The sequence below is a fragment of the Brevibacterium ihuae genome (assembly GCF_900184225.1).
In the GTDB taxonomy this organism is placed as follows: Bacteria; Actinomycetota; Actinomycetes; order Actinomycetales; family Brevibacteriaceae; genus Brevibacterium; species Brevibacterium ihuae.
Genome location: NZ_FXWZ01000003.1, coordinates 970,693 through 1,201,378, shown reverse-complemented (window position 1 = coordinate 1,201,378; position 230,686 = coordinate 970,693). Strand labels below are relative to the sequence as shown.

Genomic DNA, 230,686 nt, shown 5'->3' with positions numbered 1-230,686 from the left:
TACATCGAGGGCATCAAGCTGCTCGCGAACATGCGGATGTGCGCCAACGTCCCGGCCCAGCACGCGATCCAGGCCGCGCTCGGGGGGCGGCAGACGATCGAGGAGCTCGTCCTCCCCGAGGGCCGGCTCGGTGCGCAGATGCGCCTGTCGGCCGAACGGCTCAACGCGATCGACGGAGTGAGCTGCACGCCCGCCCGCGGCGCGCTCTACCTCTTCGCCAAGCTCGACACCGAGAAGTTCGGGATCGTCGACGACGAGCAGTTCGCCCTCGATCTGCTGCGGGAGCAGAAGATCCTCGTCAGCCACGGCACCGCCTTCAACTGGAAGGCCCCGGACCACTTCCGACTCGTCACCCTGCCGAGCGTCGAGGTGCTCGCCGAGGCCCTCGACCGGCTCGAGGAGTTCCTCTCCGGGTACCGGCAGATCGCGACGGCGGTCGGCAGCTGAGGAGCCGCAGGGTCGACGCCCGCGCCGATCCGACCCCGGCCGCTCCTGGGACGCGGCTGGGACGCTGCTGGACGTGCCTCCCAGCCCGATTGGGCACAATGGGCCCATGAGTGAGATCAACACCACCCCCGCCGGCGACCCCGACTTCGACGGCACCGCCGTGGACGGGCCCGGACTCGACGACGCGAGGTCCGACGAGGTCGTCGGATCCGCCGAGGTCGAGGAGTTCGAGTTCGACTCCGCCGAGTCCGAGGACGGCACCCTCGACCTCCGTGCCGTCGACATGTCGCTCACGGCCGCCGACGCCGCGGCCCTCGGACTCACCGCGGTGCTCTCCCTCATGCGACCCGACGACGTCGCACCCGGCCCCGGCCGTGTCGCCTATCGGCTGGCCTACGGAGCGCTGTCCGGCGCGACGCTGTGGCTGTCGAGCCCGGTGGAGGAGAGCGTGGAGCTCGATGCCTACGCCGCTCGCAACGTCACCACCGGCATCGCCTTGGGCGGCGGCGTGCTGAGCGCGGCCCTCTTCGACGCTCGGATCGGCGCGAACTGGTGGGCCGATGACCTGCTCGCCCGCCTCGGCATCCGGCACCCCCGCGTCGCCGTGGCCGGAATCACCGTCGCCGCGACCGCCGTGATGACTGCGCTCGAACGGAAGCTCAACGCCCGCACCGCCGGGTTCGGCTTCGCCGGCGGACCCGACGAGGAGATCGAGGTCGAGCTCACTCCCTCGCAGCGCGCGGTGCTCGAACTCCTCGTCGTCGGAGAGTCCGCGAACGCCCGGAGCCTGCGCGATCAGCTCGCCGCCGCCCGCTTCTTCATGAGCGGGGACCACAACTACTACCGGGTCGAGGTGCCGCACGACGGCCCGCGGATCCTCCCCCATTCGCACCTCCATCCCGTGCGCGGCCGCTTCGCCGACGCGGACGGGATCCCGACGCTCGTCTCCCTGCGGATCGAGGACGGCTTCCTCGACGCCGTCGAGGTCGAGCCCGACTGGATCGGGATGAGCGAGGACATCGACGACTGGGAGCCCTACGCGACGGCGGACAGCTGGCCCAAGCCGGCCGCGATCGAGATCGTCCGCGACGAGCGCTGAGGCCGCGCCCGGACCTCTCGTCGACCGCCGCGCGTCAGCGCGCGTCGTAGGCGGCTGCCGTCCACAGGTGCATGAGCGCCCGCGCCCGGTGCGGTCGCCACGGCTCGGCGAGCGCCTGCGCGGTGCGAGCGCTCACCGTCGACTCCTCGCCGGTGCGAGCGGCGAGCGCCTTGCGGAGCACGAGATCGCCCGGCACGTAGGCATCGGCGTCCGCGGTGCACCGGAACAGCAGGTAGTCGACGGTCCAGGGACCGATCCCGGGGACCGCGAGGAGCTGCGCGCGGAGCGGCGCCGAACGCTCGCCCGCACCATCGGTACCCTCGTCGCCGGCGCCCGCGTCGCCGCAGGTCCCCGCGAAGACCTCGGCGGCACCGACGATCGCCCGCGCACGCATGCCGGGGACGCGCAGGATCCCGGCGAGCTCCCCGGGGTCGAGCGCGGAGACCGCGCGCGGCTCCGGGAAGCGCACGCCCTCGGGTGAGAGCGCGGCGTGGAAGCGGGCGTCGAGCGTCCGGGCCGCCGCGAGGGAGACCTGCTGTCCAAGGATCGCGAACACCGCGGTCTCGAACGGGTCGAACGCCCCGGGCACCCGCAGCCCCGGCCGTGCGCGCACGAGCGGCCCGACGAGCGGATCGTCCCCGAGCGCCGCACGCACCTCCGCGGGATCCTGGTCGAGGTCGAGGAACCGGCGCACCCGCTCGAGCGCTTCCGGGTGGCCGGCAGGATCGCCGCCGAGCCGCACGACGACCTCCCCGCCATCCGGCTCGGGCAGATCGATCTCGAGCGGCGTCGGACCGTGAGCGGTCCGCAGATTCCGGGAGTACGTGCGCCCGGCGAGAGCATCCACGCCCTGCACCGCGTGGGCCCGGAGGAAGCCCGCGAACGCCGCGCTGTCGAAGGGCGGGGTGAACGCCAGCCGGTGGTGGACGACCTCGGGCTCCCGGATCATCCCGATGCCGACTCCTCGGACTTCCGGAAGTAGTAGAGGTTCGCGACGACGAGGGCGGCGGCGTCCTCGGTGCGCCCCTCGGCGATCGCCTCGACGAGGTCCACGGTCTCCTCGGCGCTCCGGAGATTCACCGCCGGCGGCTTCTCCCCGAGCTCGCTCACCCGGCTCTGATCGCGCAGCCGGAGCCCGATGTCGGCCGCGCGCGGACCGAGGCCCGCCCGCAGCAGCTCCCCGTGGAACCGCCGGTCGACGCCGAGGAACCGGGGCGCGTCGGCGGCCTGCGCCGCCGCGAGCACCTCCGCGGCGAGCGTCCGCAGGTGCTCGAGGGTCGCGGGATCGCACGCGGCGCACAGCCGCTCGGCCGCCGGCACGGCGAGCAGCGAGCGGAGCAGGATGATCTCCTCGAGATCGGCCTCGGTCACCGGAACCAGGCGATAGCCGCGGTTCGGCACCGCCTCGACGGTGCCCTCGGCGACGAGGGACATCATCGCCTCGCGCACGGGACTGAGCGACATCCCGAGCTGCTTGGCGAGCCCGGCTGCGGAGTAGACGGTGTGCTCGGCGAGCTCCCCGGTGGTGATCGCCGTGCGAATCGCGTCGAGCGCGTGCTCGCGGAAGGAGCGTCCGCGCTCCACCCTGCGGTCTGCGCCCTCGTCGTTCCCGCCCATGCACTCCCTTTCCGGCTCGCGGATTACGCCGCCGACCCTTGACATCGCTGTGATATCCATCACTATACTCTCAGCATTCGGTAATCGATTACCGATCACCCGACATGGAGGCGCCATGACGTCCGACCCCCTGCTCGAACCCTTCACCCTCGGCTCGCTGCAGCTGCGCAACCGTATCGTGTCGACCTCCCACGAGCCGGCCTACACCGAGGACGGCATGCCCAAGGACCGGTATCGCGTCTACCACGTAGAGAAGGCCCGCGGCGGGGTGGGACTGACGATGATCGGCGGCTCCGCCTGCGTGTCCAAGGATTCCCCGGCCTCCTTCGGCAACATCGACCTGTCCGACGACGCGGTGGTGCCGTGGCTCGACAAGCTCGCCTCCGACTGCCATGCCGCGGGCGCCGCGGTGATGATCCAGGTGACGCACCTCGGCGCGCGCACCTCGAACTACTCCGGCGACTGGCTGCCGCTCATCGCCCCGAGCCGGTACCGCGAGACCCAGCACCGGGCCTTCGCGAAGGAGGCCGAGGACTTCGACATCGAGCGGATCGTCGCCGACTACGCCGCCGCGGCCCGCCGCGTCGCCGCCGCCGGGCTCGACGGCCTCGAGCTCCAGCACTACGGGCACCTCATGGATGCCTTCGTCTCCCCCTGGATCAATGCGCGCGACGACGAGTACAACGGCAGCCTGGAGAACCGCCTCCGCTTCCCGCTCATGGTCATCGATGCGGTGCGCGCCGCCGTGCCGAGGGACTTCGTCGTCGGCATCAGGATGAGCGTCGACGAGTGCCGTGAGGACGGGGTGACCGAGGACGAGGCGGTGGAGATCCTGCGGATCTACGCCGAGCACGGCATCGACTTCCTCTCGCTCATCAGGGGCCGGGTCGACTCCGACCGGATCCTCGCGTCCACGATCCCGGGGATGGGAACGCCCTCGGCCCCGGCGCTCGAGGTGTGCCGACGGATCCGCACGCAGATCCCCATCCCGGTCATGCACGCCACCCGGATCGCCGACGTCCCCACCGCCCGGCACGCGATCGCCGACGGCTGCGTCGACCTCGTCGGCATGACCCGGGCCCACCTCGCCGACCCGCACCTCGTGCGGAAGATCGAGGCGGGGCAGGAGGACGACATCCGGCCGTGCGTGGGCGCGAACCTCTGCCTCGACAGCATCTACGTGTCCGGCGCCGCCCACTGCGTCCACAATCCTGCGACCGGACGCGAGCTCACGCTCCCGCAGGAGGTACCCTCTGCCGAGGTCGCCCGACCCCGGCACGTCGTCGTCGTGGGCGCCGGTCCCGGCGGGCTCGAGGCCGCCCGGGTGTGCGCGGTGCGCGGGCATCGCGTCACCGTGCTCGAGGCGAGCGGCGAGTACGGCGGGCAGGTGCGGATCGCCGCCCGCTCCCCGCGCCGCCGCGACCTCATCGGGATCGTCGACTGGCGGTACCAGCAGGCGCGCAAGCACGGAGTCGAGTTCGCGTTCAACACCTTCGCCGACGAGGAGGCGATCGCTGCCCTCGACCCGGACACGGTGATCGTGGCGACCGGCGGCGTACCGGACGCCGCCGTCACCGCGGGCGGCCGGTTCGTCCACGACGTGTGGGACGTCATGACCGATCAGGTGCCCAAGCGGGGGACGGTCCTCGTGTTCGACGACCACGGCCTCAACCCGGCGCTCGATGCCGTCGAGCGCCTCGCCGAGGCGGGAGCGCAGGTCGTGTACGCATCCCCGGAGCGGATGATCGGGATCGACGTCGGCTCGATGAACTCGCCGGCGTACCTCGAGGTGTTCGGACGGTGCGGGGTCGAGGTGCGCCTCGCCGAACGGCTCGTCGACGTCGAACGGGCGGACGGCCGGCTGCGGGCGACCCTGCGCAACGAGTACTCGGACACCGACGCGGTGCTCGCTGTGGACGCCGTCGTCGTCGACCACGGGACGGTGCCCAATGACGAGCTCTACACGGCGCTCAAGCCCGGGTCGCGCAACGGCGGCGCGGTGGAGCAGGCGGCGCTCATCGGTCCGCTGCGCGCCCGGACGCGCGGCTACGCGGCCACCGGCGACGGGCCCGGCTACGACCTGTTCCGGATCGGCGATGCGGTGACGAGCCGCAATGTCCACGCCGCGATCCTCGACGCGCTGCGCCTGGGTCTGCTCGTCTGAGGAGCACCCGCCCCGGCGGGCCCGCGCCCACTCCTCGACGACCGGTCGGCCGTACTCGCAACAGGCCGGTCGGCGGTATTCGTCGTCGGTGGGAGGCGGTCAGCGCTGCGGGCCGTCGGCGGGGCCGCGCCCCGGGCGGTACGCTTCGCCCGCTCTCTCCCCGGCCCCGTCGCCGGATTCCGGAGCATCGGGGCCCGGCGCAGCGGCTCCCCCGGCCGAGGCGGGGCCGGCTCCGCGCACCTCGGCACCGGACTCTGCATCCGACGGTGCGGGCGCCCCGATGACGAGCTCCGCTCCGACGACGCCCTCGAGGACGCGCGGATCGATCGGCTCCCCGGAGGCGAAGACCGACAGCCCGCCGGTCGCTTCGAGGATCACGCACTGGACCGCGTCGGGATTCGGCACTCCGCGCGCCCGCAGAGCGGCCATGATGTCGCTCCGGGTGACATGGGACCGTCGCAGGTGGTCCTCGACCACCCTGCCGTGGGCCATGACGACGACTCCGGACGATTCGAGGAGACGGCGCATCCCCCGCCAGCTCCGGAGCGCGCCGAACACCGCTTCCGCGACCATGAGGGTGAGCAGGCCGATGATGCCGGCGGCGAGCGTCGGCGGGTGGCCGAGGATGACGCGGCCGGCGACGGCGCCGAACATGATCGTCACGACGACGTCGAAGCTCGAGGTCACCGCGAGCACACGGGCGCCGAAGATCTTGACGAAGAGCAGGAACGCGAGATAGATCGCGATCGCGGAGAAGACCACGACCGGGATCCGCCACAGCTCGATCCCGAGTGCGTCGACGAGTGCGTCCCTGCCCGGCATGGTCCCGAGCCTAGCGCTCGGTCACCGTCGCGCCGCACTCACCCCGACACCGGCTCGTCGCACGGCCGTCCTGCCGGGCGCGATCCGGTCTCAGCGCGCGTCGACCGGCGCGGCGTCGGGTGCCTGCGTCCGGCCGGCACCGGCTCGGCGCCGATCGATGTTCTGGCAGATGAGCGCGAACAGCGCTCCGGAGACGTTGTGCCACACGGAGAACACCGCGCCCGGCAGAGCGGCGAGCGGGTTCATATACTGCGCCGCCAGTCCGGCTGCCAGGCCGGAGTTCTGCATCCCGACCTCGATGGCGACGGTCCGACGCGAGGGCAGCGGGAGGCGGAACAGGGCCGCAGCTCCGTATCCGAGGGCCATGCCGATGGCGTTGTGGAGGATCACGGCGGCGAGGACGAGGAGTCCGGCCTCGATGATCCGGTCGGCGCTGCCGGACACGACGATCGCCACGATCGTCGCGATCGTGAGCACGGAGAGCCACGGCAGGATCGGGAGCAGGCGGGTGACGAGGTTCGTCAGCAGCAGCCGGACGACGACGCCGAGGATCACCGGGACGAGCACGATCTGGACGATGGTGAGGGCCATCGGACCCGCGGCCACCGGCAGGTACTGTCCGGCCAGCCACAGGGTGAGGATCGGGGTGAGGAGGGGGGCGAGCAGCGTGGACACCGAGGTCATCGTCACCGACAGCGCGACGTCGCCGCGGGCGAGGTAGGCCACGACGTTCGAGGCCGTGCCGCCGGGCGCGCAGCCGACGAGGATGACGCCGGCGGCGATCTCCGGCGGGAGGCCGAGGATGAAGACGACGAGGAGGGCGACGAGCGGCATGATGACGAACTGCGCGATGACGCCGAGCAGCACCGGCAGCGGTCGCTTGGCGACCATCCCGAAGTCGACCGGGCGCAGCGTGAGGCCCATGGTGAACATCACGATCCCGAGCAGCGGATTCACCGCCGGCGCCGCCTGGGACACGGTGTCCGCGGCGAAGTAGCCGACGACGCCGCCGAGGATGATGAGGAGCGGGAAGACGGTGACGGCGATGTAGCCGCTGCGCGCTTCCCGGGCCGAGGTGGCCGCGGCCCGCGATTCATCCGCAGGGGTGGTGGTGTCCGGCATCGGTCGCTCCTTGGTCGGGGTGATCGGGTGGTCGTGGACCCGAGCGATTCTACGACATGCTCAGGGATCGAGATAGTCGTCTCACATTCTGTCGAAAGCGTGCGGCCGCCTCGGGACCGCGCCCGGGCGGATGCGCAGATGACACCGCGCGTCACCGGATGACCGCGGACGACGGTTCCGGTCGGTCGGTGACGCGGGAGCGGCTCCCGCGCACCCGGTCCGGGCAGAGTGGAGGATGCCGCGCCGGATCCCGAACCTCCAGGAGTGAGACCCGATGACCACCGATTTCGATCCCCGCGACCACGGCCTCGACCCGCGCACGACGCTCGCCCGCGTCTCGGAGGGCGGCGAGTGCAGGCGCACCTCCCCCGGCCACCTCGTCCACTTCATCCAGGCCCGGCTGCTGAATACGAAGCCCGAGCGGTGGCAGGATGCCGTCGTGGTCGAGGCGGATCCGAACGGCGCCGTGCACGGCCGCCTCCTCGACGGGGACGCGCCGTGGTGGGGCGTCCATCACCGGTCCCTCGCCGAGGACCTGCCCCCGGGCTCCCCGGTGCAGGTGGCGCTCGGCAGCTCGGCGCTCTTCCTCGGCCCGGGCCGGGTCCGCTCGGTCCGGTTCTCCACGGACGGGCCGCCGGCACCCCTGGAGCCGTGCCGGGGCCTGCGCCCGATCGTCACCCGGGACGCCGACGGCACCGAGCGGGTGGTCGGCTACACCGCCGATGGATCCGCGGACTGACCTGCGGCCGGCGGCCCGTGTCGCGAGCCTTCCCGCCGACCCGGTCCGGGATCTGCGAGCGCGTCGGTCGTCCCGCGGGCGGCATCGACCCCCTCGGCTCGGTCGGCCGCCGCGCTGATGGCGGCGAGGAGCGCGACCTCGGTCCCGGCCAGTCCCCGGGACAGGTAGATCCGCCGGCCGCCGGCCGGAGGCGTCACGCGACCGGCGGCCACCGCCCCGAGGGGCACGATCGCCCGGGCGCCCTCGGGAGGGAGCAGCGGATCGATCTCGCTCAGGTGCTGCGCGGGAGAGTCCGCGGTGACGAAGGCATCGGCAAGGAGCTCCGAGGGGATCTCGGCGCGGCCGCCCGCGGCGACGCCGAGGGTGTGGACGAGGACGTCGGGCGCCAGGTCGCCGGCGGCGAGGACCGGGGACTCTGCGCTCGTCGCGAGGACGACGACCGTCGCGTCGCGCACCGCCTTGCCGGTCGAGGCGACGGCGCGCGCGGGCAGGCCGAGGGAATCGCGGGCGTGCGCGGCCAGGCGCTCCCGCCGCGCAGGCCGCGGTGAGTGGATGCGCACCTCGGCGATGTCGAGGACGCCGCCGAGCGCCCACAGCTGGTTGCGCGCCTGCACACCCGATCCGATGACCGCGACCGCGTGCGGTCCGGGTCCGGCGAGGAGCGAGGCGGCCGCCCCGCCCAGCGCCCCGGTACGGCGCGGTCCGATGAGGTTCCCCACGGCGATCGTCTCGACCTCGCCCGTCGCCGCGCTGTGGGCGACGACGACCTGCTCCGCCCGCGGGAGGCCGCGGGTGTCGTAGGAGCGGTAGCCGTAGTGGGTCGGGGTGGCCCCGGCGGTGAGGGTCAGCTGGGATCCCCCGAGGTCCGCGGACATGCGCGGCGGGGCGGCGAGCGCATCGCGCCCGTGGTCGGCGAGTGCGGCGAGCATGGTCCCGACGGCGAGCTCCGGGGTGAGCAGCGCCCGGACGTCGTCGTCGGCGAGGAGGCGGGCGAGCATGGTCCGAGGGTACCGCGGCCGGCGCCGGCGGACTCGGCGTGCGGCCTATCATGGCGGTGACGAAAGGCGGTCCCGGTGGCGTTCTCCCTCGTGCAGCTCGCGCACTTCACCGAAGCGGCACGCGCCGGCAGCATGACCGTCGCCGCACGGCGCCTCCATGTCTCCCAGCCGGCGCTCTCGTCCTCGATCAAGCAGCTCGAGCGCGAGCTCGGCACCGATCTCCTCGAACGGATGCCGCGCCGCGGAGTCCGCCTGACCCGGTCGGGCAGGCGGTTCTTCGAGGACGCGGTGCTCCTCCTCGCGCAGGCGCGGGCGATGGAGGAGTCGATCGCGCGCACCGCCGGCCCGCTCGGCGGACGTCTGAGGATCGGCATGTACCAGCCGATGGCCCCCTTCCGCGCCCCGCAGCTGCTCCAGGCGTTCACCCAGCAGCACCCCGAGGTGGCGGTCGAGCTCATCGAGGCCGACCAGGAGGAGCTCACGCGGCTCGTCCACGACCGCCAGGTCGATGTCGCGGTGTCGTCCTCGATGGTCCCCTTCACCGGGCTCCACACCGAGCTCCTCGAGGAGATCCGGCCGCACGCGATCGTCCCGGCCACCCATCACCTCGCCGCGCGGAGCGGCCCCGTCCCGCTCTCCGAGCTCGTCAGGGATCCGCTCATCCTCCTCGACCTGCCGCACACCGGCGCGTACTACCTCGGGCTCTTCCGCTCCGCCGGCCTCACCCCGGGCGTCCGCTTCCGGCTCAACGGCTACGAGACCGTCCGGGGGCTCGTCGCGCGGGGCTTCGGCTTCGCGCTGCTGAATCAGCGGGTGCCGAACGACCGCACCTACGGCGGGGAGGCGCTCCGCACCATCGAGCTCGCCGGGGACCTCGCTCCGCTGCCGGTCCATATCGTGTGCCACCCGGAGGAGGTCGGCAATCGGACCGCCGAGGCCTTCATGGATCTGTGCCGGAGACTCATCACGCCGCGCTGAGCCCGGAGCGCGCCGCACCGGCCCACGGAATCTTTCGATGGTTTCCCATCACCACAATTTATTCTGAAAACTGAAGAGTTAGATGACGGCACCGCATCGGGCCGCCGGTCGATCTCCCGTTCCCCGTGGTCAGGCCGGTAATCCGAGCATCGGCGGCCCGAGTGTCCGCACCGCCGACGCCATACCGCCGTCAACTCCGCGAAACACCGCGGTAACAGCTCCGGCCGGCGGTCCGCGCGGGGAGCTCACCCACCCATTTACTTCGCTTATCCGTATGGCTAACGTCACGTGGCATGACTCACACCACTTCACCGGCTGCCGCCGGCACGACGGGCATCACGCCCATGCAGCGACGCGTCCTCCTCGGGGGCAGCGTCGGGCAGTTCATCGAGTTCTACGACTTCGCGCTCTACGGCATCTCGGCCGTCGTGCTGTCCCAGATCTTCTTCCCCGGCGACAACCAGGCGACTGCACTCCTCGCACTCTTCGCGACGTACGGCGTCGCCTTCTTCATCCGCCCCGTCGGCGGCCTGTTCTTCGGCGCCCTCGGGGACCGGATCGGACGGCGGAACGTCCTCGTCGCGACCCTGCTGACCATCGGCGCGGCGACCACCGCGATCGGCCTGCTCCCCGGGTACGACTCGATCGGCATCTTGGCAACCGTGCTCCTCGTGCTCCTGCGCCTGCTCCAGGGCTTCTCCGCCGGCGGCGAATCGGTCGGCGCCCCGTCCTTCGTGTTCGAGCACGCCCCCGTGAACCGACGCGGGATGTTCGTCAACGTCACGCTCGCCGCCACCGCACTGCCCTCGGTCTTCGCCGCCACGCTCTTCCTCGTGCTCTCCGCGTCGATGAGCGATGAATCCTTCGTCGCCTGGGGCTGGCGCATCCTGTTCCTCCTGGCGCTGCCGCTCGCCTTCATCGGTCTCATCATCCGCGCCAAGACGGAGGAGTCGCCGGTGTTCAAGGAGATCGTCGAGGAGAAGTCCGCCGTGGCCGAGCAGTCGACGCCGGTGCGCGACGCGTTCCGCAACAACTGGGTGAAGATGATCCAGGTCGTCATCATCATGGGCCTCACCGCGATGGGCTTCTACTTCCTCTCCGGCTACTTCGTGTCCTACGTCGAGACGGTCGGCGGCCTGAGCCGCAACCAGTCGCTCCTCCTCAACGGGCTCGCGATGCTCGCGTACACCATCCTCCTGCCCGTGTTCGGCGCGGTGTCGGACAAGGTCGGCCGCAAGCCGATGATGATCGCGGGCACGCTCGCGCTCGCGGTGCTCGCGGTCCCCGCATTCATGCTCGTCACCAGCGGCTCCATGGGACTCGCCCTCGTCGGCCAGCTGATCTTCGTCGTCGCGATCACCATCTACGGCGGCGGGTGCTACACCTTCTTCGTCGAGGTGTTCGAGCCCAAGACCCGGTTCACCTCGGCGGCCTTCAGCTACAACGTCGGCTACGCCGTGCTCGGCGGCACCGCCCCGTTCGTCGGGACCGCTCTCGTCGATGCGACGGACGTCGCGTTCTCGCCCGCCTTCTACGTCATCGGCATCGCCCTCCTCGTCCTCCTGTTCCTCATCTTCGGCCGCGTTCCGGAGACGCGCGGGTTCCATGCCCACGACCACGACGAGACGACCGGCGCCGCGCACGCCTGACGCCGAACCCCTGACCGCCCCGCGGCTCCGTCACCCGGGGCCGACCACCCAGCAGAGGAGACCTGCATCCGTGTCCGCACCGAACATCACCGAGACCTTCCTCGAGAACTTCCACCACGTCGCGACGATCGGCGCCACCGATCGGGGAGGAGTGCACCGACCGGCCGCCACCGAGGAGGACCGACGCACCCGTGACTGGTTCCGCGCCTTCGCCGCCGAGCGCGGATGGGAGGTCTCCGTCGACGGGATCGGCAACCTCTTCGCCCGCGTGCGACTCGTCGAGGGCGCCGAGGAGCACACCCCGTTCATCCTCACCGGCTCCCACCTCGACTCGCAGCCGCGCGGCGGACGCTTCGACGGGGCCTACGGGGTCATCGCCTCCCTCCATGCCGCAGCCGAGGTCGAGCAGCGGATCGCTGCCGGCGAGCTCGTCGCTGAGTACGATCTCGTCGTCGTCGACTGGTTCGACGAGGAGGGCGGCCGCTTCGCCCCGTCCATCATGGGCAGCTCCGTGTACGCCGGCCTCATGGACCGGGAGGAGATGCTCGACGTCGCCGACCTCGACGGGGTGACGGTGCGGGAGGCGCTCGAATCGATCGGGTACCTGGGCTCCGATCCGGCGCCGTCGCTCGACGCGCTCGCCGGCTACGCCGAGATCCACATCGAGCAGGGGCGCATCCTCGAGCGCGAGGGGCTCCCGCTCGGCGCGGTCGACTCGTCCTGGTACACGCAGAAGCTCGACATCGAGGTCCTCGGCGAGCAGTCGCACACCGGCGCGACGGCCATGGCCGACCGGCGCGACGCACTCGTCGGCGCCTCGCACGTCGTGCTGATGTTCCAGGAGATCTGCCGCGAGTTCCCGGAGGAGACGCTCGTGTCGTCTGTCGGGCAGGTGACGGTCGAGCCGAACTCACCGATCGTCGTCAACTCCCGCGTCCACCTCGTCGCGGACCTGCGGGCCGACGATCCGCAGATCGTCAAGGACGCCCGCGAGCGCCTGCTCGAGCGCTTCGCCGAGCTCGGCGAGCGGCTGGGGCTGGAGATCGTCTCGCGCGACTTCGACGTGCGTCCCAATCTCTACTTCCCCGTCGAGGGGGTCGAGCTCGTGGAGAAGACCGCAGCCGACCTCGGGATGGGCATCCGGCGGATCCGGACGATGGCCGGGCACGACTCGATCCCGCTCAACACCGTCGCCCCGACCGTGATGATGTTCATCCCGTCGGTGGACGGCGTCTCCCACTGCGAGCGCGAGTTCACCACGGACGAGGACATGGTCTCCGGACTCACCGCCCTCGTCGCCGTCCTCGGACGGATGCTCGGCGGCGAGCTCAGCGGAGTCGGGTTCCCCGGGTCCGCCTCCGACTGAGACGGGCGCCGGCGGGAAGCGGTCTCAGTCCGGCCGGCCCTGCGTCACGAGCCACTGCTCGTGGAGGTCGCGCCGACGCTCGTATTCGCGCCGGTTGCGCACGCGCGGGTCGTTCCGACCGTTGCCCGTCGCCGGCCCGAACACGTGGAGCAGCATGTACTCCAGGCGTGAGGTGAATCGGTACCAGCGCGAGAAGCTGTCGGCTCCGCTCGGCTTGTCCACGAAGGCTCCCATCGTTCGGTGAGGGCGGGCGGCGCCGATGCGGTCGGCGTTCCCCGGGAGCCATCCACTCTACCGGTACGTCGGGGCCCGGCGACGCGCACTGCGTCACCGGGCCCCGACGTACCGGAGGTTCGGCTCAGCGGCCGAACATCTTCGCGAGGAAGCCCTGCTTCTCGCTCTTCGGGTCGTTCTCGTGACCGGGGCAGCGGTCCGCCCGGGGCACGCCCTTCATCACCTGGTCGACGTGCTGGCCGCAGCCGGCCCAGGTCGTCTTTCCGCACTTCTTGCAGGTCACTGCTCGGCACATGGTTCGGGTCCTCTCATCAGTGGTGCTGGTGTGGGTGGTGGGTCAGGACAGGGAGAGGAAGAGCTTCTCGAGCTCGTCCTTGGTGAGTCCGTCCTCGGTCTCGGCCGCGCCTTCCGGATCGACGATGCAGTACTGCATGGCCGAGGACACGACCATGAAGCCGGCCCGGTCGACTGCGGTGGACACCGCGGCGAGCTGGGTGACGACATCGCGGCACGAGCCCTGCGACTCGACGGCGCGGATCACCGCGTCGAGCTGTCCTCGCGCCCGCTTGAGGCGGTGGAGGATCTTGCGCTGGGTGTCGGGATCGGCGGTGCGCATGGCGGTCTCGCTTTCTCGTGGGGTGGTGCGGCGACCCTGTCGGGCCCCGCACCGGCGGCGGGTGTCAAGCCTGCTGAGCGGCGACGGAACGGTGGATCTCGTCCATGTCGAGACCCTTGACCTTCTCGATGAGCTCCGCGAGCGCGGGAGCCGGCAGCGCACCCGCCTGGGAGAAGACGAGCACGCCTTCGCGGAACGCCATGAGCGTGGGGATCGAGGTGATCTGCGCAGCCGCGGCGAGTGCCTGTTCGGCCTCGGTGTCGACCTTCGCGAAGACGATCTCGGGATGCTCGGCGGAGGCGGCCTCGAACACCGGTGCGAACATCCGGCACGGTCCGCACCAGCTCGCCCAGAAGTCGACGAGCACGATGTCCTGGTCGGCGATCGTCCGGGCGAAGGTGTCGCCGGTGAGGGTGATGGTGGTCATGTCTGTGGTCCCTTCGGGATCGATGGTTCTCGGGTGTGGAGTTCGGGTCGGTCCGCCCGGCGTCCCCGCAGCGGCACCGGACACCGGTCGCCGAGCAGCAGGCAGATCCCGGCGAGCACCGCCGCGAGGGCGGCTGCCGCGAGGACCGCGAGGTCGTACGGGCCGGGGAGCTCCTGCCACAGGACGATGACGCCCATGACGAGGACGAAGACTCCGAAGCCCTTCCGCAGAGCGGCCTCCGGCACCTTCGAGGAGAGCGTCGCACCGATGACGCTGCCGATGATCGCGGCCGCGGTGACACCGAGGACGAGTCCCCAGTCGAGCGACACCGAGGTGAGGTACCCCGCGAGCCCGGCGAAGGACTTGAGGGCGATGACGAGGAGCGACGTCCCCACGGCCGCGGCCATCGGCAGTCCGGCGAGCAGGGCGAGGGCGGGAACGACGAGGAAGCCTCCTCCGGCACCGACGAGGCCGGTGACGAAGCCGACGATCAGCCCGTCGACGACGATGCGCACGACGGGCAGTTCGCGCGAGTGCGCGCTCGGCTCGCCTGCCGCGGCCTGCTTCCTCCGCCCCCGGAGCATGGCCCCGGCGGTGGCGAGCATCATGAGCGCGAAGGCGATCATGAGGATGGTCCCGGGGATGATTCCGCCGAGCAGGCCGCCGCCGAAGGCGCCGGCCATTCCGGCCGCGCCGAAGATCAGACCCGTTCGCCAGCGGACATTGCCCTGCCGGGCGTGGGCGATGACGCTCACCGCCGAGGTCGTGCCGACGACGAACAGCGAAGCCGCGATCGCCTCTTTGGCGTCGAGTCCCGCGACGTAGGAGAGCAGCGGAACCGTGAGGATCGACCCTCCGCCGCCGAGCAGGCCGAGCGAGACCCCGATCGCCACTGCGGCGACGAGGATTCCGATCATGGTGAGGTCCACTGCACCTCCTCCTTCTTCAGTACGGGTGGTGACGGTCGCCCGGGCCGGAGCCCGGGCGACCGGGGTTCAGAGGGCCTGCGGCGCCGCGGGGATCGCACGGATCGAGTTCTCGAGCGTCGGATCGACCGCGGTGCGGTTCCACGGCATCTTCGACAGCGCCGAGGCCATCGCGCACGAGTCGCTCGCCGCCGAGTACGCGAGGCCGGCACCGATCGCGCCGGCGAGGAATCCGAACTTCGGTGAGACGAAGCGGCTGCCGAGCACACCGAGCAGCACGAGCGACCCTGCGGTCATCCGGACCTGGCGATCCATCGCCCAGCGGCGCGCCCCGTGGACGACGTCCCCGCCGGCGGCCTCGAACTCGGCGATGCCGCCGGTGAGCACGGTCGCCTCGGCGAGTCCGACGTCATGGAGCCGTCCGCACGCCTGCTGCGCCCGGTTCCCGGACTGGCAGATGAGGACCACGTGGCCCTCGAGCCGTTCGGCGAGCTCCCGCGTGTGCTCCGACAGGAGCGGCAGCGGCACGTTGTACGAGCCACGGATGTGGACTGAGTCGAACTCCCCGGGCGTGCGGACGTCGATGATCGTCAGCTGCTCGTCGTCGACGAGGCGCTGCCGGAGCTCCTCGGCGTCGATCGCGGTGATGCGGGTGGGGGCGGTCGTCGGTGCGGCGGTCATCGAGCGGCCTCCGCGGACTCGGCCTGCCACGCCGACCATCCGGCGTAGCTGCCCTCGAGCTCGACGATGTCGTAGCCCTCGCGACGCAGCGCGCTCGCGGCCACGGAGTTCCGGACCCCCGACTGGCAGTAGGTGACGATGGGGCCGTCCTGCGGCAGCTCCTCGAGGTTCCACAGGACGCGGCCGGCGCTGAGCTGGGACGAACCCGGGATGTGGCCGTCGGCGTGCTCGGTCTTGTTCCGGACGTCGAGGACGAGGGCGGCATCGAAGGACCCGAGCTCGGACGGGGCGATCATCGCCGGCACGGTCGACGGCAGCCCGTCGATGTCGGGGGTGAAGCCGATGACGGTGTCGATGCCCACGCGCAGCAGGTGATCGCGGAAGTCCTCGGCGGTCTCCTCGTCCGGGGCGAGCAGGATGAGCCCGCGCGATTCGCGCTCCGGATCGTAGGCCCAGCCGCCGTAGGTCGCGGCCTTGGCCGGACCCGGGATGTTGAGCGACCCGGCGACCGTGCCTGCGTGCACCTCGGTGTTGGGACGGGTGTCGACGAAGATCGCCTCGTCCGCGGCGAGCGCCTTCTCGACCTCGTCGCGGGTCATCCGCCGCAGCTCGGGGAGCTCACCGTGGATCCGCGGACCGTCGCGGTTCTCCCGCTTCATCCGCCCGAAGTACGCGTGGGCGTCGGGCTGCCCGTCGAGGAGCTCGTCGACGAAGCCCTGTTCGTCGTCGTCGCGCAGGTACGGGGCCCACCAGGCGAAGTTCCGCTCGTAGCCGACCGTGGTCGACGGGAGCGCGCCGAGCGCCTTGCCGCACGCGCTGCCGGCGCCGTGCGCCGGGAACACCTGGACATGGTCGGGGAGTTCGAGGAACACCGTCTTGAGGCTCGCGAAGAGCTGCTTCGCCCCGCCGAACCGGGTGTCGACGCCGCCGGCGGCCTCATCGAGGAGGTCGGGACGGCCGAGGTCCCCGGCGAACACGAAGTCACCGGAGAGCATGTACCCCGGTTCGTCGGCGAAGGCGCCGTCGGTCACGAGGAACACGAGGTGCTCCGGGGTGTGGCCCGGGGTGTGGCGCGCCCGGATGGTGATGTTCCCGATGGTGATGGTGTCGCCGTCGTGCAGGCGGGTGGCGTCGAATCCGTACTGCCAGTCCGCGTCGCCGTCACCGGAGACGTAGAGCTCGGCGCCGGTCGCGGCGGCGAGCTCGCGGGAGCCGGAGAGGTAGTCGGCGTGGATGTGGGTCTCGGTGACCGCGGTGATGGTCATGCCATGGTGAGCGGCGAGCTCGAGGTACTCGGCGATGTCGCGGCGGGCGTCGACCACGACGGCCTCGCCCTTCGCCTGGCAGCCGATGAAGTAGCTCGCCTGCGCGAGGTCCTCGTCGTAGATGCGTTCGAGAAGCATGTCGTCTCCTGGGTCGGGTGGGTGATGGATCCAGTGTCGCACATACCCCCAGGGGTATGCAAGAACCGCGAGAACTCCGGGCGCGGGCGCCGGATCCGTCCCACGCGGCCCGGGCGCTCACCGCGATCCGTCCACCCGCCCGCCGACCTCGAGCCAGAGGAGCGCCACGTGCACCGCGAGCCGCGATTCGGCGTCCTCGAGCGAGACCCCGAGCGCCGACTCGATCCGGGCGATCCGCGCATAGAGGGCCGGTCGGCTCAGGTGCGACCGGCGGGCCGCCGCCGCCTTGTTGCCTCCACTCTCGAGGAGGACACGGAGGAACCCGATGACTTCCGGCCCCTCGGCGGCGATGAGCCCGCCGAGCTCCGCGCCGGCGAAGGCGCGCATCCGCGGATCCTCCCGGAGCGCCGACAGCACCCCGCGCAGGCGCACGTCCGCGAAACGGTAGAACGGCCGGCGGCGGACCTCCATCGTCGCGACGACCTCGACGATCCGGACGCCCTCCTCGAGCCCGGGGGCCGCACCGCTGAGCGAGTCCGCGGCCGGTCCCACCCCGACGATCCACGGCACCGGCCGCTCCTCGTCAGCGCCTTCGCCTCCGCCGTCGAGGAGCCGACCCGCCCGCTCGAGGAGGTCGCCCAGCCGCCCGTCGACGTCGTCGGCGGAGCCGAGGCCGAGCAGCACGGCGAACGATCCCGAGCGCAGGCCCCCGGCGAGCGCGGGCAGCCGCAGCGTGCGCGCTGCGGCGCTCATCGCGTCGAGGGCAGCGCGCTCCCGCAGCTGGAGCCCGGTCGGGTCCTCACCGGGCACCGGTTCGAGCTGGACGACGAACGGCAGGTACACCGGCGCGCTGCGCATGCCGAGCGCCTCGGCCCGGGCGAGCGCCGGCCGGGGGTCGGTGAGCGCGCCGTCCATGAGCTCCTGGATGAAGCCCGTGCGTGCCTGCTGGAGCAGATCGCGCCGGTCCTGCGCGGCCATCCGCGCAAGCGTCACCGCTTGGCCGGCGCGCTCGAGCACGTGCGCGGCCGACTCCGTCCCGCACCCCGCGTCGGGCACCACGAGGCGGCCCCAGCGCCGCCCGCTCACCCCCACGGGGGTCTGCAGCCGCACCGGCTGCAGACCCCCGACGACCCTCCCCGCCCGCACGGGCGGTCCATTCGGCGAGCAGGGCGTCGACGCTCCCTCCCGCCGCATTGAATGCGAGGACGCGGTGCGCGGCATCCTCCAGGACGACCGCGGTCCCGAGGAGTTCTGCGGTGGTGTCGACGATGCGCTGCTCGTCGGCACCCTCGAGGCTCAGCCCGGTGAACACCTCGTGGACCAGGCGCGCGCTCTCGAGCCGCGCGATCTGCTCACCGATGAGGAGGCGGTGTGCGGCCTGGGTGACGCGCACGAAGCGGGCGCGCCGGTGGAGCACGACGACCGGCAGCGTGCGGCCGACCGCTGCGGAGCCGACGCGGCGGCGCGCCTCGGCGTCGAACGCGCCGTCGGAGCCGACGAGCTCGACGATGACCCCGGCGACCCCGGCCCTCTCGAGGTCGTCGAAGAAGCTGCGCGCCTGGTCGTGGGAGTGCCGGAAGACCGATCCGGTGGTGAGGACGAGCTCCCCGCCCTCGAGCAGCGCTCCGGTGTTCTCGGTGTCGACGATGTGCACCCATCGCACCGGGGCATCGAGGCGGTCGGTGCCGCTGAGCACCTCGGGCGCACCGGCGGCGAGGTCCGGCAGCTCGAGCAGGCGCGCCACGGTGAGCGGGGAGGCGGCGGAGGTGCTGGTGTCGGCGCAGAATTCGCTCATAGGGTGACTGTACAGAGTGTCATGTACCGCACGCTTCATCTGACACTGTGCTCGTTGACGCCCGGAGCGCCGCGGGACAGCCTGAGTGTGAGGGCCGTCACCGACGGCCGCAGGCCTGATCCCGACCCCGAAAGGGCGCGCACGATGACGACGCTCACCCACTGGATCGACGGCGCCCCCGCGCCGATCGCCGACGACGCCCGCCGCGCCGATCTCCACAACCCCGCCACCGGCGAGCGCACCGGCGAGGTCGTCCTCGCCTCGCGGTCCGAGACCGAGGCGGCGATCGCCTCGGCGGCCGCGGCGTTCCCCGCCTGGCGAGACACCTCGCTGTCGAAGCGGGTCTCCGTGCTCTTCGCGTTCCGCGAGCTGCTCAATGCGCGCAAGGAGGAGCTCGCCGCGATCATCACCGCCGAGCAGGGCAAGGTGCTCGCCGACGCGCTCGGCGAGATCAGCCGCGGCCAGGAGGTCGTCGAGTTCGCGTGCGGCATGCCGCACCTCCTCAAGGGCGGCCACACCGAGAACGCCTCCTCCGGGGTCGACGTGCACTCGCTGCGCCAGCCCGTCGGGGTGTCCGCGATCATCTCGCCCTTCAACTTCCCGGCGATGGTGCCGATGTGGTTCTTCCCCATCGCGATCGCCGCCGGCAACACCGTCGTGCTCAAGCCCTCGGAGAAGGACCCGTCGGCCGCCAACTGGATCGCCGCGCTGTGGAAGGAGGCCGGTCTGCCCGACGGCGTCTTCACCGTGGTCCACGGCGACAAGGAGGCCGTCGACACGCTCCTCACCGACGAGCGGGTCGCCTCGGTGTCGTTCGTCGGCTCCACCCCGATCGCCCGCTACGTGTACGAGACGGCCACCGCCTCCGGCAAGCGGGTGCAGGCCCTCGGCGGCGCGAAGAACCACATGCTCGTCCTCCCCGACGCGGATCTCGACCTCGCCGCCGACGCCGCGGTGAACGCGGGATACGGCGCGGCCGGTGAGCGCTGCATGGCGATCTCCGCCGTCGTCGCGGTCGAGTCGATCGCCGATGCGCTCGTCGGGAAGATCGCGGAGCGCACGCGCACGCTGCGGACCGGCGACGGCACCCGCGGCACGGACATGGGCCCGCTCATCACCGCCGCCCACCGCGACAAGGTCGCCGGCTACATCGATGCCGGGGTCGAAGCGGGAGCGCGCCTCGTCGTCGACGGACGGAAGCCCGAGGTCGACGCCGACGGCGAGGGATTCTTCGTCGCCCCGACGCTGTTCGACGACGTCACCCCGGAGATGTCGATCTACACCGACGAGATCTTCGGTCCGGTGCTCTCCGTCGTGCGCGTCGCCGGCTACGACGAGGGCATCGAGCTCATCAACGCCAACCCCTACGGCAACGGCACCGCGATCTTCACCAACGACGGCGGGGCCGCCCGCCGGTTCGAGAACGAGGTCCAGGTCGGCATGATCGGCGTCAACGTGCCGATCCCGGTGCCGATGGCCTACTACTCGTTCGGCGGCTGGAAGAACTCGCTGTTCGGCGACACCCACGCCCACGGCACCGAGGGCGTCCACTTCTTCACCCGCGGGAAGGTCGTCACCAAGCGCTGGCTCGACCCGAGCCACGGCGGCATCAACCTCGGCTTCCCGACCAACGCCTGACCGGCACCCGACCCCGGAAGGACTTCTCATGACCACGACGGTCGAATCGGTCACCCGGACCGACAGCCCCATCACCGAGGCCGACATCGCAGCCGGCCGCCGCGCCCACGAGCTCGACCGGGCGCACGTGTTCCACTCCTGGCAGGCCCAGGGGCCGTTCTCCCCCATGACCGTCCTCCGCGCCGAGGGCTCGCGGGTGTGGGACGGCGAGGGACGCGAGCTGCTCGACTTCTCCTCCCAGCTCGTCAACACGAACATCGGGCACCAGCACCCGGCGGTCGTCGCGGCGATCCAGGAGCAGGCGGGGAAGCTCTGCACGATCGCCCCGCAGCACGTCAACGACGCCCGGTCCGAGGCCGCCCGCCTCATCACCGAGCTTACCCCCGACGGCCTCGACCACGTGTTCTTCACCAACGGCGGCGCGGATGCGAACGAGCACGCGATCCGCATGGCCCGGCTCCACACCGGCCGCCAGAAGGTGCTCTCGGCGTACCGCAGCTACCACGGCGGGACCCAGCTCGCGGTCAACGTCACCGGGGACCCGCGGCGCTTCCCCAACGACTACTTCGCTGAGGGCGTCGTCCACTTCATGCCCGCGTACCCGTACCGGAGCTACTTCGGCTCGGAGACCGAGGAGCAGGAGACCGAGCGGGCGCTGCGCCACCTCGAGGACCTCATCGTCCTCGAGGGGCCGGACCGGATCGCGGCGCTCGTGCTCGAGACGGTGCCGGGCACCGCGGGGATCTACGCTCCCCCGCCCGGGTACCTCGTCGGCGTGCGCGAGCTCACGCGGAAGTACGGGATCGTCTACATCGCCGATGAGGTCATGGCCGGCTTCGGACGGACCGGCGCCTGGTTCGCCGTCGACCACTGGGACGTCGCACCGGACCTCATCACCTTCGCCAAGGGGGTGAATTCGGGTTACGTGCCGCTCGGCGGAGTGGCGATCTCCCGGCCGATCTACGAGACCTTCGTCGATCGCACCTATCCGGGCGGCCTCACCTACTCCGGCCATCCCCTCGCCTGCGCGGCCGCGGTCGCGACGATCACCGCCATGCGTGAGGAGGGAATGATCGAGAACGCCGCCCGGCTGGGTGACGAGGTCATCGGACCGCGCCTGCGCGAGATCGCCGAGCGCCACCCGTCCGTGGGCGACGTGCGGGGACTCGGCTGCTTCTGGGCGGTCGAGCTCGTCAAGGACCGCACGACCCGGGAGCCGCTGGCGCCCTACGGCGGCAGCTCACCGGCGATGGCGGAGCTGACGAAGGCGCTCGTCGACGGCGGGGTCCTGCCGTTCGCGAACTTCAACCGGATCCACATCGTGCCGCCGCTCAACACCCGTGACGAGGACATCATCCGAGGCCTCGACGTGCTCGACGAGGCGCTCTCCCTCGCCGACGCGCACGTGGGGTGAGGGACAGAGCTGATCCGGCGGGGTGGGGCGACGATCCGCCTCACCCCGTCGGCGGTTCCCACAGCTGCACCTGCCGGATCTGTCGGACGAGCGCCCGTTCCGGAGTGAGACGGAGCACCAGATCCCGGGCGCTGCTCACGAACCTGCCGCGCACATGGCCCATAGCGCCCACGAGGCGCGAGGCCCGCGCGATCGCCTGCGAGCGCGGCAGCCGGAGCGCGTCGTACCGGGAGATCGCCTCCGCGAGCGCCGCGGGATCGGGGGAGGCGTGCTGCGCGAACGGCCGCAGCAGCAGCGTGAGCACGGCGGCGTCCTCCATCGCCTGCCCACCGCCCTGTCCCAGGTTCGGTGTCATGGCGTGCGCGGCGTCGCCGAGCAGCACCGTCCGGCCGCGGACGTAGGACGGGAGCGGACCGGCGAGCTCGTTGATCGGCAACCGGTGGACGCGGTCCGCGGGCGTCGCCTCGAGCAGCGCGGGGATGGGTGCGTGCCAGTGCCCGAACGTCGCGCGGACTGCCGCCATCTCGTCCTCGATCCGCACGTCCTGTGCCATCGTCGCCACCGCGAACCAGTACACGCGCCCGTCGGACAGGGGTGCCAGGCCGAAGCGCTGCCTGATGCCCCAGGTCTCCCCGGCCTCGCCGTACAGGTCCACCGGCCGGTCGGTGATGCCCCGCCACGCGGAGTAGCCGGCGTACCGGATGCCGGGGTCGCCCGGCCAGGAGCGCCGGACCGTACTCCGCAGCCCGTCGGCGGCGACGACGAGGTCGAAGGAGTCGTCCGATGTCCCGGACGGCCCGGCCTCGGCGTCCTGTCCGGGGGCCGGAGCACGGTCTGCCTCGGGCTCCCTGCCCGGGTCCACAACCACGGTCCCGTCGAGATCCGCCCGGACAATGCGGCATCCCGAGCGCACCGTGCCGGGGGCGATGTGGTCGAGGAGGAGATCGTGGAGCACCGCCCGGTCGATGACCCGGAGCTCCGCGACGGCCTCGATGGGGATGCGCGCGAGCCAGGCGCCGTCGGGCCGGCGATGCCCTCCGCGCAGCTCCCGCACCTCGGCCGAGGTGGCCTGCCGGAAAGCGTCCCCGGCACCGATGACGTCGAGGGCGCGGAGTCCATTGGCGAACACGGACAGACCCGACCCGCCGGCGCGGAGCACCGGGGCCTGCTCGAACACCGTCACCTGCGCTCCCGCACGCTGCAGCCCGATCGCCGCGCACAGCCCACCGATCCCTGCTCCCACGATCCCGATCCGCATGTGCGCCTCCTGCTCCCTCAATACCGGCCGTCGACTGCGACCGGCGATGCTCCTGCCAGTCTGACCCGACTCGCACCTCGGCGGTAGGGGACGATCAGGTCGCGGTGGGTCCCCGGGTCATGGACCCCGGCCTCCCCCGCCCGGAACCCGGGCACGCTTATTCCCAGCGAGTACAGAGGTATTCAAATCGAGTCGCACACTGATTGAAGCCTGTGGGCGGCGACGCGCAGGCGCGAGCGCCTCGGCCCCGATCGTTGAAGCGTCAACGCACCGATTTCGGGAATGTCGTCCACCCGGCGTTCACCGACGGCATGGCAGGCCCGCTTGTCGGACGAACCCGCCGGTGACAGCGTTGTGGACGTGGTCGCGATCACTGCTCGCGGCCCGTTGCGAAACGGAATCCATACGAAAGGTTCGAGACTCATGCGCACAGTACAGACTGCACACTCCTCCACCCGCCCCCTCCTCCAGCGGATCGGCGTCCTCGGAGCCGCCGGCGCCGTCGCGGTCACCGGATTCGGGTTCGGGGCCGACGCGATCGGTCTCGGCACCGCACCCGTCGCCGCCGCAGAGGCCTCCGGCACGCAGAGTCCGTCCTACGTGGCGATCGACCAGTTCCAGGGCCAGCCCACCCAGGACGCTGACTGCGGCCCCACCTCCGCGGTCATCGCGATGCTCGCCGAGGGATACCAACCGCAGGGCTACGACCAGGGGCCGCGCGCTGCGATCGAGACCGCCCGCGGACAGACCGGACTCGCCTCGGGACCGACCGTGGAAGCCCACATGGTCAGCATCCTCGACGCGCAGGGCGTTCCGGCGAATGCCGACACCGACTTTACCGGCGCCCTCGACGAGGTGCGCGACGGCAAGTCCGCGATCATCACCGGCTACATGGACGCGCTCCCCTACGTCTACGACTACCGGGCCGCCCAGGGCGTCAACCCGCACATCGTCCACGCCGTGGTCATCACCGACTACGACTCCGCCGACGGCACATTCCGCATCCTCGACCCGAACACCGGAGTCGATGCGCGGGCCACCGCCGGCCAGCTCGAGACCTTCCAGGGCAGCCTGTCCCCGGCCGAGCAGCACCAGACCGTCGTCGGCTGAGCACCGCGGCCGTTCCCAGCACCTCTCGGAGCACACGACCGGCACCGCCGCAGTCATCGCCGACTGCGGCGGTGTCGTGCTGGGTGCTCCCGCCCGCGGGGCCCGCCGGTGCTCGCCCGGCGTCTGCGGTGCACCGCGCGTCGTCTGGGACGATGGTCCCGTGGAGAGAATTGTGGAGTGGTGGGATTGCCACCAGGTCACCCTCTATCTCGTGGCGATCGCCGTCGGGGCCGGGATCGGCCTCGGTCTGCCGGCGCAGGCGCCCGCACTCGCCCACGCGATCGAGCCCGCGCTCTTCCTGCTCCTCTTCGCCACCTTCGTGGGCATCCCGCTCATCACCGTCGGCCGGGCGCTGCGCGATGTCCGCTTCCTCCTCACGGTCCTCGTGGCGAACTTCCTCGTCGTCCCGATCATCGCCTTCGCGCTCTCCCGCGTCGTCACCGACGACCCCGGACTCGAGGCGGGCGTCCTCCTCGTCCTCCTCACCCCGTGCATCGACTACGTCATCGTGTTCACCGGTCTCGCGGGAGGCGCGCGCGACCGGCTCCTCGCCGCGGCCCCGCTGCTCATGCTCGTGCAGATGCTCCTCCTTCCGGCCTATCTCCTCGCATTCACCGGCGGCACCGCGGCGTCCGCGATCGACCTCGCTCCGTTCGGCCGGGCATTCCTCGTCCTCATCGTCCTGCCCCTCGGGGCGGCAGCCGCCGTGCAGGCCCTGGCGCGGCGGCACCGGGCGGCTCGGGTGGCGACCGACGCCTCGGGGGCGCTCATGGTGCCGCTGATGATGGTGACCCTCGTCGTCGTCATCGGCTCGCAGATCGCGGCGGTCGGCGGGCAGATCACCGCGGTGCTCCGTGTCGTTCCCCTCTATGCGGTCTTCCTCGTCCTCGCAGTGGGGGTTGGGCTGCTCGCCGCGCGCAGCGCCCGCCTCGACGTGCCCGGTGCGCGCGCCGTGGTCTTCTCGACCGCCACCCGGAACTCGCTCGTCGTCCTGCCGCTCGCCCTCGCCATGCCCGCGGAACTCGCCCTCGCTCCGCTCGCGGTCGTCGCGCAGACGCTCGTCGAGCTCCTCGGCATGGTGCTCCTGGTCCGACTGGTGCCGGTGCTCGTGCCGCACCGCCCGGGTGGGATCAGGGCGACCGGACCCCACTGAGCAGGTCGGCTCTCCTCCGCTAGCGTGGATCCCATGCTGACCCCCACACCTCGCGCCCGCCGCTTCCGCTCGATGATCACCACCCCGCAGCCCGAGGCTACCGACGCCGGGGTCGAGGTGCTCGCCGCGGGCGGCAACGCCGTGGACGCCGCGATCGCCGCGGCCATGGTCCAGGGCGTCGTCGACCCGCTCATGTGCGGGATCGGCGGGATGGCCGACATGCAGATCGTCACCCCGGACGGCACCCGCCACATCATCGACGGCCTCGGCACGAGCCCGGCCGGGGTGCGCCCGGACATGTGGGAGGCCGACCTGCTGGGTCCCACCACGGACGGCTTCGGCTACCGGGTGGCGGGCTTCGTCAACGAGACCGGCGCCCAATCGGTGATGACGCCGGGCACCCTGCGCGCCTTCGGCCGCCTCCACGCACGGTTCGGCTCGCTGCTGTGGGCCGATCTCTTCGCCGCGGCGATCCGGCTGGCCCGCGAGGGATGGCTCGTCCGCCCCCACACGTACACCGTGCTCACCCAGAACGAGCGCCGCTACGGGCGGATGAACATGGGCGAGAAGCTCGCGATCACGCCTGATGGCCGCCGCATCTATCTGGGCGAGGGCGGCAGCTTCCCGAGCGTCGGCGACACGATCATCAACCCGGAGCTCGCCGACACCCTCATCCACCTCCGCGATCACGGCGCGGAGGCGCTGTACACCGGTGAGCTCGCCACGGCGGTCGCCGATTCGGTGGCCGCCGACGGCGGATTCCTCACCGCCGCGGACCTCGCCGACTACGAGCTCCACGAGCCCGCACCGCTCTCCGCGAGCTACCGGGGCCTCACCGTCTCCGCCGCCCCGGCACCGGCCGGCGGGGTCCAGCTGCTCCAGACGCTGGGCATCATGGACCGGTTCGACCTCTCCGCACTCGAGCACAACAGCCCCGAGCACATCCGGATCCTCGCCGAGGCGATGAAGACCTCGCTGCGGGACAAGGAGCGGCTGTGGAACGAGGCCGATGCCTCACCGGAGGACTTCGCGGCCCTCCTCACCGCCGACTCCCTCGACGCGGCGGCCCGGGCCGTGCGCTCCGGGGAGAAGGCCGACGTCGACGCCGCCCGGCCGCAGGTCTCATCCCACGAATCCCGGCACACCACGCACCTCTGCGCGGCCGACGAGTCGGGGCTGACGATCTCCCTCACCCACACGCTCGGCAACCCGTCGGGCTACATCCCGGCGGGCACCGGTTTCGTGCTCAACGGCGGCATGAGCACCTTCGATCCGCGGCCGGGCCACGTGAACTCGATCCAGCCGGGCAAGCGCCGCAACACGACGATGGCCCCGGTCGTCGTCATGTCCGGCGATGAGCCGGTGGTGGCGATCGGCGCACCGGGCGCTTCGTGGATCACCCCGGCGGTGGCCCAGGGGATCTCGAACATCCTCGACTTCGGGATGAACGCGCAGGAGGCGGTCATGGCACCGCGCGTGGTCGCCACCTCGAACGCGATCGACATCTCCAACCGGATCCCGCGGCGCGTGCAGACCGCGGTGGAGGACATGGGCTACGAGGTGCGGCGCTCAGCGCTGTCCTACGCCTTCGCCGGCGTGCATGCACTCACCCGGTTCGAGGGGACGCTGGCCGGCGGCGCCGACCCGCAGCGCGACGGGTACGCCTCGGGCGTGTGAGCAGGTCAGCGCTCGCCGAGCGCTCTGTACCCGCCGGCGGTGCGCGGCGCCGCACACGGTCCGCGGCGCCGCGTCGCGAACCTCAGCCCAGGTCGAGAAATCCGCTGAGATCGGCGAAGGCCTCGCGGACGACGGTGTAGTGCGCCCAGCGACCGCGCTGTTCCCGGGTGAGCAGGCCGGCGTCGACGAGCTTCTTGAGGTGGTGGCTCACCGTGGGCTGGCTGATGCCGAGCTCGTCGAGGAGATCGCACGCGCACACCGCATCGCAGCCCTGCGCGGCGATCCGGGAGAGCAGGCGCAGCCGCGTCGGATCCGCGAGCGCCTTGAGCTTCACCGCCATGTGCTCGGCGTGCTGGGCATCGAGCGGCGAGTCCGAGAGCGAGCAGCAGGGGGTGCTCTCCGACCGGGAGGAGCGTGCCGGTCCGCTCGGATCCGCGGACCGGGGACCCGTGGCATGGGCGGTCGCTGCAGTCATGCCGATATCATACATTGACGCCTGTCGATCCGCCGGAGTACTCTCTCATCGACAGCCATCGATATGAGGAGAACGTCCCGATGAGCGCGACCCACACCCGGCCCCGGTCGGATTCCGCGACGGTGGCCGGCGAGATGTCGTTCCTCGATCGCTGGCTGCCGGCATGGATCCTCCTCGCGATGGTCGCCGGACTGCTGCTCGGCCGGTTCGCCCCGGGACTCGGCGCTGCGCTCGACGCGGTGAAGATCGGGCAGGTCTCGGTCCCGATCGCGCTCGGACTGCTCGTCATGATGTACCCCGTGCTCGCCAAGGTCCGCTACGACGAGACCCACCGCGTCACCGGCGACCGCACGCTCCTCGTCCTCTCCCTCGTGCTCAACTGGGTCGTCGGCCCGGCGCTGATGTTCGTCCTCGCGTGGATCTTCCTCGCCGACCTCCCCGAGTACCGCACCGGGCTCATCATCGTCGGCCTCGCCCGCTGCATCGCCATGGTCCTCATCTGGAACGATCTGGCCTGCGGGGATCGGGAGGCCGCAGCGGTGCTCGTCGCGATCAACTCGGTCTTCCAGGTCATCGCGTTCGGGGCGCTCGGCTGGTTCTATCTGCAGCTCCTGCCGTCGTGGCTGGGCCTGCCGACGACCTCGGCGGAGTTCTCGTTCTGGGCGATCGTCGTCTCGGTCCTCGTGTTCCTCGGCATCCCGCTCGTCGCGGGGTTCCTCACCCGAGTCGTCGGCGAACGGGCCCGAGGACGCGAGTGGTACGAGGAGCGCTTCCTGCCGAAGCTCGGGCCGTGGGCCCTCTACGGCCTCCTCTTCACCATCGTGCTGCTGTTCGCCCTCCAGGGGGAGGCGATCACCTCGCGCCCGTGGGATGTCGCTCGCATCGCACTGCCGCTCCTCGTCTACTTCGTCGTGATGTTCGGGGTCGCACTGCTCGCGGCGAAGGCCGTGGGCCTGGACTACGCGCGGTCGACGACCGTCGCCTTCACCGCCTCGGGCAACAACTTCGAGCTCGCCATCGCGGTGGCGATCGGCACCTTCGGAGTCACCTCGGGGCAGGCCCTCGCCGGGGTCGTCGGCCCGCTCATCGAGGTCCCCGTGCTCGTCGCCCTCGTCTACGTCTCGCTCTGGGCCGGCCGGAGGCTGTTCCCGAACGACCCCACCTATCCCGGCCGTCCGCTCACCTCGGAGGAGTCCCGATGACCACCGCAGCATCGCGCCCCAGCGTCCTGTTCGTCTGCGTCCACAACGCCGGCCGCTCGCAGATGGCGGCGGGCTACCTCGAATCGCTCGGAGCGGGGCGGATCGAGGTGCGCTCCGCCGGCTCCGAGCCGGCAGACCGGCTCAATCCGGTCGCCGTCGAGGCGATGGCCGAGGAGGGCATCGACATCACCGCCTCCGCTCCCACCGTGCTCACCCCGGATGCCGTGCAGGCCTCCGACGTCGTCATCACCATGGGCTGCGGGGATGCCTGCCCGATCTTCCCCGGCAAGCGCTACGAGGACTGGTCGCTCGAGGACCCCGCCGGCCAGGGCATCAACGCGGTGCGCCGGATCCGCGACGAGATCCGCTCCCGGGTCGAGGCGCTCGTCGCCGGGCTCCTCGACGGGCAGGCACCTGTGCAGTCCTCGACGATCACCGGTCCGACGGACCCGCCGGACCGCAGCTCTCGATGAGAGGGATGACCTTGACCACCGAACCCATCGACCCGAACTCCGGCCGCGGGTGCAGCGGCCGGCGCGAGCACCGACGCCACACCGCTCGATACCGCTGTCCTCGGTCGCATCGCCGTGGAGCTCACCGCCGAATATGCGGGGAAGTTCTCCGCGGAGACCATCGAGCGCTGCGTCTTCGAGTCCTACACGACGCTGTCGCGCACGGCGAAGATCCGCACCCACCTCGCCTCACTCGCCGGCCGTTTCGCCGACGACCGCCTGCGCGCCCTCGCCCTGTCGCAGGGCACCATCACCACTGATGTTCCCCAGGTGCTCTTCGTCTGCGTGCACAACGTGGGCCGCTCGCAGATCGCCTCAGCGCTCCTCGCCCATCGCGCCGGCGCCGGGGTCGAGGTGCGTTCGGCCGGGTCGCTGCCCGGCTCCGAGGTGCACCCGCTCGTCGTCGAGGTGCTCGGCGAGCGCGGCGTCGACGTGTCCGGTGCGTTCCCCAAGCCCCTCACCGACGACGTGGTGCGTGCCGCGGACTACGTCATCACCATGGGCTGCGGCGATGCCTGTCCGATCTACCCGGGCAAGCACTACCTCGACTGGGAGCTCGCCGACCCGAGTACGGAGGACCTGCGCGGCGTCCGCGCGATCACCGACGAGATCGACGAGCGGGTGGAGCGACTGTGGTCGGAGATCAGCGGCGGGCCGGGCTGAGCTCCGCACCAGCGCTCCGAGCGCGTCACGCTGTGGTCGCGCCGAGCACCACGAGCACGAATCCCGCGAGTTGCAGCGTCCCGCGGACGGCCTGGAACAGATCCCACCGGCGACGCATGTGGATGAAGGACTCGGGGGCCTCGACCATCCTGCGGGTACGTTCGTTGATGGGGACATTGCCGGCGATGGTGACGACGAGCGCCACCGTGAAGGTGATTGCGGCAACGATGAACCAGGTCGAAGAATCTCGCGCAGCGGCGACACCGGCGAGGATCGGAACGGCGGTCATTCCGATGGGCATGACCCGGCCGAAGGTCGTCAGCAAGCCCTTCTCCATGATGAACTGCCCGTCTTCGGGAAGTCGGCGGATAACGGGGTGGACGAGGACGACGGAGGCGAACTCCGCGCATCCGACGAATCCGGAGGCGAGGAGCAGTGCCGCAATGAGGACATCCATGCGGGCGCGACCTTTCAGGAGAGTGTTATGTGAACATCGTTCACTTTACGCATGTTACACTTCGGATGTGAACACCGTTAACTACTCGACGTCGCGGGCCACCTATCGGCATGGCGATCTGCGGAGGACGCTCATCGGGATCGGCGTGGAGCTCGCCGCGGACGGGGGGCCGGACGCGGTGGTCCTCCGTGAGGCCGCTCGCCGGGCGGGAGTGTCCGCCTCAGCGGCGTACCGCCATTTCGCGAACCAGAAGGAGCTCCTTGCGGAGGTGCGCAACGAGGTTCTCGATCTGCTCGCCCGGAGCATCGGTTCTGCTGTCGATCGCCTGCCCGACGCTGCGAGCGCGCGCGAGCGGCTCGCGGCGGCCGGGCACGCGTACTTCGATTTCGCGGTGCACCACCGCGACCACTTCGCGTGCCTCATCGATGCGGTGCCGCTGGGCAGCGCCACGGTGAGCACGAGCCACGAGGACCCGCTGACACTGCTCCGTGCGCTCGTCACGGCCGCCCGCGCCGATGCGAGCGCCGTCGCGCCGCAGGGAAGGTGCGACGGCGCGACGATCCACAGCGAGATGCGCCCGGACACGGTCGACGACGATCACGCTGATCCGGACACCGTCGATCCGGACCTCGTCGCACTGTGGGCCCCGATCCACGGCGCTGCAGTCCTCTGCAGCGTCGGTGCGCTCAGCCGGCTGCCGTCGAGTTCCCACGCGGCATGCTTCGAAGCCACCCTTGCCACGGCGCTCCGGGGATTCCTCGGTCCGCGGCACTGACGCCGGGCTGGTCACACCCCGGCGGCGCAGCCGTCCCGCTGCGGGTCCGCCCCGCCGGCGAGCACCCCATCGAACCGGGTGATCGCGTGCACGGCGGCGAAGGCGTGGCTCAGCGGTGAGCGCCGCACGTCGTACCCCCGCGCCTCGAGCGCCGACTGCACGCGGCGCGGGATCCGGTTGGAAATGTCGATGGCATTCGACGTCGCGACGATCCGCGGAGCCATCGCCGCCTCCTGCGCAGTCATCCCGAAGTCGAGGATGTTCGAGATCCCCTGTGCCACTGCCGGGGTGATCCAGGAGGCACCGGGAGCACCGATGGCGATGACCGGCTCGGTGCCGTCGAACACGATGGTCGGGCACATCGTCGTCGGGCGGCGACTCCCCGGCACGATCGAGTTCGAGCGGCCGGGCCGCGGATCGAAGATGCTCATCCCGCCGTTGAGCATGAACCCGGTGCCCGACGGGATGTATCCCGAGGGGTTGCCGAGCGAGTGGGTCATCGTCACGGTCAGGCCGGCGGCGTCGACCACCCCGAGGTGCGTGGTGTCGCGGGGATCGCTTGCCTCGACGGGCGGTCTGAGCGCCTCGAGATCAAGCCGCTCACCTGCGCGGATGTGATCGGCCGCGGCGGCGAGGGACTCCTCGGCCAGGAGGCGGGAATGGTCGTCGGGCCCCGTATCCGGGTCGGCCCACAGCCTCTCCTTGTCGAGCAGCGCGCGCTTCATCGCCTCGACGAGGATCCGGATGTGCTCGGGCCCGTTGTGATCGAGCGCGCCGACGTCGAAGCGGTCGAGGATGCCGAGGGTCTCGAGCATCTGCACCCCGCCGGCCGGTGCCGGCGGCACGGAGACCCGCAGACCGCGGTAGTCGTGGGTGAGCGGGTCGAGCGACCGCACGACGTATCCGGCGAGATCGGCCGTGCGGAGGAACCCGCCGTCGCTCTCGATCGAGGCGGCCACCGCGGAGGCGAGCTCGCCCCGGTAGAGGTCCTCGGCTCCCCGGCCGCTGATGTGGATGAGGGTGTCGGCGAGCTCCGGATTGCGGATCGTGTCGCCGATCATGGGGTAGGCGCCGTCGGGACCGAGGTAGATCCGACGGCCGTCGGCGGTGAGCCCGAGCTTCTCGCCGATGTTCATCCGCCCGTACTTCCGCTCGTCCTGGTGGAACATCGTCGAGGTGTGCGGACGGACCACCCACCCGTCGCGAGCACAGCGGATGGCGGGGGCGACCAGGTCGGCCCACGGCAGGGACCCGAACCGGGCGTGGAGCTCGCCGTAGGCGCGCCGCGCGCCGGGTGTGAGGACCGCCTGGGCGCCCGCCTCGTTGACGAAGCCTGCCACCCGGTAGCCGAAGCCGTCGGTGGTGAGGCCGAGGTACCGGCCGGCCCACATGTCCTCGGAGACTCCCTGCGGGCTCGTGCCGAGCCCGTCGAGGACGTGCGCCCGGCCGTCCGGAGTGGCCACCTGGATGATCGCCATGCCGCCGATCCCGCACATGAGCGGGTCGACCACACCCTGGACCAGAGCCGCGGCGACCGCGGCGTCGACGGCGTTGCCGCCGGCCGCAAGCACCTCGGCGCCGGCGTCGGTGGCCTCCGGCTGCGGGGTGACGATCATGGAGCGGTGCTGCGGGATGCGGGGCGACGGTGCCTTCATCGTTTCAGGGTAGCGGCGGCGGAGCGATGTGGGGAGGGGGCGGCGGGACGCGCCGGAGCCCGCCGCACCGGCCCGTTCGAACCCGCCGCCCGCGGCCCGACGCCCTGCTCGCCCCGGGCGCCCGATTGATAGGACTTCGACCATGTCTCCCACCTCGCGCCCGGTCGAAGCGCTGGCGCGGGGACTCAAGCTCCTCGAGGCGCTCTCCCGCGCCGAATCCGGCACGATGACGAACAGCCAGCTGGTGCGCAGCACCGGCCTCGCCCCCTCCACGGTGTCCCGCCTGGCCAGCACCCTCATGGAGCTCGGCTATCTGCGCACCGATCCGCTGTCCGGCGCCTATGCGCTCACCCCGAAGAACCTCCGCCTCGGCTATTCGGTGCTCGCGAACATGCCCTTCATCGGCCGCACCCAGGCCGAGCTCGCCGACCTCACCGAGGCCACCGGCCTGACCTCCGCGCTCGCCGTGCCGGACGGTGTGCACGCGACGTTCGTGTCGACCGCCCAGGCCCGCGGAACCGATGCCGTCCCGCTCGCCGTGGGCGGGCGCCTGCCGCTGTCGAGCACCGCGACCGGCTGGTGCCTGCTCGCCAATCTCCGCGGACCCGTCGACGGCCAGGCTCTCGCCGCAGTGGAGAACGACATGCGGCAGCGCGGCACCGACCCCGCAGCGCTGCGCCGGACCCTCGAGGCGATCGATCCGCGGCTGGTCCGCAGCCACGGGACATGGAAGCAGGACTTCGTCGGCTTCGCCGCCCCGGTGAAGTCCGGGCGCGAGATCTACGCACTCACCCTCATCGGCACCGCCCACGCGGGATTCGACGAGGAGACCGTCGTCGCGCACGTCCTCCGCACCGCCGAACGCATCACCGACTAGGCCGCCCGTCCCCGCCCTGACCGCCCCCTGAAGCCCTCCGTTCCGCACAGCAGAACAGGCTTCCATCCTGCGGAAACCCCTTCTGTGACGACAGGCACATCCGCGACCCTCCGGTCGATACCATCGAAGACCAGCAGGGCCGGGCACCGACACCCGCCCCAGGAACTCGACGAGGAGCTCATGAGCACGATCTTCGCGGTGGACGCACCGGGCCGCCCGGCCGACCGACGGCAGGTCCCGACCCCGGAGCCCTCCGGGCACGAGGTGCTCCTGCGGGTGATCGCCTCCGGCGTGTGCCACACCGACACCCACCTCCAGGAGGGCGGATACGACCTCGGCTCCCGCGGCTTCCTCGAGATGACGAGCCGCGGCATCGACTACCCCGCGGTGTTCGGCCACGAGGTCGTCGGGGAGGTCGTCGCCGTGGGCCCGGAGGCCGGCGGCATCGCCGTGGGCGACGTCCGGCTCGTGTACCCGTGGCTCGGCTGCGGCGAGTGCCCCCGCTGCCGCGCCGGCCAGGAGAACTACTGCCCGCACAGCCGCGCTCTGGGCGTCTACGCCTCGGGGGGCTTCGCCGAGCACATCACCGTCCCCGACCCGCGGTACCTCCTCGACATCGGCGACCTGCGGCCCGAGGCGGCCGCGACCCTCGCCTGCTCCGGCGTCACCGCGTACTCCGCGGTGTCCAAGGCGACCGTCTACACCGACCCCGACGATCCGGTCGTCGTCATCGGCGCCGGCGGGGTCGGCCTCATGGGAATCGCGATGCTCAAAGCCCTCGGGCACCGGAACATCGTCGCCGCCGACACGAACCCGGCCAGCCTCGACATCGCCGCCGGCATGGGGGCGACCGCCACAGTCGACACCTCCGGCCCGGACGCCGCCGCGCGGGTCTCCGAGGCCTGCGGGGGCCCGGCTCCGGCCGCCGTCGACTTCGTCAACACCGGGGACACCGTGGAGATCGCGTTCGAGGTGCTCGGCAAGGGCGGCACGCTCGTCCAGGTCGGGCTGTTCGGGGGTGAGTTCCGCCTGCCCACGGTGATGATGCCGCTCAAGATCCTCAGCCTCCAGGGCAGCTTCGTCGGGTCGCTCGCCGAACTCGCCGAGGTCGTCGAGCTCGCCCGCGCCGGCACGCTCCCCACCGTGCCCCTCATCCCCGGAGAGCTCTCCGCCGACGGCGTCAACGCCGGTTTCGACGGACTCCGCCGGGGCATCGTGCGCGGCCGCATGGTGCTCACCCCGGGCAGACCCGCATCCCCTGTTCCCCAGGACTCCTGACCCGCGCATTCCCGCCACCCGGTGCGCAGCCCGCCGCGCCGACCACCACGACCTCGCACCACCTCACCATCACCGAAGGACACACCATGACGATCAGTCACCACCCCCGCACCCGCGCAGCCGTCGCCGTCTCCGCGTTCTCCGCCCTCGCGCTCACCCTCACCGCCTGCGCCGGCAGCGCGGGCAGCGGATCCGGGGGCGGCGAGCGCGGCGAGGGCTATGCGTTCGGCGCCTCCCAGGAGGAGATCTCCGCCGCCATCGAGGACCTCGAACCGGTGACGGTCGACTACCAGATCCCCGCCACCTCGATGCAGTCCCCGCAGTCCCCCATGGGCACCCACTTCAAGGAGGCCGTCGAGGAGATGTCCGACGGCAAGATCACCGTGGAGCTCCAGTGGAACCAGTCGATCGCCTCCTACGACGAGCTCCACAACGCCCTGGCCGACGGCCGCGTCGACATGGCCTTCACCCTGCCCTCCTACGACCCGGCCAGGTTCCCCGCCTTCAACGCCCTCAACCAGATCCTCGCCGGCGACGAGTCGACCCCTGTCGTGGGCGAGCTCGTCACCAACCTCGCGGCCGCGGAGCTGTCGTGGAACTCCCCGGAGATCCTCGCCGAGTACGAGGAGAACGACGTCACCCCGTTCGTGCCCGTCATGGCGTCGGGCGAGTACTACACCGTGTGCACCGATCCCGCGACGGACCTCGATGCCTGGCAGGGGCTGCAGGTGCGCGTCGGCTCTCCCGCGGCCTCCGACATGGTGAGCCACGTGGGCGGCTCCCCGGTGTCGATCGCCGGCGTCGAGGCCTACGAGGCGCTCCAGCGCGGCACGATCGACTGCTCGCTCGCCGTGCTCTCCGACGTGGTCCAGGGCGGATTCTTCGAGGTCGCTCCCAACCTCGGCTACACGACGTCGACGAGCTTCCCCCGCGTGTCCGGGGCGATCCTCACCGGCACCGACGTCGAGCAGATGCCGCTGGCCTACCAGCAGATCCTGTTCGACAGCTTCTCCGCGTACTTCCACGGCCAGCAGGTCGCGAACATCAACGCCAAGGCCGAGGCCGTCGTCGCGGCCAAGGACCAGGGAGTCGGCATCGAGGAGGCCGCCGAGGACCTCCAGGCCGAGGTCAACTCCTTCGCCGACGGCAAGCGCCAAGAGGTCGCCGACTCCGGCATCATCGGCGACGACATCCTCGACCGGATGGCGACCGTTCGCGAGGAGTGGACCACCGAGGTCGAGGAGCTCGGGTTCTCCGATGGCGGATCACTCGCGGACATGGACGAGTGGTACGACATGGACACCGACTTCCGGCCTCTCGGCGACGCCTTCATGGAGAAGACGATGATGGACCACCGCCCCAGCTGATCGTGAGCGGGCAGCACGCACACGAACGGCCCGAGGCATTCGCCTCGGGCCGTTCTGCTTTCGCTCATCACCTGACGGTGCTCACCTCGGTGTCACTCGGTGGGCCGGTGGTCGAGCGCTCCGGTGTTCTCGTAGACGTCCTTGGCGTACGCCGACCAGTCGTCGTCGGCGCTGTACCACTCGTCCATCTCCTCCATCGTGCCCTCGTCCTCGTACCCGAGGTCGGCGACCCGCTGGGTCCACTTGTCGGTGAGATCCGCGATCTGCTCCTTGATGTCCTCGGGCAGGTGACCGTCCTCGATCGAGCCGTCCTGGAGCTCGATGAGGAAGTTCCCGAGCTCGTCCTGGAACGCGTCGTCGAACTCCGCGATCGTCCCGTCGACGCTCGCGAGGTCGGTGACGTGGACGGCGTTGGAGTCGACGTAGCTCTGCGTCGAGCCGCTCACCAGCGTTCCGCCCTGATCGAAGATGATCTGCTGGTAGGCGAGCGGCAGGTCGTTGAACTTCTGTCCGGCGAGGTAGGTCGCGGAGAACCGCGGCCAGTTCGCCTTCGTCGAGTACGCGAGATGCGGAGCGGCCTCGTAGATGCCGCTGATCTCCTTCGCGCTCATCGGCGACAGGTCGCAGTCGACCGTGCGCCGCTGCAGCGCCTCGAACGCCTCGGTGAACTCGAGGCTCGTCGGCACCGCCCCGAAGTGCTCGAGCGACTGGCTCTGCGGGGCGCTGCCGGCACGCACCTGCTTGCCCTTGAGGGTGTCGGCAGTGTTGATCTCCGAGTTGCAGTTGAGCGAGTAGGCGCCGTTGGCGAGGATCGGGGTGATGACGGTGACGCCCTCGCCCTCGTAGCGATCGAGCAGCGCCTGGTCGTTCCAGCCGATCTCGGATCCGACGGCGTTCGCCACCATCTCACCGACCAGGGGCGAGTACGGGACGCTGCCCAGCGCGGTGCCGATCGCACTGGCCTCGGGGAAGCGCTGCGGTTCGTAGGACACGAGGTGGTAGGAGATGTCCACGCGGCCGTCCGCCACGGCGTCGACCGCCTCGGGGTAGCCCGCGACGGCCATGCCCCAGATGACCTCGATCTCGATCTGCCCGTTCGAGGCCTCCTCGATCGCGCGCTTGTAGTCCATCGTGCGACGGCCTGAGACCGAGTTCTCCGCCGGCGCACCGGACTGGACGGTCAACGTCACCGGTTCGAGGTCGGCGATGGCCTCGTTGATCTCCTCCTGCGAGGCGCCGTACTCGTAGCCCTCACCGCCGCCATCTCCGCCGCCGCCGCCGGAGCCGGCGCTGCCGGCACAGCCGGAGACGGTGAGCAGCGCAGTGGCGAGAACACTGCCGGCGAGGAGCTTGGTGTTGCGTGTGGCGAGCGCTCGGCTCGCTCCCGTGCGGATCCTCAAAACGTCGTCGTCCCTTCTCGAAGCGGCCGCCCCGCCCCGGTGGACGGGGTCGAACCGTGGTGCTTCACGCGTAGCCGTGGGAGAGCGGGCGACGTCGCCCGGGTCGCACCCCGCGTCGGCATGTGTGACGGGTATCACCATCGATACCGTGTGCTGAGCGTAGACCGGAGCGGTGGGCAAGTCCAGATCAGACGTTCGATATGTGAACACTTCGTGACCTGCGAGCGATTGTCGACGGCAGCGGACGGGGGCCGGTCAACAGCCGCGGATTCGGGTTGTGGACCCATCCGCGATACGCTGGAGGAACTTGCGAACCCGTCACTCGGGTTCCCTGCGTCGTCAGGACTCCTCTGTCTCAGGAACCGTGTCCGTTCCCGGTTCGTCTTTCTGAAGCTTCTTCCTCGCGGCGATCGAGAGCACCGTCCGGTGCTCCCGCCACCAGTCGGACCCGAGGCCTGACGCGCCGCAGCGCGCGGTCGCCTCGGCCCGGCACTGTGAAAGGCTCCGCCATCACTCGTACACCGAACTCCTCCTCGTCCTCCGTGCGCTCGCGCAATCGCCGTCGCCCGCGGCGGGCCACCCGCCCCCAGGGCGCCCCCGGAGCCCAGCGCACCGAGACCGCTCGCGATCGGCAGCAGACCGCGGCGTCCGCTCCGACGAGCGCCGCCGGCCCCGTCACCTTCGCGGAGCTCGGGGTTCCCGCTCGCATCGTCGACGCGCTTGCCGCCGACGGCAAGACCGAGGCCTTCCCGATCCAGCAGGACACCCTGCCCGACACCCTCGCCGGCCGTGACGTGCTGGGCCGCGGCAAGACCGGCTCCGGCAAGACCCTCGCGTTCTCCATCCCGATGGTCACGCGCCTCGCGGACGAGTCGAGCAGCTCCGCCCGCCGGCCGCAGCGCCCGCGCGGGATGGTGCTCGCTCCCACCCGTGAGCTCGCCACGCAGATCGATGCGGTGCTCAAGCCGCTCGCGGCGACCTACGGCATGCGGACCGCGACGATCTTCGGCGGAGTGAGCGCCGGCAAGCAGATCAACGCGCTGAAGAACGGGGTCGACATCATCGTCGCCTGCCCCGGCCGCCTCGAGGACCTGCTCCAGCAGCGGGTGCTCACGCTCGACGACGTCGAGATCACCGTGCTCGACGAGGCCGACCACATGGCCGACCTCGGCTTCCTCCCCGGTGTCACCCGCCTGCTCCAGAAGACGCCGAGAGGAGGGCAGCGGATGTTCTTCTCCGCGACCCTCGACAACGGCGTGGACGTCCTGGTCAAGCGCTTCCTCAGCAATGAGATCTTCCACTCGGTCGATGACCCGACCTCGCACGTGTCGGCGATGACCCACCACGTGTTCGAGGTCGAGAACGAGGACAAGAAGCCGCTCATCGCCAAACTCGCCTCAGGCACCGGCAAGCGGATCCTCTTCACCCGGACCAAGCACCAGGCCAAGCGGCTCGCCCGGCAGCTGACGAATCAGGGCATCCCGGCCCGGGACCTCCACGGCGACCTGTCGCAGAACCAGCGCGACCGGAACCTCGGCGCCTTCGGCAGCGGAGAGGTGCGCGTCCTCGTCGCCACCGACGTCGCCGCCCGCGGGGTGCACGTCGACTCCGTCGAGCTCGTCGTGCACGTCGACCCGCCGGCCGAGCACAAGGCGTACCTCCACCGCTCCGGCCGCACCGCGCGCGCCGGCAGCGCCGGCGACGTCGTCACCGTCATGCTCCCCGAGCAGCGCAAGGACACGAAGGATCTCCTGCGGAAGGCCGCGGTCAAGGTCCAACCGGTCAGCGTGACCGCGGAATCCGACGAGGTGACCCGGCTGGTCGGGACGATCGCGCCGCACGTCGAGCCCGCACCTCGGGCCCCGCAGCAGCAGGGACAGGGCCGGGGCCGTTCGGGCGGCCGGTCCGGTTCGCGCGGCCAGGGGTCGAGCGGACGCCCGAGCAGCCAGGGCCGAGGTTCCGGCGGCGGACGCCGCAGGAGCGGCCGATCGGGCCGGGGCGGCAGCAGAGGCTGAGCCGGGGAGGCCCATTACGACGTCGGCGAATCTCCCTCGTCGGAAGACTTGAGCAACTTCTCCAACTTATCGATCAGGGCTTCCGCTTCTTCCGCTACTGGAAGGCCGCTCACGCGATCTCTGAGCTGGTCGATCGGAGAGGCCGGAATTCCTGCCTCCCAGGACTCTACCCACGAGTTCCGCTCGAAACCGCTCCCGCTCGCAAAGATCAGATACTCGACCTCGTCGCGGCGAATGGGATCGCCGAACTCCTTCTCGAGTTCACCGGCCCACGTATCCAGGCACCTCAGGTACTTTCGATAGCTCTCTGTGTGCCACCACACCACGGTGAGGGGACAGTCCTCGACATGTTCGCGGAACCAGCGTTGAACGACCGCGTCCATCACGGGTGTTGATTCCTTGCGGTCGGCCTGCGCGGTGACGAAATAGATGTACTTCGTCCCGAACGCAGGGCCGAGGTACTTGAGAAACGAGCCCGATCGCTTGCGTCGGTCGGCGATCAGTTCGAACGCTGAGAGACCCCCGTACTGCTGAGCAGCCTGGGCGACTTCGTAGAGCTCGGTCTTTGCCTCCGGTCGGGAGAGAATCCGGTGTGTCCGGTACGGCCCATAGCCGACCGTGCCGTAGCCCCAAAGCATGGCGAGAAGGAACACGTGGACAGCGGTCTCCTCGTTCTCGATATCAGGCGCGACGTCGACCACCTGGTCCCGATTGAGGCGGTTCGTATCGAGGCCACGAAGAAATGCTTCGTGGTCCGACAACCGCCCGACCCAGGCATCCGTATTCCACTGGGAGGCGATCTGAGTCGGGCGGCCATGTCCTGACCATTGTGTGTACGCGGTCTTCAACGCAGTCGGAATCGTCATGCAGACACATTAACGCCTCAGATCACAAATGCGCCGATTCTCGGTGAGAAGACCACGTGGAACACTTCGCCGAACGCACGGTCGAATCCGAATCCTAGCGAACCCGGCCCGCGTCGACTGCACTACACGAAGACTAGGACACCGCGCGGGATCGGTGCCGACCAGCGCAGAGGGCGGATCGGGTGCCGAATCCCCCGACCCGGGCTCAGCAGGACACCGGGCTCAGCCGACGACCTCGGAGCTGAGCGTCACCGGGGTGTTCCACGGGTCGAGGACCCGGACGGCGGCGCCGTCGTCCTGGAAGTCGATGCGGCGGTCGCGCAGGCGATCGGCGACCGCCTCCACCGAGGTGCGGTCCGGCAGCGCGATGCGCACGTCGCCCAGACCCAGACTCGCGGCCCGCGGGCCCGCGCCTCGGCTGTTCCAGATGTTCATCGCCATGTGGTGGTGGTATCCGCCGGCGGAGACGAACAGGGCGCCGGGCATCATCAGGGTCTGCTCGAACCCGAGGGTCTCGACGTAGAACTGCTTCGCGGTGCGAATGTCGCCGACCTGCAGGTGGACGTGGCCCACCTCTGCCGCAGCGTTCTCGATCCCGGTTCCGCCCGGCGTCCCGGGGCCGGTATTCGTCAGGTGCATGCGCAGATACTCGTTCGGATCGAGATGGATCGTGTCCATCGCCACCTGGTCACCGGTCCACGTCCAGTCCTTGCGCGGACGGTCCCAGTAGAGCTCGATCCCGTTGCCCTCCGGATCGGTGAAGTAGAAGGCCTCGCTGACGAGGTGGTCGGAGCTGCCGACGAAGGCCGAGCGCGGGTGGCGGGCAGCGGAGAGCACGGTGGCGGCGAGCTCGGCCTGGGTCGGGAAGAGGATCGCGGTGTGGAAGAGCCCCGCATCGTGGCGGGACGCGGACGGGAGGCCCGGCCGGTGCTCGAGAACGACGAGCGGTGTCGTGCCGCGCCCGAGGACGGACATCGCCGGAGCGTCCGAGGCGGCATGGTGCCGGGTGTCGGTGAGCTCCACGAGGCCGAGTGCATCGCGGTAGTACGCGGTCATCGCCCCCAGATCGCCGACGGCGAGGGTGACGACGTCCATCCGGAGGTCGTCGGGCAGCAGTTCGCCCGTCGTCCGGCGGTGCTCGTCCCGGGTCACGTCGATCGTGGGCCGCTGGCGGGTCGCGGTCTGGTCGGTCATCATCTTCCCTCTCGAGCGCGACGGGAGTCGTGGTCGGGAGATCGCCGCGCCATATAGTCCAACATTCAACTACATGAGAGCATTCCCGGCAACCGGGGTGATTCCGGAAGCGGGTCAGTAGGACCGGGGCAGGCCGAGCACCTTCGTGCCGAGGTAGTTGAGAACCATCTCCTGGCTCACCGGAGCGATGCGCATGAGTCGGACCTCACGGAGGTAGCGCCCGACGTGGTACTCCTCCGAGTACCCCATCCCGCCGTGCACTTGGAGCGCCCGGTCAGCGGCCTCGTACCCGGCCTCCGCGCACAGGTACTTCGCGGTGTTCGCCGCGCGACCGCTCGGCAGGCCCTGATCGTAGGTCCAGGTGGCCTTGCGCAGGGCGAGTTCCGCGGCATCGAGCTTCGCCAGAGCGTCGGCCAGCGGGAACTGGATCCCTGGTTCATGCCGATGGGGCGATCGAAGACCACCCGCTCCTTGGCGTAAACGGTCGCCTTAGCGAGCGCCGCCCGCCCGATGCCCAGCGCCTCTGCTGCGATGAGCATCCGCTCCGGATTGAGCCCATCGAGGATGTAGGTGAATCCCTTGCCCTCCTCGCCCACCCGGTGGGATTCGGGGATGACGAGGTCGTCGATGACGAGTTCGTTCGAGGTCACCGCATTGCGGCCGATCTTCGGAATCGGGCGGATCGAGACCTTGTCCCGGTCGAGGTCGGTGAAGAACAGGGTGAGCCCGTCCGTCGGACGCTCGACCTCACTGCGCGGTGTGGTGCGCGTGAGCAGGAGGATCTTCTCCGACTCCACGGCCTTCGAGATCCACACCTTGCGACCACGCACCACGTAATCGGATCCGCGCCGGGTCGCGAAGGTCGTGATCCGGGTGGTGTCGAGACCCGCGTCCGGCTCGGTCACGCCGAAGCACACGTGGAGATCGCCGGAAGCCACGCGCGGCAGATTCTCCTGCTTGAGCTCATCGGAACCGTGCACGATGACCGGGTGCATGCCGAAGATCGTCATGTGCACGGAGCTCGCGGCATTCATCGCACCCCCGCCGGCAGCGATCTCCTCGAGGAGGAGCGTGGCCTCGGTGATGCCGAGTCCCCCGCCGCCGTACTCCTCCGGCGTGGTGATCCCCAGCCATCCGTGCGAGGCCAGGTGGTCGTAGAACTCCTGCGGGAACTCCTTGTCCCGGTCCTTCTGCGCCCAGTACTCATCGTCGAAGGCGGAGACGATCTCCCGCGCTCCGCGGCGCACGTCGACCTGCTCCTCGGTGAGTCCGAATTCCATGACTGCTCCCTCGATCTGGGTGTCCGTCATTCAACGGTACCGGGGCAGGAGACCGGCCGCCGGGCTTCACCTGCGGAGAATGTCCCGGGATCGAGCCGATCATGGGACGTCTTCCGCAGGTGAAGCCCCCTACACCCGCAGCACTCGTCCTGCGGCCTACCTCGGCATGTTCGCGAAGCGGCTCCGCGCGCCCTGGAAGGCGACCTTGATGTCGCCGGTCGGCCCGTTGCGGTGCTTGGCGACGATGATGTCGGCCTCGCCGGCGTGCGGGGATTCCTTGTCGTACATGTCCTCCCGGTGGATGAGGAGCACCATGTCCGCGTCCTGCTCGATCGATCCCGATTCGCGGAGGTCGGAGATCATCGGTCGCTTGTCGGTGCGCTGCTCGGAGGACCGGTTGAGCTGCGACAGCGCGATGACCGGCACCTCGAGCTCCTTGGCCAGCAGCTTGAGTGAGCGCGAGAACTCCGAGACCTCCTGCTGACGCGATTCGACGCGCTTGCCCGAGCTCATGAGCTGGAGGTAGTCGATGACGACCATCTGCAGATCGTGCTGCTGCTTGAGCCGTCGGCACTTGGCGCGGATCTCGGTGAGCGCCATGTTCGGGGAGTCGTCGATGAACAGCGGCGCCTCGTTGATCCGCGCCATCGTCGACGCGAGCGTCGTCCAGTCCTGCGGGGTGAGCTCGCCGCGGCGCAGGTCCTGCAGCTTGATGCTCGACTCCGCACTGAGCAGGCGCATCGTCAGCTCGATGCGCCCCATCTCGAGCGAGAAGATCACCGTCGTCTGATTCGAGTGGATCGCCGCCGAGCGCACCATGTCGAGCGCCAGCGTCGACTTGCCCACGCCGGGGCGCGCGGCGATGACGATCATCTGCCCCGGGTGGAGTCCGTTGGTCAGCTGGTCGAACTCGGTGAAGCCGGTCGGCACCCCGGCGGTATCGCCCTCGTGGTCCCCGGACCGCTCGATCTCCTGGGCGGTGGTCTCGAGGATCTCCTTGAGGAGCACGTAGTCCTCTGCCGTGCGCCGTTCGGTGACCTGGTAGATCTCCGACTGGGCGCGGTTGACGAGCTCATCGGTGTCGCCTTCGGCGTCGTAGCCCATCTGCACGATCCGGGTGCCGGCCTCCACGAGACGGCGCAGCAATGCGCGTTCGCGGACGATCGTGCCGTAGAAGCCGGCGTTCGCCGCCGTCGGCACCGAGGACATCAGGGTGTGGAGATAGGCCGCACCGCCGATCCGCGCGAGCGCGCCCGCCTTCGACAGGGAGTTCGCGACGGTCACGGCGTCGGCAGGCTCGCCGCGGGCATAGAGGTCGAGGATGCACTCGTAGATCGTCTCGTGCGCCGGCTTGTAGAAGTCCTCACCGCGCATGCCCTCGACGACGTCGGCGATCGCGTCCTTCGACAGGAGCATCGCGCCGAGCACGCTCTGTTCGGCCTCGAGGTCCTGCGGGGGCGTCCGCAGTCCGCCCTCGGCCCGCTGCCAGTCGTTCGATTCGCTCATCGTCCCCATCCCGCGCACTGCTCGATCCGCCGGCGTCCCACCGGCCAGACAACTCTATCGCGCACCGGGGACGCGGGCGGTCTCACCAGCGTCAGCCGACCGACCCCGGACGGCACCACGCCACGGGCCGGCGACGCTCTCACGTCACCGGCCCGCGCCTCGGGAGCGGATTCCCGGGCCGGCGGCCTCGGGATCCCGGGAGATCACTCCCATTCGGCCGAATCCGGGTCGACCCCGTGCGCTCGCGCATTCGCCTCGACGGCCTCGCGCAGCCAGGCCGCCAGCCCGGTCTCACGCGCATCGTAGTGCTCGCGGAAGCGCGGGTCCTCGGTGTAGCCCCGGGCGATGAGCACGTGCTTCGCATGGCTCGCCTCGAACCACTGCCCGATCGAGGCGCGGTGCCTCTCAGCGAGGTCGTTCGCCTCCTCGGACCCGGGGGTCGTCCCGGAGCGGAACGCGCCGGCGAGGTCGGCCTCGAGCGCCTCGGCCTCCTCCTTGACCCGCTCCCAGTCGGAGCGGTCCATCTGCGCCTTGCGCGCCTCGGACTCGGCCCATTCGTCGGTACCGCCCCAGCGCTCCTCGGCCTCGTAGTGCCACTTCGGGTCCCAGTTCGAGCCGAGGACCTCGGCCTGCTGCTCAGGGGTGAGCTTCTTCCCCATGGTTTCCACCTCCATCATCTGTTCGACCGCAGACTTCATGGCCTGCAGGCGGGCGATCCGATCGGCGAGGAGATCACGCTGGTCACGCAGCTGCTCGGCCACATCGGCGTCCGAGGCGTCGAGCATGCCACCGATCCGCTCGAGACCCATCCCGAGCTCCCGGTAGACGAGCACCTGCTGCAGCCGAGCGATGTCCGTCCGCCCGTACAGCCGGTAGCCGGCCCAGGTCCGGGCGCTCGGGCGCACGAGCCCCAGCGAATCCCAGTGATGGAGTGTCCGCACGCTCACCCCCACGAGCTCGGCCGTCCTTCCGACGGTGAGCCCGTCCCCGGCAGGTTCGCCGGGCCCGAGGTGATCCGCTGCTTCCGGCATCACTGCAATCGTTCTCCTTCGATCGTCGTCCACGGAATCACTGTCGTACCTCACGGCGCGTGAGGGTCAAGCGGGTGGGTGCGACGGGGTCAGCCGGAACTGTCGTCCCGATCCCGCTCCCGAGGTCATCGACGTGCCGCCTGCCCCTCAGATCCGCGGGAGCACGAGGGTGATCGCGTGGATGACGAGGCCGACGAGCGCACCGATGACCGTGCCGTTGATCCGGATGTACTGGAGGTCGCGGCCGACGTAGAGCTCGATCCGGTCCGAGGCCTCGCGCGCGTCCCAGCCGGCGATCGTGTCGGAGATGACGCTCGCGAGCTCGGGACCGAACGATTCGGCGAGGTCGCCGGCGGCGGTCGCGATCCTCTCGTCCATCGACCGGGCGAACTCGACGTCGTCGACCATCCGCTCGGCGATCCGGGCGAGCAGCTGCCGGATCCGGCCGTGCACCTCGCCGTCGGACTCGAGGACGGCTCCGCGCAGCAGCCGCTTGAGCGAGGCCCAGATCTCGAGCACCGAGTGGACGACGCCCTCCTGCCGGAGCAGATCGTCCAGCACCCCCTCGGCCCGCTCGGCGATCGAGGTGTCGGTCTTGAGCGCCTCGGCGAGCTCGAGCAGCCAGCGATCGAGCGCCTGCCGGGCCTTGTGGTACGGGTTGTCGCGCACCTCGGCGACCCACCCCAGCACCTCTTTCCGGAGCCGGTTGGACACCGTGTCGTTGAGGAAGCTCGGCACCCAGTCCGGTGCCTTCTGCGCGACGATCTCGTCGATGACCCGGGGGTTGTTCGACAGCCAGATGTAGGCCTCGCCCACGACGAGGTCGACGAGCCGGTGGTGCGCCCCGTCCTGCACGATCTCCTGGAGCAGCCGGCCGAGCACCGGGGCCTTGTGAGTGGAGACGAGCTTGGGGACGAGCACGTTGCGGGTGATCCCCTCGATCGCGTCGTCATCGACCCGCTTGAGCACGTACTCGAGGCCCTGGCCGGCGCGCTCGACGACGATCGTCTGGTTCTTCTCCTGCGCGAGCCAGTTCCCGGCCCGCCGCGTGATCTCGGCCTTCCGCAGCTTGGGCGCGACGGTGTGCGACTTGAGGAAGTTCACCGCGACGAAGTTCGACAGGCTCTCCCCGAGGACGTCCTTCTTCCGCGGGATGATCGCGGTGTGCGGGATCTTGAGCCCGAGCGGGTGGCGGAACAGCGCGGTCACCGCGAACCAGTCGGCGATCGCGCCGATCATCGCCGCCTCCGAGGCGCGCGCGACGAAGCCCCACACGCCCGTGCTGTCGGTGAACAGGTGGGTGAGGAGGAAGATCACCGCGGCGAGGACGAGCAGCCCGGTCGCGAGCCTGCGCATGTTCCGCAGGCCGACGGCCCGGTCACGGTCCTCCGGGGACGTCATCGCGCCCGGGGACACGGCGGCGGGACCGTTCGGCGGAGCCGCTGCGGGAGTCATGGCGCTCGTCGGGTTCGCACTCATGGTCGCCATTCTTCCACGGCAGCGTCAGATGGGTATAAGGGACAGGTCCGGGAGAACCTGCCCTGCGACGGGACAGCAGCGGTGAAACAGCAATTTCCGGCGGTTCCGTTCTCAGGAACCGCCGGAAATTGCTGTGTGAGTGGAGATCGAGGCCGGGTGATCAGGCCTTGCCGATGACGTCGAACTTGGCGTTCGCCGTGATCTCCTCGTGCACGCGCACGGTAGCGGTGTACGAACCGGAGCTCTTGACGTGACCGGGCAGCGCGACGGAGCGGCGGTCGATGTCGGTCCCGGCGGAGGCCGAGAGCGCCTCGGCGACGAGAGCCGGGGTGACGGCGCCGAACAGGCGACCCTGGGCACCGGCCTTCATCTCGATGCGCGCGGCGGTCGACTCGAGCTTCTCCTTGAGAGCCAGGGCCTCGTCGCGGTCCGCGATCTGACGCGTCTGGCGCGACTTGCGCAGGGCGTCGATCTGCTTCTGCGCGCCCTCGCTCCACGGGGTCGCCCAGCCGCGGGGGATGAGCAGGTTGCGCGCGTAGCCCGCACGCACCTCGACGACGTCCCCGGCGGCACCGAGGCCGTCGACCTCATGGTTGAGAATGAGCTTCTTCGTAGACATGGTTGATTCCCTCCGTATCAGCGAGACGAGCCCGAGTAGGGAAGCAGAGCCATTTCGCGGGCGTTCTTCACGGCCTTGGCGATGACGCGCTGCTCCTGCACGGTCACTCCGGTGACGCGGCGGGCACGGATCTTGCCGCGGTCGGAGATGAACTTGCGCAGTGTGGACGTGTCCTTGTAGGTGATCTGCGAAGCCTCACCCGGCTTGAGCGGGTTCGCCTTCTTCTTGATCGGCTTCCGGGGATCCGGCTTTGCCATGAGTGTCTCCTGTCAGAAAAATGTGGTGATCAGAACGGGGGCTCGTCGTCGGTGGGGTTGCCCCAACCGCCGCCGCCCTGGCCGCTCTGAGGATTCGACGACGCCCAGGGGTCGTCCTGCTGCGGGCCGCGGTTGTATCCGCCCTGGCCGCCCTGCTGGTAGCCGCCGCCACCGCCGGCATTGGGGTTCTGGCCCCATCCGCCGCCGGAGTTGCCGCCACCCTGGCCGCCCTGGTTTCCGCCGCGTCCGCCGAAGTTCCCGCCACCGCCGCCGTAGCCGCCGCCGCGCTCGTTCTTCGTCACGCTCGCCGAGGCGTAGCGCAGGCTCGGGCCGACCTCGTCGACATCGAGCTCGAAGACCGTCCGGCGTTCGCCTTCCTTGGTCTCGAAGGTGCGGGACTTCAGACGTCCCTGGACGATCACTCGGGAGCCGCGCTGCAGGGACTCCGCGACGTTCTCGGCCATCTCGCGCCAGGCGCTGCAACGGAGGAACATCGTCTCCCCGTCCTTGAACTCCTGGGCCTGACGGTCGAAGGTGCGCGGGGTCGAGGCGACCGTGAAGTTGGCGACCGCGGCGCCGTTCGGGGTGAACCTCAGTTCGGGGTCCGCGGTGATGTTCCCAACGACGGTGATGATGGTCTCGCCTGCCATGCTGGCTCCTTAGTTCGGCTCCGGTGAGTGATTACTTGGCGTCCGGGCGAAGGATCTTGGTCCGCATGACGGTCTCGTTGAGACCGAGCTGGCGGTCGAGCTCCTTGGTGGTCGCCGGGCTGGCGTGGAAGTCCACGACCACGTAGTAGCCTTCGGCCTTCTTCTGGATCTCGTACGCGAAGCGGCGACGACCCCAGACATCCACATTGTCGACGGTTCCGCCTTCAGCGGGAACCACCTTGAGCAGCTTCTCGACAGTGGCACTCACATTGCGCTCGTCGAGTTCCGGATCGAGAATGAGCATCAGCTCGTAATGACGCACGTGTAACCCACCTCCTCTGGTCTCAGCGGCCATGGTCGGTCCATGGCAGGAGGGTACATACGTTGTGTCCGGCCGGCGCAGGAATCGTTCCGACGACAGCACAGACCTCACCATTCTAGTCCTGCGACCGCTCCGTGTCACGTCCGCGCCCGGTCGCCGCAGCGTCCCCGCGCCGACCGTCATCGTCGCGGTCCGCGCCCGAGGTGACCGTCGGCCCGCGCTCGGCCGCGGGCACGGGAGCTGTGGCCGCCGTCCGAGGAGCGGGCGGCACTCCGGAGGCTGCCGCGGAACCCGGCGCGGCAGGCCTCGGTCCGGCGCCCGGCGCACCCTCCGGCGGAGCGTCCTCGGGCACGCGCAGGCGTTCGGCGGCGAGGTGGACGAGGAAGGCGAGGGCGAAGAGCCGCAGCAGCGTGAAGATCGACAGCCACATGGGCGAGAGCCCCTCGGAGGACTCGAGCGGCGTGACGTCGGAGAGGTGGATCGCGATCGCGAGGGCCGCCTCGGACAGGCCCCACGCCACATGGATCCACAGGTGGCGCACGGCGAGCGCGGCGAACGGGACGAGCCACAGGGCGTTCCACGTCGGGGCGGCCGGCATGAAGAGCAGGCTGAGCCCGAGGAGCATCGTCGCCACCGCGGGCAGCGACAGCGGCGTGCGGTGCCGCCCGGCGAGCATCACCGCGGAGGCGATCACGAGCGCGGCCGCCCATGCGATCACCGAGACGAGGGCCAGCACGGTCCGGTCCAGGCTCGGCTCGAAGCTCAGCAGCGAGACGATCGAGCCGCGGTCGACGGCCTCGGCCCACCAGGCCGCGAGCCGGCCGAACAGCCGCCCGTCGACGACGATGAAGATGCCGGAGACGAGAACGAACACCCCGCCGGCGACGGCGAGCTCATCGGGGCGCCGGCGCGACACATGGACGAGGGTGAGCGCGAGGAGCAGGATGAGGCCGAGCGGATTGATGAAGGTCGCGAGCGCGAGGAGCACCCCTGCCGCGATCGGCGAACGCGGCGCGACCGGACGGGCCGCGGAGCCGGCGGCACCCTCCTGGGCCCTGTCCCCAGCGGTGGCCCCAGCAGTGCCGGCGGCACCCTCCCCGGCGCTGTCCCCGGCACTGTCCCCAGCGGTGCCGACGACCGCCGCTCCGGGAGGCCGTTCGGCGGGCAGGGGTCGGAGCAGGACGCACGCCCACAGGGCGAGGGCGACGGCGATCGGGTCGAGCGACTGGCCGAGCGAGAAGACGATGACCGGCGACACGAACGCCACCGGGACCCACATGCGCTCCGCGCGGGTGCGGGCGAGCGCGATGAGGGCGATGCCGCCGGCGGCGACGGCGAGCACGTTCGCGAGGAGGACGAGCACCATGAAGAAGGCGACATCCCCCGCCGATCCTGCGGCCCCGGACCAGCGTCCGAGTTCGATCACCCACGCGGTGAGCGGCGAGAACTCCGCGATCGCCCCGGGTGCCCGTCCGGCCGCGTCGGGGAAGGTCGCACCGGTCAGGCCGTTCGCCAGCGGCGAGGCGCACATCCGGAAGGAGGCGTAGGGCAGATCCCAGCCGCGGGCGATGCACGGCGCCTGGACGAGCACGCCGATGAGCGTCGTCGCGGCCAGCAGGCACATCGCGAGCACTCCGCCCACGGCACCCCGGCGCGGCCCGGCGTTCGCGAGCCGGGCACCGCGCGGTCCGCCCAGCAGCGGGCGGGCGAGGGTCGCGGGGGTGTAGCGGGTCATGGGGTCAGCCTAACGGGGCGACCGGGAGCACGCGCGTGCTCCTGCACGCCGCTCCCAGGGCCGGAACAGGGAATCGCGGGGCCGGAGATCGCTCTCCGGGCCCCGCGATTCCGCGGTGGTCGGTCAGGACCGCCGATCCTCAGCCGGATCCGCCGCCGATCCCGCCGCCTCCACCCGGGTCGGGCTGGGGCCGCACCGGCGGGGGCTCCGGCGCGGGCGGCGGCTCCGGTGCCGGCGGCTCGGGTGCCGGGGGCTCCGGCGCGGGCTCCTCCTCGGGCGGTGGCTCGGGTGCAGGCTCCTCCTCCGGGGGCTCCTCCTCACGCGGCTGCTCCTCGATCGGGGCCTCCTCCTCGGGCTCCTCCTCGCGCGGCCGCTCCTCGCGCGGCCGCTCCTCGCGGGGTTCGTCGTTCTCCGGCCGATCGGGGCGGTCCGGAGCCGGGCGGGCGGGCGGTGCCTGGCGCGGCACGCCGGAGTCGTTGTTCGGCTTCTCGACGTCGGGCAGCTCGCCGCGCTCGGGGAACTGCTCGACCTCCTCGCCCTCGAGTGCATCCTTCATGTAGTTCGTCCACGCCTGCACGGGGAAGGAGCCGCCGGTGATCGAGCCGCGACCGCCGTAAGAGCCGATCTCCATCGGGTTGCCCTTGTCGTCCTCGCGGTAGATCGCCACGGAGGTCGCGAGGTTCGGGGTGTAGCCACTGAACCACGCCGAGTAGTTGTCCTGCGAGGTGCCGGTCTTGCCGGCGGCGGGCCGACCGAGGTTCTGGGCGTAGGAGCCCGAACCGGAGGTCACCACGCGGGAGAGCGCGTAGCTCGTCTCCGCCATGACGGCCTCGTCGAAGACGCGCTCGCCCTCGGTGTCCGCCTCGTGGATGACCTTGTCCTCGGCATCGATGACCTCGGACACCGAGTGGGGTGCGCGCCGGATGCCGTTGCTCGCGAACGTCGCGTAGGCCGTCGTCATCCGACCCACCGTGGGGCTCGCGGTGCCGAGCACGTTCGCGGCGTTCGGCTCGAGGCCGCTCGTGTCCTCGCCGAGCCCGGCGCGGATCGCGACGTCCTGGGTCTTCTCCGGTCCGACCTCGATGTTCAGCTGCGCGTAGGCGGTGTTGATCGAGCTCTGGGTGGCCCGGAGCAGACTCACCGAGCCGTAGTTCGCACCGCCGTAGTTCTGCGGACGCCACGGGGTGCCGTCGTACATCATCGTCGTGCCGCTGTTGCCCGCGAAGTGGTCGGTGAGGCGGTAGCCGTTCTCCAGGCCGGCGACGAGCGTGAAGGGCTTGAAGGTCGACCCGGCCTGCGTGATGTCCTCGGTGGCCTGGTTCTGCTGGCGCTCGAGGTAGTCCTCACCGCCGTACATCGCCTTGATCCCGCCGGTCGACGGGTCGATCGACAGGAGGCCGACGTGCATGCCCTTCTTGAGCTCGGGCAGGTCCTCGACCGCCTCGATCGCAGCCTCGACGTCCTCCTGGTTGTAGGTCGTGTGGATCGTCAGACCGCCGCGGTCGATCATCTCCGGGGTGATGCCGGCGTTGACGAGCTCCTTGCGGACGTTGTCGAGCAGGTAGCCGTTCTGGCCGCGGAACTGGTTGTCCCGCTGCGGGTCGGTGAGCTCGGGCATCTCCGTCGAGGCGGCCTCCTCCTCGGTGATGTAGCCGAGCTCGGCCATGTTGTCGAGGACGTACTGGAAGCGGTCGGCGTACTCCTCGGGGTTCTCCGCGGGGTCGGCGGCACCCGGGCGCTGGATCATCGCCGCGAACAGCGCGCTCTCGGCGACGTCGAGCTCGGAGGCGGGCTTGTCGAAGTAGTTCTCCGCCGCGACCTCGATGCCGTAGCTCTGACGCCCGAGGAAGATCGTGTTGAGGTAGTTCGCGAGGATCTCGTCCTTGGTGAGCTCCTGGTCGATCTTGATCGCGATGAACATCTCGCGCACCTTGCGGTCGAGGCTGCGCTCATTCGTGAGATAGAAGTTCTTGACGTACTGCTGGGTGATCGTCGAGCCGCCGCCGGCGTAGTTGTCGGTCACCACGCCCCACACCGCGCGGGACAGACCCTTGATCGAGATGCCGCGGTTCTCGTAGAACGATTGGTCCTCGGCGGCGATCGCCGCCTGCTGCATGGCCGGGGAGATCTCGTCGATCGTGACGCTCTCGCGGTCCTCGATGCTGAAGGTGCCCAGGGGGGTCTCTCCGTCGTCCCAGTAGACCGTCGAGGTCTGGCCGGCGGCCTCGACGTTGGGCTCGGGGACGTCGGTCACCGCGTAGCCGATGCTGAACAGGCCGATGACGAGGACGAACAGCGCCAGCACCCCGACGCCGATGAGGCGCAGGGACGGCAACCAGCGGGTCCACCCGGTCACCCCCGAGCGGGGGTAGTTGAGCAGACCCTTGTTCACGCTGGTCTTCGCCGCGGCCGAACGGCCCCCGGCGGTCTTCTGGTGCTTGGCCAAAGAATCCCCCTGAATCACTGACCTGAGTCACTGAACTGGGCAATTCAAGCATTCATTCTTTGGAAGTCAATGGGCGCACAGTGGGAGGACGGGTCGCCCGCGGAGCGCACCCGGACGCGCGCCGCACGGTGAAATCCCTGGTCACCGCCCTCACCCGGGAGACCGCCCGCTCTGCGCCCGGAGCGCCGCCCGGGCCCGCACCGAGTCGGGGAAATGAGGGGCGGATCACAGGGCGACCTGCTCGGATCAGCGGGTTCTGCCGGGTTCGGCCGCGCACTCCCGGGCAGGGCACCGACCGATGTCCGCCCGTGCCGACCCGCGCCGACCGCGGGCGACCGTGCTCCGCGGTGCGCTCAGCCGCGCAGCTCGGGGAAGTCGGTGTCGGCGTACTCGGTGTGCTCGACGGTCGACGCCCCGGAGTCCGGATGCAGCTCGCGCTCACGGGACCGCAGCTCGACCCGCCGGATCTTGCCGGAGATCGTCTTCGGCAGCTCGGTGAACTCGATCCGCCGGATGCGCTTGTAGGGGGCGAGGTTCTCGCGGCAGAACCCGAGGATGTCGCGCGCGAGCTCCGGCGAGGGCTCCCAGCCGTACCCGAGCACCACATAGGCCTTGGGAACCGCGAGGCGCACCGGGTCGGGCGAGGGCACGACCGCGGCCTCCGCCACGGCCTCGTGCTCGATGAGCACGCTCTCGAGCTCGAACGGCGACAGCCGATAGTCGCTCGCCTTGAAGACGTCGTCCGCCCGCCCCACGTAGGTGATGAAGCCGTCCGCGTCGCGGGAGGCGACGTCCCCGGTGTGGTAGACCCCGCCCTCGAACGCGTCCGCAGTCCGCTCCTCGTCGTGCCAGTAGCCGGAGGTCAGCCCGACCGGTCGCGGATCGAGGCGCAGGCAGATCTCGCCCTCATCCCCGATGTCCCCGGTCGCGGGATCGCGCAGCACGACGTCGTAGCCCGGCAGCGGCTTGCCCATCGAGCCGTACTTGATGGGCTGTCCGGGGGGATTGCCGATCTGCAGGGTGGTCTCCGTCTGGCCGAAGCCGTCGCGGATGAGCACCCCCCAGGAGTCCTTGACCCGGTCGATGACCTCGGGGTTGAGCGGCTCGCCGGCGCCCAGCGCCTTCTGCGGCGGGGGCGGCAGCAGGCTGAGATCCGCCTGGATGAGCATCCGCCACACCGTGGGCGGCGCGCAGAAGCTCGTCACCCCCACCCGCTCCATGACCTCCATGAGTGCCGGGGCGTCGAAGCGCGAGTAGTTGTAGAGGAACACGCAGGCCTCGGCGATCCACGGGGTGAAGATGTTCGACCACGCGTGCTTCGCCCAGCCGGGGGAGGCGACGTTGAGGTGGACGTCACCGGGCTCCATGCCCATCCAGTACATCGTCGACAGATGCCCCACGGGGTAGGAGACGTGGGTGTGGGCGACCATCTTCGCCTTCGAGGTCGTGCCCGAGGTGAAGTAGAGGAGGAGGAGGTCGTCGGCCGGGGTCGGGCCGTCCGGCTCGAACTCGGCGGGGAACCCGTCCGCGCTCGCATAGGCGATGTCGCCCTCGCGGGTGGGATCGGCACCGACCACGACCCGCGTGAGCGGGAGGTCGACGGAGTCGAACTTCGCGGCGTCCGCGGCGGTGGCGACGACCACCGTGGCCTCTCCCCGCTCCGCGCGGTCGGTGAGGTCGACGGGCTGGAGCTGCGTGGTCGTCGGCAGGAGCACGGCGCCGAGCTTGATGCCGGCGAGCATGGTCTCCCACAGCTCGACCTGGTTGCCGAGCATGACCATCATGTGGGTGCCGCGGGTGACGCCGGCGGCGCGGAGCATGTTCGCCACCCGGTTCGAGCGCTCCGACAGCGTGCGGTAGCTCCAGATCCCCTCGGTCCCGTCCTGTTCGACGATCCACAGCGCCGGGGCGTCGTTGTCGCGGGCGATCTCATCGAACCAGTCGAGCCCGAAGTTGAAGTGCTCGAACCGGGGCCACTCGAACTCGGCGCGGGCCCGCTCATAATCGGTGCGCATCTCGAGCAGGCTGTTGCGGGCCTGCCGGAACGTCTCCGTCGCGGTGCTCATACGGTCTCCTTTGATGTATTCCGTCACCTCTGGCACTCAAGGTACCAGGCACCGGTGACGCGCTCGGGGGCGTCCCACTCCGGCGCCGGGGCGGGACCGCGCATCGGATCCGGACTGCCGACCGATCACTCGTGACGCGCGGCCCACCATGCGCGGAGCAGCTCGGCGGCGCGCTCCTCGCCGAGCGGCCCCTGCTCCATCCGCTGCTCGAGGAGGAAGGAGTAGGCCTGCCCCACCTCGCGGCCGGGCGGGATGTCGAGGAGCGCCATGATCTGCGTGCCGTCGAGGTCGGGGCGGATCGCGTCGAGCCTCTCCTGCTCGGCGAGCGCGGCGATCCGCGCCTCGAGGTCGTCGTAGGCGCGGGCCAGCCGATCGGCCTTCCGGCGGTTGCGGGTGGTGACGTCGGAGCGGGTGAGGATGTGGAGTCGGGGCAGCAGGTCCCCGGCATCGGTGACGTAGCGCCGGACCGCGGAATCCGACCAGCCGGCGTCGCCGTATCCGTAGAACCGGAGGTGGAGCTCGACGAGCCGGGCCACCTTCTTCGTCGTGTCCTTGTCGAAGTGGAGCGCCTTCATCCGCTTCGCCGTCATCTTCGCGCCGACGACGTCGTGGTGGTAGAACGTCACAGCGCCGCCGGGTTCGAAGCGGCGGGTCGCCGGCTTTCCGATGTCGTGCATGAGCGCCGCGAACCGCACGACGAAGTCGGGCACCGGCAGGCGCCGCGGATCGTCGGCGGGGAGTCCGGCCTCTGCCTGCTCGGCGGCGTAGCGGCCCTCGAGCCCGATCGCCTGGTCGAGGACGGTGAGGCTGTGCTGATAGACGTCCTTGTGGCGATGGTGCTCGTCGCGCTCGAGGCGCAGCCCCGCGACCTCGGGCAGGATGCGGTCGGCCAGCCCGGTGTCGACGAGGAGCTCGATCCCCGCGCGCGGCCGGGCTCCGCACACGAGCTTGACGAGCTCGTCGCGCACCCGCTCGGCGGACACGATGTCGATCCGCTCGGCCATCCCGGTCATCGCCTCGACGACCTCGTCCGCGGCGGCGAAGCCGAGCTGGGCGGTGAAGCGCGCGGCGCGCATCATCCGCAGCGGGTCGTCGGTGAAGCTCATCGTCGCACTGCCGGGGGTGCGGATCCGGCCCGCCTCGAGGTCGGCGAGGCCGCCGAACGGATCGACGAACACCCGGCCGGGCAGCCGCACCGCCATCGCACCGATGGTGAAGTCGCGGCGCAGGAGGTCCTCGTCGAGGGAGTCGCCGAACGCCACGGTGGGCTTGCGGGACTCCGGATCGTAGGCCTCGGCGCGGTAGGTGGTGATCTCGATCTGGCGACCCTGCCGGATCATCCCGATGGTGCCGAACCGCTTGCCGATGTCCCAGTGCGCGTCGGCCCAGCCGACGATGAGCCGGAGGATGTCGTCGGGCCGGGCGTCGGTGGTGAAGTCGAGATCGGGCATGCCGCGCCCGAGCAGCGCATCGCGCAGCGAGCCGCCGACGAGGGCGAGCTCGTAGCCGGCGTCGGCGAAGCGCTCGCCGAGCGGCCCGAGGATCGGGTCGAGCTCGTCGAGAGCGCCGGCCAGTCGGGCGTGCGCCTGGGCCAGGAACACCGGGGACCTCCTTGGTTCGGGTGACCCGGCCGGCGGGCCGGGAACCCCACCAGCGTACCGGCGCTCGATCGCGTGCCGGGCACCGGCGGGCGCCACGGCCACGGAACTCCCAAGGTGCGGACGATACAGTGATGACATGGCCAGGCCGCTGCCCAAGCCGGGACCGTTCCCGGCCCGCTCGAACACCGTGGAGGAGACCTCCGCGGGCGGCATCGTGGTCGATTTCGCCCGGCCGGAGCTCCCCGTCGCGGTGATCGCGCGGATCAACCGGGCCGGCCGCCTCGAATGGTGCCTGCCCAAGGGCCACCTCGAGAACGAGGAGACGGCCGCGCAGGCCGCCAGCCGCGAGGTCGCCGAGGAGACCGGCGTCGAGGGCAGCGTCGTCGCCCCGCTCGGCAGTGTGGACTACTGGTTCTCCGTCGCGGGCTACCGGGTGCACAAGGTCGTCCACCACTTCCTGCTCCGCGCCACCGGCGGCCGGATCACGGTGGAGAACGACCCCGACCACGAGGCCGTCGACGCCGCGTGGGTGCCTTTCGCGGAGCTCGGCTCCCGCCTGTCGTTCGCCAATGAACGGCGCATTGTCGCGGCGGCCCGCACCATCCTTCCCCGGTTCCTGCCGTGACCCTCGCTCCACCGCGCCGCACCGCGCCGCTGCTGGTCCTCGCCCTTCTCGTCCTCCTGCTCACCGGGCTCCCGCTCGCCCTCGCCCCGGCGGCGGCCGGGCCCGTGCCCGAACCCCCGGTGGAATCGTCCCCGCCGGTCGCCGATTCCGGGTCCGCCGGGGCACCGACTCCGACCCCGCAGGAGCCCGCGGCCGTGGTGCTCGACGAGATCACCCCGTGGCTCGACGCCGAGGGCACGCTCCGGGTCGCGGGAACGGTGACCAATCGCGGTGCCGAGCCCCTGCGCACCCCGGCCCTCGATCTGCGGATGTCGACAGCGCGCCTCGACTCGCGCCTGCTCATCAACCGCTGGGCCGACGGCCGGGGCCGCTACCGGGAGCTCGCATCGTCGACCGACGCCCCTCCTGCGAACGACGGTCCCGCCGCGGACGAGGGGGACGGCGGGTCAGCCCCCGCGGTCCCCGACCTGCCCGCTGCGCTCGATCCCGGGGGCTCCGTCCGGTTCGCCTTCGAGGTGCCCGCCGACGACCTCGAGCTCAGCACGAGCTCGCCCATCAGCGCCTGGGGCGCCCGCGGCCTCTCCGTCGCGCTCACCGGGCAGAGCGACTCCGGACCGGTCGCGCACACCGCCGCCGGCTTCACCACCTGGTACCCGGACCCGGATCCCGACGCCACCTCGATCACCCTGCTCATGCCGGTCACCCTGCCCGGCTTCTCCTCGACCGGTCTCATCGCCCAGCAGGATCTCGAGGAGGCCGCCGGCCCCGGCGGCGCGCTCACCTCGCTGCTCGAGGCCGCCGAGGTCGATCCCGCGATCGCGCTCGCCGTCGACCCGCGCCTGCTCAGCTCGATCGACTCCGCTCTCCGCTCCTCCGAGGTCGAGGTGCCCCAGACCACCGCACCGGTGCCGGACCCCGCTGCGACCACCACCGCGTCGGCCGAACCTGCGGAGCTCGCGAGCGAACCGGCCGACGGCACCGACCCGACGCCGCAGCTGCGCGAGTGGTTCACCCGCTTCGCGGACCTCGCCGGCTCCCGCACCCTCGTCGCCCTGCCGTGGGCCGACGCCGACCTCGCCTCGCTCACCGCGGGCGGCCTCGGCGGGCTCGCCGAGAGCGCGCGCGGCGATGCCGCGATCGTCACGGAGATGTTCCCCCACGCCCGGACCGACCTCGTTTGGCCGGTGTCGGGCACCGTGACGCCGGAGAACCTCCCGCAGCTCGTCGACGCCGACACCGAGGCCGTCGTGCTCTCCGATCTCCAGCAGCCGGCCCTCACCGGCTACACCTCCGATGCGCACGCCACCGTGACCGTGGCGCCGGCCGCGGGCGACGACACCGATGCGGGAACCGATGCCGGGAGGATCGTCGACTCGCTCGTCCTCGACACCGGTCTGTTCGACGCCGTCGCCGCCGCAGGCACCTCCGCCGCGCCCGCCACGGCGGTGAGCGAGTTCGTCGCGGAGAGCTCGGCGATCACCAGCGAGCGCCCCTACGACTCCCGGCACCTCTTCGTCACGCTGCCGCGCACCGCCGCCGACCCCTCGTGGGTGAGCATCGCCCAGGCGACCCGCTCAGCGCCCTGGCTCTCCCTCCGGCCGCTCGACGACCTGTTCGAGAGCCAGCCGGTGTCCCGCGCCCCGGTCGCGGACACGACCCGCCGAGCGGGTCTGTCGGCCGAATCGGTCTCCAGGATGGGGCAGGCGCACGGCGCCGCGGACGAGTACGCGGCCGTGTTCACCGAGCCCGGGCTCGCCCGTCGCGACCTCGAGCGCACGGTGCTCGGCTGCGCGCAGGCCGCCTGGGCGGACGCCCCCAACCACGCCGCGTGCACCGAGGCGCTCGGCACCGAGATCGATGCGCTCACCTCGAGCATCCGTCCGGAGGAGGGATCGCCCGTGCTCCTCGTCACCGGCGAGCGCACGACGATCCCGGTGCGGGTGGAGAACGCCTCCGACCGGCCGGCCACCGTGACGGTCCGGGTCACGGCCCCCACCCCGCAGCTGCGCACGCAGGCGAGCGAGACGATCGAGCTCCAGCCGCGCGAGAGCACCCGGGTCGACGTCCCCGTCGAGGGGATCGCCAACGCCGACGTCGAGGCGCGCGTCGAGATCGTCGCGGAGAACGGATACGTCGTCCCCTCGACCGGCGAGCTGCTCGTCCGGGTCCGGGCGGACTGGGAGAACATCGGGATTGCGGTCATCGCCGCCGGACTGCTCATCGTGTTCGTCGTCGGCCTCGTGAAGTCGGTGTCCCGCGGTCGGCGTAAGATTCCCAAGAGCCAGCTCGAGGCCGCAGTGGCCCGGGCGCGGCAGAACGACAGCAGGTAGCCGGGGCCGCGTCGCCGCAGTCCTCCGGGACCGGCGCGCCCGCACCACGATCGACCGCGAGAGGAGCACCGGTGGCGGCCACCCGGCTTTCGTCCCTGGCGAGATCCTCGGCAGTGATGACCGCCGGCACCCTGGTCTCCCGGATCCTCGGGTTCGTCAAGACGATGCTCCTGGCGACCGCGATCGGCGTGACCGTCGGCGGTGCCGCCGACGCCTTCGACGTCGCGAACAAGGTGCCGAACAACCTCTACATGCTGCTCGCCGGCGGTGTCCTCAACGCCGTCCTCGTGCCGCAGATCGTGCGCGCCACCCGGCGCACCGACGGAGGCCGGGACTTCACCAACCGGCTGCTCACGCTCACGGTCGTCCTCCTCCTCGGCGTCACCGTCATCGCGACGCTGTGCGCGCCGCTCCTCGTGAGGCTGTACTCGTCGGCGACGTGGAGTCCCGAGCAGACCGCGCTCGCCGTCGCATTCGCCTACTGGTGCCTGCCGCAGATCTTCTTCTACGGCCTGTACACGATGCTCGGTCAGGTGCTCAACGCGCACTCGTCCTTCGGCCCGTACATGTGGGCGCCGGTCGTCAACAACCTCGTCGCGATCCTCGGCCTCGTCGCATTCATCTTCGTGTTCGGCCCGGGCGAGACCGGGCAGCACGCGGTCGGCACCTGGGACACCGCGAAGATCGCGCTCCTCGCGGGCTCCGCAACCCTCGGCGTCGTCCTCCAGGCCCTCGTGCTCCTCGTCCCGCTCCGCCGCATGGGCTTCGCGTTCCGGCCCACCTTCGGCTTCCGCGGCTTCGGCCTCCGCACCGCCGGCACCGTCGCCGGCTGGACCTTCGCCGCCGTCCTCGTCGGCCAGCTCGGCTTCGTCGTCACGAGCCGGGTGGCGGCCTCGGCGAGCTCGGCCGGCGGCGAGGTGTCCGCCTCGAACGCGGCGTACTCGGTCTCCTACCTCATGTTCATGCTCCCCCATTCGCTCGTCGCGGTCTCGCTCGCGACGGCGCTGTTCACCTCGATGAGCTCCTTCGCCGCCGACGGCGACGTGCGCTCGGTGCGGTCCTCGCTGGCCCTCGGCCTCCGGGTGGTCGGGCTCGTCAACATGTTCGCCACCGTCGCCTTCATCGCGCTCGCCGGCCCGGCGGCGATGCTCATCGGCGGCGGCACCCAGGAGCAGGCCCGGTCGATCGGCCTCGTGCTCATCACCATGGTCATCGGCCTCGTCCCGTTCAGCGCGAACTACCTGCTGCAGCGGGTGTTCTACGCCTACGAGGACGCCCGCAGCCCGTTCTGGGTCCAGCTCCCCCAGGTCGTCCTCACCTCCGGCGGCGTTCTCGCCTCGGGCGCCCTCCTGCCCCAGCAGTTCGTCGTCGCAGGCATCGGACTGTCGATGAGCCTCGGCTACCTGTTCGCGTGCCTCGCGAGCGCGCTCCTGCTCCGCCGGCGCCTCGCGCACCTCGACTCGACGCCCATCCTGCTCGCCCACCTCAAGTTCGCGGTGGCCGGTCTGCTCGCCTGCGGAGCGGGGATGGGTCTGCTCGCCTGGGTGGGTCCCGGCGCGTGGGAGGCGCGGCTCGGCGCGCTCGTCACCGTGGGCTGGATCGGCACCGCCATGCTCGTCGTCTACCTCGGTGCGTGCTGGGTGCTCCGCGTCCGCGAGCTCCGATCGGTGCTCGACACGGTGCGGCGGCGCCTGAATCGCGGCGCGCCGTGAAACGGTAGTATTCGACTCTGAGGCGAAGCAGGATCCTGCGGAGGTGGTCCCCCTGATCAACATCGAGCGCGGCACGGTCGTCGCCGGCCGATACGTCGTCTCCGAGGTCCTGCGACCCTGGCTGGCGGGGTTCCCGGAAGCCGGTACCGTCTGCCTCGTCATCGACGCGATCCTCGACGAGCCCGCCCAGCTCTACGTCGCCGACTCCACCCGCTCGGGCGACCTGCTCGACGCCGCCCGACGCGCCGCTCTGCTCACCGACCCCCGGATCCCGGGGCTCCACGACGTCGGACGCGCCGACGGCCTCGACTTCGTCGTCTCGGAGCGGCCCACGGCCACCCCACTGCCCGCTCTCCTCGCCTCCGGACCCCTCGATCCCGAGGCCGCCCGCGCCCTCATCGGCGAGGCGGCGACCGCCCTCGTCCACGCCTCGAAGCGCGGACTCCACCACCTGTGCCTCGGCCCCGACTCGATCGGCCTGACTCCGGAGGGGGAGGTCGAGGTGCGCGGCATGGCGATCGATGCGGCCGTCGCCGACGAGCCCTACGAGCTCGGCCTCGACACGATGTCGAGCCGGGAGGCCCTGCGCGAGGATGCCCTCGCCCTCGTCACCCTCCTCTACGCCGCGCTCACCGCGCACTGGCCCGGCGAGGAGTCCCGCTCCGGTCTGCCGCCCGCACCCAAGAAGAACGCGCTCATCGTCCGCGCCGAGACCATCACCCCGGGGATCCCGCGGGACCTCGAGGAGTTCGTCTCCGGGGTCATCACCCGCACCGAGGCCGGCCCCCGCAGCCCGAGCGAGATCGTCCGCTACCTCGGCGAGTGGGATACCCGCGCTCTCGTCCGCCTCGCCCGCGGCGGCGCCTCCGCCCCGGCCGACGAAGACCTGTTCCCCGGCGGCGCCGAGGGCTTCAGCGGAGCCGACGCCCGCACCTCCCGTCCAGAGGCCACCCCCGGCCCCGCAGCACCGAGCACCGCGGCACCCCGCACCCCCAGCGCAGCGCCGAGCACGACCGCCGTCGACCGAGCACCGCGGCACCCCGCACCCCCAGCGCAGCGCCGAGCACGACCGCCGGCGCGGCGGGCGCAGGTGTGGGCGGAGCTGCCGTCGCCGGAGCCGGCGCTGCGCGGACCGCCGAGGCCGGAAGCATCCCCTCGGGCCCGGCAGCCCATCCGCCCGCAGCAGCTGCCGCCCGCGACGGCGGCGCCGGGGTCCGCCCCAGCCGCACGCCGGCTCCCGGCCCGCAGGAGGACGCCGAGGAGGCCGCACCGACCCGCCGCGCCACTCCGCAGCAGCTCCAAGCCGCCCTCAAGCGCATCGGTATGTCCCGTCCCGGCACCTCGGGCCTCGCGGCGGGCGTCGCCGGGAGCGAAGCCTCGCCGTTCGACGAGCACATGCAGATGCGCCGCGCGACGACCTTCCCCGTGTCCGTCGATTCCGTGGACCGCGCCATCGGGGACACCCGCGAATGGCAGCCCGAGGACACCTTCTCCACGTATTCCGAGTACGCCTCCCGCGAGCACGACGAGAACCTCACGGCACCGATCCTCAACCGCGACGATCTGTGGACCGATTCCGAGGACACCCAGGTCATCGAGCTCGATCGGCACGACGACGCCCGGCACGATGCGGAACCCGGCGAGGAGGACGACGGCTCGTGGTTCCTCGGCGGGATGTTCACCACTCGGGAGGAGGAGCTCGCGCGTCAGCGCGCCGACTTCGAGCGCGAGCGCCGGCTGCAGGCGGAGACCGTCGAGAAGCTCCGGGGCACATCCGCCGCACCTGCGGCGACCGCATCCGCGCCCGGCGATCTCGGACACGATCTCTCCGATTCGGGCTCGCTCAAAGAGTCAGAGCAGGGTTCGGACCCTTTCGATCCAGGACCGACCCAGCCCTTCAACTTCTCTGAAACTGAACGTCAGAAGGGTACGGACCCTGAGGACGCACAGCTGTCGGGCCGCGGTGCGAGCGACGGGGCGACGGCTTCGGGAACTCGGCCGGGCGGCGGCGGATCCTCGAAGGACGGAGGTTCCCCGAGCACCGCGCACGGTGGTGCTCGCCAGGGCTCCGGGACGAAGCGGTCCGCCGGCACCGCCGCCGCAGCAGGAGCGGTCGCCGCTGCCGCAGCCGGCGCGAGCCGGCCCACCGCGGACGGCACTCCCGATCGCACCGATCGCGCGCAGTCGACCTCACCCGGCACGGGCGCGTCCGGGACGGGCACATCCGGTTCCGGCGGTTCGCGCCGGATCCTGCCACTCGTCGTCGGAGTGCTCGCCGTGCTCGTCGCCATCGGCCTCATCATCGGACTGTTCGTGCGACCCGGGTCCTCGCCGACGGCGGAGGAGACACCGCAGCCGACGAGCGAGCCCACCGAGGCCTCCCCGGCCCCCACCGAGGACGAGGCACCGGCACCGGTGATCGCCTCGGTCGAGGCGCTCGACCCCGAGGGCGACGGCAGTGAGAACGACGACGATGCGGAGAAGGTCCTTCCCGACGTCTCCGGGACGTGGGAGACCGATCGCTACAACTCGGCCGAGTTCGGCAACCTCAAGACGGGCCTCGGCCTGGGCCTCGAACTCGAGGAGGAGGCCGCCGTGTCAGCCATCACCCTGATCTCCGGCACCCCGGGCGGAACCATCGAGATCCGCGTCGGCGACTCCGACGACCCGGAGGAGGCGGAGACCGTGGCCACCGACGAACTGCCCGACGGCTCCGGCACCATCGAGCTGGACGAACCCGCGACCGGAACGCACGTCTTCGTCTGGATCACCGAGCTCCCCTCCGACTCGGGGGGATTCCGCGCCCGGATCAGTGAGGTCGAGGTCTCCTGATCCTTCGGTGCTCTGCCCGCATTCGCGTGGGGAGCATGCGGAATAAACCGTACCCACCGGTCTGTTGTGAGTACGTCGCCCACTTCGCACCTCGGCTCCCGCCGGGAGTCCGTCCGCGCCCGGCCCGATGCCGGACGCCCTAGGAGAATCCATGACCGAACACCCGCTCGTCATCATCGGCTCCGGCCCCGCCGGCTACACCGCGGCCATCTACGCCGCGCGCGCGAATCTCTCGCCCGTGGTCATCGCCGGCTCGGTCACCGCCGGCGGCGAACTCATGAACACCACCGATGTCGAGAACTTCCCCGGGTTCCCCACGGGCATCCAGGGACCCGAACTCATGGAGAACATGCGCGAGCAGGCCGAGCGCTTCGGTGCTCAGGTCGTCTACGACGACGTCTCCGAGATCCGGTTCGAGCCGGGAGCCCATGGCATCACCACCGCGCTGGGCAGCGAGTACACCGCCCAGGCGGTCATCCTCGCCACCGGATCGGCGTATCGCGAGCTCGGCCTGCCGAACGAGAAGGCGCTGTCCGGCCACGGCGTGAGCTGGTGCGCGACCTGCGACGGCTTCTTCTTCAAGGACCAGCACATCGCGGTCGTCGGAGGCGGCGATTCCGCCCTCGAGGAGGCGACCTTCCTCACCCGCTTCGCCTCGAAGGTCACTCTCATCCATCGGCGCCAGGAGCTTCGCGCCTCGCAGGCGATGCAGGACCGTGCGAAGTCCGACCCGAAGCTCGAGTTCCTCCTCGACGCGGAGGTCGCGGAGATCCACGGCGACACCGGCCTTACCGGGCTCACCGTCCGGAGCACGGCCACCGGCGAGACGAGCGAACTGCCCGTCACCGGCCTCTTCGTCGCGATCGGATCCGATCCGCGGACCGATCTGTTCAAGGACGCTCTCGAGATCCGTCCCGACGGGTACCTCGCCGTCGACGGACGCAGCTCCCGCACCACCGTTCCCGGCGTCTTCGCCGCCGGCGACGTCATCGATCCCGTCTACCGTCAGGCGATCACGGCCGCCGGCTCCGGCTGCGTGGCAGCCACCGACGCCGAGCACTACCTCGCCTCGCTCAACGATTAAGGAGAACCGCAATGTCCAAGGAAGTCACCGACGCCACGTTCGACGCCGAGGTCCTGCAGTCCGATAAGCCCGTCCTCGTGGACTTCTGGGCGCCCTGGTGCGGCCCGTGCCGCATGGTGTCCCCGATCGTCGACGAGATCGCCGAGGAGCAGGCCGACTCGCTCACGGTCGTCAAGGTCAACACCGACGAGAACATGGAGACCGCCGCGAAGTACGGGATCACCTCGATTCCCGCCCTCTACGTCTTCAAGGACGGCGAGGTCGCCAAGACGATCATCGGCGCCCGCCCGAAGCCCGCGCTGCTCCAGGAGCTCGCCGAGTTCACGGGCTGAGCTTCCGCTTCCAGCCGTCGGCAGGGCGCCTGTTGTAAACTCAACAGGCGCCTTGCCCATTCCTACCCTGCCGACAATTGCGAGAACGATGACTCCGACCTCACGCTTCCCCTCCCTCTCCGAAGGGGACCGCAGCGACATCCTGCTGGCGACCAAAGCCCAGCTGTCGCGCCTGGGATATGCGGTCGGAGACGAACGTTCCCCGGAATTCGATCACCAGTTCGATTCCGTGGTCCGCAGGTTCCAGCAGGACCGGGGATTGCTGTGCGACGGGCTGCTCGGACCGGAGACCTTCAGTCAGATCGAACTCGCACGCCACCGCCTGGGCGATCGCGTGCTCCGCTTCGACCCCGTGCGCCCCCTCGTCGGAGATGACGTCGCCGAGCTCCAGAAGGCGCTGAGCCGGCTCGGCATCTACACCCACCGCGTCGACTACGTCTTCGCCGAGGCCACCGACGCCGCGGTCCGCGAGGCCCAGACCGGCCTCGGCCTCCGCCCCGACGGCATCGCCGGCCCCACGACCCTCGCCGGGCTGCGCGCCGTCCACCGCGATCAGAGCGTCGGCAACGTCTTCGCCCTCCAGGAGCGCGCACGCGTGACCGCCTCCGGTCCGTCGCTGGCCGGCCGGGTCATCGTCATCGAAGCCGACACCTCCTCCACCGACTTCTTCCGCACGCACTACACCCCTGAGAACCGGGAGCTCGCGAGCGCGTACGCCACCGACATCGCCCGTCGTCTCGAAGGACGGCTCTCCGCGCTCGGCGCGGCGACCGTCTTCCTCTCCGGTGAGCACGGCCGCGGGTCGCTCGGCGACGAGCTCGGCGCCTCCGCCATCATCACCATCAACATCGACAGCCAACGAAACCGGAACGCTCAGGGTGCAGCGACCTACTACTTCGGCAGGGCGGACGACGGGTCCGTCGCCTCGCCCGTGGGCAGAGCCCTCGCCGACCTCGCGCAGAAGGAGATGTGCGCCCGCACCGAGTTCCTCGACTGCCGCACGCACCCCCGCACCTGGGAATCGCTCCGCGCAGTCCGGTCACCGAAGATCCACGTCATGCCCGGCTACATCAGCAACGAATCCGATCGCGCGGCTCTCGAGAACGCGGACGTCCGGGACGCCGTGGCCGAATCGATCGCGGTGTCGGTGCAGCGACTCTACCTCCGCGATGAGGTCGATCCGCCGACGGGAACGCTCGATCTGGCAGCGGTTCGCGCACAGCTCTGAAGCACGCGCAAATTCGTCTCTGCGCTGACTCGTCCCAGGTGAGACAAGGTACGTACCCTGTGGTGTGCCGCCGATCCGCCTATCCTTGAAGGGCACCCATCGCCTTTCCCTGCGTATCGCCGGAGCGTGGTTACGCCACTACGGATGGCTCCTTGGAAAGTGACACCCAGGGCGCCCTCCCGGTTCCTCAGCACAGTGGAGCCCGAACGATGCTCTCACCGCAACGGTGTCACCCGAAAGCCGAGTGTCACCCGCGATCCAAGAGACGTCCTGCAATCTGGATGAACTCCTGCAGGCGACGGCGAGCGGACGATCGCAGGTCATCCAACGGCTGTTCTCCGACCTGGCGAGCAAACTTCCCCGTTATCAGAAGACGCGAGCCATGGAGCGATCATGCTCGGGTCGTGCGATCCCGCTTCCGCCCTGGCGGCGCCCATCCTGAACTCTGACGTTAGGTGACGATCGGGGCGATGTTTCACGTGAAACCGACTCGTGGCGTTCTCAACTCCTACCGAAAACTCAATAGGGTCGCTGAGACGATCGCCTACCCGAGGGCACCGGGCTCTGAGCGTTGGGTCATGGCATTGGGCACCAGGCACTGGGTGTCGAGTATTGGGTATTGGGCACCCGAACTCTCCTGCGGGCACCGATCATCGCTCGACAACGGTGGCAGATGGTCATCCGCCCCGGAATGCTCCATACCGAGCCGCATACTCAACCTGCCGGGGCGGATGAGCCGTCGAACCCGCCACAAGCCACTGGCCGCGCCAAGCTCGCGCTGCTGATTACTCAAGGGCCCACCACATGAAGTGGTGGGCCCTTGGTACACGCGTGACGCTATCAGGGATTATCCGACGTGTTCCCGTCCGACGAGGGCGAAAGTCCCAGAACCCCGAGGATGCGCGTGAGATCGTCCTCATTCGCGAAGTCGACGCTGATCCTGCCCTTCCGCTTACCCATGGTGATACGCACCCGAGTATCCAGCTGATCCCCGAGAGAACGAGCCAAGCCGGAGAGTTCCGGGTCCAGTGCGGGCGTTTCACGTGAAACATTCACCCGATCACCCCGGTTGAGGAGGACCACAGCCTCTTCCGTCGCGCGTACGGACAGGCCTTCCGCGACAACCCGTTGTGCGAGCACCTCCATCGCCGCGGCGTCGACGAGACCGAGGATCGCCCGGGCGTGACCCTGAGAGATCACGCCGGCGGCAACCCGGCGCTGCACGAGGGGCGGGAGCTTGAGAAGGCGCAGCGTGTTGGTGATCTGCGGACGCGATCTGCCGATACGGGTCGACAGCTCCTCCTGGGTGCACTGGAAGTCGTCGAGCAGCTGCTGATACGCAGCCGCCTCTTCAAGCGGATTGAGATCGGCCCGGTGCAGGTTCTCCAGCAGGGCATCACGGAGCAGATCGACGTCGTCGACCTGTCGAATGATCGCCGGAACGGTCTCGAGACCAGCCTCACGCGATGCACGGAGTCGCCGTTCGCCCATGATGAGCTCATAACGAGGTGCTTCGGCGTCGACGAGCCGCACGACCACGGGCTGCAGGACACCGACCTCACGGATCGAATGGACGAGCTCATCGAGAGCATCCTCATCGAAGATCGCGCGGGGCTGGCGAGGATTCGCGCTGATGGATTCGACGGGGAGGAGTCCGAACGCAGTCCCGGGAACCGACTCCAACGATGTTTCACGTGAAACGTCGTCCCCGCGCGAAGCTGATTCGCTGGCTGCCGATCGGTCAGCGACGTCACGCGCCGGCGTCGTCGTGGTGCGCGAGGCCGACACCGTCTGCTCGGTGGGAGACGATTTCTCGACTGTCTTCACTGTCTTGCCTGTCGCGACATCTCCCGCAGCACTGCCGGAATCCTTCGCCGCCCCGGCCTTGGTCGTCGACGAGGAACGCTTGGTTCCCGGCTTTGCCTTCTTATCGGTGCGAGCCCGGCGCATCGACACGGCGGGGTCCTTCGAGGAGCGTTCCTCCGACGTTTCACGTGAAACATCCCCAGAACCCTCCTGAGAGGGGAAGAACACATCGATCGGCCGCTCTTCGGTCACTACATCCGGGATCAGCGCTCCGAGTCCACGACCCAGGCCGCGTCGACGTTCAGCCATTCTTCTTCACTCCTCGCATTGAGATCTGTTCCGCTGCCTCGCGGTACGACAGCGCACCCGACGAGTTCGGTTCATAGGTGATGACGGTCTGCCTGTAGCTCGGCGCCTCAGAGATCCTCACCGACCGGGGGATGGCGACATCGAGGACCTGTCGGGGGAAGTGGGCGCGCACATCTTCGGCGACCTGCGAGCTGAGGTTCGTCCGCCCGTCGAACATTGTCAGCAGGATCGTGCTCACCTGCAGCTCGGGATTGAGGTGCTTCTGGATGAGCTGGATGTTCTTGAGCAGCTGGCTCAGACCCTCGAGAGCGTAGTACTCGCACTGGATCGGGATGAGCACCTCCCGAGCGGCGACGAATGCGTTGACGGTGAGAAGCCCCAGGCTCGGGGGACAATCGATGATGACGTAGTCGACGCGGTCGCCGGCATCCTCGCGCTCGGCGAGGTAGGTCGTCAGGGCCTTCTGGAGCCTCTGCTCTCGCGCGACGAGTGACACGAGCTCGATCTCCGCGCCCGCGAGATCGATCGTCGCGGGAACACAGACGAGGTTCTCGAGGTCGGGGCACTGGGCAACGGCGTCCGCCATCGGCAGGTCATCGATGAGCACGTCGTAGATGCTGTTGACGTCGGTCGAGTGCTCGATCCCCAATGCGGTGCTCGCGTTGCCCTGCGGATCGATGTCGATGACGAGGACCCGCAGACCCTGGACCGACAGCGCCGCTGCGATGTTGACCGCGCTCGTCGTCTTCCCGACCCCGCCCTTCTGATTCGCGATCGTGAAGATCCGCGTCACGTCTGGACGCGGAAAGGTGGTCGCCTCGAGCCTCTGCGCGCGGCGGTTGTCGCGCGCGATCTCTGCCCCGAGGGGAGTCGACTCATCCATGATCGGCATCGTGCATGCTCCGTCCCTGGGAAGTGTGTACCCGTGAAGTCTAGCGAGTCCGTCACACCGTTTCACGTGAAACATGCACGGCGGGTACGCGGCGGGTACGCATCGACCGATGCCCGGTGTACTATTTATGTTCGATTATTACCCCGGTCCGCACCGCGTGCCGGTCGTCTGCCGACCGGACTCAGTGCCGCCGGAGCTCCACCACCCGCGTCGGCGTCTCGAGCGCCCCGACACCGAGTTCGTGGACGACTGCTTCGCTCAGGCGCGCTCGCCGGATCTGCTTCTTCGCCTTGTCGATCTCCGCGTCCACGGACGCGCCCTTGAGCGCAAGGATTCGGCCGCCCGGCCCGAGCACCGGAGCGCACCACTCGACGAGGACCGCGAGCGACTTCACTGCACGTGCGGTGACTGCGGTGAAGATCTCGTCGTCGACGAGATCCTCCACCCGTGCGCGCACGATCCGGACGTTCTCGAGCCCGAGGTCGTCCACAACGATCTGCAGCCAGTCGACGCGTCTCTCCATCGGCTCGACGAGGACGTAGCGAGCGTTCGGCTGAGCGAGCGCCAAGGGGATGCCCGGGAGTCCCGCTCCCGATCCCACATCCCCGACGACGTCGTCCGGGGTGATGAGCTCGGCGACGACCGCACAGTTGAGGATGTGGCGGGTCCAGAGCCGGGGCAGCTCCCGCGGACCGATGAGGCCCCATTCCACCCCGGTGGTCGCAAGATGCTCGGCATAGCGGCGAGCGGCCGCGATCCTGTCGCCGAACACTTCGGCGGCGTAGGCCGGCTCCCGCTCGACCGCACTCATCATCATCGGATCACTGCGCGTGGATGACCACGTGCCTGCGATCGCCCTCGCCCTCGGATTCCGAGCGGAGGCCTGCCTTCGCAGCCTGGTCGTGGACGACCTTGCGCTCGAAGGAGTTCATCGGGCGGCACGTGTACGGCTCTCCGGACTCGTTGACCTTCTCGATGGCGCGATCCGCCAGGGCCCGCAGGTCGTCCTTGCGACGATCCCGGTACCCGTCGATGTCGAGCATGAGCCACGAGCGCTGGCCGGTGCTCGTCTGCACGGCGAGGCGCGTGAGCTCCTGGAGGGCGGTGAGGACCGCGCCGTCGCGCCCGACGAGGGTGGACAGATTGGAGTCCTCGTCCTCGCACACGATGGCGACCTCGGCTCGACCGTCGGCGACGTCGATGTCGATGTCACCGTCGACGTCAGCGATGTCGAGGAGCTCCTCGAGGTAGTCCGCCGCGATCTCCCCCTCCTCCTCGAGCATCTGCGCGCGGGTGGGCCGGGTGTCCTCGGCGGCGTTCTCCGCGGTGGTCGCATCCGCGTCCACGGGTGCGGCCTCGGCGCTGGTCACCGGATCGGGCTGGGTGTTCTCGGTCATCGCTCTCCGAACCTCTTACTTCTTCTTCTTTTTCTTCTGGCGGGCCTTGCTCACCGGCTGCTGGCGCTGGCCTCCGGCGGGCGCCTCGGGCTCCGGGGTCATCTCGATCGGCTTCGATCCGGGCAGCGGGGACTTGCCCTTCTTCGCCCGCCGCTCCATGAGCTCCTTCTCGGCCTTCGATCCCGGCGCCGGCATGTTCCGGATGACGACGAACTGCTGGACCATCGTCCAGGTGTTCGACACGAGCCAGTAGACGAGCACACCGAGCGGGAAGTAGATGCCGCCGACGGCGAACACCACCGGCATGATGTAGAGGAGCATCTTCTGCTGCTGCATGAACGGGTTGTTCATCGCGGCTTCGGACATGTTCTTCGTCATCATCTGCTTCTGGGTGATGAACTGCGTGACACCCATGATGATGATGAGGACGGCCGTCAGGGCCTTGACGCCGATCCCGTCGGACAGGAAGGTCGCCTGCAGCGGGATGGAGAAGATCGTCGCGGAGTCCGCCGACTGGGCGAGCGCCTGGGTCATCCCGCCGATCGGCGGCAGATCACCCACGGCGACGCCGTGGGTGTTGTTGATGACGCGGAAGAGGGAGAAGAAGATCGGCAGCTGGACGAGCAGCGGCAGGCAGGATGCCCACGGATTCGTTCCGTGCTTCTTGAACAGCGCCATCTGCTCCTCGGCCATGGCCTGCCGGGAGAACTGATCCTTCTTGCCCTTGTACTTCGCCTGCAGCCGCTGGATGTCCGGCTGGATCAGCTGCATCTTGCGCTGCGCCTTGATCTGGTAGACGAAGAGCGGGATGAGGACGCCGCGGATCACCACGGTGAGACCGGCGATCGACAGGACCCAGGTCCAGCCGCTGTCGGCGTTCATGCCCAGGCTGGTGAACACCTGGTGGAATATTGCGAGGATCCACGCGACCACCCACTGCAGGGGCAGAAGCAGATTGTCAATCCATGACATTCAGTCTCTCCTTGGCCGCGGATCGGCGCGGTCGTCCGTGTTGAGGTCTCGATACATTGTGCCACTTCTGCGCCCGGCCTCGATCTCCCGGCTCCGGTGCTCCATGAGCGACCCCGGAGCGTAGTCGACGCCGCCCGGGGAGAACGGATTGCAGCGCAGCACCCGCCACGCCGTCAGACCGAGTCCCCGCACCGCACCCTGCGCCTCGAAGGCGTCGAGCGCGTACTTCGAACAGCTCGGGTAGTACCGGCACACGTCACCGTACAGGGGTGAGATGAGCAGCCGATACAGCCGCATGAACCACACGAAGGGCATCCGCGGAGCGATGCGTGCGCCGTGGAGCACCGCTGCCCAGCGCCCCGAGGGGCGAGCCGGCAGGGACGACGGGGTGTCCTCGCCGTGCCTCACCGGGCGAGCCGTTCGAAGGCCCGGCCGACCGACTGCTCGAGGCCGGCGAAGTCCGCGCCGGCAGCGGCCGGCAGCGCACGGATGACGACCATGTCCCCGGCGGCGAGACCGGGGAGCCGGGAGTGCATGATGGCCCGCAGCCGGCGCTTGACGCGGTTCCGGGTCACGGCATTGCCCACTGCTCTGGAGACGACGAATCCCACGCGCGGGGCGTGGGATTCATCAGCTGTCGGCAGGAAATAAATCACCAGGTGCTTCGTCCCGGATTTCCGTCCGGTGCGGAAGACGCGGCGGAAGTCGTCGCCCTGATGGATCCGGTTCCTCCCCGGAAGCACGATCAGGCGGACAGCGCGCGGCGTCCCTTGCGGCGACGCGAGGCCAGGATGGCGCGACCGGCGCGCGTCCGCATGCGCAGACGGAAGCCGTGGGTCTTGGCGCGCTTGCGGGTGTTGGGCTGGAAAGTACGCTTGCTCACTTCGGTTCTCCGATAATCTGTCGTTGCTGGTGCCGGGCAGCACGGATCTGCGATCGTCGGCCACGCTCAGGTGGACCGCTCTGGGCCGTGCACTCCTGTCGCTGTTGGCCGTGGGGAAGTCGCTCGCAACTCGGAAGGGGCCCGCAACACAGGACACCCCAGTTTAGACGGCACGCCGAAACACGGTCAAACCGGGGATCCGACGCGCACATCGTGTAGGGGCGTCCGGTCCGGGTGCAACGGCGTCCGGTCCGCGTGCAGCGGAGTCCGCTCCAGGCGTCGTGGAGTCCGGTCGGGCCGGATCGTTCTCCGGCCCGTGTGCCACCCACCCCGAGGTCCCGTCCACCCGACGTCATGCGTCCGGCATCGTTCGCCGGACACCGATCGCTGTTCATCGCCGGGCCGGTCGCCATTCACTCGCCGGTCATCGCACACAGGCCATGAACACCCCGATCCACAAATCACATCGGTGTGCTTTCCACACCTTTCTCCACCGATGTGGATGAATCCGGGCCAGTTGCGGTCTCTCTCCACATTGTGTGGAAAACTATGTGGAAGCGACACCCCCTTTGTCCACAGTCCTGGGGGAGACGGGAACGGAGCAGCAGTGAGCACGACGAGCCGGGCCGACGACCTGCAGGAGATCTGGCAGGTCGTCCTGTCGAATCTGCTCAACGATGCGAGCATCACCGCCCACCAGAAGGGGTTCCTCACCCTCGCCGTGCCGAAAGCGCTCGTCGAAGGGCAGCTCGTCGTCCTCTCGGTGCGCAACGAGCTCACCCGGACGACCCTCGAGACCCACCTCCGGGAGCCGCTCGCCCGCGAGTTCTCCGCGGCGCTCGGCCACGACGTCACCTTCGCGATCGCCGTCGACCCCGCCCTCGACGTCCCCGTTCCGCTGCCGCAGGATGCCGCCGAGGCCACCCCCGCGCCGGGGATCCCCGCAGTCCCCGCACCGGCGAGCGACCCCTCGGCGGCCGAACCCGCTCCCACCTCCTCCCCCACACCCGAGGCTCCGGCACCGGTCGCCCGACCCGCCGCCGCCTCGGCCCCGGCCGGCGCCGCGCCCACGCCCGCCGACGATCCGAGCGGGGTGTCCCAGCTCAACGCGAAGTACACCTTCGACACCTTCGTCATCGGCGCCTCGAACCGCTTCGCCCATGCAGCGGCCTTCGCCGTCGCCGAATCGCCGGCAAAGGCGTACAACCCGCTCTTCATCTACGGCGACTCCGGGCTCGGCAAGACCCACCTCCTCCACGCGATCGGCCACTACGCCGCGCAGCTCTACCCGAACATCCGGGTCCGCTACGTCTCGAGCGAGGAGTTCGTCAACGACTTCATCAACACCATCGGCGCCTCGACCTCGAGCTCGCTGCGGCCGGCGTTCCAGCGCCGCTACCGCGAGGTCGACATCCTCATGATCGACGACATCCAGTTCCTCCAGGGCAAGGACGCCACCGTCGAGGAGTTCTTCCACACCTTCAACGCCCTGCACAACGAGCACAAGCAGGTCGTCATCACCTCCGACCAGCCGCCCAAGATGCTCAAGGGGTTCGAGGAGCGCCTCCGCTCCCGCTTCGAATGGGGGCTCCTCACCGACGTGCAGCCGCCCGACCTCGAGACCCGGTTCGCGATCCTGCGGAACAAGGCCGCCGGCGAGGGTCTCGCCGTTCCCGACGACGTGCTCGAGTACATCGCCTCCCGGATCTCGTCGAACATCCGGGAGCTCGAGGGTGCGCTCATCCGCGTCTCCGCCTTCGCCAACCTCAACGATCAGGCGATCGAGGTCGGACTCGCCGAGACCGTGCTCAAGGACTTCATCACCCACGAGGACACCCCGGAGATCACCGCCACGGACATCATGGGGCAGACGGCTGCGTACTTCGGCCTCACCCTCGACGACCTGTGCGGCGCGAGCCGCTCGCGCACGCTCACCACCGCGCGCCAGATCGCGATGTACCTGTGCCGCGAGCTCACCGACCTCTCCCTGCCGAAGATCGGACAGGAGTTCGGCGGGCGCGACCACACGACGGTCATGCACGCGAACAAGAAGATTCGAACACAGATGGCCGAGCGGAGAGCGCTCTACACCCAGGTCACCGAGCTCACAAACCGCATCAAACAACAGCATCGGCTGTGATCCGGACTGTTCACAGCTGTGGACAACCCTGTGGGCAGACCCCCTGATCCTGGGTACGGAGACGTGCACGGAGACCACGCCGCCGGTGGATGGCTGTGTAACCACACCGGTGTGATTCACAGGCGCGCTCTCCTGCGCACAGCGGGGTCCACACGTCGTCCACCGGGTGCCGGAGCCGCTCCCGCCGATGAATGCTCGATGACATCGATGTAGTTCCACAGTTTCCACACGTGCTGGTACTACGACTGCCCATTCACCCAAGACATCTCCTCCGCACCGCTCATCGCGGTGCTGCCCCGGCTGCGCCCGGACGGACCTCGATGGTCCGGCGGAGTGCTCACGGGATACGATTCGAACGGTTCGCAGGAGGCTCTGACGCGCTGTGTGCGGAGGGTCGCTGAAGCACATCCACCGGGGTGATTCCAATTCGCCACGCCGGGGGGCTGAGTGTAGAGTTTCAACTCGCCAAGACCGCGCTGCCGCGCATGCGAGACCTCAACCACAGGAGTGCCGTGAACGCCGAATCCGCCGGGGCCGTGAAGTTCAGAGTCGAGCGCGATGTCCTCGCCGAAGCTGTCACCTGGGCAACGAAGAGCCTCCCGCAGCGGCCGGCCGTCCCCGTCCTCACCGGCATCCTCATCACCGCTGACGCCACCGGATCGGTCGAGCTCTCCGTCTTCGACTACGAGGTGTCCTCCCGCGTCGAGATCGCCGCCGAGGTCGAGATTGCCGGCACCCTCCTCGTGTCCGGCCGACTGCTCGCCGACATCGCCAAGGCGCTGCCCAACCAGCCCGTCACCCTCGAGCGCAACGGCAACAAGGTCGACCTCACCTGCGGGTCCTCGCGGTTCTCGCTCATGACGATGCCGGTCGAGGAGTACCCGGCGCTTCCCGCGGTGCCGGACACCTCCGGCGTCGTGTCGGCCGGCGAGTTCAGCCACGCGGTCTCCCAGGTGAGCATCGCGACCTCGCGCGACGAGACGCTGCCGATCCTCACGAGCGTCCGCGTCGAGATCGAGGGCGACACCGTCACGCTGCTCGCCACCGACCGCTACCGGCTCGCGGTGCGGGAGTTCCGCTGGAACCCGCGCACCCCCGACATCTCCGCCACCGCGCTCGTCCGCGGCCGGACCCTGTCCGATGCCGCCAAGGCGATGGGCGGCGACGTCGAGATCGCGCTCGCGGAGTCCGGCGGCAAGGACATGCTCGCATTCTCGTCGAGCGGCCGGGTCACCACCTCGCTCCTCGTCGAGGGCGACTACCCCAAGGTCCGCTCCCTGTTCCCCAAGGACGTGCCGATCCACGCAGTCCTCGAGACCGCAGCGCTGCGCGAGGCGGTCCGCCGCGTCGCCCTCGTCGCCGAGCGCAACACCCCGATCAAGTTCGAGTTCGCCGACGGGGCACTCACCCTGCGCGCCGGCGCCGGCGACGACGCCCAGGCGAGCGAATCGCTCCCGGTCGAGATCTCCGGCGAGGACATCACCACCGGCTTCAACCCGGGCTTCATCTCCGAGGGCCTCGCGGCGATCGACACCCCGTTCGTCCGGTTCTCCATGACCGAACCGAAGAAGCCCGTCGTGATCTCCGGTCAGCAGGAGATCGACGGTGACTACGACCCCTCGTACCGCTACCTCCTGATGCCCATCATCAGATTCTGATGTGGGTATCCCGGCTCTCGCTGCGTGACTTCCGCTCGTACGGATCACTCGATCTCGAGCTGGAATCGGGGGTCACCGCCTTCGCCGCCCCCAACGGGTGGGGCAAGACCAACCTCGTCGAGGCCGTGGGCTATCTGTCGGGTCTCCGCTCGCACCGCGTGTCCCAGGACGCTCCGCTCGTCCGTCACGAGCGTCCCGAGGCCACCGTGTCCGCTCTCGCCCACCGCGGGGAGCGCCAGGTCACCGTCGAGGTGACGATCAAAGCCCGTGGCGCCAACCGGGCGCGCATCAACCGCCGGGCCGTCCGCACCCGCGAGGTCCTGGGGCTGCTGCCGAGCGTCGTCTTCGCCCCCGAGGACCTCGGTCTCGTCAAAGGGGAGCCGGCCGACCGCCGGGACTACCTCGACACCCTGCTCGTCGCCCGCCAGCCCCGGATGAGCGGCGTCATCGCCGACGTCGAGCGGGCCCTGCGGCAGCGCAACGCCCTGCTCAAGAGCCTGCGGGCGACCCCGGATCCCGCCCTCGAGGCGACCCTCGACATCTGGGACCAGGCGTTCGCCGAGGCCGCCGGGCAGCTCGTCATCGGTCGTCGCGAGCTCCTCGCCGACCTCCGCGAGCCGCTGGCCGAGAGCTTCGCGTACGTCGCCGCCGAGGCCCGCAGCGAACGCCGGCAGGCCGCCGTCGACTACGCCTCGCGCCTCGATTACGCACAGGTCACCACCCCCGAGGAGGCCCAGGCGGTCATCGTCACCGGACTCCGCGATCGGCGCCGCCCGGAGATCGAGCGCGGACTCACGCTCATCGGCCCGCAGCGCGACGAGGTGCAGCTGACGATCGGCACGATGCCGGCGAAGGGCTACGCATCGCACGGGGAGAGCTGGTCGCTCGCACTCGCGCTGCGGCTCGCCGGCTGGGAGCTCCTCGCCGGCGGGTCCGAGGGGCGGGAGGATCAGCCGGTGCTCGTGCTCGACGACGTCTTCGCCGAGCTCGACACTGGCCGTCGCCGTCGGCTCGCCGCGCGGGTCGGCCAGGCCGAGCAGGTGCTCATCACCGCGGCGGTCGGCGCGGACATCCCGGAGAACCTCGAGGGCCGGGTCGTCGATCTCACCGAGGTCACCGCACCATGAGCATCGACCCCGGGGACCTCACCGCGGCGCCGGCGGCTGCGCTCGAGGCGCTCGACCGCGTGCGGCGGATGGCCGACTCGGACTTCCGGCCGTTCTTCCGCTCGACCCGGGTGAGCGGCGGCACCGTCGAACCGGTGTACTCCGGAGCGAAGGCCGATCCGCGCGATCCCCAGCCGCTCGGCGCCGGTCTGTCACGCATCACCCGCGACCACGGCTGGGCTACCTCGCTCAACGTCGGCGCGGTGATCGGTCGCTGGCCTGAGCTCGTCGGCCCCGACGTCGCTGCGCACTGCACGGTCGAGAAGTTCGAACCGCCCGTCCTCGTCGTCCGCGCCTCGTCGACGACCTGGGCCACGCAGCTGCGGATCATGACCTCCCTGCTGCTCGACCGGTTCGAGCGCGAGCTCGGCGCCCGGGTCGTCGAGGACCTCACCGTCCTCGGGCCCGCGCAGCGCTCGTGGAAGCGCGGCCGCCGCAGCGTCGCCGGTCGCGGACCGCGGGACACCTACGGATGAGGCGCTGATGGTCACCGAACCCCTCGATCTGCTCGACCGCGCAGCGGATCCCACCGCTCTGCCCGGTGCCCCGCTCGTCCTCGTCCTCGCAGCGCTCGTGGTCGCCCTCGTCCTCGTCGTCCCCGGGGCGGTGTGGCGATTCACCGGGATCGCCGTGACGATCGTCCACGAGCTCGGACACGGATTCGCCGGTCTGCTCACCGGCCGGCGGGCGGTGACGATCCGCCTGTCGGGGGACCACGCGGGCCTGACGACCTCGCACGGGCGGGCCGCGTCGGTCCCGTGGACGACGTTCTGGGGGTATCCCGCACCGGCCGTGCTCGGTGCCGGCCTCGTGCTCGGCGGGGTGCTCGGCCGGGCAGCGACCGTGCTGGCGGTGTGCGTCGTCGTCCTCGTGCTCTCGCTGATCTTCATGCGCGGTGCGCTCGCCTGGTTCGCGGTGCCGCTCACCGGGGCGATCCTCCTGGGCCTGCTGTGGGCAGCACCCGATCCCTGGCTCACGAGCGCGGTCGTGGGGATCGGGCTGTTCCTCGTGTGCGGGGCGGTGCGCGCACTCGCGAACCTCTCCCGCAGGCACGCGCGCGGTCGGACCGAGGCGAGCGATGCGCAGATCCTGCGGCGGGAGACCGGGGTTCCCGCCGGGGCCTGGATCGTCCTCATGTGGATCGTCGTCCTCGCCGGTCTCGCGGCGTCCGGCTGGGTGCTGTGGCGCGTGGTCGCCGGCGCCTGACACGGCTGTCGCGGCAGCGGCGTTCCGGGAATTGCGAGAACCGCTCACACGGCACCAGCACCCCGGGAGACGAGTCGGGGTACGGTCGGCGGCGTGAAAATGCGGATTCGCGGCCTTTCCGGGTCTGCCAGGGCAGGATTCGAGCCGGGTCCGGGGTAGAATCGAGGGAGATTCTGACCGACGACAAGGAGATCCATGGCTGCCGAGGAGAACCAGCAGTACGACGCGGGTGACATCACCGTCCTCGAAGGTCTGGAGGCGGTGCGCAAGCGGCCCGGTATGTATATCGGTTCGACCTCGGAGCGCGGCCTCCACCACCTCGTGTACGAGATCGTCGACAACTCCGTCGACGAGGCCCTCGCCGGCTTCTGCAGCCATATCGAGGTCACCGTGCTCGCCGACGGCGGTGTGCGGGTCGTCGACGACGGCCGCGGCATCCCGGTGGCCATCCACCCGACTGAGGGCATCCCGACCCTCCAGGTCGTCCTCACCATCCTCCACGCCGGCGGCAAGTTCGGCGGCGGCGGATACGCGGTGTCCGGCGGTCTGCACGGCGTCGGCTCCTCGGTCGTCAACGCGCTCTCGGTCCGCCTCGACGCGGAGATCCACCGCGACGGCTTCGTGTGGCGCCAGGACTACCGCCGCGGTGTGCCCACCGGCGAGATCGTCAAGGGCGAGGCCACCGACCGCACGGGCACGATGATCACCTTCTGGCCCGACGACGAGATCTTCGACACCACGGAGTTCACCTTCGAGGTGCTCCGTGCGCGGTTCCAGCAGATGGCCTTCCTCAACAAGGGACTGAAGATCTCGCTCCGCGACGAGCGCGTCGAGCAGGTCGACGACGACGACGTCCAGCTCGAGGCGGAGGAGACCGCGGAGTGGAAGCCGCGCGAGGTCACCTACCTCTACGAGAACGGGCTGCTCGACTACGTCGCCTACCTCAACTCCGCGAAGAAGTCCGACCTCGTCAACGACGAGATCATCGCCTTCGAGTCCGAGGACACCGAGCAGACGATCGCGCTCGAGGTCGCCATGCAGTGGACGACGGCCTACAACGAGTCCGTCCACACCTACGCGAACACCATCAACACCCATGAGGGCGGCACCCACGAGGAGGGCTTCCGCACCGCCCTGACCTCGCTGCTCAACTCCTATGCCCGCGAGCAGAAGCTCCTCCGCGAGAAGGACTCGAACCTCACCGGCGACGACGTCCGCGAGGGGCTCACCGCGGTGCTGAGCATCAAGCTCGGCGAGCCGCAGTTCGAGGGTCAGACGAAGACGAAGCTCGGCAACTCGGAGGCCAAGACCTTCGTGCAGCGCGTGGTGCGCGACGAGCTCGGCCACTGGATGGAGTCGAATCCGAACCAGGCCAAGGAGGTCGTCCGCAAGGCGATCCAGGCCTCGCAGGCGCGGCTCGCCGCCCGCAAGGCGCGCGAGGCGACCCGCCGCAAGGGCCTGCTCGAGTCCTCGGGCATGCCGGGCAAGCTCCGCGACTGCCAGTCGAAGGACCCCTCGCTCTCGGAGATCTTCATCGTCGAGGGCGATTCCGCCGGCGGCTCCGCCGTGCAGGGTCGCGACGCGATCCACCAGGCGATCCTCCCGCTGCGCGGCAAGATCCTCAACGTCGAGAAGGCCCGGCTCGATCGGGCGCTCGGCAACCAGGAGATCCAGTCGCTCATCACCGCCTTCGGCACCGGGATCGGCGAGGACTTCGACATCTCGAAGCTCCGCTATCACAAGATCGTGCTCATGGCCGATGCCGACGTCGACGGACAGCACATCGCCACCCTGCTGCTCACGCTGATCTTCCGCTATATGAAGCCGCTCGTCGAGCACGGGTACGTGTATCTCGCGACCCCGCCGCTCTACCGCCTCAAGTGGAGCAATGCGCCCCACGACTACGCGTACTCGGACCGGGAGCGCGATGCGCTGCTCACCGAGGGCCGGGCCGCCGGCAAGCGCCTGCCCAAGGACATGGCGATCCAGCGGTACAAGGGCCTCGGCGAGATGAACTACTCGGAGCTGTGGGACACGACGATGAACCCCGACCATCGCCTGCTCAAGCAGGTGACGCTCGACGACGCCGCCCGCGCGGAGGAGATCTTCACCATCCTCATGGGCGAGGACGTCGAATCCCGGCGCCGGTTCATCCAGGAGAACGCGAAGGACGTCCGCTTCCTCGACATCTGAGGCGGGCGACCCGTTCGACAGCGATCGATACGACGATCTAGGACATTCACGATATTCGCTGATACACACCGATCAGCTCCGAACACGAGGTAAGAAGGCACGTGGCCGACGACATCGAGAACACCCAGCACACCGATTCCGCGCTCCCGCCCGAGGGCAACCGCGTCGAGCAGGTCGATCTCAATCTCGAGATGCAGCGCTCGTACCTCGACTACGCGATGAGCGTCATCGTCGGGCGTGCGCTCCCCGACGTGCGCGACGGGCTCAAGCCGGTGCACCGACGCGTGCTCTACGCGATGTACGACGGGGGGTACCGCCCGGAGCGGTCCTTCAACAAGTGCTCGCGCGTGGTCGGCGATGTCATGGGCCAGTACCACCCCCACGGCGACTCCGCGATCTACGACGCGATGGTCCGCCTCGTCCAGCCGTGGGCGATGCGCTATCCGCTGATCTCCGGCCAGGGGAACTTCGGCTCGGCCGGCAACGACGGCGCGGCCGCCCCGCGGTACACCGAGTGCAAGATGGCGCCGCTGGCCATGGAGATGGTCCGCGACATCGAAGAGGAAACCGTCGACTTCCAGGACAACTACGACGGGAAGAACCAGGAGCCGGTCTACCTGCCGAGCCGGTTCCCCAACCTCCTCGTCAACGGCTCGGCCGGCATCGCGGTCGGCATGGCGACGAACATCCCCCCGCACAACCTCCGCGAGGTCGCCGCCGGCGCCCAGTGGCTGCTCCAGAACCCCGAGGCGACGAACGCCGAGGCGCTCGAGGCCCTGCTCGGGATCATCAAGGGCCCGGACTTCCCGGGCGGAGCGACGATCCTCGGCCGCAGCGGCATCGAGGACACGTACCGCACCGGCCGCGGGTCGATCACCCAGCGCGCGGTCGTCGAGGTCGAGGAGATCCAGGGCCGCACCTGCCTCGTCGTCACCGAGCTGCCCTACATGGTCAACCCGGACACCCTCGCGGCGAAGATCGCCTCCTACGCCAAGGACGGCAAGGTCGCCGGCATCGCCGACATGCGCGACGAGTCCTCCGGCCGCACCGGCCAGCGCCTCGTCATCGTGCTCAAGCGCGACGCGGTGGCGAAGGTCGTGCTCAACAACCTCTACAAGCACACGCAGCTCCAGGACAACTTCTCCGCGAACATGCTCGCGCTCGTCGACAACGTGCCGCGCACGCTGAGCCTCGACGCGTTCCTCCGGCTGTGGGTCAAGCACCAGATCGACGTCATCGTGCGCCGCACCCGCTACCGTCTGCGGAAGGCGGAGGAGCGGGCGCACATCCTGCGCGGCTACCTCAAGGCCCTCAACGCGCTCGACGAGGTCATCGCCCTCATCCGCCGCTCGCCGTCCTCGGACGAGGCGCGCACCGGACTCATGGAGCTGCTCGAGGTCGACGAGATCCAGGCCAATGCGATCCTCGACCTCCAGCTCCGCCGCCTCGCCGCCCTCGAGCGCCTCAAGATCGAGGAGGAGGCCGCGAAGATCGAGCAGCTCATCGCGGAGTACAACCACATCCTCGAGACGCCGGCGAAGCAGCGCGAGATCGTGTCCGCCGAGCTCTCCGAGGTCGTCGACCGGTACGGCGACGACCGCCGCACCCGGATCCTCGCCGGATTCGACGGCGACGTGTCCATGGAGGACCTCATCCCCGAGGAGGAGGTCGTCGTGACGATCACCCGCGGCGGGTACGCCAAGCGCACCCAGTCCGCGCTCTACCGCGCCCAGCACCGCGGGGGCAAGGGGATCACCGGAGCCCGCCTGCGGGGCGACGATGTGGTCGACCACTTCTTCGTCACCTCGACCCACAACTGGCTGCTGTTCTTCACCAACACCGGCCGGGTCTACCGGGCCAAGGCGTACGAGCTGCCCGAGGGGTCCCGGGACGCCAAGGGTCAGCACGTCGCGAACCTCCTTGCTCTTCAGCCGGGCGAGACGATCGCCCAGGTGCTCTCGATCCGGGACTACGAGGCGGCCGACTACCTCGTCCTCGCCACCCGGAGCGGACTCGTCAAGAAGACCCGGCTGAGCGAGTACGACTCGAACCGCACCGGCGGCGTCATCGCGATCAACCTCCGCGAGATGGCCGACGGCTCACCCGACGAGCTCGTGTCCGCGCGCCTCGTCGGCGCCGAGGACCACCTGCTCCTCGTGTCCCGCAAGGGCATGTCGATCCGCTTCACCGCCGGCGACGAGACGATCCGCGCCACCGGACGAGCCACCTCGGGCGTCACCGGGATGAAGTTCAAGGACGATGACACCCTGCTCACCATGGACGTCATGACCGAGGACACCTACGTCTTCGTCGTCACCGAGGCCGGGTTCGCCAAGCGCACCCCGATCGACGAGTACCGGATCCAGGGCCGAGGGGGCTACGGGATCAAGGTCGCGAAGATCACCGAGCAGCGCGGCGACCTCGTGGGCGGGCTCATCGTGTCCGACGGCGAGGAGGTGCTCGTCGTCATGGAGCGCGGCAAGGTCGTGCGGTCCTCGATCGACGAGGTGCCGGCCAAGGGTCGCAACACCATGGGCGTGGTGTTTGCCAAGCCAGGGAAGAACGACCGTATCATTGCCGTAACCCGTGGCCCGGAGCAGGCCGTGGAGGATGAAGCCCAGACGCCGGTCGACGACGCCACCGTGGAAGCGGCCGTGGATGCGCTCGACCCGAGCGATCCGGCATCGACTGCGACGGAAAGTGAAGACGAGCAGTGAGCGACAACGATCAGAAGCCCGGCAAGGTGATCCGCACGTCCTCGGGTTCGACGCGGCTGTCGGCCGGCGGCGGCAAGCCCCGCGCGACCGATGCCGGCGCCGGATCGCCGGTGGGCTCCGGTCCCGCCGGTGCGCAGTCCGCCGGCCCCGCGACCCGGGTCGACGCTCCGCCCGTGTCCGGCCCGGCCGACCGCAGCCCCTCGGGAGCACCGGCCGGTTCACTCGCCGGCCGGCAGACCGGCTCGGCCCCGACCGCGGTGATGGATGACGCTCCAGCCGGCGCCTCCGGTTCCGGCGCCGCTCGCGCGGGCGCCGGTGCCGCTGGCGCGGCAGCCGGTTCCGGAACGCAGCGCTCGCCCCTGTCGTCCGGCGGGGACGGCGACGCCGATTCCCCGGTCCGCGCCTCCTCGGGAGGCGTGAAGATGGGCGGCAAGTCGAAGCGCAAGGGTCCGCGCACCGTGCGGCTCACCGTCGCGAAGCTCGACCCCTGGTCGGTCATGAAGATGGCGTTCCTGCTGTCGGTGGCGATCGGCATCGCGACTGTCATCGCCGCCGTCGTGCTGTGGCTCGTTCTTCAGGCGACCGGCACCCTCCAGGGTCTGCAGTCCACCCTTTCCGAGGTCGCCGGCACCGAGGGGGCGGACCAGCTGCTCGGCCTGTTCAGCCTCGGCCGCGTGCTGTCGTTCTCCGTGATCCTCGCGCTCGTCAACATCGTCCTCATGACGGCCCTGTCGACGCTCTTCGCGTTCCTCTACAACATCGGTTCGTCGATCGTCGGCGGGTTCCACCTCACCCTCACCGACGACTGACCCTCCCCAGACAGCAATTTCCTGCGGTTCCTGAGGGTGGTTTCATACGGTTGTTGCAACGGTGTCCCTGAGTGGCGGGGATGGCTTTGATGATCGTGGGTGATCGAGGTGCCTGGACCCAGATTGACAGTGACGGAACGTGCGCAGATCGAGGTGCTCTTCGGGCAGGGATTGTCCTTCCCGCAGATCGCTGCTCGGATCGGCCGGGACCGGTCCACGGTATGGCGTGAGGTCGCACGCAACAACGCCTACCGGGGCAACAGCCTCGCGGGTGCCGGTTCCCGGCATCCGCGGGGATCGCGTGCCGGCGCACCGGGCTGGGGCGGGGCATATCGGTGGGTGTACTCACACGCCCATGCCCACCGACGGGCGCTGAAACGCGCACGCCGACCACGCGCGATGAAGCTGCGTCCCGGTTGGGGCAAACCCTACCCCGCGCTGTGGCACGTGGTGGCCGAGAAGCTGCGCTGCCGGTGGTCGCCGCAGCAGATCAGTGCTTGGCTGAGGACGCAGTATCCCCAGCAGCCGGAGAATCACGTGTCCCACGAAACGATCTACCAAGCGATCTATTACCAGGCCAGGGGCGGGATGCGTCAGGAACTCGCCCGGCAGGTCGCGCTGCGTACCGGTCGCGGTCAGCGCCGGTCGCAGTCCCGGGAAGCCAAGGCCGGGCGCGGGGCGAAGCCCTGGACGGTGGACTTCACCATCTCTTCCCGCCCGGCTGAGGCCGCTGATCGGGCGGTGCCCGGGCACTGGGAAGGCGATCTCGTGCTCGGGGCGCGGGGGTCCTCGGCGATCATCACGCTGGTGGAACGTTCCACCCGGTTCGTGATGCTCGGCAGTCTGCCGTCCTCGCGGGTCAGTCAGGAGGTGATCCGGGTCCTCATCGAGTTGATGGGACAGCTGCCGGAACACCTACGGGCATCGTTGACCTGGGACCAGGGAGCGGAGATGTCTGCCGTGGCTGACTTCCGGATCGCTACCGATTGCGAGGTGTATTTCTGTGACCCGCATGCGCCCTGGCAGCGTGGGACGAACGAGAACACCAACGGGCTGCTGCGGCAGTACTTCCCCCGCTCGACCACGGACTTCCGGGCTATCAGCCAGGCCGAGCTCGATGCTGTCGCCGCCGAGCTCAATGCCCGCCCCCGCAAGACTCTGAAATGGAAAACCCCAGCTCAAGCCCTGAACGAACACCTCGTTGCAACAACCCCTTGACACCAAGGAGAACGGATCCGCAGGATTTTGCTGTTTCAAGGGGCCGTGGCCGAGGCGCCTCGGGCCTGGGAAGCGGTACACGCGCCGACCGAGGTGCCGTTCCCGCGCCGAGGTGCGGTGCGGGTGCCACGTCCGCGCTGCGGTGCTGTGCCCGGTGCCGAGGTGCCTGTTACCGGCTCGGCGCCGACGCGCCTGAGGAACCGGAGTGCTCTTCCCGCGCCGAGGTGCCACGTCCGCACTGAGGTTTCGATCGAGTACGGAAATGCGCGCATGATCGACCGGGATCGAAACGTCAGCGTCGCTTCGGTCGCATCCCTCGCAGCCGCCGCATCGGTCGCCATCGCCGCCGGCCGGCGCGCGATTTGGTTCGCGCCGGGGTTGTGGCTATAGTGGATTTTCGGTTCATCCCGATACGGGCCTATAGCTCAGGCGGTTAGAGCGCTTCGCTGATAACGAAGAGGTCAGAGGTTCAAGTCCTCTTAGGCCCACGGAACCACGACCGGACGGAGACGGTGTGAAGAAGTGGTTGACCCTGACGGGAGTGCTGTCCGCAGCGGCCGGAGTCCTCCTCGGATTCCGGAGCAGACGTCAGCGCGCTCATCAGAACTGGTCCCAGTACACCGACGAGGTGTGAGGGAACCGCTCTCGGGGGTATGGCGCAATTGGTAGCGCACCTGCTTTGCAAGCAGGGGGTTAGGGGTTCGAGTCCCCTTACCTCCACCAGATCAGACGTACTAGAACACCTGACATCGTTGGGTGTGAGGGCGGCGAACGGCTCGTTGAGCTGGATCGCCGCTTTTTCGTCTTCGGTGATGAGGATGCGTTGGTAGAAGGCTTGGTTGGCGAGGCGTTTCCCGTGGTCGTCGGTGCGCTCGTACATGGTGGCGCAGTCGGCCAGCAGCCGTAGTGCGGTGGCGAGGTGCTGGCGGGGGCCGTCGTGGTCGTGCTGTCGCGCGTCAGACTTAGTGGCAGGGCCGTTATGTAGGTCCCGAAGGAGAGTCAGACATGGGTAGACCACCCTCGATTCCGGCGGAGAAGAAGACCCGGATAGTGCTGAGCGTGCTGGCCGGCGAGATGTCCATCGCCGAAGCGGCACGCAAGGAGAAAGTCAGTGAGCAGTCCATCGGACGGTGGAAGGCCGAGTTCCTGGAAGCCGGCAAGACCGCCCTGGTGGCCGGCAGGTCCGGACCATCCTCCCGAGAGGAACAGCTGGAGGCCGAGGTCGCCGAGCTGACCGAGGCCTTGGGCGAGGCACACCTGGAGGCCAGGGTGTGGAAGAAGTCCGCGGAGGGCCGGTTGGGCCCTTCGAGGACCTCGAGGTGATCCGCGTGGAAGCGGGCGTGTCGACCGCGCGGTTCTGCCAGCTCTTCGACATGCTCGAGCGGACCTGGCGCCGCTGGCAGGCCAAGGCCCGCACCGGGACGGCGGTGAAGGGACCGTGGCCGCAACCGGGACGGCAGGCCGCCAGGGAACTGGTGGTCAAGCACGCGCTGGCCCATCCGGCGTGGGGGCATCGGAAGATCTGGGCGATGGTCCGCCACGACGGGCATGTGGTTTCCGAGGCGACCGTGCTGCGGATCCTGCGCGACGAGGGGCTGATTCTGCCCGCGCAGTACCAACGGGAGCGACGGAAGCTGGCCGAGCGGCGCAAGGCCGCGTTCGCCACCGAGCCCTCAGGCCCGAACCAAGTCTGGCAGCTGGACTTCAGCGAGTTCGAGACCACCACCGGAGGGACCTGGCGGCTGGCCGGGTGCCGGGACTACTGGTCCAAGTACGAGCACCCCTTCCACGTTTCGCCCACCGGGAACCAGCACGACGCGATCGACGCGATCGAGTTGGTCCTGGCCGACTACGAGGCCATGTTCGGTCACCCGCTGGTCGAGGCCTGCCCGGTCGATCCCGAGACCGGTGAGCTGTTGCCCGTGGTGACCATCGTGACGGACAACGGCGGGCCGTTCCGGTTCTTCCGCTTCGAGTCCTTCATCGCCGCCCACCCCGAGCTACACCACGTGCGCACCCGAGTGAAGACCTCGGGGCAGAACGGGTCCCGTGAACGCGGCTTCGGCACGCTGAAGTACGAACGGCTCTACCTGGACGAGATTGACGACGCGATCGTGCTCGCCGAGCGGGCCGAGGACTACCGGATCGAGTACAACGAGCTCCGGCCCCACGAGGCCATCTCATGGAACCGGCCCAAGGAGGTGCACCTGGGCCTGGCCGACCCCACCACCCCGACATTCAAAACCAAGGAAATCCTGCCAACTACTTGACGCGGGACACTGAGTGGTCGTGGTGATGGTGGAGTGTCATGAGAGCGTCGTCTTCCGTGAGTTTTGCTGGGTGGTCAGCTCGCGGTCGCTCGGCACTGCAGTGGTGCTTGGCGCTTCCGCGGTTTGGGATGTGAAGGTTCGAAGCCGGAGGCTGTTGCTGACGACGAAGATGCTGGAGAAGGCCATTGCGGCGCCGGCGAGCATGGGGTTGAGCAGTCCGAGAGCTGCCAGCGGTATCGCGGCGGTGTTGTAGGCGAAGGCCCAGAAGAGGTTGCCTTTGATCGTGCCGAGTGTTCTGCGCGCCAGTCTGATGGCATCGGCCGCCGAGCGCAGGTCTCCCCGGACCAGGGTGATGTCGGCGGCTTCGATCGCGACGTCGGTGCCGGTGCCCATCGCCAGGCCGAGGTCGGCCTGGGCCAGTGCGGCCGCGTCGTTGACGCCGTCGCCGACCATTGCGACGACCCGGCCGGTTCCTTGCAGTTGGGCGACCACTCTGACTTTGTCGGCGGGCAGCACCTCTGCGATGACCTGTTCGATTCCGACCTGGGACGCGACGTGGTCGGCGACTGTTGTGTTGTCACCGGTCAGCAGCACGGGTGTGAGGCCGAGGGCGCGGAATTGGGCGATGGCTTCGGCGCTGGTGTCCTTGATCTGGTCGGCAACGGTCAGCACGCCTCGGGCGTGGCCGTCCCACCCGACGACGACCGCGGTGTGCCCCTTGTCCTCGGCTGCGGTTTTCGCGTGTGCCAGGGCACTCGGCAGGGTCAGGGACCAGTCGTCGAGCATGGTGGTCCGGCCGACGACGACGAGGTGACCGTCGATGACAGCTTGGATCCCCTTGCCCTCGCGATTGGCGAAGGACTCGACGTCGGGCAGGGTGCCGAGCTGTTCGGTGGCTGCGCGGGTGATGGCGCGGGCGATCGGGTGTTCGGAGCCAGCCTCCGCCGCACCCGCCAGGCGGAGCAGCTCCTCGGCGGCGACGCCTGCGGCGGGGTGGACCGTCTGCAGGGTCATGGACCCGGTGGTCACGGTGCCGGTCTTGTCGAGCACGACGGTATCGACCTTGCGGGTCGATTCGAGGACCTCGGGGCCCTTGATGAGGATTCCCAGCTGGGCGCCACGTCCGGTGCCGACCAGCAGCGCGGTGGGGGTGGCCAGTCCCAGGGCGCAGGGGCAGGCGATGATGAGGACGGCAACAGCGGCGGTGAAGGCTGCTGCGGGTGGGAAGCCGGCACCGAGCCAAGCACCCAGGGTTGCGACGGCGATGGCGATCGCGATCGGGACGAAGACCCCGGAGATGCGATCGGCGAGGCGTTGGATCTCGGCCTTGCCGGATTGGGCCTGTTCGACCAGTTGGGCCATCTGGGCCAGCTGGGTGTCTGACCCGACGCGGGTGGCCCGCACGACGAGCCGGCCTCCGGAGTTGACGGTTGCGCCGGTGACGGTGTCACCCTCGCTGACCTCGACGGGCATGGATTCGCCGGTGAGCATGGACTCATCGACGGCGGAGCTGCCGGAGACGACGACGCCGTCGGTGGCGATCTTCTCTCCCGGCCGGACGACGAACTCATCCCCGACGGTCAGGTCGGTGGTCGGGATGCGCACCTCCGTGCCGTCGCGCAGCACGCCGACGTCTTTCGCGCCGAGTTCGAGCAGGGCACGCAGCGCCGCACCGGCCCGACGCTTGGAGCGCTTTTCGAAGTAGCGGCCGAGCAGCACAAACATGATCACGCCGGCACCGACTTCGAGGTAGATGCTGGAGGCTCCGTCGGTGGGTTCGACGGTCAGCTCGAAGGCGTGGGTCATGCCGGGTTCTCCTGCGGTGCCGAAGAACAATGCGTAGAGCGACCAGGCCAGGGCCGAGAGCGTGCCGACGGAGATCAGGGTGTCCATCGTCGCCGCACCGTGACGGAGGTTGATCCAGGCGGCGCGGTGGAACGGCCAGCCGCCCCAGATGATGACCGGGGCGGCCAGGGTCAGGCACAGCCACTGCCAGTAGGTGAACTGCAGGGCAGGGATCATCGAGATGAGAATGACCGGCACCGCCAACACAACGCTGACGAGCAGTCGTTGACGCAGCACCTCCAGCTCGCGGTCCTTGCGGTCCCCTCCAGTGGAGTCACCGTCGTCTGCGGGTCCGGCAGTCGTGGGGAGCTGGGCCTGATAGCCGGCGTCCTCCACCGTGGTGAGGAGACGCTGGAGGTCGAATCCGGCAGGTGCGGTGACCCGGGCCTGCTCGGTGGCATAGTTGACGCTGGCGCTGACGCCGTCGAGCTTGTTGAGCTTGCGCTCGATCCGGTTCGCGCACGAGGCGCACGTCATGCCCTCGATGTCGAGCTCCACAGCGACGGTCTGCGGTTCGGAGCCGCGAGCGAGCGATGTGTCAGCGGGCTGGACGGCCATCAGGCACCTTCCTTCTCGTGGTGATCCTGCTCAACGTCTTGCATCCAGGACTCCACGAGGGAGTTGGGGATGAAGGCGCTGCCCGCGCCGTACGCGGCGGTGAAGACCGCCAGCAGTACGGCCGCGTACAGCGTCAGGCGGATGCCGGGACTCACGCAGGCACCGCCTGGTAGCCGGCCTCCTCGACCGCCGCGACGACCGCCGCGGAGTCGACGCCGGCTTCCGAGGTGACGACGAGCTGTCCGGTTTCGTGGGAGACCTCGACATCGGTGACGCCGGTGATCTCCTGGACTTCTTCCCGCACCGACATCTCGCAGTGACCGCACGTCATACCGCTGACAGAGAACCTCATAGTAGCCATTCCGGACCTCCTCCAATGAATACCCCCAGCGGGTATCACAGTCACCAGGTATACCCGATGGGGGTATCCGGGTCAAGGGTGTTTCGACTCTCGGAGGCTGCCGAGGTGGATCTTCACCAAATCTTCAAGGCTCGCGGGGTTCAACTGGTTCGGGACGCGCACGTACGGTCGCAGTACGGCGCGGATTCGCTGCGCCTGGTCGAAATGGAAGGAGAGTTCCATGTCGCATGTAGTTTCGATGATTGAGACCCACCCTGCGGGTGCGCAAGGGGTCGATAAGGATACGCTCGCCGCCTGTATCGCGGCGTGTTTCGAGTGTGCGCAGACATGCACGGCTTGTGCCGATGCGTGTCTGAGCGAAGAGATGGTGGCCGACCTGGCGGCGTGCATCCGCGCCGATCTGGATTGCGCGGACGTCTGCATCACGACCGGCAACGTGCTCTCGCGGTTGACCGGCACCAATCCGGAAGTCATCCGGTCCCTGGTGGAGACGTGCCGGACGGTGTGCCGGGCATGTGCGGAGGAATGTGAGAAGCACGCTCAGATGCACGATCACTGCCGCATCTGCGCTGAGGCGTGCAGACGGTGCGAAGAGGCGTGTGCCGCGTTGCTGAAGGCCCTGCCCTGATATGAGACCCGGCGCTGATTCGAAAGGGGCGCGAGTGGGTCAGGACATGTTCGCCCGGGTCAGGAGCGGGTCGGGTTTCATCGCGGCGTTGGATCAGAGCGGGGGCAGCACGCCGCAGGCGCTGAGGCTCTACGGGATCAGCGAGGATTCCTATTCCAACCGGGCGGAGATGTTCGATCTGGTGCATCGGATGCGCACTCGTATTATCACCAGTCCGGCGTTCGACGGTGAGCGCATCCTGGGCTCGATCCTGTTCGAAGACACGATGGACCGTGAGATCGACGGGCGTCCGACGGGTGAGTACTTGTGGGAGGTGAAGGGAATCGTGCCGTTCCTCAAGATCGACAAGGGACTGGCAGCGGAGACCCACGGTGCCCAGGTCATGAAGCCCATCCCCGAACTGGACGCCCTGCTGACCCGCGCGGTGAGCAAGCGCATGTTCGGCACGAAGATGCGCTCGGTCATCAAGGCGCCCGGAGGTGGGCTGGATGCCGTCGTCGCCCAGCAGTTCGCCATCGCGCGGCAGATCCTGCGGTTTGGGTTGGTGCCCATTGTGGAGCCCGAGGTCGACATCCACTCCCCCGACAAGGCCGGGGCCGAGGACCAGTTGCGCACTGCCATCCGGGAAGAGCTCGACGGGCTCGGCGAGGATCAGCCGGTCATCCTCAAACTGACCCTGCCGGAGCGTGATGATCACTACCGTGAGTTCGTGGACCATCCGCGGGTGGTGCGGGTGCTGGCGCTGTCGGGCGGCTATTCCCGCGCGGAAGCCAACACCCGCCTGGCCCGCAACCCGGGGATGATCGCCAGTTTCTCCCGCGCCCTGACGGAAGGGCTGACCGCAGGGCAGAGCGATACAGAGTTCGACGCTGCCCTGGATGGAGCGATTGCGTCGATCGTGGCTGCATCACGCACCTGACGCACCTTGTCGGGGTGGACAGGGCGATGGCTGCCGGGAGGACGTTACCTCCGGCAGCCATCGCCTCTGTCGGTCCTGGTACTCAGTCGTGGGCTAGTGATTTCACGAAATCGCGGCGGACCCCCAACGCTGTGTCGGTGCGGTGAATGGATTCTTCACCGTCCTCGACCGAACCGGCCAGGGCCCGGATGGCGTCGATGTTCTCCGGGGTCACGATGGCCTGGTTGTCGACCGTGTACGTGCAGAACAGTTCGGTGCCGTCCACGGTGAGGATGTCTTCCCAGACTGCGACCTCGTACATGTCCCCGCGGGGCCTGCCGAGGTCCTGCATCAGCTCGGCGGTGCTGTTGACCGCCACGATGCCATCGGAGCGCCGGACGAAGGCGATCCTGGGCACCGTCCGGAAGGCCTCGAGGACCTCGGCCTTCTCGACGGGACGGGTGAGCTCGATCGTCCAGTAGTGCAGGTGGTTCTGGGTATGGGCCCCTTTCGCTGCCATGGTGACGACGTCGAGGTCGGGAACCACCGTCTGGGCGTCGGGTCCCTGGTGGCTGGGAATGCGTCCCTCGGGGACGATCGTGTTCATGATCCCGGAGTGGTCGGACTCCCAGGGGTCGGTCGCCCGCCGGATGAGCACGCCGCGCGCCTTCGACAGCAGCCCGACGTTCTTCAGCGCGGTGAGGGTGCGCACGGTCGCGGTGGTGTTGCACGAGACGACCCGGGTGGAGTCGCGGCCGCGGGCGGAGCTGTAGTTGGCATGAGCCACGAAGGAATGCCCCGTGAGATCGTGCTTCTCCCCGCCCTGAAACACGGACTTCACTCCATGCGTGCGGTAGAGGTCGAGGTTTCTGGCCCCGACCTTGGCCGGGGTGCTGTCCACGATCACATCGACCTGATCGAGCAGGTCAGGCAGTTCACCCGCCACGGCATACCCGGAGGCACGCATTTCCTGATGGGCCTCAGAGGTGGAGGCGAAGACGGGGATGTCACGCGCGGCGGCGGCCGCGACCCGGTAATCGGCGGTGATGTCGCTGACGCCGATGAGTGCCATGTCGTGTTGGGCCCGGACGGCGTCAGCGACGCGTTTGCCGATGACCCCGTACCCGTTCACCGCGACTTTGATCTTGGTGTCCATGCTCATTCCTTTCGAGGTGGTGCGCGTGTCCCACGGTGGGCTCGTCGCCGGGTGGTCAGAGTTCGTCGAGCATCGTCTTCATCTCCTGGATCTCTGCTTCCTGGTCTTCGATGACCTGCTCGGCCAGGGCTTTCGCCTGCGGGTTCTGCCCGTCGGTGACCTGCTGTTCGGCCATTTCGACGGCACCCTCATGGTGTCGGGTCATCTGTTCCAGGTACAGCTTCGCGGCCTCCGTGCCGGTGGCGTCTTCGAGCTGCTGCATGTCGTCTTCGCTCATCATCCCGCTCATGCCGCCGTGACCGCCGTGACCACCCATGTCGCCCATGTCACCCATGGGTTCCTGGCCCCAGGCTTCGAGCATGGCGTTCATCCGATCGATCTCAGGCCCCTGCGCGTCGATGACTCCCTGGGCAAAGTCGGCGACGTTCTGCGGGATGTCGTCCTTGGCCAGCAGAACCTCGCTCATCTCGACGGCCTGCTGATGGTGCGGAATCATCATCTGCGCGAACATCACGTCGGCGTCGTTGTGCTCCTCGGAGATCTCCTCACCGGAGCCGGCGGAGTCGGTGGCAGCCGAGTCGGTGGCGACCGAGGTCTCAGGGGCGGGATCTGCCCCTGTGCTGCCGGGGTCGGCGTTCCCGGCGCATGCCGAGAGGATCAGCGTGCCGGCGACGGCTGCCGCAACTGCTAGTGGGGTGCGCTTCATGATGTGACCTTTCCTTGGTGGTGGACGGTTTCTGGTCGGGACGTCTCGGCGGGGGTCGGTGCCAGCCATGCCGGGTTGAGTTCGGTGCGGCGCAGCAGCTGGGCGTTGAGCGCGACGATGATCGTCGACAGGGACATCAGGATCGCGCCGACGGCCGGGGAGAGCACGAACCCGATGGGGGCCAGGACTCCGGCGGCCAGCGGGACGGCGAGGACGTTGTAGCCGGTCGCCCAGACCAGGTTCTGGATCATCTTGCGGTAGCTGGCCCGCGACAGATCGATCATCGACAGCACTGCTCGCGGGTCGTCGCTGGCCAGCACGACGCCGGCCGATTCCATCGCCACGTCGGTGCCGGCCCCGATCGCGATGCCGACGTCGGCCCGGGCAAGGGCGGGGGCGTCATTGACGCCGTCGCCGACCATCGCCACCGCCAGTCCCCTGTTCTGCAGGTCGATGACGGCGGAGTCCTTGTCCTGCGGGAGCACCTCGGCGAACACCTCATCGATACCGAGGTCGCGGCCGACGGCGTCGGCGACCTGTTGCGCGTCGCCGGTGATGAGCGCGACCTTCACACCGCGTTCCTGCAGGGCGTGGACTGCGGCTCGGGACTCCGACCGCACCTGGTCCTCCAGGGCGACCGCCCCGATTATCGTCCGGTCCTGGACGATGTGCAGGACGCTGGCGCCGCGCTGGGTCCATTCCGCGACGTCGGCGGCGATCTCGGCTGGGGATTCCAGTCCGTAGTCGCGCAGCATGTTGGGCCCGCCCACGGTGATCTCGGAACCCTCGACGACGGCGCGGACCCCGCGACCGGCGGCTGCGGTGAACTCGCTGGCCTGCAGGCGCGCCGCGGCCGCTTCCGGGTTTTCGGCTGCCGCTGCGGTGATCGCACGTGCCACCGGGTGTTCGCTGTTGGCCTCGGCGGCGGCGGCCAGCGCCAACACGCGGCCTTCGCTGATTCCTGACACATGGGCGGTCCCGGTGACTGCGTGCGCGCCCTGCGTGAGAGTGCCGGTCTTGTCGAAGAGCACGATATCGATCGAGCGCATCCGCTCCAGCGCGAGCCGGTCCTTGATGAGCAAGCCTGACCGGGCGGCCTTCTCAGTCGAGATAGAGATCACCAGCGGAATCGCCAGTCCGAGTGCGTGCGGGCAGGCGATGATCAGCACTGTGACGGTGCGGATGACTGCCTGGTCCGGCGCGCCCAGCAGCGTCCAGATGAGTGCAGTGATGATGCCGGCCCCCAACGCGAACCAGAACAGCAGCGCTGCGGCACGATCGGCCAGTGCCTGTGCCCGCGACGACGATGCCTGCGCGTCGGCGACCATCCGCTGAATGCCGGCCAGGGCAGTCTCGCCGCCGGTGGCTTCCACGGTTAGACGCACCGCGTTGTCCGTGGCGACGGTGCCGGCCACGATCTTGTCACCGAGCTCACGCGGGACGGGTTTGGACTCACCAGTGATCATGGACTCGTCGAACTCGGCGTGCCCGTCGATGATGCGGCCGTCGGCAGGCACCCGGGCCCCGGACCGGACCAACACCGTGTCACCCGTCTGCAGTTCGGCGATCGGGACGGTGACGATCCCGGACTCGGTGACCTTCTCCGCCTCGTCGGGCAACAGCTCGGCCAGCGCGTCGAGCGCACCGGATGCCGCACCGAGTGCCCGCATCTCCAGCCAGTGCCCCAACAGCATGATGGTGACCAGCAGCGCCAGCTCCCACCAGAAGTCGAGCATGAAGTCGCCGATGCCCAAGCTGGTGGCCCAGGAGGCGACGAAGGCCACCGTGATGGCCATCGCGATCAGCAGCATCATCCCCGGCTGCCGTGATTTCAGCTCATTGAGCCCGCCCTTGAGAAAGGGCATGCCGCCGTAGACGTAGATGACGGTGCCCAGCACCGGGGCGATCCAGGCCGAGCCGAAGAACTCGGGCACCTGGTAGCCGAGCAGGTCGGCGACCATGTGGCTGAAGATGACGACCGGCACCGACAGGATCAGGCTGACCCAGAACCGGTTCCGGAACATCGCAACACTGTGCCCGGCGTGCTCCCCATGGCCTGCATGCTCGTCATGGTCGTGCCCGGCATGACCACCGTGGGCCGGTGCCGGGCGTTCATCGAGGGCTGAGTGCCCGTGTCCCTGCGGCATCGCCTGTCCGTGGCTGCCCGCGTCGAGGTGATCGTCGTGGTGCTGGTGGTGGTGCTCCGGATTGCTCATCGTTGTCCTTCACAGTCGGGGATGGGTAGCCGATCAGGCTTCTGCTGCGGGGTAACCGGCCGCGGAAAGCGCCGATTGCAGCGCCGCAGAGTCCACCGGTGCGCTGCTGTTCACCGTGACAGTGGACTGGCCGTGGGGCACCAGCGTGACGTCCACCTGGGCGTTCGCATCCAGTGTTTGCACGACGTTGGTTACCCGCGAGGCGCAGCCCTGGCAGGTCAGCCCCTCCACTGCGAGCGTGACCGTGGAGACCGGCTCAGCACTGCTGCCGGTTGCGTTTGTAGTGGCGGTGTCGGCTGGTGCGCAGCAGGCACATCCTGCCGATGCGAGGGGCAGCTGGCGGGAGGATGCGGTCATGATGTGCTCCTGACTAGTGGGCTCGGAGAGGTGGAGAGAGCCTCCAACAACCCCGACTATACCCCCGGGGGGTATGTGAGTAAAGGTGTTTGTTCTCACGGGTAGGCCTTTCCAGGGGTGCGGGGCAGTTCGATGGTGAACTCGGAGCCGTGTCCGGGGCCGGCGGAGGCGGCGGTGAGGGTGCCGCCGTGAGCTGCGATGAGGGCGTGGGAGATCGTCAGGCCGATGCCGGAGCCGCCGTGGTCGCGGTCGCGGGCGGTGTCGCCGCGGTAGAAGCGTTCGAAGATGTGGGTGAGCTGGTCGGCGGTCATGCCGTCGCCGGTGTCGGTGACGCGGATGAGCACGGTGTCGCTGGTGCCGGTGGCGGTGAGGGAGACGGTTCCCTTCGGTGGGGTGTGGCGCAGGGCGTTCGACAGGAGGTTGTCGAGGACTTGTGCCAGCCGTTGCCGGTCGGCGATCAGGACGTCGGCGTCGGCCGCGGTGGTGAGCGTCACTCCCTTGGCCGCATAGTTCTCCCGGACTGCGGCGGCGCAAGTTTCGAGCAGGTTGGCGAGGGGCAGGGGGGCCGGGTCGAGGTCGATCCGGCCTTCCTCGGCGCGGGAGACATCGTCGATGTCTTCGACGAGGCGTGTCAGGCGTGCCAGCTGTTCGGCCATCACGGCGTCGGTGGTGGGGTTCCACTCGACGACCTCGTCCTGCAGCCCCTCGAGGTAGACGGAGAGGACCGAGACCGGGGTGCTCATCTCGTGGGCGAGGTCGGACAGGATGCGCTGCCGCGTTTCCTCGGTGCGTGTCAGCTGGTCGGCCATCATGTTGAACGCCCGGGCCAGGGAATCGAGCTCGACGCCGGCGCCGAGCACCGGAACGCGCACGTCGTAGTTGCCATGGGCAACTTCGGCTGCCGCAGCGGTGAGCTGTTCCAGCGGGGTGCGGATCGTGCGGGAGAGCAGGAAGCTGGCCAGGAGCGCGCAGGCCAGACCGGTGCCCAGGGCCACTGCCAGGGTGATCAGGTTCGCGTCGCGGTAGGCCTGTTCGACATGGAACAGTTCCGGGGATCCTCCCGGGATGCCGGCCAGCTCCAGGTGTTCGTGGAACAGCGGGGGCCCGGCCAGGGTGGCGACTGCCACCGCTCCGAGCAGGCTTGCCGCCACCACGATCAGCTGGGTGGCGAACAGGCGGGCGGCCAAGCCGGAGTTGCGCAGTCTCATCGGGGCACCATTCGGTATCCGACGCCGCGGACGGTCTCGATGAGGCCGCCACCGTCGGGCTCTTCACCGAGCTTGCGCCGCAGGTGTCCGATGTGGACATCGACGATCCGTTCGTCGCCGACCCACGACGTGTCCCAGACGGCGTCGATGAGCTGCCGGCGGGAGAGCGCGCGGTTGGGTGTTGCAGACAAGGCGACCAGCAGGTCGAACTCGGTGCGTGTCAGGGGAAGCACCGCGTCAGCCCGCCGGATCTCGTGGCCGGCGAGGTCGATGGTGAGATCACCGACGACGCGGACGGAGTCCTGGGGTGGGTTTCCGGTGCGGGGACGCCTGAGCACGGCGTGGACTCGGGCGACCAGTTCCCGGACGCTGAAGGGTTTGGTGATGTAGTCATCCGCGCCGGCGGCAAGCCCCAGGAGCTTGTCGTTCTCGCTCCCCCGGGCGGTCAGGATCAGCACGTAGCACTCCGACATCGCCCGCACGCGGCGGCAGACCTCGATTCCGTCGAGCCCGGGCAGTCCGAGGTCGAGGATCAGCACGTCGGGCTCCTCGGCCCTGACGCTGTCGAGCGCCTGGACTCCGGTGTGTGCCTGCTCGACGTGGAAGCCGTCTCGGCTCAGATAGGTCGCCACCATCTGCGCCAGAGGCTTTTCATCCTCGGCGACGACGATGCGTCCGCCAGGGTGGTGGTCGGTTCGTTCAGCCCGCATGTACCCAGTCTGTCCCCAGTGCTGGTGGCACACAGCCCTCAGCGCCCGCTGCGGCCGGAATCTTCGTCAAACCTTCAAATGCCCGGGTCTGTCCCGCGCTCGGGGGGTCTGGTGATGTCGATGCTCGTGGCGGCCTCGGCCGGGCAGGTGCGCTCGATCTGCAGCGTGGAGAAGTAGATGTCGAACCGGTCGGTGAGCAAGTCGGTCGCCTGTTCCAGCACGGCCTCATGCTGGGCCGGGTTGGCCACGTGCAGGTGCGCGGAGAAGACGGTGCGCCCTGAGGTGATGGTCCAGGCGTGCACGTGGTGGACGTCCTCAACCCCGTCGATCTCCTCCAGCGCGGCGATCGCTGCCGGCAGGTCGAGGTGTTCGGGGGTGCCCTGGAGCAGGATTCTCAGGGCTGACCGGATGATGGTCCACGATGCCCACAGCAGCACCACGCCGAAGACCATGCCCAGCAGCGGGTCGATCGCGAGGAAGCCTGTCAGTCGGATGACCACCGCGGAGATGATGATGATGAGGCTGCCGACGACGGTCTGCAGGATGTGCCAGAACGCGCCCTTGATGTTCAGGTTCGTCTTCTGACGTTGGTAGAGCAGCCAGAATGCGATGAGCTCGGTGACAATGCCGCCGGCGGCCACCCAGAGCATCACCGTGGTGGGCAGCTCGATCGGATCGGCCAGCCGCATGGCCCCCATGTAGAACACGTAGGCGGCCATCAGGGCGAGGAAGAGTCCGTTGAACAAAGCCCCGATGATCTCCGCGCGGGCCCACCCGAAAGTCTCCTGCGCAGTGGCGGGGCGCTGGCTCAGACGCTGGGCGACCAGCGCGATCAGCACCCCGCCGACAGCCGAGAACGTGTGGAAGGCATCGGAGATCACCGCGACCGACCCGGACCACAGCCCGATGACCAGCTCGATGACGAAATACACTCCCGTCAGCCACCCGGAGATCCGGAGGGCTTTGCGGTCTCCGTCGACTGGCAGATGTCCGCTGTGTTCGCTCATCCTGGCCTCCGCGTTGACCTGTCGGGGGAATTGAACTTCCGGGGAGACAGCGCACGGCACCGTCGGGCCGCACGCTGATTCGAATGTAACCCGTCTCACCTCGGCGGGGCTGTCACCAGGACAATCTTCGTCAAATCTTCAAGAACCCTGGTCCTTTCACCAGTGGCGGCTCGACCAGAATGGAGGGAGTCGTTTTCCTGCGAGTTGAAGAAGAAGGATGCTCTCACCTCTGTCGCGTCGTTCGATGATCCGCCGGTCAGGCTCGTTGACCGTCCTCCTCGCGCTTGGCCTGGCCGGGTGCGGCAGCGATGCCGACGAGTTGGCCGACCAGGTGCCGGAGGTCAATGAGCAGGGCTATATTTCCGGGGCCGGGGTCATCACCCAACTGCCCATCGGTGAGCGGGGTGAGCCGATCGAGTTGGCCGGCGAGTACACCGACGGCACTGCCTTCGACCTTGCCGACTGGCGTGGAGCCCCGGTGGTGCTAAACCTGTGGTACGCCGCCTGCCCTCCGTGCCGCAAGGAAGCCCCCGCACTGCAGGCCAACTACGAGCGATACCAAGCCGACGGCGTGAAGTTCTTGGGCATCAATGTTCGCGATGAGGCACCGGCCGCCGACGCGTTCGCCAGGACCTTCGATCTGACGTTTCCGTCCATGCTCGATCAGGACGGGCTCGGTGTGGCAGCACTCGGTGCGGTGCTGCCCCCGCAGGCGGTCCCGTCCACCGTGGTCCTGGACGCCCAGGGCAGGGCGGCGGCGCGGGTGATGGGAGCTGTGGACGAGTCCACCCTCAAAGCGTTGATCGGCGACGTGCTGGACGAGCCGGCATGACACTCACAGCCTCCATCGGTGAGACCTTTTCGCAGACCGCCTTGTCCGGTCCGATGCTGTTGGCGATCCCGGTGGCCATCCTGGCCGGGGCGGTCTCGTTCTTCTCCCCGTGCGTCCTGCCGCTGGTCCCCGGCTACGTCGGCTACGTCACCGGGTTGGGTGCCGCCGCGTTGACCGACCGGAAGATCAGCCGGGTCGTCATCGGGGTTTCCCTGTTCATTGTCGGCTTCGCCGCGGTCTTCGTGTCGATGGGCCTGGCGTTCAGCCTCGCCGGTGTCTTGCTCAGCCAGTGGGCCGATGTCCTCAACCGCGTGATGGGTGTCGTCGTCATCATCGCCGGCATCGTGTTCATGGGCGGGATCGGCATGTTCCAGCGCACCGCCCGCATCTCCAAGCGTCCACCCGCCGGGCTGTGGGGCGCCCCCGCCCTGGGCGCCACCTTCGCCCTCAGCTGGGCACCGTGCATGGGCCCCACATTGGCGGCGGTGCTGGCACTGTCGACCAGCTTCGGGGTAACCGGCACCGACGGCATCTGGCGCGGTGCCATGCTGACGCTGATGTACTGCCTCGGACTGGGCGTGCCGTTCATCGTCGTTGCCGTACTCATCGTCAAGGGCACCGGCAGGCTGCAGTGGGCCAGAGACCACCACCTCCTGATCAGCAGGATCGGCGGCGCGATGCTCATCATCATCGGCGTGCTGCTCGTCAGCGGCGTCTGGACCCAATGGGTCAACAGCCTGCAAGGCATGATCGGCGGCTTCGAAACCATCATCTGACACACCCCCGCCCACTCAGTGAGACCACGCATTCGCAGTCCTCACTCCTGCGCATGCTGACCCTCAGGCACCCGCCCGAACGACAAGGAGATGAACGTGAAACGAGTAGCGATCGCTGCAGCGACACTCTCGCTGGTGCTGGCAGGATGCGCCCCGGCAGCAGACTCCGAACCATCACCCAGCACCGGCTCGCAGGCTGAGTTCCTTAACACTTACGACCTCGACGACATGGATGCCGTCGAGATCATCGATCATCTGGACCAGCTCGAGACAGCCGAAAGACCAGCAGACCTGATCGCATCGGTCTATCCCGATGAGCTGGTGCTGACCGACAACAGGCAGGAAGTGGTCCTGGACCTGCCGCAGAACCTGTCGTATCTGTCGATCGCCCCCTACGTCGAGCAGACACATGACTGCTTCTATCACAGCCTGACCACTTGCCAGGGTGAGCTCAGCAACGCAACCGTCGACGTCGAAATCACCGACAGCACTACTGGGGACGTCGTGGTCGACGAGCAGGTGGCCACCTTCGACAACGGGTTCGTCGGCTTCTGGGTGCCCAGCGACATCAACGGCACCATCGAGATCAGCTACGACGGCCGGACGGGCGCCTCGGACTTCACCACCACCGACGAAGGCGCCACCTGCATCACCGACCTGCAACTCACCTAAAAAGCAGCGGTGGGCGAAGCGAGACCGTGACCATGAAGCCGTTGCATCAGGAACGGGCGGCAACATCGACGCAGCAGTCCGACTCCACCAGCGGATCCGGCGCGCCCGGAGCGACCCCGCCGACGAAGGCAGCACCGGCCGACATCGGGTTCGTGGGGCTGCTGCGGTGGGCGTGGCGGCAGCTGACCACCATGCGAGCGGCGCTGATCCTGCTGCTCATGCTGGCGCTGGCCATCATCCCGGCTTCCCTGCTGCCCCAGCGCATCCAGGATCCGGCCCGGGTGGCAAGCTTCATCGAGGACAACGGGCAGTGGGGAGAAGTCCTCGACACCTTCCAGCTGTTCGACGTCCACTCCTCGGTATGGTTCGCCAGCATCTACATCCTGCTGATGGTCTCGCTGGTCGGCTGCATCCTGCCCCGCACCCGGCAGCATCTCCGGGCGATGCGCCAGGAGCCGCCGAAAGCGCCGCGCCGTCTGACCCGGATGCCGGGGTATGCCAGCTTTGGCCCGCCGCTGGGCACCTCGAGCAAGGAGCTGCTCGACGCTGCTGAGCGGCTGCTGAAGAAGCGCGGCTACCGCACCGTGAGGCACCCGGACCACATCGCTGCCGAGCGCGGCTAGGGACTGCTGAGGGTTTAGTTGACTTCACGACTGGATAAGTTCCAGGAAGGATGGAAGTCATGCCAAAGATCTACACCGATGAGTTCAAGCAATCAGCTCTCGAGCTCCTGGGTGAGGGGATGACCCAGAAGCAGGTCTGCGCCGACCTCGGCATCTCGAAGTCAGCTCTCCAGGCCTGGGTGCGTGACTCACGCCTGCGTGAGCACGGACTCGAGCCCTCTCGTGATGTCGAGGAGTCTCGCGCCCAGGCAGCAGCACTGAAGCGGATCAGGGAACTCGAGCGGGAGAACAAGATCCTCCGCGAGGCTGCAGCGTATCTCTCGCAAGCGAACTTGAAGCTCGGTGGTCATCACCCAAAATGATGTACCCGCTGGTCCTCGACCTTGCTGCCGCCGGGGTGCCGGTGGCAGTGGCCTGCCGGGTACTCGGCTTTACCAAGCAGGGTTTCTACAAGTGGTGCGCGAAACCTGTCTCTGACCGGGAACTCGAGGAGGCGCACTTGATCAATGCCGCCTACGACGTTCATACGGACGATCCTGAGTTCGGGCACCGGTTCATCGCTGATGAGCTCCAGGCGTGCGGATACAGCGCCTCTGAACGTCGTGTGTGGCGGCTGTGCTCGCAGCAGGAGCTGTTCTCCCACACGATCAAACGAGCCCGGAAGCACGGTAAGAAGCCCGGCCCGCCAGTGTGTGATGACCTCGTCGAACGCGACTTCACAGCAAAGGCAGTCAACGAGTTGTGGCTGACCGATATCACCGAGCATCACACCAGTGAGGGCAAGCTGTATATGTGCGCGGTCAAGGATGTGTTCAGCAACAGAATCGTCGGTTATGCCATCGATTCGAGGATGAAATCTCGTCTGGCTGTGGCGGCGATTGATGACGCTGTGGCTCGTCGTGGCGGACCGCGAGCCGTGGCAGGGTGTGTCGTTCACTCGGATCGCGGGTCGCAATTTCGCTCTCGTAAGTTCCAGCAGGTTCTACGGCGTTACGGGCTAGTCGGATCGATGGGTCGGGTCGGCGCTGCTGGTGATAATGCGGCGATGGAATCGTTCTTCGCTGTGTTGCAGAAGAACGTCCTCGACCGGGGCCGTTGGGACACGCGAGCGAGGTTGCGGACATCGATCGTCCACTGGGTCGAGCGGACCTACCACCGGAAGCGTCGGCAACGGCGTTTGGGTAAACTGACTCCGGTTGAATACGAGCTTGTTCACCACAAGGCCGTCGCTCTGGCGGCATAAACCCCGGAGTCAACTAAACCGTCAGCAGTCCCTTCCCGGCTGCTGCGCCTCATGCCAGCCATCAACCTGGTGTGCACGCGAACGACTCGATGTCCGGCCTCGAGCAGGTCAGCCTCGAGCCGACGGGTCAGGTGGCGGCAGTCCTCGACCGCGACGGTGACGGTCTCGAAGCCTTCCAACCAGGTCAAGATCTTTCGATGCCCCCCGGCACGTGCTTCGACCGTGAGCTCCTTGATTCTCCGGCCCACCTCGTCCACCGCGACGAGCGTGTGCCAGTCCTTGTGAGCGTCGATACCGATGACAGTCATGACAGTCCCCTTCCCAGTCCGGTACTGCGCGAGCTGCGGTGCCGAACGCGGACGGGCACGCCTCAGTTGGGCAGTCGAACCAGCAGGCTCCTATCAGGCCACGCCCACTTCCAGCACCGCGGGTCCCGGAGAGACGGCACATCGCGGACAAGCTACGAAAGCAGCGAATAAACGAGCCAGCCCCGCCGGGATACCCTCATTCTGGTACTGATGCGAAAAAAGCCGAGGCGGCTTTGAGGATCTCGTTGGCGCGGCGGGCTTCGGCGAGCTCACGCTTCAGGCGCTTGTTCTCCTCCTGCAGGTCCTCGCCGACCTGTTCCTGGGCTACCTCGTGGCCGTGGCGGTTGCACCACATCCGCAGGGTCTCCTCGCCCACACCGAGCTGTGGTGCCACGGCTCGGAGTGAGTGCGAACGAGGCCCACCCTGCGCGGCCTGACGTTCGAGGACCATCCGTACGGCGCGCTCACGCAGCTCGGGGGTGTACTTCTTGGGCATGTTCCGATTCTCCTTCAGTTGGATCGGAACGAAACCCAGGGCGCTTCAAAGTCCCCGATGGAAGCATCGGGGACTTTCTGCCTTCCCCAGTCAAGTGACACCCTGCGCGACCTCAGGTCACCACCGCCCTGCGGAACCTCAGGTCACCTTTGCTTCCGTGCCGGTTCTGAACGTCCGCGACGCTCCCTGCTGCCCCGGCATCTCCTCGGGCTGCAGTGCCGCGATGAGTGAGGCCAGCGCGGATCCGGCAGACGGACTGGAGTTCGGGCCGACGATGGCGAGGCTGGAGATGATCGCGGCGATCTCCGCGGTGTCGAGCGTGATGTGGTGCCGCTCCCCGTGCACCGTCAGGGAGTAGCCGCCTCCCCGGCCGCGGCGCGCCGTGAAGGGGACTCCGAGGTCGCGCAGCCTCTCCAGGTCGCGCTCGACCGTTCGGGGGGAGACACCGAGCCGCTGCGCGATCTCCGTGGTCGCCAGCATCGTCGGCGCGGCTCCGGCGAGCAGCTCGATCAGCGCCTGCTGGCGTTCGACTCGGCGAAGGGCCAGGTGCCCGTCGCGTGATCGGGCGGCGAGCTGGATTCGCGGTTCCATGGTCGGAATCCTAATCCCGCCACCGGCGTGACGGGATACCCGATTAGCGTGAGCGTCATGGATACCTCAATCGAAACCATCGCCCATGACTTCTTCGATGAGTACGCCCAGGCGCTGCTCGCCCGCGACAGCGATCGGATCGCGAACCTCTACGCGGTGCCGGCGCTCATCGCCTTCCCCGAGCAGACGGTGCCGGTCTCCAGTCGACAGCAGACTCACGACTTCTTCTCCGCGAGCTGGGGGCAGTACTCGGGGATCGAGGAGATCGACCAGGTCGTCGAGGTCATCGCCTCGTCATCCCACAGCATCTGGGCAGACGTCACCTGGACATACGGCGGCGCTCCTCGCGAGAGGTTCATCTATCAGCTCCTCCGCGAAGGTCGGTCCTGGCGCGTGGGAGTGCTCACCCCGCTGCCCGACGGCGGTTGATCGGCTCGGAGCTGTCGGCTCCTCCTTCGGTCGCGAGCGACCGAAGGAGGAGCCGAGGCCGAACTCAATAGCTCGCCGTTCCCTCGGATCCGCGGGACCGGGGGTACGATCGAACCGTACGACAGGGGAGCGCCGAACGCGGGCGCTGAGAGTGCGGAAGCAGACCCTCGAACCTGATCCGGTCAGTACCGGCGGAGGAAGTCGTGTCGCGGTGTCCGCACCGTGCGCGCCCGAGGGCGGACGCAGCGGCGCTCGTCCCGCGGATGCCGCCGCCCCCGCGATCAGCACCTTCCGCTCGGGCCTCTCCTGTCGACACGCTGCCGCAGGCGTCAGCGTCCGATCCGCGAAAGGAGACACCATGTCCGACAACCGCCCGTCATCACCCGATCCCACCGCCACCACCGTCACCGTCGACCCCAGCGGCGCCGTCGCCGCCCTGCGCGCGTCGGCAGCGGAGGACTGGGACACCGCCGTCGACCACCGGTTCGTCCGCGAGCTGTTCGCGGGCACGCTCGACGACGGCGTGCTCGCCGGCTATCTCGTGCAGGACTACCAGTTCTTCGACACATTCCTGTCGATGCTCGGGGGCTGCGTCGCATTCGCCGACCGCGTGCCCGCGAAGCTCCGCTTCTCCCGCCAGCTCGGGATGCTCGCCGCGGACGAGGACGGGTATTTCCAGCGGGCATTCGAGGAGCTCGGCGTCGCGGAGACCGACCGCACTGCACCCGCCCTCACCCCCACGACCGCGGCGTTCCGCGACGCCATGACCGATGCCGCCCGGTCCCGGTCCTACCCGCATCTCCTCGTCCTCCTCGTCATCGCCGAATGGCTCTACCTCGACTGGGGTGAGCGCACGGCGGAGATGCCGGAGCGATACGTCCACCGCGAATGGATCGAGCTCCACCGCGGTCCGGACTTCCGGGAATGGGTGCAGTTCCTCGTCGACGAGCTCGACCGGGTGTTCCCCGACGACCCCGCCGAACGCGAGCGCCTCACCGCCGTGTGGCGCCACGTCGTCGGACTCGAGCGGGCGTTCTTCGACACCGCGTACGTCTGAGCCCGCGCTGCGCCTGACCACGAGCGCACGCCGGCCGGGCACGATCCCGGCCGGCACCTCGCGCTCCGGCACCGACCGCCCCGCGTGCCACCCGGTCCGCGCGCCCGCCGCCCACTATCCTGTTCCCATGTCCACTCCCGAATCCACGGTGTCCGTGCCCAGCGGACGCTCCTACGAGGCGATGCGCGCAGCCTTCCGCCGGTCCATCCGCCTGGTCCACCGGCCCACCGTCACGGGTCTGGAGAACGTGCCGCTGACCGGCCCGGTGATCATCGCGAGCAACCACCGCTCGTTCGTCGATTCGGTGTACCTGTCAGCGCTCTCCCCGCGGCAGGTGTGCTTCATGGCCAAGGAGGAGTACTTCACCGGGAAGGGACCCAAGGGCCTCGCCTCCCGCACCTTCTTCCAGGCGGTGGGCAGCTTCCCGGTCAGGCGCGGATCGACCGCGGATGCGGTCAAGGCGCTCGAGGACGGCGAGGACATCCTGCGCCAGGGCAAGATCTTCGGTATCTACCCCGAGGGGACCCGGACCCGCACCGGGGCGATCGGCACCGGGAAGACGGGGGCGGCCGAGCTCGCGATCCGCACCGGGGCGACCATCGTCCCCGTGGGCATCATGGGCACCGAGGACGTCATGGCCGTCGAGCAGCGCTTCCCCCGGCCGGCGACCTTCACCGTCCGGTTCGGCGAGCCGATCCCCGCCCCGGCCCGTCAGCAGCCGGCGGGACCGCAGCGCCGGGCGCTCACCGAGCAGATCATGGCCGCGATCGCAGAGCTCGTCGACGACGCCTGAGCGCATCGCCCTTTGCGCTCATCGGCACCGCCGCCGCGGGTGCTGCGGCCACCGGTTCTGCCGCCGCGGGCACCGCCGTCACGAATCGCTCGCCTGACGGCCGGGGCGCCCCTGCCCGCCGCAGAAATCAGTGCGCTCCCACCTCGATGAGGAGCACCCCGCCCATGATGAGGGCCACGCCGACGCCCATGACCCAGGTGAAGGGTTCGCCGAACAGCAGCCTGCCGAGCAGCGCGGTAAGTGCGACCCCGGCCGCCGCCCAGATCCCGTAGGCCACGCCGAGCGCCATCCCGGCACCGAGCGCGAGAGCGAGCAGGGTGAAGGCGAGGACGTAGCCCACGCCGACGACCGCGAACCAGCCCCGTCCCCCGCGCGCCGCCATCCGCAGCGCCAGGGTGCCGCTGACCTCGGTGATGATCGCACCGATGAGGAACAGCCACGCCATCAGGCGACCTCGGGCCCGGTCGATCGCGGACCCGGCCCGGCAGCGTCCCGGCCGGGTGGGAGTCCGTCGCCCTCGGAGCCCGCACCCGCATCGCGCACCGGTGCCCTGCGGCCCCCGTGCGACCCGAGCTCGACGCACAGCACCCCGGCGATGACGAGTCCGATGCCGAGCCCCGTGAGCGGGGTCAGCGGCTCCCCGTAGATCACAGCGGAGAGCAGGGCGGTGAGTGCCACCCCGGCTGCCGCCCACACCCCGTAGGCCACCCCGAGTGCCATGCCGGTGCGGAGGACGAGGGTGAGCAGGGCGAATGCCATGAGGTATCCGAACCCGACGACGACGAACAGCGCGGGGACCTCGAGAGCGGCCTTGAGGGAGAGGGTCGCGACGACCTCGGCGGCGATCGCTCCGGTGAGCAGGGCCCAGCCCCGTGCCGTGGAGTGCGTCATGGCTCGATCCTACGGCGCAGTGGGATCGCGGATGCGTGGTGTGCCGACCTCCGAGGACTGACGTGGGCCGGGTCAGCGGCCCCGGGTCAGCGGCCCCGGTTGAGGCGCGCGATCGAGCCGGACAGCGCGGTGGCGAGACCGGTCCATGCGGCGTAGGGGGCGAGGGCGACGCCGCGCTGCGGAGCCGATCGCGCGGCCCGACGCACGAGGTCGGCCGAGCTCAGTGCGAGCAGTGCCGCCTCGACGGTGGAGAGCACCGGCTTCTTCCCGCGGAAGAACAGCCCGGTCCAGCCGGCGTTGAGGACGAGGTTGGCTCCGAGGGCGAGCGCGTCGCCGCGCAGCGTCCTGCGCTTCCCCTCCTCGAGGCCATCGGCCGCGACGAGTGCGGAGATCACCGCGATGTCGGCGTAGAGCAGCGTCCACACGAGGGGGAACACCGCCGCCGGCGGCTGCCAGTCCGGCTTCCGCAGCGACCGGTACCAGGCGTTGTCGGGGTCGGTGAGAATCGTCCCGACCGCAGCACAGGCTCCGACGGCCCCGGCCGAGGTGAGCAGCACCCGCCGCCACCGCCGGGTGTCGAGGCCTCGCCCGTCCTCGCCCCTCTCGACTGCCGCGCGCACCGCCTCGGCGAAGGACTGGGTGCCACCGGGCGGCGGGTCGAGGAGCTTCTCGAGATCGCGCTCGGTCACCACGGTGTCGTGGAGGAGGCTGCCGATGAGGGGCGCGGCGAGCCCGGCGTCCACGGGCGTGACGAGACCGATCCACTGTGCGCCCAGGCGCGGAGTCGTCACCGGGGCGGTGAGGACGCGACGCCTCGGCAGACCGACGACCTCGGCGTAGCGGCGCATCATCTCCGCATAGCTCATCGTGTCCGGGCCGCCGATGTCGAAGGCCCGATTCACCTCCGGCGGCAGGTCTGCGGCGCCGACGAGCCAGTGCACGGCGTCGCGCACGCCGATCGGGGTGATCCGGTTGTCGACCCAGTTCGGTGCGATCGCACCGGGCAGCCGCTCGGACAGATGCCGGAGCATGATGAATGAGGCCGAGCCCGCTCCCAGCACCACCCCGGCCTGAAGGGCGGCGGTCGGCACGCGGGAGCTCAGGAGGATGTCGCCGACGGCCACCCGGGACGCGAGGTGCTCCGAGAGCTCCTCGCCGGCAGGATGGAGGCCGCCGAGGTAGACGATCCGACCGACGCCCTGCTGTTCGGCTGCGGCGGCGAAGGTGCGGGCCATGTCCTGCTCGCGCTCGGCGAAGTCCGCGCCTGTGCCCATCGAGTGGACGAGGTACCAGGCGACGTCGGCGCCGGCGAGCGCGCCGGCGAGGTCCTCGGCGGAATCGGCGTCGCCCTCGAACACCTCGACCTCTCCTGGTCCGGCGGTGTCACCCGCCGGGACGATCCGGTCCGCCCAGGGCATGGTTAGCGCCTTCTCCCGGGAGCGGGACAGGGTCCGCACCCGCCATCCGCGCTCGAGCAGCTCGGCGGTGATCCGGCTGCCGACGTATCCGGTTGCTCCGGTGACCAGTGCGTGTCGTGCGTGTTCGACATCCGTCTCCACGATGACTCCTTCCGTTGCCGCAAGTGTACGGCGGCACGCTCAAGCCTCCCTGTGAGGATCCGGCGGGTGCCCGGCTGCCCGGGTGCCGGGCAGGTGTTGGTCGGGTGCTGGACTGGTGGGCCGGTCGACTTCCGGAGGAAGTCACGGGCCGGCTGCCGGGCGAGGGCCTCAGTCGTCGATGAGGGGGACGAAGGAGTACCGGCCGTGCTCGGTGATGTCGACGGGGCCGGCGGCCGTGCGGTGTACCCGCAGCATGGTGGAGGCGACGGGGATGACCATGATTCCGTCCGGAGCGAGCTGCTCGACGAGGGTCCGGGGCAGCGTCTGGGCGCCGGCGGAGACGAGGATCCGGTCGTAGGGCCCGTCGACCGGCGCGCCGAGCGTCCCGATGCGGGCCTGCCGCACCTCGGCCCACGGCATGTCGAGACCGGCGAGGACGGCCGCCGCGGACTCCCGGAGCGCCGGCACGAGCTCGCAGCCTATGACGCACCCGCTGCTTCCGACGAGCCGCGCGAGGATCGCCGTCGTCCAGCCCGAGCCGCTCCCGACGTCGAGGATGCGCTGCCCGGTGCTCACCTCGAGCAGGGTGATCATCGCGACGACGGTGGAGGGCTGGGAGTTCGTCTGCCCGTGGCCGATGGGCAGGGGCCGGTCGAGGTCGGAGAACCGCCGCTGGTCGGCGGAGAGGAACGGATCGCGGCCGAGTTCGTCCATGGCTACGAGGACCTGCTCGGGTCCGGCAGGCGGGTGAGTGGTCATCGGCCCTCCCCGGGCTGTTGCGGGCGGGTGCTCCGTGCCACCATGGTACTCATCCCGGCGACGCCGTCGGAGGCCCGGGAGCTGTGCCCCACCCGCGGCCGCCGCTCCAGTCGTCGCCGTACCCGCGTGAGATGGAGGTCGCCATGCCGAAGACGAACAAGGACGGACGCGCGAGGAAGTCCGAGATCCCGTCCACCCTCGAGCGCTCCGACCAGAAGGCGCAGGACACGTTCGCGCAGACCTTCGACTCCGCGGAGGAGCAGTACGACAGCGAATCGCGGGCCGCGCGCACCGCGTGGGCCGCCGTCAAGCACACGCATGAGAAGGTCGGCGACCACTGGGAGCCCAAGGAGGAATCCGGGCCCTCGGACGAGCGCGCCGAACGAGGTGGGCCCGGGACCGGAGGATCCGCCGGCGGGGTCGACGCGAATGCTTCGAAGGACCACCTGTACTCGCTCGCCCAGCGGCTCGACATCGACGGTCGCTCGACGATGACGAAGGACGAACTCGTCGACGCGCTGCAGAAGGCGAACGACCGGGAGACCGCCGAGGCGCGGGAGGACTGACGGGACCGCGGCCGGAGGGATCGGGTCACGATCCGACCCGTCGCTCAAAGGACCCCGCCGAGCACTCGTCACGCCGACGTCAGACGGACGTCGCGTCCTGTTAGGATGCTTCTCACCCGGATCGTCTTGACTGAGACGATCGCCCCGTTCCCCTCGATCCTTTCGAAAGCGAGCACCCGGCGCCGTGACACGCCTGTCCCCCTTCGTCGCGCTCTCCGCGACCTGCGCGCTCACCGCGACCCTCGTCCTGCCCGGGTTCTCGCTGGCCGGACCGGTCCAAGGAGCGCCCGAGGATCCGGCGGAGAGCAACGATCCCGCGGCCGCGCCGGTCGCACCTCACGACGGTGTTCCCAGGGGTGCCGGGTTCGACCTCGACGACAGCGAGTATCGCGGCGGAGATCTCGTGCTCCGCACCGAGGAGTCGGAATCTCCCGTCCGTCCGGTCTTCCGCTTCCCGGACGACTCGACACAGCCGTCACCGGATCCGGTCCCGCCGACCACCGTGCCGCTCCCACCGCCCGAGGGCCCGGTTCCACCGACGACGGTGCCGATCCCGCCGACGGAGGGACCGGAGGAGGACGAACCGATCGAGGCCTTCGCGGATCCCGCTGAGTTCTCTCTCGCACTCGATCGGGCAGCTGACGCGCTTGCCCGCACTCAGCCCTATTCCTTCGCCGTCACCGCGATCTCCGGAGGCGAGCTCGAGGTCAGCGGCGGGTCTGTCGGCGGTGGTCCGCCGCTCGAGCCGTACGACGACCGAACGTCGCTCATCAGCATCGGACAGAACGAGGAATCCGACCTCTGGGCCTTCGATGTCGACCAGGCACTGACGACGAAGTGGACTGCGACGCCGGACCCGGCGCTCGGCGACGGCGATCCCGAATCCGAGGACACCGGTTCCACGGACGGAGCGGATGACGAAGGCTCGGACGACGAGGGTGCGGACATCGGCGGCGATGACGGGAATACCGACGAACCCGGCACCGAGCAGCCCGACATCGACGAGCCCTCGCCGGATCCGCAGGCGGACACCGGTCGGATCATGTGCATCGCCCTCGAATCCCGCGGCACTGCGGAGCAGGACGGAGGACTGGCCGGGAACGACGGCTCCGAGTCTCCCGCGCGAACGGTCATGACGCTCGTGTTCGGCGGCACCGGAGAGGTGGCGCCCTGCGATGCCACCCCAGCGAAGTGGGAGGGTCAGGGCTACGGACCAGCGGATCTCCCGCCGGCCACGCGGGACGTTCTGAGCAGCGCCTATACGATCCCCGAGTCCGGGACGGGCGGCGGCTTTCATCGGGTGCCCGGTCTCGATCTCACCGGGCAGGACCTCGGCGGGATGACCGACGACGATCTGCCGGCCGAGCGTTGGGCGCGGGTCGTCTTCCGCCTCGACGCCGCACCGGATGGCAGCACAGCGACCTATCGCAATGCGAGCAGTGAGGACGGCTGGTTCTACTCGACCAGGTACACCGAACGCGAGTTCACCGCGGACGACCAGTCCGCACCCGTCCTGCGCCCGCTGCCCACCCGGGATGCTCATGCGGCGTGGAGCTTCTCGGAGTCCGGCACCTACTGCGTCGCGGTGGGCGTGCACACCACCGTTGACCCCGCCGAGATCGGCACCGAGGTGCGGGTCGAACCGGAGATCGTCGAGTTCGACGTGGGCGGCGGTGACGAGGGTGTCGACTGCACCGCCCTCGACGATCCGCCCGGCGACATCATCATCCCGCCTCCCGGGGAGGACCCCGGCGAGGGCGGCCCGGGTGAGGACCAGCCCGGCATCGATCCGCCCGAGGACGGCTCCGGGGACGAGGACCGCGACGGCATGCCCGCTCCCGGGGACCGCGATCGCCGGGGTGGAGGAGCAGACGACCGCCGCGACTCGCGGCCGACCCCCACACCCACCTCGACGACTCCCGCCACCCGGGTGCAGCAGGCGCCCCCGGTGATCCGGCACTGCCCCGCCGAGGTCGGCGGAGCAGTGCAGGTCCGCGACGGTCGCGTCGACTTCACCGCCGCGCTCGACGACGGCGCGCTCACCGGCGGCTTCGTCGATCACCGCGGGAGGTCACCGCGGAACCTCGGCACCGACCTCGGCGTCGTCGTGCCCGCCACCGCGACCCGCAGCGTCAGCACCGAGGCCGGGGCACTCGGGGAGGCGACGGACTCCGTGTGGTCGACCGACACCGGCCGCACCGGGGTGCCCCACCTCGGGTGGGACTTTACAGCGATCCCCGCCGAGGACGTGGGCGGCGAGATCACGCTGAACGTCGATCGGGTCGAGGGACCCGGCGGCTTCGCGATCCTCGACCGATCGAGCGGTTCCCTCCTCGCCGACACCTCGCAGCCGCTCTCGGCGACGGCGGGAGAGCGCGACAGCGGCGTGTTCGCCTTCGAACGGCCGGGCGACTACACCGTGACCTTCTCGATGAGCGCCGCCGCTGCCGACGGCACCGCTCTCGAGCCGGTGACCACGAAGATCAACTTCGCCGTCGGTGACGAGAACTCCGCCGTCGCGGAATCCCCGATGCTGCGCGCTCTCGTCAACGGATGCGGTGGCATGCACGTCGGCACCGACCTCATGGACTACACCGACCCCGGCTCGGACCCGCAGGCCGGACCCGAGGCAGTGGATCCGCAGGGCGAAGGCGTGCTCGGCGACCAGTGGTGGATCATCGCCGGACTGGCGATGGGTCTCGCGGCCCTCCTCGGGATCGCCGTCCTCGTCGTCCTCATGCGCGAGAGCAGGAGGTGAGCGATGTCCTCTTCGAGCAGACTCTTCGTCATCATCGCCGGTTCTCTCGCCGTCGTCCTCGCCGTCGCGGCTGCCGCGCTCATGGCACGGCTGATGACCCAGCCGGACCAGGTCGCCGCGCCCGAAGAGGGGATCTCCGGTCCTCCGCCGGTCGCCCCCGCCCCGGTCGCGCCCACACCGTCGGTTGCCGCGCCCTCGGCCGGCGCAACCCCGGCCCCGGGGGAGACCTCGGCCCCGGGAGAGGTCGACTCGCAGTGGCTGGCCGACATCGCCAGGAGCACGGGGATCCCCGAGCGGGTCCTCCAGTCCTACGTCGCCGCCGGGGTGTGGGCCGCGGAGAACCGACAGACGTGCCGGCTGGGCTGGAACACCCTCGCCGCGATCGGCTCCGTGGAGACGAACCACGGACGCTACGAAGGGTCGTCGGTGCAGCCCGACGGGAATCTCGACCGCCCGATCGTCGGCGCGCAGCTTGACGGCGTGGGGGTGGCGAGCATCCCGGACACCGACGACGGCCGTCTCGACGGCGACGACGAGTACGACCGCGCGGTGGGACCGATGCAGTTCATCCCCGACAGCTGGAACCGCCACGGTCTCGACGGCAACGGCGACGGGCGGAAGGACCCCAACAACATCGACGATGCCGTGATGACCGCGGCCTCGTACCTGTGCACCTCGGGCGACCTCGCATCGACCGCCGGCTGGGAGCGGGCGGTGCTGAGCTACAACAACTCGCTCGACTACGTCATGAAGGTGTACAACGCGGCCCTCGTCTACGCGCGGGCGGTCGACCCCGGCGCCCCCGCGCCGGCCCCGCGGACGGTCCCGGCCTCGACCCCCGCACCCGCGCCAGGCCGCAACGGGAACTGACCCGGGTCCTCGCGCGGCGGCTGACTCGAGTCCTCGCGCGGGTTCGCACTGCTTCGCGGACTCATCCGGCCCCGGCTGACTCCCGGTCGGGTGGGAGGCACCGGCCGGTTCCCCGACGGTCGCCCGGCCGAACCGCACGCGAAAACTGCTGTTGGCGACGGAAACTGTACAGTTTCCGTCGCCAACAGCAGTTTCTGTTGCTCACCCGATCTGCCAGCCCCTCATGGCCACCGCAGTTTCCGCGTGGCACTCGCGCGCACGGTCGGAACAGCAGCGTTCGTATGCCACGTGCCCCCACAGCAGTTCTCGTCGGCCATCGATCGACCGGCTGGGGCTATTAGCCGGGTCTCGATCGAACAGATCGCGGAAACTGCTGCGGCACGCGAAAGCTGTACAGGATTCGCGTGCTACAGCAGTTTTCGGGTGTCGTTCGAGGCTGCGGCAGTTCTCGTCGGATCCAGCAGTTCCCGTCGGGTGTTCGACCAGCCGGCAGCTACGGGTCCCGGGGGCCTTCGCGGCGAGTGCGGCAGAGGCTCCTGGCGGATCCACCGGAATGACGGATGCGGTGTTCGACGGCCCGGCAGGAATGACGGATGCCCCACGGTCGGTGACCGTGGGGCATCCGTGCGGATTGATGCGCGAGAGCTGTGCGGGCCTCGACGCGTCGGCGACTCGGGGCCGCGTCAGCGCCTCAGTGCCGCCGCAGCAGCACCGCCTCAGCGCCTCAGTGCTTGGGGGCGTTCGGATCGGTGTCCGAGACCACCGGGGGGACGTCGCTCTCGTCGGTGGTGACGTCGGCCGAGTCCGGGTCCGCGGCGACGTCGTCGGTCGCCTCGATCTTGGCGGCGGGAACCGGGGTCTCGGTCACGGTCGGACCGACCGCGTCCTGCTGGGAAGCCGGGACCGAGCCCACGGGGCGGGCGTCGGCCGGACGGTTGGCCGGCAGCGGGGTCGACCAGGGATCCTCGACCGGCTGGGCCTTCTTCCAGACGTAGTACGCGATGCCGGCGAGGCCGCCGATCGCGAGGATCCACACCGTCGTCATGCCGAAGCCGTTGCCCGACTTCTTCACCCGGGTGTTCTTCGCGATGTCCTTGCTCGCCCGGTTGAGGGCCTTGCGGGCCTTCTTCATCGCCTTCTTGTCACCGGTCACGCGGACGGCGAGGTCGTCGACGAACTTGGGGGTCTGCGCGGCGGCGATGAGACCGGCCGCGCTCGAGGCGACGGCGCCGGCACGCTCGGTGGCCTGCGGAGCGATCTCGTCGGTGAAGCGGTGCTTGGCGTCGTCGAAACGGGCCAGACCCTCTGCGCTCAGGTGGTCGTACTGGGCACGACCCTGCTTGCCGAGCTCCTCGATCCGGGGACGGATCTGCTCGTTGATACGGTCCACCCGCGGGCGGACCTGGGAGGCCGCGTCCTGCAGCTTGACCGAGGCGTCGCGGAGGCGCGGCGCGGCGGCGTCGATGGCGTTGGCCGAGCCCTGGCGCACGACGTCGCTCACAGCGTGCACGACGTCGGCGACTTCGTCCTTGAGGGACTTGGGCTGGGTCTTGCGCTTGAACATCTCACCCTCCGATACGGCGGAGCCGTTGGTTGATCCGTACGGTGGCCGGTCTCTGCGCGCAGTCGGCGACAGAGCCCACCGTGTGTCGTCACCGTCCATTCTAGGCCCTCCGCCGACGCGGGCCACCTCGGGTCCCGAGGTTTTGGCTGGGCGTTCGCACAGGATCGCGTCCGAGGTGCGTGCAGGGGACGGGGATCCGTCCGGGGGCGGAGCGGCGTCGTGGAACAATGGATGCATGACGATTGCAACGCAGCAGGCGATCCTGCACACCACCAAGGGCGACGTGACTCTCAACCTCTTCGGCAACCATGCGCCGAAGACCGTCGCGAACTTCACCGAGCTCGCCTCCGGCACCCGCGAGTTCGACGATCCGCAGACCGGGCAGAAGGTCACCCGGCCGTTCTTCGACGGCCTCGGGTTCCACCGCATCATCCGCCAGTTCATGATCCAGGGCGGCTGCCCGCTCGGCACCGGCACCGGCGGCCCGGGCTACACCTTCGACGACGAGATCCACCCGGAGCTGCAGTTCGACAAGCCCTACCTTCTCGCGATGGCGAACGCCGGCAAGCGCATGGGCAAGGGCACCAACGGCTCGCAGTTCTTCATCTCGACCGTTCCCACCCCGTGGCTCAACGGCAACCACACGATCTTCGGCGAGGTCGCCGACGACGCCTCGAAGAAGGTCGTCGACGCGATCGAGGGCGTCGAGGTCGGCCCCGGCGACCGCCCGGTCGAGCCGGTCGTCATCGAGTCCGTCGAGGTCCTCCCCGCGTCCTGACCGCAGGGGACCGCACATGACCGCTGGGGGAATGCCCGGAGAGGACGACCCCCGCACCCCGGAGACCCCGGGCGGCACGCCGCAGAGCGGGCCGCCCGGGGTCCCGCCGTCCCGCGGCGAGGGCGAGAACCCGCCACCGGGTATCGACGCCGCACCCGCTGGCCCCTCAGGTCGCGCTGCCGCACCCATCGGGCCCTCGGGCCCGGCGGCCGCATCCGTCGGCCAGACGGGGACCCGCGGAATCGATCGCTCGGCCCGCCCGCCGCGGGCGACCGCGACCTTCATGGTCCTCATCGGCGCGGTCTACCTGCTCCAGTTCATCCCGCCGCTCGACCTGCTCGCCCGCTTCGGCTTCATGCCGGCCCTCGCCGCCGAGCAGCCGTGGCGCACCCTCACCCACGCCTTCATCCACTCGCAGCCCTCGCCGCTCCATGTCGGCTTCAACCTCTTCGCCCTCTACTTCTTCGGCTCGTTCCTCGAGCGGGCGATCGGCGGAGTGCGCTTCGCCGTCGTCTACGTCCTCGGTGCGATCGGTGGCGCGGTGTGCGTGCTCGCGCTCGCCGACCCGACCGATCCGACATCGTGGTTCGCGCTCCACGTCGGGGCGTCGGGGGCGGTCTTCGCGCTCGTCGGCGTGCTGCTCACCCCCACCCGGGCGCTCGACCGCAACATCGGCGGGGTGGTCGTGCTCGTCGCCCTCAACGCCGCGATCCCGCTCCTCGAACCCGGGATCTCGTGGGAGTCGCATCTCGGCGGTCTCGTCACCGGGTTCGTGCTCGGCTGCGCGGCGCTGCTCCCACCCCCGCGCCTGCGGCCGGCGGTGTTCGGCGCGGGTGCGGTCGCGGTCCTCGTGGCGCTCGCCGCGATCTACTGCGCGACGATCCTCGCGGCGATGAGTTATCCACAGGTTCTGTCCACACTGTAGATGACGACATCGATGTCATTCCGATGTCCCCGGTGCCGCTTCGTTCCGCCCGCCCGATGCACGCGCCCAGCCGTTCGCCCGTGCGTTCGACGACGAGTTCCGACGCACCCATTGGGCGCCTGTGCCACGTTCGCCTTCCGGACACCGTGTCGCGGCACGTCTCCCAAGCGCCCGGGCCTGTTTCGCCCCTCGGGCACCGAATCCCTGCACACCCTCGGTCGCCTGGACCTGATTCGCACGCAGGACTCCCGGGCCCGGTTCGTCCTGGGGCTCAGGTCTCGTCGCTCGCCATCGGGTCGGCAGGGCCGAGCAGGCGCTGCGCCAGGCGGAGGAAGAGCTCGGTGATCGGCCCGATCCCGAACGCGTAGAGCAGTGAGCCGACGAAGAACACGCCGCCGAGCAGCCAGCCGCTCGCGATGACGATGATCTCGATGCACGAGCGCACGACGGTGACCGAGGCGCCGGTGCGGCGCACGAGGCCGGTCATCAGGCCGTCGCGCGGGCCGGGGCCGAAGTTCGGGATGATGTAGAGCACCGTCGCGAGGCCGTTGAGCACGATGCCGGCGCACATGAGCAGGATCTGCCCCCACAGCGCCTCCGGACGGTCGACGACGAGAAGCGTGAGGTCGATGAAGACGCCGACGAGGAGCGCATTGGAGATCGTCCCGAGCCCCGGGCGCTGCCGCAGGGGGATCCACGTGAGCAGCAGGAGGACCGACACGATGATGCCGACGACCCCGATGGTGAGCGGGACGTGGAGCGAGATCCCCTGGTGGAGCACGTCCCAGGGCATGTTGCCCAGGCCGGCGGCGATCATCAGTCCGGCGGAGAAGCCGTAGAGGACGAGGCCGCCGAACAGGGCGAGGAGGCGGACCGGCAGCGGATGGTGTGCGAGCAGCCGGAAGCCGGCGCTCATCGCCAGCGTGTGGACATGATCAGGCCGGCGATGAAGAACGCGAAGCCGGCGACGAGGTTCCAGTTGCCCCAGGCCTCGACGGGCCAGGCGCCGCCGGTGATGTAGAAGACGACGAGCCAGGCGAGCCCGAGGAGCAGGATGGTGATCATCACCGGGACGAACCAGCGCGGGTTCGGCTTGATCGACTGCGTCGTCGTGCCCGAGGTGTACGTCGAGGTCTTCCGGGAGGTCGAGCGCTTGGCAGGATTGCCCGAGCGCGCGGTGCGCTTGGGGGAGGAGTCCCCGGACTTCGCGGTGCTCTTCTTCGCGCTCGTCTTCTCGTCGGAGTCCTTCTTCGCAGTGGACTTCGCAGCGGTCTTCTTCGCGGCGCCGGCCTTGGTCGAACCGGTCTCCGTGCCCCTCTTCGCGGTGGAGTCCTTCGTCCCGGCCGACTCCGCGGAGGTGGTCTTCGTGCCAGCCTTCTTCGCGCCCCGCTTCTTCGTCGCAGCCGGAGCCTCGTCCGCGGAATCCGCATCGTCAGCTGCATCCGTATCCGCGTCGTCGGCCGCAGTCGCGTCGTCCGCAGCGGTGACATCCTCGTCGACATCGTCGGCGGTCGCGTCCGTCGCAGCGTCGCGTCCGGTGGCGTCGGCCTCGAGCTTCGCATCCACGGGGTCGGTCACGAGTGTCTCGTCGACGTCCGCCGTCGAGTCCGCGTCGGTCGACGTGACGTCGGTCGGGTCGACCGACCCGGACGCCCCGCTGGTCTCTGCAGGCGTCGCCGCGGAGTTCCGCGAGGTCCGGTGAGCTTTGCGGGCACGGCTCGGCTTGGCCACGTTTCTCCTCAGGTGGCGGCGGCGGGTCGGCGCACCTGCGGTACGACTTGGGGACCCCCGACGCCGGTCGGTACATTGGTTCCAGGGCAATCATGCAAAGTGTACTCGTCCGCGCCGCCCGCGCGCATATTCCGGAAGGCCAGCCGATGACCGCGATCGCACAGCGCACCGCCGTGTTCGTCGTCCTCGTGCTGTGCGGGATCCTCATGGCGACCTCGGCCCGGCTGTCCGACGGCACCCACCTCCGCAACGAGACCTCGTCCCTGCCGGACATCGTGCAGGAGCGCTCGCGCACCAACGAGGACCTCCAGCAGCGCATCACCGAGCGCCGGGCGTCGATCGAGCAGCTCGAGGAGCGGGCCGCCGACGGCGACGTCCGGGTGGAGGACGCGCGCGCTGCCGCCGACGAGCTCGCGACCGCGGCGTCGACCACCGCGCTCGAGGGGACCGGGCTCACCGTCACCCTCGACGACGCTCCGCCGGAGTCCGCCGGGATCGACGGCGCGAGCCCGAACGACCTCATCATCCACCAGCAGGACCTCGAGGGCGTGATGAATGCGCTGTGGGCCGGCGGCGCCCGCGGCATGTCGGTCCAGGGCCAGCGCATCGTGTCGACCTCCGCGGTCAAGTGCGTGGGCAACACCCTGCGCGTCAACGCCCGCGTGTTCTCCCCGCCCTACACCGTCGAGGTCGTCGGCGACCCCGAGCAGCTGCGCGAGGCGCTCGACGCCTCGCCCGCGGTGACGGTCTTCCGCTCGTACTCCGACCGTCTAGGATTGGGCTGGAAAGTCGAGACGGGGCCGGTCACGCTCACCGAGTACACGGACTCCCTCGAGGTGGACCAGGCGAAGGTGAAGCAGTAGTGGACGAACCCCTGACGCGGCGGGAGCGCAAGGCCCGAGAGGCCGCCGAGCGCGCCCGTTCCGCCGGTTCCGACGCCGCTCCCGCTCACCCCGTCGACGCCCCTCGGCCGCCGCACGCCGGTGCGGGCTATCCGGGTCCGCCGCCCGGTGACGGCCCCGTGCCCGCCGCCGCGCGCCCGGTGATCCGCCCGGCCCATCGCACCTCGGCGTACTCCGGCGCCTACCCCGAACCGGGCCACGGTGCGCGCCCCGCCCCGTCGCGCGGCGACGACACCCGCATGATGAACGCGCCCGCCGACGCCCGCGCCGCCGTCGCCACTGCCTTCGCGGAGCCGGTGATGACGAACCGCGGTCCCGACGGCCCGGAGGATCCCGCCGGCGGCGCTCGCCGGGGTCGCCCCGAGCCCGAACCGCTCGGCTGCGTCCGCGGGACCGTCCGGACCTTCGGCGAGCTGTGCATCACCGCCGGTCTCGTCCTCATCCTCTTCGTCGTGTGGCAGCTGTGGTGGACGGACATCGCCGCGAACGAGGACAACGCGAATCTCGCCGACCAGCTCACGAGCGAATGGGCGGAGAACCCCCGCAACGAGCTGCCGCCGGACCCGGAGACGCCCTATGTCGCGGAGCCGGTGGACATGAACTCCGCGTTCGGCATCGTCTACATCCCGCGCTTCGGCGAGGACTACTACCGCACGATGGCCGAGGGCGTGTCGATGGAGCCCGTCCTCAACCGGATGGGACTGGGCCGGTACCCGAACGCCGCGATGCCCGGCGAGGTCGGCAACTTCGCGCTCGCCGGCCACCGCGTGACCTACGGCAAGCCGCTCAACCTCATCGCCGAGCTCCGTCCCGGCGACGAGATCATCGTGCAGACCGCCGACGGCTTCTACACCTACACCTTCCGGAACTTCGACATCGTGCTCCCCGACGCCACCGAGGTGCTCGCCCCGGTGCCGGACATGCCGGACTTCAAGGGCAAGGACCGGATCATGACCCTCACCGCGTGCAACCCGATGTTCTCCGCGCAGGAGCGCTACATCGCCTACGCCGAGCTCACCGACTGGCAGCCGGCCGCCGAGGGCGTGCCCGAGCGCCTGCAGGACTCGCCAGCCTACGCGAAGGCGAACGAGGGGGTCGTCTGATGTACGGACTCATCTGGCGCGCGCTGCCCGGCAACACCTTCGTCAAGCTCGTCCTCTGCCTGCTCCTCATCGCTGCGGCGGTCTACCTGCTCATGGAGTTCGTGTTCCCCGTCATCGCCCCCTACATGCCCTTCAACGAAGCCACGGTGACCGAGGACGGAGCAGCAGGATGACCGCGCGGATCCTCGTCGTCGACAACTACGACAGCTTCGTCTACACCCTCGTCGGCTACCTGCGCGAGCTCGGCGCGGACACCACGGTGATCCGCAACGACGACGTGCCCGCGGAGCAGGTGCCCGCCCTGCTCGCCGACTACGACGGCGTGCTCCTCTCACCCGGCCCCGGCGTGCCCGCCGAATCCGGCATCTGCCCCGCCGTGGTCCGCGCCTGCGCCGAGCTGCGGGTGCCGATGTTCGGGGTGTGCCTGGGCCACCAGACCCTCGCCGAGGTGTTCGGCGCCACCGTGGCCCACTCGCCCACGCTCATGCACGGGAAGACCTCGCAGCTCACCCACTCCGGGTCCGGGATCTTCGCCGGCTGCCGGGAGCCGCTCACCGCGACGCGCTATCACTCGCTCGCGATCGTCGACTCGACCCTGCCCGTCGAGGTCTTCGAGGTCACCGCGCAGACTGCCGACGGGGTGGTCATGGGCATCGCCCACCGCGACGCGCCGCTGTCCGGTGTCCAGTTCCACCCCGAGTCCGTCCTCACCGAGGACGGCTACCAGATGCTCGGCAACTTCCTCGCCCAGTGCGGGATGCCCGAGGCCGCCGAGGCCGCCCGCGGTCGCTCGCCGATCGCCTCCGCCGGCCTCCACGGCTGAGCCGCCCGACAGCCGAGCGACCGGGGTACCGCCGGGCTCGGCGGGTGTGGGCATCTCCCGGCGGTGAGGCCGGTGCGCCGCCCAGCAGGGCGGTCGGGGTCATCTCCCGGCAGAACGGCCGAGGCCGCCGGCACCTCGGCTGTGGCCGTCCGCTGTTCCGATCGTCCTGTCGCCGCTCGATGCTCAGGTCGTCCTGCTGCCGCGCTCGTTCAGGCCGTGTCGCCGAGCGCGGAGCCGGCCGGTCCCCGGGAGAGCGCCCGGTCGGCGCACAGCGCCTCGCGGGCCGCAGCGAGGTCCACATCGCGCAGATCGCTCACCAGCGTCAGGCGATCCGTTCCCCCGGTCATGTCCTTCGGCACCACGGCGATGACCCGCAGGCCCGCGGTGAGCGCAGCACTGATCCCGTCGGAACCGCTCTCCAGCGCGACCCCGAGCCGGGCGGGCACGCCGAGCTGATGGGAGGCGAGCAGGTGCCCGTAGGGGTCGGGGCGAGGACTCCGCAGCTGCTCGGTGGTGAGCAGCACGTGCGGCTCGGGCAGACCCAGATGGGTGTCGAGCGTCTCCACCCAGGTGCGCGGCATGGAGGACAGATAGGCGATCCGTGCATCCGTGGCGGCGATCCGCGTGAGGAGCTCGCCGGCACCCGGGCGGGCGAGGTCGGTGTCGCGGACGGCGGAGGACAGCAGGTGGAAGATCCTGAGGCGGATGAGGGTGCTCGTCACCGAGGCCCCGGTGCGCGAACGGATGACGTGGGAGAGCGCGTCGCTGATGCCCCGGAGCTCACCGGTGGCGAGCGCGAGGACGAGGGGATCCGGCAGGCGGTCGCCGGCGGTGACCGCGTGCTCGGCGAGGACGGCGCGGGCCACGCGATCCCACACCGTCACCGAATCGAAGACGACGGAGTCGAGGTGGACGGTGATCATCCACGGGACCTGCGCGGACGAGGGTGCCCGGCCCGCTGTCCCGGTGGCTGCGGTCGTGGCGGCCGCCCCCGCGGGTACGGCCGCTTCCACTGGTGCGGCCACCTCCGCGGGCGTGGGCACCTCTGCGGGTGCGGGCACAGGCGGCGCCGACGGCTCGACCGAGGGTGCCGCTGGGAGGGGCGGCACGGCGGCGGGAGCCGGAGCGGGGATGTCGGGGGAGATGCGGTTCACTGCAGGGGTCCGGTCAGTCGCGCCCGTCCGGTCGACCCGGCCGATCCCGGCCCTCGTCGGGGCGGCCGGTGTTGCCCTGGATGCCTCCCTGGTTCTCGTCCCCCTCGTCGCTCGGTCCCTCGGGGAGCGTGGGCCACGGGAGCACGGGTGCGGTCGGCTCCGGGGTGGGCGTCTGCGTGGGCGGTGCGGTCGCCACGGTGATGGTGATCGCCGAGCCCTGGCTCACCTCGCCGCCGCCCTCGGTACTCTGCTCGAAGACCTCGCCCGCGGGATGGTCGGCGGTCTCGGCCTCCTCGACGGTGCAGTCGAGCTGGTAGTCCTCGCCGGCGAGCGTCTCGCAGGCCTCGTCCTCGGTCATCCCGAGGACGTCCGGGACGTCGACCATGCCCGTCGACAGGACCAGGTCGACCGTGGAGTCCTTCGCCACCGTCGAGCCGGCCTCCGGGCGCGTCTCGATGACGGTGCCGGCGTCGACGTCGGGGGAGTTCTCGTCGATGTTGCTCCCGGCGGTGAGCCCCGCGTCGCCGATCGTCTGGCGGGCGAGGGATTCGGAGTCGCCGGCGACATCGGGCACTTCGACGGAGTCCGGCCCGGTCGACACGAAGAGCACGATGAGGTCGCCCTCGGTGACCTGGGAGCCCCCGGGCGGGTCGGTGTTCACGACGTTGCCCTCGCCGATGTCGTCGTCGGCGGTCTCCTCGCGATCGACGCGCAGACCCTGCTCGAGCAGATACTGCTCGGCATCGTCCGCGGCCCGGTCGCGGAGATCCGCGAGCTCGAAGGTGACGATCTCCGGTTCCTTGGACAGGGTGTAGACGAACAGGCCGAGGCCGGCGAGCACGAGGACGAGGAGCGCGCTGCCCACCCACAGCCAGGTCCGGCTGCGCTCGTCGGGCTCCGGTTCGCTGTCCTCCTCGGCGATCGTCGCGACGGAGTTCGTCATCTGCGCCTGGGCCATCGCCTGCGTGGGCTCGCCGAGGGCCGAATAGGCCATCGTCTGCTCCGTGGGCGGGTGCGCGGATCCGGGTCCGGCCGCAGCGGCACCGAGTCCGGCGCCGGCGGCTCCCGCGGCGAAGGCCCCGGGCACCACGCCGAAGGCCTGGGTGGCGTCGGCGTCGTCCTCGAAGCTCAGCGGGCGGCCGTCGCGGGCGGCGAGCACGTCCTCCCGGAACGTGTGGGCGTCCTGGTAGCGGACGGTGCGATCCTTCTGGAGGGCGTGGAGGAGCAGCCGGTCGATGGCCGGGGGGATCTCCGGGTCGTAGTGCGACGGCGGCTTGGGGTCCTCGCCGACGTGCTGGTAGGCGACCGCGAGCTGGGAGTCGCCGACGAAGGGCGGGCGGCCGACGAGCAGCTCGTAGAGGAGGCACGCGGTCGAGTAGAGGTCCGAGCGGGCGTCGACGATCTCGCCGCGGGCCTGCTCGGGGGAGAGGTACTGCGCGGTGCCGACCACCGACTGGGTCTGGGTCAGACTGCCGGTGTCCTCGAGCGCGCGGGCGATCCCGAAGTCCATGACCTTGATGTCGCCTTCGGGCGTGAGCATGACGTTGCCGGGCTTGATGTCGCGGTGGACGATCCCGTTGCGGTGGCTGTAGTCGAGCGGGGCGAGCACCCCGGCGGTGACGTCGAGAGCCTCGCGCACGGTGAGCCGGCCGTGATCGGTGAGGACCTGGCGCAGCGTCCGCCCCTCGACCATCTCCATGACGATGAAGGGGACGTGGACGATGTCCCCGCCGGATTCGGCGAACTCCTGCTCGCCGGAGTCGTAGACGGCGACGATGCCGGGGTGGTTGAGACCGGCGGCCGACTGCGCCTCGCGCTTGAGGCGGGCGTGGAAGGAGGGGTCGCGGGCGAGGTCGGAGCGCAGCAGCTTGATCGCCACGCGACGGCCGAGGCGGGTGTCGACACCCGCATGGACCTCGGCCATCCCGCCGCGGCCCAGCAGCTCCCGGACCTCGTAGCGTCCGGACAGCATCCGCACCTCGCTCATCCGCGTCCTCCGAACGAGGCGTGAACACCGGCGGCACCCGCCGCAGCGGGTGCGGAACCGGCATTGGTCCCCTGGCCGCCGCCGGCGTTGCCCTGGCCCTGGTTGCCCTGGCCGCCGCCGGCGTTCCCCTGGCCCTGGTTGCCCTGGCCGCCGCCGAGGCCCGGATCTTCGTTGCCGCCGCCCGGGTTGCCCCCGTCGTTGCCGCCGCCCGGGTTGCCCCCGTCGTTGCCGCCGCCCGAGTCGCCGCCGTCGTTGCCGCCGCCCTGGTCGCCGCCGTTGCCCTGGTCGCCGCCCTGGTCCTCATCGGGCGCGGGCTCGTCCTCGGGTGCGGGCTCCTGCTCGTCCGGCTCCGGCTCGGGTGCCTGGGTGGGTCGGTCCGGCTCGGGTGCCTGCGTGGGCTCCTCCTGCTCGGGGGCCTCGGCGGGCCCGCCGGAGATCTCGAGGGTGATGGTGTCGCCGGTCTCGAACTCGTAGCCGTCGTTGCCCGCGCGCACACCGTCGACGGTGCCCTCCGCGCGGCTCGAGGACACGGTGACGGTTTCGACCTCGAGCCCGAGGTCCTCGAGGTTCCGGGTGGCGCTCGCCTCGCTCTGGCCGATGTAGTCGTCGGGATCGATGGTGATCGTCTCCGCGGTGGGCTCGGCGGACGCGGTTGCGGTGTCGGTCGGCGCGGGCTCGTCGCCCCCGCCGCCGAGGAACAGCCACAGGATCCAGCCGAGGCCCAGCAGGGCGAGCACGATGAGGATCGTGATGATGACGGTCGGCGCCTTCGACCGCTTCTCCGGCTCGTCCTCGACGAGGTCGGCGTCGCGGCTGCGGGCGCTCGCGGCGATCATCGGGTCGTGGTAGCCCTGGGACGCGGTCGCGGGATCCTGGTTCCAGCTGCCGTTCGGGTCGCCTGCGGCGTGGGCCGCTCCCGCGCCGGCAGCGGCCCCGATCCCGGCCCCTGCCGCGGCGGCACCGGCCGCCGGCATGACCCGGGTGGTCGAAACGTCGTTCTGGTTGAATACCCGGGTGACCGCCTCGGTCGGCGAGGTGCCGCGCATCTGCGGGACGGCGGCCTCGGCCGCGGCGACGTCCCCGGCGAGGAGGGCGCGCGCGGCGGTGGCGACGGCCTGTCCGTCCGCGGGTCGGTCGTCGGGGTTCTTCTGGAGCATCGCGTCGATGAGCCTGCGGACCGGTTCGGACACGGTATCCGGCAGCGGCGGATGCTGGCGATTGACCTGTGCGATCGCGATCTCGACCTGCGACTCCCCGGTGAAGGGGCGGACGCCGGCGAGCGCCTCGTACATGATGATGCCGAGCGAGTAGAGGTCGGACTTCGACGTCGAGCCCTTGCCGGTGGCCTGCTCGGGAGCGAGGTACTGGGCGGTGCCCATGACCTGGCCGGTCTTCGTCAGCGGTGCCTGGTCGGCCACCCGGGCGATCCCGAAATCGGTGATCTTGACGCGGAACTCCGGGGTGATGAGGAGGTTTCCGGGCTTGATGTCGCGGTGCACGACGCCGGAGCGGTGGGCGGCGTTGAGCGCCTGTGCGGCCTGCGCGCCGATGTCGAGGACGTCGCGCTCGGGCATCCCGCCGTTGCGGTCGAGGATCGCTGACAGCGCCTCGCCGGGGACGTACTCCATGACGAGGTACGGCGAGCCGTTCTCCTCGCCGTAGTCGAACACGCCGGCGATGCCGGGGTCGGAGACCGCGCCCATGCTGCGCGCCTCGGCCCGGAAGCGGTCGAGGAACGACTGATCGGAGAGGTACTCCTCCTTCATGATCTTCGCCGCGATCTCGCGCGCGAGCACGGTGTCGCGCCCGCGCCACACCTCGCCCATCCCGCCGACCGCGATCCGGCTGGTGAGCTCGTACCGGTCGCCGAGCATGGTTCCTGCACCGGGCCTCATTCGCTGATCACCGCTTCCATCACTGCCTGAGCAATCGGTCCTGCCACCCGTCCGCCGGACGCCTGGCTGCCGGCGTTGCCGCCGCTCTCCACGACCACGGCGACCGCGACCTGCGGGTCGTCCGCGGGGGCGAAGGAGGTGAACCACGCGTGGGGCGCGGCACCCTGTGCGTGCTGCGCGGTGCCGGTCTTCGCCGCGACGTCGACCCCGGGGATCTGGGCGGCGGTGCCCGTTCCCTCGTCGACGACGCCCACCATCATCTCGGTGAGGGCGGCGGCGGTGTCGGAGCTGATGGGCTGTGAGAACTGGCTCGGGCTCGGTTCGTCGATGAGATCGAGGGTGCGGGCGTTGCGCACCTGATCGATGAGCTGAGGCTGCATGAGGGTCCCTCCGTTGGCGATCGCCGAGGACACCATCGCCATCTGGAGCGGCGTGGCGCGGACCTCGTACTGGCCGAGTGCGGATTGCGCGAGCTGCGGAGCGTTGGTGTCCGAGGGGAAGCTCGAGGCGCTGACGGTGAGGGGGATGTCGAAGCTCTCGCCGAACCCGAACTCCTGGGCCTGGGCGCTCATCGCGTCCTGGCCGAGCGACATTCCGAGGTCGGCGAACGAGGTGTTGCACGAGTCGATGAGCGACTGCGCGAGGGTGACGGTGCCTCCGGATCCGCAGGCACCGCCTCCGGAGTTCGAGATCGTCGCGGTCGTCTCCGGCAGATCGAGGGTCGCCGGGCCCGGCAGCTCGGACTCCGGCGTGTACTCGCCGGACTCGAGCGCGGCCGCGGCGGTGACGAGCTTGAACGTCGAGCCCGGCGGGTAGAGATTGCCGCCGATCGCCCGGTTGTAGGCGGGATTGTCCTCGTCGGCGATGAGGTTCTCGTACGCATTGAGCGCCGAATCGCGGTCGTGCGAGGCGATGGGGTTGGGGTCCCAGCCCGGCGAGGAGACCATCGCGAGCACGTCGCCGGTCTTCGGGTCGAGGGCGACGACGGCGCCCTTCTGGCCGCCGAGCCCGTTCCAGGCGGCCATCTGCGCCTCCGGGTCGACGGTGATCTCGACGGCCGCACCGGCCGGCTGAGTGCCGTTGAGGATGTTCGAGATCTTGTCGTAGAACAGGGCGTCATCGGTGCCGGCGAGCAGGCTGTTCTCGGTCTTCTCCAGCCCGGTGGCGCCGGACACGATCGAGAAGAATCCGGTGATCGGGGCGTAGACCTCCGCGGGCAGGCCCTCGGCGCCGTAGGTGCGCTGGTACTCGTAGGTGTCGTCGACGGGCACCGAGTATGCGACCGGGGTGCCGTCGACGAGGATCGGGCCGCGCTCGCGGGACAGCTCCTCGACGAGGGTGCGGGTGTTGAGCTCGTTGTCGCGCAGGGCCTGCGCCTGGAAGTACTGGACGACGCTCGTCGAGCCGAACAGCAGCGCGAACATCACGAAGCCGACGAGGGCGAGGTGTTTGAGCGGGTGGTTCATCGCCGCTCACCCCCCGTCGCGCCGTCGGTCGGATCGCCGGCCGGGCCGGCGGCGCTCGCGGATCCGCCAGTCGCATCGTCGCCGCGGACGACATGGGCGGACGTCGCGATGTCGGCCTCCGGGTCGGGTGCCGCCGGGTGGACGGTGGTGGGGACCTCGGCCTCGGGATCGGGGTCGCCGCCGGATTCCGTGGCGGGATGCCCGGCGCCCGGATCCCGGCGAGCGGCGGGCGTGCGCACCTCGGCGTCGCGGAGCCGGCGGGTCGAGTTGCGGACGGACTCCGCGGGATCGTGGAGGACGGTGAGCACACCGGTCTGGAACTCCTCGGCCGGACGGCGCGCGTTGTCGGAGATCCGCAGGAGCAGCCCGATGATGATCCAGCTGCGGAGGGGGGGGGACCCGCGGGGGGGGGGGAGGGGGGGGGGGGGGCGGGGGGGGGGGAGGGGGGGGGTGACCCCGCCGATGACGATGAAGCACTGGAGGGCGATGGTGAACGTCAGTCCCACGGTGAGCAGGGTGCCGAAGCCGTCGCGCACGCTCGCCGCGATCTTCATGCCGCGCTGGAACAGGATGACGTAGAGCAGGAGGATCGCGAACAGCCCGACCATCCCGAGCTCCTCGCCGAGGGAGGCGTAGATGAAGTCGGATTCGGCGTAGGGCACGACGTTCGGGCGGCCCTCGCCCAGCCCGGTGCCGGTGAGCCCGCCGGAGGCCATGCCGAACAGGCCCTGGACGAGCTGGTAGGAGCCGCCCGGCGTCTTCTCGAACTCCTCGCGGGTGAGCGCGCCCAGCCAGCCGTCGATGCGCTGCTGGACGTGGGAGAAGATCTGGGCGGCGACGACTGCGCCGGCGGCGAACATCCCGAGCCCGAGGAAGATCCACGTCTTCTTCCCGGTGGCGACGTAGAGCATCGCGACGAACAGGCCGAAGAACAGGAGCGAGGTGCCGAGGTCGCGCTGGAACACGAGGATCCCGACGCTCGCCACCCAGGCGATGATGATCGGGCCGAGGTCGCGCAGCCGCGGGAAGCGGATGCCGAGGATCTTCGGCCCAGCGAGCACGAGCTGATCGCGGTAGCTCACGAGGTAGCCGGCGAAGAACACCGCGAGGAGGATCTTCGCGATCTCGCCCGGCTGGAAGGAGAAGGGACCCAAGTGGATCCAGATCCGGGCGCCGTTGATCGTCGTGCCGAGCCCCGGGATGAGCGGCAGCAGGAGGAGGAAGAGCGCGGCGAACCCGCAGGTGTAGGTGAAGCGGCGAAGCAGCCGGTGGTCGCGGAGGAGCACGACGACGAGGCCGGCGAGGATCGTGCCGAGCGTCATCCAGATGAGCTGCGAGTTCGCCGTCGAGGAGTCGGTGGCGAGGTCGATGCGGTAGATCATCGCGAGCCCGATGCCGTTGAGGAGCACTGCGATCGGGACGATCACCGGGTCGGCGTACTTGGCCCGCCACCAGATGAGGACGTGGAGGCCCAGGCCGAGGGCGGCGAGCAGGCCGGTGTAGACGTAGACGTTCGCCGGCACGGTGTCCTCGGCGCCGAGGCCGACGAGGGCGTAGCCGCCGGCGGAGATGATGACGGCGATCGCGATGAGGCCGAGCTCGGCGAACCGGTAGGTGCGCGGGCCCTGCGCGGACGGGGCGACCGCCTCCGGCGTCCGGGCCGGGGCCTGGGCGGGGGCGTAGGTCATCACGGGCCTCCCGCGGCGCCCGGCTCCTCGGCCGGAGCCTCGTCGGGGGCGTCCTGCGAGGCGGCGGGCGCCGGCCGGAGCCTCGTCGGGGGCGTCCTGCGAGGCGGCGGGCGCGGGGTCGGACTCGACGGGGGCGTTCGTCACGCCGCCCTCCATCTGGGTGGGGGCGTTCGCCTCGGCCTCGTCGCGGAGGGTGTCGACGACGGCGTCGGCGGCGGCGCGGTCCCCGGCGGGGATCGTCGCCTCGAGGCGGCTCTGCGAGAACGCGGAGAGCTGGTCCACGGGGATGTCGGTGGACTCCTCGAGCGAGCTCAGGTCGAGCGGGCCGAGCGACTGGGAGACCCCGCGGTAGATCGCGACGGTGCCCGCGTCCTCGGCGACGTAGTACTGGCCGCGGACGTAGGTCCAGCCGACGACGCCGGCGATCGCGACGGCGGCGAGCACGAGGACGGTGACGAGGAGGGGGACGAGGGGCCCGCGCCGGCGCGGCCGGTCCTCGGCGCCCCAGTCGTCGAGGTCGTCGTCATCGCCGGGGTGCGCGTCATCGTGCGAACGCTCGTCGGTCCGGGTGGCGGTGCCGGTGGCCGCAGCGGCGCCGGCGGTTCCGACTGCGGCCGCGCGGCCGGTGTCGCCCTCCGCGGAGGCGTGTGCGGTACCGGATCCGGCGCGGAGCGGCTGGGTGTCGCCGGTGCGGGCCTCGGGGGTCCCGGATCCGGCGCGGTCCGCGTCCTGGTCGCTCCCCACGGCGTCGATCTGCTGGGTGTCGGCCTCGTCGTCGACGATGTCGAGCTGCCCGGTCGGGATGAGCTCGGTGCGGGCCTCGCCCTGACCGAGGAGGGCGTACTGCGGATTGATCCGGACCGAGCCGACGGATTCCCCGGCGGCGACATGTGCGGTGTCGTCCGGGGCGACGACGTCGCCGATGACGACGGTGACGTTGTCGGCACCCCCGCCGGCGAGCGCGAGGTCGACGAGCCGGTCGCAGCACGCGCCCGGATCGGAGATCCCGGTGAGGGCCTCGACGATGTCGTCGTGCGCAGCGAAGCCGGTGAGTCCGTCGGAGCACACCATCCAGCGGTCGCCGGGACGGGTGTCGCGCAGCGAGAGGTCGAGTTCGGGGGCGGCGCCGACGTCGCCGAGCACGCGCATGACGACGGAGCGCTGCGGGTGGGACTCCGCCTCCTCGAGGGTGATGCGCCCCTCGTCGACGAGCATCTGGACGAAGGTGTGGTCGTGGGTGACGAGGGTGAGCTCGCCGTCGCGCAGGAGGAAGGCGCGGGAGTCGCCGATGTGGGCGAGCGCCAGCCGATCGCCGCTGCGGAGCAGCGCGGTGACGGTGGTGCCCATGCCGGCGAGCTCGGGCTGTTCGGCGACGCAGGCGGTGATGCGCTCGTTGGCATCGAGGATCGACTGGCGCAGCACGTCGAGCGCGGCGCTCCCCTGGTCGGGGGTGTCGAGGCAGGACAGCCGGGCGACGGTGATCGCGGATGCGACGTCGCCGCCGGCGTGGCCGCCCATGCCGTCGGCGACGAGCAGGAAGTTCGGCCCGGCATAGCCGGAGTCCTGGTTGTTCTTGCGCACGAGGCCCGTGTGGGAGCGGGCCGCGGATCGCAGCATGAAGTCCTGGCTGCTGCTCACGAACGAAGCTCCAGAGTGGTGTGGCCGATGGTGACGGGGGTGCCGATCCGCATCTGCACGGGGGAGTGCAGCCGCTGGCCGTCGATGAATGTGCCGTTGGTCGAACCGAGGTCCTCGACGTACCAGCGGCCGGAGTCGGGCACGATCCGGGCGTGGCTGCCGGAGGCGAAGTCGTCCTCGAGGACGAGGGTGTTGCCGCCCGCGCGCCCGAGCGTGATCGGTGCCGATCCGAGCGGCACGACCATCCCGGCGAGCGCGCCCGAGGTGACGTGGAGCTCGCGCGGCTGCGGCGGTCCCGCCCCCCCGCCCCCGCCGACGGTGCGCCGGCGGGTGCGGGGGTGCGGGAACCGCGCGACCGGCCACGGCGAGCGGCGCGGTTGCTGCGGCGCGGACCGAAGAGATCCTGGCGGAGGACCCCGGCGACGAGGAAGACGAAGATCCACAGCAGCGCGAAGAACGCGAAGCGCAGGACCATGACGGTGAACTCGCTCATCGGCCTCCCGTCTCCGTCTCGCGGAACACGACGGCGGTGTCGCCCGCAGTGAGGGCGGCGCCGTCGGTGAGCGTCACCGAGGTGATCCGGCGCCCGTCGAGCAGCGTGCCGTTCGTCGATCCGAGGTCGGTGGCGACCGCACGGGCACCGGAGACGGTGATCTCGAAGTGGCGGCGGGACACCCCGGGGTCGTCGAGGACGATGTCGGCGCTGCTCGAGGAGCGGCCGAACACCGTGGTGCCCTGGGAGAGCCGCCGGACCCGGCCGTCGATCTCGACCGCCGGGTGCCGGGGATCCTCGCTGCGGGGGACCGGGGCGGGCGCCTCGGCGACGCGCTGCGGGCCGCTGTGGGTGTGGGCGTAGGCCTCGGGCACGACCGGGTTCGCCCGGGAGGGCGGGTCGTAGCCGCCCCGGTTCTGCGGCTGGGCGGCGGGCGAGCCGTCGGGGCGCTTGGTCGAGGCGCGCACGCGGTACATCCCGGTGTCGAGGTCCTCGGCGACCTCGAGGGTGACGATGACGGGGCCGACGAAGCTGTAGCCCTGGTCCATCGCGTGATCGCCGACGACCTGGCGGAGGTCGGCGCGCAGCTCGGCCTGGATCGGCTCGAGGCGTTCGTAGTCGTGCTGCGAGAGCTCGATGATGAAGCTGTTGGCGGTGAGGGTGCGCCCGCGGGACACGACGGCGGCGCGGGTGTCGGCCTCCTTGCGGAGGGCTCCGGCGAGCTCGACGGGCTCGACCTGGGAGCGGAAGGCCTTCGCGAAGGCACCGTTGACCACGCGCTCGATGCCCTTCTCGAACCGGTCGAGTACGCCCATGGCCTGCCTCCTTCCGACCGCCGTGCCGGTCGCCGAGGCGGCGCCGCCAGCCAACACTGTCAACACTCCATGCTAACGGCACACGCCGGGGATGACATGTCGAGCGCCGTTCGCACCGGGATTCCCCGGTGGCCGTGCGGGGATTCACCAGGTCGGCGGGCCGGGTTCGGAGGTGCTGTGCGCCGCCGTACTGCGGAGTATGTACCGATCTGCGCGCAATTGCGCGCAGATCGGTGGATACCGCGCAGTACGGCGAGGTCTGCGGGCGGATCAATCCTGAGCACGTGCTCACCGGAGTGCGGGGCCGCCCGAGCCGACGGCGCACGCGGTGCCCGAGGCACCGGTGCGGACAGCGTGCGGAGCGGTGTGCTGGGTCCGGGAGGGCCGCCTGAGGCGCGTGATCCCGCCTCGGGCAGCGTTCGGTGCGGACCGTCGCCGAGGCGCGCGGTGGGCGCCTCGGGCAGCGTCCGGTGGGCGCCCTGCGAGCCGGCGTGGACCGGTTTGGGCGCGGACTGCCCGTGATGTTAGTGTTTCCTGTTGTCACTCGCGCGAGTGGCGGAATTGGTAGACGCGCTGGCTTCAGGTGCCAGTGATCGAAAGGTCGTGGGGGTTCAAGTCCCCCCTCGCGCACAGCAGCCGAAGGCCCGGACGGATCCGTCCGGGCCTTCGTCGTCCCGGCCGAGGCCGGCCCGCCCGCGCACACATGTCCGGACTTTTCGGGCTCTCGGGCGGGCGCGGGTGCGGAATCCGGAGCCCGACCCTGGCACTATGGGGGCATGGCAGTCTTCACCCACTCCGTCGAGGTCCCCCACCCGCTCGACACAGTCCGCACCTGGCACTCGCGGCAGGGCGCCCTCACCCGACTCAGCCCCGAATGGGCGCAGGAGATCGTCGAGGAGTCGTATCCGCCGCTCGCGCCCGGCAGCAAGGTTCGGATGAAGGCGACAGTTCCCGGCACCCGCGGAGTCGTCCGCGTTCCCGTCGTGTGCGAGCACGAGGCCGGTCCCGAGCCGCATTCGTTCGTCGACCGGATGACCACCGGCCCGTTCCACTCCTGGCGGCACACGCACACCTTTGGCCCCGCAGCGAACAGCTCGGCAGGGGCGTGCACGATCTCCGACCACGTCGAGTACCGCCTCGCGCCTCCGGGCGGCCCGTTCCCCGACGGGTTCGACTCCCTCGCGATGGACGCGATGCTGACGAACATCTTCACCGCCCGCACCGCCCGGCTGCTCGGCGACCTCGGATTCCACGCCGACCTCGCCGCACGCTTCGGCGGCGAACCGCGGCGCATCCTCATCGCCGGCGCCTCAGGCCTCATCGGGCGCCAGGTCGCCGCTCTCCTGTCGACCGGCGGCCACGAGGTCCGCAGGCTCGTCCGGTCCACTCCGTGGCGCGAGGACGAGGTGCGGTGGAATCCCGGACTCGGTCTCCTCGACGCGCGGGCGCTCGCCTGGGCCGACGTCGTCATCTGCCTGAGCGGCGCGAGCATCGGCACCCGCTTCACCGAGCGTGCGCGCGAGCGCATCCTGTCCTCCCGCCTCGACAGCACGCGCCTCCTCGTCCTCACCATGGAGCAGCTCGACCCCGCGGACCGGCCGGACGCCTTCGTGTGCGCCTCGGCCGTGGGCTACTACGGATCGGAGCGCGGTGACGTCCGGTTGGACGAGGACGCCGCCTCGGGCGAGGGCTTCCTCGCCGAAGTGTGCCGCCGCTGGGAGGCCGAGGCTGCCCGCGCCGCGGACCTCGGGGTGCGCACCGTGTCGATCCGCACCGGGGTCGTGCTCACCTCGCTCGGCGGTCCGCTGCGGATGCAGCTCCCGCTCTATCTCGTCGGGCTCGGCGGCCGGGTGGGCGCGGGGGACCAGTGGCTCTCATGGATCTCGCTCGACGACATCGCCCAGGTCTATGCCCGGGCCGCGCTCGACGACGGCCTCTCCGGCCCGATCAACGCCGTCGCCCCCGAACCGGTCCAGCAGCAGGAGTTCGCGCAGGCGCTCGGCGACGTGCTCTCCGTGCCGTCCGTCATCCCGGTCCCCCCGATCGCGCCCGCGCTGCTGCTCGGCCCCCAGGCGGCACGCGAGCTCGCGCTCGCCGACCAGCGGGTGGTGCCCGAGGCGCTCGCTGGCGTCGATCACCGGTTCCGCCACCCGACTCTCGACGATGCGCTCCGGGCGACCCTGTGGAGTCCTGCCGCGGACTGATCTTCTTACCGAGAAGTAACTTCGGTCGGGCGCCCCGGGATCGCCTCTGACCTGGTCCGATCCGGGGGGTCAGCGCTGAACCGAGCCGCTATCTCACCCCCTGATCGCTCCCTGTGCCTGGCCTGTGCAGTTCCTGCTTGCTAGGGTTCGGTGACGGTGCCGAAACCGGACCGACCCTCCGGACGTACAGCTACTGCCGCGCCACGTGACTATGAGTCCTCATTCCGCACTCGCCCATGCCGCACCGCCGTCGACCGACGTCTTGGCCGCAGCCTCCGGCATCGACCAGGCGGTCGAGACGATGTTCGCCCCCATCGCGAACGTCCTCTCCGCCATCGTGTTCTTCGGGGTTCCCGTCGGGGGGACCGAGCTGCCCCTCATCGTCGTGTGGCTCATGGCCGCAGCGGTGTTCCTCACCGTCTACCTCCGCTTCCAGCCGATCACCGGCCTCGCTCACTCCGTCAAGGTCATCCGGGGCAAGCTCACGCGCAAGACCGACCCGGGCGAGGTGTCGTCGTTCCAGGCGCTCGCCACCGAGCTCTCCGGCACCGTGGGACTCGGCAACATCGCCGGCGTCGCGGTCGCGATCACCATCGGCGGCCCGGGTGCGGCCCTTTGGATCATCATCTTCGGCCTCCTCGCGATGACCGTGAAGATGGCCGAGGCGACTCTCGGCGTCAAGTACCGCACGATCCTGCCCGACGGCACCACCTCGGGCGGACCGATGTACTACCTGCGCGACGGGCTCGCCGACATCGGCCGGCCGAAGATGGGCAAGTTCCTCGCCTACTTCTACGCGATCACCACCGTGGTGGGCGTGTTCGGCGCCGGCAATCTCTTCCAGGCGAACCAGTCCGCCGCCATCCTCGTCAACTCGACCGGCGGCGAGGACAGCTTCTTCGCCGACAAGCTCTGGCTCATCGGCCTCATCATGGCGATCGTCGCCGGCGTCGTCATCCTCGGCGGCATCACCTCGATCGCCCGCTGGACCTCGGCGATCACCCCGCTCATGGCGATCCTGTACTTCGTGTCGGTCGTCATCATCCTGCTGCTCAACTTCACCGCGATCCCCAATGCCTTCGTGCTGATGTTCCAGGGCGCGTTCACCGGCGAGGGGATCGTCGGCGGCATCGTCGGCGTGGCGATCGTCGGCATCCAGCGTGCGCTGTTCTCGAACGCGGCGGGCATCGGCTCGGCCGGCATGGCGCACTCGGCCGTGAAGACCTCGCGCCCGGCGACCGAGGGCTTCACCGCGATGTGGGAGCCGCTCATCGACTCGGTGGTCATCTGCACCCTCACCGCGCTCGCGATCATTACCACCGGCCTCTACGACGCCGACGCCGGCGACGGCTCCACCGAGGCCGGCGTCAACCTCACCGCCCAGGCGTTCGGCACGGTCGCCGGCTGGTTCCCGTACATCCTCACCGTCTGCGTGGTGCTCTTCGCGTTCTCGACGATCCTGTCCTACGCCTACTACGGCCAGAAGGCGATCGGCTTCCTCACTAAGGAATCGGCCGTCGCGCAGAAGGTCTTCCAGGTCGTGTGGGTCGTCGCGGTCGTCGTCGGTGCCTCGATCTCGCTCAGCAGCGTCATCGCGTTCTCCGATGCGATGTTCTTCCTCATGAGCGTCCCGAACCTGCTCGGCATCTACTTCCTGTCGAAGGTGCTCCGCCTCGAGATCCTGCGCCACAAGCGCCAGGCCGCGTCCGGCACCCTCGAGGAGATCCCGGAGGACCTCCAGGTGGGTCTGCGGAACCACACTCCCACGGAGGAGCAGGTCGCCTCGGAGAAGAAGCGCCGGGCCGGTGTGCGCGAGAAGCGCAAGCGGATCCGCGACAGCTTCCGCAAGGCGCAGAAGGATCGTGGGGTCGACGTCAAGGACGACCGGGTGTGACGGCGTCCGCGTGCGCGCCGGTGAGCTGATCACCGGCCCGGCACAGGTGTCTCGACACCGCTGGTCGTGCGCTGCGCGGTCAGCGCCGCCGGTTCGGCACCGCTCCCGAGGCGGGTCGTGGTCTCCGACCGTGGCCCGCCTCGGGCGTTTGTGGGAGTGCAGCACCTGCTGGAGCTGCGGTGGGTGTCGTCGTCCGTGCCACCCCATAGGCTGGGGGAATGGATGTGCTGACCCAGGCTCTGGCGCACCGGCGGCTGCTCGAAGACGACGCTGCCTGGGCATTCCTGCGCAGTGACAACGTGTGGTTCGCCGCAGCGGTGCTGCGAGCGCATCTCGCCGGCTCGGATCGGCGACTGCCCGCCTCCGCGCTCTTCGAGCGGATCGATGCGGACCTCGAACTCCTGAGATCGCACGGACACGAGATTCCGGGCACGGCCCCGCACTACTGCGCCGAATGGCGGAAGAACGGCATACTCATCCGCCGCAGCGCCGAGTCCACGCGGGACGAGACCTTGGAACTCTCGCCCTCAGGGCTGACAGCGCTCCAGTTCATCGAACGACTCGACTCCAACCGCACCACCGTGACGCAGTCGCGGCTGTCGAACATCCAGGAGCGGCTGCGTGTACTCGTCCGCGACACCGACCCTGACGTCGAGACGCGACTCACCGCGCTCCACGCCGAGCGCGACCGGCTGGACGCCCGCATCGCCGCCGTCCGCGCAGGTGAGGACACCGGACTCGATCCTGAGCGGGCGCGGGAAGCGGTTGAGGACCTGATCGCACTCGCCGAAGAGCTGCCGAGCGACTTCACCCGCGTGCGCTCCGCGCTCGAGGAGATCAACCGCGGGCTGAGGGCCCAGCTCATCGAGAACACCGGCGCGCGATCGCGCGTCCTCGACGACGTGTTCCGCGGAGTCGATCACCTCGCGGATTCCGAGGCCGGACGGAGCTTCGATGGGTTCTACGCACTCATTCTCGAACACGAGTCCGGGTCCGAGTTCGAAGCGAACATCGCCGCGCTCCTCGACCGCGCTTTCGTCCGTGCGCTCGATCGGGCCGACACCCGATTCCTCCGTCACCTGACGCCGATGCTCCAGGACCGCTCTGCCGAAGTCGGCGACGTGATGACTGGTCTGACCCGGTCCCTGCGCCGATTCGTCCAGTCCGAGGAGTTCCGCGAGGACCGGGCAGTGAACACTGAGATCCACGCCGCCCGCGCGCTCGCCCTCCGACTCGCAGCTGAGATCCCTCCCTACAGACAGCTCGACGTCGCATTGGGCCGCACCTCGGTCAGGATCGATTCGGTGACGAGCTTTCGGCTCCACAACCCCGCCGACGCCCGGGTGATCGAGCCCGTGGAGAAGCGAGCGACAGGCACGGTCGACATCGAGGCGCTGCGGGAGATGGCCCGGCTGACCGAGATCGATATCGGCGAACTCGTCGAGAACATCAACGAGACACTGGCGGCCGCGCGCCGCGGGGAGCTCGAGGGCCGGAACCGTGAGGCAGGCGACGGGGCGCCTCGGACGGATGGCGTCACCATCGCCGAGGTGCTCCGCCGCCACCCGGCCACCCAGGGTGTGGCGAGCGTCGTCGGGCTCCTCGACCTCGGGGTCGGGCACGGGATCCGGGAAGCCGGAGGTGAGTCGGTCACCTGGTCGTCGATGACAGGGCGCCCACGGCGAGCCCAGCTCGACCGATTCCGCTTCACCGAGGACGTTCCCGGCGGGCGACGGCACCGGCGGGCGCAACAGAGGAGGGGCGGCGCATGAACGAAGGAACAGGTGCCCACGCGATGGAATCGATGACGGCCGCGAACGGTGCGGTGGAGGGTGAGGCCCGACGGCCGCTCTGGGCAACCGATTCAGGCGTGCTCGCTCTCGATACGCGGCGGGCGCTCGTGGCCTTGATCAAAGGCCCGTACGTCTCCGGTCGCAGTCACCCGCAGCTGTGGCGATCCGTGCTCGGGGACGAGACAGCGCTGCGGGCCAGGCTGTCCGACATGTTCCTCGAGCTCGTCGTGGACACCGATTCACGCCTCGCGTTCGTGCGCAATGCCGAGGTACCCGACGAGCAGGTCCCGGCCGTGGTCCGTACGCACACCCTGACCTTCCTCGATACCGCTCTGCTGCTCCATCTGCGGCACGAGCTGCTCCGCGTGGACCGGTCCGAGCGCGTGATCGTCGGTGTCGACGAGTCGCGCGACGCACTCCGGGTGTACGGCAGCGCATACGGACTCGACGAGGTGGGTTTCGCGAAACGCTTCAACGCCTCCTGGACCAAGATGCACAGGTACGGTCTGCTCGCCGACACCGCGACGGAGGACCGGTTCGAGATCTCGCCCGTCCTGCGGCTGATCTTCGGACCGGACGAGATCCGCTCAGTGCGTGAGGAGTACGAACGGCGGCTCGCCGAGGTCGGGACGAATGCCGCTCACGCACGGGAAGACCCGACGGAAGTCACGGATGCGATGGAGGACGACGAATGAACCGACCCGCTGAATTGCCGGCGAGCCTGTTCGACGTCGCGACGCCCGCCGATGAGGACCGGGTGTCCACCGAGCAGTCCGCGAGCTCAGGGGCGGTCGATGCACCGTTCCGCCGATCCGGCACGCTGCCTGCCGCAGCCGCCTCACCCGATGTCTCCGGGCAATGGCGCCTGTCGCGGATCGATGTCGTCAACTGGGGGACCTTCAACGGTCATCATGTCGTCGACGTACCGCGGACCGGTCTGGTGATCACCGGGGATTCCGGGACCGGCAAGTCCTCACTGCTCGACGCGGTGACCACGGTACTCACTCCGCGCCCGAAGGTACGGTACAACGCCGCAGCACAGGACCAATCGGTCCGTGCAAGTGATCGCAGTCTGGTGAGCTACATCCGCGGTGCGTGGCGATCGACCGATGCCGAGGACGCCGACGAGGTGCGCAGTGACTTCCTGCGCGCGGGGGCCTGCTGGTCGGGAGTGCGCCTGCGCTTCGACACGGCCGACGGGCAGGATCCGGTGGTGCTCGTCAAGCTGTTCAAGCTCAACCGCGGACAGATGTCCTCCGGCGACGTCAAGGAGATCTGCGTGCTCGCGCGGGAGGACCTCGACCTCGCGAATCTCGGAGCATTCGTCTCCGAAGCCGTCGACATCCGCGGCCTGAAGAAGGAATATCCGCAGGCGACGATCACGGAGAAGCACTCCGTCTTCCAGCAGCGGTTCCAGCGCTTCCTCGGCATCGTGTCGGATTCGGCGATCCTGCTGCTCCACCGGACGATGGCGGCGAAGAACCTCGGCAGCCTCGATGCTCTGTTCCGTGAGTACATGCTCGACGAACCGAAGACCTTCGCCGCTGCAGACATGGCGGTCGAACAGTTCTCGGAACTGTCACAGGCGCACCGCAGTGTGGTCGAAGCCCGCCGCCAGCTGGACGTCCTCGACACGATCGCTGAACTCCTCGACCGATGGGAGACGGCGAGTGGCGACAGCGCTCGGATCCGAGCACTCGCAGAGGCGCTCGATCCGGTGACGAACGAATGGATCATCGAGCTCGCGGAGAAGGAGCTCGACCGGGCGCAGGCGGCGAACGCACGGGCCGAGGGCGAGCAGAGACAGGCGTCGACTGCGCTCACCGAAGCGCAGCGGGATCAGGACGCCGCGCGCAGCCGCCTGCGCGAATCCGGTGGTGCCGAGCTCGAGAACCAGCAGGCGCTGCTCACCCATGCGCGGCGGGAGCACGAGCGGATCACGCGCACCCGAGAGCGTCTGGAAGCCCGGATCCGCACGGTGGGCATCGAATCGCTGCCGGATTCGTGGGAGGAGTTCGCCGAACTGCAGCGGGTCGGGCAGAAGGAAGCCGCAGATGCGGACCTGCTCGAACGACTCGACAACGCCAAGCTCGCCGCCCATGACCGGCTCCGGGACCTGCGGCAGACGCGGTCCGGCCTCGAAGCGGACCGGGACGCCGCCCGCAGGCAGCAGTCCAATCTCGACCGCCGACTGCTGGCCGCGCGGACACTGATCGCGCGCTCCACCGGCCTCAACGAGTCCGCACTGCCGTTCGCCGGGGAACTCATGGAGGTCCGCCCCGAGCACACCGAATGGACCGGGGCCATCGAACGGGTGCTGCGTCCCCTGTCACGCACGATCCTCGTCGAGGACCGGCATCTGCCCGAGGTCACGCGCGCCCTCGATCAACACCATTTCGGCACCCGGGTGGTGGTCGAATCCGTTCCCGCCGAGGTGCCCGCCCCGCGGGCGCTCGCCGATGACCGCTCGCTCGTCTATCGGGTCGACCTCAAGGACTGGTCGCCGAAGGCCGCCTGGCTGCGGACCGAACTCGCCCGTCGATACGACTATTCGTGTGTGGGCAGCACTGCGGAGCTGACCGGCGTCGATCGCGGTCTCACCCGCGCCGGTCAGGTCAAACGCGGGCCCGGCCGATTCGAGAAGGACGACCGTTGGCGAGTCGATGATCCGAGCACCTGGGTGATGGGTTTCAGCGCCGAGGACAAGGTCGTTCGTCTCCTCGAACAGCTCGAGCACATCGACCGACAGATCGCGAACGCGGACGAGGAGCTCGAGCAGGCCGTGCGCCGACACGCGCAGGCCCAGGAGCGCCGACGACTCATGGTCGATCTCGCCGACACCGACTGGGCGGACCTCGATATCACCGGTGCGTCCGCAGCGATCTCTGCGGTGGAGCACCGGATCGAGACCCTCACTGCGGCGAGCGCCGGGCTTGCGGCTGCCCAGCGTGATCTCGGCGCTGCCGAGAAGTCCCTGGCCGCAGCTCAGGCGCGGTGCCGGGACGCCGACCGCGAGCATGCTCGGATCGGGCAGGAGCTCAAAGCCGTCACCCGGGCCTTGGACGACGCGCGTGCCGACCTGGGAAGGACCGTTGAGGGACAGGTCGACGCCGAGCACACGTCTACAGGTGAAGTCCCGGTGCCGGTGGTGACATCCGGGCAGCGGGACGTCATTCGCACGCGCATCCGAGCGGCCAAGCGGCACATCGAGTACTTCGATCTGGTGCGGCTCTCGAAGAACCTCTCCAGCGAACTCCAGCGGGAGGAGAAGGCCGCAGACCGGGCGCGCACCGAGGCGGAGACCGGGTTCACGGCCGCAGCCGGCGAGTTCAGGAGGACGTGGCCGGGCGTGAGCGCCGACCTCACCGGCTCGGTGGACGATCGCGGGGGCTACCGCGAGCTGCGATCACGGCTGAAGTCCGACGGTCTGCCGGAATTCGAGGATCGGTTCGCCCAGATGCTGCGCAAGCAGTCGACGCAGAACATGGGCAAGCTCAACACCATGCTCCGCAATGCCGCGCAGGAGATTCGTGCGCGGGTCGATCCGGTGAACACCTCGCTCCTGCGATCCCAGTTCGATGTGGGCCGATATCTCCAGATCCGGGTCAAGACCCGATTCAACGCCGATGTCCGGGACCTCATGCAGAAACTGCAGACCGTCACCTCCGGCGGACTGTCGGACATCGAGCCGGCTGAGGCGGAGAGGAAGTTCGCCGTGATGGAAGAGATCATCACCCGGCTGCAGTCGTCGGAGCCCGCCGACCTCCGCTGGAGGCGCGCGTGCCTGGACACCCGCAGGCACGTGAGCTTCGTCGGGGTCGATCAGGACGCGGAAGGCGAGGTGGTGAGTGTGTACGAATCGGCCGCCGGACTGTCAGGAGGACAGCGGCAGAAGCTCGTCGTGTTCTGCCTCGCCGCCGCGCTGCGGTATCAGCTCACCGACGGAGCCGAGGATGTCCCTCGGTTCGGCACCGTGTTCCTCGACGAGGCCTTCGATCGGGCGGACCAGGACTTCGCGCGGATGGCGATGGACATCTTCGTCGCGTTCGGGTTCCACATGATCCTCGTGACTCCGAAGAAGCTCCTGCAGACTCTCGAGGACTATGTGGGCGGCATCACCCTGGTGCGGAACAGTGATCGCCGCGATTCCCAGTTGAGTCGGACGACCTGGGACGACGCATGAGCACGCGGGAGTCGTCGAGACCGACAGCGCCACTCACCGTTGCCGAGGCGCGGGCGCGCGTCCGGCGCGTAGTCACCGCACATCAGCGCGCGTGGGCAGTCGGTCTCGAGTTCTCCCCGATCACGGTCGGCCTGCGTCCTCCCACCGAGGCCGCCGCCCTCGCCGATCTGCCCGGGGTATCCGCGTGGATCGCGGACTGGAACCACATCGCTGGAGGGGGCCGCCGCTCAGCACCGTCACCGCCCGACGTACCGGAGGTGGAGTTCGCCGTGCGCCGGTGGGCGGGCCTCGGAACTCAGCGGCTGCCTACCAGGCTGCGGCTCGGTTCCACTGGTGCGGCGGTGGAGTTCGTCGGCGGTCGCGCACAGTTCCGGCGACTGCAGAGCCGTGCGGCGAGTGTGCTCGACTGGTTGAGCACGGTGCGGGCGACGGCGGATCCGAGTACGGAGGACCGGCGATTGGTGCGAGCACACCTCGGCGACCTCGTCGCACTCGAGGAGAGCGATTTCTCAAGGCTGCTCGGAGTGCTCGATTGGCTGGTCGCACACCCGGAGTCGGGGATGTACATCCGACAGCTGCCGATCGCCGGGGTCGACACGAAGTGGTTGGGCCGTCATCGGCGCGTGGTGACCGGACTCGTCACTGCGGTCACGGGAGCCGACGATCTGGGGCTGGCAGCGATGGAGCCGCGGGTGCGCCTGCGCCTGCTCCACCCGGAGCTGCGGATGGCCGGACTCGATGATCTCGAGGTCCCGTGGTCGCAGGCCGCCGCTCTCTCCGTGCCGGGGCTCGTCGCGGAGGATCTGCGAGTGCTCGTGGTGGAGAACCTCGAGAGCTTCGTCGCATTGCCGACCGACGGGTCATGGGGATCAGTGGTCGCGATCAACGGAGGCGGGTACGCTGCATCCCTGGTGGCCGATCTCCCATGGCTGAGCTCATGCCGGGTGTACTACTGGGGAGACATCGATTCCCACGGCTTCGGGATCCTCAACCGATTCCGCGCGCATGTCGGTCATGCGGAGTCGGTGCTCATGGATTGCGGGACGCTCGATACCTTTCGGCATCTGGCCGTGCACGAACCGCGTCCCCTCGATGTCGAACCCGAGCATCTGCAGACCCTCACCGAGGACGAGCGTGAGGTGTACCGGTCCCTCCGTGCGTGCTCTGGTGGCTCGGACGATGCTGAGGGCGTTGACAGCAGCAGACCTGGTGGCGCGGATCGGCCGGGCGGACTGCGCCTCGAGCAGGAGCGCATCGCATGGCCCTTCGTCCTCGAACGGCTGACGTGGGCCCTGAAGTGACTCCCGGGCGGGGGTCCGACCGCTGGTCACGGGTGATCGATAGGTCAGGGCGGCGGTGTCAGCGTTCGTATGTGACGTGTCAAAACCGATGACAGATCGGCGGAACGTGTAAAGAATCAGGAGATTTTTTTACACGTTCTAGCGATCTGCAACTATTGTTTGCATATGAACTGGGATCCTCAGAAGCCGTACAACGATCTGCCGCCGCTTCCCCCGACAGCAGATGTCGAGTCCAGGGAGATTCTCAAGGAGACGATCGAGGCACGGGCGTCGTTGGCATCGTTGGACCAAGCCGTGCAGAGGATCCCCAATCCGTCGATCCTCATCAACTCGCTGTCGATCCTCGAAGCCCAGGCGAGCTCCGAGATCGAGAACATCGTGACGACGAGCGACGACCTGTTCCGCAATGTCCAGCGCGAAGCGGAATCGGCCAGCCCGGAGACCAAGGAGACGCTGCGCTATCGGACCGCCTTGTTCGCCGGCTTGGAGAGCATCAGGAGCAGGCCGCTGTCCACGAACACTGCTGTGCAGATCTGCTCGATCATCCATGACCGCGAGATGGACATCCGGCGCACGGGAGGAACGATGATCGCGGATCAGCGTACGCGTACGGCCGTGTACACGCCGCCGACGGGCGAGCGGACGATCCGCGATCTGCTGACGAACTGGGAGCGCTTCATCCATGCATCTGACGAATTGGATCCGCTCATCGCCATGGCCATCGGGCACTACCAATTCGAAGCCATCCACCCGTTCGGCGACGGCAATGGACGAACGGGACGGATCCTCAACGTGCTCCACCTCGTGCATGCCGGGCTGCTCGAGGTCCCCGTGCTCTATCTCTCGCGGTACATCATCGAGCACAAAGACGACTACTACCGTCTCCTGTTGCAGGTCACGGCGGACGGCGCGTGGGAGGAATGGATCCTCTTCATGCTGAGAGGCCTCCGCGAAACGGCACGTTCAACACTGCGGAAGATCGATGGGATCGAGGAGACGCAGAGATCGGTCATGCAGAGCATCCGCGATGTGACGACCGCCGGTCCCAACGCCGATCTGCTCGATGTCCTGTTCGAGAACGTCTACTGCCGGATCAGTGATGTCGTCGCACGGTGCGAGGTCTCCCGCCCGACAGCGACCGGCTGGCTCAATGCTCTTGTCGAGAACGGCACGCTGGTGGACCACAAGATCGGGAGAGAGCGTCTCTTCCTCAACGTCGCGTTCTCCGAGGTGCTCGCGCGTCCTGAGCTGTGACCATGGGAGTCGCGATACGCAATGCTGAATCTGTCAGCAGCACGGCGTGTCGGAATCCCAGCCGATCCGGATGAGCTCGCGCAGCACCGCGAGGTCGATGTCCTCGGGCTTGTTGACGTAGACGCAGGAGGCGCCGCGCCGGTGCTTGCCGAACCGGGCCCAGAGCTCGGGCGCCTCCTACTCCTGCGGCAGTCCGTAGAGGGAGAGCGCGGCCTTGCGCGGGGCGAAGCCGGAGCGGAAGGACGTGCCCGACCAGCCGGACGCGTGGGTGTAGTCGTACGTCCCGTAGCCGATCATCGTCGGCCCCCACAACACCGGCGGCTCCGCGGTGACCTCGGAGTAGATGTCGAGCAGCAGGTGCCCGTGCACCCGCCGCCGCGGCGTCTCGAGGGAATCGATGTACTCCCGCGGGTCGACGTCGGTGGGGCCGGTCGCGGGTCCCGAGGCCGAGGCGCCGGTGCCGGAGGTCCGCGCGCCCGGCTCCACAGCACCGGCCTCGGCCGCGCCGGACCTCGGAGTGCCGGAGCTCGGAGTGCCGGACCTCGGAGTGGCGGACCTCGGAGTGGCGCTCATGCCCCGATTGTGCCCGCGCCGGCCGGCGGTGTCGAGGGTCGATGGTGTCGAGGCGCGCGCCGCCTCGGCGCGGGAATAGCGCGTGGGGGCGCGCGGTTGTGCGTGGCGAGCACCATCACCCGCACGGCGCGATCGGCCGGAGGCCGGAGCCCGGGCCGTGCACGACTGCCGAGGAGGCACGATGAGCGTCAGCGTCGAGGAATTCCTGCCCGAGGCCGGGTCCGTCACCATGTTCACCACGAGCTGGTGCGGCTACTGCAAGCGGCTGCGCCCGCAGCTCGACCAGGCGGAGATCCCCGTCACCGAGGTCAACATCGAGACGATCGACAACGGCGCGGCCGTTGTCGAGCAGGCCAACGGCGGCAACCAGACCGTCCCGACGCTCCTGTTCTCCGACGGCACCACGCTCACCAACCCCTCGCGCGCCCAGGTGCAGGACAAGCTCGCCGCGATCGGCTGAGCCGCACGCTGCTGCGAGGGTCCCCTGAGCCGGGTCCGGCTGCGAAGGCACCCGCGGCGCCACCCATACCCTGACGCGGTGCCGGCGGCACCCGCCCGCTCGTGTGCCGGTGCTACGGTCGCTCCAAGAGATCGACAGGACCGAGGAGGACCCATGGCCGGCACCGACATCACCATCCGCCCCGTCACCCGGGACGATGCCGCCCAGTGGCACCGCCTCTACACGGGCTACGCGGAGTTCTACCGGGTCGAGCAGACCGCGGAGATGCGCGACACCGTGCTCGCCTGGCTCCTCGACGACGCCCACACCTCGCAGGGCCTCGTCGCCGAGGCGGCGGACGGGACGCTCCTCGGTCTCGCCCATTACCGGCCGTTCGCCCGCCCACTGTCCGCGTCGACCGGCATGTACCTCGATGACCTGTTCGTCGACCCGGAGCACCGGGGATCGGGTGCCGCACGCTTGCTGCTCGCCGAGCTCGCCCGGATCGCCGCCGACCGCGGCTGGACGCTCACCCGCTGGATCACCCGCGACGACAACTACCGCGCCCGCGGGCTCTACGATCAGGTTGCCGCGCGCACCGACTGGATCACCTACGACATGCCCCCGGCGGACGCACGCTGACCTCCGGTTCAGGCGCATGCGCGCCCGGCTCAGGAGTTCCGAACCCCGGCTCAGGAGTTCCGAACCCCGGCTCAGGAGTTCCGAACCCCGGCTCAGGCGGGTTGATCCGCAGCCGCGCCGGCGCCGCGGTTCGCAAGGGTCGACCAGTTGCTCCGCGTGAGCTCGGCGGCCCTGTCCGCGTCGCCCGTTGCGCAGGCGTCGACGATCGCGGCGTGGTCGGCTGCGGAGTCGATCGCGCGCACGTCACCGAACCGCAGGTACTCCGCCCGGCGCAGCATCGCAGTCACCGGCTCGAGGTGCTCGGCGACGAGCGGGTTGCCGCACAGCTCGACGGCGACGGCGTGGAACGCATCGTCGGCTCGCACGGCCGCCTCGGCATCCCCCGAGGTGAGGGCGGTGTCGAGAGCGGCGTTCGCCTCGGCCATGGCGGCGGTGTGGTGCTCGGTCATGAGGGGGACGGCCAGGCGGACGGCGAGCGCGTGGAGCTCGGCGGCGATCTGCTGGGCGTGGGCGACCGCCGCGTCGGTAACGGGGGAGACCATGGTGAGCCGGCCGGGCTCGGCGATGACGAGGCCGGAGCGCTCGAGCCGGAGCAGCGCCTCGCGGATCGGGGTGCGGGACACGCCCAGCCACTCGCTGAGCTCGGCGTCGCGGAGCTTCTCGCCGGGGGCGAGCCTGCCGCTGACGATCGCATCGCGCAGGGAGAAGTAGACGTCGTCGCGCAGGAGGGTGCGGCGGTGGACGCCCCGATCGGCGGGGACCGGCATGGAGGACCTCCTGGTGGGCGGGGTGGCTGTTGACATCCTACCTCGCGAAGTGCAATATATTGCATACCACGTGATGACCATCACGCAGTGCACCGCACACCTCCACGCCACCGAACCGAAGGAGCTTCCGTGGCCATCTCCGACTTCGAACGCTATCCCCTGACCTTCGGGCCGAGCCCCGTCCACCCGCTCGACAATCTCAGCAAGCACCTCGGCGGGGCCCGGATCTGGGCCAAGCGCGAGGACGTCAACTCCGGCCTGGCGTTCGGCGGCAACAAGACCCGGAAGATGGAGTACATCGTCCCGGGCATCCTCGCCTCCGGCGCGGACACCATCGTGTCGATCGGCGGCTACCAGTCGAACCACACCCGGCAGGTGGCCGCGGTCGCCGCCCACCTGGGCCTCAAGGCCCGTCTCGTGCAGGAGAAGTGGGTCGACTGGGACGATCCGGTCAACGACAAGGTCGGCAACATCGAGCTCTCCCGGATCATGGGTGCCGACGTGCGCCTCGACCCGGCCGGCTTCGACATCGGCATCCGCTCGAGCTGGGAGGACGCGATGGAGGACGTGCGCGCCAACGGCGGCACCCCCTACCCGATCCCGGCCGGCGCCTCGGAGCGCAAGTTCGGCGGCCTCGGCTTCGCGAACTGGGCCTACGAGGTCGCCGAGCAGGAGAAGGAGCTCGGCGTCTTCTTCGACACCATCGTCGTGTGCACCGTCACCGGCTCGACGCACGCCGGCATGATCGCCGGGTTCGCCGCGCTCGAGGACGCCGGGGGCCGGAAGCGGAAGGTGCTCGGCATCGACGCCTCGGCGACGCTCGACAAGACCCGCGACCAGGTGGGCCGGATCGCTGCGAACACCGCGGAGCTCATCGGGCTCGGCCGCGATCTGCGCGACGACGAGATCACCGTCCTCGAGGGCTGGGCGGGCGACTACTACGGCATCCCCGTCGAGTCGACGGTCGAGGCGTTCCGCACGGCGGCGAGCCTCGAGGGCTTCATCACCGACCCGGTGTACGAGGGCAAGTCGATGGCCGGCCTCATCGATCTTGTCAAGTCCGGCGAGATCGGGAAGGATTCGAACGTCCTCTACGCCCACCTCGGCGGGCAGCTCGCGCTCAACGCCTACTCGTCGATCTTCGACTGAGGCCGCTGCGGGCGGCGGGGCGATCCGGGGATACCGGGCCGCCCCGCTCCGACCGCACTCGCCGCACCCGCTGATCCACCTCACCCCTCCGCTCCCGACACTCTCGACAGGAGAACCATGAGCATCGACTCGACCGCTCGCCCGGACGCGCGCTCCCGCGACACCGACGCCGCGGCGGACGACCGCCACCAGTTCGAGACGAGCACCCAGCTCGACCCGCCGAGCGTGAACTCGCGGCCGCTGTCGGCGACCGCCTCGGCCGACGAGGCGGTGCTCGACGAGATCGCGCAGCGGGTGCTGTGGACCGCGACGGCGATGATCGACGCGGCGAACCGCGGTCGGGAGAACCCGGACGGGGTCAAGGTCGGCGGGCACCAGTCGTCGAGCGCGTCGATGGTGGGCATCATGACGGCGCTGTGGTTCTCCGAGCTCACCGCGGCGGACCGGGTGTCGGTCAAGCCGCACGCCTCCCCGGTGCTCCACGCGATCAACTACCTGCTCGGCGACCTCGACGAGAAGTACCTCCCCACGCTGCGGGCGAAGGGCGGCCTCCAGCCGTACCCCTCGCGGGCCAAGGACCCGGACACCGTCGACTTCTCGACCGGTTCGGTGGGCATCGGGGCGACCGCTCCGCTGTGGGCGGCGCTGAGCCACCGGTACGTGCGCGAGCACTTCCCGCAGACGCCGGAGGCCGGCCGCTTCTACTCGCTGCTCGGCGATGCGGAGATGGACGAGGGCGCGGTGTGGGAGGCGATCATCGACCCCGAGGTGCGCCAGCTCGGGGAGGCAGTGTGGATCGTCGCCCTCAACCGCCAGTCGCTCGACCGGGTCATCCCCGACGTGCAGATCGCCCGCCTCCAGGGGATGTTCGCCGCGGCGGACTGGCAGGTGCTCACGTGCACCTGGGGTTCGCGCATCCAGGCGCTGTTCGACGGGCCGGGCGGGGCCGCGTTCGAGAAGCGGATGACCGACATGCCCAACGAGGAGTACCAGCGGATCCTCCGCTCGCACCCGGACGAGATCGCCGAGCGCGTGCTCGCCGGGGTCGACGACGCGGAGGAGTCCGGCCTGCGGGAGCTCGTCGAGTCGCTCGCGCCCCGGGAGCTCGCCGAGGTGGTCCGCGACCTCGGCGGTCACGACATCTCCCGACTGCTCGGCACGTTCGCGCAGATCGACGACACCCGGCCGACGGTGATCTTCGCCTACACGATCAAGGGCCGCGGCCTGGCGACCGAGGGACACCCGAACAACCACTCCGCGCAGCTCACCGAGTCGCAGATGCGCGAGCTCGCGGAGATCTCCGGGATGGACCTCGGCGCTCCGTGGCAGCGGTTCGATGCGGACTCGCCGGCCGGTGAGCTGTGCGCGGCGACCGCCTCCCGGCTCGCCCGGCAGCCCATCGCGGACGAGGCCGTCGGCGCGATCCCCGACGAGCTCGAGTGGAGCCACAAGCAGGTGACGAGCACGCAGGCGACGCTCGGCCGGTTCCTCTCCGACCTCAAGCGGGCGGTGCCCGAGGTCGCAGACCGGGTGGTGACGCTGAGCCCGGACGTCGCGACGTCGACGAACCTCGGCGGCTGGATCAACAAGACCGGCGTGTGGTCGCTCACCGGTCGGCACGACTGGTTCAGCGACGATCGCGAGCGGGTGCTCAAGTGGCAGGAGGTGTCCGGCGGGCAGCACATCGAGCTCGGCATCGCGGAGGTCAACCTCGTCAGCCTCGCCGGGGAGCTCGGTGCGACGTACAGCCGGTGGGGGCAGCCGCTCATCCCGATCGCGACGATCTACGACCCGTTCATCAACCGGGCGCTCGAGCCGTGGACGTTCGGCATGTACGCCGGCGGTCAGTCGATCATGGTCGGCACTCCCTCGGGCGTGACGCTCGCGCCGGAGGGCGGAGCGCACCAGTCGTTCAACACCCCGTCGGTGACGATGGAGATCCCCGAGCTCGTGGCCTGGGAGCCGGCGTTCGCGCAGGACCTCGAGTGGACGATGCTCGAGGCGATGAAGTCGATCGGCGTGCCCGGCGGGCACTCGGCGTACTTCCGGCTGTCGACCCGGCCGGTGGACCAGTCGATCGCGGCGCTGCCGGAGGATCCGGTGCTGCTGGCGCGCAGGCGTGAGCACGCGGTGGCCGGCGGCTACCGGATCAGCGCGCACCCGGCGTACGAGGACGAGGTCGTGCTCGTCGGGGTCGGGGCGATGATGACCGAGGTCGTCGCCGCAGCGCAGGCGCTCGCCGGGCGCGGGATCACCGCCGGAGTCGTGTGCCTGACGAGCCCGGACCTCGTGTTCCGGTCGGTGCAGGACCGCCACCGGGTGGCGGCAGGGGAGCGGTCGGCCATCGCCGAGGCGCTCTTCCCCGCGGACTACCCGGCACCTCTCGTGACCGTCATCGACGGGCACCCGCACACGCTCGCGTTCCTCGCCGGCGTGCGCGGGGACCGGATGGTCAACCTGGGTGTGACGCAGTTCGGGCAGGCGTCATCGGTGTCCGAGGCGTACCGGCTGCACGGGATCGACGCCGGGTCGATCGAGCGGGCGGCGATGGACGTCGTGGGGCGGTAGGGCCACCGGCCGGATTCGGTGATGCGCAATCCGGTGTCGCTGCTGGGACAACGGGTTCTTCATCGAGCCGACAATGCCGGCGAGAAATCGATGTCCGTTTGCCGGGCGGGCCGTGTCAGCGCCTCCGTCTACATTGGCCTTATCATGATGTGTACGGCGAAGGAGGCGACATGACTGCAGTGGTAACCGAGCTCATCTCCCGAAATGAAGCGGAACACCGACGAGCTGAGATCATTCGCGAGGTGGGCGACGAAGCCCGCTTCAAAGAGCGCGGTGAAGCGTACGAGCTCCGCGACAAGGAGCTCGAACTGTACGACGATCTCTGCGAGTTGGATTTTCTACTCGGTGAGTGAGCCTGGAGACCTCGAGTTCCAAGCAACTCAGTTCGCGGCAGAGTTCACTGAGACCGTCAGTGCGATCGCGCCGAAATGCCATCCGTTCAAGGCGCTCGCAGTGAAGGGAGGTCTCCGCTTTGCCGTTCGACAGGACCCTGCAGACGGTATCCCTCTGTCCGTCAACAACGAGCCCCTGATCCACCTGAAGGTCGAATACTGGTGCTGCCTCGACGGCGTCGGAAAACACATGGCCATCGAAAAGTCGAAGATCGCAGTTTACGCTGGCCCCGCCGAGCCGCTCTTCCGCTACGAATACGTGCGCGACGCCCAACAGATTCCGGCGGCGCACCTTCAGCTTCATGCCCATCGCGATGCCTTCACGGCCTTGATGGTGCGAGCGGGCAAAGGGACGAAACGAGGAGCACGGCGTGCAGACAGCACCAGGGTGCAGGCAATCAGCGAGTTGCACTTCCCGGTCGGCGGACATCGATTCCGACCGAGCCTCGAGGACATCCTCGAAATGCTGATCGATGAATTCGGTGTGGACGACGCAGCGACGGCGAAAGCGGCTCTCGCCGAGGGCCGGATGCAGTGGCGACGCACTCAGACGAAAGCGGCAGTTCGGGATGACCCCGAATCGGCGATCGAAGTCCTCGAGTCGCTTGGGTACGACGTGACCCTTCCGGCGGGCCATCCTGAGCCGCCTGTCCGATTCGAACGGCTGCGACAGGGGTGAAGGTCGGCCGTTGACACGGGGGTGTCTCCGAGCCGGTCCGTGATCTCGTCGATAGCAGATGTGCGTGTGCGGTCCTGAGAAGCCAGGCGTTTGGCGAGTACCTGCGTGCCGACCTCGCGTTGCGCCCGGAACTCCTCGGGGTCACTCGCCTGGATCTTGCGGAAGCTTCCGACTCGGGGGAGGGAAGCGCGCCGCGATCGAGCAGTTCTTACAGGTGAGTGCTGCTCATTTCGAGGCTGTCTGGGGCTTCCTGCAGAGAGATGACCGCAGAAGTGTTGAGTCCGGCGAGATCACGGCCGTGGATGGCTGATTCGGTGACACGGCTGACCACGCCCCTGATGTGCGGAGACTCGCTGCTATTGCGAACTTCGGTCAGTTGGACGAGGACATCGGTGGTGAGCTGTGAATTGGCAATGGTCTCCGTCACGGGTGACCTCCGGGCGGGGAAGAGTGTTAGACCATCTAATCTTTCACAAGCGAAACTCTGATGGGCATGCAATTTGGACCGGAGCATCCCTGCCAAACGCCAGCAGTACGCATTCACAACGTCACGGGAAAGTACAGCTAATGCTTGATCGCTGGAAGACTGCCGACCCAGTCGTCGGTGATTGGCTGGATTGGGGCGAGCCGATCGAAGTAGGTCTTGTGCCGCGCTAAGTCCGCTGTGCGGCCGAAACGGAATCCCCAGCGCCCGGTCGGGGAGAATAGGCATGCCGCGACGACGTCGAACCCGTCCACTGCGTAGAACCGCGAGGCCGGGTTCCCCTTGGAAGCGCGGGTCTTCTGCACCTCGACCTTGAACCGACCGTCGGCCGAGATTTTGGGGCTCGCGTTCTTGCACTCGACTCGTAGTAGCGTTCCATCATCGAGTGTGACGTCGAAGTCGTGCATCGCATCGACGTCGAGCCGCTGCACTGAAGCGATGCCGGGCGCGCCGGTGAGTTGTTGCTCCAGGTGGTATTCGGCCACACCTCCGCGCACGGCTACGGAAAGCCGGTTGCGGCCGCCGATGATGTCGAGGATCTGCTCGCTTGTCAGAGCAAACTGCTGCTCGAGCACGTGGCGGCTCTGTGTCTCGTCCGGCAAGGCCCGGTCAGCCATTGCGGTGGCAGCAGCGAACCGCAGTGGCGGATCCAAATGTAACGATGTCGCCCGGCGTTCGAGACGCGCATAGTCGATAAGCCGGTCTGGCGTAAACGCGACGACGGTCTCCAGGTTTGTGGGGGAGCGTGCCTCGGTGCGTTTGTTACCCGCGCGATTGTTCTTTTCCCAGACTTGCCATCCGGTCTCTTGGGTAAGTTCGATATCGGCGGTCTTCGTGTAGAAGGAAATGCCCATTGGCAGCGGGTCCCACAGGTTCGCGTCCAGTCCGAGGATCACTCCGGCGGCGAGGTCGACGCCGAGGATCATCGTTACGTCGACGCCGGCGATGTCACGTCCAACGGGGTGCTTTCGCTTCCAGCTCTCCTCGGAGCCGTAACGGAGCTGACCGCGGACCTCGTCATCGGGGCGGTTCCTGATTGCATTGTGGGTGATCCGGAAGAGGTAAATGAGCATCCCAATCCGCTCGTCGGAGCCTAGCTGGACGCCAAGGTAGACGGGCGCGCGGCCAGGGTCACTTGTATAAAGGATGCGACCGCCGGACGCCCTCACAGCCTGGAGAAGGAATTCGTGGAGGTCGACGCGATTCCTTACTCGGTAGACTTCGCCGAACGCGCGCCGAGCGATTAACTCGTCGTCCATAGCGCCTCCCAAGGTAGTGAGACATTGCATACGCAACGGTCGTAGATGGCATGTCAGAAGCTGCTGGCATACTCCACTAGACGATACTTGTATGGTTGCCGCTGGTCCGGATGACGGGCCATGCGCAACAGGAATGAGGTGGCATATGAGCGAGCAGCTTCCGGTGGTGAGTCTGTTCTCCGGCGCAGGTGGGCTCGATCTCGCCGTCGAGCGAGCCGACGCGGAGCCTCTCGCGACCGATGACCCTGGGAGTGGGTTGTTGCGGGTCTCGGTCGCGACGGACTACAACGAACCCGCACTTGAAACATTAAAGGCGAATTTCCACGACACGAAGACGCTCACGGGCGACATTCGTGAGGTGCCGACTGATCAGATCCTCGCCACCGCCGGCCTGCAATCCGCGGATCCGGTGCTAGTCGTCGGTGGTCCTCCCTGCACCCCATTCTCCAAGTCCGGATTCTGGCTGGAGCAGAAGCGCGAGAGCCGCGACCCCAACGCATCCTTGCTGGACGAGTACGTCCGCGTTGTGCGCGAGGCCCGCCCCGAGGCATTCATCCTGGAGAATGTCCAGGGGTTGACGTACAAGACCCATAAGGCGCAGTTCGAACGGCTTCTAAAGGCTCTGGGTGAGCTAGGTTACAACCCGCAGTGGAAGGTGTTACTCGCTGCTGACTACGGTGTCCCGCAGTTGCGGCGCCGCGTCTTCGTCGTCGGCCGTAGAGATGGGGAAAGATTCAACTTCCCCGAGCCGACTCACTCCGGGTGGAGCGAGCACAGCCGGTCTGTGGACGCTAGCAAGATTCCGCACGTCACCGCGGCCCAGGCATTTGCCGGCCTCCCGCTACTTGTACGGGCGTCCGAGGAGGAGATCGTTGACGGCAGCTACGGGGAGCTGGCTGCGGAGATCCCGCCGGGCCAAAACTATCTCTGGCACACCGAGCGATACGGCGGCCGCAATCACTTCGAGTGGCGAAGCCGCTACTGGACCTTCCTGCTGCGCCTCGACCCCAACCGGCCCTCGACTACGCTTCAGGCCCAGCCCGGGCCATGGGTGGGCCCTTTCCACTGGGAAAACATCCGCACCGATTCCGACGAACTGCGAGCCCGGCGCCTGCGCGTCAACGAGATGCTGCGGCTGATGTCGTTCCCCGACGACTTTAAAATCGACGGGAGCCGGGCAGATGTCCAACGCCAGCTTGGCAATGCCGTCCCACTGGAACTCGGCAAGGCCGTCGCGCGGGCACTGATGAGCCAGCTCGGATACATGGACCGAGAGAGAGCATCTAGGTTCGCTGCCTTCGCTTGAGGGTCTTGAACGCGTAGTAGCTACCTTGCGCTGGCGGTGGAAGCAAGTACGGCATGGAGAAACTAGGCTTAGGCTCGAACGATCCGGGATTCGGGGTGATGCACCGGATGAGCTTTAGCCAGCATGCCTTGGAGGGAAGCTAGAGATGACAGCTGAGATCTCGCCACGCGCGTGGCGTGCTGCCGAATTCTTCGCCGGGATCGGCCTCGCTCGACTAGGGATGTCTAAGGCCGGGATCGAAGTCGTGTGGTCTAATGACGTGGCGCCCACGAAGCATGCGATGTTCGAGCGGAACTTTGGAACGTCAGAAGGCCATACATTCCTCCTTGAGGATTTGGGCAAGGTGGGGCGCGAGATGCTTCCAAAGAACACCGACATCGCTTGGGCGTCGTTCCCTTGCACAGACCTATCTATCGCCGGAGGTCGTGCTGGACTCCACCGTGGAATCGCGAGTTCCACGTTTTGGCACTTCATCAAGGCCTTGAGCAAACTCGGCAGTAGGCGTCCACCGGTTATCGCGCTAGAGAACGTCACGGCATTCGCCACGAGCCACTCTGGACAAGACATCGTGGCTGCAATCCGATCACTCAACGGACTTGGATACTCGGTGGATGTTCTAAGTTTGGATGCCCGCCGTTTTGTACCTCAATCCAGGCCGCGACTGTTCCTCATCGGCACCAATGCGCCCGTCGAGAGTGTGACTGAGCCATCTCCGCTACGTCCCGACTGGTTGGCCCAGATCTTTGAGGACCCCTCCCTTGTGACACACAAGCTGCGTGTGCCCGAGCCGCCGCCGCTCCTCACAGACGGCCTCGCTGAGTATTTGGAGAAACTGAGTGAGGATGATCCGCGTTGGTGGTCGACCGAGCGCGTCGACGCCTTTATCGGCTCGTTGTCAGATTTGCAGTTGGAGCGATTCAAAGCGCTTCGTGACGGGAAAACGGGTGCCGCTCGCACCGCGTACCGTCGAATGCGCCAGGGAACCCCACGCTGGGAATTGCGTTCCGACGGCATTGCTGGTTGCCTACGCACTTCTAGCGGCGGATCGTCGAAGCAGGCGGTCGTATTCCTCGGGCAGGGCGACGTCCACATCCGGTGGATGACTCCGCGCGAGTACTCCTCACTAATGGGTGTTCCGGAATACCCGATCGATGGAGTGAAAGAACATCACGCATACTCTGGCTTTGGTGATGCTGTTTGCGCTCCAGTCGTGGAGTGGCTTTCGGTCAACTATCTTATTCCACTACTGACGAGAATGGAACAGGATATGCTTCCTAACGAGGCCCGACAGTTCGAATTGAGCGTAAATTAATGTGACGGCATGGCAGTCAGGGAGTCGGTGGCTCCTTCAGCTGCACCCGTAGCTGAGCGTTCTCGTCTTCAAGCTCCTTGATTTGTTTCGCTTCGGCCGACGGGGCGAAGTATTGCTCCAGGTAGCCTGCCATATGGCGCTGGACTACTGTGTCCCAATGCGCGACGATTTCGGGGTCAAAATAGTCTTGCTTCGACTTGTTTTCCTTTTCCATCTCCAGCTCAGTAGGGAAGTCCGCGCTCGTGAAAGAGGGGATGGTCTGCTCGCCTGCAATGTCTCGTCCACGGTTCAGGTGGGCAATCATTGGATTTAGGACTCCGTCAACCAGGTAGTTGTGGATCTCTGGCGTCAGTTCGATCGTGTTGTCGTCGCCGAGAAGAGCCGGTTCACCTCGTCCGTTGGTCAGCCATCCGGGGATGGTGTCGTACTCGACGTTCAACTTTAGATACTCACTTACGGACCGGGTTGCCCATCCTGCTCCACCCTCGAATAGGCAGAACTGGCTCGCGAGGAAGTTCTTGCTGGTCAAATAGAAGATTAGTGTATTGTCGTCCGTGATATTTCGTTTGACCACTTCGCTCAATGCCTGCGCGTCGAGCAACACATCTGTCGCCCCGGTACGAGAAGTAAAGAATATCTCTTCCGGCTTCGCGCCTCTTGTCCGAATAAGGTCATCTATGAACCCAGCGAAGGCTCGATCGGTCCTGGCGTGAGAAATGAATACTCGAAAAGACTGTTTCGGCTTCACATTTCCTTGGATCTTGTTCGTAATGACCATCTGAAGTTCGTCCCTAGTGCTCTGTGGGATCTCGTCGTGCTGCTTCAGATCGGCATGAACCTGCTCAGAGAAGTGCCGTTTACTCGCAGTTTCGCGGCGTTGCTTCTCTTCGTTGATCGCGGTGGAGATCTGGCTCGCCAACTTGTTGCGTTCCTGGATTAAATAGCGAACCAGAGGTCGCACGAGCGCGCGTAACAACGTCACGCGCTTGTCTGTTTCGTCGAAGTCTTGTCGGTTTGAAGTTGCGATGTCAGGAAGCGAATCCTCATCCAAGAGGTCAAACGATATTTCACCTTCGATGTAGTTTACATAGGTCCCGGTGAGCCCGAGTTGTGAGAGCAGTCGATCACTTGCCAGCTTTCCACGCACGTAGACGCGGAGCTCGGCGGGGTTGTAATACTTGTTTTTCCTGAACCGTGCGTCGTTCACCTGCGCGGAACTGTTGTCAATGGTGGCATGAACGCCGATCCAACCGGTCAGCTTGTAGGGTACGCCGAGGAAGGTGCAATTGTTAGGGTCAACCTCGGTAGCGATCTCGCTCCAGGCCTCGTCGTCTTCGGGATCCACTCGCATAGGGGAACGCCGAGGCGTGTGGGTGTAGATGTCACCGGGCAGGCCCTTCGCGGGGATCTTTAGATCCTTAACTGGAGAGGTGAGTTCATTTGGCCTGGGGAATGAGTCGGGGAAGTTCATCACGATCTCGGCGAGGTTTCCGAACGCGATACTCTTCTTAACTGGTTTATACCTGTCTTTAGTTTGAACATTGGACTCCTGGACCCAGAACAGAATTTGGGGCGTCCCGTTAACTGGAAGCAGGAACTGGTTTGCAAGACGAGTCCCAAGCGCTTTGACGGACTGGGTTCCATATCCAGTGAGATCAACGCCAAGCATCGTGAGCCGTGTGCCGGTTTCGAGGTCTGCCCACATTTCGTCATTCGAGGTCGAAGGGGTCGAATCTACAGCTGTAAGGCTTGGGTAGGCGTCGAGGTTTACCTCAGCTTCGCGAGCGTCCAGTTCCCAGGACGACTTGCCTTCCACGTGTCTGGTCGACAGATAGAAATGCGGCGAGAGAAACAAAGCGGCAAGCTTGCCAATCCCTTTCCGTCCCATGGGGCCAGCATCAGCGAAGCTGGTGCGACTCGCGGCCTTGCGCTTGTCGTATCCCACCTTTACATACGTGTCGATGTCATCGCGAGACATTCCGCTGCCATTGTCGATGACTTCGACCACGGCGTTCGATTTGTTGCGGGCATCTATGTAGACATAAACCGTTGTCGCGCCCGCGTCGAGACCATTTGCGACGAGTTCTGACAGCGCACTCCACGGGTTCGAGTACAATCCTCTCCCGAGCAGCTTCAAAGCGAGCCAGCTAAATGTGAACGATGCTTCGTCACTGAATGCCGTCATCTCGCTTCCTCCTCACAGTCACCTTGACTCAGATCCTCCGGGTTTCCAGGGTACCCTCGCCCAGGCAGGGGACCAGGTGAGACTGGTGCACGAATAAGCGTCGCTCGATCCGACCTGTTCACTAGTCAGCCGAGAAGAGTATCAGTGTGATGCCCAAGCTCTATCCGATAGAGTTCCGTGACGATGTCTTTCGCGTCGCGAAGAATCGAGATGAGAATACCACTTGGGGGAGCTGAGCATCGGATCGTTCCGCGGCAACTTCTCTTAGACGGTGACCTACGATCACTCCACGAGCGGAGTTGAAATCAGCAGTTTCCGAACCTGACCAGGGTCTGCGCCGCGATCCTACTTGCTCTGCCCAGCAGACGATTTCGCAACAGGCACGAGGCACATGTGACAGCTCCCCGAGGGGGTAGCCGGCTTACGGCACCTCCGGCACCGGCCACTCCAGCCTGCTCTCCTTTTTCACCCACCCCACCCCGTCGAACCGGACCAGCCCCATGTCCTCGAAGGCCTGGAGCCAGCCGTCCATGGGCCAGAAGCCCCAGCGGCGGTGGAACACCACGGCATTGGCGAGGATCGCGTCGAGGTGCTCCACGGGCGGCGTCGAGACCGCGTGCCACTGGTGGTAGGCGTGCGCGCCGCCCACCCACGTGAGCGGCACCCCGCTGGCCTGGAGGTTCATCGCGAAGTCGGTGTCCTCGCCGCCGTAGCCCGCGTACTCCTCGCAGAACACGCCGAAGCGCTCCCGCAACGACGTCCAAGTCTTCGCTGTGACGCCGAAGGACAGCGACCAGAACAGCACGTACTCGTCCTCGCCCGCCGGCTGCAGCTGCCCGTCTGCCGGGGCGGGCCTCGCCGGATGCGGGCGGGTCATCCCCGCGAGCGCCTCGAGCGCGTACGGCCTGTCATCGGCCGCGAGGTACGTCACCGGGCCGGAGAGCACAGCATCCGGCATCCGCTCGGCTGCCTGCGCGTACGTCTCCACGAGCGCCTGGCCGGGAGCGCAGTCCGCATCGAGGAACACGACGACCTCGGCACCGGCCGCCACTGCGGCGTCCCCGCCGGCGTTCCGGGCTCGTGAGAGGTTTACCGGGCCGGCACCGGTGTGATCGATGATCTCCGAACCGGGCACCGGGAACGGCTCCTCACCGATGAGCACCGTGTGGTGCACCGCCTCGGGCGACCACCGGCGCAGCGCGGCGAGCTGGAACAGCACGTGCTCCCTCCGGCCCGCCGAGGCGAGCGTCACCACGTGCACCCCGGTCACCGTGCCGCCGCCTCGATCACGCGCGCCGCCCGGGCCGCCGCACCCGAAGCACCCCACCGCTGCCAGTCCGGCCGCAGCTCCCGCGCGCGCCCGATGAGCCCGGCCCAGTCCTCGACCGCGGGCACGCCGTCCGGCATCACCGCGAGGCCGGCATCCCGGAGCACCCGAGCGGTTGCCGTCTGCTCCCCGAACGGCCGCTCCTGCGGGACGACCACGGCGCGGGCGCCGAGCGCCGCGAGGTCCGCGATTGCGTTCTGTCCGGCGGCGGTGACGACGACCTCGGCGGCGGAGAGGAGCGCGAACGGATCCTCCACCCAGTCACCCGGGCCGATCACCCGGCACGGCACCGGCAGTGAGGCGGCGACCGCCTCCCAGTACTCCGGCGGCTGGTCCGTGCCCCCGCCGCCGTGGACGATGACCACCGACGGCGACGCCGCGGACCCCGCCCCGGCATGCCCGGGTGCGCGACGTGCGAACCGGCTGATCCCGCCGACCGGGTGCACCCGTTCGGCCACCGGCCGCAGGTGCTCCGGCAGGGGAACCCAATCCGGCCAGGCGGCGATGATCGCATCGGCCACCCGGTAGCCCAGGGCGTGCGGCGCATCGTCGCGCACCCCGGGCATCGCCTGCACGGTCACCGGGACCCCCATCGCGCGGACGAGCACCGCGACCTCGACGGACACGTCGACGTGGAACGCCCGCGGCCGGTTCTCCGCCACCCATGCCGCGATCGCGGCCATCCGCTCCGCGAGCCCCGCGTGATGGGCCGGCACCCAGTGGAAGGTGCCGTGCGCGTCGAGCGCCGCCCCGCTCACGCCGGGCGCCGGGGCATCCATCGGCAGCGTGACATCTGCGCCTGTCGCGCTCGACAGGATCGTCGTGTCGTCGTCGACCGCCGCGGCGATCTCCCGGCAGCGTGTGAGGTGCCCGGTCCCGTGGTGGTGGGCGTAGAAGCCGATCACGGGACCGGCTTCCGCGCGGAGTGCCCCTGGCCGGTGTCGCGGTCGATCCGGGTGGGGTGCGCGATCCGCGGGAACGCGATGGCCGGGCGCGGTCCGGGGATCGCCGGGCCGCCGTCGGCGAGGCGCTCGAACGCGACCAGGTACCGCTCGACCATGATTTCGAGGTCGAAGCGCTCGACCGCGATCGCTCGCGCCTCCCCCCGGGGCTGCCGGAGCGCGACCCGCACCGCGCGTGCGAGGTCGTCGGGGTCGGACGGTCGGGCGATGTGGTCGGGGGTGTCGGCGAGGACCTCGGGCACGCCGCCGCGGCCGAACGCCGCCACCGGGGTGCCGCAGGACAGCGCCTCGATCGTCACCAGGCCGAACGGCTCGTCCCACTCCGGGGTGACGAGCGCGACGTCGGCCCGGCCCACCTCGCGGGCGAGCTCCGCAGGCGGGAGCGTGCCGAGCCACCGGATGTCGTCGCCGAGCCGCGGCAGGATCTCCTGCTCGACGTAGGACGGCTGCGCGGTCCGTCCGATGAGCGTGAGAGGCAGGCCGAGGCGCCGGCACGTGTCGATCGCGTGGTGCGGCCCCTTCTCCCGGGTCAGCCGCCCGAACCACACCGCACCGTTCCCGCCCGGGCCCGCCGGCCACTGTGCCGTGTCGACGCCGTTGGGGATCACCGTCGCCGGAGCGGGCAGCCGCCACTGGTCGGCGGTGAAGGCGCTCACCGCGCTGAACTCCCCGGCCCCGGGCCCGACCGCGTCGATCGCCGCCTGGATGGGAGCCTGCGGCGGCACGTGGAGCGTGGTGAGCATGGGGGCGCGCCGGGTCGGGTCTGCGAAGAGCAGCGACGGATGCGTGCTGTTGTTGTGGATGATGTCGTAGTCCGAGCGCTCGAGGTGGTCCCTCACCTGCGCGAACGCATGCGCCTCGGACTCCCGGGCGCCCGGCGGGTACTCGTCGTCGCGCGCATGCTCCTCGTACCCCGTCCAGTCGACGCCGGGGAACTCGAGCGCCGTGTGGTGGCCGTTCGACCCGCGCGCGGCGAACAGGTCGACCTGAGCACCGGCGGCCCGCAGCCCGGAGACCAGCCGGTCGACGAACACCTCGAGCCCGCCCCCGAACGGCGGGGCGATCGGCAGCCGGGACGGCCCGACGACCGCGACCCTCACGGCACCACCGTCCGGGGAGCGGGCACGCGCGCTGCCGCGGCCGCTGCAGTGCCGGGCGCCGGGGATCCCGGGGCGGCGGTCGGCGCGGGCGCTGGGGTCGCTGCGCTGTCGGCAGGTTCCGAGCGTGCTGCGCCGGCAGGCACCTCGGCGGCTGGCCGGCCGGTGTAGATCCGGTGGTGCGCGCGGACGATCTCCGCGTACTCGCGCTCGCGGTTCCCGCCGTAGGGCAGCGGGCCGCCGGCGAGCGCGGTGAGCGCGGCCTCCGCCGCCGAGGCGCCCGCCCCGGTGGCATAGGAGACGACCCCGCCCGGCCGGTCGGCCTGGTCGGCGTAGTAGCCGCAGTCCGGGGCGACGACGGTGACGGAGAGGTCGCGGCACATCTCGAGCCAGCCGGAGTGGGAGCCGCGGATGTAGGGCAGGACGACGGCGTCGTACTCCGCGACGGCGGCGAACAGCGCCGCGTCGTCCATCCGCGGGTGGACGTGCAGGCCGTCGCCCCAGGTCGCGGCGAGCGCGGTGACGAGGGGGTGGTCTGCGGCGTCCTCGTGGACGTGGACGTGGAGCTCGGCCTCGGCGGCGGTGAGACCGGCGGCGAGAGTGCGGTGGAACTCCGGGTCCGTGGCGGTGTTGTGGCGCATGCTCTTGAGGAACAGGCCCACGCGCCGGCCCGTCCGGCGCCCGGCGGCGGCCGCGGTGATCCGGTGCGCGTGCGCGGGTTCGACGATGAAGGGGTGGGGGATCACCTCGGCGGCGATGCCCAGCCGCGCCTCGATGCGCGCGGCGGCCGCAGGAGTGAGGGTGATGACCGCTTCCGCGGCGCGGATGAGGTCGGTGAGCCGTTCGTGGTGGTCGGCCTGCTCGGTGAGGTGCGGGTTGTCGAGGTCGTGGACGGTGACGACGAGCCGGGTCGCGGTGGCCGCGCACTCGTCGACGAACTCGCGGATCCGCTCCGGCGAGCAGTGCTCGAAGCCGAAGTGGATGTGGACGAGGTCGACCGCCTCCGTATGCGCCCGCAGCCACGGCGGGGAGGACCGCGGTGACGTACGGGTGGTCGGCGGGGATCGCGGCGACGGTGACGCGAGCCGAGCCGGGCCGCAGCCCGGGTGCGGCGGGTGACGTGCGCATGGTCCTCTCCTTCCGGTGAATCGGTGGTTCAAGGTCGCTCGATGATGCGCCCACTCCCTCGTTTCAAGGTCGATTGTCGCACCTCGGCCGCCCGGCGAACTCGGGACGACGAAGCGGCGCGGATAGGATGGAGGCGTGAGCATCTCCGGACGCACCCGCCACTACGCCGACTTCTACGGCCTCAACGCCGCTCTGACCAGGAGCGATGATCGACCGTTCGGCATCGTGGTGGGCAACTGCCAGGCGGAGTCGATCCGCGTGCTCCTGGCAAGCACCCTTGCTATTGACACCATACGCGTTCCCCCGGCCTTCGAGTGGACCGCGGACGATATCCGACACGTCACGGAACTCCTGCCGCGCCTCGACGTGCTCGTCGTCCAGCCCATCCGCGACGACTACCGCGGTCTGCCCGCCGGCACCCGACAGCTCGAGGCGCAGCTCGCCCCCTCCGCGGTGAGCGTGCGGGTGCCCGCCCTGCGCTACAGCGGCCTGCACCCGTTCCACGTCATCGCCCGCGACCCCGTCGACCCCTCGCTCGACCCGCCCCTCGTGCCCTACCACGACCTCCGCACCATCGTCGCCGCGGCCCGGGGCCTCGACGCCCCGGTCGAGCACGTGCTCACCGAGGACGCCCTCCATGCCGCCGAGGACGAATCCCTCGACCAGCTGCGTCGCCGCGAGGAGCACCACGGCACGGTGCGGATGTCCGATGTGCTCGCCGCCCGACCGCACTGGCACACGATCAACCACCCCGACAACGCCACTCTCACCGCGCTCGCCACCCGCGTGTGCGAGCAGCTGGGGATTGAGGCGCCGGTGGGGGACCCCGGCCGCGAACTCCTCGGCTCCGTCGAGGCGCCGGTCGACCCCGCCCACGCGCAGGTGCTCGACGCGAGCCTGCGTCCGGATGCGGTGGCGGGTGAGTGGCGGCTGGCCGGCACCCCGCCCACCACGCTCACCGAGGCCGAGGTGGCCCGCGCCCACCTCGAGTTCTACGCCTCCCGGCCCGGCCTCGTGGACGATGCGCTCGTCCGCCACCGGGACCGGCTCGAGCTCCTGGGGTTCCGGCTGTGAGTGCGGGTGCGAGCACCGGCGGGGACCCGGGCGGCAGTGCGGGCTCGGGCAGCGGTGAGGGCTCAGGCGGCGGTGAGGGCAGCAGCGCGAGCGGATCCACCGGGGGCGCGGCGGCTGCCGCGCGGCCGGTGGTGTGCCACATGGTCGTCGGTCCGCCCCACCACGGGGTCGCCCGGTACGGGCTCGCGCTCGTCGACGCCTGCGCGGCATCGTCCGGCGGATCCACCCACCGGCTCGTGCATCTGGCGAACCGGGCTGACCTGACGCCGCCCCCGCAGGTCGAGACGGACATCATCCACGTCACCTTCACCGACCACCTGTTCGGACCCGACCCCGAGGCAGCCGCGCGGACCGTCGCCCGGCTCGTCGGTGCGGCGCGACGACCGGGCCCGGCCGCAGGACTGCTCTACGATCCGGCCGACGGCGGCGCCCCGGCGGGTGAGGCCGTGCTGGCTGTGAGCGGGACGGCTGAGGAGAGCCGCCGGGCCGGCGAGACCGGGGGGCGGATCGGTGAGGCGGGGGACCGGCCGCGGCTCACCGTCTCCGTCCACGACGTGCCCCAGCCCGCGGAGGGCGAGGAGCGGTACGCCCGCCGGGCACGCGGGTACGCCGCGCTCGCCGAGCAGGCCGATGCGGTTGTGGTGAACTCCGCCCACGAGGCCGCGTTCTTCAACGGCGAAGCCGCAGTCATCCCCCTGCCGATCGAGGATCCGCGCTCCCAGCCGCCGGCCGCGGCGGGCCGGGAAGAGGGCAGCGGACAGGTCGACGGCACTGGCAACGAGACGGTCCCGACCGTCGGGCTCCTCGGGTTCGTCTACCCGGGCAAGGGCTATGAGCGGGTCATCGAGGCGGTGCCCTCCGGTGTCCGCGTGCGGGCGCTCGGCGCCGTCGCCGCAGGACACGACGACTACGCCGCCCAGCTGAGCGCGCTCGCCGCGGAGCGCGGCGTCGACTTCGAGGTCACCGGGTACGTCCCGGACAGCGAGCTCGCCGCCGCACTCGATGCGATCACCGTGCCCGTGTGCCCGCACCGGCACGTGTCCGCCTCGGGCTCGCTCAACACGTGGATCGCCCGCAACCGGCGGGTCGTCGTCGCCGACGGCCCCTACATGCGCGAAGTCGCCGAGCGCTGGCCGGAGCGCGTGGTGCTCGCCGGCGACGAGCCCGATGCCCTGGACCTGGCCTCGGCGATCGCGTCGATGCTCGACGATCCCACGAGCGCGTGGTGCGCCGAGCCGCCACCGGCCTGGGGCTGGACCGAGCTCGCTGCCGCCTACTCGCAGCTGTGGAGTGAGCTCGAACGAGCGAGGATCTCCTGTGACTGAGGATCAGCCCCGGGTCTCGGTGGTCATCCCCTACTACGAGAACCCGAGTGGGCTCGCCCAGGTGCTCGACGGCATCGCCGCCCAGACCTATGGCGGGGTGATCGAGGTCATCGTCGCCGACGACGGCTCCCAGGCCCCGCCCGAGGTGCCCGCCCACGTCCGCGTGGTCCGTCAGGAAGACCGCGGATTCCGAGCGGCGGCGGCGCGGAACCTCGGGGCGGCGGAGGCCTCGGGAGCGGTGCTCGCCTTCCTCGACGGCGACACCATCCCCGAACCCGGCTACCTCGACGCCGTCGTCGCACGGCTCCGGGCCGAGCCGCGGGTGCTCGTCGTCGGCAGCCGCCGGCACCTCGTCACCGGGGAGGACGGTGCAGTGCGCGACCTCGGGGAGCCCGCGTGGCTGCGGGACGCGTGGGGGTACACCGATGACCTGCGGGCGGTCGACGACACCGGGTTCCGGTTCGTCATCTCCGCCGTGCTGTCGTGCACCCGCGCGGTGTTCGACCAGGTGGGCGGATTCGACGGCTCACTCGTGGGCTACGGCGGCGAGGACTGGGAATTCGGCTGGCAGGCGTGGCTGGCCGGGGCCGACCTCCGGCACGAGCCGGCGGCGCAGGCGATGCACCTCGGCGCCGACTGGGGCGGCCGCGGCGAGGACCGAGCGGAGGCCATCGCGGAGAAGAACCGGGAGAGCATGGCACTCGCCTCCCGGATCACCCACCCGATCATGCGCCCGGCCGGTGTCGTGCACGCCGTCCCGGACATCCGGGTGCACTGGGCGGGGGAGACCGACCCCGGTGTCGTCGTGCCCGTGGTGGCGGCGCTGCTGGCCGCGGGCGATGTCCACGTCGAGCTCGACGCGGTGCCCGCGGTGTTCGCTGCGGACCCGCGGGTGCGTACGGCGGATGATCCGGGCTCGGCCGGGAGCGGCCGGGTCCGGCCCCGGTTCGACGTCGAGCTGCTCCGCGCATGCCGGATCCCCGCCGGCGGACTCCAGGCGGTGTGCGAGGAGGTGTCGCGCCTCGGCGGGTGCGCTCAGGTGCTCGGCACCGACGATGAGGCGCTGCTGCGCATCACTCCTCGGCGAGCAGTTGCCCGGGGCGAGCACCAGGTGACGAAGATCGACCGGGAATGGCCGGTGCTTACCGCGCCCGTCCGCCTCGAGGACGAGTTCCGAGAGGCGGGTACTCGATTCGCGGAGTGACGTGACTGTTGTCGGCGAACTCGATCAGGCGTACAATTTTCTGTACAGGGGGTTGCGATGAAGACGATGAGCTACACAGATTCACGGGCCAATTATGCGAAAGTGCTCGACGATGTCACCAATGACCGGGAGGCGGTCGTCATCACGCGCGCCGGCCATGAGCCGGTCGTCATTGTTTCCTTGGCGGATTACGAATCGCTTCGTGAAACCGCCTACCTCATGCGATCGCCGACCAACGCCCGTCGACTGCTGGATGCAATGGAACGACTTGAAGCTGATCGCGGGCAGGCGCACGAACTCATCGAGACCGACTGAAGCATGCTTCTGGTCTGGGATGAAGGTGCATGGGAGGACTACCTGTGGTGGCAGGCACAGGACCGGAAGGTTCTCAAACGCATCAATCGCCTGATCAAGGAGATCGAGCGCAACGGCAACGAGGGGATCGGAAAACCGGAACCCCTCAAACACGATTTCGCAGGATACTGGTCCCGGCGCATCACCGATGAGCATCGACTCGTCTACAAACTCGCTCGCGATGAGATCCGCATCGCTGCCTGTCGATATCACTACGGATGAGCGCGACGAACGCAATCGACCTGGCTGTCGCCGCGATCAACCGCAACGCGTCCGCCCGGCCCGCCCCTACCAATTGATCGGCGGGCGCGGATCCCAGCTGAAGTCGCGGTCGAACAGGTAGCGCGCCTCGGCGTCGGACTCGATGACGATATCCACCCGGTCGCCGGTGAGCGCGATCCGTCCATCAGGCAGCTCCTCCCACGTGAGGTCGAAACCCGCGACGTAGTCGTTGCGACCCAACGGCTGGCTGCCCTCGCGGATCCGGTCGAGCGAGAGCGTCACTGTGTCGCCGTCGAGGCGATACGTCCCGCCCTGGAAGTCGCCGTTCGCATAGCGGATGCCCACCCGGCCGCGGCCGTCGTGGTAGTCCCACTGGCCGAACGCCACCTGCTGCCAGCGGTCGTCCTCGGCGAGCTGCGCGGCCGGTTCCCGTGCGTCCTCGACCACCCGGTACACCCCGGGCAGCGGGCCGTCGACCCGGGAGATCCCCTGCGCCGACCACACGAACACCGCACCGGATCCCGCGACGGCGACGACGGCGACGATCGCACCGAGCCAGCGGGTGAAGCGGGCGAGGCGCGGCCACGGGATGGGCGTGGGGAGCAGCGCGGGACCGGTCGCCCGTCCCGCGGCGAAGCGCAGCAACCGGGGCAGGAACGGCAGGAGGATGACGACCCCCGCCGCGCCCATGATCCCGGCGAGCTGCTTGACCGGCACGTCGTAGGCCATGTTGAGGAGGAACACGACGGTCATGTCCGCGACCGCGAGCAGCGCCCCCAGCCACACGGTCCGCCGGAACAGGAGGAGGGCGGCGGCGAGCACCTCGGCGACCCCGGCCAGGCACTGGACCACCGGCGAGTACGCCATGAACCGCCACAGCAGGCCCATCGGGCTCATCTCGCCGAACTGGGTCAGCGCGTCCCCGTAGTCGCCGACCCCCATCTGCATGAGCACGACCTTCGACCAGCCGTAGACCAGGAGCATCGCGGCGAGCCCCATGCGCAGCACCCAGTGGAGCATCCACGCGAGGGTGACGAGGAGGTTCTGCCGGCGCGCCTGCCGCTGCGCATCGAGCTTCTCGATCGGGTCGCGCAGCTCGGCGGTCGGTGGTTCGGACGCGGGGCCGTCCGTGCTCATCTCAGCTCCAGATGTCGTCGCCGCGACTCACCGCGTCGAAGCCGCTGTCGACGAACACGACCTGGCCGGTCATGCGGGCGTTGCCGGGGGAGACGAGGAACGCGTGCACCTCGGCGATGTCCACGGCCTCGGCCGGACCGCCGTAGGGGCTGGGCATCGCGGCCTCGACCATCTTCCGACCCTCCTCGGTGGAGAGCAGCTCCGCGGTCATCGCGGTGCGGACCTGGCCGGGGCCCACGGCGTTGATCCCGATCCCGGCGCCGGCGTAGTCCGCCGTCGGGGCGACGCGGCGCACCCAGCGGGAGATCGCGCGCTTCGAGCTCGAGTAGTTCGCATACCCCGCCTGGCCCTGCGCGGCGAGCGCCTTCCCGCGCTCCACTGCCGCATCACGGTCGCCGGCGAGCAGGAGGTCGACGAGCTCGGGGTCGTTGCCCTGGAGGGTCGCCGCCGAGCTCGTCACGGAGACCCGCGGGGCCTCGGACTTCGCGAGCAGCGGGCGCAGGCCCTCGATGAGCGCAACGGTGCCGAAGTAGTTGACGAGCAGCGAGAGCTCGTTGTTCGCCGACACCCCGGCGTTGGCGACGAGCCCGTCGAGGGTGCCGCCGGTGCGCTCGGTGATCTGCTCGACGACCTGCGCGACCGCCGCTTCGTCGCTGAGATCGGCGGTGATGTCCGCATCCCGGAGGTCGACCGTGATGACGGTGTCACCGCGGGCGGCGAGGAGCTCGGCGGTGGCCTGCCCGATGCCCGAGGCGGCTCCGGTGACGACGATGGTGCGGGACATGGGTCCTCCTGGTGAGCGTGGGAAGCGGCGGATCCGGGCGGGCCGACCGAGGGCCGGCCCGGGGTCGCCGGCCTGTCGGATCCACCGTAACCTTCCGGCCCGCTACGACCCGATAGATGAATATCGTGATGTCGCTAGATGCGCGGATACTCCGGTGAGAAGGTGCCCGGGCCGCGCCCACCTCGCGGCCGGCCCCGGGTCAACCCGCCATCGGCCCGCGCCCACCTCGCCATCGGCCCGGGGTCAACCCGCCGCGGAGCCGGGCCGAGCCGCCCCGTCCCCTACAATGAGAACCGCACGTGCCGGTCCTCGCCGCTCACCGGCGAGGACGGCGACCGCGACGGAAGGCGAGACGATGAAGAGCCCGATCTCCGACTACCTCACCGAGATCATCACCGATGCCCGCTCCGCGACCGGCGGGGAGGGCGCCGACTACATCCCCGTGCTCTCCGAGGTCGACCGGGAGCTGCTCGGCGCAGCACTCTGTACGGCGTCCGGCGACCTCTACAGCGTGGGCGATGACGAGCACGCGTTCTCGATCCAGTCGATCTCCAAGCCCTTCGCCTACGCCGTCGCCCTCGAGGAGCGCGGGCCCGAGGTCGTCGACGCCCGGGTGGGGATGGAGCCCTCGGGCGAGGCGTTCAACGACATCTCGCTCGACGAGGAGACCGGCCGGCCGGACAACCCGATGATCAACGTCGGCGCGATCGCCGTCACCCAGCTCATCGGTGGACGGCCCGCGAGCGTCGACTCGCGGGTGGGCCTGCTCCTCGACCGGTTCTCCGCGCTCGCCGGGCGGCAGCTGAGCATCGACGAGCGGGTCGCGGAGTCCGAGCTCGCCCACTCCGATTACAGCATGGCGATGGCCTACATGCTCCGCGACACCGGCGTGGTGACCGACACCGCCGAGCACGCGGTGACGAGCTACATCCGCCAGTGCGCGGTGCTCGTCACCGTCCGTGATCTGGCCGTCATGGCCGCGACCCTGGCCAACGGCGGCATCCAGCCGATCACCGGACAGCGGGTGTTCTCACAGGCGGTGTGCCGGCAGGTGCAGGCGGTGATGGCCTCGGCGGGGATGTACAACGCCGCGGGCCGCTGGATGACGACCGTCGGGATCCCTGCCAAATCCGGTGTCGCCGGCGGCCTGCTCGGCACCCTGCCCGGCCGGCTGGGCCTGGCGACCTTCTCCCCGCCACTCGACCCGCAGGGCAACAGCGTGCGCGGGGTGAAGATCTTCCAGCGCCTGTCCGAGGACATGGGGATGCACCTCATGGGCGCGGAGCCGACGGGCGACACCGCCGTGCGCGAGGTCGAGGTCACCGATGCCGCGACGACCATCGCCCTCCAGGGACCCCTCGATTTCAACGGCGCGGAGGCCTTCCTCCGCGCGGCGGTCGGCTGCGCCGTGCCCTCCGGCACCGTCGTCGTCGACCTGGCACGGGTGGGGCGGGTGCACGATGTGGGCCGACGCATGATCCTCGAGGGGATGCGCCGGCTGCGCGGCGACGGGCACCGGGTGATGCTCCGCGATCCGGAGGGCCGGCTGCCGGGCCCCGACCTCGGCGACGGGACCCGGCCGGAGACCCCCGACCCGGTGGCGTAACCCGGCCGCGTGACCCGGCTGGGTGACCCGGTGGGCGCCTCGGGATCGGCCGGCTCGCGCGGTGCCCGGCCGGCTCGCGCGGTGCCCGGCCGGCTCGCGCGGTGCCCGGCCGGCTCGGTCACCGGCCCCTTCCGGGCAAGCCCCGTCGACCCGGCGGGCACCTCGGGAGCGCCCGCGTCCCACGATGTGCCCGGCGGTCCGCGTGACCCGCGTCACTGCATACGATGAGGGGGAACGCACTCGACGAGGAGGAACCACGTGGAACAGATCAACGAAGTCGTCACCCTGGACATCGAGGACGGGATCGCCGTCCTCACCCTGGACTCGCCCCCGGTCAACGCACTGTCGGCCGCGGTCCGTGCGGGCCTGCAGCAGGGCTTCACCGCCGCCATCGATGACGACGCCGTGCAGGCGATCGTCCTCATCTGCGCCGGACGGACATTCATCGCCGGCGCCGACATCTCCGAGTTCGGCTCGGACTCGGGCGCGCAGACCGGCCCCGATGAGCGCGAGATCATGGACAACTCGCCCAAGCCGATCGTCGCCGCGATCCACGGCACCGCACTCGGCGGCGGCCTCGAGACCGCGCTCTGCGCCCACTACCGGGTGGCCGCGCAGTCCGCGAAGGTCGGCCTGCCCGAGGTGCACCTCGGCCTGCTGCCCGGGGCCGGCGGCACCCAGCGCCTGCCGCGCCTCACCGGCGCCGAGGTGGCGCTCGACTGGATGATCACCGGCCGGCACGTGCCCGTCGCCGAGGCCCTCGAGTACGGGGTCGTCGACGAGGTCGTCCCCGACGCGTCGCTGCGCGAGGACGCGATCGCGTTCGCCCGCCGGATCGTCGCCGAGGGCGGCGAGCTGCGCCGAGTGCGCGACCGCGACGACAAGGTGACTGCCGACCGGGACAAGCCGGAGCTGTTCGCCGACTTCCGGAAGAAACACGCCCGGAAGTTCCGCGGCTTCAAGGCGCCCGAGGCGATCGTGCAGTGCGTCGAGGCGGCGGTGAACCTCCCCTACGACGAAGGCCGCGAGGTCGAGAAGAGGCTGTTCGCCGAACTCGTCAGCAGCCCGGAGTCCGCCGCCCAGCGCTACTACTTCTTCGCCGAGCGCGCCGCGGCCAAGGTGCCCGACGTCCCGCGCGACACCCCGCGCATCCCCGTCGAGTCCGTCGGGATCATCGGTGCGGGCACCATGGGCGGCGGCATCGCGATGAACTTCGCCAACGCCGGCATCCCGGTGACCATCGTCGAGCAGCAGCCCGAGGCGCTCGAGCGCGGGCTCGGCGTGATCCGCAAGAACTACGAGCGCACCGCCTCGAAGGGCCGCATCACCGCCGCCCAGGTCGAGGAGCGGATGGGACTCATCACCGGATCGCTCACCAAGGACGACCTCGCCTCCGTCGACCTCGTCATCGAGGCGGTGTTCGAGCTCATGGACGTGAAGAAGAGCATCTTCACCGAGCTCGACGCGATCTGCAAGCCCGGCGCGATCCTCGCGACGAACACCTCCGGTCTCGACATCGACGAGATCGCCGCGGTGACCGAGCGCCCCGAGGCCGTCATCGGTATGCACTTCTTCTCCCCGGCCAACGTCATGAAGCTCCTCGAGGTCGTCCGCGCCGACCACACCTCGAAGGAGGTCATCGCCACGGTGATGGCACTGTCGAAGAAGATCGGCAAGATCCCGGTGCTCGTGGGCGTGTGCCCCGGATTCGTCGGCAACCGGATCCTCTACGCGCGCCGCCGCGAGTCCGAGCGCCTCCTCATGGAGGGCGCGATGCCCTGGGACATCGACACCGCGGTCACGAACTTCGGACTGCCGATGGGGCCCTACCAGATGAGCGACCTCGCCGGCCTGGACATCGGCTGGCGCAAGGAAGAATCCGCCGGGCGCACCGTCCGCGAGGTGCTCTGCGAGATGGACCGGCGCGGGCAGAAGACCGGTGCCGGGTACTACGACTACGACGAGAACCGGAAGGCCACACCGTCCCCGGTGGCGGCGAAGATCATCGAGGACTTCCGGGCCAAGGAGGGTGTGGAGCCGCGCGAGATCTCCGAGGAGGAGATCTTCGAGCGCTGCACCCTGCCGATGATCAACGAGGGTCTGCGCATCCTCGAGGAGGGCAAGGCGGTCCGCGCCTCCGACATCGACGTCATCTACGTCAACGGCTACGGCTGGCCGGTGTACCGCGGCGGCCCGATGTTCTACGCCGACCAGCTCGGCGCCGAGCACGTGCTCGAGCGGCTGCGCCACTACGAGGAGAAGTACGGGGCCGATTTCACCCCGTCCCCGCTGCTCGAGAAGGTCGTCGCCGAGGGCGGACGCATCTCCGAGCTGTGAGTGCGGAACTGTGAACGCGGCCGGACGGAGTGCGCGAGTGCTCCGTCCGGCCGTGTTCTGTACCGCCGGGTACTGCGGGGCGTAGGCGGTCCGGGCGACCTCGGTTCCGCCTCCCGCCGTGTACTGCGCGGTATCTGTCGATCTGCGCGCAATGATGCGCAGATCGACAGATACCGCGCAGTACGCGTGGAGCGGTACGGATCAGTGATCGTGGCCCGCGTGCTCGTCCTCGTCGTGACCGTGGTCGTGCTCATGACCGTCCTCGTGCTCGTCAGCATGGCCCGTCTCCGGCGCCTCGCCCGAGGCGCTGCCCACCTCGTTGGGCACCTCGGGCAGCTCGCTGCTGCGGGTGACCTCGCCGGCGGCGAGGTCGACGACATGGAGGGTCTGCGTGCCCGGTTCGGTGACGAGCACCTGCTCACCGGCGACGTGGATCGTGGGGCGCGGATCCTGCCACTCGGTGGGCTCCTCCCAAGCGGCCGTCACCTCGATCTCCTGCGTCACCTCGGCGGATGCCGGGTCGATGACCCGGAGCGCGCCGTCGGTGCCGAGGACGAGCGCTTCGCCCTCGGGGCTGCGGGCGAGCGAGCGGAACGAGTAGGAGGCGGGCAGATCGACGAGGCGCAGCTCGCCGGAGCCCGTGTCGGTGAGGGTGACGCGGGTGGGGCGCTCGAGCTCGGCGTCCTCCTCGACCTTGTAGTCGCCGAGCACCACGGGGGAGTGCTCACTGCCGAACTGGTTGCCGATCCGGCCGTAGTCGTCGGGGGAGTCGACCTTGCGGATCTCGTCCCCGTCGACGATGAGCAGTCCGTCCTCGCAGCCGACGGTGATGACTCCGCCTGCCGCGACGGCTTCCCCGTGGACGCCCGGGCAGTCGGTGTTCTCCGCGACCGTCTCCCCGGCCTCGTCGACGATCTTCACGCCCGAGCGGGACTCCTCGTCGCCGATCGTGACGACGGTGGAGTGGTCGGCGCGCGGTACCGCGACCCCGTGGTGCGCCTCGTCCGTGGTGGTGACCGTGGTGTCGATCGGGGAGTCGGCGGAGAGGTTCGCAGGATCGAAGAGGTGCATCTCCCCGGTGCCGTCGAAGAACGCGAGGCTCCGCCCGTCGTGGTGCACGAGGTGGCCGGGGTGGCTGCCGGTGATGCGCTGCTCGGTGAGGAGCGGGTCGGTGGTGTAGGCGTGTGCGTGATCGCCGTGCGGCTCGGACCACGTGCCCAGGTCGAGGAGCCGGAAGGAGTCGCCCTCGGTGAGGAACAGGTGCCGGTTGTCGCCGGCCGGGTTGAGGCGGGTGAAGCCCGCGGCGGGGAAGGTGTCGAGGACCTCGAGGGACTCGCCGTCGAGCACCATGACTCCGCCGTCATAGGTCACGGCGAGGCGCGGGGCGGCGCCGGCGGCCTCGCTGGTCTCCCGGGCGGAGGGTTCCGCCGAGGCGCCCGCGGAGCTGCCGTCGCCGGCCGGGCCGCCGGTCTGACCGGGCGCGCCGCAGCCGGCGACGACGGTGAGGGCGAGGAGGGAGGCGGGTGCGGCGACCCACCGGGACGAGTGGTTGAGCTTGATCTTCATGATGGGAAGATTCGCACCGCTACCCGTCTATTGTCATAGCGCTATAAACGCATAGAAGCCGCGATCGATGCTCGTCGTATGATAAGCTGACAGGAGCGACCATCCAGAGTCGGATGGGTCGACGTGGCGCCGGGCCGTGAGCTCGCCGCCTCTCCACCCGCCGCCTGGAACCCATGACGCCAAGGAGGGCGAGACATGCAGTTCGCAGAAGAAGGCGCGAAGGACCACGTCGAGGTCGGCACCACCGATCCCCAGGACGCGCTGAATGACCTGCGCATGTCCGAGGAGGCGCTGCCCCTGCTCAACCACGTCAAGCGGTTCATCAAGGACACCGTCGACCCGATGTACGAGGAGTTCGTCAAGCTCGGCGAGGGTCACGCCGACCGCTGGAGCTTCGCTCCCGGACAGCTCGAGGTGCTGCAGAAGGCCAAGGACAAGGCGAAGGAGGAGGGCCTGTGGAACTTCTTCCTGCCCGACGCGGAGACCGGTGACGGCCTGTCGAACCTCGACTACGCCTACATCGCCATCGAGCTCGGCAAGAGCCCGCTGGCCTCGGAGACGATGAATTGCTCCGCACCGGACACCGGCAACATGGAGGTCCTCGAGCGGGTCGGCACGCCGGAGCAGAAGGAGCAGTGGCTGCAGCCGCTGCTCGACGGCGAGATCCGGTCGGCCTACGCCATGACGGAGCCGGATGTCGCCACCTCGGACGCCAAGAACGTCGCGACCCGGGCGGTGCTGGAGAACGGCGAGTGGGTGATCAACGGCGAGAAGCACTACATCTCCGGTGCCGGGGACCCGCGGTGCAAGATCATGATCGTCATGGTCAGGACCAACGACGACGGCCCGCGCGGTCAGAACCACTCGCAGATCCTCGTGCCGATGGACACCCCGGGGGTCGAGATCGTCGGCCCGATGCACGTCTTCGGCGAGGACCACGCCCCGCGCGGGCACATGCACCTGCGCTTCAACGACGTGCGCGTCCCGGAGTCGAACATGCTCCTCGGCGAAGGCCGCGGCTTCGAGATCTCGCAGCTCCGGCTGGGCCCCGGCCGCATCCACCACTGCATGCGCACGATCGGCAAGGCCGAGGTGGCGCTGGACTACATGGTCAAGCGCGGCAACTCGCGGACCGCGTTCGGTCAGCCTCTGTCCAAGCTCGGTGGGAACATCGAGAAGATCTCCCGCGCCCGCATCGACATCGAGTCGATGCGCCTGCTCGTGCTCAAGGCGGCGAAGGCCATGGACGTGCTCGGTAACAAGGAGGCCCGCGTCTGGGTCTCGATGGCCAAGGCGCAGGTCCCGGAGAAGGCCTGCCAGATCATCGACCAGGCGATCCAGATCCACGGTGCCTACGGCATGTCGCAGTTCACGCCGCTGCCCGAGCTGTATGCGGACGTGCGGCACCTGCGCTTCGCCGACGGCCCGGACGAGGTCCATCACATGGTGGTCGGCCGCCACGAGCTGACGCAGCACTGATCGAGCAGGTCCGCAGGCGGCCTCGAGAGCGTGCGGGCAGCCACGGCGAACACTGGCTGCCCGCACGCTCGTCGTGTGCGCGGCCGGGTGCACATTCGATGGGACGGGGGATTCGACTCTCTGGGCGTCTATTGTGATGACGCTATAGATGCGTAGATCGAGCGATCGATGGCGGGCCGGAGGAGTCTGCGCGCGGAGGGCTGCCGGCCAGTGCCTCGCGCAGGTCGCCCGGCCGGCGCCTCGGGCATAATCGAGAGAGCAGACCGAGAATCGGACCACCGGAAGGCCCGCCATGACCGTGCAGATCCCCCGTGTCGGACCGAGGCTCGCCGCCGGGACGGCCCTCGTGCTGACGCTCCTCGCCGGGTGCTCCGGAGGAGCGGAGAGCGGGACGGCTCCGGCTCCCGAGGAATCCCCCTCGCCCTCGCCGGAGCCCGCGGCGCTGTCCGAGCCGATCGATCTCGACTACAGCGGACACGTCCTCACCGACGACGGACGCGACCGTGCGCTGCTCGTCGACTGGACGAACGGGCAGCTCCGCGCGGTCGACAGCGGAGGCACCGAGCTGTGGACCGAGTCGGTGCAGCTCGACGACGAGATGATGTCCGCACCCCTCGCCTACTCCTCCGGCGACATCGTCATCATCGACGACCTGTCCGGTGAGCTGGGGGCCCGCCAGTGGAGCGACGGTGCGGAGGTGTGGCGCTTCGCACCCGCGGAGGCCGGCGCCGGGTGCCACGAGGACTGGGGCTTCGGCCCCGCGACCACCGCGACCGGCACCGTGCTGGAAGAAGGCGACGTCATCCTCCTCGAGTACTTCATGGCCATGAAGAAGGATGGTTGCACGACTGCGGCCGAGGGCGATCCGCTCGTCTTCGCGCTCGACCCCGCGACGGGGGAGCAGGCGTGGCCGGCCCTCACCGTGGGCGCGGACGGTCTGCCGTTCGGCGGCTCTTCGTTGAGCATCTCCCCGGACCGGTCGTACGGGCTGCTGCCCTGGGCCGACGACGGCAGCTCGATGATCACCCGCGTCGACCTCGCGACCGGGGAGCACACGACGCTCGACGTCACCGAACTCAGGGCGGCCGACGACACCGGCGTCGAGTGGTTCTCGGTGGTGCCCACCGGCGACCCGAGCACCGCGGTCTACGTGTACGGCGCGGAGGATCCGGATGATCCGTACAGCGGGCTCGTGCAGAGACAGGCGTTCCTGACAGTGCCGGAGGGTCTCCCGATGAGCGACGCCGGTGCGCTCACTCCACTCGATCCGGAGGAGCACGCCGAGGCGTACGCGGCCCTCGATCTCGAGGACACCTTCGATCCGGTGTGCACGGCACAGCCGGTCTTCACCCCGACCGGTGAGGGGGCGTGCATCATGGTGCAGCTGTTCGCCTCGACCGTGGCGTACTGGGGCTCCGACCTCGCGGCGACCGCCTGGCAATCGGAGGAGCAGGCGCCGGAGAGCGTCACCGAGTACGCGACGCCCGAATCCGACATCGGGGGAGCCCGGTACGCCGCCGTCGACGGGCCCGAGGGTCCGCTCCTCGTCGTCCCGACTGTCGACAGCTCCGTTGCCGCGTTCGACGCTGCGAGCGGCGAGGTCGTGTGGTCATCCGAGGCGCAGGGCGGGTCCGACCCGTGGGGCGGGCAGGGCTACCTGCCGGACCTCGACCTCGTGCCGGTCGTCGACGACGGAGAGCTGACCTTCTACGATGTGGCCACGGGCGAGGCGCACGACTCCCTCGACGTCGCCGACTTCGCCTCCCTGAGCTCGACCACCCGCTTCCTTCTCGTCACCGAGGACCAGACCTCCCGGCTCTGGACCGTCACCGGAGGCTGACATGACCTTCCGCAGCGAGACCACCACGACCCGCCCGACGCTCGAGGGCACCTTCGGGATGACCGCGTCGACGCACTGGCTGGCGACCGGTTCCGCCCAGGCGGTGCTCGAGCGCGGCGGCAATGCCTTCGACGCGGCCGTCGCCGGGGCTTTCGTCCTCCACGTCGTCGAGCCGCACCTCAACGGGCCCGGCGGCGACATGACCGGGGTGTTCGTCACTGCTCAGGAGCCGCGCCGTCCTGTCGTCCTCATGGGCCAGGGGCCCGCTCCGGCCGGGGCGACGATCGAGCACTTCCGGGCCGAAGGGCTCGACGCGGTGCCCGGTGCCGGGGCGCTGGCCGCCGCCGTGCCGGGAGCGGTCGACGCCTGGCTCCTGCTCCTCCAGGAGCACGGCGCCTGGGAGCTCGCCGATGTCCTCGCCTTCGCGATCGACTATGCCGAGCGGGGACATCACGTGCTCGCAAGCGTCGCTGAGACGATCGACAGCGCGAGCGCGCTGTTCCGGACCGACTGGCCGAGCTCCGCGGACCTGTGGCTGGAGAACGGGCAGGCCCCCGAGCCCGGATCGCTCATCCGCAACCCGGAGTACGCGCAGGTGCTCCGAGAGCTCGTCGCGGCCGGGGACGGAGAGCCCACCCGCGAGGAGCGGATCGCTGCCGCCCGGCGGGAATGGCGCACCGGTCGGGTCGCGCGCAGCATCGCCGATTTCATCCGCACCCCGCATCGCCATTCCGACGGCGGCCTGCACGCCGGGGTCCTCACCGCCGCCGACATGGCCGACTGGGCAGCCGGCTTCGAGGACGCGCTCACCCTGGACTTCCGCGGATACACGATCGCCAAGACCGGGCCGTGGGGCCAGGGTCCGGTGCTCCTCCAGGTGCTCGCGATCCTCGACGGCTTCGACGACGCGCACCTCGATCCTGGCACCGAGCTCGGTGCACACACCGTGCTCGAGGCGCTCAAGCTCGCCCTCGCCGACCGCGACACCTACTACGGGGACAGCGGGTCCGCGACCGCACTGACCCCGGAGGCGCTCGCCGTGCTGCTGAGCCCGGAGTACGCCGCCGAGCGCCGCGCGCTCATCGGCGAGAACGCCTCCCACGAGTTCCGGCCCGGCACCATCCCCGGTGTCGACCCCGTGTCGCCGCCCCTGCGCACCGAGGCGGAGTTCGGTGCCGCAGGAGGCCTCGGGATCGGGGAGCCGACGGTGCCGAAGCCCGCGGAACCCACGCCCGAGGCGCGCGCCGCGGTCCGCGGCGACACGTGCCACATCGATGTCGTCGACCGGTGGGGGAACATGGTGAGCGCAACACCCTCGGGCGGGTGGCTCCAGTCCTCGCCCGCCGTGCCCGGCCTGGGGTTCTGCCTCGGCACGCGGCTGCAGATGATGTGGCTCGACCAGAACTCGCCGTCCCGCCTGGAACCGGGAACGCGGCCGCGCACCACGCTCTCGCCGACCCTCGTGCTCCGCGACGGGGAGCCGGTGATGGCGCTCGGCACCCCGGGTGGTGACCAGCAGGACCAGTGGCAGCTGCTCCTGCTCCTCCGGCTGCTCGTCGGCGAGCTCGACCCGCAGGCCGCGATCGACGCCCCGGCGCTCCACACCACCGCGATGCCCGGCTCGTTCTACCCGCGCACCTGGGAGCCGGCGGGCGCGGTGGTCGAGGACCGGCTGGGCGAGGACGTCATCATTGGGCTCGAGCGGCGCGGTCACCGCGTGACCCGGGCCGGCGACTGGGCGCTCGGCCGCCTGTCGTGCGTGATCCGCGACCCGGAGACCGGTGTGCTCCGGGCGGCTGCGAACCCGCGCGGCATGCAGGGGTACGCCGCCGGGCGGTGAGCCGGCGCGACCGAAGCCGGATGATCAGACTGTTGTCGGCGTGACCGGTGTCGTGTTCCTGCAGTCAGTGGTTCGCTGTCTGACGTCTGCTGCCGGCCGGCCGTCCGCTCAGACCCTCGAGCCGCCCGTCCGCTCAGCCGCGGCGCGGGTGAGGATCTCGTGGACGAGTCGGGCCGCGGTGCGGGCGGTGCGGCCGTCGACGTCGTAGCGCGGGTTGAGCTCGACGACGTCGAAGTGCCGCAGCTTTCCGCTCGCCGCCGCGGCACCGCACGCCGCGAGGATCACCGCAGTCGGCACCCCGAACCCGGCCGGCGCGCTCACGCCCGGCGCCACCGCCGCCGGCAGGACGTCGAGATCGATCGTCAGATAGAGGTCGTCGACCCCGGCCGCGAACTCCTCGACCCAGCGGACCGCCCGCGCGACGTCCTGGGAGTCGACGTCGCTCAGCCAGGTCACACCGAGCTCCCGCGCGGTGTCGAACAGCGCGGTGGTGTTGTTCGCCTCGCTGATCCCGATCACCGTGTAGTCGAAGTCCGCCCCGCGCGCGGCCCGGTCCGCCGCGACCTGCCCGAACGGCGTGCCCGAGGTGGGCCTCTCCGCCTGCCGCAGGTCGAAGTGGGCATCGAGGTTGAGGATGCCCAGGCGCCGGTCCGCGCACTCCTCGGCGAGCCCCAGATAGCTTCCCCACGCGGTCTCGTGCCCGCCGCCGAGCACCCCAGTCAGAGCTTCGGACAGCCCGGGGGAGCGCCGCAGCTCGGCGATCTGCCGGGCGAGGTCCGCCTGCCCGGACTCGAGGTCCTCGCCCGCGACGACGACGTCCCCGGCATCGACCACACGCAGCGGGGAGTGCACCGCGAGGGAGCCTAGTGCTGCGCGGATCGCCTCGGGCCCTGCGGCCGCACCCTGGCGGCCGTGGTTGCGGCGCACCCCCTCGTCACTCGCGAACCCGAGGATCACGGCATCGGCGGCGGGCGCCTCGGCGGCGGGCCCACCGGGCCGGGAGGGATCGGCGGTGGCCCGGTCTCCCGGGGCGGCGGGCGCCTCGGCGGGTTCGACGATCTGCCAGAAGCGGCGATGCTCGTCTCCCGGACCGTCCGCGCGGCCGGTCCACGTGTGCGTGCGATTCATGCTCTGCTCCTCGGGGTTCTGCGGGGTCCCAACCAGGCTAGGAGAGCGGGCGCCCGCGCGGCACACCTCGGCGACGGCGTGCGTCCGAGATCTCGGACGGATTGGGAGGTTCGGGCCTGGTCGCGGGCCTCGCGCGCGCCAAGAATGGGGAGCATCAGCCGGTCCCGAGGACGCGCCGGCCCGGCCCCGCCCGATCCGGCCCGCCCCGAGGAGACGCCATGACCACCACCCCCAGCACCCCCGACCAGAAGCCGGGCTTCACCCGCCACGATCCCAGCCGCACCATCCGCGCCCCCCGCGGCACCGACTTCACCGCGAAGTCGTGGCAGACCGAGGCCGCCAAGCGGATGCTCATGAACAACCTCGACCCCGAGGTCGCCGAGCGCCCCGAGGACCTCGTGGTCTACGGCGGCACCGGCCGCGCCGCCCGCTCCTGGGAGGCCTACGACGCGATCGTCCGCACCCTCGACGACCTCGAGGCCGACGAGACCCTCCTCGTCCAGTCCGGCAAGCCCGTCGGCGTGCTCCGCACCCACGAATGGGCCCCGCGCGTGCTCATCGCCAACTCCAACCTCGTGGGCGACTGGGCGAACTGGGAGCACTTCCGCGAGCTCGAGGCCGAGGGCCTCATGATGTACGGCCAGATGACCGCCGGCTCGTGGATCTACATCGCCACCCAGGGCATCCTCCAGGGCACCTACGAGACGTTCGCCGCGATCGCCCGGAAGAGCTTCGACGGCACCCTGGCCGGCACGCTCACCGTGACCGCCGGCTGCGGCGGCATGGGTGGCGCGCAGCCGCTGTCCGTCACCCTCAACGGCGGTGCCTGCCTCATCATCGACGTCGACCGCACCCGGCTCGAGCGCCGGAAGTCCAAGCGCTACCTCGACGAGGTCGTCACCGATCTCGACACCGCGCTCGCGAAGGTCATCGAGGCGAAGAAGAACCGGCAGGCGCTGTCCGTCGGGCTCGTCGGCAACGCCGCGGAGATCCTCCCGGCGCTCCTCGACCGCCCGGAGGCCGCCGAGGTCGACATCGCCACCGACCAGACCTCCGCCCACGACCCGCTGTCCTACCTGCCTCTGGGTGTGTCCCTCGAGGACTGGCAGGCCGAGGCGGACGAGGACGCGGAGAAGTTCACCCTGCGCGCCGAGGAGTCGATGGCCAAGCACGTCGCCGCGATGGTCGGCTTCCAGGACCGCGGGGCCGAGGTGTTCGACTACGGCAACTCGATCCGCGACGAGGCCCGCAAGGCCGGCTACGAGCGCGCCTTCGAGTTCCCCGGCTTCGTCCCGGCCTACATCCGGCCGCTGTTCTGCGAGGGCATGGGCCCGTTCCGCTGGGTCGCGCTGTCCGGCGACCCCAAGGACATCGAGGTCACCGACGCCGCGCTCAAGGAGCTGTTCCCGGAGAACGAGTCGCTCCGCACCTGGCTCGACGCGGCTGCCGAATTCGTCGAGTTCGAGGGCCTGCCGGCACGCATCTGCTGGCTCGGCTACAAGGAGCGCCACCAGGCCGGTCTCCTCTTCAACCGGCTCGTCGCCGAGGGCAAGGTGTCCGCGCCCATCGTCATCGGCCGCGACCACCTGGACTCCGGCTCCGTCGCCAGCCCCTACCGGGAGACCGAGGGCATGCGCGACGGCACCGACGCGGTCGCCGACTGGCCGCTGCTCAACGCCCTCGTCAACACCTCCTCGGGTGCGACCTGGGTGTCGATCCACCATGGCGGAGGCGTGGGCATGGGCCGTTCGATCCACGCCGGCCAGGTGTCCGTGGCCGACGGCACCGAGCTCGCCGCGCAGAAGCTCGCGCGCCTGCTCACCAACGACCCCGGCATGGGCGTGCTGCGCCACGTCGACGCCGGCTACGAGCGCGCCGCCGAGGTCGCCGGTGAGCGCGGCATCCGCGTCCCCATGGTCGAGGAGCTCGACCGCCGCGACGAGGAGTCCGCCCAGGGCTGAGAATAAGAGGGGCTGAGGTCGTGAAGGGCTGAGACCATGACGTCATGAGGCTCCTGTGACTCTGGTCCCGAGGTTCGGTACCCGCGAACTGCGCGGTATCCCGAACCAGACGCGCAATGATGCGTTCGGCTTGGGATACCGCGCAGTTCGGTTCTCGGTGCCGCTGCGTGTGACGGCACTCTGTGACGCCCCGCGACCGAATGTGACGCCGGATGACCGGTTTATGACGCTGAACGTCCCGTAGCCACGGCATCGCCATCAGCCCGTGTGAAGGTCTGCCCATGACAGCAGATTCCCGAGTCACCGCCACCGGTGCGTCGAGCGGCCCCGGCCGCGCCCCTGCCACCCCTGCCATCGACATCAAGAAGCAGCGGCGCTCGATGCTCGCGTCCGTCACCGGCCAGCTCCTCGAGTGGTACGAGTGGAGTGCGTACGCGGTGTTCGCCCCGTTCATCGCCGGCGCCCTGTTCAATCCGCAGAATCAGGTCTCCGCGCTGCTCTCGACGTTCGGCGTGTTCGCGATCGGCTTCCTGTTCCGGCCGCTCGGCGGCGTCGTGTTCGGGCGGATCGCCGATAGGCGCGGCCGCCGCTTCGTCCTCGTCACCACCATGCTCATGATGGCCGGCGGCTCGGTGATGATCGGCCTGCTCCCGACCTTCGAATCGATCGGCATCTTCGCCTCCGCGCTCCTGCTGCTCGCCCGCGTGGTCCAGGGCTTCGCCCACGGCGGCGAGTCCGCGACCGCGAACTCCTACATCGCGGAGATCGCCCCGGCCCACCGCCGCGGGCTCTGGGGCTCGACGGTGTTCATGACGATCTTCGGCGGCGCGATCATCGCGTTCGTCATCGGCGGCATCATCACCGGCACCCTCTCCGAGCCCGACGTCCAGTCCTGGGGCTGGCGCATCCCGTTCCTGCTCGGCGCAGTGCTCGCGGTCGTCGCCCTGTGGCTGCGCGTCGGCATGGTCGAGTCGCAGGTGTTCCAGGCCGACGAGGCCACCCCCGCCGTCGAGGACCCGGCCGCCACCCGCACCGGGAGCGCCGCGCTCCACGCCGGCCTCGGCGCGGAGTCCTTCTCCGCGAAGACCCTCGCCCCGCTCAGCCGTCCGCTGTCGATCGTGCTGATCTTCTTCCTCGTCTCCGGCGTCGCGGCGAGCAACTACACGTGGACCTCCTACGTCTCGACCTACGCGATCAGCCAGGAGGGCATGGACCCGTCCGGCGCCTACTGGTCGCTCGTCGCCGCACTCGTCGTCGGCCTGGCCGCCCTCCCGTTCTGGGGTGCGGTGTCCGACCGGGTGGGCCGCCGCCCGGTGCTGCTGATCTTCGCGATCGGCGTCATCGTCACGCAGTTCCCGCTCATGGCCTTCATCGACGACCGCCCGTGGACCCTGTTCGTCGCGACCTCGATCGGCCTGTTCGTGCTGTCCGCCGGTGCCAGCCTGCTCGCCTGCGTCATGGCCGAGACCTTCCCCACCCACGCGCGCACCGCGAGCATCGGCCTGGCCTACTCGCTCGCCACCGCGGTGTTCGGCGGCACCACGCCCTACGTCAACCAGCTCGCCGTGTCCCAGGGCGTGCCGTGGGCGGCCAACGCGTTCATCCTGTTCGCCGCCGCGCTCGCCCTGTGGGCGGTCACCCGCCTGCCCGAGCGCCGGGCCATCGACCTGACGATCGTCCGCTGAGCCGAGGGTCCACGGGATGGGAAAGACGATGGGAGAGACCGCGCCGAAGACTGGGGACAGCGCAGAACGTGTGGAAGGAGCAGAACGCGTGGCAGCAGCCGAGCAGTTGGATGTGAACCCGGTGGAAACCGCGGACGTGTCCGTGGCCGAACCGGGGGACGCGACCGGGAGGAGCGCCCGGGTCGAATCCGCGGGCCAGGTGTGGAACACCGAGCTCACCCCGCTGTCCTTCCTGCGCCGCTCGGCCGACGTGTTCCCGCACAAGCGCGCACTCGTCTACGGGTCGGAATCGCTGACCTACGCGGAGTTCGCCGCGGCCGTCGAGCAGCGGGCGCACGCCCTGCGCGCCGCCGGGGTCGAACCCAGTGACCGCGTCGCCTACCTCGTGCCGAATCTGCCGGAGATGCTCATCGCGCAGTTCGCGGTGCCGCTGGCCGGTGCCGTGCTCGTGTCGATCAACACCCGGCTCGCCGCCGAGGAGGTCCGCTACATCTGCGACCACAGCCAGGCGCGACTCCTCGTCGTCGACGCCGAGCTCTGGCCGACGGTCGCCCCGGTGGCCGACGCCCTCGACACCGTCGAGCGGATCGTCGTCGCCGAGGACCCGCTGCTCGCCGCCGGAACCGCCGCAGATGCGAACGAGGAGGACACGGCAGGCGAGGCGGCGGATGACGCGGCCCGCACCTCGGGCACGGATGCCGGGCCGGCCCGCACCTCGGGCACGGATGCCGCAGCCGAGGCGCTCGCCCACCCGGCGACCGTCTCCCTCGCCGAGTTCCTCGCCGGGGCGGACGCGCACACCGCGGCCCTGCCGTGGACGGTGGACGACGAGAATGCCACGCTGTCGATCAACTACACCTCGGGCACCACGGGGCAGCCCAAGGGCGTGATGTACACGCACCGCGGCGCCTACCTCAACGCGATGAGCGAGATCATCCACTCCCGCCACGACAACGCGAGCGTCTACCTGTGGACGCTGCCGATGTTCCACTGCAACGGCTGGTGCACCGGCTGGGCGGTGGCGGCCGCCGGCGGCACCCAGGTGTGCCTGCGCGAGGTCCGCGCCGAGGTGATCTGGGGGCTCATCGACCGCGAGGGCGTCACCCACCTCAACGGGGCGCCGACGGTGATGACGACCCTCGTCAACGCCCCCGAGGCGCACGCGCTCGACCGCACGATCATCGCCACCGTGGCCGGCGCGCCACCGAGCCCGACGATCATCTGGCAGCTCGAGGAGCTCGGCTTCCGGATCGTCCACGTGTACGGCCTGACCGAGACCTACGGCCCGCACACGGTGTGCGAATGGCAGGAGGAATGGGACGGCTACGACCGGCGGTCCCGGGCGCGCGTGCAGTCGCGGCAGGGCGTGGGGATGCTCCACACCGACCCGATCCGCGTGGTCGCCGTGGGCGGCGGGGACGAGCTCACCGACGTGCCGGCCGACGGGCGGACGATCGGGGAGATCGTCATGCGCGGCAACAACGTCATGAAGGGCTACTTCCGCAATCCGGAGGCGACCGCGAAGGCGTTCGCCGGCGGCTGGTTCCACTCCGGGGACCTCGGGGTCATGCACCCGGACGGGTACATCGAGCTGCGCGACCGGGCGAAGGACATCATCGTGTCCGGCGGGGAGAACATCTCCACCGTCGAGGTCGAGCAGGCGATCGTCGCACACGAAGCCGTGCTCGAGGCCGCGGTCATCGGGGTGCCCGACGAGAAGTGGGGCGAGCGGCCCAAGGCATACGTCGTGCTGCGTGCGGGTGAGGAGCTCGGGGCCGAGGAGCTGCTCGACCACGTGCGCTCGCTGCTCGCGCGGTACAAGACGCCGCGGGAGGTCGAGTTCGTCGACGCGCTCGCGAAGTCCTCGACCGGCAAGATCCAGAAGTTCGAGCTCCGCGAGGCCGCCTGGGCCGGCCACGCCAGCCGCATCCAGGGCTGAGTCCAGTCGTCCCCGTCCGAAGTGCAGTATCTGAAGGTTTCTGAGAGCGGATCCGCGAATATTCGCAAGGTGTGACCGGTGTGTGCACTGCGGCTGCCGGTGCAGTCGCATACTGCGCGGTATCCGAAGAGCGACGCGCAATTGCGCGCTCGGTTCGGGATACCGCGCAGTCGGGCCTCGGGGGGGGTGCCGGGCGCCGGGTGCCGAGTCGTCAACCGGCACCCGGTGCGCCGCTGTTCAGGCCTCGCGGAGCCCGAGGGGGCGTGCCGGGTCGTCGGCGAACAGGCGCCAGCGGTCGATGAAGGGATGCGTGTCCGTGCGCGAGGTGTAGTCGAAGACCCGCACCGGGTGGGTGCTGTCCCAGGCCGGCCAGCCCGGGTCGCCGCTCGCGGCGAAGCGCACCCACGCCTGCCGCATCTCAGCGCCGAGGTGCCGGTCGCCGTCGTGCGGACGCGGATGGGTGACGGCGGCGAAGCTGCCGTCGAAGTTCCCGAACAGCGGCGCGATGTCCGCGGCGTGCGCCGCTCCGATCCCGCCGTCGGGCCGTGCGGCGAACACGTAGACGAAGGTCCGACCGCCGGAGTCCGAATGGGCCTGGGCGGCATCGAGGGTCGGCACGGTGAACATGCGGTCGGTCTGCACCGCCTCGAACAGGGTGTCCGGTGACGGGCCCTCCGCCGCAGGCACGCCCGGTTCGGCGCTCGCGTCCGCAGGCGGTTCGGCAGCCGCACCCTCACCCGCACCTGAACCCGCCCCCGTACCCGTACCCGCACCTGCGCCGGATTCCGCTCCTGCCCCGCCCAGCAGCGCGGTGTACTCCTCGCCCCGACCCGCCGGTCCGACGAGCGCGACCCGCTGGGCGGCGCGCGCCTCGGACGCGGGGGCCGAACCGGCGGTGAAGAAGCGGAACTCCTCGGTGGTCTGCCCGATGAGCACCTCGATCCCGGCGGCCGCGCCGGCGCGCAGCGCCTCCCACGGATCCGTGGGCACCACCTCACCGTCGGCGACCGGGCACAGCGGCGGTGCGAAGGTCACCGCGAGCCCCCAGCGTGCGGCGTGGCGGGTCTGCCCCCGCACGAACCGGGCCATGAGGTCGGTGCACTCCGCCGGTGAGAGCGCGGCGAATCCGGCAGCCGTCGGCTCCACCCCGGCGAGCCCGGCGAACTCCGCGGTCACCTCGGTGGCGAGGCCGGCGTCGAGGACCATGGCCGGCGGGCTCTGCAGGACGGCGCGGGCGAACAGGCCGCGCGCGGCGGGCATGGTGAGGAGCATGTGGATCGACCCGGCGCCCGCGGACTCGCCGAACACCGTGACGCGCGCCGGATCCCCGCCGAACGCCGCGATGTTCTCCCGCACCCATTCGAGTGCCGTGACCTGGTCGAGCAGGCCGCGGTTCGCCGGGGCGTCGGGGAAGTGCGCGAACCCCTCGATCCCCAGCCGGTAGTTGAGGGTGACGACGACCGCGCCGGCCCGGGCGAGACGCGAGCCCTCGTAGGCGGGGTGGGCGGAGGAGCCGTCGACATAGGCGCCGCCGTGGATCCACACGAGCACCGGCAGGCCGGGACCCGCAGTGGCGCCCGCGGCTCCCGTTGCCGAGGCGCCCGCGGCTCTCGACACAGAGGCACCCGCGGCTTCCGTCGCCGAAGCACCCGCTCTGCCTGACGCGGTGCCCTCCGCCCTGGCCTCCGAGGCGACCGCGCCCGCCACCTCTGCATCCGGGGTCGCCTCTGCCGCCGACTCCGCTCCCGGCAGCTCCGGCGTCCAGATGTTCAGGGTCAGCCAGTCCTCACCGTCCCGGTGCGGTGCGACCGCGGCGGGCCCCAGTGTGCTGAAGCGCGGCGGCGGCGGGCCGAACTCCGAGGTGTCGAGCACCCCGTCCCACCGGGGCACGGACTGCGGCGCGGCGAACCGCAGGTCCCCGACCGGCGGAAGCGCGTAGGGGATGCCGAGGAACTGCGAGCACCCTGATGCGGCGCGGCCGCGGACGGGGCCCGCAGGCGGTGTGACGAGCGGTGCAGAGGTGCGGGACGCATCGGCGGGTTCGATCATGCTCGCACGCTACCAGGAGAAACATTCGCGGCTGAGACCGGGATCACATCGATCCATAACAGTTCAGACCATAATGATCAGAACTGGCAATCGGTAGGAGCCGATGAGTAGTGTGCATGTACACTCCTTGTGTATATCCGGGGAATCAGCAGTCTTCCCCCACCGTCCTCCGCGTCCACGCGCGGTGAGCGCCCCGGGTCGTTTCGCGCACCAGAGGAAGGGACTCCGATGTCCTCCATGTCCAACCGTCGTCCTCGCCGCTCGCTCCGTCGCGGAGCCGCCGGCATCTCACTCGCACTGGCGGTCGCACTGGCACCCGGCGCCGTGCCCACCATCCTCATGGCCCCCGCCTCCGCGGCGGTCGGCGCCGACGGACAGACCCAGATCGGCGTCCCCGAGTACCGCACGGCCGGCAACGCCGCGGTCGAGGAGCTCTACCGCAATGCCGATCCGAGCGTCCCGCGCCCCGGGAACATGGACATCTGGCCCACCGACGACATCAACCAGAGCCTCAACATCCAGACCCAGTCGAACCAGCAGTCCTGCGCCGTGACGATGATGGGCCAGTCCCAGGGCTTCCCCATGCGGGCCGACGGCGTCTACGCCGATGTCGACCGCAATTTCGCGCAGACGACTCCGCTGGTCACGCGCAACTTCTACGATCAGCGTCCGCACTTCGACAACGGCTACATGCTCACCCGCCCCGCCACGGATGCCGATTCGGAGGACAGCCTCACCACCTCCGGTCGCGTGCAGGTCACCCGCGCCGATGCCGGTCACCTCACCCTCGCCATGGACGGCTGGGGCAACAAGATCGGCGTCTCCTCGCCGAACAACATCATGCAGCACTCCCGCCTGCGCCTGGCGACCAAGGAGCCGATCGAGAACTTCCGACTCGTCCTCCGGATGGACAAGCGCGCGAAGGTCGACACGCGCATCACCACCATGGGCAACTGGAACGGCTGGTGGGCGCCGGGCTACACGCAGGCTCCCTCCAGCAACTTCACCATCACCTACGAGACCGATGCGGACGGCCTCACCTACGCCGTCATCGAAGCCGACGAGGTGCCGGCCGAGTCGTGGGCCACCGTCACCTTCCGCGGCGAGGTCCTCGCAGATGACTTCGCCGAGGGCGGCCAGCTCTACTCGTGGTCGGCCGCGACTGCGGACTTCTCCACCCTCCAGTGCGAGGCGCCGCTGCCCCAGTGGGACAAGCAGACCGTGCGCCCGGGCGACTCGGTGACCGTCGAGAACACCGGGGACGCCATCCCGCAGGGCACTCAGCCGGATGCGACCACCGCCGTCGCGAACCCGCCCGAAGGCTGGGGCGAGATCGCGATCGACGCCGAGACCGGAGTGCTCACCGCCGAGGTCCCCGGCGACGCGGCCCCCGGCGACTACACCTTCCCCGTCGAGATGACCTACGGCGACGGCACCACGAAGACCGTCGAGGTCACCATCACCGTGCTCCCGATGCCGACCTACGAGGACACCACCGTCCAGCAGGGCGAGGAGAAGACCGTCCCCGTACCCGTCGACCAGAGCGGTGAGCCGCTGCCCGAGGGCACGGAGTTCGCCCCCGGTGAGGGCGGCCCGGACTGGGCGACCGTGAACGAGGACGGCACCATCACTGTCAATCCCGGATACGACGTCCCCGAGGGCGAGTACACCGTGCCCGTCGTCGTCACCCGCCCCGACGGCTCGACCGAGAACGTCGAGGCGAAGGTCACCGTGGAGAACCCGAACGATCCGGCCTACGAGACCGAGACGGTCGATCAGGGTGAGACGGTCACCGTCCCCGCGCCGACGAACCCGGACGGCTCGTCACTGCCGGAGGGCTCAGAGTTCGCTCCGGGTGACGACGTGCCGGACTGGGTGACGGTGAATGAGGACGGCACGCTGACCGTGTCCCCGGGCACGGATGTGACCCCGGGCGGGCACACCTTCCCGGTGGTCGTGACCTACCCGGACGGCTCGGAGGAGACGATCCAGGTCACGGTGGTCGTCAACAACCCGAACGATCCGGCCTACGAGACCGGCATCGTCGATCAGGGTGAGACGATCACGATCCCGACCCCGACCAACCCGGACGGATCCGCGCTGCCCGAGGGCACCGAGTTCGCCCCCGGCGAGGACGTGCCGGACTGGGTGACGGTGAACGAGGACGGCACGCTGACCGTGTCCCCGGGCGCGAATGTGACCCCGGGCGGGCACACCTTCCCGGTGGTTGTGACCTACCCGGACGGAACCTCCGAGACGATCGACGTCACGGTGGTCGTCAACAACCCGAACGATCCGGCTTACGAGACCGGCATCGTCGATCAGGGCGAGACGATCACGATCCCGACCCCGACCAACCCGGACGGATCCGCGCTGCCCGAGGGCTCCGAGTTCGCCCCGGGTGACGACACGCCGGACTGGGTGACGGTGAATGAGGACGGCACGTTGACCGTGTCCCCGGGTGCCGATGTGACCCCGGGCGGGCACACCTTCCCGATCGTCGTGACCTACCCGGACGGCTCGGAGGAGACGATCCAGGTCACCGTGGTCGTCAACAACCCGAACGATCCGGCCTACGAGACCGGCATCGTCGATCAGGGCGAGACGATCACCATCCCGACCCCGACCAACCCGGACGGCTCCGCGCTGCCCGGAGGCTCTGAGTACGCCCCGGGTGACGACACGCCGGACTGGGTGACGGTGAATGAGGACGGCACGCTGACCGTGTCCCCGGGCGCCGATGTGACCCCGGGCGGGCACACCTTCCCCGTCGTGGTGACCTACCCGGACGGAACCTCCGAGACGATCCAGGTCACCGTGGTCGTCAACAACCCGAACACTCCGATCTACGAGGACGGCGAGGTCGACCAGGGTGAGACGATCACCATCCCGACCCCGGAGAACCCGGACGGCTCACCGCTGCCCGAGGGCACCGAGTTCGCCCCCGGCGACGACACGCCGGACTGGGTCACGGTGAACGAGGACGGCACGATCACGGTGTCCCCGGATGAGTCGGTGACCCCGGGTGACCACACCTTCCCGGTCGTGGTGACCTACCCGGACGGCTCCGAGGAGACGGTCGACGTCACTGTCACCGTGAACAACCCGAACGATCCGGTCTACGAGAACGGTGAGGTCGAGCAGGGTGAGACGATCACCATCCCGACCCCGGAGAACCCGGACGGCTCACCGCTGCCCGAGGGTACCGAGTTCGCCCCCGGCGACGACACGCCGGACTGGGTCACGGTGAACGAGGACGGCACGCTGACCGTGTCCCCGGGCACCGACGTGGAGCCCGGCGAACACACCTTCCCGGTCGTCGTGACCTACCCGGACGGCTCCTCCGAGACCATCGAGGTCACCGTCACGGTCACCGAACCCGGTGACAACGGCACCGGACCCGGTGACGACGACAACGGCTCCGACGACTCGAACCCGGGCGACGGCCCCTCGGACGAGCCCGGCCCCAAGCCCGGTGACGACGGCGACGACGCGCCGAACCAGGACCCGGGTGACCGGGACCAGGGTGACCGGGACGACAGTCCGCTGCCGCGCACCGGAGTCGACGTCGCTGCGACGATCGCCGCCGCGGTGCTCCTGCTCGGAGTCGGCGCGGGCCTGATCCTGCGCGCCCGCCGCCGCAGCTGACACCCGGCTCGCCGGAAACCCGGCGGACCCGACACCGCGCCCGCGCCGACACCACGTCGGCGCGGGCGCGGTCCGTTGCGGCCGCCGGGCCCGGTGGACCCTGTGAACCGCGCGCCGGGCACCCAGCGCCCGGATCCCTCCCGCCTCCGCCGGACGAAGTCCGAGATCTCGGACATTCCGTTCTGCGGGGGCGCTGTCGTCCGCACGCGGGTGCGCGACACTGAGGTGTGCGGGTCGAGGAGGATCCGCACCCGTCGACCCGACAGGAGGCGCCCGTGGCCCTGCTCATCACCACGATCCCGGAACTCGTGACGAACGATCCCGAGGCGCCCGACATCCTCGGCGTCATCGAGGACGCGGCCCTGCTCGTCGAGGACGGCACCGTCGCCTGGGTCGGACCCGAGGCCTCGCTCCCCGCCGAGGTGCGCGCCCGCGCGCAGGAGACCGTGGAGGCCGGCGGCGCCGTGATCCCCGGCTTCGTCGACAGCCACAACCACCTCGTGTTCGCCGGCGACCGCTCCGCGGAGTTCGCCGCCCGGATGGCTGGCGAGTCCTACTCCGCCGGCGGCATCCGCACCACCGTCGCCGCGACCCGCGCCGCCCCCGAGGCCGAGCTCGAGGCCAACCTCGTCCACCTCGTGGAGCAGGCGGAGCGCTCCGGCACCACGACCTTCGAGATCAAGACCGGCTACGGGCTCACCCTCGCCGACGAGATCCGCGGACTCGAGATCATCCGCCGCCACACCGACGAGGCGACCCTGCTCGCCGCCCACGTCGTGCCGCCCGAGTTCGCCGCGGACCCCGACGGCTACGTCGACCTCGTGATCGAGGAGATCATCCCCGCCGCGGTCGGCCTCGCGAAATGGATCGACGTGTTCTGCGAGGAGGGCGCCTTCACCGAGGAGCAGACCGCGCGCATCCTCGCCGCCGGCGTCGCCCACGGGATGCGCCCCCGCCTCCACGCCAACCAGCTCACCGCCGGCGGGGCGCTGCAGCTCGCCGCCGCCCACGGGTGCGCCTCGGCAGACCACGCGACCTTCGCCTCGGACGCGGACCTCGCAGCACTCGCCGCCGCCGGCACCGTCGTCACCCTGCTGCCGGGCGTCGAGTTCTCCACCCGCCAGCCCTACCCGGATGCCCGCCGGTACCTCGCCGCCGGGGTGACGCTCGCGATCGCGAGCGACTGCAACCCCGGCTCGTGCTTCACGAGCAGCCTCCCGTTCTGCATCGCGCTCGCCGTGCGCGACATGCACTTCACCGTCGAGCAGGCCGTCTGGGCCGCCACCGCCGGCGGTGCGGCCGCCCTCGAACGCACCGACGTCGGCCGCCTCACCCCCGGTGCCCGCGCCGACCTGAGCATCCTCGACGCCCCGTCCTACCGCCACCTCGCCTACCGGCCCGGCGTCCAGCTCATCGCCGAGGTGCGCCGCGCCGGTGAGCGGATCGCCGGCTCCCCGGTGAAGAACTCAGTCGAAAGGGCCACCCGATGACGCAGAACTCTCCCCGCCCCGACACGAGTGCACTCGCCGGGCCTGCGGCAGTCGACCTCGACCCCGACGGCCTGACCTTCGCGCAGGTCGTCGCTGTCGCCCGCCATGACGCGCCGGTCCGCGTGCCCGAACGGGTGCGGGAGTCCGTCGCGGCCTCCCGCCGTGCGATCGAGGCGCTCGCCGATGCCCCGCGCCCCGTCTACGGGGTGTCCACCGGGTTCGGTGCGCTCGCCCAGCGCCACATCCCGGCCGCCCTGCGCACCCAGCTCCAGAAATCCCTCATCCGCTCCCACGCGGCCGGTGTGGGCGACCCGGTGGAGCGCGAGGTCGTCCGTGCGCTCATGCTCCTGCGCGCCCGCACGCTCGCCACCGGGCGCACCGGGGTGCGGCCCGAGGTGCTCGACACCTATGTCGCGATCCTCGACGCCGGCATCACCCCCGTCGTCCACGAATACGGCTCGCTCGGCTGCTCGGGCGACCTCGCCCCGCTGTCGGCGTGTGCGCTCGCCGCGATGGGCGAGGGGCCGGTGACGGTGCGGGGCGCCGACGGCACGGAGCGTCAGACCACCGCGGCCGAGGCGCTCGCCGCCGCCGGCATCACCCCCGTCGTGCTCGCGGAGAAGGAGGGCCTGGCCCTCGTCAACGGCACCGACGGCATGCTCGGGATGCTCATCCTCGCGCTGTTCGACCTCGAGAACCTCCTCACCACCGCGGACCTCACCGCCGCGATGAGCGTCGAGGCCCAGTACGGCACCGACCGGGTGTTCATGCCCGACCTCCACACTCCGCTGCGCCCGCATGCGGGGCAGGCGGCGAGTGCGGCGAACTTGCTCACCGCGCTCGCGGGCTCCGGGATCGTCGCCGGGCACAAGGACTCCACGCACCTCGTGCAGGACGCGTACTCGCTGCGCTGCTCCCCGCAGGTCACCGGGGCCGCCCGGGACACCGCCGCTTTTGCCGCGCAGACCGCCGCTCGCGAGCTCCGTGCCGCGATCGACAACCCCGTGGTGCTGCCCGACGGCACCGTGTCCTCCAACGGCAACTTCCACGGCGCCCCGCTCGCGCACGCGCTCGACTTCCTCGCGATCGTCGCCGCCGACGTCGCCTCGATCGCCGAGCGCCGCACCGATCGGTTCATGGACGTCGCCCGCAACCAGGGCCTGCCGCCGTTCCTCGCCGGGGACGCCGGGGTGGACTCCGGGCTGATGATCGCCCACTACACGCAGGCGGCGATCGTCAGCGAGATGAAGCGGCAGGCGACCCCGGCCTCCGTCGACTCGATCCCGTCCTCGGCGATGCAGGAGGATCACGTGTCGATGGGGTGGACGGCCGCCCGCAAGCTCCGCACCTCGGTGACGAACCTCGCCCGGGTGCTCGGCATCGAGTACTACACCGCCGCCCGCGCGATCGACCTCCGCGCCGAGGCGCCCGGCCCGGTCACCGGTGCCCTCCTCGCCGAGCTGCGCCACGAGGTGCCCGGTCCCGGACCGGACCGCTTCCTGTCCCCGGAGCTCGCCGAGGCGATCGAGCGGGTGGCCGACGGGCGCGTCGTCGCGGCCGCGGAGACCGCGACCTCGCTCACGCATACGCTGGTGGACATCGACGGGACGGTGCTCGACGGCCGGACCGTCCCCGCGGACTGAGTGGAACGAGGAGGGCCATGCCCGAGGTGCCCGCACTGCGACGATCCGTCGCGATCCTCCGCCACCTGGCCGGGTCCAACCGGCCGGTGAGCGCCGGGGCGCTCGTGCGCGCCCTCGCTCTGCCGCGCTCGAGCGTCTACGAGCTGCTCGCCGTGCTCGAGGAGCTCGGCCTCGTCACGAAGTCCTCCACCGGCTACCTGCTCGGCGCCGGAGTGTCCGAGCTCGGCAGCGCCTACATGCGGACCAACCCGCTGCAGCGGATGGCGCAGCCGATCGTCCGCGAGCTCGCGGAGCAGACCGGCGCGACCGCCCAGCTCGCGGTGCTCCGGGGCTGGGAGACGGTGTACCTCGTCAAGGAGCAGGCGGTGCGCTCCGCGGCGGTCATCACCGCGACCGGGGTGCGCATGCCCGCCTACCTCACCGCCACTGGCCGGGCGATCATGTCCGCGCTGTCCGGACGCGAGGTCCTCGCCCTCCTCAGCGGTGAGGACGCGTTCGTCAACCGCACCGGGCGCGGGCCCACCTCCCTGCGGCAGCTCAATGAGCTCCTGCGCCGCACCCGGGAGCTCGGCTACGCGGTGGAGCGCGGCGAGATCAGTACGGAGATCACCACCGTCGCCGCACCGGTGTTCGACGTTCTCGACCGGCCGATCGCCGCCGTCGGCCTGTCGGTGCGCGCGGGGGAGCCCGGAAGGCCGGGGGACAGGAGCGGAGGGCCCGGCGGGGTCCGGTGGCGCGTGCACTGACGGCCGGGGCGCCTCGGCTGCGGAGATCGACATCGCCGGCGACATCGCCCCGCACGTCGTCCACGCCGCCGGCCGGCTCACCGTCAAACTGCGCTGAGGCCGGCGGGCTGCGCTGAGGTCGGCGGGCTGCGCTCAGTTCGCCAAGCTGCGCTGAGGCCGGCGGGCGGCGCTGAAGCCGGCGGGCCGTGCGGTGAGAGCTCGGCCGCCGCGGCTCTGAGACCGACCTGAGCCCGCGCCTCGTCTTCGATAGGGTGGCGGGACCCTGACGAGGAGGAGCTCCCGGTGACAGACCCCCCCAACGCCCCCGCCGCATCCGCCGCCGCGGCACCCACGATCCACGCGAACCCGGAGGCCCGATCCTGGCGCACCGAGCACGCGCCGGAGGTCATCGACTTCCACCGCTCGATCCCCGGCTACGCCCCCACCCGGCTGATCGAGGTGCCCGCGCTCGCCGCCGAGCTCGGCGGCGCGCGCGTGCTCGTCAAGGAGGAGTCCGCCCGCTTCGGACTGCCCGCGTTCAAGATCCTCGGCGCCTCCTACGCCGCCTGCCGTGCGCTGTCCGCCCGCCTCGGCTCACCCGAGGCCGCTCTGCCGATGGACGAGCTCCGCACCCGGCTCGCCGAGCGGGCGCCCATCGAGCTCGTCGCCGCCACCGACGGCAACCACGGCCGCGCCGTCGCCCACACCGCCCGGCTGCTCGGGCTGCCCGCGCATATCTTCCTCCCGGCCGACATCACCGCCGAGGCGAAGGCCGGGATCCGAGAGGAGGGTGCGGACGTCGACGAGCTCAGCGCCCCCTATGACGCGATCGTCGCCGCCGCGGCCGAGTACACCGACGCCGGAGAGGCCGCCGGTGAGGAGCGGCTGCTCATCCAGGACACCTCGTGGGAGGGCTACGAGGAGATCCCCCAGTGGATCGTCGACGGCTATTCGACGCTCCTCGTCGAGGCCGAGCAGCAGCTCGCCGAACAGGGGATCGAACGGGTCGACCTCGTGGCGATGCCGGTGGGCGTGGGCTCCTTCGCCGAGGCCGTCGTCCGCCGTTGCCGGACCGCCGACGGTGGGCTGCTCTCAGGCGGGACCGCTGCCGACACCCGTCGAGAGGTCAGTTCCTTTCGGAATCCCGCGGAGAACCGCAGCGAAGTGACCACTCGAGCGGCGGAGGCGCCTGCGCCGAGCGTGCTCAGCGTGGAGCCGACCGCCGCGCCGGGCCTCATCGCCTCGCTCGCGGCCGGTGAGCTCACCGCCGTGCCGACCGGGGCGACGATCATGGCCGGCCTCAACTGCGGCACCCCGTCCGCCGCGGCCTGGCCGGTGCTCCGCGCCGGGGTCGACGCCGCGGTCACCGTCGACGACGCCCAGGCTGCGCAGGCCGTCCGCGACCTCGAGGCGCACGGCGTCGACTCCGGGCCCTGCGGCGCCTCGACCCTGGCTGGGGTGCGCGCCTGGGCTGCCGAGCATCCGCTGTCCGCCGATGCCACCGTGCTGCTGTTGAGCACCGAGAGCCGCCGCGCGAATCCGCTCCCGGCAGGGATGTGAGGAGCGGTGCCGTGCCGCCCCTGACCGGTGACCCACAGCCGGCCGGCGGCCCTCAACCCGCCGGCAGCCCGCAGCTGACCGGCACCGTGGAGCGGGTGCGCACCGGATCCGTCGAAGTCCGGCACTGGTCGGGCCGCGAGATCTCCACCGGTGCCCGCAAGACCCCGCACGCCGGTCCCGTGGAGCTCGGAGCGCTCGGTCTGAGAGGCGACGCGCAGGGCAACACGAAGGTCCACGGCGGTCCCGACAAGGCCGTGTGCTGCTATCCGGCGGAGCACTACCCGCGCTGGGCCGCCGATGGGATCGCGGTCGGGGAGGACGGCTTCTTCGAGAATGTCACCCTGTCCGGTCTGCCGGAGGACGCGGTGCACCTCGGGGACGTCTTCGCGCTCGGCACCGCGCGCGTCCAGGTCACCCAGCCGCGCCGCCCCTGCACCACGGTGTCCGCGCACTGGGGCGATCGCGAGCTGCCGCGCCTCATGCAGTCGACCGGCCGCTGCGGCTACTACCTGCGCGTCCTCGAACCCGGTGCGGTGGGGCCCGGGGATACGATGGTGCTGGAGGAGCGGCTGCCGGATTCGGTGTCCGTCGCCGAGGTCAACCGCGTGATGAACGTCCACCGGACCGACCGGGAGGGCATCGAAGGCCTCCTCGCCTCGCCCGAGCTCCCGGAGAAGTGGCGCACCCAGCTCACCCGGCGGCTGTGCACCGGCACGGCCGAGGACGACTCCACCCGCCTCGGCGACTGATTCCCCACCTCGGCGACTGACCCCCGCCCACTCCGGGGCCGCCCGTCTCGGCGACTGACCCCCCGCCCACTCCGGGGCCGTCCCTGCCGCCCGACGGCGGCCGGGACGGCCCCATGGCGCGAGGTGCCCGAACCCCACGTGCCCGACCCCGCCGGCACTGCTGCCGCCGACCCCGCCCCCACCGATGCCTCCGCCGCCTGGCTGCGGGTGCGGACCACCGCCTCGGCGATCTCGAAGGGCACGGAGACCCTCGTCCACACCGGCGCCGTTCCGGACGGGGTCGCCGCGCTCATGCGTGCCCCGCACCAGCTCGGCGACTTCCCGTTCCCCGTGTCCTACGGCTACCTCGCCGTCGGAGTCGTCGACGAGGGCCCCGCGGAGTGGCTCGGCGCGCGCGTGTTCGGACTGCTGCCCCACCACAGCCACCATCTCGTCACCGCCGAGGACGTCCACCGGATCCCCGACGGGGTGAGCGACCACCGCGCGCTGCTCGCCGGTGCGGCGGAGACCGGCATCAACATCCTGTGGCAGGAGCCGCCGCGCCTCGGTGACCGGGTCGCGGTCATCGGCGCCGGGATGATCGGCACCACCACCGCGCTCCTCGCCGCGCAGATGCCGCTGGCCCGGCTCGAGGTGGTCGAGACGAACCCCGAGCGTCGCCGCCTGCTCACCGGGCTCGGCCTCACCGCCGTCCACCCCGACGAGGCGAGCGGCGACTGCGACATCGTCATCCACACCTCCGGCTCCGAGGCGGGACTCGCCCGGGCGCTCGCGCTCACCGGCGACGACGGCACGGTGGTCGAGGCCTCGTGGTACGGCACCCGCAGCCCGGCCGTACCGCTCGGCGCGGACTTCCATGCCCGCCGGCTGTCGATCGTCGCGAGCCAGGTCGGGCAGGTCGCCGCCGGCCGCCGGCTGCGCCGCACCCGGGTGGAGCGGATGCGCGCCGCGCTCGCCGCCCTGGCCGACGAGCGGTTCGACGCACTCCTCACCGGCACCTCGCCGTGGCACGCGCTGCCGCAGGTGATGGAGGAGATCAGCGGGGACACCGCGCTCGCCGCCGCGACCCTCTGTCACGTCATCGACCACACCGCCCCGGAGCCGGAGGCGCCGACGGAGTCCGGCACCGCCCCGCACCCACTGAACCCCGCAGAGAGGACACCGGATGTTCAGCCTCACCGTGAACGACCACGTGATGATCGCCCACAGCCTGCCCGACGAGTTCTTCGGCCCCGCCCAGGGCGTCCACGGGGCGACCCTCACCGTGGACGCGACCTTCACCCGCGCCGAGCTCGACGCCCACTCCGTCGTCCTCGACATCGGGTATGCCTCACAGCTCCTCGACGAGGCGCTCGCCCCGCTGCGCTACGCGAACCTCGACACCCATCCCGACTTCGCCGGCCGCCTCTCCACCACCGAGGCCGTCGCCCGCTACATCGGCGACCGGCTGGCCGCGGGGCTGGCCGAGCAGCCCGACATCGGCATCACCGTGAGCATCGTCGAGAACCCCCGGGCGAGCGTGTCCTACACCGTGCCCGGCCGCACGTGACCGTTCACCTCCTCGAACCTGCGCTCGGCCGCGTGAGCGGCGGCCTGCGCTACAACGCGGCCATCGCCGAGGCGGCCGCGCCGCAGATCCTCCGGCACACCGTGCCCGGCGCCTGGCCCGAGCCCACCCCGGGGGACACCGCCGTGCTCGCCGGGATCGTCCGCGGGCTCGACGGGCCGGTGATCCTCGACGGCCTCATCGGCTGCAGCCTGCCGACGCCGCTCTCCGGCCCGATCGTGCAGCTCGTCCACGCCCCGCTCGGCAGGGCCGCCCCGTCCGACTCCACCGCTGGCCCCGGCATCGCCCCCACCGCCGGCCCCACGGCCGACTCCACCGCCGCCGGCCCCGGCACCGACCCCAGTGGCGACCCCAGCCACGTCCCCACGGCACGCGACCGCGAGCGCGCCGCGCTCGAATCCGCCGCGGCCGTGGTCACGACGAGCCGCTTCGCCGCCCGTGAGCTGGCCGAGCTCTACGGGGTGCAGGCGCATGCGATCCCACCCGGGGCCGCACCTCGACCCGTCGCCGCGGGAGGCGACGGCGGGAACCTCATCTGCGTCGCCTCGATCGAGGAGAACAAGAACCAGCTCCTCCTCGCCGAGGCGCTCCGTGCCCTGACGGAATCCGGCACCACCGGCTGGCACGCCACCTTCGCAGGCCCCGTGACGGATCCCGCCTACGGCGAGCGCCTGCGAACGGCCCTCGCAGCACTGCCCGACGGCAGCGCCGCGCAGCCCGGTGAGCTCGACGAGCCCGCCCTCACGGAGCTCTACCATGCGTCCGACCTGCTCCTCCTGCCCTCGCGCCGCGAGGCCTTCGGGATGGTCGTGAGCGAGGCGGCCGCTGCCGGGATCCCCGCGTTCGTCACCGCCGGCACCGGCTCCGAGGAGGCACTCGCCGCCGGCCGCGCTCTCCCTCCCGAACCGGCCGCCTGGGCCGACGCGCTGCGCGACTGGCTCACCGACCCCGCCCACCGTGCGGCCCTCCGCCAGGAGGCGCTGCAGCGCCGCGCAGGCCTGCCGACCTGGGACGATGCCGCCGCTGAGCTCCTCGACCTGGTGCATGGCCTGCGATGAGCGCGTCGCCCGCACCCACCACCATGACCCCGAGCGAAGGACGCCGATGACCGCCGCCGACCACGACTGGCTCGACCTGCGAGCCCCCTTCGACGACGCCGCCCGCGAGCACTCGCTCGCCCTCCTCGACCAGGCCGTCGAGGCGCTCGCCGGCACCGCGGAGGCGGAGCCGCTCACCGTCATCGACATCGGCGCTGGCACCGGGAACTCCGCCCGCTGGTTCGACCGCGCCCTGCGCCCCCGGCTGCCCGGGCGGGAGCTGCGCTGGATCCTCCTCGACGCGGACACCGCATCGCTCCGGGTCGCCTCCCGCTCGATGCCCGACGCGACCACGGCGACCGCCCCGATCACCGAACTGCCCGCCACCGCCGCCGAGCACCTGCCCGGGGCCACCGCCGCCCATGAGTCCGACGGCGCCGCCGCTGAGCACGCGCCGGGTCCGCCGGCCCCCGCCCGCCTGCTCATCACCTGCAGCGCGGTGCTCGACGTCCTCGCCCCGGCCGATGTCGAGGCGGTCGTCGACACGCTCGCCCGGTTCTCCGGCCTCGGGCTGTTCCTGCTGAGCATCACCGAGCACTGGCCCCTCGATCCGCCGGACCGGCGCGACGCGCTCATCGAGCACGCCTTCTCCGAGCACCAGGCGCGCGAGGGCCGGCTCGGCGATGCCGGCGGGGCCGTGCTCGCAGCCGCCGCGCGCCGCGCCGGAGCCCGCGTCACCACGGGAGGCAGCCCGTGGAACCTGCAGGGACCGCGCGATCGCGAGTTCCTCACCCGTTTCCTCTCCGAACGCATCGACGCGGTCATCGAAGAGGATCCGGAGCTGCGCCCGATCGCCGCGGCCTGGCTCGCCGACAGGCTCGAGCAGGCCGGGACGGATCTCCGCGTCGCCGTCGAGCACCTCGACGTCCTCGTCGACGCCCGCGGCTGAGCCCGCCATGAGCAGCGGCAGGGGCACCGCCTCCGCGTGGCTGCGGCGGGTGCTCATGCTCGCCGTCACCGCAGTTCTCCTCGTGCTCACCGCGCGGCTCGTCGGCACCGAGGCGCTCCTCGCCGGCTGGGACGTCCTCACCCCGACGACCATCGCCGCGGCGCTCGGCTGCGGGCTCCTCGTCACGCTCGCACAGGCACTGCGCTGGACGCTGCTCGCCCGGGAGAAGGGCATCCCCATGCGGTATGCGCGGGCCGTGGCGGACTGCTGGTCCTCGAGCCTGGGGAACATGGTGCTGCCCGGCGGCATCGCCGGTGACGCGGCGCGGGTGGCGGTCTACCGCGGCGCCGGCGACCGGCGCTGGTGGTCGCCGGCGGCCGCGCTCGGAGCGGAGCGGCTGACCTCGACGACCCTGCTCCTCTCCCTCTCCGCCGTGATCCTCGCCGGCATCTCAGCGCGGTTGGCGGTGATCGCCGGCGCGGTCGCGGTCCTCGCGCTGGCCGCCGCGCTCGCCTGCATGCGCGGGACCGCCGTACGCACCGCGGTGCTCGTGTGGGGTGCGGCCGCGGTGGGCGTCGGCGCGCTGCTGGGCCTCTATCTCATCGGGATCGCGGAGCTCGGCGGACGGGTGGCGCCGGGCGCGGCAGCGGTGGGGCTCGCCTCGATGAGCGTGCCGCTGGGAGTCGGCGGCTGGGGAGTGCGGGAGATCAGCGCCGGGGTCCTCGCCGGCGAGCTCGCGGTGACGGCCGAGTGGGCGGTCACCGCGGCGACCGCCTACGGGCTGCTCGCGACGATCTCCACCCTCCCGGGCGCGGTGACCCTCCTCCTCGCGGCCCTCAGGCGCCGTCGGCCGGCCGCGCCGGCCGTTCGGCCGAGTGCGCCTGCGCCGCATCGCTGAGGACGAACTCGGTGCACACGTCCTCGCCGAACGCGTAGCGGCGGAACGGGGTGCGCATCGCCTGGGCCATGACGGGCGAACCGCGGAACCGGATCCCGGGCACCCCGTCGCCGATCAGCACCGGGGCCGAGGTGAGGAAGATCCGGTCGAGCACGCCGGCGGCGAGGAAGTCCGAGACGGTGCGGCCGCCGCCCTCGACGAGGATCGAGCCGGGCACCCGCTCGCGGACGAGCGCGATCACCGCCGCCGGGTCGACGGGCTCGCCGTCCGCGGAGTGCGGCAGGCGTGCGACCTCGACGTGATCGCCGATCCCGGCGGGCACCTCGGGGTCGGGGCCGACGAGCCACAGGGTCGGGGCGTCGGGAGAGCGGAGGACGGCGCTCCCGGCGGGGATGCGGGCGTGCGGGTCGAGGAGCACCCGCAGCGGGTTCGTGCCGGGCACCGCGCGGACGGTGAGCTGCGGATCGTCAGCGACGACGGTGCCGGCGCCCACGACGACGGCGTCGACGGCCGCCCGGAGCCGGTGGAGATGGGTGCGGTCTGCCTCGCCGGACACGAACTCCGCATCCCCGCCGCGTGCGGCGATGAACCCGTCGGCGCTCTGCGCGAGCTGCGCGACGACCTCGCTGTGCGCGGCGAGCGCGGCGTACACGGGCAGGTCCTCGGGGTCGTCGCCCACCGGCTGCCCGGACAGCGAGTCGTGGCGCATGCGGCTGCGCTTGGTCTGCAGATAGCGGACGTTCTCCGGCCGGTCGGGCACCTGGAGGGCGAGGCGCTCCGGCACCTCGACGCCGAGCCGGGCGAGCGCCTCGGCCTTGGTCGGGTTCGAGGACAGGAGCCGGATCCGCGGGCAGTCGAGCTCGTGGAGGATCGCGGCGGCGGCCCGGTAGTCGCGGGCGTCGTCGGGCAGACCGAGCGCGCGATTGGCGTCGACGGTGTCGAGCCCGTCGTCCTGGAGCGCATAGGCGCGGAGCTTCGCGGCGAGCCCGATGCCGCGGCCCTCGTGGCCGCGCAGGTAGAGGAGGATCCCCGTGCCAGCGGCGGCGATCGCCTGGAGCGCGGCCTCGAGCTGGTCGCCGCAGTCGCAGCGGTGCGAGCCGAGCGCGTCCCCGGTCAGGCACTCGCTGTGGAGGCGGACGAGCGGTGCCTCGACGGAGCCCGGGTCGCCGCGGTACATTGCCACGTGCGTGACGCCCTCACTCGTGTAGGCGCGGGTGGTGAACACACCGTGGTCGGTGGGCAGGGAGGTCTCCGACTCGAGGACGAGCGCGGGCAGGTCGTTCCGCGCCGCGCTCGGGCTCGAGTTCGGCCCGTCGTCGGGCAGGGGCAGTGAGGACATGATCACAGTCTACGGGGGCCGCGCCCCGGGAACCGACAAGGTGCCTGGGCCTTCTGCGCGGTGCCGCTCGAGCCACACGATGTCCCGGCCGAACGACCAGCCGAGGGCCAGCAGCGCCGCACCCGCGCACAGCACGCCGAGCGGTGGGGCGGCGAGAGCGGGCGGGGAGCCGGCCGTGAGCAGGAGGACGCCCTGGGACGCGGCGACGACCTTGCGGGCGCGAGATGGCGGGAGCGCTCGCCGCCACGCGGGGCGGAGCAGGGTGACCCCGCGGAACCCGTAGAACAGGAGACCGGGGAGCGCGCACCACCAGCCCCACAGCGGGACGAGGCCGAACGACAGGACGAGGACGACGAGGGCGTCGACGGACTCGTCGTAGGCGGCACCGGCATCGGTGCAGCCGGGATCGCTCGAGCGGGCGTTGCGGGCCACCTTCCCGTCGACCGCATCGAGGGTGAGGCCGAGCGCGGCGACCGCGACCGCGGCCCACCCGAATCCGGTGCCGCCGAGGATCAGCGCGGTGAAGATGAGGAGGAGGCCGAGGCGGGCCGTGGTGATGTCGTCGGCCCGGCCCCACGGCTCGCTGCGGACGAGGCTGCGTCCGGCACCGATCGCGGCGAGGAGCACCGCGAGCCCGACCATGAGCGGGGTGGGGCGGAGGACGGCCGCGGTGACGAGCGCGAGGGTGAGAATGCCGAGCGGGAGCATGCGTGTGCGGGTCCGGGCGGTGCGGACCGGGGACTGCGCGGGTCCGACCGGGGACTGCGCGGGTCCGGGCGGGACGCGCTCGGAACGGGCGGAGCCGCTCACCACGCGTCGTCGCCGCCCTCGAGCTCGGCGGCCATGGAGGTGAGGAACTCGATGACGACCGCGCGCTGCTCGGGGGTGAGGCGGGCGGCGGCGTCGAACCGGCGGGCCTGCTGCCGGCCCACGGTCTCCATCGCGGTGTGCCGGGTCTCCGGGGTGATGCGGATGGCGAGCGCACGGCGGTCGCTCGGATGCGGGGAGCGGGTGATGTGCCCGGCCCGTTCGAGGCGGTCGAGGAGCTTCGTCGTCGAGGCGCTCGACACGTGGAGGTGCGCGGCGATGGCTCCCGGGGTGGCGACGGTGTCGCGGTTCTCGCACACGATGAGGAAGTGGAGGGCGCGCATGTCGTTGCGGCCGAGCTTCATGTAGTCGAGCGAGGCCTCCATGAGCCGGTTCTCCGCATCACGCAGGTTCCCCATGGCCTGCATCACCGCGCTGATCTGGGCGAGGTCGTCCTCGGACACGCGACTGCGGTTGACGAGCCGGCTGTCCGGATCGTTCGAGGCGATGTCGTAGACGTGTGCCGAGCGCGTCTCCGGACGCGCTGATCCGGCCTCGGCGTGCGAGGCGGCAGCGGGGCGATCCGGCGCGGTCATCCCGTCATATTATCCCCGTTGATCTCATGCTAGGTTTATTGTTTGCCAGGCTAGATAAATTCTCCGGAAGGTCTCCCCTCATGGCGACTCGCGTGCCCCGTTGGCTGCGCATCCTGCTCCCTGCCGTCCTCATCGTCCTGTGGGTGGCCGGTGCCGGCCTCGGCGGGCCGTACTTCGGGAAGGTCGAGGAGGTGTCGTCGAACGACCAGACGACCTTCCTCCCCGAATCCTCGGACGCCACTCAGGTGCAGGAGCGGCTGGGCGAGTTCACCGGCAGCGACGCGATCCCCGCGGTCGTCGTGTTCGTCGGGGACTCCGAGCTCTCCGACTCCCAGCTCGAGTCGATCCAGGAGGCCGTCGACGGTGCGACCTCCGTCACCGGGGTGGCCGACGACGTGTCCCCGGCGATCCCCTCCGACGACGGGCTCGCCGCGCAGTCGTTCGTGCCGATCGAGGAGGACGCCGACGTCGGCGAGGTGATCCCCGAGCTCGGCGACGAGCTGCGCGTCGAGGTGGGCGACGGCATCACCGTCTATGTCACCGGCCCGGCGGGATTCACCGCGGACCTGTCGGCCGGCTTCGCCGGGATCGACGGCCTGCTGCTCGCGGTCGCGCTCATCGCGGTGTTCGTCATCCTCGTGTTCGTCTACCGCTCGATCCTGCTGCCGATCATCGTGCTCTCGACCTCGATGTTCGCGCTCTGCGTCGCGCTGCTCACCGTGTGGTGGCTCGCCTACTACGAGGTCATCCTGCTCAGCGGGCAGACGCAGGGCATCCTCTTCATCCTCGTCATCGGCGCGGCCACCGACTACTCCCTCCTCTACGTCGCGCGCTACCGCGAGGTGCTGCGTGCCGAGCGGGGCAAGTGGGCGGCGACGTGGAAGGCGATCCGCGGGTCGATCGAACCGATCCTCGCCTCCGGCAGCACCGTCATCGCCGGCCTCCTGTGCCTGCTGCTCAGCGATCTCAAGTCCAACAGCACGCTCGGCCCGGTCGCCGCGATCGGCATCGTGTTCGCGATGTTCTCTGCGCTGACCTTCCTCCCGGCGATGCTCTACACCTTCGGCCGGGCGGCGTTCTGGCCCAAGCGGCCCCACTTCGATCCCGCCGCCGTCGAGGCCGAGCACGGGATGCCCAAGAAGGGCATCTGGGCGCACGCCGCCCGCACCGTGGCCAAGCGGCCGCGCGCCATCTGGATCGCGACGACGATCGTGCTCGCGATCGGCGCGGCCTTCGTCCCGCAGCTCAAGGCCGACGGCGTTCCCCAGTCCGACCTCGTGCTCGGCGAGTCCGAGGCGCGCGATGGCCAGGCCGCGCTCGGCGAGCACTTCCCGGGCGGCTCCGGGTCCCCGGTCTACGCGATCGTGGCCGAGGACGAGATGCCCGAGGCAGCGCGGATCATCGCCGGCAGCGCGGACATCGACGAGGTCAGCGTGACCGCCGCCGATTCCCCGGCCGGCACGGTCCCGCTCGACGAGAACGGCGAGATCGAGCTGCCCGAGGGCGCCGGACCGCCGGAGGGTGCCGGTGCGCCGGAGGGTGCGGGCGCCTCGGACGTGGACCCGGCCGACTTCGAGCCGACCGTGCTCGACGGCCAGGTGCTCCTCCAGGGAACCCTGACCCAGGCGGCGGACTCCGCGGCGGCCTCGGACACGGTGCGCGAGCTGCGCGACGAGCTCCACGAGCTGCCCGGCGAGGTGCTCGTGGGCGGCGTGACCGCGACGTCGATCGACACGAACGACGCCGCGATCCACGACCGGAACCTCATCATCCCGATCGTGCTCGTCGTCATCATGTTCATCCTCATGCTGCTGCTGCGCTCGATCCTCGCGCCGGTGCTGCTCATCATCACCACGGTGCTGTCCTTCGGCACGGCGATGGGCGTGTCCGCCCTCGTGTTCAACGGGATTTTCGACTTCCCCGGCGCGGACCCGGCGGTCCCGCTCTACGGGTTCGTGTTCCTTGTGGCGCTCGGCATCGACTACAACATCTTCCTCATGACGCGGGTGCGGGAGGAGTCGCTGGTCCACGGCACCCACGCCGGCGTGCTGCGCGGGCTGGCGGTCACCGGCGGGGTCATCACCTCGGCCGGCGTCGTGCTCGCCGCGACCTTCGCCGCGCTCGCCGTCATCCCGATCCTGTTCCTCGCCCAGCTCGCGTTCATCGTGGCGTTCGGCGTGCTGCTCGACACCTTCGTCGTGCGCACCCTGCTCGTCCCGGCGCTCACCTACGACATCGGCAAGAAGGTGTGGTGGCCGTCGAAGCTCGGGAGGTTCGAGGGACCGGAGGGTGCCGCCGAGGCCGCGATCCGCGGCGAGTCCGACGGCACGGATGGTGGCTCACCGGGCTCGGGAGGTTACGGCTCGGGCGGGACGGGCTCGGGTTCCGGTGGCTCAGGCTCAGGTGGCTCGAGCGCCTCGGACCGGGATTCCTCGGGCTCGGGCAGCTACCGCCAGAGGAAGAAGACCTACCTCCTCACGAGCGGGGACTAGCTCCCCGAGCAGGGACGACTCCCTGCCCGGACCTCCCGTCGAGTGGTCATGTTCGGTCGAATACTCGCCAGTATTCGACCGAACATGACCACTCGACGGGATTAACTGACCACTCGGCTGAGGAATGTCGTCAGACCCCTCGGCCGTGGGCTCTCAGGCGCACGGTCACGAATGCGAAGACGAGCGAGAGCACGACGGTGCCGAGGGTGGTGATGCCGTAGGCGGTGGGCATCGGCAGGATCTGGGCGAGTCCGGCGAACACCGTCGACAGGATCGCGATGCCGAGCCCGATCCCCGTCTGCTGCGCCGTGGCGATGAGTCCGCCGGTGAGACCGGCCACCTCGTCGGGGACGGCGGTCATGACGACGGAGACGAGCGGACCGAGCATGAGCCCCTGACCTCCGCCGATGAGCACGGCGGCGACCATGAACCAGGCGGCGAACGGGCTGAGCCCGAGGAGCGCAATGAGGCCGACGCTCGCGAGCCCGCAGGCCTGGAGCACCGAGGCGAAGAGGAGGACGCGAGGTCCGCCGCGGGCCGGGCCTCCCGCGCGGGACACGAGGCGAGGGGCGATCGCCGAGCTCGTGACGAAGGCGAGTGCGAGGGTGAGGGTCGCGAGGCCCGATTCCAGCGGTGTGTAGCCGAGCCCGATCTGCGACAGGATCGCGAAGTTGTACATGAACCCGCCGATCATGAGGAACAGCAGGCAGGACAGCGTGACGCCCAGGCGCACGCCGGGTTCGCGCATGACCCGGGCAGGGAGGATCGAGGGCTTCCCGGCGCGCTCCCGGCCGCGCGAATGGGGAACGAGCAGGCCGAGGCCGAGGGCGGCCGCCGCGAGCAGGACGGCCGAGCTGACGAGGGGGCCGGGTGGTGAGAGCGGGGAACCGAGGTCGATCCCCGCGCTGTTCGTGAGCCCGGCGATGAGCAGGAAGAGCGAGATGCCGAGGATGATCGAGCCGCGGAGGTCGAGTCCCATGGGGTTCGGGGAGCGGGTCTCGGTGAGATAGCGGGCGCCGACCCACGCGAAGATCGCGAGCACACCGACGCTGCCGAACGCTGCTCGCCACCCGAACTCCGGGCCGAAGCCGCTGTTGACGACGCCGCCGATCACCTGCCCGCCCACGGTGCCGCTGCCGGCGAAGACGCTGTAGAGGCCGACGGCGCGCAGACGCCGCTCGCCGGTGAGGATCGCCTGGATGCTCGACAGCACCTGCGGGGTGGTGGCCGCGGCCGCGCAGCCCTGGAGGAGGCGGGCGATGAGGAGGAGTTCGAGGTTCGGCGCGGCGGCGGTGAGGAACGCGGTGATCGCGAGGCCCGCAGTGCCGAGCTGGAACATCCGGCGGCGTCCGTAGCGGTCGCCCAATCGCCCGCTCATGATGAGCCCGGCGGCGAAGGTCGCCGAGTACGCCCCGATGACCAGGGAGGTGCGGGTCTCCGGGATCTCGAGCGAGTGCTGGATGCCCGGAGCCGAGATCGAGGCGACGGCGATCGTGTACGTCGCGAGGAACGTCACGACGTACAGCGGCCAGACCGTGGGCCGGTCAGAGGGCGGTGTGGGATTCACGGGACTTCGGCCCAGCACTCGGGGTCAGCGGTGTCCGACTGCGAGTTCACTCCGGGCGGTGCAGGGCGACGACGTCCTCGAACAGGCGCTCGGCGATCGGGGCGAAGTCGACGTCGCCCTCGGTGTACCAGGAGTCCATGTCCGCAGTCGTCCCGCCGTCCTCGTAGCCGAGCTCCTCGACCACGCCGGTCCACTTCTCCAGCGCCTCGGCCATGCGGCCGTCGAAGTCGTCGCCCAGGGTGTCGGACTCGATGACGTCGGCCATGAGCTCGTCGTTCGTCTCGACGATGACCTCGGTCGCCTCGGGCCCGTACTCGGCGACCTCACCGCCGTTCTCCTTGGCACCCTTGACGCCGAGGTAGTTCGTGTCGACCGCGAGAGCGAGGCCCTCCTGCACGACCTGCTGGAGGGAGTCGAAGATGATCTGCTGGTACGGCAGCGGCAGCGACTGGTAGTTCATGCCGGCGGCGTAGGAGCCCCAGCCCTTCGGCATCCCCTCGTCGGTGGCGTAGCCGACGTGCGGCGCCACCTCGTGGAAGCCCGCCTGGACGGCGGCGTTGAACGGGGTGAAGCTGCAGTCGATGGTGTTGCGCTGGAGCGCCTCGTACGCCTCGACGTACTCGAGGGAGACGGGGGACGCCCCGAGCTTCTCGGCAAGGGTGGCGTGCGGGGCGGCCCCGATCCGCACCTGCCGGCCGTTGTAGTCCTGGAGGTCGGTGCCCGGTTCGGTGCACAGCGAGTAGTAGCCGTTGTTGGGCGTCGTCGGGAGCAGCGGGGTGAGGCCCTTGGACTCGAAGTCCTCGGTGATCTGATCGCTCTGCCACGCGAGGTCGGCGAGGACGGCGTTGGAGATCAGCTCGCCGACCATCGGCGACTGCGGGAGCGCGCCCGAGGCGGCGATGAGCCGGTCGTTGCCGGAGTACTCCGTGGGTTCGTACATCGGCTGGGTGTAGGAGATGTCGACGCGGCCGTCGGCCAATGCATCGTCGACCTCGGAGTAGCCGGCGATCGCCTGCCCCCAGACGACATCGAGGGTGATCTTGCCGCCCGAGCGCTCCTCGACCGCCTCGGCGAAGGCGATGTTCGACTTCGCGACGATCGACTCCGGCGATGCGGACGACGCCTGGAACACGAGCTCGACGGGGTCGAGGTCGGCGATCGCGGCGTCGACGTCCTCCTGCGAGGCGCCGAAGGCGTAGCCTTCTGCCTCGGATCCGCTCCCGCCGCCGTTCCCCGCCGAGCCGGCGCAGGCTCCGAGGACGAGCGACAGGGCCGCCGCGCTCGGGGCGAGTACGAGGGCACGGTTCTTCATGGTTCGCTTCATCGTCCACATCTCCTTCGATGCACGGCAAGGTGTCTTGATCTCGACCCGGTGCTGACCGAGTGATCGTTAGGTATCACTTTACGTCAGTCGGGGAGAAGGTCAACCGGTGGCGGCGAATCCCGCTCGGGAGCGGACCGAGGCGGTGGGCTCGGGCGTGAATCGCCGACCGCTCCTCGACTACGGTTGCCGCATGAGGATCCTCGTGACCGGTTTCGAACCCTTCGGCGGTGACCAGGAGAACGCCAGCGAGCAGGTGGTGAAGCGCCTGCGGGAGCGCGCACCGTGCCCGGGCGTCGAGCTCGCGACGGCGATCCTGCCGTGCACCTGGGCCGGAGCGGGTCCCGCGCTCCTCGACGCGATCGCCGCCCACCGACCCGAGGTGATCCTCTCCCTCGGCGAGGCGGGTAGCCGCACCGCAGTCACGCCGGAGCGCCGCGCGCACAACCGGGGAGCCGGCCGCATCCCCGACAATGCGGGTGTCGTCCGCCCCGCCTCCCCGCTCGATGCGGGTCCCGAATGGCTCGAGACGCGCATCGATCCCGCTCCGCTGGCCGAGGCGATCCGGGCCGTCGGCGTCCCGGCTCAGGTCTCCGAGACCGCCGGGGCGTTCCTCTGCAACGCCGCTTTCCGCACGCTGCTGCGGGATACCGAGGTCCCAGGGACCTTTATCCACCTGCCCGCCGTGCGGAACCGGGGACGGGCCGGGGTGGGTGCGGAGACCGACGCGGGCGCAGCGGTGAAGGACTCGGGGCTCATCATCGACCAACTCGTCGATGGTGTCGAGGCCTCGATCCGGTGCGTGGCCGAGCAGCGGCGCGAGAGCGCATTGGACGACTGCTGACCGGTCGCGTGCGCCGTGTTTCGGGCACCTCGGCAGAGGAGCCGGGCACCTGGCACCGACACCAGTCGCCGACACTCGCCCCGATCGCTCACCATCCGGCCATCCTGGCCGCTCGAGAACCCGGCCGCTCAGCGAGTCGGGTCAGTGTGACCGCTCACTGCGTCGGGTCGAGCGCGATCTTGCACACGCCCTCGGCTCGACTGTCCATGAGCGCATACCCCGTCGCGCATACTCGTGCGATGCGATGCGGCGCGCGGCGCGCAAAACTGTATCCAGAGCCCTTCACCAGGCAATCAGCTCCGTCCGGAGGAAGTCCAATGCGGCCGCAAAGAACGGATCCGGTCACCCGGAATGTCATACGTCGATTCGCAACTCGGTCTCCCGGTCGAAGAAGTGGAGGCGTGACGGGTCGGTGCTGACACGGACGACATCACCCATTGCCGGCCGTGCATCCGACAGCAGCCGCGCGACGATCCGCTGTCCGTGACGTGAGTTCTCGCTCTGGCCGTGGATGAAGGCGTCGGCGCCGAGTTCCTCGATCAGCTCGATCCGCAGCGGCAGTCCACCTCCATCAACCTCCACAGCCAAGTGCTCGGGGCGGACGCCGATGATCACGTTCGCAGTGCCCGCCGACGCCGGCGCCGGCACTGCGCTCCCGCCGAGCAGCCGACCGAGGTCCTCCGGCGACAGGTCGAGCAGATTCATCGCGGGAGAGCCGATGAAGCCGGCGACGAAGGCATTCACCGGGCGTTCGTACAGCTCCCGGGGCGGGGCCACCTGATGCAGCCTCCCATCGCGCAGCACCGCGACTCGGTGGCCGAGCGTCATCGCTTCGGCCTGGTCATGGGTCACGTACACGGTCGTCGTCCCCAGGCGCTTCTGCAGAGCCGCGATCTGGGATCTCGTCTGCACGCGCAGAGTGGCATCCAGGTTCGACAGCGGCTCGTCCATGAGGAATGCCGTGGGCTCTCGCACGATCGCCCGCCCCATCGCCACCCGTTGACGCTGGCCGCCGGAGAGCTCCCGGGGCCGTCGGCGGAGGAGATCGCTCAGCTCGAGCAGTTCGGCCGCTTCGCTGACGCGGCGGCGGATCTCGTCCCTGGGCACCTTCGCCAGTTGCAGGGAGAAGCTCATGTTGTCCTCAACGGACTTGTGGGGATAGAGCGCGTAATTCTGGAACACCATCGCCAGGTCGCGATGTGCGGGCTCAACCCTGGTGACATCCTCTCCGTCGACCAGGACGGTGCCCGAGGTGGGGCGCTCGAGTCCAGCGAGGATGCGAAGCGCCGTTGATTTCCCGGATCCGGACGGCCCGACCAGTACGAGGAAGTCACCCTCCTCGATGTCGAGGGTGAAACCATCGAGGGCCGGCTGCCTGTCCGCGGAATAGCGCAGGGTCACATCGTCGAAGAGAACAGAGCCCACCACATCCCCTTTCCCATGAGTCGAGTCGAAGCCGAGATTCCGAGTATCACCGCAGGTCGGATGAGATAGAACGTCGCGGCCGACACTCAACTTAAGCGGCGCGTGCCGGGCGATTCCAAATTTCATGTGCCTGCATGACGCGGCGTGACGCGGCGTGACGATTCTCATAACGACCATGGAGAAGCAGCCCCATAGTGAATCCGAAACCTGCCCGAGCGACCGAGAGATCTGGCTCTACGACGTCGCGGCACCGTGAGCACTTCCGCCTGCTCGAGGTGCTCATCCCCAGCGAGGAGGACGAGTGGCTGCATCCCTGCCTGTGCCCGAGTCGCTCGCCGGCGCCATCAGGCGCGCCGGTGAGAGCGCCCGTGGACGAGAGGTCGAGCGCGCCCTGCCCGTCGACGTGATCCGCTCGCTCGCGGACGAGGGGATCGGACGTCTGCGAATCCCTGCGGCCTTCGGAGGGTTCGGACTCGATTGGGTCCACACCACCGAAGTGCTGCTGGAGCTCGCTGCCCAGGACAGCAACATTCCGCAGGCGCTGCGCGGACATCTGGCGGTCCAGGAAGAAGTTCTCTGGCGGGGCGTCGATGGCGAGGCTGCCGCGAGCTGGCTGGAGCGCTTCCGGACGGGAGAGATCGCCGGAAATGCCTGGACGGAACCGGGTTCAGGCGGCTACAACCGCTCCGGCACGATCGTATCCCAGGGGCCGGAGGGGCCGGTGGTCAATGGCGTGAAGTACTACACGACCGGGTCGATCTTCGCCGATTGGCTCGACGTCACCGCGAGGGACGAGAACGGCAACGAGCTCGCAGTGCTGGTGCGAAGGAATCAGCCTGGAGTCCACATCGAGGATGACTGGACGGGCTTCGGTCAGCGGACCACCGGGTCCGGCACCGCCACCCTCACCGACGCGGAGGTCGCCGAGTACGAGGTGCGCCTGCTCGCGGACCGCTTCCCCTACCAGACTGCGCTGTACCAGCATGTCCTCCTCATCGTGCTCGCCGGCATCGCCGAGGCAGCCGCGCGAGATGTCGCCGAATCGCTGCTGACCAGGAGGCGGACCTACACACATGCCAACTCGACCTCACCCGCCTCCGACCCGCAGCTCCTGCAGGCGGTCGGTGAGGTGGACGCAACCGCAGCTCTGGCGCGGGCACAGGTGCTGGAGACCGCACGCGCGCTCGACGCCGCCTTCGCTGCACGCGGTGCTGATGAAGCAGCGCAGATCGCAGCGGCGAACGCCGCCGAACTGGCGACGGCGCGGGCACAGGTGGCCCTGCACAGGCCGGTGTTGGAAGCTGTGACGCGGATTTTCGACGCGCTCGGCGCATCCGGTGTCGACGGTGCGAAGGCGCTGGATCGTCACTGGCGCAACGCGCGCACTGTGACCAGCCACAACCCCTGGGTCTACAAAGCACGCATAGCCGGTGACCATCGCGTCAGCGGCACGGATCCTGTCCGCCTCTGGAGTGTGGGCGTACCTGAAGGAGCATCGAAATGACAGAGCACACTATCGCCCAGCGCTCGCACTGGAGCGGAGCGGCCTCTGCGGAGGAGATCGCCGCGTGGACCGCTGTCGCCGAGGACGTGGCGCACACCCTCGCTGCTGACGCTGTCGCCCGCGACCGTGCCAACCGGACCCCGCATTCGGAGGTTCACCTGCTCAAGGAGTCCGGGCTGGTGACCCTGCTGGAGCCCAAGGAGTTCGGTGGGGGAGGTGCCCACTGGGAGACGGCGTTCCTCGTCGTGCGGGTTCTCGCGCGCGCCGACGCCTCGATCGCCCAGGTCCTGGCCTACCACTACATCAACGCAGCCAACGTCGTCTTCAACATCGCGAACCCCGCCGACCGTGAGCGGTGGCACCGGACGACGATCGAGGGCAGGTGGATCTGGGGCGATTCGGTCAACCCGACCGATCCCGATCTCGTCCTGGTCCCGGAGGCGAACGGATATCGCCTGACAGGGAAGAAGAGGTATTCGACGGGTTCGGCGGTCGGCGATGTTCTCCTCGTCAACGCCACCGTCTCCGAAGGGCCGAGAGCCGGGGAGGTCGGGGCCCTTGTCCTGGATCACGACCGGGACGGTGTGGAGTACGTGGACGACTGGGACTTCCTCGGCCAGCGGCTCTCGTCGTCGAACACCGTCATCTACCACGATGTGCGGGTTGAGGAATCCGACTTCCTCGGCTTCCTCGGGGAGGAGCCGTTCTCCACGCTCGTCACCCCGGGCATCCAGCTGGCTTTCGGCAACCTTTATCTGGGCATCGCGGAGGGAGCGCTGGAAACCGGGCGCAGTCTCACCAACAAGCGGCCCAACGCGTGGTTCCTGTCCTCGGCGGAGCAGTACCGGCACGACCCTTTCGTCCAGCGGCTCTACGGAGAGCTCAAGTCGCGCACAGCCGCGGTCTCCGCCCTGGCGGACAGGGTCAATCGACGATTCGACGAGGTCATCGGCCTGGGCCGGGAGGTGACCTCCGAGCAGCGTGGTGAACTGGCGATCGAGATCGCTGAACTCAAGGTCGTCTCCTCCGATGTCGCCACGGACCTGACGAACCGGATATTCGAGGCCACCGGCACCTCGAGCACCGCCTCGTCGATCGGGTTCGATCTCTTCTGGCGCAACATCCGCACGCACTCGCTGCACGACCCGGTCGACTACAAGAAGCTCGAGGTGGGCGCTCACTACCTCAACGGCGAGTTCCAGCCACTCTCGCTCTACACCTGACCACGAAGGAGCACATATGACGCAGACAGTCGACGTTTCCGCCTGGGGCACCGAGACCCACACCCCGTATGCAGCCGCCGACGATCGGTACTCCCGCTTCGGGTACCGTCGGGTCGGACGCAGCGGGCTGCTCCTGCCGCCCATCTCTCTGGGCCTGTGGTGGAACTTCGGTGACACGACCCCGTTCCAGACGCAGCGCGACATCATCCGGCACGCCTTCGACTCCGGGATCACGCACTTCGATCTCGCCAACAACTACGGGCCGCCCGCCGGCGCGGCGGAGGAGAACTTCGGACGCGTCCTGGCGAAGGATCTTAGACCCTACCGAGACGAGCTCATCATCTCCTCGAAGGCCGGCTGGGACCAGTGGCGCGGGCCCTACGGGAATTTCGGCTCGCGCGGCTACCTGCTGTCCAGCCTGGACGAGTCGCTGCACCGCCTCGGACTCGATCACGTGGACATCTTCTACTCCCACCGGGTGGACCCGGAGACTCCGCTGGAGGAGACGATCGGCGCTCTCGACGCCGCTGTGCGCTCCGGAAAGGCGCGCTATGTCGGGATCTCCTCGTACTCGGCGGAGCGAACTGCCCAAGCCGCGGCTATCGCAGCCGAGCTCGGAACACCGCTGACCATCCACCAGCCGGCCTACTCGATGCTCAACCGCTGGGTCGAGGACGGGTTGCTCGACGTCCTCGAAGAGACGGGACTCGGGTCGATCGCCTTCACCCCTCTGGCGCAGGGGCTGCTCACGGACAAGTACCTGAAGGACCCCCATGCCGAGCCTGCCGGGGGGCGCACCTCGCTGCCCGCTCACCACCTCAGCGAGGACAATCTCGACCGCCTGCGCAGACTCGCTGAGGTCGCTCGGCGGCGTGGGCAGACTCTGGCCCAGCTCGCGATCGCCTGGCTGCTCCGCGACGGTGGAGTGACCTCCGTACTGCTGGGGGCCTCATCCACTGCGCAGCTCGACGAGAACCTCGGAGCGCTGTCCTCGACGTCCTTCAGCAGCGAGGAGCTCGCCGAGATCGACGAGATCACCCGGGGCGAGGCCGGCATCAACATCTGGTCGGTCTCCTCGGACCTGTGATTCCCACTACGCTACGGCAGGCCGCCGGCCCGCCGACCGCATTCCTGACCCCCTGGAGGTCCGACGTGTCCCGCTCCCCCCTCATTCTCTCCGCCTTTCTCATGAACACCACGAGCCACATCATCGGCGGCGCGTGGCGCCGTCCCGAGGCGCAGCAGCATCGGTTCAACGAGCTGCAGCACTGGGTGTCGCTCGTGCAGCGGCTCGAGAGCTCCGGATTCGATATCGCCTTCTTCGCTGATGTCGTCGGGCTCTACGGCGACCACGAGGGCGGATGGGCGTCTCATGTTCGCCGGGGGCTGCAGATCCCGGCGAACGACCCTCTCGTGCTCATCTCCGCGCTCGCGGCGGTGACCGATCGGATCGGACTGGCGCTCACTTCGTCAGTCATCCAGGCGCACCCCTTCGCCTTCGCCCGCCAGCTCTCCACCCTCGACCACCTCTCCGGAGGGCGCGTGGGCTGGAATGTGGTGACGAGCGCCTCGGAGAACGCCCACCGGAACTTCGGGAGCGACGGACTGGCCGAGCACGACGACCGCTACGACTGGGCGGAGGAGTACCTCGAGGTCTGCTACAAGCTCTGGGAGGGCTCGTGGGAGGACGGTGCGCTGGTGCAGGACAAGCACCTGGAGCACGACCGAGGACGCGGCCTGCACGGGGATCCGGACAAGGTGGCCAAGATCGAGCACACTGGCGCCCGCTACCGGGTCGAGGGCCCTCATCTCTCGGCGCCCTCGCCGCAGCGCACGCCGTTCCTGTTCCAGGCTGGGTCCTCGTCCCGCGGTCGGGACGTCGCTGCCCGACATGCCGAGGCCACCTTCTCCATGGCGCCGCGGCGCGACATCGCGGCTGCACATGCGAAGGACGTCAGGGAGCGTGCCGCACGGGCCGGGCGCCGGCCCGAGGACGTCAAGTTCATCCAGGGACTCTCCTTCGTGGTCGGTTCGACGGAAGCCGAGGCGAGGGCTCGGGCGGAGGACCTCGACAACTCGCTCGACATCCACGCCCTCATCGCGCACACCGCGGGCAGCCTGGGGGTCGACGTGGGTCACCTGCCGATCGACGCCCCGCTGGATGATCTCGAGCACACCGAGGGTGCCCAGGGACACCTCTCGGAGCTCAGAGCGATGGCACCCAACGGGCGCGTCACCCTGCGCGACCTCGCCCACTTCCGTGCCCATGCGACCAGGATCGTCGGCACGCCCGATCAGATCGCCGATGAGCTCGAAGCCTGGCAGGACGCGGGGATCGATGGGATCAATGTCATCAACTCGACGATCCCGGGCAGCTACGACGAGTTCATCGATCACGTCCTGCCCGTTCTGCGCAGCCGTGGACTCGCCCGCACCGCGGAGGAGGAGCAGACCCGCCGCCCGACGAGCCTGCGCGCGCGTGTGACGGGGGCCGACCGGCTTCCCGACTCCCATCCGGCGGCTGCCTACCGAGGCGCCTTCGGCCACCTCAGCGCGACTTCCACCGAAACCCCGAAGCAGCAGCTCCTCGCAGGCCGAGGACTCTGACGCACCCGACGAAAGGACATGCCCCATGAGCAGCACACGATCGGCCCCCGGCCGCCTGAAATTCCTCGCCGCCGGCGTCGTGGCCGCGCTGACGCTCTCCGCGTGCGGCAGCGCCAGCGCCGCCGAGGGTGATGCCTTCGCGGGCGAATACGAGGGCGAGGAGCTCAACCTCCTCCTCAATGCCTCCCACGAGGGCGCGGGTGCCTGGTTGGCCGAGAGCTTCGAGAAGGAGACCGGCGTGACGATCAACGTCACCACCGTCCCCTACGACGAGATCGCCTCGACGCTCACCCTCGATCAGCAGTCCGGAGCGAACGTCTACGATGTGTCGGCTCCGTGGTACGTCTCGCTGGGCGACCTTGCCGCTGACGGCAGCATCCAACCGCTCACGGAGTTCGTCGAGGGATCGCCGGACCTCGACGTCGACGACTTCATCCCGTCCATCTGGCAGCCGTATGCCCACGTCGGCGAGGAGATCTACGGGGTGCCCTTCGACGGGGACATCCACGCGCTCTTCTACAACACGGAGATCCTCGAGCGGAACGGCTTCGATGCGCCTCCTGCCACGTGGGACGAGTACGCCGAGCAGGTTCAGACCATCACGGAGAACGAGGGGGACGAGGGAGTCTACGGGGCTGCCGTCTTCGGCGAGCAGTCGCCGCTCATCCTCGGGGCGAGCTTCGCCAACCGCCTGGCCGGCTTCGGAGGCGAATTCCTCGACGATTCCGGTGCCCCCGCCATCAACTCGGCAGAAGCCGTGTCCGCCCTGGAGGCGTTGGAGGAGACCTGGGACGACGCTCTGCCCACCCCGGCGGAGACGGACTTCGGTGCCGGCAACTCGGCGTGGTTCGCCGGCAAGGTCGCCTTCATCGAGAACTGGACAGACCTGGGCGTGCGGTCGCAGGATCCCGAATCCGGCTCCGAGGTGGTCGACAAGTGGGGTGTGACGTACCTGCCCCGCGGAGCCGAGGGAGAGAAGCCGCGCGCCTCGCTCGTGGCGGGCTTCAGCTGGGTGGTGGCGGGCAATTCCGAGAAGACCGACCTCGCCCAGCAGTTCATCCAGTGGGCGGCATCCTCCGAGGTCAACTCCGAACTCCTCACGGCGCTGCCGCCCACCGGGATCGATCCGAATCGAGTCTCCTCTCTGGAGGACACGACCTATGGCGAAGAATTCCCCGAGCTCCAGGAGGTCAACAGGTCGACGCTCGACGGGGCATTGGCATGGCCCACAGGTGAGAACGCCACTGAGGCCGCACAGATCCTCACCGATGAGATCGCCGCTCACCTGTCGGGTCAGCGAGGCTCGGCCCAGGAGACCCTTGATGGTGTCCAGGCAGAGTGGGAGAGGCTCCTTGGCGACTGATCTTCACCCGCACACCGAGCCGCGGGTCACCGGCGTCCCATCGGAACCCGCTGGTGAGAGGTCGTCCAGGCCCTGCCGCCGAGTGCCCGCGCGCGTGCATCGAGCGATCTTCGTCAGCCCCAGCGTGCTCGTGCTGGTGGTACTGGCGGCGTATCCCCTGGTGTTCATCGCCTCGGCGGCCTTCACCGAGTCGAGCCTGGGCCGACCGTTCCAGGAGTTCGTCGGCACCGCGAACTTCGAGGCAGCCCTCGCCTCTGCGGATGTTCGCACCTCGCTCGCCCTTGGCACGGGTTATGCCATCGGGGTTGCTGTTGCGAGCACGGTGCTCGGGACATTGACCGCTATAGCGCTGTGGCGCTCGCTGTGGGCGGGAGCATTCGTGCGGACCGTGCTGCTGCTGCCGATGATCGTCCCGCCGGTGGTGGTCGGCATCCTCTTCAGCTTCATCTTCAGCCCTTCCGGTGGCCTCCTCCACACCCTTGTTCAGCACTTCACTCCGTGGTCGGGCACGTTCGCAGTTCTGTCCGATACGACGTGGGCGGTCTTCGGAGTGGCTCTGGCCGACGTCTGGGAGTGGACACCCCTCGTCGTGCTGCTGGTGTTCACCGCACTGCTCGGCCAGGACCCGCACGTGACCGAGGCGGCACGACTGGACGGCGCCACCGGCCTGCGCCTGTTCCGCCACATCACCCTGCCCGCGATCGCGGGCACGATCGCCGCCGCGTTCCTCATCCGCCTCATTCTCGCCTTCAAGGTCTTCGACTTGGTCTACGTCATGACCTCTGGCGGTCCGGGCTCCTCCACTCTGGTGCCCGCATACCTGATCTGGCGAACCGCGCTGCGCGGCTTCGACGTCGGCATGGCGGCCACCGTCACGCTGCTGCTGGCAGTCGTGGTCACCGTCGTCACGCTTCCCATCTTCCTGATCGTCAGGAGGCTTCGCGATGTCTGAGGCTGTGCAGGAAGCCGGGCTGAAGGGGGTTCTCTTCAGCCGGAGCCGCCGACGGCGCTCGGCAGGAGCAGCCCGCTGGCAGTCATGGGTCGGGGGCGGTTGGGTGATCCTCAGCGTCCTCGTCGTGCTCGTCCCGCTGCTCTACCTCGTGTCGATCTCTTTCATGACACAGGGGCAGATCGCCGCAGGCATCCTCGTTCCGACCGAACCCGCAGCGGGCAACTGGAAGAGAGCGTTGGATTCCGCAGTGCCGCGCGGCGTACTCAACTCGCTGCTCGCCAGCGTCTCGGGAGCGCTGCTGACGCTGGCGCTCGCTCTCCCCGGGGCCTGGGCGATGGCGCGGTTCAGAACCGGGGGAGTGCTGCTGAGCGGGCTCATCCTCAGCCCGTGGCTGCTGCCGCCGATCGTGGCGATCATCCCGCTGCTCACCCTGCTGCGTGTTCTCGGGCTGACGAACAGCCTGCCCGGCTTGATTCTGGTGTATGCGCTGATGAATGTGCCGGTGGCCATCTGGCTGCTGGACGGGTTCATCCGGCGCCTTCCTGTCGAGATCGAGGAGGCCGGGCGGCTCGACGGCGCGGGGGAATGGCAGCTGCTGCTGCGGATCGTCACGCCGATGCTCGTGCCTGCGCTCATCGCCGTCGGGGTGATCGTGGCGATCCTCAACTACAACGAGCTCCTGTTCGCCACCTTCCTCACCCAGAGCGAGGACGTGCAGACGGTTCCGGTCCTGCTGGCAGGAATGCTCAGCGAGCGGGTGCAGGACTTCGGGCGGATTGCCGCCTCGTCGCTGTTGGCGGTTGTTCCGGTGTTCACCATCGCGGTACTGCTGCAGCGCTACCTGATCGAGGGCCTCACCTCCGGTGCGATGAAATGAGCCGCTCCAGAGTCGAACGATCCGCTTCAGAACTGTCGACTCGCGCGCGGAGGCGACGTTGTGGTTGAGGCGGAAGAGAGTCATGCACGCCTGCATCGAGTAGCACGCGACTGACGGCGAGGTGCTCGGCTTCGCTCTGACCTCACTGCCGATCGTCATCCCTCCAGGCAGGGCTATTCCCGGAAGGGTTCGAGTCATAGAATCTTCGGGTGCATTTCAACCAAGTACAACACGCGGTTGGCCGCCTACGCGGTGGTGGTTAACGACGCCAATGAGATCCTGCTGACCTGGTTCAACGGAGGAGCGGCGGGATTCCATCCGGGCTGGTCGCTGCCCGGGGTCGGTGTGGAGTTCGACGAGGACATCAAAAGTGCTGCCGTGCGCGAGGCCCACGAGGAGACGGGGTACCTCGTCGAGCTCGGCTCTCTGTTGGCGATGCATCACTTCACCGCGCCATTCAGCCGGCGCACCGGGCGCCCTTTCCGGGCGCAGCGCTTCATCTTCGACGCCACCATCGTCGGCGGGCACCTGGGCGCCATCGAGGAGGGCGGGACCATCGAGTTCGCGCGCTGGGTTGCCCGGCCCGATTTTCCGCTCCACGATGGCGTTGCTCACTCGAAGGAGCAGGGAGAGTCGCTCGCTCCTTCTTTTCCCCTCCAGCCAATGCGCAATCCCTGACGCCCAGGTGGCCGGCCCTGAGCGATCATTCGGTTTCGGCCTGCGAAGAAGGAAGCAGTCTTACGGCAAAGCTGCTGGAATCAACCAGGCTGGGACCCCACGACTTTGTGTCCAAGCAGGTATACCTCGGTGGATCTCGTCGTGAGTCACCTCGCAGTGTCAGAGGTGGCCTGTAGCTTTAACTCATGGCCTACGTTGCGAATGTTCTCCGCGTCATGATCGTCTCTCCGTCCGATACCGCTGAAGCGCGCGATGCCGTTGAATCAGCTATCCATGGTTGGAGCGAAGCCTTCGGTCGCAGTAACCAAGTTGCACTTCAGCCTTGGCGGTGGGAGAGCTCGTCCGTGCCGCTCCTAGGTGGACATCCGCAGTCACTCATCAACTCGCAAGGAGTCGACGACTCCGACATCGTCTTCGCGATCTTCGGAAGCAGACTGGGGTCCCCGACGCCCGATGCCGTGTCGGGCACAGTCGAAGAGATCGAACGCGCTACTGACCAGGGTAAGCCCGTGCATGTCTACTTCTCCGACGGGCCGCTTCCCAACGACGTGGACACCGAGCAGCTCGAAGGACTTCGCGAGTTCAAAAAGGAACTCCAGGAACGAGCCCTGCTCGGTACGTTCAGCAACGTGTCTCAGCTCGCTCATGAAGTCTGGCGTGCGATCGAGCATGACGTCGCGACCCTCGCACTGGACGTGCCCGTACTCAACCGTCCAAATCGCGGTGTGAGGTTCCAGGCTCAGCCAAGGCAGGAACGCGAGCTGAAGGACACTGACGCCAAGGGCAAGGCGCGTTACCGCACGCGCCACTGGGTAGAGGTCACCAACGTCGGAGATGAAGATGCTCAGGAGGTGACGTTCAAGCCAGCGAGCGAGAACGCGGCCATGATGGTGATGAGCCGAGGTGAACCGACCGTGGTTCACGCAGGACAGACGAGGATCGTGAACATCGATTTCATGATGGGTGGGTCCGACGATGACCGGCTACTCATCGAGTGGGTTGAGAACGGTGAGCGCAACGAGGCCGCTTTCCACATCGACTAAGTCCGGACTAAGAAAGCGATTGCATGGCGGCTCCGCGGTCGTTCGGCACGAACGCCGCACCGACCACGCCCAGATCCTGCAGCGATCCGGTCAGATCTAACCCAAAGCTGGTCGGATGCTCTTCCACTGTCGCGCGTCAGACTTAGTGGCAGGGCCGTTATGTAGGTCCTGAAGGAGAGTCAGACATGGGTAGACCACCCTCGATTCCGGCGGAGAAGAAGACCCGGATCGTGTTGAGCGTGCTGGCCGGCGAGATGTCCATCGCCGAAGCGGCACGCAAGGAGAAAGTCAGTGAGCAGTCCATCGGACGGTGGAAGGCCGAGTTCCTGGAAGCCGGCAAGACCGCCCTGGTGGCCGGCAGGTCCGGACCATCCTCCCGAGAGGAACAGCTGGAGGCCGAGGTCGCCGAGCTGACCCAGGCCTTGGGCGAGGCACACCTGGAGGCCAGGGTGTGGAAGAAGTCCGCGGAGGGCCGGCTGGGCCCTTCGAGGACCTCGAGGTGATCCGCGTGGCAGCGGGCATGTCGACCGCGAGGTTCTGCCAGCTCTTCGACATGCCCGAGCGGACCTGGCGCCGCTGGCAGGCCAAGGCCCGCACCGGGACGGCGGTGAAGGGACCGTGGCCGCAACCGGCACGGCAGGCCGCCAGGGAACTGGTGGTCAAGCACGCGCTGGCCCATCCGGCGTGGGGGCATCGGAAGATCTGGGCGATGGTCCGCCACGACGGGCATGTTGTTTCCGAGGCGACCGTGCTGCGAATCCTGCGCGACGAGGGGCTGATTCTGCCCGCGCAGTACCAACGGGAGCGACGGAAGCTGGCCGAGCGGCGCAAGGCCGCGTTCGCCACCGAGCCGACCGGTCCGAACCAAGTCTGGCAGCTGGACTTCAGCGAGTTCGAGACCACCACCGGAGGGACCTGGCGGCTGGCCGGGTGCCGGGACTACTGGTCCAAGTACGAGCACCCCTTCCACGTTTCGCCCACCGGGAACCAGCACGATGCGATCGACGCGATCGAGTTGGCCCTGGCCGACTACGAGGCCATGTTCGGTCACCCGCTGGTCGAGGCCTGCCCGGTCGATCCCGAGACCGGTGAGCTGTTGCCCGTGGTGACCATCGTGACGGACAACGGCGGGCCGTTCCGGTCCTTCCGCTTCGAGTCCTTCATCGCCGCCCACCCCGAGCTACACCACGTGCGCACCCGAGTGAAGACCCCGGGGCAGAACGGGTCCCGTGAACGCGGCTTCGGCACGCTGAAGTACGAACGGCTCTACCTGGACGAGATTGACGACGCGATCGTGCTCGCCGAGCGGGCCGAGGACTACCGGATCGAGTACAACGAGCTCCGGCCCCACGAGGCCATCTCATGGAACCGGCCCAAGGAGGTGCACCTGGGCCTGGCCGACCCCACCACCCCGACATTCAAAACCAAGGAAATCCTGCCAACTACTTGACGCGGGACAAGTCGACCAGCGCCGCCTCCATCCGGTTCATACGCATGTCACCCTCCGGTCCAAGAACATCATCGGGGAATGATTTGAATCGCCCCGGGGATAATGGAGGCAGGGAGATTGGAAGAAGGAGTTTCTCTCATGCCAGTGAAGTACACCGACGAGCTCAGGGCTCGTGCAGTAGAGCTCGTCATTCACGCTCAGGCCGATCCCGCGACTGCCAACGGCTCGATTACTCGGGTCGCGAAAGAGCTCGGGTTGAGTAAGGAGACCTTGCGCGTGTGGGTGCGGAAGCACAAGGAATCCGGCAGGATCACACCGTCGGAGTCTGTGGATTTGGAATCGGAGAACCGACGCTTGCGGGCGGAGCTGGCCGAAGCCAGGCGAGCGAACGAGATCCTGCGCAGAGCATCGGCTTTCTTCGCGGCGGAGCTCGACCGCCCATCAAGGTGATCGTCGACTTCATCGACGAGAATCGTGACGAGTTCGGAGTCGAGCCGATCGTGCGGGTCCTGCGCGGGACTGCTGCACGGATCGCTGTGAGCTCGTACTACGCGTACAAACTGCGCCGGCCCTCGGCCCGGGCTATTCGGGACTGCGATCTCATGGTCGTCATCCGGGACATCTACGAAGCGAACTACTCCTGCTATGGAGTGCGCAAGATGTGGAAAGCGATCAACCGTGATCACGCCGACCGGTTCGGGCCGGTGGCCCGCTGCACGGTCGAGCGTTTGATGCGCCAACTGGGCATCGATGGGGTGCGGCGCAAACGCAAACGTCCCAAGACGGCATCGGCCAGAGCCGAGGAGTGCCCGGAGGACCTCGTCGAGCGGGAGTTCACCGCGCCTGCACCGAACTGCTTATGGGTGGCCGATATCACCTATGTGCCGACGCGCTCGGGGTGGGTGTACACGACGTTCATCCTCGATGTGTTCCATCGCGAGATCGTCGGCTGGCAGGTGACGAACCATATGCGTGAATCCCTGGCCCGGGACGCGCTCACGATGGCTCTGGCGGCGAAGTACCGGGCCGGGCACGATGTATCCGGGCTCGTTCACCACTCGGATCGCGGAGTCCAGTTCCGCTCGATTCGCTATGGCGAGACGCTGGCTGAGTCTGCGATCGTGGCATCAGTGGGTTCGCGGGGCGATTCCTTCGATTGTCAGTCTGTTTCTGCCGCGTCCCGCAAGGATGAGGTAGTCCTGGCCGGAGTGTTCTGACCCTTGCTTACGATTGGCCCGCAGGGTGCCTTGGCGTTGATCTGTCGAACCTCCGGCCGGGCGCAGTACCGCTGCCGCCGGATCGGGCGTGACCTGATAGGAGCCTGGAGCCTCGTCAAAGCGTCCCCATGACAGTCCTGTCCGCCCGCCGGCGACAGCGTGTGACCACGCTAACCGATGAAGGAGACAGCACCCCATGGAACAGATCGAGCCCGCCCGTTCCGGGCACGTCGTGATCGGCGTCGATACCCACAAGCACATTCATGTCGCCGCGGTGATGGACTCGATCGGCGGGGTCCTGGCGACTCTCACGATCGCGACCGACGCTGCGGGGTTCAAGCAGCTGCTCGAGTGGGCGTCGTCATTCGGGAAGATCATCGCGTTCGGAATCGAAGGCACCGGCTCCTATGGTGCCGGGCTGACCTCGTTCGTCCGCCGGAACGAACACAAGGTCGTCGAGGTCTCCCGGCCCGATCGGCGGCTGCGCCGACTGAACGGGAAATCCGACACGCTCGACGCGGAGAACGCTGCCAGGGCAGTACTTGCCGGGTTCGCGACTGCGGTCCCGAAGACCGCTGACGGGGTGGTGGAGATGATCCGGCAGCTGAAAGTCGCCCACGATACCGCGGTGAAAGACCGCACCGGGGCGATGGTGACGCTCAAGGCGCTGCTCGTCCACTCGGACGAAGAGCTACGGCGTGAGACAGCACGGAAAACGCAGAAGATGATCGCCCGTCACTGCGCCGCGCTCCGCCCACGCGGATTAGAGACGCCAGAGGACGCGAACCGGCACGCACTCCGATCGATCGCCAGGCGCTGGATTGCCTTGAACGAGGAGATCAAAAGCCTGGAAGCGCAGATCGAGCAACTCGTCGCCCAACGCGCCCCGCACCTGCTGGACGAGTTCGGCATCGGCGTCGACACCGCCGCAGAGATCCTCATCGTCGCCGGGGACAATCCTGAACGGATCCGCAGCGAAGCAGCGTTCGCGAAACTCGCAGGAATCAGTCCCGTGCCCGCCGGGTCAGGAATGAGCAGCGGTAAGCATCGCATCAATCACGGCGGACATCGGCAGCTCAACGCCGCGATCTACCGGACCGTGATCGTGCGTATGCGGTTCCACGAGCCGACCATCGCATATGTTGCTCGCCGAACAGCCGAGGGGAAGAGCAAACGCGACATCATACGGTGCTTGAAACGCTACGTCATCCGCGAGGTCTACCACCTCATCAAGACCAACCCACGAACAGGCGAAATCACGGCTTGACAACTATAGGAGCATCAACGCGATGGCCGAGGCGCTGAACTCGGTGTACAAGGCCGAACTGATCGACCGGCGGGAGTGGTCGGGAGTGATCGAAGTGATGGCCGAGACGTCGAAGTGGGTGGCTTGGTACAACCACGTCCGACTGCATTCGGCGCTGCACTACCGGCCGCCGATCGAGGCGCATTCTGATTGGATCAAACAGCAGACCACTACAGGCGTGGCCGCATAGGAAACCAAGAAAAGAAGCCTCTACCAAACCCAGGGCTTGACAATTCCATTGTGATCGGTGACACGGGTCCCCCGGATCGAGAGCGCCGCTTCACCGGTCACTGCCTACTGTATAGTTCAGTGGATGCTGACTATTACTTCTCGTTTAGATGTAATGCACCGGCTCGGCAGAGCCATGACCGATCCCACGCGTTCACGGATTCTGCTGCAGCTGCTGGGCGGGCCGTGCTATCCCGCCACGCTCGCCCGCAACCTGGGACTGACTCGTTCGAATGTGTCGAACCACCTGACATGCCTGCGGGAGTGCGGGATCGTCGTTGCCGAGCCGGAAGGACGCCAGACACGGTACGAGATCGCTGACCCGCATCTGGCGGCGGCGCTCACCGCCCTGGTCGATGTCACCCTGGCGGTCGACGACAGCGCGCCGTGCCTTGATCCGGCGTGCTCGGTTCCCGGGTGCTGCGAGGCAGGGGCTGACGCATGATCCTGTCATCCGTGCTGCAGGCGATCGGCCTGT

At 69.6% G+C, this 230,686-nt stretch carries 200 protein-coding genes, 3 tRNA genes, 3 pseudogenes, 1 riboswitch and 1 other annotated feature (2 of these 208 running past the window's edge); of the genes and pseudogenes, 117 read left to right on the top strand and 89 right to left on the bottom strand.

From position 1 onward, the window contains the following. Both C1A17_RS10690 and C1A17_RS10685 read left to right on the top strand, forming a co-directional pair. On the top strand, nucleotides 1-447 hold the 3' end of the coding sequence (locus C1A17_RS10690) for a pyridoxal phosphate-dependent aminotransferase (RefSeq protein WP_101652952.1). It extends 786 nt beyond the left edge of the window; only the last 447 of its 1,233 coding nucleotides appear in the window; its start codon lies beyond the left edge, outside the window; it ends in the stop codon at nucleotides 445-447. 106 nt (nucleotides 448-553) lie between these two features. Next, a complete protein-coding gene (locus C1A17_RS10685; RefSeq protein ID WP_101652951.1) occupies nucleotides 554-1,546 on the top strand; it encodes a hypothetical protein in 993 nt (330 codons plus the stop codon). Between the two features lie 34 nt (nucleotides 1,547-1,580). Here C1A17_RS10685 and C1A17_RS10680 read toward each other — a convergent pair whose 3' ends face one another. Together C1A17_RS10680 and C1A17_RS10675 are read right to left on the bottom strand one after the other, a co-directional pair. After that, nucleotides 1,581-2,495: a DNA-3-methyladenine glycosylase family protein gene (locus C1A17_RS10680; RefSeq protein WP_101652950.1), complete on the bottom strand. Its 915-nt coding sequence runs from the start codon at nucleotides 2,493-2,495 to the stop codon at nucleotides 1,581-1,583. Then, nucleotides 2,492-3,163, bottom strand: a complete 672-nt coding sequence (locus C1A17_RS10675) for a GntR family transcriptional regulator (protein WP_245873697.1) — start codon at nucleotides 3,161-3,163, stop codon at nucleotides 2,492-2,494. The genes C1A17_RS10680 and C1A17_RS10675 overlap by 4 nt, the downstream gene beginning before the upstream one ends. A 115-nt stretch (nucleotides 3,164-3,278) precedes the next feature. On the opposite strand from C1A17_RS10675, the gene C1A17_RS10670 reads away from it, so the two are divergent. Then, entirely contained in the window at nucleotides 3,279-5,327 is a 2,049-nt protein-coding gene (locus C1A17_RS10670; protein ID WP_101652948.1) for an NADH:flavin oxidoreductase, read from the top strand. Nucleotides 5,328-5,426: 99 nt separating this feature from the next. On the opposite strand, the gene C1A17_RS10665 is transcribed toward C1A17_RS10670, so the two are convergent. Together C1A17_RS10665 and C1A17_RS10660 are read right to left on the bottom strand one after the other, a co-directional pair. After that, nucleotides 5,427-6,149, bottom strand: a complete 723-nt coding sequence (locus C1A17_RS10665; RefSeq protein WP_101652947.1) for a DUF421 domain-containing protein — start codon at nucleotides 6,147-6,149, stop codon at nucleotides 5,427-5,429. Nucleotides 6,150-6,239: 90 nt separating this feature from the next. Further along, the gene (locus C1A17_RS10660) at nucleotides 6,240-7,271 is read right to left on the bottom strand and encodes a bile acid:sodium symporter family protein (RefSeq protein ID WP_101652946.1); all 1,032 of its coding nucleotides are present in this window, start codon (nucleotides 7,269-7,271) and stop codon (nucleotides 6,240-6,242) included. Between the two features lie 274 nt (nucleotides 7,272-7,545). Here C1A17_RS10660 and C1A17_RS10655 point away from each other — a divergent pair, with 274 nt between their 5' ends. Further along, nucleotides 7,546-8,010 (top strand): hypothetical protein, encoded by a 465-nt coding sequence (locus C1A17_RS10655; protein ID WP_101652945.1) that lies wholly within the window; start codon nucleotides 7,546-7,548, stop codon nucleotides 8,008-8,010. Here C1A17_RS10655 and C1A17_RS10650 read toward each other — a convergent pair. Continuing rightward, the gene (locus C1A17_RS10650) at nucleotides 7,983-9,008 is read right to left on the bottom strand and encodes an ornithine cyclodeaminase (RefSeq protein ID WP_101652944.1); all 1,026 of its coding nucleotides are present in this window, start codon (nucleotides 9,006-9,008) and stop codon (nucleotides 7,983-7,985) included. The genes C1A17_RS10655 and C1A17_RS10650 overlap by 28 nt on opposite strands. A 75-nt stretch (nucleotides 9,009-9,083) precedes the next feature. On the opposite strand from C1A17_RS10650, the gene C1A17_RS10645 reads away from it, so the two are divergent. The 3 genes from C1A17_RS10645 (at nucleotide 9,084) to C1A17_RS10635 (ending at nucleotide 13,001) form a co-directional block, all read left to right on the top strand. Further along, entirely contained in the window at nucleotides 9,084-9,986 is a 903-nt protein-coding gene (locus C1A17_RS10645; RefSeq protein ID WP_101652943.1) for a LysR substrate-binding domain-containing protein, read from the top strand. A 293-nt stretch (nucleotides 9,987-10,279) separates the two neighbouring features. Further along, nucleotides 10,280-11,635: an MFS transporter gene (locus C1A17_RS10640; RefSeq protein ID WP_245873696.1), complete on the top strand. Its 1,356-nt coding sequence runs from the start codon at nucleotides 10,280-10,282 to the stop codon at nucleotides 11,633-11,635. Nucleotides 11,636-11,705: 70 nt separating this feature from the next. After that, nucleotides 11,706-13,001 (top strand): M20 family metallo-hydrolase, encoded by a 1,296-nt coding sequence (locus tag C1A17_RS10635; protein WP_245873695.1) that lies wholly within the window; start codon nucleotides 11,706-11,708, stop codon nucleotides 12,999-13,001. Between the two features lie 24 nt (nucleotides 13,002-13,025). Here C1A17_RS10635 and C1A17_RS10630 read toward each other — a convergent pair whose 3' ends face one another. The 9 genes and pseudogenes from C1A17_RS10630 to C1A17_RS14600 all read right to left on the bottom strand — a co-directional run. Then, entirely contained in the window at nucleotides 13,026-13,223 is a 198-nt protein-coding gene (locus tag C1A17_RS10630; protein ID WP_101653657.1) for a hypothetical protein, read from the bottom strand. 136 nt (nucleotides 13,224-13,359) lie between these two features. After that, nucleotides 13,360-13,530 (bottom strand): hypothetical protein, encoded by a 171-nt coding sequence (locus tag C1A17_RS10625; RefSeq protein WP_101652940.1) that lies wholly within the window; start codon nucleotides 13,528-13,530, stop codon nucleotides 13,360-13,362. Between the two features lie 42 nt (nucleotides 13,531-13,572). Further along, the gene (locus C1A17_RS10620) at nucleotides 13,573-13,851 is read right to left on the bottom strand and encodes a metal-sensitive transcriptional regulator (RefSeq protein ID WP_101652939.1); all 279 of its coding nucleotides are present in this window, start codon (nucleotides 13,849-13,851) and stop codon (nucleotides 13,573-13,575) included. 64 nt (nucleotides 13,852-13,915) lie between these two features. Then, nucleotides 13,916-14,278 carry a thioredoxin gene (gene trxA, locus C1A17_RS10615; protein ID WP_101652938.1) on the bottom strand — a complete coding sequence of 121 codons (363 nt, stop codon included), beginning with the start codon at nucleotides 14,276-14,278 and terminating at the stop codon, nucleotides 13,916-13,918. Beyond that, nucleotides 14,275-15,207 carry a sulfite exporter TauE/SafE family protein gene (locus C1A17_RS10610; RefSeq protein ID WP_101652937.1) on the bottom strand — a complete coding sequence of 311 codons (933 nt, stop codon included), beginning with the start codon at nucleotides 15,205-15,207 and terminating at the stop codon, nucleotides 14,275-14,277. The genes trxA (C1A17_RS10615) and C1A17_RS10610 overlap by 4 nt, the downstream gene beginning before the upstream one ends. 66 nt (nucleotides 15,208-15,273) lie before the next feature. Beyond that, on the bottom strand, nucleotides 15,274-15,885 hold the full coding sequence (locus C1A17_RS10605) for a rhodanese-like domain-containing protein (RefSeq protein WP_101652936.1): 612 nt from the start codon (nucleotides 15,883-15,885) through the stop codon (nucleotides 15,274-15,276). After that, nucleotides 15,882-17,288 (bottom strand): MBL fold metallo-hydrolase, encoded by a 1,407-nt coding sequence (locus C1A17_RS10600; RefSeq protein WP_101652935.1) that lies wholly within the window; start codon nucleotides 17,286-17,288, stop codon nucleotides 15,882-15,884. Before C1A17_RS10600 ends, C1A17_RS10605 begins: the two co-directional genes overlap by 4 nt. A gap of 117 nt (nucleotides 17,289-17,405) precedes the next feature. Then, the gene (locus C1A17_RS14605) at nucleotides 17,406-18,434 is read right to left on the bottom strand and encodes a PucR family transcriptional regulator (protein WP_245873694.1); all 1,029 of its coding nucleotides are present in this window, start codon (nucleotides 18,432-18,434) and stop codon (nucleotides 17,406-17,408) included. 274 nt (nucleotides 18,435-18,708) lie between these two features. Continuing rightward, nucleotides 18,709-19,083: pseudogene (locus C1A17_RS14600) on the bottom strand (PucR family transcriptional regulator ligand-binding domain-containing protein); the annotation flags it as partial. 144 nt (nucleotides 19,084-19,227) lie between these two features. Here C1A17_RS14600 and C1A17_RS10590 point away from each other — a divergent pair. Together C1A17_RS10590 and C1A17_RS10585 are read left to right on the top strand one after the other, a co-directional pair. Next, on the top strand, nucleotides 19,228-20,721 hold the full coding sequence (locus C1A17_RS10590) for a CoA-acylating methylmalonate-semialdehyde dehydrogenase (protein ID WP_101652934.1): 1,494 nt from the start codon (nucleotides 19,228-19,230) through the stop codon (nucleotides 20,719-20,721). A 28-nt stretch (nucleotides 20,722-20,749) separates the two neighbouring features. Beyond that, on the top strand, nucleotides 20,750-22,135 hold the full coding sequence (locus C1A17_RS10585) for an aspartate aminotransferase family protein (protein WP_101652933.1): 1,386 nt from the start codon (nucleotides 20,750-20,752) through the stop codon (nucleotides 22,133-22,135). A 40-nt stretch (nucleotides 22,136-22,175) separates the two neighbouring features. On the opposite strand, the gene C1A17_RS10580 is transcribed toward C1A17_RS10585, so the two are convergent. Both C1A17_RS10580 and C1A17_RS14240 read right to left on the bottom strand, forming a co-directional pair. After that, the gene (locus C1A17_RS10580; protein WP_101652932.1) at nucleotides 22,176-23,393 is read right to left on the bottom strand and encodes an FAD-dependent monooxygenase; all 1,218 of its coding nucleotides are present in this window, start codon (nucleotides 23,391-23,393) and stop codon (nucleotides 22,176-22,178) included. A gap of 182 nt (nucleotides 23,394-23,575) precedes the next feature. Next, nucleotides 23,576-23,818, bottom strand: coding sequence for a hypothetical protein (locus C1A17_RS14240; RefSeq protein ID WP_180953300.1), 243 nt, complete (start codon nucleotides 23,816-23,818; stop codon nucleotides 23,576-23,578). Here C1A17_RS14240 and C1A17_RS10575 point away from each other — a divergent pair. From C1A17_RS10575 to C1A17_RS10565, 3 genes are all read left to right on the top strand, one after another. Continuing rightward, nucleotides 23,817-24,503, top strand: a complete 687-nt coding sequence (locus C1A17_RS10575; RefSeq protein WP_101652931.1) for a cysteine peptidase family C39 domain-containing protein — start codon at nucleotides 23,817-23,819, stop codon at nucleotides 24,501-24,503. The genes C1A17_RS14240 and C1A17_RS10575 overlap by 2 nt on opposite strands. A 160-nt stretch (nucleotides 24,504-24,663) precedes the next feature. After that, nucleotides 24,664-25,656, top strand: coding sequence for an arsenic resistance protein (locus tag C1A17_RS10570; RefSeq protein WP_245873692.1), 993 nt, complete (start codon nucleotides 24,664-24,666; stop codon nucleotides 25,654-25,656). Between the two features lie 33 nt (nucleotides 25,657-25,689). After that, nucleotides 25,690-27,333: a gamma-glutamyltransferase family protein gene (locus C1A17_RS10565; RefSeq protein ID WP_101652929.1), complete on the top strand. Its 1,644-nt coding sequence runs from the start codon at nucleotides 25,690-25,692 to the stop codon at nucleotides 27,331-27,333. Between the two features lie 82 nt (nucleotides 27,334-27,415). On the opposite strand, the gene C1A17_RS10560 is transcribed toward C1A17_RS10565, so the two are convergent. After that, on the bottom strand, nucleotides 27,416-27,808 hold the full coding sequence (locus C1A17_RS10560) for an ArsR/SmtB family transcription factor (RefSeq protein ID WP_101652928.1): 393 nt from the start codon (nucleotides 27,806-27,808) through the stop codon (nucleotides 27,416-27,418). An 80-nt stretch (nucleotides 27,809-27,888) separates the two neighbouring features. Between C1A17_RS10560 and arsB the strand changes: the two genes are divergently transcribed. From arsB to C1A17_RS10545, 3 genes are all read left to right on the top strand, one after another. Then, a complete protein-coding gene (arsB, locus tag C1A17_RS10555) occupies nucleotides 27,889-29,010 on the top strand; it encodes an ACR3 family arsenite efflux transporter (RefSeq protein ID WP_101652927.1) in 1,122 nt (373 codons plus the stop codon). Further along, the gene (locus tag C1A17_RS10550; protein WP_101652926.1) at nucleotides 29,007-29,483 is read left to right on the top strand and encodes an arsenate reductase ArsC; all 477 of its coding nucleotides are present in this window, start codon (nucleotides 29,007-29,009) and stop codon (nucleotides 29,481-29,483) included. The genes arsB and C1A17_RS10550 overlap by 4 nt, the downstream gene beginning before the upstream one ends. A 108-nt stretch (nucleotides 29,484-29,591) precedes the next feature. Beyond that, nucleotides 29,592-30,185 carry an arsenate reductase/protein-tyrosine-phosphatase family protein gene (locus C1A17_RS10545; RefSeq protein WP_101652925.1) on the top strand — a complete coding sequence of 198 codons (594 nt, stop codon included), beginning with the start codon at nucleotides 29,592-29,594 and terminating at the stop codon, nucleotides 30,183-30,185. 25 nt (nucleotides 30,186-30,210) lie between these two features. Here C1A17_RS10545 and C1A17_RS10540 read toward each other — a convergent pair whose 3' ends face one another. Then, nucleotides 30,211-30,642: an anthrone oxygenase family protein gene (locus tag C1A17_RS10540; RefSeq protein WP_101652924.1), complete on the bottom strand. Its 432-nt coding sequence runs from the start codon at nucleotides 30,640-30,642 to the stop codon at nucleotides 30,211-30,213. Between the two features lie 67 nt (nucleotides 30,643-30,709). Here C1A17_RS10540 and C1A17_RS14235 point away from each other — a divergent pair, with 67 nt between their 5' ends. Then, complete coding sequence (locus tag C1A17_RS14235) at nucleotides 30,710-31,417, top strand: TetR/AcrR family transcriptional regulator (RefSeq protein ID WP_245873688.1); 708 nt, start codon at nucleotides 30,710-30,712, stop codon at nucleotides 31,415-31,417. Nucleotides 31,418-31,428: 11 nt separating this feature from the next. Here the strand turns inward: C1A17_RS14235 and C1A17_RS10530 are convergent, their stop codons facing one another. Beyond that, the gene (locus C1A17_RS10530) at nucleotides 31,429-33,072 is read right to left on the bottom strand and encodes a gamma-glutamyltransferase family protein (protein ID WP_219618277.1); all 1,644 of its coding nucleotides are present in this window, start codon (nucleotides 33,070-33,072) and stop codon (nucleotides 31,429-31,431) included. Between the two features lie 142 nt (nucleotides 33,073-33,214). Here C1A17_RS10530 and C1A17_RS10525 point away from each other — a divergent pair, with 142 nt between their 5' ends. From C1A17_RS10525 to C1A17_RS10515, 3 genes are all read left to right on the top strand, one after another. Next, a complete protein-coding gene (locus tag C1A17_RS10525) occupies nucleotides 33,215-33,949 on the top strand; it encodes an IclR family transcriptional regulator (RefSeq protein WP_101652922.1) in 735 nt (244 codons plus the stop codon). Between the two features lie 180 nt (nucleotides 33,950-34,129). After that, nucleotides 34,130-35,227: an alcohol dehydrogenase gene (locus C1A17_RS10520; RefSeq protein WP_101652921.1), complete on the top strand. Its 1,098-nt coding sequence runs from the start codon at nucleotides 34,130-34,132 to the stop codon at nucleotides 35,225-35,227. A gap of 86 nt (nucleotides 35,228-35,313) precedes the next feature. Then, the gene (locus C1A17_RS10515) at nucleotides 35,314-36,594 is read left to right on the top strand and encodes a type 2 periplasmic-binding domain-containing protein (RefSeq protein ID WP_101652920.1); all 1,281 of its coding nucleotides are present in this window, start codon (nucleotides 35,314-35,316) and stop codon (nucleotides 36,592-36,594) included. Nucleotides 36,595-36,686: 92 nt separating this feature from the next. On the opposite strand, the gene C1A17_RS10510 is transcribed toward C1A17_RS10515, so the two are convergent. Then, on the bottom strand, nucleotides 36,687-37,994 hold the full coding sequence (locus C1A17_RS10510; protein ID WP_180953298.1) for a type 2 periplasmic-binding domain-containing protein: 1,308 nt from the start codon (nucleotides 37,992-37,994) through the stop codon (nucleotides 36,687-36,689). A gap of 707 nt (nucleotides 37,995-38,701) precedes the next feature. Between C1A17_RS10510 and C1A17_RS10505 the strand changes: the two genes are divergently transcribed. Beyond that, nucleotides 38,702-40,009 (top strand): DEAD/DEAH box helicase, encoded by a 1,308-nt coding sequence (locus tag C1A17_RS10505; protein WP_425427320.1) that lies wholly within the window; start codon nucleotides 38,702-38,704, stop codon nucleotides 40,007-40,009. Nucleotides 40,010-40,023: 14 nt separating this feature from the next. Here the strand turns inward: C1A17_RS10505 and C1A17_RS10500 are convergent, their stop codons facing one another. From C1A17_RS10500 to C1A17_RS10435, 14 genes and pseudogenes are all read right to left on the bottom strand, one after another. Continuing rightward, nucleotides 40,024-40,875, bottom strand: a complete 852-nt coding sequence (locus C1A17_RS10500; RefSeq protein ID WP_101652917.1) for an 8-oxoguanine DNA glycosylase OGG fold protein — start codon at nucleotides 40,873-40,875, stop codon at nucleotides 40,024-40,026. Between the two features lie 222 nt (nucleotides 40,876-41,097). Next, nucleotides 41,098-42,069, bottom strand: coding sequence for a VOC family protein (locus C1A17_RS10495; RefSeq protein WP_101652916.1), 972 nt, complete (start codon nucleotides 42,067-42,069; stop codon nucleotides 41,098-41,100). A 114-nt stretch (nucleotides 42,070-42,183) separates the two neighbouring features. Beyond that, nucleotides 42,184-43,349: pseudogene (locus C1A17_RS10490) on the bottom strand (acyl-CoA dehydrogenase family protein). Nucleotides 43,350-43,505: 156 nt separating this feature from the next. Further along, nucleotides 43,506-44,855 (bottom strand): replicative DNA helicase, encoded by a 1,350-nt coding sequence (gene dnaB / locus C1A17_RS10485; RefSeq protein WP_180953297.1) that lies wholly within the window; start codon nucleotides 44,853-44,855, stop codon nucleotides 43,506-43,508. 203 nt (nucleotides 44,856-45,058) lie between these two features. Continuing rightward, complete coding sequence (locus C1A17_RS10480; RefSeq protein WP_101652914.1) at nucleotides 45,059-45,886, bottom strand: MerR family transcriptional regulator; 828 nt, start codon at nucleotides 45,884-45,886, stop codon at nucleotides 45,059-45,061. Nucleotides 45,887-46,033: 147 nt separating this feature from the next. Next, the gene (locus C1A17_RS10475) at nucleotides 46,034-47,365 is read right to left on the bottom strand and encodes a DUF445 domain-containing protein (protein ID WP_245873686.1); all 1,332 of its coding nucleotides are present in this window, start codon (nucleotides 47,363-47,365) and stop codon (nucleotides 46,034-46,036) included. Between the two features lie 160 nt (nucleotides 47,366-47,525). Further along, complete coding sequence (gene rplI / locus C1A17_RS10470; RefSeq protein ID WP_101652912.1) at nucleotides 47,526-47,984, bottom strand: 50S ribosomal protein L9; 459 nt, start codon at nucleotides 47,982-47,984, stop codon at nucleotides 47,526-47,528. Nucleotides 47,985-48,001: 17 nt separating this feature from the next. Continuing rightward, nucleotides 48,002-48,241, bottom strand: a complete 240-nt coding sequence (rpsR, locus tag C1A17_RS10465) for a 30S ribosomal protein S18 (protein ID WP_101652911.1) — start codon at nucleotides 48,239-48,241, stop codon at nucleotides 48,002-48,004. A 29-nt stretch (nucleotides 48,242-48,270) separates the two neighbouring features. After that, complete coding sequence (locus C1A17_RS10460) at nucleotides 48,271-48,891, bottom strand: single-stranded DNA-binding protein (RefSeq protein ID WP_101652910.1); 621 nt, start codon at nucleotides 48,889-48,891, stop codon at nucleotides 48,271-48,273. Between the two features lie 31 nt (nucleotides 48,892-48,922). Beyond that, nucleotides 48,923-49,213, bottom strand: coding sequence for a 30S ribosomal protein S6 (gene rpsF, locus C1A17_RS10455; protein ID WP_101652909.1), 291 nt, complete (start codon nucleotides 49,211-49,213; stop codon nucleotides 48,923-48,925). Nucleotides 49,214-49,328: 115 nt separating this feature from the next. Beyond that, nucleotides 49,329-50,948, bottom strand: a complete 1,620-nt coding sequence (locus tag C1A17_RS10450; RefSeq protein ID WP_101652908.1) for a hypothetical protein — start codon at nucleotides 50,946-50,948, stop codon at nucleotides 49,329-49,331. Between the two features lie 139 nt (nucleotides 50,949-51,087). Further along, complete coding sequence (locus C1A17_RS10445) at nucleotides 51,088-53,394, bottom strand: transglycosylase domain-containing protein (protein WP_101652907.1); 2,307 nt, start codon at nucleotides 53,392-53,394, stop codon at nucleotides 51,088-51,090. Nucleotides 53,395-53,747: 353 nt separating this feature from the next. Further along, nucleotides 53,748-55,460 carry an AMP-binding protein gene (locus C1A17_RS10440; RefSeq protein WP_101652906.1) on the bottom strand — a complete coding sequence of 571 codons (1,713 nt, stop codon included), beginning with the start codon at nucleotides 55,458-55,460 and terminating at the stop codon, nucleotides 53,748-53,750. A gap of 125 nt (nucleotides 55,461-55,585) precedes the next feature. Continuing rightward, on the bottom strand, nucleotides 55,586-57,061 hold the full coding sequence (locus C1A17_RS10435) for a CCA tRNA nucleotidyltransferase (RefSeq protein WP_245873684.1): 1,476 nt from the start codon (nucleotides 57,059-57,061) through the stop codon (nucleotides 55,586-55,588). A gap of 136 nt (nucleotides 57,062-57,197) precedes the next feature. Between C1A17_RS10435 and C1A17_RS10430 the strand changes: the two genes are divergently transcribed. The 7 genes from C1A17_RS10430 to C1A17_RS10400 all read left to right on the top strand — a co-directional run bounded on the left by C1A17_RS10430 (nucleotide 57,198) and on the right by C1A17_RS10400 (nucleotide 67,204). Then, nucleotides 57,198-57,686, top strand: coding sequence for an NUDIX hydrolase (locus tag C1A17_RS10430; protein WP_101652905.1), 489 nt, complete (start codon nucleotides 57,198-57,200; stop codon nucleotides 57,684-57,686). After that, nucleotides 57,683-60,016: a DUF6049 family protein gene (locus C1A17_RS10425; protein ID WP_101652904.1), complete on the top strand. Its 2,334-nt coding sequence runs from the start codon at nucleotides 57,683-57,685 to the stop codon at nucleotides 60,014-60,016. Before C1A17_RS10430 ends, C1A17_RS10425 begins: the two co-directional genes overlap by 4 nt. A gap of 71 nt (nucleotides 60,017-60,087) precedes the next feature. Then, on the top strand, nucleotides 60,088-61,728 hold the full coding sequence (murJ, locus tag C1A17_RS10420; protein WP_101652903.1) for a murein biosynthesis integral membrane protein MurJ: 1,641 nt from the start codon (nucleotides 60,088-60,090) through the stop codon (nucleotides 61,726-61,728). 1,092 nt (nucleotides 61,729-62,820) lie between these two features. Further along, nucleotides 62,821-64,560, top strand: a complete 1,740-nt coding sequence (locus C1A17_RS10415) for a hypothetical protein (protein WP_101652902.1) — start codon at nucleotides 62,821-62,823, stop codon at nucleotides 64,558-64,560. 151 nt (nucleotides 64,561-64,711) lie between these two features. Next, a complete protein-coding gene (gene trxB, locus C1A17_RS10410; RefSeq protein WP_101652901.1) occupies nucleotides 64,712-65,644 on the top strand; it encodes a thioredoxin-disulfide reductase in 933 nt (310 codons plus the stop codon). A gap of 11 nt (nucleotides 65,645-65,655) precedes the next feature. Then, nucleotides 65,656-65,976, top strand: a complete 321-nt coding sequence (gene trxA / locus C1A17_RS10405) for a thioredoxin (RefSeq protein ID WP_101652900.1) — start codon at nucleotides 65,656-65,658, stop codon at nucleotides 65,974-65,976. 88 nt (nucleotides 65,977-66,064) lie between these two features. Next, nucleotides 66,065-67,204 (top strand): N-acetylmuramoyl-L-alanine amidase, encoded by a 1,140-nt coding sequence (locus tag C1A17_RS10400; RefSeq protein WP_101652899.1) that lies wholly within the window; start codon nucleotides 66,065-66,067, stop codon nucleotides 67,202-67,204. A gap of 840 nt (nucleotides 67,205-68,044) precedes the next feature. On the opposite strand, the gene C1A17_RS10395 is transcribed toward C1A17_RS10400, so the two are convergent. The 8 genes from C1A17_RS10395 to rpmH all read right to left on the bottom strand — a co-directional run bounded on the left by C1A17_RS10395 (nucleotide 68,045) and on the right by rpmH (nucleotide 73,463). Then, nucleotides 68,045-69,319, bottom strand: a complete 1,275-nt coding sequence (locus tag C1A17_RS10395) for a ParB/RepB/Spo0J family partition protein (RefSeq protein ID WP_101652898.1) — start codon at nucleotides 69,317-69,319, stop codon at nucleotides 68,045-68,047. Continuing rightward, nucleotides 69,312-70,211 carry a ParA family protein gene (locus tag C1A17_RS10390; protein WP_101652897.1) on the bottom strand — a complete coding sequence of 300 codons (900 nt, stop codon included), beginning with the start codon at nucleotides 70,209-70,211 and terminating at the stop codon, nucleotides 69,312-69,314. The genes C1A17_RS10395 and C1A17_RS10390 overlap by 8 nt, the downstream gene beginning before the upstream one ends. 181 nt (nucleotides 70,212-70,392) lie before the next feature. After that, on the bottom strand, nucleotides 70,393-71,022 hold the full coding sequence (gene rsmG / locus C1A17_RS10385; RefSeq protein ID WP_101653655.1) for a 16S rRNA (guanine(527)-N(7))-methyltransferase RsmG: 630 nt from the start codon (nucleotides 71,020-71,022) through the stop codon (nucleotides 70,393-70,395). A gap of 10 nt (nucleotides 71,023-71,032) precedes the next feature. Next, the gene (locus C1A17_RS10380) at nucleotides 71,033-71,608 is read right to left on the bottom strand and encodes a Jag family protein (RefSeq protein ID WP_101652896.1); all 576 of its coding nucleotides are present in this window, start codon (nucleotides 71,606-71,608) and stop codon (nucleotides 71,033-71,035) included. Between the two features lie 15 nt (nucleotides 71,609-71,623). Further along, on the bottom strand, nucleotides 71,624-72,580 hold the full coding sequence (gene yidC / locus C1A17_RS10375; protein WP_101652895.1) for a membrane protein insertase YidC: 957 nt from the start codon (nucleotides 72,578-72,580) through the stop codon (nucleotides 71,624-71,626). After that, entirely contained in the window at nucleotides 72,581-72,988 is a 408-nt protein-coding gene (gene yidD, locus C1A17_RS10370; RefSeq protein ID WP_425427301.1) for a membrane protein insertion efficiency factor YidD, read from the bottom strand. Then, on the bottom strand, nucleotides 72,985-73,323 hold the full coding sequence (gene rnpA, locus C1A17_RS10365; protein ID WP_101652893.1) for a ribonuclease P protein component: 339 nt from the start codon (nucleotides 73,321-73,323) through the stop codon (nucleotides 72,985-72,987). The genes yidD and rnpA overlap by 4 nt, the downstream gene beginning before the upstream one ends. A 2-nt stretch (nucleotides 73,324-73,325) precedes the next feature. Continuing rightward, the gene (rpmH, locus tag C1A17_RS10360) at nucleotides 73,326-73,463 is read right to left on the bottom strand and encodes a 50S ribosomal protein L34 (protein ID WP_101652892.1); all 138 of its coding nucleotides are present in this window, start codon (nucleotides 73,461-73,463) and stop codon (nucleotides 73,326-73,328) included. A 607-nt stretch (nucleotides 73,464-74,070) separates the two neighbouring features. Here rpmH and dnaA point away from each other — a divergent pair. The 13 genes from dnaA (at nucleotide 74,071) to C1A17_RS10295 (ending at nucleotide 88,840) form a co-directional block, all read left to right on the top strand. Beyond that, nucleotides 74,071-75,603, top strand: coding sequence for a chromosomal replication initiator protein DnaA (dnaA, locus tag C1A17_RS10355; protein WP_245873681.1), 1,533 nt, complete (start codon nucleotides 74,071-74,073; stop codon nucleotides 75,601-75,603). Between the two features lie 512 nt (nucleotides 75,604-76,115). Beyond that, a complete protein-coding gene (dnaN, locus tag C1A17_RS10350) occupies nucleotides 76,116-77,261 on the top strand; it encodes a DNA polymerase III subunit beta (protein WP_245873680.1) in 1,146 nt (381 codons plus the stop codon). Continuing rightward, nucleotides 77,261-78,388, top strand: coding sequence for a DNA replication/repair protein RecF (gene recF / locus C1A17_RS10345; RefSeq protein ID WP_101652890.1), 1,128 nt, complete (start codon nucleotides 77,261-77,263; stop codon nucleotides 78,386-78,388). The genes dnaN and recF overlap by 1 nt, the downstream gene beginning before the upstream one ends. Beyond that, the gene (locus C1A17_RS10340; protein WP_101652889.1) at nucleotides 78,385-78,903 is read left to right on the top strand and encodes a DciA family protein; all 519 of its coding nucleotides are present in this window, start codon (nucleotides 78,385-78,387) and stop codon (nucleotides 78,901-78,903) included. Before recF ends, C1A17_RS10340 begins: the two co-directional genes overlap by 4 nt. A gap of 7 nt (nucleotides 78,904-78,910) precedes the next feature. Next, entirely contained in the window at nucleotides 78,911-79,633 is a 723-nt protein-coding gene (locus tag C1A17_RS10335; RefSeq protein ID WP_101652888.1) for a M50 family metallopeptidase, read from the top strand. Nucleotides 79,634-79,828: 195 nt separating this feature from the next. Further along, nucleotides 79,829-81,826, top strand: a complete 1,998-nt coding sequence (gene gyrB, locus C1A17_RS10330) for a DNA topoisomerase (ATP-hydrolyzing) subunit B (protein WP_101652887.1) — start codon at nucleotides 79,829-79,831, stop codon at nucleotides 81,824-81,826. A 101-nt stretch (nucleotides 81,827-81,927) separates the two neighbouring features. After that, nucleotides 81,928-84,543, top strand: a complete 2,616-nt coding sequence (gyrA, locus tag C1A17_RS10325) for a DNA gyrase subunit A (protein ID WP_245873679.1) — start codon at nucleotides 81,928-81,930, stop codon at nucleotides 84,541-84,543. Further along, complete coding sequence (locus C1A17_RS10320) at nucleotides 84,540-85,352, top strand: DUF3566 domain-containing protein (protein ID WP_245873678.1); 813 nt, start codon at nucleotides 84,540-84,542, stop codon at nucleotides 85,350-85,352. Before gyrA ends, C1A17_RS10320 begins: the two co-directional genes overlap by 4 nt. 108 nt (nucleotides 85,353-85,460) lie before the next feature. Then, nucleotides 85,461-86,570: an IS30 family transposase gene (locus tag C1A17_RS10315; protein ID WP_425427273.1), complete on the top strand. Its 1,110-nt coding sequence runs from the start codon at nucleotides 85,461-85,463 to the stop codon at nucleotides 86,568-86,570. 414 nt (nucleotides 86,571-86,984) lie between these two features. Beyond that, nucleotides 86,985-87,058, top strand: a tRNA-Ile gene (locus C1A17_RS10310). Nucleotides 87,059-87,217: 159 nt separating this feature from the next. Beyond that, nucleotides 87,218-87,293: transfer RNA gene (locus C1A17_RS10305), tRNA-Ala, on the top strand. Between the two features lie 282 nt (nucleotides 87,294-87,575). Next, nucleotides 87,576-87,893, top strand: coding sequence for a helix-turn-helix domain-containing protein (locus C1A17_RS10300; protein ID WP_101652886.1), 318 nt, complete (start codon nucleotides 87,576-87,578; stop codon nucleotides 87,891-87,893). Continuing rightward, complete coding sequence (locus C1A17_RS10295) at nucleotides 87,890-88,840, top strand: IS3 family transposase (RefSeq protein WP_101652885.1); 951 nt, start codon at nucleotides 87,890-87,892, stop codon at nucleotides 88,838-88,840. The genes C1A17_RS10300 and C1A17_RS10295 overlap by 4 nt, the downstream gene beginning before the upstream one ends. Nucleotides 88,841-88,876: 36 nt before the next feature. On the opposite strand, the gene C1A17_RS10290 is transcribed toward C1A17_RS10295, so the two are convergent. The 3 genes from C1A17_RS10290 to C1A17_RS10285 are packed head-to-tail and all read right to left on the bottom strand — an operon-like array spanning nucleotide 88,877 to nucleotide 91,604. After that, complete coding sequence (locus C1A17_RS10290; RefSeq protein ID WP_101652884.1) at nucleotides 88,877-91,243, bottom strand: heavy metal translocating P-type ATPase; 2,367 nt, start codon at nucleotides 91,241-91,243, stop codon at nucleotides 88,877-88,879. Continuing rightward, entirely contained in the window at nucleotides 91,243-91,398 is a 156-nt protein-coding gene (locus C1A17_RS14230) for a hypothetical protein (RefSeq protein WP_180953295.1), read from the bottom strand. The genes C1A17_RS10290 and C1A17_RS14230 overlap by 1 nt, the downstream gene beginning before the upstream one ends. Then, entirely contained in the window at nucleotides 91,395-91,604 is a 210-nt protein-coding gene (locus C1A17_RS10285) for a heavy-metal-associated domain-containing protein (protein ID WP_101652883.1), read from the bottom strand. Before C1A17_RS10285 ends, C1A17_RS14230 begins: the two co-directional genes overlap by 4 nt. A 220-nt stretch (nucleotides 91,605-91,824) precedes the next feature. Between C1A17_RS10285 and C1A17_RS10280 the strand changes: the two genes are divergently transcribed. Both C1A17_RS10280 and C1A17_RS10275 read left to right on the top strand, forming a co-directional pair. Beyond that, nucleotides 91,825-92,232, top strand: a complete 408-nt coding sequence (locus C1A17_RS10280; protein ID WP_101652882.1) for a four-helix bundle copper-binding protein — start codon at nucleotides 91,825-91,827, stop codon at nucleotides 92,230-92,232. 34 nt (nucleotides 92,233-92,266) lie between these two features. Then, nucleotides 92,267-93,151: a fructose bisphosphate aldolase gene (locus C1A17_RS10275; RefSeq protein WP_245873677.1), complete on the top strand. Its 885-nt coding sequence runs from the start codon at nucleotides 92,267-92,269 to the stop codon at nucleotides 93,149-93,151. Between the two features lie 82 nt (nucleotides 93,152-93,233). On the opposite strand, the gene C1A17_RS10270 is transcribed toward C1A17_RS10275, so the two are convergent. The 7 genes from C1A17_RS10270 to C1A17_RS10240 form a co-directional block, all read right to left on the bottom strand. Beyond that, entirely contained in the window at nucleotides 93,234-94,286 is a 1,053-nt protein-coding gene (locus tag C1A17_RS10270) for a type II glyceraldehyde-3-phosphate dehydrogenase (RefSeq protein WP_101652881.1), read from the bottom strand. A 55-nt stretch (nucleotides 94,287-94,341) separates the two neighbouring features. Next, nucleotides 94,342-94,992, bottom strand: a complete 651-nt coding sequence (locus tag C1A17_RS10265) for a DUF305 domain-containing protein (RefSeq protein ID WP_101652880.1) — start codon at nucleotides 94,990-94,992, stop codon at nucleotides 94,342-94,344. Next, nucleotides 94,989-97,208, bottom strand: coding sequence for a copper-translocating P-type ATPase (locus C1A17_RS10260; RefSeq protein ID WP_101652879.1), 2,220 nt, complete (start codon nucleotides 97,206-97,208; stop codon nucleotides 94,989-94,991). Before C1A17_RS10260 ends, C1A17_RS10265 begins: the two co-directional genes overlap by 4 nt. A gap of 33 nt (nucleotides 97,209-97,241) precedes the next feature. Then, the gene (locus C1A17_RS10255) at nucleotides 97,242-97,565 is read right to left on the bottom strand and encodes a heavy-metal-associated domain-containing protein (RefSeq protein WP_094450695.1); all 324 of its coding nucleotides are present in this window, start codon (nucleotides 97,563-97,565) and stop codon (nucleotides 97,242-97,244) included. 95 nt (nucleotides 97,566-97,660) lie between these two features. Continuing rightward, nucleotides 97,661-98,773, bottom strand: a complete 1,113-nt coding sequence (locus C1A17_RS10250; RefSeq protein WP_101652878.1) for a sensor histidine kinase — start codon at nucleotides 98,771-98,773, stop codon at nucleotides 97,661-97,663. Further along, nucleotides 98,770-99,483, bottom strand: coding sequence for a response regulator transcription factor (locus tag C1A17_RS10245; protein WP_101652877.1), 714 nt, complete (start codon nucleotides 99,481-99,483; stop codon nucleotides 98,770-98,772). Before C1A17_RS10245 ends, C1A17_RS10250 begins: the two co-directional genes overlap by 4 nt. A 74-nt stretch (nucleotides 99,484-99,557) precedes the next feature. After that, entirely contained in the window at nucleotides 99,558-100,490 is a 933-nt protein-coding gene (locus tag C1A17_RS10240) for a cation diffusion facilitator family transporter (protein ID WP_101652876.1), read from the bottom strand. A gap of 217 nt (nucleotides 100,491-100,707) precedes the next feature. Here C1A17_RS10240 and C1A17_RS10235 point away from each other — a divergent pair, with 217 nt between their 5' ends. The 5 genes from C1A17_RS10235 (at nucleotide 100,708) to C1A17_RS10215 (ending at nucleotide 104,636) form a co-directional block, all read left to right on the top strand. Continuing rightward, the gene (locus C1A17_RS10235; RefSeq protein ID WP_245873676.1) at nucleotides 100,708-101,322 is read left to right on the top strand and encodes a TlpA family protein disulfide reductase; all 615 of its coding nucleotides are present in this window, start codon (nucleotides 100,708-100,710) and stop codon (nucleotides 101,320-101,322) included. Beyond that, nucleotides 101,319-102,098, top strand: a complete 780-nt coding sequence (locus C1A17_RS10230; RefSeq protein WP_101652874.1) for a cytochrome c biogenesis CcdA family protein — start codon at nucleotides 101,319-101,321, stop codon at nucleotides 102,096-102,098. The genes C1A17_RS10235 and C1A17_RS10230 overlap by 4 nt, the downstream gene beginning before the upstream one ends. A gap of 90 nt (nucleotides 102,099-102,188) precedes the next feature. Beyond that, nucleotides 102,189-102,770, top strand: a complete 582-nt coding sequence (locus C1A17_RS10225; protein ID WP_101652873.1) for a CueP family metal-binding protein — start codon at nucleotides 102,189-102,191, stop codon at nucleotides 102,768-102,770. 32 nt (nucleotides 102,771-102,802) lie between these two features. Continuing rightward, a complete protein-coding gene (locus C1A17_RS10220) occupies nucleotides 102,803-103,393 on the top strand; it encodes a cytochrome c biogenesis ResB family protein (protein ID WP_101652872.1) in 591 nt (196 codons plus the stop codon). A gap of 59 nt (nucleotides 103,394-103,452) precedes the next feature. Then, nucleotides 103,453-104,636 (top strand): IS3 family transposase gene (locus C1A17_RS10215; RefSeq protein ID WP_425427285.1). Its coding sequence is split into 2 segments (ribosomal slippage): nucleotides 103,453-103,710 and nucleotides 103,713-104,636, totalling 1,182 coding nucleotides; the frame shifts between segments, so codons are not numbered across the junction. On the opposite strand, the gene C1A17_RS10210 is transcribed toward C1A17_RS10215, so the two are convergent. From C1A17_RS10210 to C1A17_RS10200, 3 genes and pseudogenes are all read right to left on the bottom strand, one after another. Continuing rightward, nucleotides 104,606-104,944, bottom strand: a complete 339-nt coding sequence (locus C1A17_RS10210; protein WP_245873675.1) for an IS110 family transposase — start codon at nucleotides 104,942-104,944, stop codon at nucleotides 104,606-104,608. The genes C1A17_RS10215 and C1A17_RS10210 overlap by 31 nt on opposite strands. Nucleotides 104,945-105,152: 208 nt before the next feature. Continuing rightward, a pseudogene (locus C1A17_RS10205) lies at nucleotides 105,153-105,440 on the bottom strand (transposase); the annotation flags it as partial. A gap of 138 nt (nucleotides 105,441-105,578) precedes the next feature. Beyond that, nucleotides 105,579-106,031 (bottom strand): helix-turn-helix transcriptional regulator, encoded by a 453-nt coding sequence (locus C1A17_RS10200; RefSeq protein WP_101652870.1) that lies wholly within the window; start codon nucleotides 106,029-106,031, stop codon nucleotides 105,579-105,581. A gap of 57 nt (nucleotides 106,032-106,088) precedes the next feature. Between C1A17_RS10200 and C1A17_RS10195 the strand changes: the two genes are divergently transcribed. The 3 genes from C1A17_RS10195 to C1A17_RS10185 all read left to right on the top strand — a co-directional run bounded on the left by C1A17_RS10195 (nucleotide 106,089) and on the right by C1A17_RS10185 (nucleotide 108,310). Continuing rightward, complete coding sequence (locus C1A17_RS10195; protein WP_101652869.1) at nucleotides 106,089-106,460, top strand: nuclear transport factor 2 family protein; 372 nt, start codon at nucleotides 106,089-106,091, stop codon at nucleotides 106,458-106,460. Between the two features lie 113 nt (nucleotides 106,461-106,573). Next, nucleotides 106,574-106,677: riboswitch (TPP riboswitch) on the top strand. Nucleotides 106,678-106,818: 141 nt separating this feature from the next. Further along, nucleotides 106,819-107,517 (top strand): TenA family protein, encoded by a 699-nt coding sequence (locus C1A17_RS10190; RefSeq protein ID WP_101652868.1) that lies wholly within the window; start codon nucleotides 106,819-106,821, stop codon nucleotides 107,515-107,517. Nucleotides 107,518-107,644: 127 nt separating this feature from the next. Continuing rightward, nucleotides 107,645-108,310: a lysophospholipid acyltransferase family protein gene (locus C1A17_RS10185; RefSeq protein ID WP_245873674.1), complete on the top strand. Its 666-nt coding sequence runs from the start codon at nucleotides 107,645-107,647 to the stop codon at nucleotides 108,308-108,310. A 127-nt stretch (nucleotides 108,311-108,437) separates the two neighbouring features. Here C1A17_RS10185 and C1A17_RS10180 read toward each other — a convergent pair whose 3' ends face one another. From C1A17_RS10180 to C1A17_RS10165, 4 genes are all read right to left on the bottom strand, one after another. Next, the gene (locus C1A17_RS10180; RefSeq protein WP_101652867.1) at nucleotides 108,438-108,755 is read right to left on the bottom strand and encodes a DMT family transporter; all 318 of its coding nucleotides are present in this window, start codon (nucleotides 108,753-108,755) and stop codon (nucleotides 108,438-108,440) included. After that, nucleotides 108,755-109,201 carry a DMT family transporter gene (locus tag C1A17_RS10175; protein WP_101652866.1) on the bottom strand — a complete coding sequence of 149 codons (447 nt, stop codon included), beginning with the start codon at nucleotides 109,199-109,201 and terminating at the stop codon, nucleotides 108,755-108,757. Before C1A17_RS10175 ends, C1A17_RS10180 begins: the two co-directional genes overlap by 1 nt. Before the next feature lie 86 nt (nucleotides 109,202-109,287). Then, a complete protein-coding gene (locus C1A17_RS10170) occupies nucleotides 109,288-110,760 on the bottom strand; it encodes a tryptophan-rich sensory protein (protein WP_101652865.1) in 1,473 nt (490 codons plus the stop codon). Between the two features lie 168 nt (nucleotides 110,761-110,928). Further along, a complete protein-coding gene (locus tag C1A17_RS10165) occupies nucleotides 110,929-111,519 on the bottom strand; it encodes a protein-L-isoaspartate O-methyltransferase family protein (RefSeq protein WP_101652864.1) in 591 nt (196 codons plus the stop codon). 143 nt (nucleotides 111,520-111,662) lie between these two features. Between C1A17_RS10165 and C1A17_RS10160 the strand changes: the two genes are divergently transcribed. From C1A17_RS10160 to C1A17_RS10150, 3 genes are all read left to right on the top strand, one after another. Then, the gene (locus C1A17_RS10160) at nucleotides 111,663-112,085 is read left to right on the top strand and encodes a ChaB family protein (protein WP_101652863.1); all 423 of its coding nucleotides are present in this window, start codon (nucleotides 111,663-111,665) and stop codon (nucleotides 112,083-112,085) included. A 184-nt stretch (nucleotides 112,086-112,269) separates the two neighbouring features. After that, the gene (locus C1A17_RS10155; protein ID WP_101652862.1) at nucleotides 112,270-114,843 is read left to right on the top strand and encodes a choice-of-anchor M domain-containing protein; all 2,574 of its coding nucleotides are present in this window, start codon (nucleotides 112,270-112,272) and stop codon (nucleotides 114,841-114,843) included. Nucleotides 114,844-114,846: 3 nt separating this feature from the next. Continuing rightward, a complete protein-coding gene (locus tag C1A17_RS10150) occupies nucleotides 114,847-115,713 on the top strand; it encodes a lytic transglycosylase domain-containing protein (RefSeq protein ID WP_101652861.1) in 867 nt (288 codons plus the stop codon). A 724-nt stretch (nucleotides 115,714-116,437) separates the two neighbouring features. Here C1A17_RS10150 and C1A17_RS10145 read toward each other — a convergent pair. Further along, nucleotides 116,438-117,277: a hypothetical protein gene (locus C1A17_RS10145; protein WP_101652860.1), complete on the bottom strand. Its 840-nt coding sequence runs from the start codon at nucleotides 117,275-117,277 to the stop codon at nucleotides 116,438-116,440. A 235-nt stretch (nucleotides 117,278-117,512) separates the two neighbouring features. Here C1A17_RS10145 and C1A17_RS10140 point away from each other — a divergent pair, with 235 nt between their 5' ends. Further along, a complete protein-coding gene (locus C1A17_RS10140) occupies nucleotides 117,513-118,055 on the top strand; it encodes a peptidylprolyl isomerase (RefSeq protein ID WP_180953293.1) in 543 nt (180 codons plus the stop codon). Between the two features lie 16 nt (nucleotides 118,056-118,071). After that, nucleotides 118,072-118,980: a rhomboid family intramembrane serine protease gene (locus C1A17_RS10135; protein ID WP_245873672.1), complete on the top strand. Its 909-nt coding sequence runs from the start codon at nucleotides 118,072-118,074 to the stop codon at nucleotides 118,978-118,980. Between the two features lie 271 nt (nucleotides 118,981-119,251). Here C1A17_RS10135 and yczE read toward each other — a convergent pair whose 3' ends face one another. Both yczE and C1A17_RS10125 read right to left on the bottom strand, forming a co-directional pair. Then, nucleotides 119,252-119,896 (bottom strand): membrane protein YczE, encoded by a 645-nt coding sequence (yczE, locus tag C1A17_RS10130; protein WP_101652859.1) that lies wholly within the window; start codon nucleotides 119,894-119,896, stop codon nucleotides 119,252-119,254. Then, the gene (locus tag C1A17_RS10125; RefSeq protein ID WP_245873671.1) at nucleotides 119,893-120,711 is read right to left on the bottom strand and encodes a cell division protein CrgA; all 819 of its coding nucleotides are present in this window, start codon (nucleotides 120,709-120,711) and stop codon (nucleotides 119,893-119,895) included. The genes yczE and C1A17_RS10125 overlap by 4 nt, the downstream gene beginning before the upstream one ends. A gap of 146 nt (nucleotides 120,712-120,857) precedes the next feature. On the opposite strand from C1A17_RS10125, the gene C1A17_RS10120 reads away from it, so the two are divergent. The 4 genes from C1A17_RS10120 to C1A17_RS10110 are packed head-to-tail and all read left to right on the top strand — an operon-like array spanning nucleotide 120,858 to nucleotide 123,539. Further along, nucleotides 120,858-121,574 carry a DUF881 domain-containing protein gene (locus tag C1A17_RS10120; protein ID WP_180953292.1) on the top strand — a complete coding sequence of 239 codons (717 nt, stop codon included), beginning with the start codon at nucleotides 120,858-120,860 and terminating at the stop codon, nucleotides 121,572-121,574. Beyond that, nucleotides 121,574-122,716 (top strand): class E sortase, encoded by a 1,143-nt coding sequence (locus C1A17_RS10115; RefSeq protein WP_245873670.1) that lies wholly within the window; start codon nucleotides 121,574-121,576, stop codon nucleotides 122,714-122,716. The genes C1A17_RS10120 and C1A17_RS10115 overlap by 1 nt, the downstream gene beginning before the upstream one ends. Continuing rightward, nucleotides 122,716-122,889, top strand: coding sequence for a hypothetical protein (locus tag C1A17_RS14225; protein ID WP_180953291.1), 174 nt, complete (start codon nucleotides 122,716-122,718; stop codon nucleotides 122,887-122,889). Before C1A17_RS10115 ends, C1A17_RS14225 begins: the two co-directional genes overlap by 1 nt. Then, nucleotides 122,886-123,539, top strand: a complete 654-nt coding sequence (locus C1A17_RS10110) for an anthranilate synthase component II (protein WP_101652857.1) — start codon at nucleotides 122,886-122,888, stop codon at nucleotides 123,537-123,539. Before C1A17_RS14225 ends, C1A17_RS10110 begins: the two co-directional genes overlap by 4 nt. Nucleotides 123,540-123,748: 209 nt before the next feature. Here the strand turns inward: C1A17_RS10110 and C1A17_RS10105 are convergent, their stop codons facing one another. The 7 genes from C1A17_RS10105 to C1A17_RS10070 form a co-directional block, all read right to left on the bottom strand. After that, nucleotides 123,749-124,462: an HAD family hydrolase gene (locus C1A17_RS10105; protein ID WP_101652856.1), complete on the bottom strand. Its 714-nt coding sequence runs from the start codon at nucleotides 124,460-124,462 to the stop codon at nucleotides 123,749-123,751. Between the two features lie 244 nt (nucleotides 124,463-124,706). Then, nucleotides 124,707-126,680, bottom strand: coding sequence for a Stk1 family PASTA domain-containing Ser/Thr kinase (gene pknB / locus C1A17_RS10100; protein WP_101652855.1), 1,974 nt, complete (start codon nucleotides 126,678-126,680; stop codon nucleotides 124,707-124,709). Continuing rightward, entirely contained in the window at nucleotides 126,677-128,554 is a 1,878-nt protein-coding gene (locus C1A17_RS14220) for a protein kinase domain-containing protein (RefSeq protein WP_245873669.1), read from the bottom strand. Before C1A17_RS14220 ends, pknB begins: the two co-directional genes overlap by 4 nt. Before the next feature lie 17 nt (nucleotides 128,555-128,571). After that, nucleotides 128,572-130,041, bottom strand: a complete 1,470-nt coding sequence (locus C1A17_RS10090; RefSeq protein WP_101652854.1) for a peptidoglycan D,D-transpeptidase FtsI family protein — start codon at nucleotides 130,039-130,041, stop codon at nucleotides 128,572-128,574. Continuing rightward, a complete protein-coding gene (locus C1A17_RS14595) occupies nucleotides 130,038-133,367 on the bottom strand; it encodes an FtsW/RodA/SpoVE family cell cycle protein (protein WP_245873668.1) in 3,330 nt (1,109 codons plus the stop codon). Before C1A17_RS14595 ends, C1A17_RS10090 begins: the two co-directional genes overlap by 4 nt. Further along, a complete protein-coding gene (locus tag C1A17_RS14830; protein WP_425427298.1) occupies nucleotides 133,364-133,810 on the bottom strand; it encodes an FHA domain-containing protein FhaB/FipA in 447 nt (148 codons plus the stop codon). Before C1A17_RS14830 ends, C1A17_RS14595 begins: the two co-directional genes overlap by 4 nt. 46 nt (nucleotides 133,811-133,856) lie before the next feature. Then, the gene (locus C1A17_RS10070; protein ID WP_101652853.1) at nucleotides 133,857-134,675 is read right to left on the bottom strand and encodes an FHA domain-containing protein; all 819 of its coding nucleotides are present in this window, start codon (nucleotides 134,673-134,675) and stop codon (nucleotides 133,857-133,859) included. 546 nt (nucleotides 134,676-135,221) lie between these two features. On the opposite strand from C1A17_RS10070, the gene C1A17_RS10065 reads away from it, so the two are divergent. The 8 genes from C1A17_RS10065 (at nucleotide 135,222) to C1A17_RS10030 (ending at nucleotide 147,304) form a co-directional block, all read left to right on the top strand. Continuing rightward, nucleotides 135,222-135,305 (top strand) — tRNA-Leu (locus tag C1A17_RS10065). Between the two features lie 146 nt (nucleotides 135,306-135,451). Then, on the top strand, nucleotides 135,452-136,879 hold the full coding sequence (locus C1A17_RS10060) for a TIGR01777 family oxidoreductase (protein ID WP_101652852.1): 1,428 nt from the start codon (nucleotides 135,452-135,454) through the stop codon (nucleotides 136,877-136,879). A gap of 211 nt (nucleotides 136,880-137,090) precedes the next feature. Further along, nucleotides 137,091-138,773, top strand: coding sequence for an alanine/glycine:cation symporter family protein (locus tag C1A17_RS10055; protein WP_101652851.1), 1,683 nt, complete (start codon nucleotides 137,091-137,093; stop codon nucleotides 138,771-138,773). Between the two features lie 218 nt (nucleotides 138,774-138,991). After that, nucleotides 138,992-140,545: a DUF3375 domain-containing protein gene (locus C1A17_RS10050; protein WP_101652850.1), complete on the top strand. Its 1,554-nt coding sequence runs from the start codon at nucleotides 138,992-138,994 to the stop codon at nucleotides 140,543-140,545. Then, nucleotides 140,542-141,261, top strand: a complete 720-nt coding sequence (locus C1A17_RS10045) for a DUF4194 domain-containing protein (protein ID WP_245873666.1) — start codon at nucleotides 140,542-140,544, stop codon at nucleotides 141,259-141,261. Before C1A17_RS10050 ends, C1A17_RS10045 begins: the two co-directional genes overlap by 4 nt. After that, nucleotides 141,258-144,749 carry an ATP-binding protein gene (locus tag C1A17_RS10040; RefSeq protein WP_101652849.1) on the top strand — a complete coding sequence of 1,164 codons (3,492 nt, stop codon included), beginning with the start codon at nucleotides 141,258-141,260 and terminating at the stop codon, nucleotides 144,747-144,749. The genes C1A17_RS10045 and C1A17_RS10040 overlap by 4 nt, the downstream gene beginning before the upstream one ends. Further along, on the top strand, nucleotides 144,746-146,050 hold the full coding sequence (locus C1A17_RS10035; RefSeq protein WP_101652848.1) for a DUF3322 domain-containing protein: 1,305 nt from the start codon (nucleotides 144,746-144,748) through the stop codon (nucleotides 146,048-146,050). Before C1A17_RS10040 ends, C1A17_RS10035 begins: the two co-directional genes overlap by 4 nt. 165 nt (nucleotides 146,051-146,215) lie before the next feature. Continuing rightward, on the top strand, nucleotides 146,216-147,304 hold the full coding sequence (locus C1A17_RS10030; RefSeq protein ID WP_101652847.1) for a Fic family protein: 1,089 nt from the start codon (nucleotides 146,216-146,218) through the stop codon (nucleotides 147,302-147,304). 177 nt (nucleotides 147,305-147,481) lie between these two features. Here C1A17_RS10030 and C1A17_RS14585 read toward each other — a convergent pair whose 3' ends face one another. After that, entirely contained in the window at nucleotides 147,482-147,877 is a 396-nt protein-coding gene (locus tag C1A17_RS14585) for a hypothetical protein (protein ID WP_245873664.1), read from the bottom strand. Nucleotides 147,878-148,058: 181 nt separating this feature from the next. Here C1A17_RS14585 and C1A17_RS10020 point away from each other — a divergent pair, with 181 nt between their 5' ends. Both C1A17_RS10020 and C1A17_RS10015 read left to right on the top strand, forming a co-directional pair. After that, nucleotides 148,059-148,337, top strand: a complete 279-nt coding sequence (locus C1A17_RS10020) for a glutaredoxin domain-containing protein (protein ID WP_101652846.1) — start codon at nucleotides 148,059-148,061, stop codon at nucleotides 148,335-148,337. 153 nt (nucleotides 148,338-148,490) lie between these two features. Next, complete coding sequence (locus C1A17_RS10015) at nucleotides 148,491-148,958, top strand: GNAT family N-acetyltransferase (RefSeq protein WP_101652845.1); 468 nt, start codon at nucleotides 148,491-148,493, stop codon at nucleotides 148,956-148,958. Between the two features lie 92 nt (nucleotides 148,959-149,050). Here C1A17_RS10015 and C1A17_RS10010 read toward each other — a convergent pair whose 3' ends face one another. Beyond that, complete coding sequence (locus C1A17_RS10010) at nucleotides 149,051-149,725, bottom strand: GntR family transcriptional regulator (protein ID WP_101652844.1); 675 nt, start codon at nucleotides 149,723-149,725, stop codon at nucleotides 149,051-149,053. A gap of 129 nt (nucleotides 149,726-149,854) precedes the next feature. Between C1A17_RS10010 and C1A17_RS10005 the strand changes: the two genes are divergently transcribed. From C1A17_RS10005 to C1A17_RS09990, 4 genes are all read left to right on the top strand, one after another. Next, the gene (locus tag C1A17_RS10005; protein ID WP_101652843.1) at nucleotides 149,855-150,874 is read left to right on the top strand and encodes a 1-aminocyclopropane-1-carboxylate deaminase; all 1,020 of its coding nucleotides are present in this window, start codon (nucleotides 149,855-149,857) and stop codon (nucleotides 150,872-150,874) included. A gap of 117 nt (nucleotides 150,875-150,991) precedes the next feature. Beyond that, entirely contained in the window at nucleotides 150,992-153,442 is a 2,451-nt protein-coding gene (locus tag C1A17_RS10000; RefSeq protein WP_146000622.1) for a transketolase-like TK C-terminal-containing protein, read from the top strand. A 170-nt stretch (nucleotides 153,443-153,612) separates the two neighbouring features. Then, nucleotides 153,613-153,795: a hypothetical protein gene (locus C1A17_RS09995; RefSeq protein ID WP_101652842.1), complete on the top strand. Its 183-nt coding sequence runs from the start codon at nucleotides 153,613-153,615 to the stop codon at nucleotides 153,793-153,795. Next, nucleotides 153,788-154,513, top strand: a complete 726-nt coding sequence (locus tag C1A17_RS09990; RefSeq protein ID WP_101652841.1) for a hypothetical protein — start codon at nucleotides 153,788-153,790, stop codon at nucleotides 154,511-154,513. Before C1A17_RS09995 ends, C1A17_RS09990 begins: the two co-directional genes overlap by 8 nt. A 208-nt stretch (nucleotides 154,514-154,721) precedes the next feature. Here the strand turns inward: C1A17_RS09990 and C1A17_RS09985 are convergent, their stop codons facing one another. Further along, the gene (locus C1A17_RS09985) at nucleotides 154,722-154,940 is read right to left on the bottom strand and encodes a hypothetical protein (protein WP_101652840.1); all 219 of its coding nucleotides are present in this window, start codon (nucleotides 154,938-154,940) and stop codon (nucleotides 154,722-154,724) included. A 137-nt stretch (nucleotides 154,941-155,077) separates the two neighbouring features. Next, nucleotides 155,078-156,070: a hypothetical protein gene (locus C1A17_RS09980; RefSeq protein WP_219618274.1), complete on the bottom strand. Its 993-nt coding sequence runs from the start codon at nucleotides 156,068-156,070 to the stop codon at nucleotides 155,078-155,080. Between the two features lie 331 nt (nucleotides 156,071-156,401). Here C1A17_RS09980 and C1A17_RS09975 point away from each other — a divergent pair, with 331 nt between their 5' ends. Together C1A17_RS09975 and C1A17_RS09970 are read left to right on the top strand one after the other, a co-directional pair. Further along, nucleotides 156,402-157,562, top strand: a complete 1,161-nt coding sequence (locus C1A17_RS09975) for a DNA cytosine methyltransferase (protein ID WP_101652838.1) — start codon at nucleotides 156,402-156,404, stop codon at nucleotides 157,560-157,562. A gap of 145 nt (nucleotides 157,563-157,707) precedes the next feature. Then, nucleotides 157,708-158,874 carry a DNA cytosine methyltransferase gene (locus C1A17_RS09970; protein ID WP_101652837.1) on the top strand — a complete coding sequence of 389 codons (1,167 nt, stop codon included), beginning with the start codon at nucleotides 157,708-157,710 and terminating at the stop codon, nucleotides 158,872-158,874. 16 nt (nucleotides 158,875-158,890) lie between these two features. Here the strand turns inward: C1A17_RS09970 and C1A17_RS09965 are convergent, their stop codons facing one another. The 5 genes from C1A17_RS09965 to C1A17_RS14095 all read right to left on the bottom strand — a co-directional run bounded on the left by C1A17_RS09965 (nucleotide 158,891) and on the right by C1A17_RS14095 (nucleotide 165,605). Continuing rightward, nucleotides 158,891-161,059, bottom strand: coding sequence for an ATP-binding protein (locus tag C1A17_RS09965; protein ID WP_101652836.1), 2,169 nt, complete (start codon nucleotides 161,057-161,059; stop codon nucleotides 158,891-158,893). 421 nt (nucleotides 161,060-161,480) lie between these two features. Continuing rightward, complete coding sequence (locus C1A17_RS09960; RefSeq protein WP_101653642.1) at nucleotides 161,481-162,329, bottom strand: glycosyltransferase family 2 protein; 849 nt, start codon at nucleotides 162,327-162,329, stop codon at nucleotides 161,481-161,483. Continuing rightward, nucleotides 162,326-163,291 (bottom strand): glycosyltransferase, encoded by a 966-nt coding sequence (locus C1A17_RS09955; protein WP_101652835.1) that lies wholly within the window; start codon nucleotides 163,289-163,291, stop codon nucleotides 162,326-162,328. The genes C1A17_RS09960 and C1A17_RS09955 overlap by 4 nt, the downstream gene beginning before the upstream one ends. After that, a complete protein-coding gene (locus C1A17_RS09950) occupies nucleotides 163,288-164,448 on the bottom strand; it encodes a glycosyltransferase (RefSeq protein ID WP_180953289.1) in 1,161 nt (386 codons plus the stop codon). The genes C1A17_RS09955 and C1A17_RS09950 overlap by 4 nt, the downstream gene beginning before the upstream one ends. Beyond that, entirely contained in the window at nucleotides 164,445-165,605 is a 1,161-nt protein-coding gene (locus tag C1A17_RS14095) for a glycosyltransferase (RefSeq protein WP_180953288.1), read from the bottom strand. The genes C1A17_RS09950 and C1A17_RS14095 overlap by 4 nt, the downstream gene beginning before the upstream one ends. A gap of 103 nt (nucleotides 165,606-165,708) precedes the next feature. Between C1A17_RS14095 and C1A17_RS09945 the strand changes: the two genes are divergently transcribed. The 5 genes from C1A17_RS09945 to C1A17_RS09930 all read left to right on the top strand — a co-directional run bounded on the left by C1A17_RS09945 (nucleotide 165,709) and on the right by C1A17_RS09930 (nucleotide 169,752). Next, a complete protein-coding gene (locus C1A17_RS09945) occupies nucleotides 165,709-166,647 on the top strand; it encodes a WcbI family polysaccharide biosynthesis putative acetyltransferase (RefSeq protein ID WP_101652833.1) in 939 nt (312 codons plus the stop codon). Nucleotides 166,648-166,787: 140 nt separating this feature from the next. Continuing rightward, complete coding sequence (locus tag C1A17_RS14215; protein WP_180953287.1) at nucleotides 166,788-167,972, top strand: glycosyltransferase; 1,185 nt, start codon at nucleotides 166,788-166,790, stop codon at nucleotides 167,970-167,972. After that, nucleotides 167,965-169,176, top strand: coding sequence for a glycosyltransferase family 2 protein (locus C1A17_RS09940; protein ID WP_180953286.1), 1,212 nt, complete (start codon nucleotides 167,965-167,967; stop codon nucleotides 169,174-169,176). Before C1A17_RS14215 ends, C1A17_RS09940 begins: the two co-directional genes overlap by 8 nt. Before the next feature lie 57 nt (nucleotides 169,177-169,233). Further along, on the top strand, nucleotides 169,234-169,491 hold the full coding sequence (locus C1A17_RS09935) for a type II toxin-antitoxin system Phd/YefM family antitoxin (RefSeq protein WP_101652831.1): 258 nt from the start codon (nucleotides 169,234-169,236) through the stop codon (nucleotides 169,489-169,491). 3 nt (nucleotides 169,492-169,494) lie between these two features. Then, complete coding sequence (locus C1A17_RS09930) at nucleotides 169,495-169,752, top strand: Txe/YoeB family addiction module toxin (protein WP_101652830.1); 258 nt, start codon at nucleotides 169,495-169,497, stop codon at nucleotides 169,750-169,752. 66 nt (nucleotides 169,753-169,818) lie between these two features. Here C1A17_RS09930 and C1A17_RS09925 read toward each other — a convergent pair whose 3' ends face one another. Both C1A17_RS09925 and C1A17_RS09920 read right to left on the bottom strand, forming a co-directional pair. Beyond that, nucleotides 169,819-170,889, bottom strand: coding sequence for a DoxX family protein (locus tag C1A17_RS09925; RefSeq protein WP_245873663.1), 1,071 nt, complete (start codon nucleotides 170,887-170,889; stop codon nucleotides 169,819-169,821). Nucleotide 170,890: 1 nt separating this feature from the next. Further along, a complete protein-coding gene (locus C1A17_RS09920) occupies nucleotides 170,891-171,673 on the bottom strand; it encodes an SDR family oxidoreductase (RefSeq protein WP_101652829.1) in 783 nt (260 codons plus the stop codon). Nucleotides 171,674-172,028: 355 nt separating this feature from the next. On the opposite strand from C1A17_RS09920, the gene C1A17_RS09915 reads away from it, so the two are divergent. Both C1A17_RS09915 and C1A17_RS09910 read left to right on the top strand, forming a co-directional pair. Then, complete coding sequence (locus C1A17_RS09915) at nucleotides 172,029-173,279, top strand: glutaminase (protein ID WP_101652828.1); 1,251 nt, start codon at nucleotides 172,029-172,031, stop codon at nucleotides 173,277-173,279. 258 nt (nucleotides 173,280-173,537) lie between these two features. After that, nucleotides 173,538-175,616, top strand: coding sequence for a 3-hydroxyacyl-CoA dehydrogenase NAD-binding domain-containing protein (locus tag C1A17_RS09910; protein WP_101652827.1), 2,079 nt, complete (start codon nucleotides 173,538-173,540; stop codon nucleotides 175,614-175,616). 201 nt (nucleotides 175,617-175,817) lie between these two features. On the opposite strand, the gene aztD is transcribed toward C1A17_RS09910, so the two are convergent. Next, nucleotides 175,818-177,182, bottom strand: a complete 1,365-nt coding sequence (gene aztD, locus C1A17_RS09905) for a zinc metallochaperone AztD (protein ID WP_180953285.1) — start codon at nucleotides 177,180-177,182, stop codon at nucleotides 175,818-175,820. Between the two features lie 195 nt (nucleotides 177,183-177,377). On the opposite strand from aztD, the gene C1A17_RS09900 reads away from it, so the two are divergent. From C1A17_RS09900 to C1A17_RS09890, 3 genes are all read left to right on the top strand, one after another. Beyond that, nucleotides 177,378-178,661, top strand: a complete 1,284-nt coding sequence (locus tag C1A17_RS09900) for an acyl-CoA dehydrogenase family protein (protein WP_180953284.1) — start codon at nucleotides 177,378-177,380, stop codon at nucleotides 178,659-178,661. 292 nt (nucleotides 178,662-178,953) lie between these two features. Continuing rightward, nucleotides 178,954-180,501, top strand: coding sequence for an outer membrane protein assembly factor BamB family protein (locus C1A17_RS09895; RefSeq protein WP_101652826.1), 1,548 nt, complete (start codon nucleotides 178,954-178,956; stop codon nucleotides 180,499-180,501). A gap of 1 nt (nucleotide 180,502) precedes the next feature. Then, nucleotides 180,503-182,341: a gamma-glutamyltransferase family protein gene (locus tag C1A17_RS09890; RefSeq protein WP_245873661.1), complete on the top strand. Its 1,839-nt coding sequence runs from the start codon at nucleotides 180,503-180,505 to the stop codon at nucleotides 182,339-182,341. Nucleotides 182,342-182,449: 108 nt separating this feature from the next. Here the strand turns inward: C1A17_RS09890 and hutG are convergent, their stop codons facing one another. Further along, entirely contained in the window at nucleotides 182,450-183,469 is a 1,020-nt protein-coding gene (hutG, locus tag C1A17_RS09885; RefSeq protein ID WP_101652825.1) for a formimidoylglutamase, read from the bottom strand. Between the two features lie 218 nt (nucleotides 183,470-183,687). On the opposite strand from hutG, the gene hutU reads away from it, so the two are divergent. From hutU to C1A17_RS09870, 3 genes are all read left to right on the top strand, one after another. Next, nucleotides 183,688-185,430, top strand: coding sequence for a urocanate hydratase (hutU, locus tag C1A17_RS09880; RefSeq protein ID WP_101652824.1), 1,743 nt, complete (start codon nucleotides 183,688-183,690; stop codon nucleotides 185,428-185,430). 281 nt (nucleotides 185,431-185,711) lie between these two features. Then, a complete protein-coding gene (locus tag C1A17_RS09875; RefSeq protein WP_180953283.1) occupies nucleotides 185,712-187,115 on the top strand; it encodes an MFS transporter in 1,404 nt (467 codons plus the stop codon). 88 nt (nucleotides 187,116-187,203) lie between these two features. Beyond that, the gene (locus C1A17_RS09870; protein WP_245873659.1) at nucleotides 187,204-189,054 is read left to right on the top strand and encodes a long-chain-fatty-acid--CoA ligase; all 1,851 of its coding nucleotides are present in this window, start codon (nucleotides 187,204-187,206) and stop codon (nucleotides 189,052-189,054) included. Between the two features lie 237 nt (nucleotides 189,055-189,291). Here C1A17_RS09870 and C1A17_RS09865 read toward each other — a convergent pair whose 3' ends face one another. Further along, nucleotides 189,292-191,103: a carboxylesterase/lipase family protein gene (locus tag C1A17_RS09865; protein ID WP_101652822.1), complete on the bottom strand. Its 1,812-nt coding sequence runs from the start codon at nucleotides 191,101-191,103 to the stop codon at nucleotides 189,292-189,294. Between the two features lie 228 nt (nucleotides 191,104-191,331). Here C1A17_RS09865 and C1A17_RS09860 point away from each other — a divergent pair, with 228 nt between their 5' ends. From C1A17_RS09860 to C1A17_RS09815, 10 genes are all read left to right on the top strand, one after another. Beyond that, nucleotides 191,332-194,751, top strand: a complete 3,420-nt coding sequence (locus C1A17_RS09860; protein WP_101652821.1) for a Rib/alpha-like domain-containing protein — start codon at nucleotides 191,332-191,334, stop codon at nucleotides 194,749-194,751. A 275-nt stretch (nucleotides 194,752-195,026) separates the two neighbouring features. Then, nucleotides 195,027-196,241 (top strand): imidazolonepropionase, encoded by a 1,215-nt coding sequence (gene hutI / locus C1A17_RS09855; RefSeq protein WP_101653637.1) that lies wholly within the window; start codon nucleotides 195,027-195,029, stop codon nucleotides 196,239-196,241. Continuing rightward, nucleotides 196,238-197,884 (top strand): histidine ammonia-lyase, encoded by a 1,647-nt coding sequence (gene hutH / locus C1A17_RS09850; protein ID WP_101652820.1) that lies wholly within the window; start codon nucleotides 196,238-196,240, stop codon nucleotides 197,882-197,884. Before hutI ends, hutH begins: the two co-directional genes overlap by 4 nt. A 17-nt stretch (nucleotides 197,885-197,901) precedes the next feature. Beyond that, nucleotides 197,902-198,630 carry an IclR family transcriptional regulator gene (locus C1A17_RS09845; protein WP_101652819.1) on the top strand — a complete coding sequence of 243 codons (729 nt, stop codon included), beginning with the start codon at nucleotides 197,902-197,904 and terminating at the stop codon, nucleotides 198,628-198,630. 282 nt (nucleotides 198,631-198,912) lie between these two features. Continuing rightward, on the top strand, nucleotides 198,913-200,169 hold the full coding sequence (locus tag C1A17_RS09840) for a pyridoxal-phosphate dependent enzyme (protein ID WP_101652818.1): 1,257 nt from the start codon (nucleotides 198,913-198,915) through the stop codon (nucleotides 200,167-200,169). A gap of 95 nt (nucleotides 200,170-200,264) precedes the next feature. Further along, nucleotides 200,265-200,918 (top strand): MOSC domain-containing protein, encoded by a 654-nt coding sequence (locus C1A17_RS09835; protein ID WP_219618273.1) that lies wholly within the window; start codon nucleotides 200,265-200,267, stop codon nucleotides 200,916-200,918. Nucleotides 200,919-202,083: 1,165 nt separating this feature from the next. Further along, nucleotides 202,084-202,467, top strand: coding sequence for a 6-pyruvoyl trahydropterin synthase family protein (locus C1A17_RS09825; RefSeq protein WP_101653635.1), 384 nt, complete (start codon nucleotides 202,084-202,086; stop codon nucleotides 202,465-202,467). Further along, nucleotides 202,464-203,543 carry a glycosyltransferase family 4 protein gene (locus tag C1A17_RS14210; RefSeq protein WP_180953282.1) on the top strand — a complete coding sequence of 360 codons (1,080 nt, stop codon included), beginning with the start codon at nucleotides 202,464-202,466 and terminating at the stop codon, nucleotides 203,541-203,543. The genes C1A17_RS09825 and C1A17_RS14210 overlap by 4 nt, the downstream gene beginning before the upstream one ends. A gap of 46 nt (nucleotides 203,544-203,589) precedes the next feature. Beyond that, nucleotides 203,590-204,471 (top strand): hypothetical protein, encoded by an 882-nt coding sequence (locus C1A17_RS14205; RefSeq protein WP_180953281.1) that lies wholly within the window; start codon nucleotides 203,590-203,592, stop codon nucleotides 204,469-204,471. A gap of 7 nt (nucleotides 204,472-204,478) precedes the next feature. After that, on the top strand, nucleotides 204,479-205,369 hold the full coding sequence (locus C1A17_RS09815) for a lysylphosphatidylglycerol synthase domain-containing protein (RefSeq protein WP_180953280.1): 891 nt from the start codon (nucleotides 204,479-204,481) through the stop codon (nucleotides 205,367-205,369). Here C1A17_RS09815 and ribA read toward each other — a convergent pair. The 3 genes from ribA to C1A17_RS09800 are packed head-to-tail and all read right to left on the bottom strand — an operon-like array spanning nucleotide 205,308 to nucleotide 208,111. Further along, entirely contained in the window at nucleotides 205,308-206,708 is a 1,401-nt protein-coding gene (ribA, locus tag C1A17_RS09810; protein WP_101652816.1) for a GTP cyclohydrolase II RibA, read from the bottom strand. The genes C1A17_RS09815 and ribA overlap by 62 nt on opposite strands. 9 nt (nucleotides 206,709-206,717) lie before the next feature. Further along, nucleotides 206,718-207,518 (bottom strand): CDP-alcohol phosphatidyltransferase family protein, encoded by an 801-nt coding sequence (locus C1A17_RS09805; protein WP_101652815.1) that lies wholly within the window; start codon nucleotides 207,516-207,518, stop codon nucleotides 206,718-206,720. After that, entirely contained in the window at nucleotides 207,515-208,111 is a 597-nt protein-coding gene (locus C1A17_RS09800; protein WP_101652814.1) for a MarR family winged helix-turn-helix transcriptional regulator, read from the bottom strand. The genes C1A17_RS09805 and C1A17_RS09800 overlap by 4 nt, the downstream gene beginning before the upstream one ends. Before the next feature lie 80 nt (nucleotides 208,112-208,191). Here C1A17_RS09800 and C1A17_RS09795 point away from each other — a divergent pair, with 80 nt between their 5' ends. Next, nucleotides 208,192-210,603, top strand: coding sequence for an MMPL family transporter (locus C1A17_RS09795; RefSeq protein WP_219618272.1), 2,412 nt, complete (start codon nucleotides 208,192-208,194; stop codon nucleotides 210,601-210,603). A 130-nt stretch (nucleotides 210,604-210,733) separates the two neighbouring features. Here the strand turns inward: C1A17_RS09795 and C1A17_RS09790 are convergent, their stop codons facing one another. Continuing rightward, the gene (locus C1A17_RS09790; protein ID WP_180953279.1) at nucleotides 210,734-212,170 is read right to left on the bottom strand and encodes an MFS transporter; all 1,437 of its coding nucleotides are present in this window, start codon (nucleotides 212,168-212,170) and stop codon (nucleotides 210,734-210,736) included. 46 nt (nucleotides 212,171-212,216) lie between these two features. After that, complete coding sequence (locus tag C1A17_RS09785) at nucleotides 212,217-213,494, bottom strand: type 2 periplasmic-binding domain-containing protein (protein WP_180953278.1); 1,278 nt, start codon at nucleotides 213,492-213,494, stop codon at nucleotides 212,217-212,219. Between the two features lie 190 nt (nucleotides 213,495-213,684). Here C1A17_RS09785 and C1A17_RS09780 point away from each other — a divergent pair, with 190 nt between their 5' ends. Continuing rightward, on the top strand, nucleotides 213,685-214,335 hold the full coding sequence (locus C1A17_RS09780; protein ID WP_101653633.1) for a pyroglutamyl-peptidase I: 651 nt from the start codon (nucleotides 213,685-213,687) through the stop codon (nucleotides 214,333-214,335). Nucleotides 214,336-214,689: 354 nt separating this feature from the next. Here C1A17_RS09780 and C1A17_RS09775 read toward each other — a convergent pair whose 3' ends face one another. Beyond that, on the bottom strand, nucleotides 214,690-215,760 hold the full coding sequence (locus C1A17_RS09775; RefSeq protein ID WP_245873657.1) for an ABC transporter ATP-binding protein: 1,071 nt from the start codon (nucleotides 215,758-215,760) through the stop codon (nucleotides 214,690-214,692). Nucleotides 215,761-216,061: 301 nt separating this feature from the next. Here C1A17_RS09775 and C1A17_RS09770 point away from each other — a divergent pair, with 301 nt between their 5' ends. The 17 genes from C1A17_RS09770 to C1A17_RS09690 all read left to right on the top strand — a co-directional run. Next, the gene (locus tag C1A17_RS09770; RefSeq protein ID WP_101652811.1) at nucleotides 216,062-217,264 is read left to right on the top strand and encodes an acyl-CoA dehydrogenase family protein; all 1,203 of its coding nucleotides are present in this window, start codon (nucleotides 216,062-216,064) and stop codon (nucleotides 217,262-217,264) included. Next, entirely contained in the window at nucleotides 217,261-218,487 is a 1,227-nt protein-coding gene (locus tag C1A17_RS09765; RefSeq protein WP_101652810.1) for an acyl-CoA dehydrogenase family protein, read from the top strand. The genes C1A17_RS09770 and C1A17_RS09765 overlap by 4 nt, the downstream gene beginning before the upstream one ends. A 16-nt stretch (nucleotides 218,488-218,503) precedes the next feature. Continuing rightward, a complete protein-coding gene (locus C1A17_RS09760) occupies nucleotides 218,504-219,574 on the top strand; it encodes an aldo/keto reductase (RefSeq protein ID WP_101652809.1) in 1,071 nt (356 codons plus the stop codon). A 65-nt stretch (nucleotides 219,575-219,639) separates the two neighbouring features. Beyond that, entirely contained in the window at nucleotides 219,640-221,094 is a 1,455-nt protein-coding gene (locus tag C1A17_RS09755; RefSeq protein ID WP_265809048.1) for an NtaA/DmoA family FMN-dependent monooxygenase, read from the top strand. Between the two features lie 25 nt (nucleotides 221,095-221,119). After that, nucleotides 221,120-222,457 (top strand): ABC transporter substrate-binding protein, encoded by a 1,338-nt coding sequence (locus C1A17_RS09750; RefSeq protein WP_101652808.1) that lies wholly within the window; start codon nucleotides 221,120-221,122, stop codon nucleotides 222,455-222,457. Between the two features lie 94 nt (nucleotides 222,458-222,551). Further along, nucleotides 222,552-223,409 carry a carbohydrate ABC transporter permease gene (locus tag C1A17_RS09745; protein WP_245873654.1) on the top strand — a complete coding sequence of 286 codons (858 nt, stop codon included), beginning with the start codon at nucleotides 222,552-222,554 and terminating at the stop codon, nucleotides 223,407-223,409. 103 nt (nucleotides 223,410-223,512) lie between these two features. Next, nucleotides 223,513-224,286 (top strand): carbohydrate ABC transporter permease, encoded by a 774-nt coding sequence (locus C1A17_RS09740; protein ID WP_245873652.1) that lies wholly within the window; start codon nucleotides 223,513-223,515, stop codon nucleotides 224,284-224,286. Between the two features lie 237 nt (nucleotides 224,287-224,523). Beyond that, nucleotides 224,524-224,964, top strand: a complete 441-nt coding sequence (locus tag C1A17_RS09735; protein ID WP_180953277.1) for an NUDIX hydrolase — start codon at nucleotides 224,524-224,526, stop codon at nucleotides 224,962-224,964. Nucleotides 224,965-225,149: 185 nt separating this feature from the next. Next, complete coding sequence (locus C1A17_RS09730) at nucleotides 225,150-226,007, top strand: DUF4062 domain-containing protein (protein WP_101652804.1); 858 nt, start codon at nucleotides 225,150-225,152, stop codon at nucleotides 226,005-226,007. A gap of 185 nt (nucleotides 226,008-226,192) precedes the next feature. Then, nucleotides 226,193-226,510, top strand: coding sequence for a transposase (locus tag C1A17_RS09725; RefSeq protein ID WP_010080477.1), 318 nt, complete (start codon nucleotides 226,193-226,195; stop codon nucleotides 226,508-226,510). Then, nucleotides 226,507-227,457: an IS3 family transposase gene (locus C1A17_RS09720; protein WP_101652803.1), complete on the top strand. Its 951-nt coding sequence runs from the start codon at nucleotides 226,507-226,509 to the stop codon at nucleotides 227,455-227,457. The genes C1A17_RS09725 and C1A17_RS09720 overlap by 4 nt, the downstream gene beginning before the upstream one ends. 138 nt (nucleotides 227,458-227,595) lie before the next feature. Next, entirely contained in the window at nucleotides 227,596-227,907 is a 312-nt protein-coding gene (locus tag C1A17_RS09715) for a transposase (protein WP_137318392.1), read from the top strand. Further along, nucleotides 227,868-227,984: a sequence feature (AL1L pseudoknot), on the top strand. It overlaps the preceding gene by 40 nt. Continuing rightward, entirely contained in the window at nucleotides 227,904-228,674 is a 771-nt protein-coding gene (locus C1A17_RS09710; protein ID WP_101652801.1) for an IS3 family transposase, read from the top strand. Its footprint overlaps the feature before it by 81 nt. The genes C1A17_RS09715 and C1A17_RS09710 overlap by 4 nt, the downstream gene beginning before the upstream one ends. A 196-nt stretch (nucleotides 228,675-228,870) precedes the next feature. After that, the gene (locus C1A17_RS09705) at nucleotides 228,871-229,941 is read left to right on the top strand and encodes an IS110 family RNA-guided transposase (protein WP_101652800.1); all 1,071 of its coding nucleotides are present in this window, start codon (nucleotides 228,871-228,873) and stop codon (nucleotides 229,939-229,941) included. A gap of 22 nt (nucleotides 229,942-229,963) precedes the next feature. Continuing rightward, a complete protein-coding gene (locus tag C1A17_RS09700; RefSeq protein ID WP_101652799.1) occupies nucleotides 229,964-230,170 on the top strand; it encodes an integrase core domain-containing protein in 207 nt (68 codons plus the stop codon). Nucleotides 230,171-230,293: 123 nt separating this feature from the next. Next, complete coding sequence (cmtR, locus tag C1A17_RS09695) at nucleotides 230,294-230,653, top strand: Cd(II)/Pb(II)-sensing metalloregulatory transcriptional regulator CmtR (protein WP_101652798.1); 360 nt, start codon at nucleotides 230,294-230,296, stop codon at nucleotides 230,651-230,653. After that, a protein-coding gene (locus C1A17_RS09690; protein ID WP_101652797.1) for a cadmium resistance transporter crosses the window boundary here: on the top strand, nucleotides 230,650-230,686 show its start. It continues 563 nt past the right edge of the window; the window shows 37 of its 600 coding nt (coding positions 1-37); it begins with the start codon at nucleotides 230,650-230,652; its stop codon lies beyond the right edge, outside the window. Before cmtR ends, C1A17_RS09690 begins: the two co-directional genes overlap by 4 nt.

Coding starts and splice junctions, on each gene's coding strand:
- C1A17_RS10685 (WP_101652951.1), top strand. CDS start 554: ATGAGTGAGATCAACACCACCCCCGCCGGCGACCCCGACTTCGACGGC.
- C1A17_RS10680 (WP_101652950.1), bottom strand. CDS start 2,495: ATGATCCGGGAGCCCGAGGTCGTCCACCACCGGCTGGCGTTCACCCCG.
- C1A17_RS10675 (WP_245873697.1), bottom strand. CDS start 3,163: ATGGGCGGGAACGACGAGGGCGCAGACCGCAGGGTGGAGCGCGGACGC.
- C1A17_RS10670 (WP_101652948.1), top strand. CDS start 3,279: ATGACGTCCGACCCCCTGCTCGAACCCTTCACCCTCGGCTCGCTGCAG.
- C1A17_RS10665 (WP_101652947.1), bottom strand. CDS start 6,149: ATGCCGGGCAGGGACGCACTCGTCGACGCACTCGGGATCGAGCTGTGG.
- C1A17_RS10660 (WP_101652946.1), bottom strand. CDS start 7,271: ATGCCGGACACCACCACCCCTGCGGATGAATCGCGGGCCGCGGCCACC.
- C1A17_RS10655 (WP_101652945.1), top strand. CDS start 7,546: ATGACCACCGATTTCGATCCCCGCGACCACGGCCTCGACCCGCGCACG.
- C1A17_RS10650 (WP_101652944.1), bottom strand. CDS start 9,008: ATGCTCGCCCGCCTCCTCGCCGACGACGACGTCCGGGCGCTGCTCACC.
- C1A17_RS10640 (WP_245873696.1), top strand. CDS start 10,280: ATGACTCACACCACTTCACCGGCTGCCGCCGGCACGACGGGCATCACG.
- C1A17_RS10625 (WP_101652940.1), bottom strand. CDS start 13,530: ATGTGCCGAGCAGTGACCTGCAAGAAGTGCGGAAAGACGACCTGGGCC.
- C1A17_RS10620 (WP_101652939.1), bottom strand. CDS start 13,851: ATGCGCACCGCCGATCCCGACACCCAGCGCAAGATCCTCCACCGCCTC.
- trxA (WP_101652938.1), bottom strand. CDS start 14,278: ATGACCACCATCACCCTCACCGGCGACACCTTCGCCCGGACGATCGCC.
- C1A17_RS10605 (WP_101652936.1), bottom strand. CDS start 15,885: ATGACCGCCGCACCGACGACCGCCCCCACCCGCATCACCGCGATCGAC.
- C1A17_RS10600 (WP_101652935.1), bottom strand. CDS start 17,288: ATGCTTCTCGAACGCATCTACGACGAGGACCTCGCGCAGGCGAGCTAC.
- C1A17_RS10590 (WP_101652934.1), top strand. CDS start 19,228: ATGACGACGCTCACCCACTGGATCGACGGCGCCCCCGCGCCGATCGCC.
- C1A17_RS10585 (WP_101652933.1), top strand. CDS start 20,750: ATGACCACGACGGTCGAATCGGTCACCCGGACCGACAGCCCCATCACC.
- C1A17_RS10580 (WP_101652932.1), bottom strand. CDS start 23,393: ATGCGGATCGGGATCGTGGGAGCAGGGATCGGTGGGCTGTGCGCGGCG.
- C1A17_RS10575 (WP_101652931.1), top strand. CDS start 23,817: ATGCGCACAGTACAGACTGCACACTCCTCCACCCGCCCCCTCCTCCAG.
- C1A17_RS14240 (WP_180953300.1), bottom strand. CDS start 23,818: ATGAGTCTCGAACCTTTCGTATGGATTCCGTTTCGCAACGGGCCGCGA.
- C1A17_RS10565 (WP_101652929.1), top strand. CDS start 25,690: ATGCTGACCCCCACACCTCGCGCCCGCCGCTTCCGCTCGATGATCACC.
- C1A17_RS10560 (WP_101652928.1), bottom strand. CDS start 27,808: ATGACTGCAGCGACCGCCCATGCCACGGGTCCCCGGTCCGCGGATCCG.
- arsB (WP_101652927.1), top strand. CDS start 27,889: ATGAGCGCGACCCACACCCGGCCCCGGTCGGATTCCGCGACGGTGGCC.
- C1A17_RS10550 (WP_101652926.1), top strand. CDS start 29,007: ATGACCACCGCAGCATCGCGCCCCAGCGTCCTGTTCGTCTGCGTCCAC.
- C1A17_RS10540 (WP_101652924.1), bottom strand. CDS start 30,642: ATGGATGTCCTCATTGCGGCACTGCTCCTCGCCTCCGGATTCGTCGGA.
- C1A17_RS10530 (WP_219618277.1), bottom strand. CDS start 33,072: ATGAAGGCACCGTCGCCCCGCATCCCGCAGCACCGCTCCATGATCGTC.
- C1A17_RS10525 (WP_101652922.1), top strand. CDS start 33,215: ATGTCTCCCACCTCGCGCCCGGTCGAAGCGCTGGCGCGGGGACTCAAG.
- C1A17_RS10520 (WP_101652921.1), top strand. CDS start 34,130: ATGAGCACGATCTTCGCGGTGGACGCACCGGGCCGCCCGGCCGACCGA.
- C1A17_RS10515 (WP_101652920.1), top strand. CDS start 35,314: ATGACGATCAGTCACCACCCCCGCACCCGCGCAGCCGTCGCCGTCTCC.
- C1A17_RS10500 (WP_101652917.1), bottom strand. CDS start 40,875: ATGACGATTCCGACTGCGTTGAAGACCGCGTACACACAATGGTCAGGA.
- C1A17_RS10495 (WP_101652916.1), bottom strand. CDS start 42,069: ATGACCGACCAGACCGCGACCCGCCAGCGGCCCACGATCGACGTGACC.
- dnaB (WP_180953297.1), bottom strand. CDS start 44,855: ATGAGCGAATCGAACGACTGGCAGCGGGCCGAGGGCGGACTGCGGACG.
- C1A17_RS10480 (WP_101652914.1), bottom strand. CDS start 45,886: ATGCCGGAAGCAGCGGATCACCTCGGGCCCGGCGAACCTGCCGGGGAC.
- C1A17_RS10475 (WP_245873686.1), bottom strand. CDS start 47,365: ATGAGTGCGAACCCGACGAGCGCCATGACTCCCGCAGCGGCTCCGCCG.
- rplI (WP_101652912.1), bottom strand. CDS start 47,984: ATGTCTACGAAGAAGCTCATTCTCAACCATGAGGTCGACGGCCTCGGT.
- rpsR (WP_101652911.1), bottom strand. CDS start 48,241: ATGGCAAAGCCGGATCCCCGGAAGCCGATCAAGAAGAAGGCGAACCCG.
- C1A17_RS10460 (WP_101652910.1), bottom strand. CDS start 48,891: ATGGCAGGCGAGACCATCATCACCGTCGTTGGGAACATCACCGCGGAC.
- C1A17_RS10450 (WP_101652908.1), bottom strand. CDS start 50,948: ATGACCCGCTACACCCCCGCGACCCTCGCCCGCCCGCTGCTGGGCGGA.
- C1A17_RS10440 (WP_101652906.1), bottom strand. CDS start 55,460: ATGAGCACCGCGACGGAGACGTTCCGGCAGGCCCGCAACAGCCTGCTC.
- C1A17_RS10430 (WP_101652905.1), top strand. CDS start 57,198: ATGGCCAGGCCGCTGCCCAAGCCGGGACCGTTCCCGGCCCGCTCGAAC.
- trxB (WP_101652901.1), top strand. CDS start 64,712: ATGACCGAACACCCGCTCGTCATCATCGGCTCCGGCCCCGCCGGCTAC.
- trxA (WP_101652900.1), top strand. CDS start 65,656: ATGTCCAAGGAAGTCACCGACGCCACGTTCGACGCCGAGGTCCTGCAG.
- C1A17_RS10400 (WP_101652899.1), top strand. CDS start 66,065: ATGACTCCGACCTCACGCTTCCCCTCCCTCTCCGAAGGGGACCGCAGC.
- C1A17_RS10395 (WP_101652898.1), bottom strand. CDS start 69,319: ATGGCTGAACGTCGACGCGGCCTGGGTCGTGGACTCGGAGCGCTGATC.
- C1A17_RS10390 (WP_101652897.1), bottom strand. CDS start 70,211: ATGCCGATCATGGATGAGTCGACTCCCCTCGGGGCAGAGATCGCGCGC.
- rsmG (WP_101653655.1), bottom strand. CDS start 71,022: ATGAGTGCGGTCGAGCGGGAGCCGGCCTACGCCGCCGAAGTGTTCGGC.
- C1A17_RS10380 (WP_101652896.1), bottom strand. CDS start 71,608: ATGACCGAGAACACCCAGCCCGATCCGGTGACCAGCGCCGAGGCCGCA.
- yidC (WP_101652895.1), bottom strand. CDS start 72,580: ATGTCATGGATTGACAATCTGCTTCTGCCCCTGCAGTGGGTGGTCGCG.
- recF (WP_101652890.1), top strand. CDS start 77,261: ATGTGGGTATCCCGGCTCTCGCTGCGTGACTTCCGCTCGTACGGATCA.
- C1A17_RS10340 (WP_101652889.1), top strand. CDS start 78,385: ATGAGCATCGACCCCGGGGACCTCACCGCGGCGCCGGCGGCTGCGCTC.
- C1A17_RS10335 (WP_101652888.1), top strand. CDS start 78,911: ATGGTCACCGAACCCCTCGATCTGCTCGACCGCGCAGCGGATCCCACC.
- gyrB (WP_101652887.1), top strand. CDS start 79,829: ATGGCTGCCGAGGAGAACCAGCAGTACGACGCGGGTGACATCACCGTC.
- C1A17_RS10300 (WP_101652886.1), top strand. CDS start 87,576: ATGGGTAGACCACCCTCGATTCCGGCGGAGAAGAAGACCCGGATAGTG.
- C1A17_RS10290 (WP_101652884.1), bottom strand. CDS start 91,243: ATGGCCGTCCAGCCCGCTGACACATCGCTCGCTCGCGGCTCCGAACCG.
- C1A17_RS10285 (WP_101652883.1), bottom strand. CDS start 91,604: ATGGCTACTATGAGGTTCTCTGTCAGCGGTATGACGTGCGGTCACTGC.
- C1A17_RS10280 (WP_101652882.1), top strand. CDS start 91,825: ATGTCGCATGTAGTTTCGATGATTGAGACCCACCCTGCGGGTGCGCAA.
- C1A17_RS10270 (WP_101652881.1), bottom strand. CDS start 94,286: ATGGACACCAAGATCAAAGTCGCGGTGAACGGGTACGGGGTCATCGGC.
- C1A17_RS10265 (WP_101652880.1), bottom strand. CDS start 94,992: ATGAAGCGCACCCCACTAGCAGTTGCGGCAGCCGTCGCCGGCACGCTG.
- C1A17_RS10260 (WP_101652879.1), bottom strand. CDS start 97,208: ATGAGCAATCCGGAGCACCACCACCAGCACCACGACGATCACCTCGAC.
- C1A17_RS10255 (WP_094450695.1), bottom strand. CDS start 97,565: ATGACCGCATCCTCCCGCCAGCTGCCCCTCGCATCGGCAGGATGTGCC.
- C1A17_RS10250 (WP_101652878.1), bottom strand. CDS start 98,773: ATGAGACTGCGCAACTCCGGCTTGGCCGCCCGCCTGTTCGCCACCCAG.
- C1A17_RS10245 (WP_101652877.1), bottom strand. CDS start 99,483: ATGCGGGCTGAACGAACCGACCACCACCCTGGCGGACGCATCGTCGTC.
- C1A17_RS10240 (WP_101652876.1), bottom strand. CDS start 100,490: ATGAGCGAACACAGCGGACATCTGCCAGTCGACGGAGACCGCAAAGCC.
- C1A17_RS10235 (WP_245873676.1), top strand. CDS start 100,708: ATGCTCTCACCTCTGTCGCGTCGTTCGATGATCCGCCGGTCAGGCTCG.
- C1A17_RS10230 (WP_101652874.1), top strand. CDS start 101,319: ATGACACTCACAGCCTCCATCGGTGAGACCTTTTCGCAGACCGCCTTG.
- C1A17_RS10225 (WP_101652873.1), top strand. CDS start 102,189: ATGAACGTGAAACGAGTAGCGATCGCTGCAGCGACACTCTCGCTGGTG.
- C1A17_RS10220 (WP_101652872.1), top strand. CDS start 102,803: ATGAAGCCGTTGCATCAGGAACGGGCGGCAACATCGACGCAGCAGTCC.
- C1A17_RS10210 (WP_245873675.1), bottom strand. CDS start 104,944: ATGACTGTCATCGGTATCGACGCTCACAAGGACTGGCACACGCTCGTC.
- C1A17_RS10200 (WP_101652870.1), bottom strand. CDS start 106,031: ATGGAACCGCGAATCCAGCTCGCCGCCCGATCACGCGACGGGCACCTG.
- C1A17_RS10195 (WP_101652869.1), top strand. CDS start 106,089: ATGGATACCTCAATCGAAACCATCGCCCATGACTTCTTCGATGAGTAC.
- C1A17_RS10190 (WP_101652868.1), top strand. CDS start 106,819: ATGTCCGACAACCGCCCGTCATCACCCGATCCCACCGCCACCACCGTC.
- C1A17_RS10185 (WP_245873674.1), top strand. CDS start 107,645: ATGTCCACTCCCGAATCCACGGTGTCCGTGCCCAGCGGACGCTCCTAC.
- C1A17_RS10180 (WP_101652867.1), bottom strand. CDS start 108,755: ATGGCGTGGCTGTTCCTCATCGGTGCGATCATCACCGAGGTCAGCGGC.
- C1A17_RS10175 (WP_101652866.1), bottom strand. CDS start 109,201: ATGACGCACTCCACGGCACGGGGCTGGGCCCTGCTCACCGGAGCGATC.
- C1A17_RS10165 (WP_101652864.1), bottom strand. CDS start 111,519: ATGACCACTCACCCGCCTGCCGGACCCGAGCAGGTCCTCGTAGCCATG.
- C1A17_RS10160 (WP_101652863.1), top strand. CDS start 111,663: ATGCCGAAGACGAACAAGGACGGACGCGCGAGGAAGTCCGAGATCCCG.
- C1A17_RS10150 (WP_101652861.1), top strand. CDS start 114,847: ATGTCCTCTTCGAGCAGACTCTTCGTCATCATCGCCGGTTCTCTCGCC.
- C1A17_RS10145 (WP_101652860.1), bottom strand. CDS start 117,277: ATGTTCAAGCGCAAGACCCAGCCCAAGTCCCTCAAGGACGAAGTCGCC.
- C1A17_RS10140 (WP_180953293.1), top strand. CDS start 117,513: ATGACGATTGCAACGCAGCAGGCGATCCTGCACACCACCAAGGGCGAC.
- C1A17_RS10135 (WP_245873672.1), top strand. CDS start 118,072: ATGACCGCTGGGGGAATGCCCGGAGAGGACGACCCCCGCACCCCGGAG.
- yczE (WP_101652859.1), bottom strand. CDS start 119,896: ATGAGCGCCGGCTTCCGGCTGCTCGCACACCATCCGCTGCCGGTCCGC.
- C1A17_RS10120 (WP_180953292.1), top strand. CDS start 120,858: ATGACCGCGATCGCACAGCGCACCGCCGTGTTCGTCGTCCTCGTGCTG.
- C1A17_RS14225 (WP_180953291.1), top strand. CDS start 122,716: ATGTACGGACTCATCTGGCGCGCGCTGCCCGGCAACACCTTCGTCAAG.
- C1A17_RS10110 (WP_101652857.1), top strand. CDS start 122,886: ATGACCGCGCGGATCCTCGTCGTCGACAACTACGACAGCTTCGTCTAC.
- C1A17_RS10105 (WP_101652856.1), bottom strand. CDS start 124,462: ATGATCACCGTCCACCTCGACTCCGTCGTCTTCGATTCGGTGACGGTG.
- pknB (WP_101652855.1), bottom strand. CDS start 126,680: ATGAGCGAGGTGCGGATGCTGTCCGGACGCTACGAGGTCCGGGAGCTG.
- C1A17_RS14220 (WP_245873669.1), bottom strand. CDS start 128,554: ATGCTCGGCGACCGGTACGAGCTCACCAGCCGGATCGCGGTCGGCGGG.
- C1A17_RS10090 (WP_101652854.1), bottom strand. CDS start 130,041: ATGAACCACCCGCTCAAACACCTCGCCCTCGTCGGCTTCGTGATGTTC.
- C1A17_RS10070 (WP_101652853.1), bottom strand. CDS start 134,675: ATGGGCGTACTCGACCGGTTCGAGAAGGGCATCGAGCGCGTGGTCAAC.
- C1A17_RS10060 (WP_101652852.1), top strand. CDS start 135,452: ATGGCAGTCTTCACCCACTCCGTCGAGGTCCCCCACCCGCTCGACACA.
- C1A17_RS10055 (WP_101652851.1), top strand. CDS start 137,091: ATGAGTCCTCATTCCGCACTCGCCCATGCCGCACCGCCGTCGACCGAC.
- C1A17_RS10050 (WP_101652850.1), top strand. CDS start 138,992: ATGGATGTGCTGACCCAGGCTCTGGCGCACCGGCGGCTGCTCGAAGAC.
- C1A17_RS10045 (WP_245873666.1), top strand. CDS start 140,542: ATGAACGAAGGAACAGGTGCCCACGCGATGGAATCGATGACGGCCGCG.
- C1A17_RS10040 (WP_101652849.1), top strand. CDS start 141,258: ATGAACCGACCCGCTGAATTGCCGGCGAGCCTGTTCGACGTCGCGACG.
- C1A17_RS10035 (WP_101652848.1), top strand. CDS start 144,746: ATGAGCACGCGGGAGTCGTCGAGACCGACAGCGCCACTCACCGTTGCC.
- C1A17_RS10030 (WP_101652847.1), top strand. CDS start 146,216: ATGAACTGGGATCCTCAGAAGCCGTACAACGATCTGCCGCCGCTTCCC.
- C1A17_RS14585 (WP_245873664.1), bottom strand. CDS start 147,877: ATGAGCGCCACTCCGAGGTCCGCCACTCCGAGGTCCGGCACTCCGAGC.
- C1A17_RS10020 (WP_101652846.1), top strand. CDS start 148,059: ATGAGCGTCAGCGTCGAGGAATTCCTGCCCGAGGCCGGGTCCGTCACC.
- C1A17_RS10015 (WP_101652845.1), top strand. CDS start 148,491: ATGGCCGGCACCGACATCACCATCCGCCCCGTCACCCGGGACGATGCC.
- C1A17_RS10010 (WP_101652844.1), bottom strand. CDS start 149,725: ATGCCGGTCCCCGCCGATCGGGGCGTCCACCGCCGCACCCTCCTGCGC.
- C1A17_RS10000 (WP_146000622.1), top strand. CDS start 150,992: ATGAGCATCGACTCGACCGCTCGCCCGGACGCGCGCTCCCGCGACACC.
- C1A17_RS09995 (WP_101652842.1), top strand. CDS start 153,613: ATGACTGCAGTGGTAACCGAGCTCATCTCCCGAAATGAAGCGGAACAC.
- C1A17_RS09980 (WP_219618274.1), bottom strand. CDS start 156,070: ATGCTCATTTACCTCTTCCGGATCACCCACAATGCAATCAGGAACCGC.
- C1A17_RS09975 (WP_101652838.1), top strand. CDS start 156,402: ATGAGCGAGCAGCTTCCGGTGGTGAGTCTGTTCTCCGGCGCAGGTGGG.
- C1A17_RS09970 (WP_101652837.1), top strand. CDS start 157,708: ATGACAGCTGAGATCTCGCCACGCGCGTGGCGTGCTGCCGAATTCTTC.
- C1A17_RS09965 (WP_101652836.1), bottom strand. CDS start 161,059: ATGACGGCATTCAGTGACGAAGCATCGTTCACATTTAGCTGGCTCGCT.
- C1A17_RS14215 (WP_180953287.1), top strand. CDS start 166,788: ATGGTCGTCGGTCCGCCCCACCACGGGGTCGCCCGGTACGGGCTCGCG.
- C1A17_RS09935 (WP_101652831.1), top strand. CDS start 169,234: ATGAAGACGATGAGCTACACAGATTCACGGGCCAATTATGCGAAAGTG.
- C1A17_RS09930 (WP_101652830.1), top strand. CDS start 169,495: ATGCTTCTGGTCTGGGATGAAGGTGCATGGGAGGACTACCTGTGGTGG.
- C1A17_RS09925 (WP_245873663.1), bottom strand. CDS start 170,889: ATGAGCACGGACGGCCCCGCGTCCGAACCACCGACCGCCGAGCTGCGC.
- C1A17_RS09920 (WP_101652829.1), bottom strand. CDS start 171,673: ATGTCCCGCACCATCGTCGTCACCGGAGCCGCCTCGGGCATCGGGCAG.
- C1A17_RS09915 (WP_101652828.1), top strand. CDS start 172,029: ATGAAGAGCCCGATCTCCGACTACCTCACCGAGATCATCACCGATGCC.
- aztD (WP_180953285.1), bottom strand. CDS start 177,182: ATGAAGATCAAGCTCAACCACTCGTCCCGGTGGGTCGCCGCACCCGCC.
- C1A17_RS09900 (WP_180953284.1), top strand. CDS start 177,378: ATGCAGTTCGCAGAAGAAGGCGCGAAGGACCACGTCGAGGTCGGCACC.
- C1A17_RS09895 (WP_101652826.1), top strand. CDS start 178,954: ATGACCGTGCAGATCCCCCGTGTCGGACCGAGGCTCGCCGCCGGGACG.
- C1A17_RS09890 (WP_245873661.1), top strand. CDS start 180,503: ATGACCTTCCGCAGCGAGACCACCACGACCCGCCCGACGCTCGAGGGC.
- hutG (WP_101652825.1), bottom strand. CDS start 183,469: ATGAATCGCACGCACACGTGGACCGGCCGCGCGGACGGTCCGGGAGAC.
- hutU (WP_101652824.1), top strand. CDS start 183,688: ATGACCACCACCCCCAGCACCCCCGACCAGAAGCCGGGCTTCACCCGC.
- C1A17_RS09875 (WP_180953283.1), top strand. CDS start 185,712: ATGACAGCAGATTCCCGAGTCACCGCCACCGGTGCGTCGAGCGGCCCC.
- C1A17_RS09865 (WP_101652822.1), bottom strand. CDS start 191,103: ATGATCGAACCCGCCGATGCGTCCCGCACCTCTGCACCGCTCGTCACA.
- C1A17_RS09860 (WP_101652821.1), top strand. CDS start 191,332: ATGTCCTCCATGTCCAACCGTCGTCCTCGCCGCTCGCTCCGTCGCGGA.
- hutH (WP_101652820.1), top strand. CDS start 196,238: ATGACGCAGAACTCTCCCCGCCCCGACACGAGTGCACTCGCCGGGCCT.
- C1A17_RS09845 (WP_101652819.1), top strand. CDS start 197,902: ATGCCCGAGGTGCCCGCACTGCGACGATCCGTCGCGATCCTCCGCCAC.
- C1A17_RS09825 (WP_101653635.1), top strand. CDS start 202,084: ATGTTCAGCCTCACCGTGAACGACCACGTGATGATCGCCCACAGCCTG.
- C1A17_RS14205 (WP_180953281.1), top strand. CDS start 203,590: ATGACCGCCGCCGACCACGACTGGCTCGACCTGCGAGCCCCCTTCGAC.
- C1A17_RS09815 (WP_180953280.1), top strand. CDS start 204,479: ATGAGCAGCGGCAGGGGCACCGCCTCCGCGTGGCTGCGGCGGGTGCTC.
- ribA (WP_101652816.1), bottom strand. CDS start 206,708: ATGTCCTCACTGCCCCTGCCCGACGACGGGCCGAACTCGAGCCCGAGC.
- C1A17_RS09800 (WP_101652814.1), bottom strand. CDS start 208,111: ATGACCGCGCCGGATCGCCCCGCTGCCGCCTCGCACGCCGAGGCCGGA.
- C1A17_RS09795 (WP_219618272.1), top strand. CDS start 208,192: ATGGCGACTCGCGTGCCCCGTTGGCTGCGCATCCTGCTCCCTGCCGTC.
- C1A17_RS09785 (WP_180953278.1), bottom strand. CDS start 213,494: ATGAAGCGAACCATGAAGAACCGTGCCCTCGTACTCGCCCCGAGCGCG.
- C1A17_RS09780 (WP_101653633.1), top strand. CDS start 213,685: ATGAGGATCCTCGTGACCGGTTTCGAACCCTTCGGCGGTGACCAGGAG.
- C1A17_RS09765 (WP_101652810.1), top strand. CDS start 217,261: ATGACAGAGCACACTATCGCCCAGCGCTCGCACTGGAGCGGAGCGGCC.
- C1A17_RS09760 (WP_101652809.1), top strand. CDS start 218,504: ATGACGCAGACAGTCGACGTTTCCGCCTGGGGCACCGAGACCCACACC.
- C1A17_RS09750 (WP_101652808.1), top strand. CDS start 221,120: ATGAGCAGCACACGATCGGCCCCCGGCCGCCTGAAATTCCTCGCCGCC.
- C1A17_RS09730 (WP_101652804.1), top strand. CDS start 225,150: ATGGCCTACGTTGCGAATGTTCTCCGCGTCATGATCGTCTCTCCGTCC.
- C1A17_RS09725 (WP_010080477.1), top strand. CDS start 226,193: ATGGGTAGACCACCCTCGATTCCGGCGGAGAAGAAGACCCGGATCGTG.
- C1A17_RS09715 (WP_137318392.1), top strand. CDS start 227,596: ATGCCAGTGAAGTACACCGACGAGCTCAGGGCTCGTGCAGTAGAGCTC.
- C1A17_RS09705 (WP_101652800.1), top strand. CDS start 228,871: ATGGAACAGATCGAGCCCGCCCGTTCCGGGCACGTCGTGATCGGCGTC.
- C1A17_RS09700 (WP_101652799.1), top strand. CDS start 229,964: ATGGCCGAGGCGCTGAACTCGGTGTACAAGGCCGAACTGATCGACCGG.
- cmtR (WP_101652798.1), top strand. CDS start 230,294: ATGCTGACTATTACTTCTCGTTTAGATGTAATGCACCGGCTCGGCAGA.